The organism is Nocardiopsis deserti, assembly GCF_008638355.1.
GTDB classification, from domain to species: domain Bacteria; phylum Actinomycetota; class Actinomycetes; order Streptosporangiales; family Streptosporangiaceae; genus Nocardiopsis; species Nocardiopsis alborubida.
This window is the reverse complement of the sequence record NZ_VWVS01000013.1, coordinates 170,959-382,246: the sequence shown is the minus strand read 5'-3', so window position 1 is coordinate 382,246 and position 211,288 is coordinate 170,959. Positions and strand designations below refer to the sequence as shown.

General features: G+C 70.8%; 188 protein-coding genes, 6 tRNA genes and 2 pseudogenes (1 of these 196 cut by a window edge). 70 read left to right on the top strand and 126 right to left on the bottom strand.

The window, feature by feature from the left end; all coding sequences use genetic code 11:
• Positions 1-86 precede the first annotated feature (86 nt).
• The 3 genes from FYW99_RS18530 to ctaC are packed head-to-tail and all read right to left on the bottom strand — an operon-like array spanning position 87 to position 3,211.
• The gene (locus FYW99_RS18530; protein ID WP_061080952.1) at positions 87-512 is read right to left on the bottom strand and encodes a cytochrome c oxidase subunit 4; all 426 of its coding nucleotides are present in this window, start codon (positions 510-512) and stop codon (positions 87-89) included.
• 6 nt (positions 513-518) lie between these two features.
• Positions 519-2,192 (bottom strand): aa3-type cytochrome oxidase subunit I, encoded by a 1,674-nt coding sequence (gene ctaD, locus FYW99_RS18525; RefSeq protein WP_150253254.1) that lies wholly within the window; start codon positions 2,190-2,192, stop codon positions 519-521.
• Positions 2,189-3,211, bottom strand: a complete 1,023-nt coding sequence (gene ctaC, locus FYW99_RS18520; protein ID WP_449289646.1) for an aa3-type cytochrome oxidase subunit II — start codon at positions 3,209-3,211, stop codon at positions 2,189-2,191. The genes ctaD and ctaC overlap by 4 nt, the downstream gene beginning before the upstream one ends.
• Before the next feature lie 415 nt (positions 3,212-3,626).
• Between ctaC and FYW99_RS18515 the strand changes: the two genes are divergently transcribed.
• On the top strand, positions 3,627-3,875 hold the full coding sequence (locus tag FYW99_RS18515; protein WP_150253253.1) for a sulfurtransferase TusA family protein: 249 nt from the start codon (positions 3,627-3,629) through the stop codon (positions 3,873-3,875).
• 281 nt (positions 3,876-4,156) lie between these two features.
• On the opposite strand, the gene rpsD is transcribed toward FYW99_RS18515, so the two are convergent.
• The 8 genes from rpsD to FYW99_RS18475 form a co-directional block, all read right to left on the bottom strand.
• Complete coding sequence (gene rpsD / locus FYW99_RS18510; protein WP_061083030.1) at positions 4,157-4,768, bottom strand: 30S ribosomal protein S4; 612 nt, start codon at positions 4,766-4,768, stop codon at positions 4,157-4,159.
• Positions 4,769-5,102: 334 nt separating this feature from the next.
• Positions 5,103-6,074 carry a carbohydrate kinase family protein gene (locus tag FYW99_RS18505; RefSeq protein WP_150253252.1) on the bottom strand — a complete coding sequence of 324 codons (972 nt, stop codon included), beginning with the start codon at positions 6,072-6,074 and terminating at the stop codon, positions 5,103-5,105.
• 334 nt (positions 6,075-6,408) lie between these two features.
• Positions 6,409-6,756: a HesB/IscA family protein gene (locus FYW99_RS18500; protein ID WP_150253251.1), complete on the bottom strand. Its 348-nt coding sequence runs from the start codon at positions 6,754-6,756 to the stop codon at positions 6,409-6,411.
• Between the two features lie 398 nt (positions 6,757-7,154).
• A complete protein-coding gene (locus FYW99_RS18495) occupies positions 7,155-8,024 on the bottom strand; it encodes an ABC transporter ATP-binding protein (protein WP_150253250.1) in 870 nt (289 codons plus the stop codon).
• A complete protein-coding gene (locus FYW99_RS18490; protein WP_150253249.1) occupies positions 8,017-8,895 on the bottom strand; it encodes an ABC transporter ATP-binding protein in 879 nt (292 codons plus the stop codon). The genes FYW99_RS18495 and FYW99_RS18490 overlap by 8 nt, the downstream gene beginning before the upstream one ends.
• A complete protein-coding gene (locus tag FYW99_RS18485) occupies positions 8,885-9,874 on the bottom strand; it encodes a branched-chain amino acid ABC transporter permease (RefSeq protein ID WP_150253248.1) in 990 nt (329 codons plus the stop codon). The genes FYW99_RS18490 and FYW99_RS18485 overlap by 11 nt, the downstream gene beginning before the upstream one ends.
• An 11-nt stretch (positions 9,875-9,885) precedes the next feature.
• A complete protein-coding gene (locus FYW99_RS18480; protein WP_190394712.1) occupies positions 9,886-11,442 on the bottom strand; it encodes a branched-chain amino acid ABC transporter permease in 1,557 nt (518 codons plus the stop codon).
• A 421-nt stretch (positions 11,443-11,863) separates the two neighbouring features.
• Positions 11,864-12,433: an ANTAR domain-containing response regulator gene (locus FYW99_RS18475; RefSeq protein ID WP_017565119.1), complete on the bottom strand. Its 570-nt coding sequence runs from the start codon at positions 12,431-12,433 to the stop codon at positions 11,864-11,866.
• 164 nt (positions 12,434-12,597) lie between these two features.
• On the opposite strand from FYW99_RS18475, the gene FYW99_RS18470 reads away from it, so the two are divergent.
• The 3 genes from FYW99_RS18470 to FYW99_RS18460 all read left to right on the top strand — a co-directional run bounded on the left by FYW99_RS18470 (position 12,598) and on the right by FYW99_RS18460 (position 14,763).
• Positions 12,598-12,671, top strand: a tRNA-Leu gene (locus tag FYW99_RS18470).
• Positions 12,672-12,781: 110 nt separating this feature from the next.
• Positions 12,782-13,573 carry a helix-turn-helix domain-containing protein gene (locus FYW99_RS18465; protein WP_150253246.1) on the top strand — a complete coding sequence of 264 codons (792 nt, stop codon included), beginning with the start codon at positions 12,782-12,784 and terminating at the stop codon, positions 13,571-13,573.
• Positions 13,574-13,782: 209 nt separating this feature from the next.
• Positions 13,783-14,763 carry a DUF1266 domain-containing protein gene (locus FYW99_RS18460; protein ID WP_150253245.1) on the top strand — a complete coding sequence of 327 codons (981 nt, stop codon included), beginning with the start codon at positions 13,783-13,785 and terminating at the stop codon, positions 14,761-14,763.
• 146 nt (positions 14,764-14,909) lie between these two features.
• Here FYW99_RS18460 and pyk read toward each other — a convergent pair whose 3' ends face one another.
• The 5 genes from pyk to gltB form a co-directional block, all read right to left on the bottom strand.
• Positions 14,910-16,343, bottom strand: coding sequence for a pyruvate kinase (gene pyk / locus FYW99_RS18455; protein ID WP_150253244.1), 1,434 nt, complete (start codon positions 16,341-16,343; stop codon positions 14,910-14,912).
• A gap of 236 nt (positions 16,344-16,579) precedes the next feature.
• Positions 16,580-17,479, bottom strand: a complete 900-nt coding sequence (locus tag FYW99_RS18450; protein ID WP_150253299.1) for a prenyltransferase — start codon at positions 17,477-17,479, stop codon at positions 16,580-16,582.
• A 74-nt stretch (positions 17,480-17,553) separates the two neighbouring features.
• The gene (locus tag FYW99_RS18445) at positions 17,554-17,937 is read right to left on the bottom strand and encodes a DUF2784 domain-containing protein (RefSeq protein ID WP_150253243.1); all 384 of its coding nucleotides are present in this window, start codon (positions 17,935-17,937) and stop codon (positions 17,554-17,556) included.
• A gap of 248 nt (positions 17,938-18,185) precedes the next feature.
• Positions 18,186-19,640: a glutamate synthase subunit beta gene (locus tag FYW99_RS18440; RefSeq protein WP_150253242.1), complete on the bottom strand. Its 1,455-nt coding sequence runs from the start codon at positions 19,638-19,640 to the stop codon at positions 18,186-18,188.
• A gap of 19 nt (positions 19,641-19,659) precedes the next feature.
• Complete coding sequence (gltB, locus tag FYW99_RS18435) at positions 19,660-24,210, bottom strand: glutamate synthase large subunit (protein ID WP_150253241.1); 4,551 nt, start codon at positions 24,208-24,210, stop codon at positions 19,660-19,662.
• A gap of 590 nt (positions 24,211-24,800) precedes the next feature.
• Here gltB and FYW99_RS18430 point away from each other — a divergent pair.
• On the top strand, positions 24,801-26,576 hold the full coding sequence (locus FYW99_RS18430; RefSeq protein WP_150253240.1) for a bis-aminopropyl spermidine synthase family protein: 1,776 nt from the start codon (positions 24,801-24,803) through the stop codon (positions 26,574-26,576).
• 221 nt (positions 26,577-26,797) lie between these two features.
• Here the strand turns inward: FYW99_RS18430 and FYW99_RS18425 are convergent, their stop codons facing one another.
• From FYW99_RS18425 to hisI, 14 genes are all read right to left on the bottom strand, one after another.
• Positions 26,798-27,844, bottom strand: coding sequence for a hypothetical protein (locus FYW99_RS18425; RefSeq protein WP_190394711.1), 1,047 nt, complete (start codon positions 27,842-27,844; stop codon positions 26,798-26,800).
• Between the two features lie 158 nt (positions 27,845-28,002).
• Entirely contained in the window at positions 28,003-29,244 is a 1,242-nt protein-coding gene (locus tag FYW99_RS18420) for a hypothetical protein (protein ID WP_150253239.1), read from the bottom strand.
• Positions 29,245-29,338: 94 nt separating this feature from the next.
• Positions 29,339-30,451, bottom strand: coding sequence for a prolipoprotein diacylglyceryl transferase (gene lgt, locus FYW99_RS18415; protein ID WP_150253238.1), 1,113 nt, complete (start codon positions 30,449-30,451; stop codon positions 29,339-29,341).
• Positions 30,452-30,506: 55 nt separating this feature from the next.
• Positions 30,507-31,487, bottom strand: a complete 981-nt coding sequence (locus tag FYW99_RS18410) for a DsbA family protein (protein ID WP_150253237.1) — start codon at positions 31,485-31,487, stop codon at positions 30,507-30,509.
• A gap of 48 nt (positions 31,488-31,535) precedes the next feature.
• A complete protein-coding gene (locus FYW99_RS18405; RefSeq protein ID WP_150253236.1) occupies positions 31,536-32,048 on the bottom strand; it encodes a MauE/DoxX family redox-associated membrane protein in 513 nt (170 codons plus the stop codon).
• A gap of 625 nt (positions 32,049-32,673) precedes the next feature.
• A complete protein-coding gene (gene trpA, locus FYW99_RS18400; RefSeq protein WP_150253235.1) occupies positions 32,674-33,492 on the bottom strand; it encodes a tryptophan synthase subunit alpha in 819 nt (272 codons plus the stop codon).
• Positions 33,489-34,706, bottom strand: coding sequence for a tryptophan synthase subunit beta (gene trpB, locus FYW99_RS18395; protein WP_150253234.1), 1,218 nt, complete (start codon positions 34,704-34,706; stop codon positions 33,489-33,491). Before trpB ends, trpA begins: the two co-directional genes overlap by 4 nt.
• A gap of 242 nt (positions 34,707-34,948) precedes the next feature.
• The gene (gene trpC, locus FYW99_RS18390) at positions 34,949-35,755 is read right to left on the bottom strand and encodes an indole-3-glycerol phosphate synthase TrpC (protein WP_150253233.1); all 807 of its coding nucleotides are present in this window, start codon (positions 35,753-35,755) and stop codon (positions 34,949-34,951) included.
• Between the two features lie 222 nt (positions 35,756-35,977).
• Positions 35,978-36,313 (bottom strand): CD225/dispanin family protein, encoded by a 336-nt coding sequence (locus tag FYW99_RS18385; RefSeq protein ID WP_150253232.1) that lies wholly within the window; start codon positions 36,311-36,313, stop codon positions 35,978-35,980.
• A 114-nt stretch (positions 36,314-36,427) separates the two neighbouring features.
• Positions 36,428-36,937 (bottom strand): DUF2752 domain-containing protein, encoded by a 510-nt coding sequence (locus FYW99_RS18380; protein WP_150253231.1) that lies wholly within the window; start codon positions 36,935-36,937, stop codon positions 36,428-36,430.
• Positions 36,938-37,055: 118 nt separating this feature from the next.
• Positions 37,056-37,454, bottom strand: a complete 399-nt coding sequence (locus FYW99_RS18375) for a CD225/dispanin family protein (RefSeq protein WP_150253230.1) — start codon at positions 37,452-37,454, stop codon at positions 37,056-37,058.
• A gap of 266 nt (positions 37,455-37,720) precedes the next feature.
• Positions 37,721-38,053 carry an HGxxPAAW family protein gene (locus tag FYW99_RS18370; RefSeq protein WP_061083097.1) on the bottom strand — a complete coding sequence of 111 codons (333 nt, stop codon included), beginning with the start codon at positions 38,051-38,053 and terminating at the stop codon, positions 37,721-37,723.
• Positions 38,053-38,748, bottom strand: a complete 696-nt coding sequence (locus FYW99_RS18365) for a Trp biosynthesis-associated membrane protein (protein WP_223839186.1) — start codon at positions 38,746-38,748, stop codon at positions 38,053-38,055. The genes FYW99_RS18370 and FYW99_RS18365 overlap by 1 nt, the downstream gene beginning before the upstream one ends.
• On the bottom strand, positions 38,745-39,089 hold the full coding sequence (gene hisI, locus FYW99_RS18360; RefSeq protein ID WP_013154196.1) for a phosphoribosyl-AMP cyclohydrolase: 345 nt from the start codon (positions 39,087-39,089) through the stop codon (positions 38,745-38,747). The genes FYW99_RS18365 and hisI overlap by 4 nt, the downstream gene beginning before the upstream one ends.
• A gap of 195 nt (positions 39,090-39,284) precedes the next feature.
• On the opposite strand from hisI, the gene FYW99_RS18355 reads away from it, so the two are divergent.
• Positions 39,285-40,280: an SIS domain-containing protein gene (locus FYW99_RS18355; RefSeq protein ID WP_150253229.1), complete on the top strand. Its 996-nt coding sequence runs from the start codon at positions 39,285-39,287 to the stop codon at positions 40,278-40,280.
• A 3-nt stretch (positions 40,281-40,283) separates the two neighbouring features.
• Here FYW99_RS18355 and FYW99_RS18350 read toward each other — a convergent pair whose 3' ends face one another.
• The 11 genes from FYW99_RS18350 to hisD all read right to left on the bottom strand — a co-directional run bounded on the left by FYW99_RS18350 (position 40,284) and on the right by hisD (position 51,696).
• On the bottom strand, positions 40,284-40,667 hold the full coding sequence (locus tag FYW99_RS18350; RefSeq protein ID WP_223839184.1) for a hypothetical protein: 384 nt from the start codon (positions 40,665-40,667) through the stop codon (positions 40,284-40,286).
• A gap of 215 nt (positions 40,668-40,882) precedes the next feature.
• Entirely contained in the window at positions 40,883-42,730 is a 1,848-nt protein-coding gene (locus FYW99_RS18345; RefSeq protein ID WP_150253228.1) for an ABC transporter ATP-binding protein, read from the bottom strand.
• Positions 42,727-44,769, bottom strand: a complete 2,043-nt coding sequence (locus FYW99_RS18340; RefSeq protein WP_150253227.1) for an ABC transporter ATP-binding protein — start codon at positions 44,767-44,769, stop codon at positions 42,727-42,729. Before FYW99_RS18340 ends, FYW99_RS18345 begins: the two co-directional genes overlap by 4 nt.
• 283 nt (positions 44,770-45,052) lie before the next feature.
• On the bottom strand, positions 45,053-45,634 hold the full coding sequence (locus tag FYW99_RS18335) for a peptidoglycan-binding domain-containing protein (RefSeq protein WP_150253226.1): 582 nt from the start codon (positions 45,632-45,634) through the stop codon (positions 45,053-45,055).
• A gap of 323 nt (positions 45,635-45,957) precedes the next feature.
• On the bottom strand, positions 45,958-46,731 hold the full coding sequence (gene hisF, locus FYW99_RS18330; RefSeq protein WP_061083102.1) for an imidazole glycerol phosphate synthase subunit HisF: 774 nt from the start codon (positions 46,729-46,731) through the stop codon (positions 45,958-45,960).
• Positions 46,728-47,489 carry a bifunctional 1-(5-phosphoribosyl)-5-((5-phosphoribosylamino)methylideneamino)imidazole-4-carboxamide isomerase/phosphoribosylanthranilate isomerase PriA gene (gene priA, locus FYW99_RS18325; RefSeq protein ID WP_150253225.1) on the bottom strand — a complete coding sequence of 254 codons (762 nt, stop codon included), beginning with the start codon at positions 47,487-47,489 and terminating at the stop codon, positions 46,728-46,730. Before priA ends, hisF begins: the two co-directional genes overlap by 4 nt.
• Positions 47,490-47,689: 200 nt before the next feature.
• Complete coding sequence (gene hisH / locus FYW99_RS18320) at positions 47,690-48,349, bottom strand: imidazole glycerol phosphate synthase subunit HisH (RefSeq protein WP_150253224.1); 660 nt, start codon at positions 48,347-48,349, stop codon at positions 47,690-47,692.
• Between the two features lie 17 nt (positions 48,350-48,366).
• Positions 48,367-48,528 (bottom strand): hypothetical protein, encoded by a 162-nt coding sequence (locus FYW99_RS31815; RefSeq protein ID WP_190394710.1) that lies wholly within the window; start codon positions 48,526-48,528, stop codon positions 48,367-48,369.
• Positions 48,529-49,122, bottom strand: a complete 594-nt coding sequence (gene hisB, locus FYW99_RS18315; protein ID WP_150253223.1) for an imidazoleglycerol-phosphate dehydratase HisB — start codon at positions 49,120-49,122, stop codon at positions 48,529-48,531.
• Positions 49,123-49,209: 87 nt separating this feature from the next.
• On the bottom strand, positions 49,210-50,292 hold the full coding sequence (locus FYW99_RS18310) for a histidinol-phosphate transaminase (protein ID WP_150253222.1): 1,083 nt from the start codon (positions 50,290-50,292) through the stop codon (positions 49,210-49,212).
• A 108-nt stretch (positions 50,293-50,400) separates the two neighbouring features.
• Entirely contained in the window at positions 50,401-51,696 is a 1,296-nt protein-coding gene (gene hisD / locus FYW99_RS18305; RefSeq protein ID WP_223839182.1) for a histidinol dehydrogenase, read from the bottom strand.
• Positions 51,697-51,943: 247 nt separating this feature from the next.
• Between hisD and FYW99_RS18300 the strand changes: the two genes are divergently transcribed.
• The 4 genes from FYW99_RS18300 (at position 51,944) to FYW99_RS18285 (ending at position 56,142) form a co-directional block, all read left to right on the top strand.
• Positions 51,944-52,504: a ferritin gene (locus FYW99_RS18300; RefSeq protein ID WP_150253221.1), complete on the top strand. Its 561-nt coding sequence runs from the start codon at positions 51,944-51,946 to the stop codon at positions 52,502-52,504.
• A gap of 191 nt (positions 52,505-52,695) precedes the next feature.
• Positions 52,696-53,472, top strand: a complete 777-nt coding sequence (locus FYW99_RS18295) for an LON peptidase substrate-binding domain-containing protein (RefSeq protein ID WP_150253220.1) — start codon at positions 52,696-52,698, stop codon at positions 53,470-53,472.
• 241 nt (positions 53,473-53,713) lie between these two features.
• On the top strand, positions 53,714-54,199 hold the full coding sequence (gene ybaK, locus FYW99_RS18290; protein ID WP_223839180.1) for a Cys-tRNA(Pro) deacylase: 486 nt from the start codon (positions 53,714-53,716) through the stop codon (positions 54,197-54,199).
• Between the two features lie 74 nt (positions 54,200-54,273).
• Complete coding sequence (locus tag FYW99_RS18285) at positions 54,274-56,142, top strand: AMP-dependent synthetase/ligase (RefSeq protein ID WP_150253219.1); 1,869 nt, start codon at positions 54,274-54,276, stop codon at positions 56,140-56,142.
• Positions 56,143-56,175: 33 nt separating this feature from the next.
• Here the strand turns inward: FYW99_RS18285 and FYW99_RS18280 are convergent, their stop codons facing one another.
• Positions 56,176-56,883, bottom strand: a complete 708-nt coding sequence (locus tag FYW99_RS18280) for a hypothetical protein (RefSeq protein ID WP_150253218.1) — start codon at positions 56,881-56,883, stop codon at positions 56,176-56,178.
• 79 nt (positions 56,884-56,962) lie between these two features.
• Here FYW99_RS18280 and FYW99_RS18275 point away from each other — a divergent pair, with 79 nt between their 5' ends.
• Complete coding sequence (locus FYW99_RS18275) at positions 56,963-57,502, top strand: DinB family protein (RefSeq protein WP_150253217.1); 540 nt, start codon at positions 56,963-56,965, stop codon at positions 57,500-57,502.
• A 224-nt stretch (positions 57,503-57,726) separates the two neighbouring features.
• Here FYW99_RS18275 and FYW99_RS18270 read toward each other — a convergent pair whose 3' ends face one another.
• Together FYW99_RS18270 and dnaE are read right to left on the bottom strand one after the other, a co-directional pair.
• On the bottom strand, positions 57,727-58,569 hold the full coding sequence (locus FYW99_RS18270; protein ID WP_150253216.1) for a PadR family transcriptional regulator: 843 nt from the start codon (positions 58,567-58,569) through the stop codon (positions 57,727-57,729).
• A gap of 157 nt (positions 58,570-58,726) precedes the next feature.
• Positions 58,727-62,287, bottom strand: coding sequence for a DNA polymerase III subunit alpha (gene dnaE, locus FYW99_RS18265; protein ID WP_150253215.1), 3,561 nt, complete (start codon positions 62,285-62,287; stop codon positions 58,727-58,729).
• A gap of 756 nt (positions 62,288-63,043) precedes the next feature.
• On the opposite strand from dnaE, the gene FYW99_RS18260 reads away from it, so the two are divergent.
• Entirely contained in the window at positions 63,044-64,336 is a 1,293-nt protein-coding gene (locus FYW99_RS18260) for an HNH endonuclease signature motif containing protein (RefSeq protein ID WP_150253293.1), read from the top strand.
• Positions 64,337-64,798: 462 nt separating this feature from the next.
• Here the strand turns inward: FYW99_RS18260 and FYW99_RS18255 are convergent, their stop codons facing one another.
• The 3 genes from FYW99_RS18255 to FYW99_RS18245 form a co-directional block, all read right to left on the bottom strand.
• The gene (locus FYW99_RS18255) at positions 64,799-66,067 is read right to left on the bottom strand and encodes a globin domain-containing protein (RefSeq protein WP_150253214.1); all 1,269 of its coding nucleotides are present in this window, start codon (positions 66,065-66,067) and stop codon (positions 64,799-64,801) included.
• Positions 66,068-66,339: 272 nt separating this feature from the next.
• Positions 66,340-66,771 (bottom strand): RrF2 family transcriptional regulator, encoded by a 432-nt coding sequence (locus tag FYW99_RS18250; RefSeq protein ID WP_150253213.1) that lies wholly within the window; start codon positions 66,769-66,771, stop codon positions 66,340-66,342.
• Positions 66,772-66,798: 27 nt separating this feature from the next.
• Positions 66,799-68,412, bottom strand: a complete 1,614-nt coding sequence (locus tag FYW99_RS18245; protein WP_150253292.1) for an MFS transporter — start codon at positions 68,410-68,412, stop codon at positions 66,799-66,801.
• A gap of 469 nt (positions 68,413-68,881) precedes the next feature.
• Here FYW99_RS18245 and panB point away from each other — a divergent pair, with 469 nt between their 5' ends.
• The 5 genes from panB to FYW99_RS18220 all read left to right on the top strand — a co-directional run bounded on the left by panB (position 68,882) and on the right by FYW99_RS18220 (position 73,497).
• Positions 68,882-69,751: a 3-methyl-2-oxobutanoate hydroxymethyltransferase gene (panB, locus tag FYW99_RS18240; protein ID WP_061083685.1), complete on the top strand. Its 870-nt coding sequence runs from the start codon at positions 68,882-68,884 to the stop codon at positions 69,749-69,751.
• A 221-nt stretch (positions 69,752-69,972) separates the two neighbouring features.
• Positions 69,973-71,013, top strand: a complete 1,041-nt coding sequence (locus FYW99_RS18235; RefSeq protein WP_150253212.1) for an LLM class F420-dependent oxidoreductase — start codon at positions 69,973-69,975, stop codon at positions 71,011-71,013.
• Between the two features lie 632 nt (positions 71,014-71,645).
• The gene (locus FYW99_RS18230; RefSeq protein ID WP_150253211.1) at positions 71,646-72,191 is read left to right on the top strand and encodes a hypothetical protein; all 546 of its coding nucleotides are present in this window, start codon (positions 71,646-71,648) and stop codon (positions 72,189-72,191) included.
• Positions 72,192-72,232: 41 nt separating this feature from the next.
• Entirely contained in the window at positions 72,233-72,850 is a 618-nt protein-coding gene (locus FYW99_RS18225; protein ID WP_150253210.1) for a hypothetical protein, read from the top strand.
• Positions 72,851-72,894: 44 nt separating this feature from the next.
• A complete protein-coding gene (locus tag FYW99_RS18220) occupies positions 72,895-73,497 on the top strand; it encodes a hypothetical protein (RefSeq protein ID WP_150253209.1) in 603 nt (200 codons plus the stop codon).
• Positions 73,498-73,627: 130 nt separating this feature from the next.
• Here the strand turns inward: FYW99_RS18220 and npdG are convergent, their stop codons facing one another.
• Both npdG and FYW99_RS18210 read right to left on the bottom strand, forming a co-directional pair.
• Positions 73,628-74,323, bottom strand: a complete 696-nt coding sequence (gene npdG / locus FYW99_RS18215) for an NADPH-dependent F420 reductase (RefSeq protein WP_150253208.1) — start codon at positions 74,321-74,323, stop codon at positions 73,628-73,630.
• Between the two features lie 82 nt (positions 74,324-74,405).
• Entirely contained in the window at positions 74,406-74,597 is a 192-nt protein-coding gene (locus FYW99_RS18210) for a hypothetical protein (RefSeq protein ID WP_150253207.1), read from the bottom strand.
• A 144-nt stretch (positions 74,598-74,741) separates the two neighbouring features.
• On the opposite strand from FYW99_RS18210, the gene map reads away from it, so the two are divergent.
• The 7 genes from map (at position 74,742) to FYW99_RS18175 (ending at position 82,588) form a co-directional block, all read left to right on the top strand.
• A complete protein-coding gene (gene map / locus FYW99_RS18205; RefSeq protein WP_223839178.1) occupies positions 74,742-75,593 on the top strand; it encodes a type I methionyl aminopeptidase in 852 nt (283 codons plus the stop codon).
• A 91-nt stretch (positions 75,594-75,684) separates the two neighbouring features.
• The gene (locus tag FYW99_RS18200; RefSeq protein WP_150253205.1) at positions 75,685-76,518 is read left to right on the top strand and encodes a M55 family metallopeptidase; all 834 of its coding nucleotides are present in this window, start codon (positions 75,685-75,687) and stop codon (positions 76,516-76,518) included.
• Positions 76,519-76,667: 149 nt separating this feature from the next.
• Positions 76,668-78,074 (top strand): M20/M25/M40 family metallo-hydrolase, encoded by a 1,407-nt coding sequence (locus FYW99_RS18195; protein WP_150253204.1) that lies wholly within the window; start codon positions 76,668-76,670, stop codon positions 78,072-78,074.
• Between the two features lie 188 nt (positions 78,075-78,262).
• Positions 78,263-79,246 (top strand): S66 peptidase family protein, encoded by a 984-nt coding sequence (locus tag FYW99_RS18190; RefSeq protein WP_150253203.1) that lies wholly within the window; start codon positions 78,263-78,265, stop codon positions 79,244-79,246.
• A 188-nt stretch (positions 79,247-79,434) separates the two neighbouring features.
• Positions 79,435-79,722: a helix-turn-helix domain-containing protein gene (locus FYW99_RS18185; RefSeq protein WP_150253202.1), complete on the top strand. Its 288-nt coding sequence runs from the start codon at positions 79,435-79,437 to the stop codon at positions 79,720-79,722.
• A 117-nt stretch (positions 79,723-79,839) separates the two neighbouring features.
• Positions 79,840-81,810, top strand: coding sequence for an acyl-CoA dehydrogenase family protein (locus tag FYW99_RS18180; protein WP_150253201.1), 1,971 nt, complete (start codon positions 79,840-79,842; stop codon positions 81,808-81,810).
• Between the two features lie 157 nt (positions 81,811-81,967).
• Entirely contained in the window at positions 81,968-82,588 is a 621-nt protein-coding gene (locus tag FYW99_RS18175; RefSeq protein ID WP_150253200.1) for a PadR family transcriptional regulator, read from the top strand.
• Here FYW99_RS18175 and FYW99_RS18170 read toward each other — a convergent pair.
• Positions 82,551-83,465, bottom strand: coding sequence for a VOC family protein (locus tag FYW99_RS18170; protein WP_223839176.1), 915 nt, complete (start codon positions 83,463-83,465; stop codon positions 82,551-82,553). The two genes, FYW99_RS18175 and FYW99_RS18170, sit on opposite strands and share 38 nt — an antisense overlap.
• 228 nt (positions 83,466-83,693) lie before the next feature.
• Here FYW99_RS18170 and FYW99_RS18165 point away from each other — a divergent pair, with 228 nt between their 5' ends.
• Entirely contained in the window at positions 83,694-84,986 is a 1,293-nt protein-coding gene (locus FYW99_RS18165; protein WP_150253199.1) for an MFS transporter, read from the top strand.
• Positions 84,987-85,181: 195 nt separating this feature from the next.
• Positions 85,182-86,516, top strand: coding sequence for a GH1 family beta-glucosidase (locus tag FYW99_RS18160; RefSeq protein ID WP_150253198.1), 1,335 nt, complete (start codon positions 85,182-85,184; stop codon positions 86,514-86,516).
• 86 nt (positions 86,517-86,602) lie between these two features.
• On the opposite strand, the gene FYW99_RS18155 is transcribed toward FYW99_RS18160, so the two are convergent.
• The 6 genes from FYW99_RS18155 to FYW99_RS18130 form a co-directional block, all read right to left on the bottom strand.
• On the bottom strand, positions 86,603-87,172 hold the full coding sequence (locus tag FYW99_RS18155) for a hypothetical protein (RefSeq protein WP_150253197.1): 570 nt from the start codon (positions 87,170-87,172) through the stop codon (positions 86,603-86,605).
• A gap of 94 nt (positions 87,173-87,266) precedes the next feature.
• Entirely contained in the window at positions 87,267-87,881 is a 615-nt protein-coding gene (locus FYW99_RS18150) for a TetR/AcrR family transcriptional regulator (protein ID WP_150253196.1), read from the bottom strand.
• A 59-nt stretch (positions 87,882-87,940) separates the two neighbouring features.
• The gene (locus FYW99_RS18145; protein ID WP_150253195.1) at positions 87,941-89,113 is read right to left on the bottom strand and encodes an acyl-CoA dehydrogenase family protein; all 1,173 of its coding nucleotides are present in this window, start codon (positions 89,111-89,113) and stop codon (positions 87,941-87,943) included.
• The gene (locus tag FYW99_RS18140) at positions 89,110-91,131 is read right to left on the bottom strand and encodes an ATP-binding protein (protein WP_150253194.1); all 2,022 of its coding nucleotides are present in this window, start codon (positions 91,129-91,131) and stop codon (positions 89,110-89,112) included. The genes FYW99_RS18145 and FYW99_RS18140 overlap by 4 nt, the downstream gene beginning before the upstream one ends.
• A 13-nt stretch (positions 91,132-91,144) precedes the next feature.
• Positions 91,145-92,743 carry an acyl-CoA carboxylase subunit beta gene (locus tag FYW99_RS18135; RefSeq protein ID WP_150253193.1) on the bottom strand — a complete coding sequence of 533 codons (1,599 nt, stop codon included), beginning with the start codon at positions 92,741-92,743 and terminating at the stop codon, positions 91,145-91,147.
• 61 nt (positions 92,744-92,804) lie between these two features.
• Positions 92,805-94,571, bottom strand: coding sequence for an acyclic terpene utilization AtuA family protein (locus tag FYW99_RS18130; protein ID WP_150253192.1), 1,767 nt, complete (start codon positions 94,569-94,571; stop codon positions 92,805-92,807).
• 151 nt (positions 94,572-94,722) lie between these two features.
• On the opposite strand from FYW99_RS18130, the gene FYW99_RS18125 reads away from it, so the two are divergent.
• Both FYW99_RS18125 and FYW99_RS18120 read left to right on the top strand, forming a co-directional pair.
• The gene (locus FYW99_RS18125) at positions 94,723-95,310 is read left to right on the top strand and encodes a hypothetical protein (RefSeq protein ID WP_150253191.1); all 588 of its coding nucleotides are present in this window, start codon (positions 94,723-94,725) and stop codon (positions 95,308-95,310) included.
• A 51-nt stretch (positions 95,311-95,361) separates the two neighbouring features.
• Positions 95,362-95,919 carry a hypothetical protein gene (locus tag FYW99_RS18120; protein WP_223839172.1) on the top strand — a complete coding sequence of 186 codons (558 nt, stop codon included), beginning with the start codon at positions 95,362-95,364 and terminating at the stop codon, positions 95,917-95,919.
• 240 nt (positions 95,920-96,159) lie between these two features.
• Here the strand turns inward: FYW99_RS18120 and FYW99_RS18115 are convergent, their stop codons facing one another.
• The 10 genes from FYW99_RS18115 to FYW99_RS18070 all read right to left on the bottom strand — a co-directional run bounded on the left by FYW99_RS18115 (position 96,160) and on the right by FYW99_RS18070 (position 107,396).
• On the bottom strand, positions 96,160-97,455 hold the full coding sequence (locus FYW99_RS18115) for a thymidine phosphorylase (protein WP_150253190.1): 1,296 nt from the start codon (positions 97,453-97,455) through the stop codon (positions 96,160-96,162).
• Between the two features lie 91 nt (positions 97,456-97,546).
• Positions 97,547-97,975, bottom strand: coding sequence for a cytidine deaminase (locus FYW99_RS18110; RefSeq protein WP_150253189.1), 429 nt, complete (start codon positions 97,973-97,975; stop codon positions 97,547-97,549).
• Positions 97,954-99,216: an ABC transporter permease gene (locus FYW99_RS18105; protein WP_150253188.1), complete on the bottom strand. Its 1,263-nt coding sequence runs from the start codon at positions 99,214-99,216 to the stop codon at positions 97,954-97,956. Before FYW99_RS18105 ends, FYW99_RS18110 begins: the two co-directional genes overlap by 22 nt.
• A complete protein-coding gene (locus tag FYW99_RS18100) occupies positions 99,213-100,799 on the bottom strand; it encodes an ABC transporter permease (RefSeq protein ID WP_150253187.1) in 1,587 nt (528 codons plus the stop codon). Before FYW99_RS18100 ends, FYW99_RS18105 begins: the two co-directional genes overlap by 4 nt.
• Positions 100,796-102,394 carry an ABC transporter ATP-binding protein gene (locus FYW99_RS18095; protein WP_150253186.1) on the bottom strand — a complete coding sequence of 533 codons (1,599 nt, stop codon included), beginning with the start codon at positions 102,392-102,394 and terminating at the stop codon, positions 100,796-100,798. The genes FYW99_RS18100 and FYW99_RS18095 overlap by 4 nt, the downstream gene beginning before the upstream one ends.
• A gap of 327 nt (positions 102,395-102,721) precedes the next feature.
• A complete protein-coding gene (locus FYW99_RS18090; RefSeq protein ID WP_150253185.1) occupies positions 102,722-103,774 on the bottom strand; it encodes a BMP family lipoprotein in 1,053 nt (350 codons plus the stop codon).
• Between the two features lie 387 nt (positions 103,775-104,161).
• On the bottom strand, positions 104,162-104,863 hold the full coding sequence (locus FYW99_RS18085; RefSeq protein ID WP_150253184.1) for an alpha/beta fold hydrolase: 702 nt from the start codon (positions 104,861-104,863) through the stop codon (positions 104,162-104,164).
• Positions 104,864-105,029: 166 nt separating this feature from the next.
• Positions 105,030-105,374 (bottom strand): biotin/lipoyl-containing protein, encoded by a 345-nt coding sequence (locus FYW99_RS18080; RefSeq protein ID WP_150253183.1) that lies wholly within the window; start codon positions 105,372-105,374, stop codon positions 105,030-105,032.
• 7 nt (positions 105,375-105,381) lie between these two features.
• Positions 105,382-106,401: an alpha-ketoacid dehydrogenase subunit beta gene (locus FYW99_RS18075; protein WP_150253182.1), complete on the bottom strand. Its 1,020-nt coding sequence runs from the start codon at positions 106,399-106,401 to the stop codon at positions 105,382-105,384.
• Positions 106,398-107,396 carry a thiamine pyrophosphate-dependent dehydrogenase E1 component subunit alpha gene (locus FYW99_RS18070; RefSeq protein WP_150253290.1) on the bottom strand — a complete coding sequence of 333 codons (999 nt, stop codon included), beginning with the start codon at positions 107,394-107,396 and terminating at the stop codon, positions 106,398-106,400. The genes FYW99_RS18075 and FYW99_RS18070 overlap by 4 nt, the downstream gene beginning before the upstream one ends.
• 882 nt (positions 107,397-108,278) lie before the next feature.
• Here FYW99_RS18070 and FYW99_RS18065 point away from each other — a divergent pair.
• Positions 108,279-108,770, top strand: a complete 492-nt coding sequence (locus tag FYW99_RS18065) for an Lrp/AsnC family transcriptional regulator (RefSeq protein WP_150253289.1) — start codon at positions 108,279-108,281, stop codon at positions 108,768-108,770.
• 7 nt (positions 108,771-108,777) lie between these two features.
• On the opposite strand, the gene FYW99_RS18060 is transcribed toward FYW99_RS18065, so the two are convergent.
• The 5 genes from FYW99_RS18060 to deoC all read right to left on the bottom strand — a co-directional run bounded on the left by FYW99_RS18060 (position 108,778) and on the right by deoC (position 114,739).
• Positions 108,778-110,448, bottom strand: coding sequence for a phospho-sugar mutase (locus tag FYW99_RS18060; protein WP_150253181.1), 1,671 nt, complete (start codon positions 110,446-110,448; stop codon positions 108,778-108,780).
• An 11-nt stretch (positions 110,449-110,459) separates the two neighbouring features.
• Entirely contained in the window at positions 110,460-111,257 is a 798-nt protein-coding gene (locus FYW99_RS18055; protein ID WP_150253180.1) for a purine-nucleoside phosphorylase, read from the bottom strand.
• A gap of 152 nt (positions 111,258-111,409) precedes the next feature.
• Positions 111,410-112,363 carry an aldehyde dehydrogenase family protein gene (locus FYW99_RS18050; protein WP_150253179.1) on the bottom strand — a complete coding sequence of 318 codons (954 nt, stop codon included), beginning with the start codon at positions 112,361-112,363 and terminating at the stop codon, positions 111,410-111,412.
• Positions 112,356-113,786, bottom strand: a complete 1,431-nt coding sequence (locus tag FYW99_RS18045; protein ID WP_150253178.1) for an aldehyde dehydrogenase family protein — start codon at positions 113,784-113,786, stop codon at positions 112,356-112,358. The genes FYW99_RS18050 and FYW99_RS18045 overlap by 8 nt, the downstream gene beginning before the upstream one ends.
• A gap of 5 nt (positions 113,787-113,791) precedes the next feature.
• The gene (deoC, locus tag FYW99_RS18040; protein WP_150253177.1) at positions 113,792-114,739 is read right to left on the bottom strand and encodes a deoxyribose-phosphate aldolase; all 948 of its coding nucleotides are present in this window, start codon (positions 114,737-114,739) and stop codon (positions 113,792-113,794) included.
• Positions 114,740-115,153: 414 nt separating this feature from the next.
• Between deoC and FYW99_RS18035 the strand changes: the two genes are divergently transcribed.
• Both FYW99_RS18035 and FYW99_RS18030 read left to right on the top strand, forming a co-directional pair.
• Entirely contained in the window at positions 115,154-115,738 is a 585-nt protein-coding gene (locus tag FYW99_RS18035) for a GNAT family N-acetyltransferase (protein WP_150253176.1), read from the top strand.
• Positions 115,739-115,878: 140 nt separating this feature from the next.
• Positions 115,879-116,565: a hypothetical protein gene (locus FYW99_RS18030; protein WP_150253175.1), complete on the top strand. Its 687-nt coding sequence runs from the start codon at positions 115,879-115,881 to the stop codon at positions 116,563-116,565.
• Here the strand turns inward: FYW99_RS18030 and FYW99_RS18025 are convergent.
• The 5 genes from FYW99_RS18025 to FYW99_RS18005 all read right to left on the bottom strand — a co-directional run bounded on the left by FYW99_RS18025 (position 116,543) and on the right by FYW99_RS18005 (position 122,154).
• Positions 116,543-117,841 carry a heparan-alpha-glucosaminide N-acetyltransferase domain-containing protein gene (locus tag FYW99_RS18025; protein WP_150253174.1) on the bottom strand — a complete coding sequence of 433 codons (1,299 nt, stop codon included), beginning with the start codon at positions 117,839-117,841 and terminating at the stop codon, positions 116,543-116,545. The two genes, FYW99_RS18030 and FYW99_RS18025, sit on opposite strands and share 23 nt — an antisense overlap.
• A gap of 116 nt (positions 117,842-117,957) precedes the next feature.
• Positions 117,958-119,961, bottom strand: coding sequence for an acetoacetate--CoA ligase (locus FYW99_RS18020; protein WP_150253173.1), 2,004 nt, complete (start codon positions 119,959-119,961; stop codon positions 117,958-117,960).
• Between the two features lie 376 nt (positions 119,962-120,337).
• A complete protein-coding gene (locus FYW99_RS18015) occupies positions 120,338-121,012 on the bottom strand; it encodes an HAD family hydrolase (protein WP_150253172.1) in 675 nt (224 codons plus the stop codon).
• Between the two features lie 85 nt (positions 121,013-121,097).
• Positions 121,098-121,793 carry a DUF4126 domain-containing protein gene (locus FYW99_RS18010; protein WP_150253171.1) on the bottom strand — a complete coding sequence of 232 codons (696 nt, stop codon included), beginning with the start codon at positions 121,791-121,793 and terminating at the stop codon, positions 121,098-121,100.
• Between the two features lie 115 nt (positions 121,794-121,908).
• A complete protein-coding gene (locus FYW99_RS18005; RefSeq protein ID WP_150253170.1) occupies positions 121,909-122,154 on the bottom strand; it encodes a DUF2630 family protein in 246 nt (81 codons plus the stop codon).
• 293 nt (positions 122,155-122,447) lie between these two features.
• On the opposite strand from FYW99_RS18005, the gene FYW99_RS18000 reads away from it, so the two are divergent.
• Positions 122,448-122,738, top strand: a complete 291-nt coding sequence (locus FYW99_RS18000; RefSeq protein ID WP_017565228.1) for a metal-sensitive transcriptional regulator — start codon at positions 122,448-122,450, stop codon at positions 122,736-122,738.
• Between the two features lie 106 nt (positions 122,739-122,844).
• Here the strand turns inward: FYW99_RS18000 and FYW99_RS17995 are convergent, their stop codons facing one another.
• A complete protein-coding gene (locus tag FYW99_RS17995) occupies positions 122,845-124,221 on the bottom strand; it encodes an NAD(P)/FAD-dependent oxidoreductase (RefSeq protein ID WP_150253169.1) in 1,377 nt (458 codons plus the stop codon).
• 301 nt (positions 124,222-124,522) lie between these two features.
• On the opposite strand from FYW99_RS17995, the gene FYW99_RS17990 reads away from it, so the two are divergent.
• Positions 124,523-124,786 (top strand): hypothetical protein, encoded by a 264-nt coding sequence (locus tag FYW99_RS17990; RefSeq protein WP_150253168.1) that lies wholly within the window; start codon positions 124,523-124,525, stop codon positions 124,784-124,786.
• Between the two features lie 33 nt (positions 124,787-124,819).
• Here FYW99_RS17990 and FYW99_RS17985 read toward each other — a convergent pair.
• Positions 124,820-125,319 (bottom strand): annotated as a pseudogene (locus tag FYW99_RS17985) (molybdopterin-dependent oxidoreductase); the annotation flags it as partial.
• A gap of 24 nt (positions 125,320-125,343) precedes the next feature.
• Entirely contained in the window at positions 125,344-125,928 is a 585-nt protein-coding gene (locus FYW99_RS17980) for an SACE_7040 family transcriptional regulator (RefSeq protein WP_150253167.1), read from the bottom strand.
• Between the two features lie 125 nt (positions 125,929-126,053).
• On the opposite strand from FYW99_RS17980, the gene FYW99_RS17975 reads away from it, so the two are divergent.
• The 5 genes from FYW99_RS17975 (at position 126,054) to FYW99_RS31810 (ending at position 132,396) form a co-directional block, all read left to right on the top strand.
• A complete protein-coding gene (locus tag FYW99_RS17975) occupies positions 126,054-127,664 on the top strand; it encodes a carboxyl transferase domain-containing protein (protein ID WP_150253288.1) in 1,611 nt (536 codons plus the stop codon).
• Between the two features lie 7 nt (positions 127,665-127,671).
• Positions 127,672-129,765, top strand: a complete 2,094-nt coding sequence (locus FYW99_RS17970) for an acetyl/propionyl/methylcrotonyl-CoA carboxylase subunit alpha (protein WP_150253166.1) — start codon at positions 127,672-127,674, stop codon at positions 129,763-129,765.
• Positions 129,762-130,919 (top strand): acyl-CoA dehydrogenase family protein, encoded by a 1,158-nt coding sequence (locus FYW99_RS17965; RefSeq protein WP_150253165.1) that lies wholly within the window; start codon positions 129,762-129,764, stop codon positions 130,917-130,919. The genes FYW99_RS17970 and FYW99_RS17965 overlap by 4 nt, the downstream gene beginning before the upstream one ends.
• Before the next feature lie 579 nt (positions 130,920-131,498).
• Positions 131,499-132,143 (top strand): hypothetical protein, encoded by a 645-nt coding sequence (locus FYW99_RS17960; protein ID WP_150253164.1) that lies wholly within the window; start codon positions 131,499-131,501, stop codon positions 132,141-132,143.
• A 91-nt stretch (positions 132,144-132,234) separates the two neighbouring features.
• Positions 132,235-132,396: a hypothetical protein gene (locus FYW99_RS31810; RefSeq protein WP_190394708.1), complete on the top strand. Its 162-nt coding sequence runs from the start codon at positions 132,235-132,237 to the stop codon at positions 132,394-132,396.
• Between the two features lie 96 nt (positions 132,397-132,492).
• Here FYW99_RS31810 and thrS read toward each other — a convergent pair whose 3' ends face one another.
• Entirely contained in the window at positions 132,493-134,466 is a 1,974-nt protein-coding gene (thrS, locus tag FYW99_RS17955; RefSeq protein ID WP_150253163.1) for a threonine--tRNA ligase, read from the bottom strand.
• Between the two features lie 518 nt (positions 134,467-134,984).
• Between thrS and FYW99_RS17950 the strand changes: the two genes are divergently transcribed.
• Positions 134,985-135,323 carry a PGPGW domain-containing protein gene (locus FYW99_RS17950; RefSeq protein WP_150253287.1) on the top strand — a complete coding sequence of 113 codons (339 nt, stop codon included), beginning with the start codon at positions 134,985-134,987 and terminating at the stop codon, positions 135,321-135,323.
• A 191-nt stretch (positions 135,324-135,514) separates the two neighbouring features.
• On the opposite strand, the gene FYW99_RS17945 is transcribed toward FYW99_RS17950, so the two are convergent.
• A tRNA-Val gene (locus tag FYW99_RS17945) sits at positions 135,515-135,588 on the bottom strand.
• Between the two features lie 474 nt (positions 135,589-136,062).
• Between FYW99_RS17945 and FYW99_RS17940 the strand changes: the two genes are divergently transcribed.
• Positions 136,063-136,485: an SsgA family sporulation/cell division regulator gene (locus tag FYW99_RS17940; RefSeq protein ID WP_013154284.1), complete on the top strand. Its 423-nt coding sequence runs from the start codon at positions 136,063-136,065 to the stop codon at positions 136,483-136,485.
• Between the two features lie 100 nt (positions 136,486-136,585).
• Here the strand turns inward: FYW99_RS17940 and FYW99_RS17935 are convergent, their stop codons facing one another.
• Positions 136,586-137,428 (bottom strand): aminotransferase class IV, encoded by an 843-nt coding sequence (locus tag FYW99_RS17935; protein ID WP_150253162.1) that lies wholly within the window; start codon positions 137,426-137,428, stop codon positions 136,586-136,588.
• A gap of 385 nt (positions 137,429-137,813) precedes the next feature.
• Here FYW99_RS17935 and FYW99_RS17930 point away from each other — a divergent pair, with 385 nt between their 5' ends.
• The 5 genes from FYW99_RS17930 (at position 137,814) to FYW99_RS17910 (ending at position 138,844) form a co-directional block, all read left to right on the top strand.
• Complete coding sequence (locus FYW99_RS17930) at positions 137,814-138,245, top strand: roadblock/LC7 domain-containing protein (protein ID WP_013154286.1); 432 nt, start codon at positions 137,814-137,816, stop codon at positions 138,243-138,245.
• A 157-nt stretch (positions 138,246-138,402) separates the two neighbouring features.
• A tRNA-Gly gene (locus tag FYW99_RS17925) sits at positions 138,403-138,475 on the top strand.
• A 70-nt stretch (positions 138,476-138,545) separates the two neighbouring features.
• Positions 138,546-138,618, top strand: a tRNA-Gly gene (locus FYW99_RS17920).
• Positions 138,619-138,665: 47 nt separating this feature from the next.
• Positions 138,666-138,737 (top strand) — tRNA-Cys (locus FYW99_RS17915).
• Positions 138,738-138,767: 30 nt separating this feature from the next.
• A tRNA-Val gene (locus FYW99_RS17910) sits at positions 138,768-138,844 on the top strand.
• 48 nt (positions 138,845-138,892) lie between these two features.
• On the opposite strand, the gene FYW99_RS17905 is transcribed toward FYW99_RS17910, so the two are convergent.
• The 5 genes and pseudogenes from FYW99_RS17905 to FYW99_RS17890 all read right to left on the bottom strand — a co-directional run bounded on the left by FYW99_RS17905 (position 138,893) and on the right by FYW99_RS17890 (position 142,542).
• Positions 138,893-140,149, bottom strand: a complete 1,257-nt coding sequence (locus FYW99_RS17905) for a tyrosine-type recombinase/integrase (protein ID WP_223839163.1) — start codon at positions 140,147-140,149, stop codon at positions 138,893-138,895.
• 25 nt (positions 140,150-140,174) lie between these two features.
• Positions 140,175-140,528 carry a helix-turn-helix domain-containing protein gene (locus tag FYW99_RS17900; RefSeq protein ID WP_223839161.1) on the bottom strand — a complete coding sequence of 118 codons (354 nt, stop codon included), beginning with the start codon at positions 140,526-140,528 and terminating at the stop codon, positions 140,175-140,177.
• Entirely contained in the window at positions 140,525-140,782 is a 258-nt protein-coding gene (locus FYW99_RS32400; protein ID WP_223839195.1) for a hypothetical protein, read from the bottom strand. Before FYW99_RS32400 ends, FYW99_RS17900 begins: the two co-directional genes overlap by 4 nt.
• Positions 140,783-141,133: 351 nt before the next feature.
• A pseudogene (locus FYW99_RS32395) lies at positions 141,134-141,676 on the bottom strand (DNA cytosine methyltransferase); the annotation flags it as partial.
• Positions 141,673-142,542, bottom strand: coding sequence for a hypothetical protein (locus FYW99_RS17890; RefSeq protein WP_223839159.1), 870 nt, complete (start codon positions 142,540-142,542; stop codon positions 141,673-141,675). The gene FYW99_RS17890 and the pseudogene FYW99_RS32395, both read right to left, overlap by 4 nt.
• 475 nt (positions 142,543-143,017) lie before the next feature.
• Here FYW99_RS17890 and FYW99_RS17885 point away from each other — a divergent pair, with 475 nt between their 5' ends.
• Positions 143,018-147,892 carry a DEAD/DEAH box helicase gene (locus tag FYW99_RS17885; RefSeq protein WP_223839149.1) on the top strand — a complete coding sequence of 1,625 codons (4,875 nt, stop codon included), beginning with the start codon at positions 143,018-143,020 and terminating at the stop codon, positions 147,890-147,892.
• Between the two features lie 427 nt (positions 147,893-148,319).
• Here FYW99_RS17885 and FYW99_RS17880 read toward each other — a convergent pair whose 3' ends face one another.
• On the bottom strand, positions 148,320-148,871 hold the full coding sequence (locus FYW99_RS17880; RefSeq protein ID WP_263364074.1) for a tyrosine-type recombinase/integrase: 552 nt from the start codon (positions 148,869-148,871) through the stop codon (positions 148,320-148,322).
• Positions 148,872-149,278: 407 nt separating this feature from the next.
• Here FYW99_RS17880 and FYW99_RS17875 point away from each other — a divergent pair, with 407 nt between their 5' ends.
• From FYW99_RS17875 to FYW99_RS17840, 8 genes are all read left to right on the top strand, one after another.
• Positions 149,279-150,022: a hypothetical protein gene (locus FYW99_RS17875; RefSeq protein WP_150253160.1), complete on the top strand. Its 744-nt coding sequence runs from the start codon at positions 149,279-149,281 to the stop codon at positions 150,020-150,022.
• Positions 150,023-150,212: 190 nt separating this feature from the next.
• Positions 150,213-150,566 carry a pilin gene (locus tag FYW99_RS17870; RefSeq protein WP_190394707.1) on the top strand — a complete coding sequence of 118 codons (354 nt, stop codon included), beginning with the start codon at positions 150,213-150,215 and terminating at the stop codon, positions 150,564-150,566.
• The gene (locus FYW99_RS17865; protein ID WP_150253159.1) at positions 150,566-152,011 is read left to right on the top strand and encodes a hypothetical protein; all 1,446 of its coding nucleotides are present in this window, start codon (positions 150,566-150,568) and stop codon (positions 152,009-152,011) included. Before FYW99_RS17870 ends, FYW99_RS17865 begins: the two co-directional genes overlap by 1 nt.
• Positions 152,012-152,941 carry a PrgI family protein gene (locus tag FYW99_RS17860; RefSeq protein ID WP_223839146.1) on the top strand — a complete coding sequence of 310 codons (930 nt, stop codon included), beginning with the start codon at positions 152,012-152,014 and terminating at the stop codon, positions 152,939-152,941.
• Positions 152,941-154,734 carry a VirB4 family type IV secretion system protein gene (locus tag FYW99_RS17855; RefSeq protein ID WP_317846997.1) on the top strand — a complete coding sequence of 598 codons (1,794 nt, stop codon included), beginning with the start codon at positions 152,941-152,943 and terminating at the stop codon, positions 154,732-154,734. Before FYW99_RS17860 ends, FYW99_RS17855 begins: the two co-directional genes overlap by 1 nt.
• Positions 154,731-157,043, top strand: a complete 2,313-nt coding sequence (locus FYW99_RS17850; RefSeq protein ID WP_150253158.1) for an ATP-binding protein — start codon at positions 154,731-154,733, stop codon at positions 157,041-157,043. The genes FYW99_RS17855 and FYW99_RS17850 overlap by 4 nt, the downstream gene beginning before the upstream one ends.
• Positions 157,044-157,071: 28 nt before the next feature.
• Positions 157,072-157,947: a replication-relaxation family protein gene (locus FYW99_RS17845; protein WP_223839136.1), complete on the top strand. Its 876-nt coding sequence runs from the start codon at positions 157,072-157,074 to the stop codon at positions 157,945-157,947.
• Entirely contained in the window at positions 157,940-159,022 is a 1,083-nt protein-coding gene (locus tag FYW99_RS17840; protein WP_190394706.1) for a C40 family peptidase, read from the top strand. Before FYW99_RS17845 ends, FYW99_RS17840 begins: the two co-directional genes overlap by 8 nt.
• A gap of 52 nt (positions 159,023-159,074) precedes the next feature.
• Here the strand turns inward: FYW99_RS17840 and FYW99_RS17835 are convergent, their stop codons facing one another.
• The 23 genes from FYW99_RS17835 to FYW99_RS17730 form a co-directional block, all read right to left on the bottom strand.
• Positions 159,075-160,862, bottom strand: coding sequence for an immunity 49 family protein (locus tag FYW99_RS17835; protein WP_150253157.1), 1,788 nt, complete (start codon positions 160,860-160,862; stop codon positions 159,075-159,077).
• Positions 160,863-161,072: 210 nt separating this feature from the next.
• Positions 161,073-161,876 carry an SAM-dependent methyltransferase gene (locus FYW99_RS17830; RefSeq protein ID WP_150253156.1) on the bottom strand — a complete coding sequence of 268 codons (804 nt, stop codon included), beginning with the start codon at positions 161,874-161,876 and terminating at the stop codon, positions 161,073-161,075.
• Between the two features lie 287 nt (positions 161,877-162,163).
• Complete coding sequence (locus FYW99_RS17825) at positions 162,164-162,691, bottom strand: hypothetical protein (protein ID WP_150253155.1); 528 nt, start codon at positions 162,689-162,691, stop codon at positions 162,164-162,166.
• Between the two features lie 23 nt (positions 162,692-162,714).
• Entirely contained in the window at positions 162,715-163,575 is an 861-nt protein-coding gene (locus FYW99_RS17820; RefSeq protein WP_150253154.1) for an N-6 DNA methylase, read from the bottom strand.
• A gap of 55 nt (positions 163,576-163,630) precedes the next feature.
• On the bottom strand, positions 163,631-164,836 hold the full coding sequence (locus FYW99_RS17815; RefSeq protein WP_150253153.1) for a DNA polymerase III subunit beta: 1,206 nt from the start codon (positions 164,834-164,836) through the stop codon (positions 163,631-163,633).
• Positions 164,837-164,849: 13 nt separating this feature from the next.
• Positions 164,850-165,155 (bottom strand): hypothetical protein, encoded by a 306-nt coding sequence (locus FYW99_RS17810; protein WP_150253152.1) that lies wholly within the window; start codon positions 165,153-165,155, stop codon positions 164,850-164,852.
• 54 nt (positions 165,156-165,209) lie between these two features.
• Positions 165,210-166,091 carry an ArdC family protein gene (locus FYW99_RS17805; RefSeq protein WP_223839133.1) on the bottom strand — a complete coding sequence of 294 codons (882 nt, stop codon included), beginning with the start codon at positions 166,089-166,091 and terminating at the stop codon, positions 165,210-165,212.
• Positions 166,092-166,224: 133 nt separating this feature from the next.
• On the bottom strand, positions 166,225-166,599 hold the full coding sequence (locus FYW99_RS17800) for a hypothetical protein (protein WP_150253151.1): 375 nt from the start codon (positions 166,597-166,599) through the stop codon (positions 166,225-166,227).
• A 36-nt stretch (positions 166,600-166,635) separates the two neighbouring features.
• Entirely contained in the window at positions 166,636-166,938 is a 303-nt protein-coding gene (locus tag FYW99_RS17795) for a hypothetical protein (protein WP_150253150.1), read from the bottom strand.
• Between the two features lie 508 nt (positions 166,939-167,446).
• Positions 167,447-169,918 carry an OmpA family protein gene (locus FYW99_RS17790; RefSeq protein WP_150253149.1) on the bottom strand — a complete coding sequence of 824 codons (2,472 nt, stop codon included), beginning with the start codon at positions 169,916-169,918 and terminating at the stop codon, positions 167,447-167,449.
• Between the two features lie 7 nt (positions 169,919-169,925).
• Positions 169,926-170,336 carry a pilus assembly protein TadG-related protein gene (locus tag FYW99_RS17785; protein WP_150253148.1) on the bottom strand — a complete coding sequence of 137 codons (411 nt, stop codon included), beginning with the start codon at positions 170,334-170,336 and terminating at the stop codon, positions 169,926-169,928.
• Positions 170,333-170,755, bottom strand: coding sequence for a TadE/TadG family type IV pilus assembly protein (locus FYW99_RS17780; protein ID WP_150253147.1), 423 nt, complete (start codon positions 170,753-170,755; stop codon positions 170,333-170,335). Before FYW99_RS17780 ends, FYW99_RS17785 begins: the two co-directional genes overlap by 4 nt.
• A complete protein-coding gene (locus tag FYW99_RS17775; RefSeq protein WP_150253146.1) occupies positions 170,752-171,159 on the bottom strand; it encodes a pilus assembly protein in 408 nt (135 codons plus the stop codon). The genes FYW99_RS17780 and FYW99_RS17775 overlap by 4 nt, the downstream gene beginning before the upstream one ends.
• 5 nt (positions 171,160-171,164) lie before the next feature.
• Positions 171,165-171,332: a hypothetical protein gene (locus FYW99_RS31805; protein WP_190394705.1), complete on the bottom strand. Its 168-nt coding sequence runs from the start codon at positions 171,330-171,332 to the stop codon at positions 171,165-171,167.
• Positions 171,333-171,351: 19 nt separating this feature from the next.
• On the bottom strand, positions 171,352-172,251 hold the full coding sequence (locus FYW99_RS17770; protein ID WP_150253145.1) for a type II secretion system F family protein: 900 nt from the start codon (positions 172,249-172,251) through the stop codon (positions 171,352-171,354).
• Positions 172,248-173,111 (bottom strand): type II secretion system F family protein, encoded by an 864-nt coding sequence (locus FYW99_RS17765; protein ID WP_150253144.1) that lies wholly within the window; start codon positions 173,109-173,111, stop codon positions 172,248-172,250. Before FYW99_RS17765 ends, FYW99_RS17770 begins: the two co-directional genes overlap by 4 nt.
• Positions 173,108-174,415, bottom strand: a complete 1,308-nt coding sequence (locus tag FYW99_RS17760) for a CpaF family protein (protein ID WP_150253143.1) — start codon at positions 174,413-174,415, stop codon at positions 173,108-173,110. The genes FYW99_RS17765 and FYW99_RS17760 overlap by 4 nt, the downstream gene beginning before the upstream one ends.
• Complete coding sequence (locus FYW99_RS17755) at positions 174,412-175,170, bottom strand: CpaE-like family protein (RefSeq protein WP_150253142.1); 759 nt, start codon at positions 175,168-175,170, stop codon at positions 174,412-174,414. The genes FYW99_RS17760 and FYW99_RS17755 overlap by 4 nt, the downstream gene beginning before the upstream one ends.
• Entirely contained in the window at positions 175,170-175,814 is a 645-nt protein-coding gene (locus FYW99_RS17750; RefSeq protein ID WP_223839132.1) for an SAF domain-containing protein, read from the bottom strand. Before FYW99_RS17750 ends, FYW99_RS17755 begins: the two co-directional genes overlap by 1 nt.
• A gap of 13 nt (positions 175,815-175,827) precedes the next feature.
• Entirely contained in the window at positions 175,828-176,574 is a 747-nt protein-coding gene (locus FYW99_RS32390) for a hypothetical protein (protein ID WP_223839127.1), read from the bottom strand.
• 37 nt (positions 176,575-176,611) lie between these two features.
• On the bottom strand, positions 176,612-177,136 hold the full coding sequence (locus FYW99_RS17740) for a hypothetical protein (protein WP_150253141.1): 525 nt from the start codon (positions 177,134-177,136) through the stop codon (positions 176,612-176,614).
• A gap of 288 nt (positions 177,137-177,424) precedes the next feature.
• Positions 177,425-177,610: a DUF397 domain-containing protein gene (locus FYW99_RS17735; protein ID WP_150253140.1), complete on the bottom strand. Its 186-nt coding sequence runs from the start codon at positions 177,608-177,610 to the stop codon at positions 177,425-177,427.
• Positions 177,603-178,412: a helix-turn-helix domain-containing protein gene (locus FYW99_RS17730; RefSeq protein ID WP_150253139.1), complete on the bottom strand. Its 810-nt coding sequence runs from the start codon at positions 178,410-178,412 to the stop codon at positions 177,603-177,605. Before FYW99_RS17730 ends, FYW99_RS17735 begins: the two co-directional genes overlap by 8 nt.
• Before the next feature lie 274 nt (positions 178,413-178,686).
• Here FYW99_RS17730 and FYW99_RS17725 point away from each other — a divergent pair, with 274 nt between their 5' ends.
• Entirely contained in the window at positions 178,687-179,115 is a 429-nt protein-coding gene (locus tag FYW99_RS17725) for a hypothetical protein (protein ID WP_150253138.1), read from the top strand.
• Between the two features lie 191 nt (positions 179,116-179,306).
• Here the strand turns inward: FYW99_RS17725 and FYW99_RS17720 are convergent, their stop codons facing one another.
• From FYW99_RS17720 to fxlM, 4 genes are all read right to left on the bottom strand, one after another.
• Positions 179,307-180,521: a lanthionine synthetase C family protein gene (locus FYW99_RS17720; RefSeq protein WP_150253137.1), complete on the bottom strand. Its 1,215-nt coding sequence runs from the start codon at positions 180,519-180,521 to the stop codon at positions 179,307-179,309.
• The gene (locus FYW99_RS17715; RefSeq protein WP_190394704.1) at positions 180,518-183,388 is read right to left on the bottom strand and encodes a lantibiotic dehydratase; all 2,871 of its coding nucleotides are present in this window, start codon (positions 183,386-183,388) and stop codon (positions 180,518-180,520) included. The genes FYW99_RS17720 and FYW99_RS17715 overlap by 4 nt, the downstream gene beginning before the upstream one ends.
• A gap of 191 nt (positions 183,389-183,579) precedes the next feature.
• Positions 183,580-183,774, bottom strand: a complete 195-nt coding sequence (locus FYW99_RS17710; RefSeq protein ID WP_150253135.1) for an FxLD family lanthipeptide — start codon at positions 183,772-183,774, stop codon at positions 183,580-183,582.
• Positions 183,771-185,051 carry a methyltransferase, FxLD system gene (gene fxlM, locus FYW99_RS17705; protein WP_223839125.1) on the bottom strand — a complete coding sequence of 427 codons (1,281 nt, stop codon included), beginning with the start codon at positions 185,049-185,051 and terminating at the stop codon, positions 183,771-183,773. The genes FYW99_RS17710 and fxlM overlap by 4 nt, the downstream gene beginning before the upstream one ends.
• Positions 185,052-185,315: 264 nt before the next feature.
• Here fxlM and FYW99_RS17700 point away from each other — a divergent pair, with 264 nt between their 5' ends.
• A complete protein-coding gene (locus FYW99_RS17700) occupies positions 185,316-185,960 on the top strand; it encodes an HAD family hydrolase (protein WP_150253134.1) in 645 nt (214 codons plus the stop codon).
• Between the two features lie 41 nt (positions 185,961-186,001).
• Complete coding sequence (locus tag FYW99_RS17695; protein ID WP_190394703.1) at positions 186,002-186,901, top strand: phosphotransferase enzyme family protein; 900 nt, start codon at positions 186,002-186,004, stop codon at positions 186,899-186,901.
• Positions 186,902-186,903: 2 nt separating this feature from the next.
• Here FYW99_RS17695 and FYW99_RS17690 read toward each other — a convergent pair whose 3' ends face one another.
• A complete protein-coding gene (locus FYW99_RS17690) occupies positions 186,904-188,262 on the bottom strand; it encodes a helix-turn-helix domain-containing protein (protein ID WP_190394702.1) in 1,359 nt (452 codons plus the stop codon).
• A 297-nt stretch (positions 188,263-188,559) separates the two neighbouring features.
• On the opposite strand from FYW99_RS17690, the gene FYW99_RS17685 reads away from it, so the two are divergent.
• From FYW99_RS17685 to FYW99_RS17630, 12 genes are all read left to right on the top strand, one after another.
• On the top strand, positions 188,560-189,048 hold the full coding sequence (locus tag FYW99_RS17685) for a roadblock/LC7 domain-containing protein (protein ID WP_150253131.1): 489 nt from the start codon (positions 188,560-188,562) through the stop codon (positions 189,046-189,048).
• Positions 189,045-189,848, top strand: a complete 804-nt coding sequence (locus FYW99_RS17680; RefSeq protein WP_150253130.1) for a DUF742 domain-containing protein — start codon at positions 189,045-189,047, stop codon at positions 189,846-189,848. The genes FYW99_RS17685 and FYW99_RS17680 overlap by 4 nt, the downstream gene beginning before the upstream one ends.
• Positions 189,845-191,164, top strand: coding sequence for a hypothetical protein (locus tag FYW99_RS17675; RefSeq protein WP_150253129.1), 1,320 nt, complete (start codon positions 189,845-189,847; stop codon positions 191,162-191,164). Before FYW99_RS17680 ends, FYW99_RS17675 begins: the two co-directional genes overlap by 4 nt.
• A 40-nt stretch (positions 191,165-191,204) precedes the next feature.
• A complete protein-coding gene (locus FYW99_RS17670) occupies positions 191,205-191,930 on the top strand; it encodes a methyltransferase domain-containing protein (protein ID WP_150253128.1) in 726 nt (241 codons plus the stop codon).
• On the top strand, positions 191,927-194,800 hold the full coding sequence (locus FYW99_RS17665) for a type I polyketide synthase (RefSeq protein WP_150253127.1): 2,874 nt from the start codon (positions 191,927-191,929) through the stop codon (positions 194,798-194,800). Before FYW99_RS17670 ends, FYW99_RS17665 begins: the two co-directional genes overlap by 4 nt.
• A gap of 50 nt (positions 194,801-194,850) precedes the next feature.
• Positions 194,851-195,210 (top strand): hypothetical protein, encoded by a 360-nt coding sequence (locus tag FYW99_RS17660; RefSeq protein ID WP_150253126.1) that lies wholly within the window; start codon positions 194,851-194,853, stop codon positions 195,208-195,210.
• Positions 195,211-195,273: 63 nt separating this feature from the next.
• Positions 195,274-196,119, top strand: coding sequence for a CPBP family intramembrane glutamic endopeptidase (locus tag FYW99_RS17655; protein WP_150253125.1), 846 nt, complete (start codon positions 195,274-195,276; stop codon positions 196,117-196,119).
• Between the two features lie 201 nt (positions 196,120-196,320).
• On the top strand, positions 196,321-197,166 hold the full coding sequence (locus FYW99_RS17650; RefSeq protein WP_150253124.1) for an IS5 family transposase: 846 nt from the start codon (positions 196,321-196,323) through the stop codon (positions 197,164-197,166).
• A 24-nt stretch (positions 197,167-197,190) separates the two neighbouring features.
• Positions 197,191-197,562, top strand: coding sequence for a DUF5753 domain-containing protein (locus tag FYW99_RS17645; RefSeq protein ID WP_150253123.1), 372 nt, complete (start codon positions 197,191-197,193; stop codon positions 197,560-197,562).
• The gene (locus FYW99_RS17640) at positions 197,559-197,756 is read left to right on the top strand and encodes a DUF397 domain-containing protein (RefSeq protein WP_223839124.1); all 198 of its coding nucleotides are present in this window, start codon (positions 197,559-197,561) and stop codon (positions 197,754-197,756) included. Before FYW99_RS17645 ends, FYW99_RS17640 begins: the two co-directional genes overlap by 4 nt.
• A gap of 216 nt (positions 197,757-197,972) precedes the next feature.
• A complete protein-coding gene (locus FYW99_RS17635; RefSeq protein WP_150253122.1) occupies positions 197,973-199,355 on the top strand; it encodes a hypothetical protein in 1,383 nt (460 codons plus the stop codon).
• 4 nt (positions 199,356-199,359) lie between these two features.
• Positions 199,360-199,620: a hypothetical protein gene (locus FYW99_RS17630; protein WP_150253121.1), complete on the top strand. Its 261-nt coding sequence runs from the start codon at positions 199,360-199,362 to the stop codon at positions 199,618-199,620.
• Positions 199,621-199,757: 137 nt separating this feature from the next.
• Here the strand turns inward: FYW99_RS17630 and FYW99_RS17625 are convergent, their stop codons facing one another.
• The 7 genes from FYW99_RS17625 to FYW99_RS17600 form a co-directional block, all read right to left on the bottom strand.
• Complete coding sequence (locus FYW99_RS17625; protein WP_223839122.1) at positions 199,758-200,210, bottom strand: helix-turn-helix domain-containing protein; 453 nt, start codon at positions 200,208-200,210, stop codon at positions 199,758-199,760.
• 64 nt (positions 200,211-200,274) lie between these two features.
• Positions 200,275-200,907 (bottom strand): MBL fold metallo-hydrolase, encoded by a 633-nt coding sequence (locus FYW99_RS17620; RefSeq protein WP_150253120.1) that lies wholly within the window; start codon positions 200,905-200,907, stop codon positions 200,275-200,277.
• A complete protein-coding gene (locus tag FYW99_RS17615) occupies positions 200,904-201,986 on the bottom strand; it encodes an S-(hydroxymethyl)mycothiol dehydrogenase (protein ID WP_150253119.1) in 1,083 nt (360 codons plus the stop codon). The genes FYW99_RS17620 and FYW99_RS17615 overlap by 4 nt, the downstream gene beginning before the upstream one ends.
• Positions 201,987-202,041: 55 nt before the next feature.
• Entirely contained in the window at positions 202,042-203,247 is a 1,206-nt protein-coding gene (locus tag FYW99_RS17610) for a cytochrome P450 (RefSeq protein ID WP_150253118.1), read from the bottom strand.
• A gap of 22 nt (positions 203,248-203,269) precedes the next feature.
• Positions 203,270-204,019 (bottom strand): PDR/VanB family oxidoreductase, encoded by a 750-nt coding sequence (locus FYW99_RS17605; protein ID WP_223839120.1) that lies wholly within the window; start codon positions 204,017-204,019, stop codon positions 203,270-203,272.
• A gap of 18 nt (positions 204,020-204,037) precedes the next feature.
• The gene (locus FYW99_RS32385; protein ID WP_223839112.1) at positions 204,038-204,280 is read right to left on the bottom strand and encodes a ferredoxin reductase domain-containing protein; all 243 of its coding nucleotides are present in this window, start codon (positions 204,278-204,280) and stop codon (positions 204,038-204,040) included.
• A gap of 204 nt (positions 204,281-204,484) precedes the next feature.
• A complete protein-coding gene (locus FYW99_RS17600; protein WP_150253117.1) occupies positions 204,485-205,279 on the bottom strand; it encodes an IclR family transcriptional regulator in 795 nt (264 codons plus the stop codon).
• A 131-nt stretch (positions 205,280-205,410) separates the two neighbouring features.
• On the opposite strand from FYW99_RS17600, the gene FYW99_RS17595 reads away from it, so the two are divergent.
• Entirely contained in the window at positions 205,411-206,766 is a 1,356-nt protein-coding gene (locus FYW99_RS17595; RefSeq protein WP_150253116.1) for an MFS transporter, read from the top strand.
• A 136-nt stretch (positions 206,767-206,902) separates the two neighbouring features.
• On the opposite strand, the gene FYW99_RS17590 is transcribed toward FYW99_RS17595, so the two are convergent.
• The 3 genes from FYW99_RS17590 to FYW99_RS17580 form a co-directional block, all read right to left on the bottom strand.
• The gene (locus FYW99_RS17590; protein WP_223839110.1) at positions 206,903-208,105 is read right to left on the bottom strand and encodes an MFS transporter; all 1,203 of its coding nucleotides are present in this window, start codon (positions 208,103-208,105) and stop codon (positions 206,903-206,905) included.
• Between the two features lie 318 nt (positions 208,106-208,423).
• Positions 208,424-210,901, bottom strand: a complete 2,478-nt coding sequence (locus FYW99_RS17585) for a glycoside hydrolase family 3 protein (protein WP_150253114.1) — start codon at positions 210,899-210,901, stop codon at positions 208,424-208,426.
• Positions 210,902-211,073: 172 nt separating this feature from the next.
• A protein-coding gene (locus tag FYW99_RS17580) for an ABC transporter substrate-binding protein (protein ID WP_150253113.1) crosses the window boundary here: on the bottom strand, positions 211,074-211,288 show its end. The gene runs 1,036 nt beyond the window's last position; the window shows 215 of its 1,251 coding nt (coding positions 1,037-1,251); its start codon lies off the right edge, out of view; it ends in the stop codon at positions 211,074-211,076.

Below are 211,288 nucleotides of genomic sequence, written 5' to 3'. Positions count from 1 at the left end.
ACCGTGACAAGAAAGACGGCCGGACGCGTCCCTGGGACGCGTCCGGCCGTCGGGCGGGGGCCGCCGCGCGGTGCGGCGGCCCCTCCCTAGTGCTGGAACTCGTTGCGGTAGTACTCGAAGATCCAACCGATGGCGGTGAGGATGATGGCGAAGGCGCCGATGAACACCATCCACCAGCCGATCGCCACGCCCACCGCGGTGAACGCCACGGCCAGCGCCACCCACAGCGGCCACGAGCTGTGCGGGCTGAAGAAGCCGTACTCGCCGGAGTTCTCGGAGATCTCCCCGTCCAGCCGCTCCTCCGCGGGAAGCCCGTGGAAGTGCTCGCTGCGGCGGGCCGCCTGCCAGAGCCAGAAGCCGATCATCCAACCGAAGCCGATGGAGACCACCAGGGCGGTGGTGCCCGTCCACTCGATCGCGCCGGTGTCCTGCCAGGACCAGTACACGTACAGGGCGGCGGCCAGACCGAAGAAGGTCGAGACGCCCATGAACAGATAGGCCTGCGTCTTCATTGCGCCCTACTCCTTCGTGACGCCCACCGGGACGGCGCCCGGGGCCGCGGCGTGCGGGTGGTTCAGGTCGAACGCGGGACGCTCGGAACGGATCCGCGGCAGCGACGTGAAGTTGTGCCGCGGCGGCGGGCAGGACGTGGCCCACTCCAGCGAGCAGCCGTAACCCCACGGGTCGTCCACGGTGACCAGCGGCGCCTTCTTGGAGGTGATGTAGACGTTCCAGAAGAAGATCAGCGTCGAGGCCGCCAGCACGAACGAGGAGACCGAGGAGATCTGGTTGAGCTCGGTGAACCCGTCGGTGGGCAGGTAGTCGGCGTAGCGGCGCGGGAAGCCCGCGGCGCCCAGCCAGTGCTGCACCAGGAAGGTGCCGTGGAAGCCCAGGAACAGCAGCCAGAAGTGGAACTTGCCCAGCTTCTCGTTGAGCATCTTTCCGGTGAACTTGGGCCACCAGAAGTAGAAGCCCGCGAACATCGCGAACACCACCGTGCCGAACACCACGTAGTGGAAGTGGGCCACCACGAAGTAGGAGTCGGTGACGTGGAAGTCGATGGGCGGGGAGGCCAGCAGCACACCGGTCAGACCACCGAAGAGGAAGGTCACCAAGAACCCGATGACGAAGAGCATCGGCGTCTCGAAGGTGATCTGGCCCCGCCACATGGTGCCGATCCAGTTGAAGAACTTCACCCCGGTCGGGACCGCGATGAGGAAGCTCATGAACGAGAAGAACGGCAGCAGCACCGCACCCGTCGGGAACATGTGGTGCGCCCACACGGTGACCGACAGGCCGGTGATGGCGATGGTCGCCGCGACCAGGCTCTTGTAGCCGAAGATCGGCTTGCGGCTGAACACCGGGATGATCTCGGTCACGATGCCGAAGAACGGCAGCGCGATGATGTACACCTCGGGGTGGCCGAAGAACCAGAACAGGTGCTGCCACAGGATGGCGCCGCCGTGCTCGGCGTTGAACACCTGGGTGCCGACCATGCGGTCCGCGCCCAGCGCGATCAGGGCCGCGGTCAGGACCGGGAACGCGATGAGCACCAGCACGCTGGTGAGCAGGGTGTTCCAGGTGAAGATCGGCATGCGGAACATCGTCATACCGGGCGCGCGCATGCACAGGCCGGTGGTGATGAAGTTGACCGCGCCCAGGATGGTGCCCAGACCCGAGACCACCAGGCCCAGGATCCACAGGTCACCGCCCAGACCCGGCGAACGCACCGCGTCCGACAGGGGCGTGTAGGCGAACCAGCCGAAGCTGGCCGCGCCGCCCGGGGTCAGGAAGCCGCTGATGGCGATGAGGCTGCCGAACAGGAACAGGTAGTAGCTGAACAGGTTCATCCTCGGGAACGCCACGTCGGGCGAACCGATCTGCAACGGCATGATCACGTTCGAGAAACCGACGAACAGCGGCGTCGCGAACATCAGCAGCATGATCGTGCCGTGCATGGTGAACAGCTGGTTGAACTGCTCGTTGGACATCGCCTGCATGCCCGGGAAGAACAGCTCGACGCGCATGAGCACCGCGAGCAGACCACCGAAGAGGAAGAACACGAACGAGGTGATCAGGTACATGTACCCGATGACCTTGTGGTCGGTGGACGTCATCCATTTGACGATCATCGACCCCTTGCGCGACGGTACCTGACCGCCCGAGGGAACGGGGTTTGGTGTGGTGCTCATGACTGCTCATTCTCCTCGGCGTCGGCCCCGCCGGAACCGGTGTCCTGCTCGTCGGTACCGGAGCCCTCGGCCTCGGAGTCGCCGCTGCCGGTGCCCTCCTCGTCGGTGCCGGTGCCCTCGGCGCCCGCACCCTCGGCGCCGGAGCCCTCACCGGAGGCCGGCTGGTCACCGGTCTCGGCGGCCTCGAGCTCGGCCTCCTCGGCGGCCTGCTGCTGCTCGGCGGCCCAGGCGTCGTACTCGTCCTGGGGCAGGACCTCGACGTTGAAGAGCATGCGGGCGTGGTCGACACCGCACAGCTCGGCGCAGCGGCCGACGTAGTCGCCCGCGGTGCCCTCGTTGATGTCGGCCTGGAAGGCGTTGTCCCGGCCGGGGATGACGTCCATCTTGAAACCGAACTCGGGGATCCAGAACGAGTGGATGACGTCCGGCGAGTGCAGGTCGAAGTGGACGGTCGCGCCCTCGGGCAGCACCAGGGTCGTCTGGGTGGAGGGGTCGGCGGTGCCGTCCGGGTTGGGGATACCCGTCTCGGAGAAGAGCACCTCCCCGCCGTTCTCCTTCTTGTCGTCGAGGTAGTTGAACTGCCAGGCCCATTGGAAGGCCACGACCTCGATGTTGACGTCCGCCGGCTCGTCGGTGTCGAGCAGGATCGCCTGGTCCCGGGCGGTGAAGAAGAACAGCACCGAGATGATGACGATCGGCAGCACGGTGTAGAGCGCTTCGATGGGCATGTTGTACCGCACCTGCGGCGGCAACTGCTCAGAGCGCTTGCGGTGGAAGATGACCGACCAGACGATCAGCCCCCACACGAGAATGCCGACCGCGAAAGCCGCCACCCAGGAGCCCTGCCAGAGCGAGAGAACACGCTCGGCCTGGTTGGTGATCGGCTCCGGCATGCCCAAACGAGTGAGATCGTTCGACGCGCAGCCGGTCGCGGCCAGCCCCAGCACGGCGAGCGCGGCGCCGCGTGGTGCCCATCGGCGCAGGTTGCGGCGCCGATTCTCTTGGCGGGTCGGACTCACGGATTGCCTTCCCAGCGGTGTAGCCCGTGGAACCTCCACGGGCGGCCTAAGTATCCAAAGCTTTTCAGGGGGAAACATTATCGCGAACCGCCCAGCGCCCAGTTCAGGGGCTTGCCTGGTCAGCGTGTTGCCGACGCCCCCCGAGCGGAGCTCGCGGCGGTACGTGGAGCCGGGCCCGTTCGCCCGCGGAGGATATCCTCCCGGCTGGCTACGGAGCGCGGCCCGGCGTTCCCCCGGGCCCTCTTCCTTTCTTCGATCGCGTCCCCTCCGCCTCTCGGGGGCGGCGCGGACGTTTCACGAGGAGAGAACAAGGTGAGCGTATCGCTGGGTTTACGACGCCCTTAACCGGGTTCGCCTTAGGGGCGGGACCAGGTCAGGATGGTCATCACCAGACGACGACACACGGGGGTTTTCCGTGCCCGAGTACCCGCCCCGGCCTCCTCTGGTCACCGTGGAGGCGGTGGGCCGCAAGTGCCCCATCCCGATCATCATGCTCGCCGCCAGACTGCACGAGGTGCCCATAGGCGCGGTCATCGCGGTCACCGCGGACGATCCCGCCGCCAGCGCGGACATCCCCGCCTGGTGCCGGATGAAGATGCACGAGTTCGTCGTGGAACGGCCCCTGGCACGGGGCAGCGCCTTCCACATCCGACGCATGTACTGACCCGCTCCGGGCCCGGCGGCCGTCCGCCGCCCCGGGGGCGGGGGAAGGGACACCGAGCGAGGGGAGGGGTTAGAGGAGGACCGAAACCCCCGCAACAGGGGGCTCGGGAGTTCCGGTTCCGGTGCGATAACGATTTCCACCCCGCCGAATCCTGGGCGTGGCGCGTTCCACACCACCCCCGGACACGACGAGGCCGCGCGGACCGGGTCCGCGCGGCCTGCCTGCTCCACATCGACCACCCCCCGGGGAGGAGGCGACCGCGCACTCGGCTCGGCGAGTGGCTAGCGGGCGTAGAACTCCACGACCAGCTGCTCGTCGAAGGGCACCGGGATCTGCTCACGCTTGGGGCGGTCGACGACCGCGATGCGCAGGTCCTTGTGGCTCACGGCGAGGAATCCGGCGATCTTGTCGTCGGCGTGGACACCCTCGGTGGCCTCGACGAACGGCACCATGTTGCGGGACTTCTCCCGAACACTGATGATCTGACCGGGCTTGACCTGGTACGACGGGATGTCGACCTTCTTGCCGTCCACGGTGATGTGACCGTGGTTGACGAACTGACGCGCGGCGTAGATCGAGGCGGCCAGACCGGCGCGCAGCACGACCGTGGCCAGACGCAGCTCCAGCTCGGCGAGCATCTCCTCACCGGTACGCCCCGGGCGCTTCTTCGCGCTCTCGTAGACGCGCAGCATCTGCTTCTCGGTCAGGTCGTAGTACCAGCGCACCTTCTGCTTCTCCGCCTGACGGACCGCGTAGTCGCTGCTGTTGCGGCGGACGCGGCGGCCGTGCTCGCCGGGCGGGTAGGGACGCTTCTCGAAGTAGCTGACCGCCTTACGGGTCAGCGGAGTGCCGGCGCGCCGGGACAACCGCACCTTCGGTCCGGTGTAGCGCATGCAATGTCCTTTCCGGATGAATCCGGGGAATCCCAGGTAAGGCTGGCCTAGATCTGGGAGGCGCTCAGCGCGCCCGGGCCCGCGTGGGCGTGCCGGAGCACACGCAGCGGGACAGGTTCCCCACCGTCGCGGCGACCCGGCGCGGACGGCTTGGGCTGGGTAACCGGCACGCGTTTCAGCGCACCGGCGGGCACGGGGCTCCCCGTGCGGGACACCGGCTCCCAGGGAGCGGCGGCCGTGCGGGGCGCGGCCCGGTCCGGCAGGCGGACACGGGTCGTGCGGGTCGCGGCTACCCACTCTACGGGCTCGCGGACACCACCCCGACCCGTTCCGGCTACACGAAGGGCGCGACCTCGGCCGAGACCCCGGCGCCGTAGGACTCCTCCAGACGCGCCAGGAGGGACGCCCCGGTCAGCGTGTACTCCTGCGGCCCGTCGGCCTCCAGGCAGTGCACAGCGGTCGCGTTGCCCACCTGGGCGGCCCGCTCCAGGGACAGCCCCCAGGAGTACGCGGCCAGGAAACCCGCGCGGAACGCGTCCCCCATACCCGTGGGGTCGACCAGCTCCCCCACCGCCGCGGCCGGGACGTGCACACTCGGCTCGCCCCTCCGGTCGATACGCGCCCCCTTGGCCCCCAGCGTGGTGACACGGGTGCCCACCCGCTCCAGGACGTCGGCGTCGGACCAGCCGGTCTTCTGCTCGGCCAGCGCCTTCTCGTACTCGTTCGTGAACAGGAAGGCCGCGCCCTCGACCAGACCCCGCACCTCGGGTCCCTCCATGCGCGCCAACTGCTGGGAGGGGTCGGCGGCGAAGGCGATACCGCGTGTACGGCACTCCTCGCTGTGACGCACCATCGCGGCCGGGTCGTCCGCCCCGACCAGCACCAGGTCCAGCCCACCCAGGCGGTCCGCGATCGGCTGGAGCTCGATGTTGCGGGCCTCGGCCATGGCCCCGGCGTAGAAGGACGCGATCTGGTTCTGGTCCCGGTCCGTGGTGCAGATGAACCGGGCGGTGTGGCGCAGCTCGGAGATGTAGACCGCGGAGGTGTCCACACCGTGGCGGTCCAGCCAGGCGCGGTAGTCCTCGAAGTCGGCCCCGGCCGCACCCACCAGCACCGGGCTGAGGCCGAACCCGCCCATGCCGAAGCAGATGTTGGCCGCGACGCCGCCGCGCCGGACGTCCAGCTCGTCGATCAGGAAGGACAGCGACAACTGCTGGATCTGGTCGGGGATGATCTGTTCCGCGAAGCGCCCCTCGAAGGACATCAGGTGGTCGGTGGCGATGGATCCGGCAACCGCGATACGCACGGGACGAAGACTCCTTGGTCGGGAGGTGTCGGTCTGCTGACCGGACGGGGGCTGCGGGCATGGCAGAGGACGTGCCCGGTTCGGACTGCCCCAGGTTAGTGCAGCGCGCCCGCGGCACCGTGGCCACCCGCTCGCGGCCGCCCCCGCGCACACGACCTGCGCGGGGGCGACCCGCGCACGGCGAAGGGGAGGGCGGCACGAACCGCCCTCCCCCGAAAACCGCGTCCCCGACCGGCCAGGACCCTACGCCCCGACCCGCCCGACGAGACCCCCGGGCCGCGTTCCCCGGACCGCTCCGGGCCCACCGGCCCGAAAGCCCCCGGCGGAACACTCCCTAGTTGAAGGAGTCACCGCAGGCGCAGGAGCCGGTGGCGTTGGGGTTGTCGATGGTGAACCCCTGCTTCTCGATGGTGTCGACGAAGTCGATCGTGGCGCCGATCAGGTAGGGGGAGCTCATCCGGTCGGTGACGACCTCCACACCGCCGAAGTCGGTGACCACGTCGCCGTCGAGCTCGCGCTCGTCGAAGTAGAGCTGGTAACGCAGCCCCGAGCAACCACCGGGCTGAACGGCCACGCGAAGACGCAGGTCGTCCCGCCCCTCCTGCTCAAGGAGCGCCCTGACCTTGCTGGACGCCTCGTCGGTGAGGATGATGCCCTCGGTGGTCTCGCTCTGAACCGTCATGCTGGAAAGCTCCTCTGGAAAGGGGTAGCGGCTGGCCGGCGACCCCCTTGGTCGCGTCTGGACCGGCCCGCCGCGGCGGGTCCCGTCCTCTTCAACGGTTCTCAACGCCCGACACCGGTACCGCATTCCTGCGCACCGGCGGACACGGGCGTCACAGCGCCGCGGTGTTCTCCCCCGCCCCCGACCCGCACTGCGGGCGGGGCCGCGGCCGGGCACGGACGTGCCCGGCCTCCCAGGGTAATTTGTCCCGGCCCGGGACGCCATCTCCCGGCCGGGCCTGTGCACGAGGCCACCCGACCCCCGCGACACACCGGCAGCGCACCCCCGAACGACGACAGCACCCCGCACAACAGCAGGGGGCGGAGCCCACCACGGGCCCCGCCCCCTCCCCCGACGCCTCAGCCCTTGGCCAGCGTCCCCAGGTACAGCTCGATCACGTTGGGATCGTTCAACAGGTCCGCACCCGTACCGGTGTAGGCGTTGCGCCCCTGGTCCAACACGTAGCCGCGGTCACAGATCTGGAGGCAGCGACGCGCGTTCTGCTCCACCATGACCACCGACACACCCGTCCGGTTGACCTCCTTGACCCGCTGGAAGACCTCCTCCTGGTAGATCGGCGACAGACCCGCGGTCGGCTCGTCCAACAACAGCACCGACGGCTCCATCATCAGCGCACGCCCCATGGCCACCATCTGGCGCTCACCGCCCGACAGCGACCCCGCCTTGGCCCTGCGCCGGTCCGCCAGCAGCGGGAACAGCTCCGCCACCGCCGCGAACCGCTTCGTGAACGACCGCGGCCGCAGGAACGCCCCCATCTGGAGGTTCTCCTCGATGGTCAGCGACGGGAACACGTTCTGCGTCTGCGGAACATAACCCACCCCCCGCTCCACCAGGCTGTGCGCCGGCAGGCCCGCGATGTCGGCCCCCCGCAGCGTCAGAGCGCCCTCACGCACCGGGATCAGCCCGAACACCGTCTTGATCAGCGTGGACTTACCCGCCCCGTTCGGGCCGATGATCGCCACGACCTCGCCCTCGGACAACGTCAGGGTGCACCCGTTGAGGATGTTCACCCCCGGCACGTACCCCGCCACCAACTCCCTGGCCAACAGCAGGTAGTCCTCCGGGCCACCCGCCGGCGCCGCCCCGCCCGCGTGCTCCAGGACCTCCTCACGGTGCTCCTGCACGGCGGACACCTCCCCGGCCTCCACCGGGACCTCGTCCGAAACCTTCGCCGCCTTCTCCGGACTCGGCTTCGCGCTCTCAGTCATCACCACTCCCCGGGGCCTCGGCCGTCTCCTCCTGGGCACCCAGGTAGGCGTCGATCACCTGCTGGTTGGACCGGATGTCCGAAGGACGACCCTCCGCGATCACCTGGCCCTGCGCGAGCACCACGATCCAGTCGCTGATACCCATGATCACGTCCATGTCGTGCTCCACGAAGAGCACCGTCTTGCCCTCGTCGCGCAACGACGTGATGTGCCCCAGCAACGACTGCACCAGCGCCGGGTTCACCCCCGCCATCGGCTCGTCCAGCATGATCATGGTCGGATCGGTCATCAGCGAACGCGCCATCTCCAACAGCTTGCGCTGACCGCCCGAGAGCGACCCCGCCATGTCGTCGCGCTTGTCGATGAGCTTGAAACGCTCCAACAGGTCCAGCGCGCGCCGCGTGTTCTCCCTCTCCTGCACCCGCCACACCGACCGCAGGAACGCACCCGCCATCCGCTCACCGAACTGCCCCGGCGCGCCCAACAGCATGTTGTCCAACACCGTCATCCGGGTCAGCGCCTTGGTCAGCTGGAAGGTCCGCACCATCCCCGCACGCGCCACCTGGTGGCCGCGTTTGCCGTTGATCGGCCTGCCCTGGAAGGTCCAACGCCCCCCGTCCACCCGGTCGAAACCGGTCAACAGGTTGAACAGCGTCGACTTACCCGCGCCGTTCGGACCGATCAACGCCGTGATCGTCCCCCGCTGCACCTCCAGGTGCCCCACGTCCACCGCGGTCAGACCGCCGAAGGAACGGCGCACACCGTCCGCCACCAGGATCGGATCCGGCTTCGCCGAACCCGGCACCGGCTCCGCACCGGCCACGCGGTCGACCCCGGACCCGACGCCGCCGTCCACCTTGTCACTTGACATTGATCAGCATCTCCTTGCGGTCGCCGATGAGACCCTGCGGCCGGAAGACGATCAGCAACACCAGCAGCAGACCCACGAAGGCCAGCTGGATCGCACCGTAGTCCGGACCGTCCAGGAACGGCAGCCACCCCATCGAGCCGAAACCCTGGAGCACACCGTCGGTGAAGTTCATCAGGAACCAGAACACCATCGCGCCCAGCACCGGACCGAACACCCGGCCCGCACCGCCCAGCAACAGGATCACCCACAGGAAGAACGTCACCTGCGGCTTGAACTGGTCCGGCTGGATCGACGCCTGGTACACGGCCAGCATGCACCCCGCCAGGGCACCCACCAGACCGCCCAACACCAGCGCCTGCATCTTGTACGCGAACACGTTCTTGCCCAGACTGCGGACCGCGTCCTCGTCCTCCCGGATGCCCTTGATGACACGCCCCCACGGGCTGTGCATCAGCATCCACGTCAGCCCGGCCATCAACAGCACCAGACCCCACGTCACCACCAGGACCCACAGGTGGTTGCCGTTGTAGGACAACGCCCCGAAGCCGTAACGCTCACCCCCGTCGAACGGATTGATCGCGCGAAAGTCCGACGCCAGGTTCTGCAACCCGTAGACACCGCCGGTCAGCGGCTCGGCGAAACCCGCCCGGTACACCAGACGGATCACCTCCGCCGCCGCGATCGTCGTGATCGCCAGGTAGTCCGAGCGCAACCGCAGCGTCGGGATACCCAGCAACAGGGCCATCACGAACGCACACAGCAGGCCCACACCGAAACCCACCACCAACGGCAGGTCGAACACCGCCACACTGATGCCCACGCCGTAGGCGCCCACCAGCATGAACCCCACCTGGCCGAAGTTCAGCAGCCCGGTGTAACCGAAGTGGAAGTTGAGTCCGATCGCGGCGAGCGCGTAGATCGCCGCGATCGGGCCGAGCGCCGATCGGGTGGACTCGGCGAGGATCGAAAGGATATCCATCGTCTTCTCTCCTAGCCGACCCGCTCACGCCGACCGAGCAGGCCCTGGGGCCTGACCAGCAGCATGAGGATCATCAGCGCCAGAGCCCATGCCTGCATGAGCTGGGACGGGAACCACAGGGTGGACAACATCGCCACCAGGCCGACCGCGAGGCCGCCGACCATCGCACCGTAGGCCGTGCCGAGACCGCCGAGGATCACCGCGGCGAACATCATCAGCAGCAGACGGAAGCCCATCTCGTACTCGACCACCTGGTTGAGCCCGTAGAGCACACCGCCCAGAGCGGCCAGACCGCCACCGAGCCCCCACACGTACAGCGTGACCCGGTCCACGTCGATACCCGACGACTCCGCCAGGTCCCGGTTGTCGGACACCGCGCGCATCGCCTTGCCGATCCGGGTGAACTGCAACAGACAGGCCACCCCCACCAGCACCACGATCGCCACCGCCATGACCACCAGGTCGCGCGGCGGCATCGACACCGGCCCCAGCCTCACCATCTCCTGGAGCTGGAAACCCGCGTAACGCTCCCGGCCCGCCCCGAAGAGCACCAGGATCACGTGCCGCACGACCAGCGCCAGACCGATCGAGACGATGAACATCTGGATCATCGCCACGTTGCGGTGCCGCAGCGGACGCCAGATGTAGCGCTCCATCGACCCGCCCAGCACCGCGCCCATCAGGACCGCGACCACCGCGGCCAACCACAGGGGCACGCTCCAGCCGACCGCGTCACCCATCACACCCAGGACCGTCGCCAGCGCGATACCCGCGAAGATCGACAACCACTGCGCCACGATCAGCGCCGTCCGCGACAGCCTGCCCTCCAGGAAGGCGCCGATCAGGACCGCGGCGCCCAGACCCACGAAGAGCGCCAGCAGCGCGTTGCCCATACCCGCGGCACCCGTGCTGAAGAGCAGCGCGATCATCGCACCGAAGGTGACCAGGTCACCGTGCGCGAAGTTGATCAGCTTCGTGGTGCCGAAGATCAGCGAGAGCCCGATCGCGGAGACCGCGATGACCAGGCCGAACAGCAGACCCGCCGCGGTGAGCTGGATCGCCCGGTCGGCGAAGGAGCCCCCGGCGTCGGTGTTGGGCGCCAACGACTCCTCGTCGGCCGCCTCCCCGCCGGAGGAGTCCTCGGTCTCCTCCTCCGAGGGCGAGGCCGACTCCTCCCCGGCCGCGCCCGCCGCCTCCAGGGCGACGATCAGCGGCCGCCGGTCGTCCGCCTCGACCTCCACCTCGGTCTCTCCGTCGACGAAGAGGGCCTCGATCACCGCGAACTCCTCGGGGACGGACTCCTGGTCCACCACCACGCGGTAGGTGCCCGGTCCGGGCAGGCCCACTTCCCACATTCCTTCAGAGTCGGTCTCCGCCGCCCCGACCTCGTCCTCGCCGTCGTAGACCGTGATCATGATGCCTTCGACACCCTGGTCCCGGTTCTCCGGATGGAGGATCTGACCGTGCAGCGCTTCACCGCCCTGTTCGTCTGCCGTCGCCGCTGGCCCCGGGATCACCAGGATGGCGGTGATCAGGGCGAGCAACACGGTCACAAGACGTGTGCGCACGCGCGCTCCTTGCGCATCTGAGGCTGGCGGTGGCGAATGCGCGCACGCGCCACCGCTGTCCTTTGCTGTTCGGTGCGGTGAGTTTAGCCCGATTTAGGCAAGTTGTTCAGATGCGCTAATGCCACGTGACCCAACCGTCATCCCATCGTGTGCAAACGAGATCAAACTGGTACGCATGGCGCATTGACCCTGAACATCTGTCTCGTTTCCGTCCCGTTAAGTACCTGATCTGCACACTTTCCCCGCACCGGGCGTACCGGAGTGATCACAGGGGCCAGGCGGCGGGAGACGGGCGGGGCGGAAGGAAGAGGTCGCGGCCGGGCACGACGAAGGGGCCGCACCCGGTCGGGCGCGACCCCTTCGTTCAGGTCAGTTGAGTCCGGCTGGCGCGGACGCGTAAGTCCTGCTTACCGGCGGCCACTCACTGCTTACCGCCGCCGAGGGTCTCCACCACCGTCTCGGCGACCCTGCGCATGGTGAGCCGCCGGTCCATCGAGTTCTTCTGGATCCAGCGGAACGCCTCGGGCTCGCTCATCCCGTGGCGGCTCTGGAGCAGGCCCTTGGCCTGTTCGACCAGCTTGCGGGTCTCCAACCGCTCCTGGAGGCTGGAGACCTCCGACTCCAGCGCGGACAGCTCCGCGTAGCGCGAGGTGGCCATCTCGATGGCGGGCACGAGGTCGGCCTTGTTGAAGGGCTTGACCAGGTAGGCCATGGCTCCGGCCTCGCGCGCCCGCTCGACCAGCTCCCTCTGGGAGAAGGCGGTCAGGATCACCACCGGGGCGATGCGCTCGGCGGCGATGCGCTCGGCGGCCGAGAGGCCGTCGAGCACGGGCATCTTGATGTCGGTGATCACCAGGTCGGGTTTGAGCTCCTGGGCAAGACGGATCACGGTCTCGCCGTCACCGGCCTCACCCACGACGGCGTAGCCGTCCTCTTCGAGCATCTCCTTGAGGTCCAGGCGGATCAGGGCCTCGTCTTCCGCGATCACCACACGGCTCTGCGTCCTCGTCACGTACACGAGGTTACCGAGATCAGCTAGGATGCTGGACGTCGGGACGGGCATGCGCGTCAATCGTGATACCACTGTTGACGGATCAAACCGGTCCGGCGGGATGATGGGCAGCCAAGCACGATGTCCGTTTCGCCCAACAAAAAGCCCTGATACCCCAATCGGCAGAGGGAAATAGCTCAAACCTATTACAGTGTGGGTTCGAGTCCCACTCAGGGCACAGACACGCAGAGCCGCCTCAATCGGGCGGCTCTCGTCATTTGGAGCATATCAACCCGCTGTAGTTGAGCCATCACTAGAATGTCATATGCGTGAGCAACCATTCACGCTATGTACTCACGTGACGTAGTAGACGAAACCTTCCGCCTCAAAGCTCTGGGGTTGACCGATAAAGCCATCGCGACACAGTGTGGTGTCTCTGTGCGGGCGATCAGGCACTGGCGCTACGGCAACCGACGTGCCCCCGCAACCGAAGCCCGTCGCCAGGACCGTACGACCTACTGCCCTCGGTGTTACGGCGCACAGCTCGACGATGAGGCTTACGCCTACCTCTTGGGGCTCTACCTAGGGGATGGGCACATCACCGCCTCACGCCGAGATGTGTACGTCCTCTGGGTCTTCTGCGACAACAAATACCCCGGGCTGATCGACGCATGCACCAAGAGCATGGAGACGGTCTTCCCTGTCGGAAGCTTCCTCGTGTCCAAGGACGGATGCACGGCCGTCAAAGCCGCTTCCAAGCACTGGCTCTGCTTGTTTCCCCAGCACGGCCCAGGCCACAAGCACTCCAGGAGGATCGTCCTGGAAACCTGGCAGCAGAAGATCGTCCACGATCGCCCGGAGCCGTTCATCCGTGGACTGGTCCACTCTGACGGATGCCGCGTCCTCAACCGCATACGGAAGAGGAGCAGGAAGGACGAGTACTACGAGTACCCGCGCTACCACTTCTCCAACACGTCGCAGGACATCGTGAACCTCTTCACGTCGTCCCTGGACCAGCTCAGCATTCCCTGGACGAGCCACATCCAGCACCAGCCTCCGTTCAAGGACAAGACCGCCATCTCGGTGTCGCGGAAGGAGGCCGTGGCGCGTATGGACGCCTTCGTCGGGCCCAAGTACTGAGGGACCGGGCAGACGGGCCAGAACCTGCGTAACTACCCAGCCAGTAACGCCCCAAATAGGCCCTTTGTCACTTTATGCCGGGGCATCCTGGCCGAACCGGTCACATCACGGCCACAACCTGAGTACAACCCGTGGGTTCGGTCGTCTCTGCGGGCGCGCGTCCATGATCCTGGAAGTCCAGAAGCGAGTTCTCAGGAGAGGAGCAGCGGGTGCTGACCGCGGTGGCCGGGATCGTCGGCGCACTGGTTATCGGCGCCTGGGTGGTGGTGGCGTGGGGTTCCCAGCGCCGCCAGCCGTGGCTGCTGACCCCTGTCGCGTTGCTCATCGTCCTTCTTGTGGCAGTCGGCCAGCCGGGGTGGGCCTTCGTGCCCGTCGTGGCGCTGGTCGCCGGTTCCTTCGCGGAGCTGGTGGTGGGTTCGCGCGAGTCCCCCGCCCTGCGCACCAAGGACCCCGACGCGCCGTTGAGCACCGAGCGCTGGGCGGCGGCCGTTGCGGCGCCGTTCCGGGTGGCTCTGGCCGAGCCGTGGGACGTGGTCGCCCGGCCGTCGCTGCGCCGTCCCTACCAGCGGATGCTGGAGCGCCAGTGGGGGGTGACCGACCGCGAGTCGCTGCTGGAGGCGGTGGACGCCCTGTTGGAGGAGCTTCGCGAGGGTCCGAAGCTGGACCTGGTGGTGGATCTGAGCGCGGGGGTGGCCAGGTCGCGTCTGCCGCGTGAGCGGGGCGGGCAGGTGACGGGGGCGCACGTGCGGCTGGGTGAGGAGCAGGTGGCGCGGTTGCGCGCGGTCACGGGGGTGGCCGAGGCGGACGAGACGGTGCTCATCGGGGCCTACCAGTGGTGGAAGTCGGTGCACGTGATCCGGTTGGTGTGCGGGGGCGCGTCGTTGGACTGGCTGAGTCCGGTGGAGACGCAGACGCTGTTGCGTCGGGTGGCCTCGGACCTGCAACGGCGGTACGCGTCGTGGCAGCAGTTGTCGATGGCCTTCCACGCGGGTTACCTGTTGTGGCCGGAGAAGGGTGTGGAGGGCGACCACGGCGGGACGGACCGGGTGTGGGCGGCGCTGGGTCTGCTGACGGAGGACGAGCGCAGTCCGTGGAACCTGTTGCCGTGGGACATGCCGTTGGAGCGTGTGCTGCCCGAGGGCGGCGCGTCGGCTACCGGGCCGGAGTCGCGCGGGGAGTCGGCGGCCTGAGGCGGTGTCAGCGGCCTGAGGACGGCTCAGCGTCGGGGCCGCACCTGGTCCTGACCCGGTGGGCGGCGCGGCTCATACGCCGTGTCCTCCGGGCCGGACCTGATGCGGCACGTCGGGGGCGCCCTGTGTGGGGCGCCCGGTCCTCCCTACTGCGCCGCGAGGGCGACGGCGTCGCCGAGGCGGTGGACGCGCAGGAAGTTGGTGGAACCGGTGGTTCCGGGCGGGCTGCCCGCGACGATGACGATCTTGTCGCCCTTGTGGTAGTCGCCGAGCTGGAGGAGTTCTGCCTCCACCTGGCGGACCATGTCGTCGGTGTTGTCGACCCAGGGCACGATGTTGCTCTCGACTCCCCAGGTGAGGGAGAGCACGCCGCGGGTGCTCTCCTCGGTGGTGAAGGCCATCAGCGGGATGGGCGAGCGGTAGCGGGCCAGGCGTCGGGCGGTCTCGCCGGACATGGTGAAGGCGACCAGGGCCTTGGCTCCGACGGTGGCGCCGATCTCGGCGGCGGCGCGGGCGATGGCTCCGCCGGTGGTCTCGGGTACCCGGTTGAGGATGTGCGAGGCGCGCAGGGATTCCTGCTCGGCGGCGCTGACGATGCGGGCCATGGTCTCGACGGTCTCGACGGGGTACTTGCCGACGCTGGTCTCTCCGGAGAGCATGACGGCGTCGGCGCCGTCGAGGACGGCGTTGGCGACGTCGGAGGCCTCGGCGCGGGTGGGCCGGGGTGATCCGATCATGGATTCGAGCATCTGGGTGGCGACGATGACCGGTTTGGCCTTGTCGCGGCAGCGTTCGACGGCGCGTTTTTGCACCATGGGGACGTTTTCGAGGGGGAGTTCGACGCCGAGGTCGCCGCGGGCGACCATGACTCCGTCGAAGACCTCGATGATGTCCTGGAGCCGTTCGACGGCCTGGGGCTTCTCGACCTTGGCGATGAGGGGGACGGTGATGCCCTCCTCGTCCATGATGCGGTGGCACTCCTCGGCGTCGGCGGGGCTGCGGACGAAGGAGAGGGCGACCATGTCGACGCCCTGGTGGAGGGCCCAGCGCAGGTCCGCCTCGTCCTTCTCGGTGAGTGCGGGGACGCTGACGGCGACGCCGGGGAGGTTGAGTCCCTTGTGGTTGGAGACGGTGCCGCCGACGATGACGCGGGTGTGGACGTCGGTGCTGGTGGTCTTGGTGCACTCCAGCGCGATGCGGCCGTCGTCGATGAGGACGCGGTCGCCGGGGCGGACGTCCGCCGGGAGTCCCTTGTAGGTGGTGGAGACGCGGTGGGCGTCGCCGGGGACGTCGTCGGTGGTGATGGTGAACTCGTCGCCGACGTTGAGGTCGACGGGGCCGTCGGCGAAGGTGCCGACGCGGATCTTGGGCCCTTGGAGGTCGGCGAGGACGCCGACTGCTCGTTGTGCGGCCTCAGCGGCGTCTCGCAGGTTGGCGAGGTTGGCCCTGTGGTCGTCGTGGGTTCCGTGGCTGAGGTTGAGTCGGGCGACGTCCAGTCCGGCTTCGACGAGCTTGCGGAGGACTTCCGGGCTCGAGGTGGCGGGACCGAGGGTCGCGACGATTTTTGCTCGACGTGTCACGCATAACACTCTAGAGCGTCTGGAGGATGGAGTGGTCTAAACCAGGTTGCGAATGGACGTATGTGGGGCTGCGGGAAGTCGAACGGCGGGCACCCTGGGTGAGGGTTCGCTGCGGTGGGTGGTGCTGGGGGCTTCGGCTGGTGGGTGGGGTGTGAGGTTGTGCCGGATCGCGGAGGGGGCGTTGGGGCGTGGGGAAACCGGTCTCCGCGGGGCCCGGGTTCGCGGGGTTCGGTGTGTCAGCTGTCGTGGCGGCGGGGTGGGAGGGAGCCCTGGACGCGTCCGTAGGCGCACAGGATGCGCAGGCGTTGGACGGTGCGCATGCCTTCGCGTTCGAGGGTGGCGGCGGTGTCCCAGTGCTGCCAGGTGGCGTCCCAGCCGCCGTCGGGCCGTTGGGTCTGTTCGAAGAAGTCGAGGTTGCGTTGGATCTCGGCGTCGGTGAACAGGGGTCGGGCGATGTGGTCGGGGTGGGTGGCGAGGTCGAGTGCGGTGTGGGCGTGTCGGCGCGGGTTGGGTTTGGGGTCGGTGTCGATGACGGCGCGGATCATGGGGTGGAGTCGGCTGGTGGTGCGCAGGGCGCGGTCGCGGTCGGGGACGTGCTGGAGGAAGGTGCAGATGCCGATGGCCTGGTGTGGGTCGGTCCAGTGCAGGGCGTTGATGTGTTTCCAGCAGTAGGCGGTGGCGTTGTCGCGCCAGGTGTGGCTGATGTTGTGTTTGTGGAGGTATCCGGCGAGGAGTGCGGTGAGGCCGAGGTCGCTGGTGACGTCGTGGTGCTGTCGCCACCAGGGGGCGGATTCGGTGTGGCGGACGTTGGGTCGTACGCAGGGCAGGCCGCCGTCGGGGTTGGTGACGGTGGCGAGGTAGCGGCAGATGCCGGTGCCGAGGCTGGTGGGGATGGGGCCGAGGTCGTCGAGGTAGCGCAGGGCGAGTTCGGTGGCGGCGGGTTGGCTGGTGTGTCCGCGCAGGTCGGGGTCGAGTCCGTTGCCGTAGCCGCCGTCGAGGTTGCGGTAGGCGGAGAGTGCTGAGCGGATGGGTTCGGTGGGTCCGCCCTGGAAGAGGTGGGCGAAGCGGAGCCGGTCGATGAGCCGGGCGTTTCGCATGGTGAAGTGTTCTGCGGCGCGAAGGGATTCCCAGGTCACAACGGTCATGTCTTCGACGGTACGTCCGTGTCCGGGGCGGGGGCATGGTCGGTGGGTCAATCCATTCGCGATCTTTACGCGCGGTCCGGGGTGGTGTTGCGTGTGCGTCTTCGGGTGAGGATGAGGAGTCCGGTCCAGGAGGCGAGGACGGCGAGGGCGACGGCGAGTTGTGCGGTGAGCAGGTGCTCGGCGGGGTAGACGATGCCGGTGAGGTAGTGGTCGATGAAGCCTTCCGGGGGGAGGCCTTGTTGTCCGGCGCGTCGGCGGGCCCAGTTCTCGACGTGGGTGAGGGGGCAGGGCCAGCCGATGAGGGTGATGGCGAGTCCGTAGAGGGCGCAGCCGAGGTGGATCCAGAGGGTGCGGGGCCACTTCCAGGCGAGGAATCCGCCGAGGGCGAGGTAGGCGAGGAAGGCCAGGTGCACGACCATGGCGGTGTCGGCGATGAGCCGGTAGGTCATCGTCTGGCCTCCTGGTCGTGCTGTGTGGTGGGTCCTCCTGGTTTCCAGTATCGGCGTCGTTTCTGGGCGGGGCCAGGGGGTGTTGGCGGTTGTGGATTCTTCTGGTGGAAACCCGGATGGCTCCTCGCGTGGTGCTGTCCGACCCGGCGGGCGGGGTCGGGCCGCGGGGCCTGGGGCGGTGGACACGACGACGCGCCGGGTGCGGAGGTTTCCCTCCGCGCCCGGCGCGTGTGTGTGCCTGGTTGTGGTTAGACCAGCGGTCGCGCGGTCGGCGGGATGGTGACCGGCAGTGCGCTGTCGTCGGTGAGGTAGCGGTCCACTCCGGCGGCGGCGGAGCGGCCCTCGGCGATGGCCCAGACGATGAGCGACTGGCCGCGGCCCATGTCCCCGGCGCAGAAGACGCCGTCGACGGTGGTGCGGTAGTCGGCGTCGCGGACGACGTTGCCGCGTCCGTCCAGCTCCACGCCGAGCTGGTCGAGCAGGCCCTCCTTCTGGGGGCCGACGAAGCCCATGGCGAGTGTGACGAGTTCGGCGGGGATCTCGCGCTCGGTGCCCTCGACGGGTTCGAAGCCCTTGTCGGTGCGCTTGACCTCGACGAGCTTGAGTGCGCGGACCTGGCCGTTGTCGTCGCCGAGGAACTCGACGGTGTTGACGGCGTAGATCCGCTTGCCGCCCTCCTCGTGGGCGCTGGTGACCTTGTAGAGCATGGGCATGGTCGGCCAGGGCTGGTTGTCGGGCCGCGTGGCGGGCGGCTTGGGCATGATCTCCAGCTGGGTGACCGACGCGGCGCCCTGGCGGTGGGCGGTGCCGACGCAGTCGGCGCCGGTGTCGCCGCCGCCGATGACGACGACGTGTTTGCCCTGGGCGCTGATGGCGGGCGTGTCGTAGTCGCCCTCCTGCACCCGGTTGGCCAGGGGCAGGTACTCCATGGCCTGGTGGATGCCGCCGAGTTCGCGGCCCTTGGCGGGCAGGTCGCGCCAGGCGGTGGCGCCGCCGCTGATGACGACGGCGTCGTGGTCGGCGCGCAGCTGCTCGGCGGTGATGTCGACGCCGACGTCGACCCCGGCGCGGAAGGTGGTGCCCTCGGCGCTCATCTGGGCGAGGCGGCGGTCGATGTGCCGCTTCTCCATCTTGAACTCGGGGATGCCGTAGCGCAGGAGGCCGCCGACGCGGTCGGCGCGCTCGTAGACGGTGACGTCGTGTCCGGCCCGGGTGAGCTGTTGGGCGGCGGCGAGCCCGGCGGGGCCGGAGCCGACGACGGCGACCTTCTTGCCGGTGCGGGTGGTGGGGGGCAGGGGCTTGACCCAGCCCTCCTCCCACGCGCGGTCGATGATGGAGACCTCGACGTTCTTGATGGTGACGGCGGGCTGGTTGATGCCGAGCACGCACGCGGACTCGCACGGGGCGGGGCAGAGCCTGCCGGTGAACTCCGGGAAGTTGTTGGTGGCGTGCAGGCGTTCGATCGCCTCGGCCCAGTCGTGGGTGTGGACGAGGTGGTTCCACTCGGGGATGAGGTTGCCGAGCGGGCAGCCGTTGTGGCAGAAGGGGATGCCGCAGTCCATGCAGCGCGAGGCCTGCTTGGTGACGGTTCCCCGGTCGAAGTCCTCGTAGACCTCGCGCCAGTCCTGGATGCGCACGTCGACGGGTCGGTGCTTGGGGAGCTCTCGCTCGGTGGTCTTCAGGAAGCCCTTGGGGTCGGCCATGTGCCTTCCTCCTCTCGTGTCAGGACTGTGCGGAGGCCATGACGGCCTCGTTGACGTCGCGGCCCTCGCGTTCGGCCTCGGCCTGGGCGAGCAGGACGCGCTTGTAGTCGCGGGGCATGATCTTGGTGATGCGGTCGATCTCGCCGCTGGTGAGGATGCGGTCGGCGACGGCCGATCCGGTCTCGGCGCGGTGGCGGGTGAGGACGTCGGTGAGGAACGCGCGGTCCTCGTCGGTGAGGGCCTCGATCTCGACCATCTCGGTGTTGACGCGTTCGCGGTCCAGGTCCAGGACGTAGGCGACGCCTCCGGACATGCCGGCCGCGAAGTTGCGTCCGGTGCGGCCGAGGACGACGGCGTGGCCGCCGGTCATGTACTCGCAGCCGTGGTCGCCGATGCCCTCGACGACGGCGAGGGCGCCGGAGTTGCGGACGCAGAAGCGTTCGCCGACGACGCCGCGCAGGAGGATCTCTCCGGAGGTGGCGCCGTAGCCGATGACGTTGCCGGCGATGATGTGGTCCTCGGCGACCAGCTGGGAGGCGTTGTCGGGGCGGACGATGACGCGTCCGCCGGACAGGCCCTTGCCGACGTAGTCGTTGGCGTCGCCGGACAGGCGCAGGGTGATGCCCCTGGGCACGAAGGCGCCGAAGGACTGGCCCGCGGATCCGGTGAAGGAGACGTCGATGGTGTCGTCGGGGAGGCCTTCGGCGCCGTGGCGCTTGGTGACCTCGTGTCCGAGCATGGTGCCGACGGTGCGGTTGACGTTGCGTACGGGCAGTTCGAGGCGTACGGGCTGGCCGAAGTCCAGGGCGCCCTCGCTGAGCTGGATGAGGGTGTTGTCCAGGGCCTTCTCCAGGCCGTGGTCCTGGAGGCGCTGCTGGACGCGGTGGTCTCCCGCGCGGGGCTCGACCTCGTGCAGGATGGGCGACAGGTCCAGGCCCTGGGCCTTCCAGTGGGTGACGGCGTCGGCGGTGTCGAGCAGGTCGATGGAGCCGATGGCCTCGTCCAGGCTGCGGAAGCCGAGCTGGGCGAGGTACTCGCGGACCTCCTGGGCGATGAACTCGAAGAAGTTGACGACGTACTCGGCCTTGCCGGAGAAGCGCTCGCGCAGGAGCGGGTTCTGGGTGGCGACGCCGACGGGGCAGGTGTCCAGGTGGCACACGCGCATCATGACGCAGCCGGAGACGACGAGGGGCGCGGTGGCGAAGCCGTACTCCTCGGCGCCGAGCAGGGCGGCGATGACGACGTCGCGGCCGGTCTTCATCTGGCCGTCGGCCTGGACGACGATGCGGTCGCGCAGGCCGTTGAGCAGCAGGGTCTGCTGGGTCTCGGCGAGGCCGAGCTCCCAGGGGGTGCCCGCGTGCTTGAGGGAGGTCAGCGGCGAGGCGCCGGTGCCTCCGTCGTGGCCGGAGATGAGGACGACGTCGGCGTGTGCCTTGGACACGCCGGCGGCGACGGTGCCCACGCCCGCCTCGGAGACCAGTTTGACGTGGACCCGGGCGGAGGGGTTGGCGTTCTTGAGGTCGTGGATGAGTTGGGCGAGGTCCTCGATGGAGTAGATGTCGTGGTGGGGCGGCGGGGAGATGAGCCCGACGCCGGGGGTGGAGTGGCGGGTCCGGGCGACCCACGGGTAGACCTTGTGGCCGGGCAGCTGGCCGCCCTCGCCGGGCTTGGCGCCCTGGGCCATCTTGATCTGGATGTCGTCGGCGTTGCTGAGGTAGTGCGAGGTGACGCCGAAGCGGCCGGAGGCGACCTGCTTGATGGAGCTGCGCCGCAGGTCCCCGTTGGCGTCGGGGGTGAAGCGGTCGGGGTCCTCGCCGCCCTCGCCGGTGTTGGACTTGCCGCCGAGGCGGTTCATCGCGATGGCGAGGGTCTGGTGGGCCTCGGCGGAGATGGAGCCGTAGGACATGGCTCCGGTGGAGAAGCGCCGGACGATCTCCGAGACGGGTTCGACCTCGTCGACGGGCACGGGTTCGCGCACGCCGTCCTTGAAGCGCAGGAGACCGCGCAGGGTCATGAGCTTCTCGGACTGGTCGTCGATCTGGGAGGTGTACTCCTTGAAGATCTCGTACCTGCGGGTGCGGGTGGAGTGCTGGAGTTTGAAGACGGTCTCGGGGCTGAACAGGTGCGGTTCGCCCTCGCGGCGCCACTGGTACTCGCCGCCGACCTCCAGGCGCCGGTGGGCGTTGGGGTTGGCGGTGTGGGCGCGGCGGTGGCGGATGGCGACCTCCTCGGCGAGGACGTCGAAGCCGACGCCGCCCAGGCGGGAGGTGGTGCCGGTGAAGCAGCGGTCGATGACCTCGGCGCCCAGGCCCAGGGCCTCGAAGATCTGGGCTCCGGTGTAGGAGCTGACTGTGGACACGCCGATCTTGGACATGACCTTCAGGACGCCCTTGCCGAACGCCTTGACGGTGTTGCGGACGGCCTGGTCGGCGTCGACGCCGCCGATGGTGCCGTGCTCGACGAGGTCGCGGACGGTGGCCAGCGCCAGGTAGGGGTTGACCGCGGAGGCGCCGTAGCCGATGAGCAGGGCGACGTGGTGGCATTCGCGCACGTCGGCGGCCTCGATGAGGAGGCCGACCTCGGTGCGGGTCTTCTCGCGGACGAGGTGGTGGTGGACCGAGCCGGTGAGCAGCAGCGACGGGATGGGCGCGCGGCCCTCGTCGGCGCCGCGGTCGCTGAGCACGAGGATGTGGGCGCCGTCGGCGATGGCGGCGGAGACCTCGGTGTTGATCTGCTCCAGGCGGGCGGAGAGCGCGTCGCCGCCGCCGTCGACGGGGTAGGTGCCGTCGACGGTGAAGCTCTTCAGGGCCGGGTTGCCCTGTCCGGCGGCGACGATGGCGGCCAGTTCGGCCTGGTCGACGACCGGGGTGGGCAGGACGAGGCGCTGGGTGCTGCCGGGTGCGGCGTCGAGGATGTTGTGCTCGGCGCCCAGGAGGGTGGCCAGGCTGGTGACCATCTCCTCGCGGATGGCGTCCAGGGGCGGGTTGGTGACCTGGGCGAAGTTCTGCGAGAAGTAGTCGAAGAGCTGGCGGGAGCGCTCGGAGAGCGCGGCCACCGGGGTGTCGGTGCCCATGGAGCCGATGGGTTCGGCGCCGGTGCGGGCCATCGGGGTGAGGATGACGCGCAGCTCCTCCTCGGTGTAGCCGAAGACCTGCTGGGCGCGCTGGAGTTCGGTGACCGGGACGGGCGGGGCGTCGGGCAGGTCGGCCAGGCGCAGGACGCCGGTGTCGATCCACTCCTGGTAGGGGTGCTGCGCGGCGAGTTCGGCCTTGATCTCCTCGTCCTCGACGATGCGCCCCTGGGCGGTGTCGACGACGAAGATGCGGCCGGGCTGGAGGCGTCCCTTGCGCACGACGGCGGCGGGGTCGATGTCCAGGACTCCGGCCTCGCTGGCGAGGACGACGAGGCCGTCCTCGGTGACCCAGTAGCGGCCGGGGCGCAGGCCGTTGCGGTCCAGGACCGCGCCGACGACGGTGCCGTCGGTGAAGGACACCGAGGCGGGGCCGTCCCAGGGCTCCATGAGGGTGGAGTGGTACTCGTAGAAGGCCCGGACGGCCGGGTCCATCTCGGTGTGGTTCTCCCAGGGCTCGGGGATCATCATGAGCACCGCGTGCGGCAGGGAGCGTCCGCCCAGGTGGAGCAGTTCCAGGGCGTCGTCGAAGGAGGCGGTGTCGGAGTCGTCGGGGTCGACGATCGGGAAGATCCGGTCGAGGTCGCCGGGGATGAGGTCGCTGGCGAGCTTGGCCTCGCGCGCCCGCATCATGTTCCGGTTGCCCTTGACGGTGTTGATCTCGCCGTTGTGCGCGACGTAGCGGAACGGGTGGGCGAGCGGCCAGGACGGGAACGTGTTGGTGGAGAAGCGGGAGTGGACCAGGGCCAGGCCGGAGGCGTAGCGCCGGTCGGACAGGTCGGGGAAGAACGGCTCCAGCTGCGGGGTGGTGAGCATGCCCTTGTAGGCGATGGTGCGCGGGGACAGGCTCGGGAAGTAGACGTCGCTCTCGTGCTCGGCGCGCTTGCGTACGCAGTAGGCGTGGCGCTCCAGCTCGATGCCGGTGAGGCCCTCGGTGGCGGTGCCGGGGGTGCCCGTGATGAAGAGCTGCCCGAAGTAGGGCATGGCCTGGCGGGCGGCGGGGCCGCTGTACTGGGGCTCGAAGGGCAGTTCGCGCCAGCCGAGCAGGGTCAGGCCCTCCTCGGCGACGATGGCGTTGATGCGCTCCACGGCGGCGGCGCGCTCGGCGGCGTCGGCGGGCAGGAACCCGATGCCGGTGGCGTAGGCGCCGGCCTCGGGCAGGGTGAAGTCGCAGACTTCGGTGTAGAGCTCGTGCGGGATCTGGGTGAGGATGCCCGCGCCGTCGCCGTCGTCGGGGTCGGCGCCGGAGGCTCCGCGGTGGTCGAGGTTGCGGAGTACGGTGAGCGCCTTCTCGACAATGGAGTGGCTGCGACGTCCAGTGAGGTCGGCGACGAAGCCCACACCGCAGGCGTCGTGCTCGAAAGCGGGGTCGTACAGGCCCTGGGAAGTGGTCTCGGGGTTCGTTCGGACGGACGAACGCCGCACCTGGCCAGCAGGCATCTATCCTCCTGTCGTCTTGCGTCGGCTTCGTGAAAAGCGCATCCGGGACGACGTTGGCCCTGCTGCGTGCGGATGGAGTTGTGTCGCCGCGTGGTGCGGCGGTGACCGTCCTGTGGGCGCCGTGGCCGCCTCCGTCGTGCGTCCACGTCCTCGTGGTCGCCGGTGGCGGGTGGGGTCGCCCGTGACGGGCAGGTTCCCTTATACATGCCGGTCCAGCCGCGACGTTAATCGCAGGTCTAGACCATGTGGCGCCGCGGTGCGCCGGTGGCCCCCTGCCATGCCCGTGTGTGCGGGCTCGGGCACGGTCCCCTCCGGGAGGGTTCCCGGTGTGGGCTGGCCTAGCGGGTTTTTCCACGGGGGAACTCCGCTAAACCTCCCAAAGGGGCCGAAACACCGACCTCGGGGGTCGGGTACGCCACTTCGGGTATGCGGGCGCGACGCGCCGCGGCCCCACATTACCCCGCTGTTAACCCCGTTCCCAAGAGGGCGGGGGAGGGGTCGCCGAGTGATATGCCCCTCACCGGCCGGTGCCGCTGACCTGCGTGGCGGTGGACCACGCGCCGCCCCGGCGCGCGTGGGACCATCGACGCATGCACGCGACTCCTCCGGGCCCGGACGGCCCCCCTTCCGCTGCCCCCGGCCGGGTACCGGCCGCGGACGCCCGCGCCGACCGCTCCCCCGACGACCCGCCGCCCCTTCCCGAGCCCGCCTCGGAGCTGCTGCGCGGCCACGGTGTGGACGCGCCCCGGCTGCGGCGTGTGCTGGTGCTGCTCTCGGACGGGCGCGAGTGGGAGGCGAACGCGCTGGTGCGCGCCAGCGGCGTCGCGTACGCGCTGGTGTCCTCCCTGGTGGAGGCCCTGACGGAGGCCGGTGAGCTGGTGGCCGGGGACGGGCGTGGCCGGGTGCGCCTGGTGCGTCCGGAGCGTTACGCGGGCGCGGCCGGAGAGGAGCCCGCCGACCCGGTGGCCCATCTGCTCCCCCGCTACTCACGGGCGCTGGCGGAGCTGGCGCGCGCCGTGGAACAGGGGCCCGCCTCGGACCTGGACCTGGACCACGTCGCGGCGACGGCCGGGACCGCGCTGCGCCGGGCGCTGCTGCTGTCCACCCGGTTCGACCTGCGCGACCGCACGTTGCTGTGCGTGGGCGACCACGACCTGACCTCGGTGGCGCTGGCCCTGGTGTGCCCGGGCGCCCGCGCGGAGGTCGTGGACATCGACGAGCGTGTCCTGGCCCACATCGACGCCCTGGCGGCCGGCCTGGGGCTGGCGGTGCGCACGCACGCCGCGGATCTGCGCCTGGGGCTGCCGCCCGCGGTGCGCGGCGCCGCGGACGTGGTGTTCACCGATCCCCCCTACACGCCCGACGGGGTGGAGCTGTTCGTGCGGCGCGGTGTGGAGGGGATGGCCGATCCCCGCCGGGGCCGGGTGCTGGTGGCCTACGGGGCCAGTGAGACCACCCCGCGGCTGGCCGCGGCCACGCAGGCGCGGCTGGTGCGGATGGACCTGCTGGTGGAGGCGGTGTGGCCGGACTTCAACCGTTACCACGGGGCCGAGTCGATCGGCGCGGCCTCGGACCTGTACGTGCTGCGTCCGCTGGCGCGCACGCTGCCCGCGCCCTCGGGTGAGGTGGCGCGTGTGTACAGCCAGGGGGTCAACGCCAAGGAGGCCCGGGGCGGCCTGGACGCCGACCGGGCCCGCGCCGTACTGGACCGGGTGGCCGAGGAGACCGGAAGGCCCGGGGAAGCCGGGGAGGCGGGTGAGACCGGTGGTGACCGTGCGCCGACGCTGGTGGGCGCGTGGCCCGGCGAGGTCGCCGGGTCGGGGCGGGTGCGCCTGTCCACGTGGATGGAGGCGCCCGGTCAGGGCGGCGGCTGCGCGGTGGTCAATCTCACGGGCGGGTGGGACCGCTGGGCGGCGCGCGCGGCCCTGGCCGCCGCCGGGGACACCGTGTACGTGCTGGTGCCGTCCTCCGCGGCGTGCGTGCGCGACGAGGCGGGCCAGCGGGGGCTGCGCGCCCTGGTGGAACCGCGTTTCGGGGTGCGGTTCCTGCGCGGGTTCGGCGCGGACGGCCTGACGGCGGTGCGGTTGACCCGGCGCCCGGACGCGGACTCGGCGGTGGAGCGGCTGCTGGTGCACGTGCAGGAGCGGGCGCACGGCACGCTCACCGCGACCCTGCGGGCGGGGCTGGTGGAGGTGTCGGCGTGGCGGGGAGGCCCGGTCAACAAGCGCACGGCACGCCACGCGGTTGCCGCCGCGCCGGAGTGGGTGTCGGGGCACACCCTGCTGGACCTGCCCGAGCACCGCTTCGGCGAGCTGCGCGGGGTGGCCGCCGACCTGTGGGAGCGGGTCCAGGCGCCCCCGTCCTGATCCGGTGACCGACATGCCGCCCCCTTCGCCGTGATCTTGTACCTACAGGGAGTCTCGACCGTCGACATCGACTATAAGTACAAGATCATCGCAGGTCAGGGCCCACTCATCACACCGGTAACACTTCCGGCCAGCCAACGGGCTGCTGCGTGCCCGTCCCGGGAACGACGAAGGGGCCCGCGATGCCGCAGGCCCCTTCGTGCGTGTGTGTGGGGGGGAGGTCAGCCGGTGCCGGTGGTTCCGGTTCCGGGCAGCTCCGTGCCCGTACCCGTCCCCTCGGTACCGGTCACACCCTCGCCCCCGGTCCCGGTGCCCGTCCCCTCGGTCCCGATTCCGTCGGTCCCGGTTCCGTCGGTGCCCGTGCCCTCGGTCCCGGTTCCCTCGGTCCCCTCCGTCGTCCCCTCGCTGCCGCCGGTGGTGCCCTCCTGCTGCACCATGCGCCGGTAGAGCGGGTCGCGGAAGTTGGCCAGCGCCACGAGCGGCCCGGACAGGCTGACCCTGTCCTCCACCGACTCCGACTCGGTGGGCTGCACCCACACCAGGACCAGGTAGTGGCCGCTGACGACCGCGTCGCTGGCGCTGTAGCCGCTGCCCAGGCGGTCGAAGGGCTCGGCCCCGGACGGGGAGAGCACGAAGCCGGGCTCCTGGGCGCCCTCCCCCTCGGGCTCGTCGAGGGCCGCGGCGACCGCGCGACTGCCCTCGGCGTCGGCGAGGTTGAACACGGCCACGACGCCGAAGTAGGTGTCGGAGACGTAGGTGGCGCGCCCGGCCTGGGTGCAGTCGGCCTCGGCCAGGGCGGCCTTGGCGGGCTCACCCCACACCGCGGCGGCGCAGTCCTCGGCCAGGACCGAGTCGCGCAGGGCGAAGTCGATGCTCTGGCTGGAGATCTCGGCGTTGCGGTCCCCGAACAGCTCGTTCTCGTTGAGGGGGCGGCTGTCGGCCTCGCGGGTGGCGAGCACCTCGTTCATGCTGCCGGCGTCGATGATCCGGTACACGGCGGGACGGGTCTGGGGGGCGGCCTGCCCTTCGCCGCCGTCCTCCCCCGCGTTGAGGTACAGGACCACGCCGAGGGCGATCAGCGCCACGACCAGCACACCGGCCACGACGGCGATGAGGGGGCCCAGGCGCCGGGACTCCTTCTTCCTGCGCCCCCCTGCCCGTCGGCGCCCGCCCTCCCGGGAGGAGCGCCCCTCGGGCTCGGTGTCGGGCTCGCTGCTCTTCCTCCGACGCCCCGCGGGTCCGGACGCCGACGGTTCAGAAGGGGACACCCAATGGACCTTTCCTCGGATGCGGTCCGGCCCGCGCGTACGCGGGCCGGACCGGTGTGTTCGGGGGTGTGTGAGGCCGGGAATCCTCGCCGCGCCTCGTGTGACCTCGGGTCGGTCTGTCGCAGATCCTATCGGGGCCTCCGACAGGCCGGGACAGACTACTCCTCAGCCTGCTCCGCCGCCTGGTTCACGGCCACGACCTCCTCGTAGACGTAGCGCGCCGCGTTCATGGAGGCCACGCTCAGCGTCGCCATGTCGGTGTCGTCCCCGGGCGGGGTGCCGTCGGTGTCGGCCACCCAGAACACGGCCAGGTAGTGGCCCATGACCTGGGTCGTGGCCTGGCTGTAACCGTCCCGCAGGCCGGGGACCTCGTCGCCGGTCTGCGTGAGCAGGAACCCGGCGCCGCTCTCGGCGTTGGTCGGGTCCAGCTCGCGCTCGACCTCGGCCGCGGCTTCGGCGTTGGCCAGGTCGAACAGGGTGAACTGGGCCACGTGCTGCTCGTCCCCGTCGGTGTACACACCGGAGGCGGCCTGGACGCAGTTGGCGTCGATCAGGCTCTGGCCGAGTTCCTCACCCCACACCAGCGAGGTGCAGGAGTCGGTGATGGCGCCCTGGCGCAGCTCCAGGTTCATGTCGTCCAGGCCGATCTCGCGGACCGGGTCGAACACGCTCTCCTCGGTCATCGGTTCGATGCCCTCGGGGCGCTCGTTGATGGCGCCGAAGACGTCCTCGCGGTTGGGCTCGGACAGGTACAGCTCCGGGGTGAGGGTGCTGTGCCCGTCCGGCGGGGTCACGACCGTGTCGTCCCCGCCCGCGACGGCGCCGCCGCTCCCGGCGAAGAGCTGGTAGGAAAGCAGGCCGAGGAGGGCGATCAGCGCGACGCTGAACGCTCCGAGCAGGACGCCGAGCATGGCGGTGCCGCGCTTGCGCTTGCTCTGCTCGGCGAGGGTGTACACGATCTGGTTGGGCCGGTCGCCCAGGACCGAGACGCGCTTGATCGCGGCGGCGGAGAAGGCCGAGACCTTGTTCACTCCCGTGGCTCCGGCCCGCCTGCCTCCGGCGGCCCGGTTGCCCGGGGCCCTGCGGCGGGAGGGGCCGCGGCCCCCGCGCCCCTTCCTGCGGCGCGAGGCACGGCCGCCTCCGGCCTCCTCGGCGCCGTCCGCGTCGATGCCGTCGGCGTCGTCGTCCTCGTCGTAGGAGCCCTCGTCGTAGGGCCCGTCGTCGTAGCCGTCGTGGCCGCCGTCGTCGGCGGGGCGGGTGTGGCCGTACTCCGCGGAGAAGTCCTCCTCGGGGTCGTACCCCTCCTGGTCCTGGTCCAGGTCCTGGATCTGGTCGTCGGCGCGGTCCTCGGTGTGGGCGCGTCGGCCTCTGCGGCCGTGCCCGGACTCAGCTCTGCTCACGGTCTTTCTCAATCGTCAACCCGTGGTCTGCTCGAAAGGTACAGGGGCCCAGATGCGTGTCCGGACACGGCCGGTCCACGTGGCTTCCCTGTGTCTACTCGGGCTTCGTCCCGGGTTCGGTTCCCGTGTCCCCGGCGTCCCTGTCGGTCGAGCCCTCGCTACTAGATCGTTCAGGGCTCGGGTGGTATTCCGTCCCCGCCTCCTGTGAGCTGGAGCTTTGCGAACCGACACGCGATTCCTCGCTGTCCAGGGCGCTGTAGACGGTGCTGTCGTCGCGCGTCTCACCCTCGGTTGTGGGCCCGAACACCTGGGTTCCGGCGTCGTGGCCGTGGGGGACGACGGCGCTGGAGAAGGAGTCGATGCGCCGTCCCGCCCACACGAAGTAGGCCAGGGCGGCGAGGAGGACCAGGAGGGAGGTCCAGTTGTTCAGGCGCAGGCCCAGGAAGTCGTTGGCGGGGTCCACGCGCAGGTACTCGATCCAGAACCGGCCGACGCAGTAGCCCATGACGTAGAGGGCGAAGAGGCGTCCGCCCTGGAGGGAGCGCTCGTAGCGGCGGCCCGCCCAGGCCAGCAGGACGGCGAGGCCCAGGCACCACAGGGACTCGTAGAGGAAGGTGGGGTGGTAGGTGCTCACGCCCAGTTCCATGCCCGGGCGCAGGGCGCCGTTGGGGTAGGGGGTGATCTCCACGGCCCAGGGCAGGTCGGTGGGCCTGCCGAACAGCTCCTGGTTGAAGTAGTTGCCCCAGCGGCCCAGGGCCTGGGCCAGGGGGATGGTGGGGGCGATGGCGAAGGAGAGCTTGGACATGGACAGGCCGCGTTTGCGGGCCACCAGCCACACGCCGAGGGCTCCCATGGGGATGGCTCCCCAGATGCCGAGTCCGCCCTCCCAGATGTACAGGGCGCGGATGGGCTCGCGGCCCTCGGCGAAGTACAGCTGTGCGTCGCTGATGACGTGGTAGAGGCGTCCGCCGATCAGGCCCAGGATCACGGCCCACACGGCCATGTCCATGATGGTGCCCTTCTCACCGCCCATGGCGGCCCAGCGCCGCTCGCTCCACAGCACCGCGACGATGACTCCGGCGAGGATGCACAGGGCGTAGAAGTGGATCTGCAGCGGCCCGATGGGGATGGAGTTGACCTGCGGGCTGGGGAAGGCCGCGAGGGCCCGGCCGAACTCGACCGCGCCCTCCGTGGCTGTCGACGACAATGTCACTGGTCTGCTCTCGGGTTCGCCCCGCGTGCGGGGGTGTCTTAGGGGATGGCTACTCCGCGCCACCCCCGTCGCCTGTGGGTTGGGTGTCGACCTCACCGGGCTCCGCTGAGGCGATCGCCTCGTTGAGGCCCCGGGCGGTCATGGCGGTGTCGTTGTCGAGCAACTCACCGTTGATGTAGACGGAGGGCGTTCCGCGGAAGGCGTTGTCTCCGCTGTAGCGAGTGTAGGCGTTCCCGGTGGCTTCGATGATCTGGCCCGTGTACGTCCCCTCCAGGAACGAGGGGTCGTGGCCGTGCTCGGCACCCCAGGCCAGCAGGTCGGACAGCACCATGGTGGCGAGGGTCTCCTCGCCGATCTGCGCCATGGCGTCCTCGGTCAGGGCGGGCAGGAACTCCTCGGTGAAACGGGAGACCACGGCGGCCTCGTCCTCCACCCGCTGGTCGAACCGCTCCTGCTGTTCGGGGGTGGGGTCGGTCTCGGCGAACCACTCCTTGAGCTGGTCGACGGTGAAGCCCTCGGTGCGCTCGGTGGGCTGGTTCTCGAAGAGGATGTCGTTGTAGCGCACGAACCGGTCGTGTTCGGCGGCGGCGCGGGCGGCGGCCCCGGCGCGCAGCGAGTTGCTGCTCAGGGGCACCGGCTGCTGGGCGAAGATGCTGACCGGCCGGTAGTGGACGATGGCCTCGCCCTGGGCGGCGTTCTCCTTGAGGACTCCGCCGTTGAGGAGTTCGAACTGGCGGCAGGCGGGGCACTGGTAGTCGGCGTAGACCTCGACGACGGGGGCCGAGGCGCCCTCCTGGGCCATGACGACGCTGCCGTCCTGCTGGAGGGTGGTCGGCGCCAGGGCCCCCTCGTACTCGCCGCTGCGGCGGTCGGCGTTGAGGGCGACGTAGCCGATGCCGACGATGAGGAGCACCACCGCGGCGGCGACGCCCACCACGATGAGGGTCCTGTTGCGCTTGGCCCTGCGCTTGTCCTTCTCCCTCTGCTCCTTGAGTTTCTCGCGGGAGCGCCTGCGCGCTTCACTGCCCATGTCTTCCCCTGTTCCTCACTACTGCTGGATACGGTCGGCCGTCCGGGGTCACCGGAAGAGGCCGAGGGCGCGGTCGACGGCGAAGGGCGAACGCGGCCAGACCGCGACGAAGGCGCCCATCGCGGCGAAGGCGATGTCGCGGGCGATGGAGAGCCCGTAGGTGGTCTCCTCCGGGTCGACCTGTCCGCCGCCGCCGAAGCAGCCGCAGTCGATGCTCAGTCCCCGGGCCATGGCGGAGAGGATCCCGGCGATGAAGACGACCATGAGCAGCGCGCTGACGGCGCCGACGTAGCGGGTGGCGAGTCCGACCAGGAGGAGGGCGGCCAGGGCGAGTTCGAACAGGGGGAGGGTGTAGCCGATGAACCGCGCGACCTCGGCGGGGAAGAGGTCGTAGGCCTCGACCGCCTGGACGGACAGGGCCGGGGGGAACTTGGAGACGGCGGCGAAGACCAGGACGGCGGCCAGTCCGACGCGGCAGGCGAGGCTGAGCCAGGGCTGGACGGCCTCCCAGCGCGATCGGGGCGCGGGGGCGGAGGCGGGGTTCTCGTTGGGTGTGTCCATCACTGCGGCCTTCGGGGAGAGAGCGGGCGGGTCATCTGGTGTGCGGGGCGGGTGTCCCCGCCTGCGGGCGGGAGGGTGAGCCCCTGCCTCCTTCCGTTCGGTGCGGCCGTGGCGCCCGCCGGAGCGGACGCGGGTTCCTCCATGGAGTCGTCGCCGGGCCGTGCGGGGTTCCCGGGATGTGGAGATGTGGTCACCGCCACCGCGCGCCACCACCCGCCTCGTGCGCGTCCGGTACGGACACGGCCCGGGGGGCCGGAGGGGCGGGTGGGTGTCGGGAAAGGGGCCCCGCGACCACGGTGCGTGGGCGTGTCGTCGCCCTTCGCGTCGGGTCAGATCCTACTGCCTGTGTTGAGTGCGTGACGCTGGGTCCGGGATTTCGGGCGCAGTGACCGGCGCCCCTCGGAACGGAGGGCGCCCCGCCTCCTTCACGGGTGCCTGCTCAGAGGGGCGCCACGAGGTTTTCCCGGGGCTCTCCCACCCGGTTCTCACCTGCTTGACCGCTGCCCTGCCCGGAACGGCGGCGGGGGTCCCTTGGGGGCGGGGGGCCGCACGACGAAGGCGGGGGCCGTCCCGTGGACGGCCCCCGCCGGTGTTCACGCGCCCCGCTGGCAGCGGGGCCTTCGGGTCAGGTGCGGCCCGAGCGCACCCCCTGCGCCAGTTCCTGGGCGAAGGAGCGGACCGCGACGAGTCCGGTCTCCAGGTCCGGCGCGTCCAGGACCCGCTGGCAGAACCCGGCGCCGACGATCACGCCGTCGGCGTAGGCGGCCACCTCGGCGGCCTGGGCGCCGGTGGAGATGCCCAGGCCCACGCAGACCGGCAGGCCGGAGTCGCGGGTCGCCTCGCGGGTGCGCCGCACCAGCGCGGCTGCGGTGTCGGCGACCTGGGTGCGGGTGCCGGTCACGCCCATGAGCGAGGCGGCGTACACGAAGCCGGTGCACTCCCGCGTGGTCAGGGCCAGGCGCCGGTCGGTGGAGGAGGGCGCGACCAGGAACACCCGGTCCAGGCCGCAGGCGTCGGAGGCGGCCACCCACTCCTCGGACTCCTCGGGAATGAGGTCGGGGGTGATCACTCCGGCCCCGCCCGCCTTGGCCAGGCCCGCGGCGAAGCGCTCGACCCCGTAGCGCTCGATGGGGTTCCAGTAGGACATCACCACGGCGGCGGCGCCGGTGGCGGCGGTGGCCTCGACCACGCGGAACACGTCGTCGGTGGTGGTGCCCGCGGCCAGGGCCCGGTCGGCGGCCCGCTGGATGGTGGGGCCGTCCATCATGGGGTCGGAGTAGGGCAGGCCGACCTCGATGACGTCGCAGCCCCCCTCGACCATGGCCTGGATGACCCGGACGGAGGACTCCACGTCGGGGAACCCCGCGGGCAGGTAGCCGATCAGGGCGGCGCGTCCGGCCTCGCGGGCCTCGGCGAGCTTGGTCTGTAGTGCGGTGGCGCTCACGCCTGTCCCTCCGGGTCAACGAGGCCGAAGTAGGCGGCCGCGGTGTCAACGTCCTTGTCGCCGCGCCCGGAGAGGTTCACCAGGATGACGGCGTCGGGGCCGAGGCGCTCGCCGAGCTTGCGGGCGCCGGCCAGGGCGTGCGCGCTCTCGATGGCCGGGATGATGCCCTCGGTGCGGCACAGCAGCCGGAAGGCCTCCATGGCCTCGGCGTCGGTGATCGGTTCGTAGTTGGCGCGGCCGGTGTCGGCGAGGTAGGCGTGCTCGGGGCCCACCGCCGGGTAGTCGAGTCCGGCGGAGATGGAGTGGCTGGGCAGGGTCTGGCCGTACTCGTCCTGGAGTACGAAGGTGCGCGCCCCGTGGAAGACGCCGGGGCTGCCCGCGGTGATGGAGGCGGCGGTGCGGGTGGTCTGCGCGCCCTCTCCCCCGGCCTCGAAGCCGTACAGGGCGACCTCCTCGTCGGGGATGAAGGCCGCGAAGACCGCCATGGCGTTGGAGCCGCCGCCCACGCACGCGGCGACCGCGTCGGGGAGCCTGCCGACGCGCTCCAGGACCTGTTCGCGGGCCTCCTGGCCGACGACGAAGTGCAGGTCGCGCACGAGCTTGGGGAAGGGGTGCGGACCGGCGACGGTGCCGAACAGGTAGTGGGTGCGGTCGACGTTGGCGACCCAGTCACGGAAGGCCTCGTTGATGGCGTCCTTGAGGGTGCGGCTGCCGATGGTGACGGGGACGACCTCGGCGCCGAGCATGCGCATGCGGGCGACGTTGAGCGCCTGGCGGCGGGTGTCCTCCTCGCCCATGTAGATCACGCACTCCAGGCCGAGCAGGGCGCAGGCGGTGGCGGTGGCCACGCCGTGCTGTCCGGCGCCGGTCTCGGCGATGACGCGGGTCTTGCCCATCCGCTTGGTGAGCAGGGCCTGGCCGAGGACGTTGTTGATCTTGTGCGATCCGGTGTGGTTGAGGTCCTCGCGCTTGAGCAGGACGCGCGCGCCGCCGCAGTGCTCGGAGAAGTTGCGGGCCTCGCTCAGGGCGCTGGGGCGCCCGGTGTAGTCCTTGAGCAGTTCGGCGAGTTCGGCCTGGTACCGGGGGTCCTGTTTGGCCTTCTCCCACTCCGCGGCCACCTCGTCGAGGGCGGCGATGAGGGCTTCGGGCGCGAAGCGGCCGCCGAAGCGGCCGTAGTGCCCGCGCTGGTCGGGCAGGGGTTGGTCGTGACTCATGGCACGCTCTCCTGGGAAGGGCCGACCGCGGGGCTCCCCCGGCCTCGCGCCGCGGGGTCCGCGCGCCGACCGGCTGTGCGCCGCCCGGCTCCGGCGGCGCGTTCTGACTGTGGGTCAACGCGGCGGCGGGAACCCGCGGCTCACTGGCGCGGGTTCCCTAGAGCCATCGCCATCTGCGGACGGGGCGTGTCGTCGCCGTGTCCGCCGGTGCCTGCGTCGACCCTCTCACGGGCTGTGGCCCCCTAGTTCCGGTCCCGCAGGGCGGGGTGGGCCCCGGCGGTGACCAGGTCGGCGACGGCCTCGCGCGGGTTGCGGCCGCGGACGAGGCTCTCTCCGACGAGGACGGCTCCGGCTCCGGCCCCGGCGTAGGCCAGCAGGTCGTGCGGGCCGCGGACACCGGACTCGGCGATCTTGACGACGTCGGAGGGGATGAGGGGGGCGAGCCGGGAGAAGGTGTCCCGGTCCACCTCCAGGGTCTTGAGGTTGCGGGCGTTGACGCCGACGACGGTGGCGCCGGCGTCGAGTGCGCGCGAGACCTCCTCCTCGTCGTGAACCTCCACCAGCGGCATCAGGCCGAGCGAGCGGGCCCTCTCCACCAGGGAGACCAGGGCCTCCTGGGGCAGGGCCGCGACGATGAGCAGCACGGCGGAGGCCCCGAAGACGCGGGCCTCCCACAGCTGGTAGGAGCTGACCACGAAGTCCTTGCGCAGCAGCGGGGTGTCGACCGCCTTGTGGACGGTCTGGAGGTCGGCGAGGCTGCCCTTGAAGCGGCGCTGCTCGGTGAGGACGCTGATCAGGGCGGCGCCGCCGGCCTCGTAGTCGCGGGCCAGGGACGCGGGGTCGGTGATGGCCGCGAGGGGCCCCTTGGAGGGGCTGGCCCGCTTGACCTCGGCGATGACGTGCACGCCCGGGCGGCGCAGGGCGGCTTCGGCGTCCTTGGGGGTGGGCACCGACCCGGCCTGGGCCTTGAGGCGGTCAAGGGGCAGGGCCTCCTGCCGCTGCGCCAGGTCAGCGCGTACTCCGTCGAGGATCTCGTCGAGCACGCTCACCAGTTACTGCTCCCTCGTGAAAGTGGGCCGGCACGGTGGCCCGTGGTGCGGGCTCCTCGCGCGGCGGGATCGGACACCGCCGCACCGTGTTGCTGGTCATCGTATCCACCCGCGGGGACCGCGGGGCCGCCGACCCCGTGGGAGGCCACCACGGTGGCGGCGCTGGGAGCCGGAAAGGGGGACTCGCGCACCGGTGTGTCGGTGCGGCGCGCCGACCGGCGGTCACATGGTCGCCAGTACCGCGAACATGAACAGGAAGTACACGAGCACGAACAGGAGGTAGAGAACCACGGGGACGAAGCAGACCAGACCGATGATGCCCAGGATCTTGGCCGTGTCGGAGGCGGACTGGGCTCCCGCGTAGTCGCCCATCTCCCACTTGCTGTTGACCTGGAGGGCGAAGACCAGACCGATGATGCCGATCACCGGGATGCAGCTGACGATGCCCAGGATGTTGAACACCAGGTAGTTCCTGGGGGGTCCGCCGGGGGGCGGGACGTGGTAGCCGTAGCCGCTGGGAGGGCCGTAACCGCCGTTGGGCGGGGGGCCGTAGTGCATGGGGGGACTCTCCAGAATTCGTGGGGCGTGTGGTCGCGGTTTCGCGGATCCGCTCGTTGGCCCGGATCGCGGGGAAACCCGTTCCGGTTCCGTGTCACCATCCGGGGATCCGTGTCACCATCCGGGGAACAGCGGGATCCCGGGGGCGAGGAAGGAGAACCAGGGCAGGTTCCGGGCCACCCAGTACACGAGGATGAGGACGAGCAGGCCCCAGATGAACCATGTGGGCGTGAGCTGGCGCGGTCCGCGGCGGAAGCCGAGCGCGTCGGCGAACCAGCGCGCGTAGGACAGCAGCAGGTAGGGGGCCAGGACGAACAGCAGGGGGTTCATGCTGATGGCGCCGAGGATGTCCAGGTTGGTGGTGAGCGCGACCGCGCGCATGGTCCCGCAGCCGGGGCAGAAGGTTCCGGTGAGCAGGAGCCAGGGGCATGTGGGGTAGTTGCCGGGCTCGTTGGGGTCCAGGACATGGAGGAGGAGGGCGCCGGCCAGGCCCGTCGCGCCCAGGGAGACCGGCCAGACAACCGGGTGCACGCGCTCGACGAGGTTCTGGAGGCGGCTGGGGCGGGGCTCGGACGACGAGGCCGCCGGAGCGGGGCCGGTGCCGGGGTTCTCGTGGAGGTGCACGGGGTCAGCCTACCCATCGCGGGGTGTCGCCGGGAAAAAGGCGGCTCCGCCCTCGTGACAGTGCGAGGGCGGAGCAGGGGATGTGCGCGGCGGGCCCCGACGTGGCGGTGCCCCGCTGCTAGTAGGTGTAGGTGGTGTCGTAGGTGGCCGCACTACCGACCGCGACCACCATGAGGATGATGTAGAGGATCGTGCCGATCACGCTGATGATGAACAGCACCAGGCCGATGATGCCCAGGATCTTCGCGGTGTTCGCCGAGGACTCGGCGCCGGCGTAGTCGCCGGCGGACCACTTGCTGTTGACCTGGATGGCGAAGACCAGGCCGATGATCCCGATCAGCGGGATGCAGCTGATGATCCCCAGGATGTTGTGGATCAGGTAGTTCTTCGGTGCCTGGCCCGAGGGGGGCTGGGCGCCGTAGCCGCCGGAGGGCGGGCCGTAGCCGCCCCCGGGGGGACCGTAGCCGCCGCCGGGAGGCGGGCCGGGGTTGCCGGGGGGAGGGGGACCGTAACTCATGCTCGGTACAACTTTCCGGAAGAGGACAAGGGATTTGCGCGGCGCACGGAGGAGCACTCCGGTCCAACACGGGGCAGGGTTGGATCACCAGGTCGCGTACACCGCGGGCAGAAAGGAATGATGCCAGATCGGTGGGACTCCCACCGAACCGAACCAACGCGGCAGTCGTGGCCGGTGGGCCGAATCTACCCGCCCCGTGGGACCTTCGTCCATATTTCCGTTACTCACTCGTTGTGAGCTGCTGCTCTCCCGATGTCCCGTGTCCCTCAGACCTTGGTCGCGTCGGGGTCCAGCGCGGGGCCGGGCTGCGCGGCGGCGGGCTCGGGCTGCGCGGCGCCGGACTTGCGGCCGGCCTCCCACTCCTCGCGCGTGGGCGGGACGGGGCGGGGCTCCTTGCGGCCGTAGCCGGCCTTCTTCATGACACCGGCGATCGCGGCGAGCACGACGCTGGCGACGAGGGCGACGGCGGTCCACAGCAGCAGGTCGCCGCCGAGGAAGACGATGGCGAAGGCCGCCACGGACCACGCCACGATCCAGGACACGGTGAGGAACCAGGCGGACAGGGTGTTGCCGTGGTCGTCGTGGTGCTCGTCGGCCATCAGGTGTTCTCCTTAGGTTCGGCTGGGCGTGCTGCCAGCGGTGCGTGTGCGGCGCCGCCGGAGTCCGCGGGCGTGGCGCCTCCGGGCTCAGCGTCGAGTGTGGGGTCGTCACCGGCGTCCAGCGACCTCCACAGGTCGGAGGGCGTCTCGGACCGGGTCGCGCGCGGTGCGGCGTCCCGATCGTACCGGGTGCCCATACCCGGCCAGGCAGGGGCTCGCAGGACCGCGACCAGCCCCGCCGCGACCAGGAGCACGGCTCCGGCCACGGCCATGGCGGGCCCCAGGGCCAGCAGTCGGGGGTCGGCGGCCACCTGGGCGGCCCCGGCGGTGTCGGTGGTGTTGTCGGCCACCGCGTCCAGGAGCGCGCTGGGGCGGGTGGCGCCCCAGACGGCGTTGAGGGCGGCCGCTCCGCCCAGGGCGACGAGGAGGCCGACCGCGCGGCGGGCCCAGCCCCGGGTGGCGTACAGGCCCGCGATCCCGGCCAGCCCGGCCCAGCCGATGCCGCTCAGGGCACCGGTGAGGTCGGTTCCGGTGAGTTCCACGGAGACGGGGGCGACCGGCCCCGGCGCGGTGAGCTCGCCGGTCGCCCACTGGCGTCCGGCGGCGGCGAGCAGCAGCCCGGCCCCGGCGGCCAGGGCGAGCATGGCCAGGCCGTACTCCCGGCGCGCGCGGGGCGGGAGGGCGGACGAACTCACAGGAGTCTCCCTGCGTCGAAGCAGGTGTGGTCGCCGGTGTGGCAGGCGGCGCCCTCCTGGTCGACGCGGACCAGCAGGGTGTCCCCGTCGCAGTCGAGTGCGACCGACACCACACGCTGGGTGTGTCCGGAGGTGGCGCCCTTGACCCAGTACTCGCCGCGGCTGCGCGACCAGTAGGTGGCGGAGCCGGTGGTGAGGGTGCGGTGCAGGGCCTCGTCGTCCATCCAGGCGAGCATGAGTACCTCCCCGGTGTCGTGCTGCTGCACGACGGCGGGGACGAGGCCGTCCGGGTTCCGCTTGAGGCGGGCGGCGATGTCCGGGTCGAGGCTGGTGACGCTCATGCACTCCAGATTATGGCCGCCGCCGGAGCGCCCCGCACCGGGTGTCCCCTGTCGTCGGGGCGGCGCGGAGCGGCACGGGGTTGGCGCGGCTCGGGGCGGAGGGCCGGGGGACGGTGGGTGCCGGGAGGCGGGGGTCCCGGATGTCCTAGAGTTCGTGCGTCGTCCTTCGCCCTGCCTTCGTACCCTGGGGGTTTCGTGACCGCCGAGTCCCTGTCCCGCGACCTCGCGGGCAAGCCCGAGGCGCTGATCCGGCTCGCCGACCGCTTCCCGCGGTGGGATCCCTACGCCGCGCTGCCCGCGCTGCTCGACGACGAGCCCGCGGCGGTGCGCTTCCTGGGTCTGGGCGCGGCGCGGCACGCGTGCGAGGTGGCGGCGGCGCGGCTGCGCCGGTCGGGGATCGCGGCGAGCGCGGACTTCTCCTCGTCGGCGGAGGAGCCGCCCGCGGGGCCCGAGACGCTCGTGGTCGCGGTGAGCCTGGGCGGCGGGCAGCGTGAGCTGTACACGGCGCTGGACCGCTACGTGGCGCGGTCGCCGGTGATCGTGCTGGCCCCGTCGGTGGACTCGGTGGTGGGGCGCCAGGCGGACCTGCTGGTACCGCTGCACGCGGGTGAGGAGGCGAGCGGTGTGGGCTGTCGCGCCTACCAGCACGCGCTGGCCCTGCTCCTGCTGCTGGGGCACCGCCTGGGCGCGCCCCGGTCGGGCAACAGCCAGACCCTGCCGGGGCTGCTGCGCCGCGCGGCGAACGCGACGGCGTCGCTTCTGGAGAGCGCGCCGGGGTGGGTGCCGGAGGCCGCCCGCACCCTGGAGTCGCCGCACGGTGTGCACATGGTCGCTCCGGCCGAGCGCATGGCGTCGGCCTGGCAGGGGGTGCGGGTGCTGCGCCAGGGGCCGGTGCGGGTGGCGCACGCGTGTGAGACCGGGGAGTGGTCGCACACCGACCGCCACCTGGCGGCGGTGACGGACTACCGGGCGCTGCTGTTCGCGGGTTCGGCCTACGACGAGCGCTTCGCCCAGCACCTGGGGCAGCTGCGTGGGTCGTTCGTGGCGGTGGGTCCCACCCCCGGCCAGGAGCGGATGCCGGAGGCGGAGCTGACCGTGCGCTACCCGGGCGACACCGACCAGGACGTGAGCCTGCTGGTGGAGCCGCTGGTGGCGGAGCTGCTGGCGGCGCACTGGTGGCGCGGCCGGTAGAGGTCAGCGCGGGCGCAGGAAGCTCCGGACGTCGTCACGGCCGTCGAGGGCCCGAGCGTCCACGTCCGCGGGGTCCGCCTCGGCACGCGCCGCCAGCGACTCCGCCAGCGCGCGGGCCTCGTCGCTGAGGCGTCCGAAGCGTCGGGCGACGTGGCCCAGGCACAGGCACGCCAACCCGAGCAGCGGACTACCCGGCGCGGCCCGTGTCCCGACCCGCACGCACCAGTGCTCGACGAACTCCCCGTCGGCGTCGTTCAACGCGCTTCCGACCAGGGCGCTCGCCGCCTCCCCCTCCTGCGAGCGGTCGCGCAGAGCACGCTCCACCGTCTCGGCCACCGCCCCGTGCGGCAGCGCGGGAGGGTTGACGAAGTCCGGCCGGGAGTACACACCCCGACACTACGCGCCCCGCACCGAACGCACGGGGCCCGCGGGAGCTGGACGTCCACAGGCCCGGGCCGGGTGTTGCCCCAGCTCAAGTGGCACGGGGAGAATGGATTCGGGGGGCCGCCCCCGCCACGGGAGGAACGCGGCGCCCCCGAATCAACGGTAGCCCGGCGGCTGTGCGGGCGCACCCCCTCCGGCTGGCCTGTGGACGACCCGGGTCAGGCCGAGGAGCGCACCCAGGAGGCGTACAGGTCGGCGTACACGCCGGGCCTGTCCACCAGCTCGGTGTGCGAGCCGCTCTGCACGATGCGCCCGGCGTCGAAGACGAGGACCCGGTCCGCGGCCTCGGCTGTGGACAGCCGGTGCGCGATGGCCACGGAGGTGCGCCCGCGCGTGAGCCGGTCCAGGGCGCGCTGGATGCGCACCTCGGTGTGCGGGTCCACCGCCGAGGTGGCCTCGTCCAGCACCAGCAGGTCGGGGTCGGCGATGTAGGCGCGCACCAGGGCCACCAGCTGCCGCTCCCCCGCCGAGAGCGACTCCCCCCGCTGGCCCACGGGGGTGTCCAGCCCGTGGGCGAGGCTGTCGAGCCACTCCGCCAGCCCCAGTTCGGTGACGGCGGCCTCCAGTTCGGCGTCGGTGCTCTCGGGGCGGGCGAAGCGGATGTTGTCGCCCAGGGAGCTGTCGAAGAGGAAGCCCTCCTGCGGGACCATCACCACGCGGCTGCGCAGGGAGGAGAAGGCCACCTCGCGCAGGTCGACGCCGTCGAGCCGGACGGTGCCCCGGGCGGGGTCCATGAGGCGGGTGAGCAGCTTGACGAAGGTGGTCTTGCCCGAGCCGGTCTCCCCCACCACGGCCACGCGGGTGCCGGGGGTGATCTCGACGCTGACGTCGTCGAGGACGACGGGTCCCTCGGGATAGGAGTAGGTCACCTCCTCGAAGGAGACCCGGACCGGTCCGCGCGGCAGCACCCGGCCCGCCTCGCCGGGGTCGGCGATGTCGGGGACGGTGTCGAGCACGCCCAGGACGCGGCGCCAGCCCGCGATGGCGTTCTGGGCCTCGTTGAAGATCTCGGTGGCCATCATCATCGGCTGGATGAACAGGGTCATCAGGAACAGGAAGGCGATGAGCTGTCCGGCGGTCAGGCCCCCGCCCAGTCCGAGCCAGACGCCGATGAGGACGACGGCGGTGTTGCCCAGGGCCGCGATGATCTCGGCGAAGGGCGAGACCGCCATGGACAGCCGCTGGGCGCGCACCTGGGAGCGGCGCGTGGTCAGGACGGTGGTGTCGATGCGCTCGGCGGTGCGCCGCTCGGTGCCGTGGGCGCGGATGACGGAGGCGCCCATGACGGTCTCGCCGATGACGCCGAGCATGTCGCCGGTGTTCTCGCGGACCTTGAGGTAGGCCTTGGACAGCAGCTTCTGGAGCCAGCGCACGCCGAACAGCAGCGGCAGGAAGCAGATCCACACCACGAGGGTGAGCTGCCAGGAGTAGACCGCCATCAAGGCGGTGGCGACCAGGAGCTGGCCGCTGCTGACCAGCAGGAGCAGGCCGCCCCACTGCATGAAGGTGCTGATCTGGTCGACGTCGCTGGTGACGCGGGAGACCAGGGCGCCCTTGCGCTCGCTGTTCTGGGTGAGCACGGACAGGTCGTGCACGTGCCGGAAGGCCTTGCGGCGCAGCGTGGCCAGGCCGGACTCGGTGGCCCGGTACAGGCGCACGTTCATCAGGTAGGAGCAGATCATGGTGACCACGAGCAGGGCGGCGCAGACGGCCACCATGCGGGTGACGAAGCCCAGGTCGGGTCCGTCCGCCCCGGACAGCCCGTTGTCGATGATCTGCTGGACGGCGACGGGCACGACGACCTTGCCCGCGGTGGCCACGACGGCGAAGGCCAGGGTGAGCCACAGGCCGCGGGCGAACTCCGGGGAGAGCCGCAGGCCGCGCTTGAGCGTGTCCATCGCGCCCTCGGAGGAGCGGTGCAGCGACACGGCCGGGTCGTCGGAGGAGCGGTCGGGCCGCTCCTCCCGCTCCCGCTCTCGCTGCTCGTCGCGGGTGGGCGCGCTCATCGGGTGGCCTCCTCGGCGGCGTCGTCACGGGTGGGGCGGGCGGGTTCGAGGGGGCCGGGCTCCTCGGGCAGCGGGGCGTTCTCGGCCTGCCCCTCGGCGGAGGCGCGTTCGTAGGCGGTGACGAGCCTGGTGTAGCCGGGCGAGGTGGTGAGCAGTTCCTCGTGGGTGCCGCGGGCCAGCACGCGCCCGCGTTCCATGTAGACGACCTCGTCGGCGAGTTCGATGGTGGCGCGGCGGTAGGCGACCACGAGCACGGTGGCGGCGTCGTCGCGTTCGCGCAGGCCCGCCAGGATCTGCGCCTCGATCTGGGGGTCGACGGCGGAGGTGGCGTCGTCCATGATGAGCAGCCGCGGTCGGCGCACGATCGCGCGGGCCAGGGCCAGGCGCTGGCGTTGTCCTCCGGAGAGGGTGGTGCCCTTCTCGCCGAGCCGGGCGTCGAGCCCGCCCTCCAGTTCGCGGACGAAGCCGTCGGCGCGGGCCAGGCGCAGGGCGGCCCAGACCTGGTCGTCGTCGGTGTCGGTGCCCAGGGTGATGTTGTCGCGGACGCTGTCCTCGAACACGAAGGTGCCCTGGGGCACCAGGGCCGCGTGCCGGGGGAGCTGGTCGCGGGCCAGGTCGCGCACGTCGACGCCGTCGAGGGTGACGGTGCCGGTGTCGGCGTCGACCAGGCGCATGAGGACGGTGGTGAGCGTGGACTTGCCTGATCCGGTGGGGCCGACCAGGGCGACGGTGCGCCCGGGGGCGATGTCCAGGTCCACGCCGTTGAGGACGGTGGTGCGCGGCTCGGTGTCGGCGCCGCCGTCCATCAGGTCGCGCGCGCCGCCCCGGGCGTCGTAGGAGTCGGCGTAGGAGAAGGTGACGCCGCGGGCGCTCAGGGCGATGCCGGTGGGGGTGTCCTCCAATGTGCGGGGGCCGTACTCCATGGCGCCGCCGGAGTTGAGGACGGACTGGACGCGGTCCCAGCCCACGACGCTGCGGGGCAGGTCGCCCAGGATCCACCCGAAGGAGCGGATGGGCAGGGCCAGGAGGGTGAACAGGAAGGCGATCTGGACCAGGTCCCCGGCGTCGATGGCGCCGGTGGACAGCCGCCACATGCCCAGGAGCAGGACGGCGAGCACGCCGAAGTTGGGCAGGGCCTCCATGACCGGGTCGAACATCGAGCGCATCCGGCCGACCTGGATGAGCGCGTCGCGCAGGCGGTGGGCGGCGGAGGTGAAGCGCTCGGTCTCGGTGTCCTCGCGGCCCAGGGTCTTGACGACGAGGGCCCCGTCGAAGGACTCGTGGGCGACGCCGCTGACCTCGGCGCGCAGCGCCTGGGCGCGGGAGGCCATGGGTGAGACGCGGCGCTGGAAGACGACGTTGGCGGCGGCCAGTACCGGGAAGACGACGAAGGCGACCAGGGACAGGACCGGGTCGGTGGTGACCATGGCGACGGCCGCGATGACCAGCATGAACACGCTGCCGACGGCCATGGGCAGCGGAGCGAGCGGCTGCCAGGCGGCCTCGACGTCGGCGTTGGCGTTGGACAGCAGCTGTCCGGTGGGGTGGCGGTGGTGCCAGGACAGGGGCAGTTCGAGGTACTTGCGGGCGACGGCGCGGCGGTAGCGGGCCTGCATGCGGAACTGCATGAGCGCGGCGAGCATGCGGCGCATGGCGATGCCGGTGCCCTTGCCCAGGCCCACCCCCATGAGGAGTGCGGCGGCCCCGACGAGGGCGGCGGCGGTGGTGCTGCCCTGCTCGAAGGCGGGGAGGATGGTGGCGTCGGTGAGGTAACCGAGGACGGAGGCGGAGCCGACGGTGACGGCGGCGTGCAGCATGGCGCCGATGACGGCGGCGAGGAAGACCCACGGCTCGGCGCGGGCGGCGGTCCACAGCACGCGCATACCGCGGGCGAAGACCCCGGTGTGCTCGGCGGCGTCGGCTCCCTCGCGTGCTCCCGGTCCGTCCGCTGCCTCGCGTGTTCCCGGTCCGTCCGCGGCTCCGGGCGGCGCCGACCCCTCCTCGTTCTCCGGTTCCCTGGTGCTCGTACCCCGCGCCATACGCCCCCCGTTCTCCTCCGTGGCCGGGCAGGCCCGGCACAGCCCGACACGCGCACGGCGGCCTCCGGGCATGCCGGAGGACGTGAATGTGCGCGTGTCGTGTCAACCTATCCAGCGGCACCGACAAGGTTCCACCGGATTGTTTCAGCGCACGGCGCGACGGGGCTATTCCGTCTGGTTCGGGGTGCGGCGGGGCCCGGGCCCCGAGAGGGTGGGCCCGGACAGCGCGGGAGAGGGCGCGCCCTGGTGCCCGGAGCGGGTCACCGGGGCGCTGCGGGGCCGGTCAGCGGGCGTAGTCCTGGTAGCTGATCACGGCGTGGAAGGAGACGGGCCCGAAGACGCCGTCGACGCCGATGTCGAAGTACTCCTGGGCGTCGCGGACGGCCCGTTCGGTGGCGGGTCCGTAGACGCCGTCGGTGGCCAGGTGGGCGTTGAACTTGGCGTTGAGCTCGCGCTGGATCATGGTGACGACCGGGCCGGTGTCGCCGCGGCGGAACTGGTGCTGGCCGAAGACCAACTCCTGGAAGTGCTCCCAGGTGTCGGGGTTGAGGTCGCCGTCGTCGTGCAGGCCGAAGGCCTGCTGGTAGGTGACGAGCGTGTCGTGGAGGTCCTGGTCGAACTCCAGGTCCAGCTCGCCGGGGTTGATCTCACCGTAGGAGAGCAGCATCTTGGCGGCGTAGACGTCGATGCTGGAGTCGCCGAGGGTGTACTCGGGCCAGACCTGGGACTCGATGGCGGCGAGGGCCTCGGGAGAGGTCTGGTCGAGGTCGTCCGCCAGGGCGGCGGGCGCGGTGGCGAGGGCGGTCGTCGCGGCGAGGGCGGCGGCCGCGAGAAGGGAGGCGGCCCGCCCGGTGGTGGTGGACATGGAGAGGTTCCTTTCCCCTGTGGTCCCTGTGGTCGGTGCTACACACAGTTCGATGTGTGAGACCCGCATCACGTTCACAAAATGCACACAAATACCACTACAAGGACACAGTTCTCTATCCTTGTCCCTTTTTCTCAGCACATACGCCAACCGATTCGACGGCGTGCGCGTGTACGGGTCCACGGAGCGGAACCGGACCCCGGCCGGGGGCGAGTCCCCGCCAAGGAACGGGCGGGCCGCGCACGCACACGGCCTCCGCGCGAGCGCGCGGAGGCCGTGTGCCCGGAGCCGGCCGAGCCGTCCGGGGCCGGGGCCCGCTCCGCTCAGCGGACGGGGTGGCCCGCCTCGCGCAGGCTCTTCTTGACGTCGGCGATGGTGAACTGCCCGAAGTGGAAGACCGTCGCGGCCAGCACCGCGTCCGCGCCCGCCGCCACGGCCGGGGCGAAGTGCTCCACGGCGCCCGCGCCGCCGGAGGCGATCAGCGGCACCTCCACCCGCGAGCGCACCGCCCGGATCAGCTCCAGGTCGAAGCCCGACCGGGTGCCGTCGGCGTCCATCGAGTTGAGCAGGATCTCCCCCGCCCCCAGCTCCGCGGCGCGCTCGCACCACTCCAGGGCGTCGACCCCCGCGCTGCGGCGCCCGCCGTGCGTGGTGACCTCGAACCCGCTCGGGGTCGGCCGCCCGCCCTCGCGCACCCGGCGCACGTCGGCGGAGAGCACCAGTACCTGGCGGCCGAAGCGCTCGGCGATCTCCCGGATGAGCTCGGGCCGGGCGATGGCGGCGGTGTTGACGCCCACCTTGTCCGCGCCCGCGCGCAGCAGCCGGTCCACGTCGTCGGGGGTGCGCACCCCGCCGCCCACGGTCAGCGGGATGAACACCTGGTCGGCGGTGCGGCGCACCACGTCGTAGGTGGTCTCCCTGTCACCGCTGGAGGCGGTGACGTCGAGGAAGGTGAGCTCGTCGGCGCCGTCGGCGTCGTAGGTGCCCGCCAGCTCCACCGGGTCGCCCGCGTCGCGCAGGTTCTCGAAGTTGACGCCCTTGACCACCCGCCCGGCGTCCACGTCCAGGCAGGGGATGACGCGTACCGACACGCTCACCGCTTCACGCTCCCGGCCTCGCGCACCGTGGCCAGGGCGTCCTCCAGGGTGAAGGCGCCCTCGTACAGGGCGGTGCCCATGATGGCGCCCTCCACGCCCAGCGGCACCAGCGTGGCGATCGCCCGCAGGTCCTCCAGGCTGGAGACGCCGCCGCTGGCCACCACCGGCTTGTCGGTGCGCTCGCACACGGTGCGCAGCAGGTCCAGGTTGGGGCCCTTGAGGGTGCCGTCCTTCTGGACGTCGGTGACGACGTAGCGGGCGCAGCCCTCCGACTCCAGGCGCTCCAGGGTCCGCATGAGGTCGCCGCCGTCGCGGGTCCAGCCGCGCGCGGCCAGGGTGGTGCCGCGCACGTCCAGGCCGATCGCGATCCGGTCGCCGTGCTCGGCGATGATCCTCGCGCACCACTCGGGGTTCTCCAGGGCGGCGGTGCCGATGTTGACCCGCCTGCACCCGGTGGACAGGGCGGCGGCCAGCGACTCGTCGTCGCGGATGCCGCCGGACATCTCCACCTTCACGTCCAGGCGGCCGACGATGTCGCGCAGCAGGTCGCGGTTGTGGCCGCGGCCGAACGCGGCGTCCAGGTCCACCAGGTGGATCCACTCGGCACCGGCGGACTGCCAGGCCAGGGCCGCCTCGAAGGGGTCGCCGTACTGCCCGCCGGAGCCCGCCTTGCCCTGGACGAGCTGGACGGCCTGGCCGCCCGCCACGTCCACGGCGGGGAGCAGTTCGAGTACGGGGGTGGTGGTCTCGCCGGTCATGGAGTCATCTCGTTCTCGTCGGAAGGATCGGTCTGAGGATGCGGCGGGCCAACGCGGTACCGGAGAAGTTCACAGGTCCGCCGTCCGCATGCGTGATCTTGTACTTGCAGCGAGGTTCGAGCGCCCGACCTGGCTACAAGTACAAGATCACCACGGATCGAATCCCATGTGTCACACCGGCAGCGTTTCCGGCCGGTCTGTCAGAGGGTGTCGACCCAGTTGGCCAGGATGCGGGCGCCCGTGTCCCCGGACTTCTCCGGGTGGAACTGGGTGGCCCACAGCGGCCCGTTCTCGACGGCGGCCACGAACGGCTCGCCGTGCTCGGCCCAGGTCACCCCGGGCGCGGGGATGCGTTCGTTGGTGGGCGTGAACCCCCACTCGCGCACGGCGTAGGAGTGCACGAAGTAGAAGCGGTCCTCGGGCCCGATCCCGGCGAAGAGCCGGGTGTCCTCGGGCGGGCGGACGGTGTTCCAGCCCATGTGCGGAACGACGGGCGCGCGCAGGCGGTCCACCGTGCCGGGCCACTCTCCGCAGCCCTCGGTGACCTCCTCCCCCTCTTCGGAGCCGGAGTCGGCGCGTTCCACTCCCCGGTCGAAGAGCACCTGCATCCCCACGCAGATGCCCAGGACCGGGCGTCCCCCGGCCACGCGCCTGCCGATGATCCGGTCTCCGCCCGCGGCCCGGAGGCTGGACATGCACGCGCTGAACGCGCCCACGCCCGGGACGACGAGGCCGTCCGCGTCGAGGGCGGCGTGCGGGTCGGAGGTGACGGTGACGTCGGCTCCGGTGCGCTCCATGGCGCGCTGCGCCGAGCGCAGGTTGCCGGAGCCGTAGTCGAAGACGACCACTCGTGACGGCATGGTGCTGCCCTTCCCCTTCAGAAGTAGTCCAGGCGCAGTACGCCGGAGGCCAGCGCGAGCGCCGTGCATCCGGCCAGGACGACGGCGAGGGGCCGGTTGACCCTCCACAGGGCGTACGCGCCCCCGGCGAGGAAGCCCCCGAGCACGATGAGGGCGATCCCCCACAGGTGTCCGTCCATCTACAAAGCGCCCTTGGTGGACGGGATGCCGCTGACGCGCGGGTCGTCCTCGGTGGCCGTGCGCAGGGCGCGGGCCAGCGCCTTGAACTGGCACTCGACGATGTGGTGGGCGTTGCGGCCGTAGGGCACACGCACGTGCAGGGCGACCCGCGCCTGGGCCACGAACGACTCCAGGATGTGGCGGGTCATGGTGGTGTCGTAGTCGCGGCCGATCACCGGGGCCATGCCCTCGGGCTCGCTGTGCACCAGGTAGGGGCGGCCGGAGACGTCGACGGTGACCTCGGCCAGGGCCTCGTCCAGGGGCACCTTGGCGTCGGCGAAGCGGCGGATGCCGCGCTTGTCGCCCAGGGCCTCGCGGAAGGCGGCGCCCAGGGCCAGGGCGGTGTCCTCCATGGTGTGGTGGGAGTCGATGTGCAGGTCGCCCTCGGTACGCACGGTCAGGTCGAACAGGCCGTGCTTGGCGAGCTGGTCGAGCATGTGGTCGAAGAAGCCGACGCCGGTGGAGACGTCGGCGACGCCGGTGCCGTCCAGGTTGATCTCGACCAGGACCTTGGTTTCCTTGGTGGTGCGCTCGACGCGTCCGGTGCGGCTCATGGTGGCGGAACTTCCTCGCTCGGTGCGGTGGGTGGGGGGCTCGGCCGGGTCGGCCCCGGCGGCGGTTTCGGGGTCGGCGGGCACGGCTCAGCGTCCGGTGGCGCGGAGCAGGGCCCGGCGGAAGGCGGCCATCTCCTCCGGGGTGCCGACGGTGACGCGCAGCCAGCCGGGCGGGCCGACCTCGCGGATGAGGACCTGCTGGTCGAGCATGTCCTGCCAGACGCGGGTGCGGTCCTCGAACTCGCCGAACAGGACGAAGTTGGCGTCGGACTCGGCGACGGAGAAGCCCTGCTCGCGCAGCCAGGCGACCAGGGAGTCGCGTTCGGCGCGCAGGTCGGCGACGGCGGCGAGGAGTTCGTCGGCGTGGTCGAGCGCGGTGAGCGCGACCGTCTGGGTGACGGCGGACAGGTGGTAGGGCAGGCGGACCAGTTGGAGGGCGTCGACCACGGCCGGGTGGGCGGCCAGGTAGCCCACGCGCGCACCGGCCAGGGCGAAGGCCTTGGACATGGTGCGCGAGACGACGAGCCTGGGGTGCTCGGGCAGCAGGCTCAGCGCGCTGGGCGTGCCCTCGCGGCGGAACTCGGCGTAGGCCTCGTCCACGACCACGACGCCGGGGGCCGCCGCCAGGACGCGCTCGGTGTCGGCGAGGTCCAGGGCGGTGCCGGTGGGGTTGTTGGGCGAGGTGAGGAAGACGACGCTGGGCTGGTGCTCGGCGATGGCGGCCAGGGCGGCGTCCACGTCGATCCGGAAGTCGGCTCCGCGCGGCACGGACACCCAGCCGGTGCCGGTGCCCCGGGAGATGATCGGGTGCATGGAGTAGGACGGCTCGAATCCCATGGCGACCCGGCCGGGGCCGCCGAAGGCCTGGAGGATCTGCTGGAGGACCTCGTTGGAGCCGTTGGCCGCCCACACGCGGTCGGCGGTCAGGCCGTGGCCTAGGTAGGCGGCCAGGCCCTCGCGCAGGCGGACCGCGTCCCGGTCGGGGTAGCGGTTGAGGCCCAGGGCGGTGTCGGCGACCGCCTCGGCCAGTGCCTTGGCCAGGCGCGGTGAGGGCGGGTGCGGGTTCTCGTTGGTGTTGAGCACCACGGGCACGTCCAGCTGCGGCGCGCCGTAGGGCGAGCGGCCGCGCAGGTCGTCGCGCAGGGGCAGGTCGTTCAGGGTGAAGCTCACGGTTGCACGCTCATGGTCGGTCGGAGGCGGTCGGGGGCGTGCGGGTCGCGGCCGGTGCGGCCGCGGGGTCCGCGCTCCCGGATCCCGCCGGGCGGGTGGCCGTCGGGCTCAGGCCGGGTCCGTGCGCGCGGCGACGGCCTCGCCGTGCGCGGGCAGGTCCTCGGCGTTGGCCAGGGCGACGACGTGGTGGGCGACGTCGGCCAGCGCCTCGCGGTCGTACTCGACCACGTGCACGCCGCGCAGGAAGGTCTGCACGCTCAGGCCGCCGGTGTGGCAGGCGCAGCCGCCGGTGGGCAGCACGTGGTTGGACCCGGCGGCGTAGTCGCCGAGGGAGACCGGCGAGAAGTCGCCGACGAAGATCGCGCCCGCGTTGCGCACGCGCGCGGCCCACGCGGCGGCGTCGGCGGTCATGACCTCCAGGTGCTCGGCGGCGTAGGCGTTGACGACGGCGAGGCCGTGGTCGAGGTCGTCGACCAAGGCGATGCCGGACTGCGGGCCGGACAGGGCCTCGCGGACGCGGTCGCCGTGCTTGGTGGCGGCCACGCGTACGGCGAGGCGGTCGGTGACCGCCTCGGCGAGCGCCTCGTCCGGGGTGACCAGGACGGAGGCGGCGACGACGTCGTGCTCGGCCTGGCTGACCAGGTCGGCGGCGACGTAGTCGGGGTTGGCGGTGGCGTCGGCGAGGATCGCGATCTCGGTGGGACCGGCCTCGGCGTCGATGCCGATGACGCCCTTGAGCAGGCGCTTGGCCGCGGCCACCCAGATGTTGCCGGGGCCGGTGACCATGTCGGCGCGCTCGCAGGGGCCCGCCCCGTAGGCGAACATGGCGATGGCTTGGGCGCCGCCGACGGCGTAGACCTCGTCGACGCCGAGCAGGGCGCAGGCGGCGAGGATGGTCGGGTGCGGCAGTCCGCCGAAGGCGCTCTGGGGGGGTGAGGTGACCGCCAGGGAGCGCACTCCCGCCTCCTGGGCGGGGACGACGTTCATGACGACGCTGGAGGGGTAGACGGCCCGGCCGCCCGGCACGTAGAGGCCGACGCGGTCGACGGGGATCCACTTCTCGGTGACGGTGCCGCCGGGCACGACCCGGGTGGTGTGGTCGGTGCGGCGCTGGTCGCGGTGGACCGCGCGGGCGCGGCGGATGGACTCCTCCAGCGCGGCGCGCACGGCGGGGTCGAGTCCGTCCAGGGCGGCCTCGATCGCGTCCTTGGGCACGCGGATGTCGGTCAGTCTCACGCCGTCGAAGCGCTCGGTGAGTTCGACCAGCGCCTCGGCACCGCGATGGCGTACGTCCTCGCACAGGGGGCGTACGCGCTCGGCGGCGGCCGCCACGTCCAGTTCCGCGCGCGGAAGGGCCTGACGCGGGTCGCCTTGGGTGCCTCGGAGGTCGATTCGACTGATCACGGTCCCAGTCTAGGGGGAAGTGCCCATTCGGTGGGCGGTGCCGTCCGGATGATGGACGCCACACGCGCGCCACCGGCGGGTACGCGCCGGTCCGGGAGGTCGCCGACGGGGCGCACCGAGCACACGAATAAGTGCGCCCTAAGTTTGGGACACCTAACCTTATTAACCTTCAGAAAGGCTTGCCTAAGAAATTCGGGTCACACCGATAAATGTCGCGAAATGCTTTTGCGTGCGTTATCGTGTACCCATGACTTCGAACAAGAGCAGCGATATCGGCCTTTCCAAGTTCCATCGGCTCCTCGTGGACCAGGTGCGGCACGAGTTCACGGCCTCGCACCAGTACGTGGCCATCGCCTCCTGGTTCGACGACCACGACCTGCCCCAGCTGGCGCGGGTCTTCTACGAGCAGTCCCTGGAGGAGCGCGACCACGCGATGATGATCGTGCGTTTCCTCCTGGACACCGACGTTCCGTTCTCCCTTCCGGGCGTGGACGAGATCGAGACCGATTTCGCCGTGCCCCGGGACCTGGTCGCCCTGGCCCTTCGCCAGGAGCGCGAGGTGACCGACCAGTTCCAGCGCCTGGCCAAGGTCGCCCGCGACGAGGACGACTACACCGGCGAGCAGTTCCTCCAGTGGTTCATCCAGGAACAGACCGAGGAGGTCGCCAAGATGTCGACCCTCCTCAACGTGGTGGACCGCGCCAACGGCAACCTGTTCGACGTGGAGACCTTCGTCGCCCGGGACATGCCCAGCGAGGACGGCGGCAGCCAGGGCGCGCCCGGCACCGCCGGTCCGTCGGTCTCCTGACCCCGCGACCCGGGACCACCGGCCGCCCCCGGGCGGCCGTCTCCGAGGCCCGGGGCACCGGACGCCCGTTCCAGAGGGGGGACGCGGGCACCGTGCCCCGGGCCGCTCCGCGTCGTGGGGGCCGTGGCCGGGTGGGGACGCGCCGCCGGTTTCGGCGCCCGCGTTCCCGGCATGAGGGGCATACTGGAACCATGCCCTTGGCCCTGCCGATCTTCCCGTTGAACACCGTGCTGTTCCCCGGTATGACCGTTCCCCTGCACGTCTTCGAGCAGCGCTACCGCCGACTGGTCGCGGAGCTGCTCGGGCCCTCCTTCGCCCAGGGGGACGACCTCGGACGCGGCCGGGGGCCGCTCCGGTTCGGCGTGGTGTGGATCGAGCTGGGCCAGGAGGTGGCCTCGGAGTCCGGCCAGGGTGCGGGCGGCGCCGACACGGGGACGCCCAGCACCGGCGGAGCGGGCACCGCGCTGCCCCGGATCAGCGCGACCGGGTGCACCGCCCTGGTGCGCGACGTGCGCACCTACGAGGACGGCCGCTACGACCTGGTCGTGGAGGGCGGCGCGCGGTTCTCCATCACCGACCTGTCGGAGGTGGACGCCTCCTCCCCGGAGGAGTACTCGACCGCGTCGGTGGCCTTCCTGCCCGAGCCGGCGGGCCCGGACGTGGAGGAGCACGCCGAGCGGGTGCGCGACCTGTTCGGGACCTACTCCCAGCGCCTGGCCTCGATCGGGATGTCGCCGGACGCCTCACCCGACCTGCCCAAGGACCCCATCGCGCTGTCCTACGCGGTGGCCGCGGCCGCGGTCCTGGACCAGGCGGAGAAGCAGCGGCTGCTGGAGGCCGAGGACGCCGCGACCCGGCTGGCCGTGACCGCCCGGTTCCTGCGCCGGGAGAACCGCATCGTGGCCGCCCCCACGCTGCCCAACCTCCCCGCGGGCCCTTTCCTCAACAACGGTGTGTCGTTCAACTAGGCGCGTCCGCCGCGCGCCCCGGAGTGCGCGGCGCGTTTTCCGGTCCCTTTCCGGGCCGAAGGTCCCGATACCGGTGTCCAGCGGAGGAAACACCGCCTTTCCCCGCACGCCTGCGCGCGGTCCGGCCCCGTGTTGGCCTAGCCTGCTGTGCGAACCGGTGCGGCGTGCCCGGGACCCCGACCCGGGCTGTTGCGACGCACGCACCAGCGCGTTCGCGCGCAGAGAAGGAACCAGGTACTCAATGAGCGCAAAAGCCACACCCGCGACCGTGGCCGCCGGGCGGACCAAGACCACGTACACACTGCACCCGTACGAGGTGGACGGGCCCTCGGACGGGCACTCCTACGGCACCGACGCGGCCGACGCGCTCGGCGTCCCCCGCGAGCACGTCTTCAAGACCCTGATCACCGAGGTGGACGGGCAGCTCACCGTCGGGGTGGTGCCCGTCAGCGCCACGCTCGACCTCAAGGCGCTGGCCGCCGCGGTCGGCGGCAAGAAGGCCGCCATGGCCGACGCGGCCCTGGCCGAGAAGGCCACCGGGTACGTGCGCGGCGGGATCAGCCCCCTGGGCCAGCGCAAGCGGCTGCGCACCGTGATCGACGCGTCGGTCACCGATCTGCCCACGGTCTACGTCTCGGCCGGACGGCGGGGTCTGCAGATGGAGCTCAAGCCCCGGGACCTGATCACGCTCACCGAGGCGGTCACCGCGCCGATCAGCGCCTCCTGACCCCGGACGGGGACCGTTTCCGAGGGCGTGCACGAATTGTTGCCGGGTTACCTACCCAGGGGTAGTTTTGTGACATGCGCAACACTTCATCCCCCTTTTCCTCTGTTCCCGGTATGTTCCTCTCCCGCGTCGCCGAGTCAGCCGACTCCGAGGCGTTCAGCTATCCCCTCCCAGGCGCGTCCGGCGCCCCCGAGAAATGGGAGACCCTCACCTGGTCAGAGACCCGTGACCGGGTGCGCGACATCGCGTTGGGCCTGCACGACCTGGGCGTGACCCCCCAGGCCCGGTGCGCGATCGTCTCCAGCACGCGCGTCGAGTGGATCCTCGCCGACCTGGCCGTGCTGTGCGCGGGCGGTGCCTCCACCACCGTCTACCCCTCCTCCGCCCCGCCCGACTGCGCCTACATCGTCTCCGACTCGGGCAGCATGGTGGCCTTCGCCGAGAACGACGAGCAGGTCGCCAAGCTGGTCGACCAGCGCGCCCAGATGCCGGGGCTGTCGCGGGTGATCGCCTTCGAGGGCGCGGCCGGGGGCGACGACGACTGGGTGATGTCCCTGGAGGAGCTGGCCGCCCGGGGCGCCGAACTCCACGCCGGGAACCCCGACCTGTTCGAGGCGCTGGTCGCGGCGGTCGAACCCGACCACCTGGCCACGCTGATCTACACCTCCGGCACCACGGGCAGGCCCAAGGGCGTGCGCCTGGACCACGCGAACTGGCTCTACGAGTCCCAGGCCATGGCGGACCTGGACACCGAACTGCGCGCGCAGGGCTGGGACCTGATGGGAGCCGACGACGTCCAGTACCTGTGGCTGCCGCTGTCGCACGTGTTCGGCAAGCTCATGCAGGTCAGCCAGTTGCGGATCGGCTTCCGGACCGCCGTGGACGGCCGCCCCGAGCGGATCGTGGACAACCTGGCCGTCGTGCGGCCCACCTTCATGGCCGCCGCCCCGCGCATCTTCGAGAAGGTGTACAACCGCGTGGTCATGCAGGCCCGGGAGGGCGGCGCGGCCAGGTACCGGATCTTCCGGTGGGCCGCGGGGGTGGGCGACCGCGTCGCCCGGCTCAGGGAGGAGGGCCGCGAGCCCACCGGACTGCTCGCCGCGCAGTACCGGGTCGCCGACAGGCTCGTGTTCGCCAGGCTGCGGGCGCGCTTCGGCGAGCGGCTGAAGTTCTTCATCTCCGGCAGCGCGCCGCTGTCCCCCGAGATCGGCCGGTTCTTCTACGGCGCCGGGATCGTCATCCTGGAGGGCTACGGGCTCACCGAGACCAGTGCCGGGACGTTCGTCAACCGCCCCGGCGACGTGCGCTTCGGCACGGTCGGACTGCCCATGCCCGGCACCGAGGTGCGCATCGCCGAGGACGGCGAGGTACTCATCCGGGGTGGGGGCGTGATGCGCGGCTACCACAACCTCTCCGGTGCCACGGAGGAGGTGCTCACCGCGGACGGCTGGTTCGCCACCGGCGACATCGGCGCGCTGGAGAACGGCCGCCTGCGCATCACCGACCGCAAGAAGGAGCTGATCAAGACCTCCGGCGGCAAGTACGTGGCGCCCCAGAGCATCGAGAGCCGCTTCAAGGCGCTGTGCCCCTACGTCAGCAACCTGGTCGTGCACGGCGACCGGCGCCCCTACTGCGTGGCGCTGGTGGCCCTGGACCCCGAGTCCATCGACACCTGGGCGGCGGAGCACGGATTGGGCCACCTCAACTACACGGGCCTGACGCGGGAGCCGAGGGTCCGGGAGATGGTGCAGGAGGCCGTCGACGAGCTCAACCGGGGCCTGCCCCGGCACGAGACCGTGAAGAGGTTCGCGATCCTGCCCAACGACCTGACGGTCGAGGAGGGCGAGATGACGCCGAGCCTGAAGATGCGGCGGCGGGTGGTCGAGGACAGGTACCGCGACCTGCTCGACGGCATGTACGAGGAGAGCGTCCGCAGGCTCTGAGGGCAGGGACGGAGGGCAGGGGCCGGAGCGGGGTCAGCCTCGGGGGTCCTCCGGTCCCGCCTGGTCGTGCTCGGCCGGGATCGGCTCGACGGGGGACGGGTGCGCGGTCGGGTCCGCGTCCGGGCCGCGGCCGACCGGAGCGCCGGGTTCGGCGTGCGCCTGCGCCTCCGGGTCCCGCCGCACGGGCACGTGCCGGGGCACACCGGGCAGGTCGCGGCGCACGAAGCTGATCGCGTCGAGCAGCCCGTACTGGAGGACGAACACCAGGGGCCAGATCAGCAGGAAGGCGGTCGCGTCGAGCTGGAGCCCGGTCTGTACCGTGGCGCCGGGCTCGGCCGCGCCGACGGCCGCGTGCGCCGGGCCGTCCAGGGCCACACCGATGCGCCAGGTGAGCACGGCTCCGCCCAGCGATCCGAGGAAGCCCGTGACCAGGCAGACCATGCGCAGGTCCTGGAAGCGGCGGCGCGACAGCGGGAACTGGGCCATGTAGGCGGTGTAGCCCGCGATCAGCCCGGTGCAGGCGGTGATGAGGGCGAACCAGCCCTCGCCCGCGAACACGTCCTCGGTGGTTCCGGTGAAGACCTCGCCCCCGCCCAGGGCGGTGCCCTCCGCACGCGGCGCGAGGCCCCACCACAGCGGCCCCAGGACCGCGCCCAGCAGGAGGAGGACCCCCAGGACGCACGCTCCCACAACCAGTCGGCGTGTCGGCGCCGACTTCTCCCCCCGGTTGCGCTCCGCCATCTCCCCCACTCTCCGCGCCCCGTCCCGGCCTGCGGAAAACCAGTGGATACGGGGCATAGCCGGAACGGAGAATACCGGCATGAGTGACAAGAACAGCCCCCTGGCCGTCCCCGGACTCCAGCGTGTCGACCCGCCCAAGGCCGCCGACGAGCGCACCATGCTCACCAGCTGGCTGGACTGGCACCGCGCCACGGTCCACGCCAAGTGCGCCGGGCTGTCCCCCGAACACGCCGCCGCCACTCCCCTGCCGACGTCCCCGCTGATGAGCGTGGGCGCCGTCGTCTCCCATCTGCGCTGGGTGGAGCACGCCTGGTTCGAGATGATCCTGCTGGGGCGGCCCGACGAGGGCTACGCCACCCCGGAGGACCCCGACGCCGAGTGGCGCCGGGGCGGACAGGTCCCCCTGGCCCGGCTCCTGGAGGAGTACGAGGCCCAGTGCGTCCGCTCCCGAGAGATCACCGCCCGGTTGGAGCTGGGTTCGGGCTCGCGGCGTGCCCACCGGTCGGAGGGACACACCACGCTGCGGTGGGTGCTGGTGCACATGGTCGAGGAGACCGCCCGCCACAACGGCCACCTGGACGTCCTGCGCGAACTCGCCGACGGAACGACCGGCGAGTAGTCCGCGCGGCGGGGCGACGGGCTCCGGGGTGAACGACGCGCCCCGCGGGCCGAGGCACCGACGGGTCGAGACGTTGGCGGGCTGGGGCACTGACGGGCTGGCGGGCTGGGGCGCTGGCAGGTGGAACCGCTGACCGGCAGAGGCACTGACACAGCAGGGGGTGCCCGGGGACGTGTTCGCGTCCCCGGGCACCCCCGCGTCGTCACCGGCCCGTGCCCGGCGCCTCAGACCTCGTCGTCGTCCGCCGGAGCGGAGGCGGTGTCGGCCTCCTCCTCCGCGAGGATGAGGTAGAGGCCCCGCCGGGTCTCGACCAGGAGCCGCTTGGCCCGCTCCAGCTGGTCGGCGCTGCCCGCCTGGGCGACCTGCGCCGCGGCCGCGCTGAGCTGGTAGGCCAGGGCCGCGATCTCCTCGTACCGGGACCGGGTGTCGGCGTAGGCGTCGGCGACCGCCTCCCAGGGCGGGGTGAGCCCGGCGCCGTGCTCCTCCAGGTGCGCGATGCCCTCCTCGGTGAGCCGGTAGGGACGGCGGCGCCCCTCACCCTCCTGTTGGACGACCAGGCCCTCGTCCTCCAGCTGCTGGAGCATGGGGTAGACCGAGCCCGGGCTGGGCCGCCACATGCCGCCGCTGCGGTCGCGGCCCTCCCGGATGATCTCGTAGCCGCTGCGCGGCTCCTCCGCGAGCAGCAGCAGGATGCCGGTGCGCACATCGCCCCGCTTGGCGCGGTGCCCGCCCCGGCGTCGGCCGCCGGGGCCGCCTCCCGGGCCGAACCCCCCACCCGGTCCGAAGCCTCCGGGACCGCCGGGGCCGAAGCCGCCGAACGGGTGGTCGTGGCCGAAGGGCCCCGCTCCCCAGGGCGGCTGTCCCGGCCCCATCGGGGGTTCGGGGGGTGGGGGCGGGCCGGGCGGACCGAACGCGAACCGCTCGCCGCCGCCTCGCGGACCGTGGTGGTCCCCGTACTCGGAAAACCCGCGTCGCTCGTCCTGCGGTCGGCGACCCCAGGGGCGGCGCGAACGGCGCGGTCCGCGTGCGTCCCAGGACCAGGGGCCGGGCAGTGCCATGGCGCTCATGGTGTCCTCCTTGAGGTGGTGCGATACAGAGCGACTATCGTGCTCCGTTCTTATAGATCAAAGATATATCGCTAACTTCGATCGGGCAAGGGCGGGCACGAAAAAGGTCCCCGCCCGCCCGAGGGCGCGCGGGGACCGTGAGGTCGCGGGGCGGTGGTCAGTAGTCGACCGCGAAGGCCCCCAGCAGGCTCTTGACCTCACCGTTGAACTCCGGGGAGATCCGCACCGAGTAGCGGTCCACGGCGTAGACCCGCGACCGGACCGGGTTGTCCACCCGGATCCGCACCGGGGTGTCCCCCTTGTGCGTGGCCAGCACCTGGCGCAGGTCGCCGACCAGCTCGGGGGTGAGGCGTTCCTCCGCGACCGTCAGCAGCACCGGCGGTTCTCCCTCGGTGACGTGCGAGATGTCCAGGATCGACATCTCCGAGGCGAACATCGACCACGTGCCGTCCCGGTCGTTGAGCCTGCCCTTGACCGTGACCGCGGTGTCCTCCAGCAGGGCCTGGACGTACAGCGGATAGGTCTTGGGGAAGAACAGCACCTCCATGGAGGCGTCCAGGTCCTCGACCGTGGCGATCGCCCACTGGTTGCCCGCCTTGTTGGTGCGCTTGTCCACCTTGGAGATCAGGCCGGAGATACGCACCTCACCGCGCTCGCGGGCCAGCTCCCCCGCCACGATCTGCGCGATGGAGGTGTCGCGCGAGCGGGCCAGCACCCGCTCGGCACCGGCCAGCGGGTGGCTGGAGACGTACAGGCCCAGCATCTCCCGCTCGAAGGCCAGCTTGGTCTTGCGGTCCCACTCCTCCTCGCCCCAGTTGATGTTGAGGCCGATGGGGGTGGAGTCGCCGTCGTCGCCGCCGCCGAACAGGTCGAACTGTCCGTGCGCCTCCTGCTTCTTGGAGCTGATCATGCCGTCCACCGCGGTCTCGTGGTGGCGGTAGAGCTCACGGCGGGGCTGGCCGAGCGAATCGAAGCCGCCCGCCTTGACCAGTGACTCGATCACGCGCTTGTTGCAGGCCGCCAGCTCGATCTTGGACAGGAAGTCGGTGAAGGAGCTGAACTTGCCCTTCTCGGTGCGGGTCTTGATGACCGAGTTGACGACGTTGGCGCCGACGTTGCGGACCGCGCCCATGCCGAAGCGGATGTCCTTGCCCACCGGGGTGAAGCGCAGGCCCGACTCGTTGACGTCGGGGGGCAGCACCTTGATGCCCTGGGTCCGGCACTCGGCCAGGTAGACCGCCATCTTGTCCTTGTCGTCGCTGACCGAGGTCAGCAGCGCGGCCATGTAGGCGGCGGGGTGGTTGGCCTTGAGGTAGGCGGTCCAGTAGGAGACCAGGGCGTACCCGGCGGCGTGCGACTTGTTGAACGCGTACCCGGCGAAGGGCAGCATGACGTCCCACAGCGCCTGCGTGGCCTCCCGGGAGAAGCCGCGGGCCTCGGCCCCGGGGAAGAACTTGGCCTCCTCCTCCTCCAGGGCCTCCTTCTTCTTCTTGCCCATCGCGCGGCGCATGAGGTCGGCGCCGCCCAGGGTGTACCCGGCCAACTGCTGGGCGATGGCCATGATCTGCTCCTGGTAGACGAGCAGGTGGAAGGTCTCCCCCAGGATCGGCTCCAGAGCGTCCTTGAGCTCCGGGTGGATCGGGGTGACCTCCTGGCGGCCGTTCGAGCGGTCGGCGTAGTCGTTGTGCGCGTTCGCGGCCATCGGGCCGGGCCGGTACAGCGACAGCACGGCCGCGATGTCGCCGAACTTCTTGGGCTCCATGCGCTTGAGCAGGTTGCGCATCGCGCCGCCGTCCAGCTGGAACACGCCCAGGGTGTCGCCGCGCGAGAGGAGCTGGTAGGTCTTCCTGTCGTCCAGGGGGAGCTGCCCCAGGTCGATGTCGATCCCCTCGGCCTCCTTGATGGACTTGACCGCGTCGTCCATGATCGTGAGGTTGCGCAGGCCCAGGAAGTCCATCTTGAGCAGGCCCATGTCCTCGCACTGAGGGTAGGGAAAGCCCGTGATGATGGCCCCGTCGGTGTCGCGCTTGTGCAGCGGGATGACGTCGAGCAGGGGCTCCTTGGACAGGATCACCCCGGCCGCGTGCACACCCGTGCCGCGGGTCAGACCCTCGATACCGCGCGCGGTCTCCATCACCTTGGCGACCTGCGCGTCGTTGTCGATGAGGCTGCGCAGCTCGGTGGTCTCGCCGTAGCGCTCGTGCTCGGTGTTGGTCACCGCCTCCAGCGGGATCTCCTTGCCGCCGACCGCGGCGGGGAAGGCCTTGGTGATCTGGTCGCCCACCGAGTAGGGCATGCCCAGGATGCGCGTGGAGTCCTTGACCGCGGCCTTGGCCTTGATGGTGCCGAAGGTCAGGATCTGCGCGACGCGCTCCTCCCCGTACAGGCGGGTGACGTACTCGATCATCTCCCCGCGCCGACGCTCGTCGAAGTCCAGGTCGACATCGGGCATGGTGACGCGCTCGGGGTTGAGGAACCGCTCGAACAGCAGCCCGTGCTCCAGCGGGTCCAGGTCGGTGATGCCCAGGACGTAGGCGATCATCGACCCCGCCGCGGATCCGCGCCCCGGACCCAGCGCGATCCCGTTCTTGCGCGCGTACTGGCAGATGTCGGCGACCACGAGGAAGTAGGCGGGGAAGCCCATCTCGTTGATGATGCCGAGCTCGAAGTCGACCCGCTGGCGGATCTCGTCGTTGATCCCGTTGGGGTAACGGCCAACGAGCAGCCGATCGACCTCCTTGGCCAGCCAGGAGGCCTGGGTCTCCCCCTCGGGCACGGGGAAGACCGGCATCAGGTCGCGGTGGGCGAACACCGCGTCGTAGGCGCCTGGATCGATGCGCTCGGCCACCAGCAGGGTGTTGCGGCACCCCTGCTCCCACTCGTCGAAGTTGAGGAGGCCGCGCATCTCGTCCGCGGTCTTGAGGTAGTAGCCCGAGCCGTTGAACCGGAACCGGGTGGGGTCGTCCAGGTTCTTGCCCACGCCCACCGCCAGCAGCGCGTCGTGCGCCGCGGCCTGGGACTCGTAGACGTAGTGGGAGTCGTTGGTCACCAGCGGCGGGATGTCCAGCTCACGGCCGACCCTGAGCAGGCCGTCGCGGACCTCCTTCTCGATGGGCACGCCGTGGTCCATCAGCTCCAGGAAGACGTTCTCCTTGCCGAAGATGTCCTGGAGTCCGGCCGCGTAGGCGACGGCCTCCTTCTCCTGGCCCAGCCGCAGCCGCGTCTGCACACCGCCCGAGGGGCAGCCGGTGGAGACGATGATGCCCTCGCTGTGCTCCGACATCAGCTCCAGGTCCATGCGGGGCTTCATGTAGTAGCCCTCCATGGACGCCAGCGAGGACATCCGGAACAGGTTGCGCAGGCCCTTCTCGTTCTGCGCCAGCATCGTCATGTGCAGGTAGCGGCCACCGCCGGAGATGTCCTTGCCGCCCTCGGACGAGGCGTCGTCGGAGCCGCTGGCCCTGCCCCAGAAGACCCGCTTCTTGTGGAAGCGCGACTCGGGGGCGACGTAGGCCTCGATGCCGATGATCGGGGTGACGCCGGTGCCCTTGGACTGCTGGTAGAACTCGTAGGCACCGAACATGTTGCCGTGGTCGGTCATCGCGACCGCGGGCATGCCCAGCCGCGACGCCTCCTTGAACAGGGGCTTCAGCTTCGCGGCCCCGTCGAGCATCGAGTACTCGGTGTGGACGTGCAGATGGGCGAAGGAGTCGGCCATGGCTCAGGTGCCCCCAGGAGGGTCGGTGGACAGGTGGTGACTCCTGAGCCTACGACTTTCCCGCGACACTCGCAGACCCCTGTGGACAACGTGTCCCGTCCGCCTCGCGGAGCCCTCATCCGCCCCTCACACGTGCTTTGCCTGTGTCTCGCAACCCCCCGCCTGGGTCTCGCAGCCCCCGCCGGTGCCTCAGCAGTCCCCGCCTGGGTCTCGTAGCCCCTGTGCCTGGGCCTCATAGCTCCTGCCTGGGCCTCGTAGCCCCTGCCTGGGTCTCACCCGGGATGTGAAGCCAGGCACACCGGCCAGAAATTGGGAAGAACGAAGAATATTTTGAGGGGCAGGGAGGGGCCGTCACCAGGCCCCCTCCCTACGCCACTCCCCCTCGGGGACGTTGACGCCGACGAAAGCGCACCAGCTGCCGCGAAAGGGCACGGGCAGCGGGGAACAGTCAGGGCCGGTGGAGGTCCGGGCCCCCGACGAACAGCGGCACCAAAGGCGGGAGCGGCTGGCGGGAGGCGGCCAACGCCTGAGGTCCGGGGATGGCTGGGCTCTGCCGCGAAAAGCGGAGCCAAAGGCAGGCGGACATTTCGGTCGCGCTTTTTAGTTGCGCCCCCCAGTCGTGCTTTTCGGACATCCCCATTATGGCCTACAGAGAAGAAAGGAGCCTCCGAGGAGAGAGACAGAAAAAGGCCAAACCCGGACCGTGAATTCATGGCACAATGACATATCGTCGCCTATAATAAAAATATGGAGATGATGCTTGCAGCGCCCGACGGGGCCCCCGGGGAATGCTCCCCGGTCGTGGCCGCGCTGGCCGGTGCGCGCGAGATCATCGACCAGGCATGGAGCGGGGAACTGCCGCCCGGAGCGGACGAGAGTGCGGCTGAGGAAGTCGCCGCCTTGTGGGCGCAGCTGGAGAAGATCCGTTTGCGCGCGTTGACGCGGATGGCGGGTTTGTACGCACGGGGCGAGGTGGCCCGCTACAGCGGTTACTCCACGTTGGACAAGTGGCTGGTTCACCACGGCAAGATGCCCACCGCCCAGGCCAAGGATTTGGCCCGTCTGGCCCAGCACGTGCACGAGGAGACCCTGCCCGCCACCACTCAAGCGGTGGCTGAGGGCGCGGTGGTGTTGGGTGAGGCGGTGGCGATCGCCAAGGCCACCGACACAGCCGTCCAGACCCGCGACGCCCAGCATTTCCCCGACGAGGCGGAATACCGCCAAGGATTTGAGTCCGCTCTGGTGGCCGCCAAGCAGGAGCGGCCTGCGTTGTCGGTCAACCAGCTTCGGTCGGTGGCCCGTCAGGTCGCCTACCGGTTGGATCCGCACCGTCTGGACCGTGATCATGAGGCCGCTCACGCCGGGCGTGGCCTGAGCGTGCATGACACGTTCCAGGGCAGCTACCAGTTGCAGGCCTGGGGAGGCAGTGGGGACGCGTTGGTCGTGCGCGCGGCCATCGACACCTTCACCACCCCGCCTTCGGATGAGGACACCCGCACCCGGTCCCAGCGCGAGCACGACGCGCTCATCGCGGCGCTGCGCTTTGCCACCACCCACACCGGATGCACCCACACCCCTGCCCCATTGGCGCAGATCCGCATCCTGGTGCCCGTGGAAACCTACCTGGACGCTCAGGGCCAGGAGCTTCCGGCGTTGGACGAGCGCGGCCGGGTGATCCCGGTCGGTCTGGTGCATGAGTTGGCTGGGGACGCTGAGGTGGTGCGGATGCTCACCGCACCGCCCACCGGACAGGTGCTGGATGTGGGCCACAGCCGACGGTTGGCCTCAGCCCGACAGCGCACCGCCGCCTTCCACGGACACACCACGTGCGCCCACCCGGGCGGATGCGAGGTGCCGGTGACCTGGTGCCAAGCCGACCACGTCACCTCGTTCTCCCGAGGAGGGCGCACGGTGGTAGCCAACCTGCAACCGCTGTGCGGCCCGCACAACCGGGCCAAGTACCAACGCGAACTGCGCACACACCAACACCGAGGACAAGGACGGGGCCACCCGTCCGACGGGGACCCGGACCCACCGCCCCGGGAATGACCCCCGGCCGTGCCGAGCCCTGGCATGCCCGCGCCCGACACGCAACCCGGGCCCAACGCCCACCGTCGTCGCTGCCACCGTCGCCCACCCCCACCACCGGGGGCCGGTACCGCTGCCCAAGGCCGGAGGGACCGCTCGCCTTTGGTGCCGACGCAGCAGAGGCCCACCACCCCCGAACGCCCACCGTTGACCGCCCTCCCGCACCACTACGCGGCAGCCGGTGCCGCCACCTCCGGCCACCACCCACAGCCAGGGCGTTGAACGGGGACCCCAGCCCACCGCTGCCTTTGGTGCCAACGCAGGAGCGAGCAACCACCCCCACACCCCCACCGTTGAACGCCCTCCCGCACCACCACGCGGCAGCTGGTGCCGCCACCTCGGCCACCATCAGCGGGCGGGGCGTCGAAAGGAAGCGGGAACAGCCCACCCGCCCTCCGGCCCCCTCAGAGCACGCCCAGTCACTCAGTCCTCGCCCAGCCACAGGTCCGGGCCGAACACCTCGTAGCGGATGCGGCGGGCGGGCACTCCGGCAGCGAGCAGCTGGGCGCGCACACCGCGCATGAACGGCAGCGGCCCGCACAGGTAGACCTCGGCGCCCTCGGGCAGGTCCACCCCGTCCAGGTCCATCCGCCCCCGGTCGGTGCCGCCATCACCCCCGTCGTCCCCGTCGCCATCGCCCCCGCCGCCGTCACCCCCGTCGCCGTCACCTCCTCCGCCAGCACCCTCGTCGCCACCGGTCTCGTACCAGGTCCGGGAGCTCGCGCCGGGCAGCGCACCTACCAGGGCGGCGGTCTCCTCGCGGTGGGCGTGTTCCTCCGGGCTGCGATCGGCGTGCAGGACCAGGACCCTGCGGTCGCTGCCCTGCTCGGCGAGCCGGTTCAGCATGGCCACCATCGGCGTGCAGCCGATCCCGGCCGAGACCAGGACGAGGGGGTGCTCTCCCTCGGACAGGGTCACGTCGCCCGCCGGGGTGGAGACCATGAGGACGTCGCCCGGGACGACGGTGTCGTGCAGCAGGGTGGAGACCTCCCCCGCCGGATCGGCCCCGGCGGCTCGCAGGCGCTTGACGGTGATACGGCGGCACCCGCCGTCCCCGCCGGTCAGGGAGTACTGGCGGGCCTGGCGGACGCCGTCGGGCATGCGCGTGCGGACGCTGACGTACTGGCCGGGCAGGAAGGCGGGGAGCGGGGCGCCGTCCTCGGGTTCGAGGGTGAGGGAGGCGGTGTCGGGGGTCTCCTGGCAACGCCGCGTGACCCGCCAGGGGCGCCAGGCCCCGTGCCCGGTGTGCCCGCGCTCGGCGTACAGGCGGGCCTCCAGGGCGATCAGGGCTCCGGCCATGAGCCAGTAGACCTCGTCCCAGGCCCTGACGACGCCGGGGGTGGCCGCGTCCCCCAGGGTGGAGGCGATGGCGTCGAAGAGGTACTTGTGCACCATGACGTACTGGTCCTCGGTGACCCCGAGGGAGACGTGCTTGTGGGCGATGCGGGAGAGGAGTGCGTCGGGGCGCTCCTCCGGGTGCTCCAGGAGGAGGGTGGCGAAGGCGGCGATCGATCCGGCCAGGGCCCTGCGCTGTTCGCCCGAGGCCTGGTTGCCCCGGTTGAACAGGCCGTCGAGGAGTTCGGGGCGTTCGCCGAGCATCGTGTCGTAGAAGCGGGCGGTGATGGTGTCCAGGGCTCCGGCCACGGCGGGGACCGTGGCCCGGACGGTGGCGGCGGACTCTGTGGAGAGCATGCGACCTCACTTCGGAGAGGGTGTCTCGGAGCAGAAAACTGGTATCTGAAATGCATATTAAATCCGCCTCCACGGGCCCCCGCTTCCGGGGCCGCTCCCGCGCCGAGGGGGCAGGTGGGAACGGTTGGACCCGGGAGGGCTGGCGGGCTGGCGGATTGGTGGGCTGGCGGATTGGTGGGCCGGTGGACCGGTGGGCTGGCGAAGGGGCCGGCCCCGGCGAAGCTCGGCCGTGCACCCGTGGGGCGGACGGAGACGGAGCGCCGCTGCGGGCTCTACGGACGCAGCAGGGTCAGTGCGTCTCGCGTGGGCGGGGACACCAGGGACTCCACGGTGACGCCGTCGAGCGAGGTGTAGAACGCCTCGTGCGCCTCGCGCAGGGCCCCGCGCAGGCGGCAGGCGGCGCGCAGCGGGCAGGGCGGGTCGTCCTCGCACCCCGCGAGCTCCCCCGCGCCCTCCAGCTCGCGCACGATCGACCCGACCGAGGCCCGCCGCCCGCTCTCGGTCAGGAGCAGTCCGCCGTTGCGGCCGCGCCGCGCCTCCACCAGCCCCATGTCGGACAGCCGCGCCACGGCCTTGGCCATGTGCGTGTAGGGCACGGAGAGCATCGCGGAGACGGTCCTGGTGGTGAGGAGTTCGCCCTCGTCCGCGACCGCGAGCCGCATGACCAGGCGCAGGGAGACGTCGGTGAAAGCGGTCAGGCGCATGTGTTCAACGTAGGCGACCGACCCCGGTCACCGCTCCCCCCGGCCGGGGGCGGGAGCGGCTCCGGCGGAGGGGCCGCCGTCCTCGGCGTCCAGGGGCTGGTGACGCCCGGTCTCGCGCGGCATCCAGACCAGGATCACGACCAGTCCGACCACCCCGAAGAACAGCGACACCGTCGCCGCCGTGTGCAGCCCGGACATGAACGCCTCCTTGGCGGGGTCCACCAGGACCCGCCCCTGCTCCCCCAGGCTCCGGGCCAGGGCCAGGGTGCCCTCGATCGACTCCCCTGCCGATCGCAGCCGCTGGTCCGCCACGTCCGCCGAGCCCTCGTCGGCGAGATCCTCCAGGGTGGGGGTGATCCCAGCCCGGTAGCGGAAGGAGATGACCGCGCCCAGGATCGCGACGCCCATCGCCGTGGCCACCTGCCGGACCGTGTTCTGCACGGCGGAGGCGGCACCGGCCCTGCCCGGCGGCACCGACGACATGATCGCGTCGGTGGCGGGGGTCAGGACCACCGCCATCGCGCCGGCCTGGAGGAAGAAGAACCCGACGATCAGCGGCAGCGGCGTGTCCGGTTCGAGCTGGGTGAAGAACAGGAAGCTGGAGCACACGCCCAGCACACCGAGCGCCGCGACCACGCGCGGCCCCGCCCAGCGCACGAGCGTCGGGCTGAGCGGTGCCATGATCATCTGCCCCAGCGCCGCTGGCAGCACCAGCAGACCCGCGATGAACGGGGAGAACTCACGGACGCTCTGCCAGTAGAAGCTCAGGAAGAAGATGATCCCGGACATGCTGAAGAACAGCACCATGATGGTGGCCACGGAGACGCTGAACCGCGGATCCCGGAAGAAGCGCACGTCCAGGGAGGGGTTGGGCGCGCGCGACTCGTGCACCAGGAAGAGCACCAGCACCACCACGCCGCCGATGAGCGCGCCGTACACGTCCCAGTCCGCCAGGGAGGCCCGCTCTCCCGCGGTGATGATGCCGTAGATGAGCAGCACCAGGCCGGGGACGGACAGCAGCACGCCCAGCACGTCCAGCCTGCCGGGGTCGGCGTCGCGCGACTCGGGGATCAGGAAGAACACCAGCGCCAGACCCAGCGCCACGAAGGGCACGTTGACGAGGAAGATCGACCCCCACCAGAAGTTCTCCAGCAGCAGCCCGCCCGCCGAGGGGCCGATGGCCATCGCCAGCCCGACCGCGCCCGCCCAGATCCCGATGGCGCGTGCGCGCTGCTCGGGCGGGAAGACGTTCGCGATGATCGACAGGGTCTGCGGCGTCACCATGGAGGCGCCGAACCCCATGACCGCGCGGGCCAGGATGAGCTGTTCGGGGGTCTGGGAGTAGGCCGACAGCGCCGAGGCCGTGCCGAACACCGTCAGCCCCACCACGATCATGCGTCGGCGCCCCCACCGGTCGCCGAGTACGCCGAAGGTGAACAGCAGGCCCGCGAAGACCAGCGTGTAGGAGTTGATCGCCCAGGCCAGCTGCGACTGGCTGGCCCCCAGGCCCCGCTCGGGGTCGGACAGCACACGCAGCGCCACGTTGAGGATGGTGTTGTCGGCCACGATCACCAGCAGGCAGATGATCAGTACCGCCAGCCCGCCCCACCTGCGCCGGTACGCCGTCTGCGCGTCCACCAGCCACCTCCACCGCCGAGACCACCACCGAAACTTCCGCCGATCGGACCGTACCCGCGAACCGCGCCGCCCGCGCGCTTCGGGGCCCGCGAACGGTGTGTTGGCCGTATCCGGTGCGGTCCCGGCCGGAAAGTACCGGCCGCCTCCGGGGCGGCCCCGGCGGAAAAGCCCTGGCCGCCCCGGGGCGACCCCGGCGGAGGAGCACGAGCCGGTCCCGGCGGGAAACATCCGACCGTCCGACCGGGTTGTCACCGGTGCGGAGAGACGCGGAGCGGGCATGCGATGATGCTTGCGTGCGGCGGCCGCGCCCGGTCGTCCGCAGACGCCGGTCCCCGTCTCCTCCGCACCCGCCCGGTCCCCCCGCGGACCGCCCGCGGCCCCCTCGGCCGCCCCGCGCACGAGCGCGACAACACCATTCGTCCACACGTCCGGAGACACCCGCGAGGTGCTTCGAGACAACGGAGGGATAAGTATGAGCACCACGGACAAGCCCCTCGCCCCGACCGGGGCGCCGACAGGAAACGCCCTGTACGGCGGGGTCACCAGCCGACGCGTCACCATCCGCGACCTGGCCGCCGCCAAGGGGCGCGGCGAGCGCTGGCCGATGCTGACCGCCTACGACGCGCTCACCGCGCGGGTCTTCGACGAGGCCGGGATCCCGGTCCTGCTGGTCGGCGACTCGGCGGCCAACGTCGTCTACGGCTACGACACCACCGTCCCGGTGACGGTGGACGAACTGCTCCCGCTGACCGCGGCGGTGTCCCGCTCCACCCGGCGGGCGCTCGTCGTGGCCGACCTGCCGTTCGGCTCCTACCAGGCCTCTCCCCAGCAGGCGCTGGAGGCGGCCTCGCGGTTCATGAAGGAGGGCGGGGCCCAGGCGGTGAAGCTGGAGGGCGGCCACGCGGTGGCCCCCCAGGTGGAGCTGCTGGTCTCGGCGGGTGTACCGGTGATGGCGCACCTGGGCCTGACCCCCCAGTCGGTGAACACCCTGGGCGGCTACCGGGTGCAGGGCCGCGGCGAGGCCGCGGCCGGTCTGCTCAAGGACGCCAAGGAGATGGAGCGCGCGGGCGCGTTCGCGGTCGTGCTGGAGTGCGTGCCCGCCGAGCTGGCCGCGCAGGTGACCGAGCAGCTGTCCGTCCCGACCGTGGGCATCGGCGCCGGTCCGTCCACGGACGCCCAGGTACTGGTGTGGCAGGACATGGCCGGGCTGAGCCCGAAGGTGGCCAAGTTCGTCAAGACCTACGCCAACCTGCACGAGACCCTGCGCGAGGCGGCCTCCGCCTACGCCGACGAGGTCGTCAACGGGGCGTTCCCCGAGGAGCGCCACTCCTACGCCGGTTGAGGGGCGGGGTGACCTCGCCCCTCTCCGGACACCGGTGAGCACCGCCGGTCGGGGCCCGCCCCGGCCGGCGGTGTGGTGTCAGGGGCCCGGCGGTGTGCGGGCCGGACGCGGTACCGCGCGGCGGTCTGTGAGCCGGACAACAGACCGAACCGTACTCGGGAGTAGAGTCGCACCGTACCCAGCGCCGACGGGCCGGGGGTCCGGCCCTCCCGGGAGGACAGATGCGCGTCTCGATGCCGCTCCAGTACGCGGGCGACCCCAAGGCCTCCGTCGACCAGGTGGTCGAACTGGAGAAGGCCGGTCTCGACACCGTGTGGGTCGCCGAGGCCTACGGGTTCGACAGCCCCACCCTGATGGGCTACATCGCCGCCCGCACCGAGACCGTGGCGATCGGTTCGGCCATCCTGCCGCTGTACACACGCACCCCCGCGCTCATCGCGATGACCGCCGCCGGGCTGGACGACCTGTCCGGCGGACGGGCCATCCTCGGCCTGGGCGCCAGCGGCCCGCAGGTCATCGAGGGCTTCCACGGCGTCCCCTACGTCAAGCCGCTCGCCCGCACCCGCGAGACCATCGAGATCTGCCGCAAGGTCTGGGCGCGCGAGGACCGCCTCACCCACGACGGCACCGTCTTCCAGCTGCCGCTGCCCCCGGAGCGGGGAACCGGCCTCGGCAGGCCGCTCAAGATCATCAACCACCCCGTGCGCTCCGAGATCCCCGTCTACGTGGCTTCCCTCGGCGTGAAGAACGTGGCGCTGACCGCCGAGATCGCCGACGGCTGGCTCCCGCACCTGTTCATCCCCGAGAAGGCCGACAGGGTGTGGGGCGAGGCGCTGGCCGAGGGGAAGGCCAGGCGCGACCCCTCCCTGGGAGAGCTGGAGGTCTCCGCGGGCGGCCTGCTCGCCATCGGCGAGGACGAGGACACCAAGAAGCTGCTGGACCTCGTGCGGCCGATGATCGCCCTCTACGTCGGCGGCATGGGCGCCAAGGGAAAGAACTTCTACAACACCGTCGCCCGCCGCTACGGCTACGAGGAGGCCGCGGAGAAAATCCAGGACCTGTACCTGGAGGGGAGGAGGGACGAGGCCGCGGCCGCCGTGCCCGAGGAGTTCGTGGAGCTGACCAACATGGTCGGCCCGGAGTCCTACGTGCGCGAGCGCGTGGAGGCCTTCCGGGCCGCCGGGGTGACCCAGCTCAACGTGACCCCCGTGGGCGAGAACCCGGCCGCGCTGGTCGGCAAGGTCAAGGAGTGGGTGTCCTGACCTCTGCTCCCAGGAACTGACGGCGGCTCCGCAGCCCCTTCCGGGTGCGGAGCCGCCGCCGTTCGCCCGAACACCCCGGTTCCACAGCGTCACGGAGAACCACAGGAACACACGCGACAACCCGCGTTCCCACATCGCTTTCCAGAAGAACTGACGGCAGGAAAGGGACACGAATGGAACGGAGAACCACGTGGGCGAGGTCCAGGACCCAGACTCCACCCGCTCCCCGCCACGTGTGTTTCCCACTCCCTCCCTCCGAGGGCGAACACCCGGAGTAACCCCCTTGGATCGGTCGAACCTCTGTACGTGATGAGGGCCACACAAGAAAACTCCGCCCCGGCCCGTCCGTACGGGGGCTTTCGCCCCGCGCGAGGCCTTCTGCGCCCCGAGGGCCGCCCTCCGCCCCAGGCCGGGGGCACGACGCCCGCCGGGTCGGCGCGGAGCGCGGCAAACAACCCACCACCAAACGAAAGCCGATAAAAAACGGCACCCGTCCGGTATTCGGCGAAGAAAAGATTCCTCAGCGCCCGAAGAACCACCGCACAGCCCCACATCACTCCAGGTAACCAATTCGCGCCGAACAGTTTTGTTAACCTGCGTTAAGCATCATCCCCCGACACAACGGAGAAGGCATGACCTCACCGCACCGGCGGCCACGGGCCCTCGCCCTCGCCGCGGCGACCGCGGCCGCAGCCCTGACCGCGACCGCCGCGGCGTCACCCGCCGCCGCAGGCGAGCGGCACTGCATCAGCGACACCGGCACCGGCCAGGAGCGCTGCTTCGCCACCTTCGACGCGGCGATCACGGCCGCGGAGAGGGAGACCGGCCGGACCCTGGAGGAGCAGGAACGGGCCCTGAGCGGGGGCGGCGCCTCCCTCAGGGCGGCCAGCGCGGACGTCATCATCGGCACCTACTTCGAGCACGAGAACTTCGGCGGGGCCACGTTCACCCTGTACGGCGACGGCCTGTGCACCGGAGGCGACGACACCGAGTTCTGGTTCACCTTCCCCGCCGACTGGCAGAACCTGGTCTCCTCGGCGCAGCCCTGGGCCACCTGCGCCCTGTGGCTGCACTCGGGGCCGGACGGAACCGGCGACCGCGACGGCCCCTACCGCGAGAACACCAACTACGTGGGCGACCACATGAACGACCGCGCCGTCTCCACCACCCTGGGCTGACCGGCCCCTCCCCCCTTGCCCCCGCTCGAAGGGAAAACGACATGCGACGCACGTCCACCGTGCTCTGCGCCGCCGCCGTCGCCATGGCGGGCGCGGTCGCCGCGCCCCCGACCGCCGCCAACGCCGACCACGAGGGCTCCCCCAGCGTGCGCGAGCTGCTGGAGCGGTGCGGCGTGGAGACCGACGTCTGCGAGTTCCACCCCAGCGGTGAGCCCGAGCTCTTCGCCGCCCCCAGCCGCGTGGTGGGCTCGGAGGTGTTCAACTGCACCTCCGGCCGCCAGGACATGGCGGTGATCTGGTCCGACACCACCTCCCAGAGCAACAGCGTCGGCCTGACCCTGACCACCGAGGCCGGATTCGGCGAGGTCTTCTCGGTGTCCTACGAGCAGTCGTTCGAGCACACCTGGACCACCTCGCACACCGAGACGCAGACCACCTACGTCAACACCGCCCCCGGCGAGGTGGGCTGGGTCGAGCGGCAGCCGCGGATGCAGCGCGTCCACGGCACCTACGAGCTGCACTTCCCCGACCGCGAGTGGGGCCACTACGTCTGGTACGCCCCCTTCACGGTGGAGGGACCCGTCCCCGGCTCCCCCGACGAGGTCGTCACGCAGAACGTACGCCCGATGACCGACACCGAGCGGGCCGCGTGCCCGTGACCCCCGACCACCACGAAAGCCCGACCCCCACGAGAGGCGGAGCGATGAGAACCCTCGCAGCGGGTGCCGCGGCGGGCCTGGCGGCCGTCCTGGCGCTCACCCCCGCACCGGCGGCGGCCGACCACGAACGGAACCCGACGGTCCGGGAGCTGCTGGAGCGGTGCGGTGAGGGCACCGACGTGTGCGAGTTCCACCCGTCCGGCCAGCCGGAGTACTACCAGAACACCTCCGAGCCGGTCGGCTCACCGGTCTACAACTGCACCGACCACGAGCAGATGTCCATGGTGCAGTGGTCCAAGACCACGGGCGAGTCCAACAGCGTGAACCTGTCCATGACGGCGACGTTCGGGGCGATCTTCAAGCAGAGCTTCAGCGTCTCCTACGGTCACGAGTGGGGCTCGTCGCACACCCAGAGCCAGCGCACACAGGTCGTCGCCCAGCCGGGCGAGGTGGCCCGCGTGTACTACGGCCCGCGGATGCAGCGCGTCCACGGCACCTACGAGCTGCACTTCCCCGACCGCGAGTGGGGCCACTACGTCTGGTACGCCCCCTTCACCGCCGAGGGGCCCGCGCAGGACCAGGGCAGCACCGTCACCCAGTCCACGCGGTCCATGACGGACGAGGAGCGCGCCACCTACTGCGGCTGAGCGCGCCCGACAGCGCGGCGCCGGTCCCCGCCACGGGGACCGGCGCCGTACGCGTGCGCGGGCGGGTGCCTCGGGCCGTCACGGACGCGACCGGTCGAACGCGGTTCTCAGGGACCGCGGGCTCCCAGGGTTACAGGCCGGTGATCCGGATGCCCGCGTGGGTCTTGTAGCGGCGGTTCACCGCGATGAGGTTGGCGGTCAGGGCCTCGACCTGGTGGGCGTTGCGCAGGCGGCCGCCGAAGACGCCGCGCACCCCCGGGATCCGCTCGGCCAGGGCGCGCACCACGTCGGTGGCCTCGCGGTCCTCGCCCAACACCAGGACGTCGAGGTCCACCTCCTCGACCTCGGGGTCCAGCAGCACCACCGCGGACACGTGGTGGAAGGCGGCCGTGACGCGGCTGTCGGGCAGCACCTCGGCGGCCTGCTGGGCGGCGCTGCCCTCGGCGACGTCGAGCGGGAAGGGGCCCTTCTTGTCGAAGCCGAGGGGGTTGACGCAGTCCACGACGATCTTGCCCGCCAGCGGACCGGCCAGCTGCTCCAGCAGCTCACGGTGGCCGTCCCAGGGCACGGCGACGATGACGACGTCGCCCGCGGCCGCGGCCGAGGCGTTGTCCAGGCCGCGCACGTCGATCGGGGAGGTCTCGGCCTCCACCAGCTCCCGGGCGGCCTTCTCGGCGCGCTCGGCGCTGCGCGAGCCGAGGTGGACGGTGTGCCCCGCCAGGGCGAGGCGGCGGGCCAGGCCACGGCCCTGGTCTCCGGTCCCGCCCAGGACGGCGACGGACAGCCCGGCGATGTCCGCGCCCGCGGGTGTGCTCTGTTCAGTCATGCGCCGATCCTGTCAGAGGCGCCGACGGGAGGCGCCACCCGGCGCGGCCCCGCGCGGTGGACCGGAGCGCGCGCGGAGGGGGTCACCGCTCCTCCTCGTCGGCTTCGTCCCAGGCCTCGTTGCGCCGGGCCGCGATGGCCAGCGCGCTGGCGGCGGTGGCCTCGTCCGGATAGGGGCCCATGCGCTCCTTGTTGGGGCAGCCGGGGCCGTGCTCCACCCGGTTGTGCCTGAGGCAGTACCACCACTTGTCGTCCAGCGGAGTGTCCTCGCTCACCGTGACTCGCTTTCTACGGGACGCTGCCCGGGCGGGAACGTGCTTTCTCGGGGCACCTACCCAGGCCCGGGCGCTCCCTACACCCGTGGGGGAAGGGCATCGTCCAGGACCGCGGGGCCGACCCACGAACTACAATCAGTGTCCATGACTACTCCGCTGGTTCCTGGGCGAATCTCGCCACAACGTTCGGTTCCCTCCCACATCGTCCGCCCGGAGTACGTCGGACGGAAGCATCCCGTGGAGGGGGTCCTCGGCGACGTGCAGACCCCCGAGACCATCGAGCGGATGCGCGTGGTGGGACGGCTGGCGGCCCAGGCCCTGGAGGAGGTCGGCCGCAACGTCCGGCCCGGGGTGACCACGGACGAGCTGGACCGGATCGGCCACGAGTTCCTGCTGGACCACGGGGCCTACCCCAGCCCGCTGGGCTACAAGGGCTACCCCAAGTCGCTGTGCTCCTCGCTCAACGAGGTGATCTGCCACGGCATCCCCGACGACACCGTGGTCTCCGACGGCGACATCGTCAACATCGACATCACCGCCTACCGGGACGGCGTGCACGGCGACACCAACGCCACGTTCCTGGCCGGGAACGTCTCGGAGGAGCACCGGCTGCTGGTCGAGCGGACCCGGGAGGCCCTGACGCGCGCGATCAGGGCGTGTCGGCCGGGCCGCCAGATCAACGTGATCGGCCGGGTCATCGAGTCCTACGCCAAGCGCTTCGGCTACGGCGTGGTCCGTGACTTCACCGGGCACGGCGTGGGGCCGGAGTTCCACTCGGGCCTGGTGGTGCCGCACTACGACGACCCGCGCGCGGACACCGTCATGGAGCCGGGGATGACCTTCACGATCGAGCCGATGATCACGCTCGGCGGCGTGGAGTACGACATGTGGGACGACGGCTGGACCGCCGTGACGGCCGACCGCAGGTGGACCGCCCAGTTCGAGCACACCCTGGTCATCACCGATTCCGGCGCGGAGATCCTCACCCTGCCGTAGTCGCCGCCCCGGCCCCTCCCGTGCGCCCTCGGGCGGAACGCGGCGCCCGAACCGTGGCTGCGGGAGGGGCCCGGGGCGTAGGGTCGTGCGGGTGAAGATCCTCATCTCCGCCGACATGGAGGGCGCCACGGGCGTCACCTGGCCCGCCGACGTCGAGCCCGGCACCGAGCAGTGGCAGCGCTGCCGCGCCATGTTCACCAGCGACGTCAACGCCGCCGTCGAGGGCCTGCTCGAAGGCGGCGCCACCGAGGTGCTGGTCAACGAGGCACACGCGACCATGCGCAACCTCCTGCTGGAGGAGCTCAACACCGACGCCACGATGATCACCGGGCGGCACAAGGAGCTGTCCATGGTCGAGGGCGTGCAGTCCGGCGACTGCGACGGCGTGGTGTTCCTCGGCTACCACTGCGGCGCCGGTGACGAGGGCGTGCTGGCGCACACCTACCTGCCCAACGCGGTGACCGGCGTGTGGCTGGACGGCGAGCCCGCCAGCGAGGGCCGCCTCAACTCCGCGGTGGTCGCCGAGTACGGCACACCGGTCATCCTGGTCACCGGGGACGACCGCGCCTGCGAGGACGCCGCCACCTACGCCCCGTTCGCGCGGACGGTCGCGGTCAAGGAGCACGTCAGCCGGTACGCGGCCCGCTGCCGTCCCCCGGCCGCGACCGCGCGGGACATCCGGGCCGGGGCACGCGCCGCCATGATGCTGGCCGGGCGTCTGGAGCCGGTCGCGCCCGAGCCCAGGGCCGTGGAGGTGGAGGTGGACTCCGCGCAGCTGGCCCAGGCCGCCGCCGTCGTCCCCGGTGTCACGCGCACGGGGGTGCGGCGCGTCCGGTACGTCTCCCCGGACTCCTACGAGATGATCCGCTGCTTCAAGGCGGTCACCACGCTCATCTCCAACGCCATGGAGGAGCGCTACGGCTGAGGCCGGGTCCGGGACCGCGGGGCCGCCGCCCGCGAATGCCGGAGCGCGGCGGGCGGGGCTGGTAGAACTGTGCCGGGGAGCACTTCGTCACCACTGGCCACCAGGGTCCTCCCCCGTTACTGACACCTCAGCGAAAGCGAGGCGCGCCCGTGGGCCACATCGCCACTTCCTTCCCAGAGAGAACCGACGGCTTCCCAGAGAGGACCGACGGCCTCGCGGCGGCCGGGGAGGACGCCGTCCACCTGGCCCGCGGCCTCGTCCGCCGCGACTCCACCAACCACGGGGGCGGCCGGGGTGACGAACGCGAGGCCGCCGAGTACGTCGCCGAGGCCCTGGGCGACGCCGGGCTGGACCCCCTGCTGCTGGAGTCGGCCCCCCGGCGCGCGAACGTGGTCGCGCGCGTTCCCGGCACCGACCCCTCGGCCCCGGCGCTGCTGGTGCACGGCCACCTGGACGTGGTGCCCGCCGACGCCGCCGACTGGACGCTGCCCCCCTTCGCCGGCGAGGTCGCCGACTGCCCCGTCACCGGCGTGCCCGCGCTGTGGGGGCGCGGCGCGGTGGACATGAAGAACACCATCGCCACGGTCACCGCCGTCGTGCGCCACTGGGCGCGCCACGGGCTGCGGCCCCGGCGCGACATCGTGCTGGCCTTCGTCGCCGACGAGGAGGACAGCGCCGCCTACGGTGCCGACTACCTGGTCCGCGAGCACGCCGAGCTGTTCGAGGGCTGCACCACCGCGATCGGCGAGGGCGGCGGGGAGACCATCCACGCCCGCACGGCCTCCGGGGAGCCGGTGCGCCTGTACCCGGTGGGCGCGGCCGAGCGCGGCAGCGCCTGGCTGTCCCTGCGCGCCCAGGGCACGGCCGGGCACGGTTCCCGGCCGCCGCGCGACAACGCGGTCGGCGCCCTGGCCGCGGCCCTGGCCCGGATCGACGGGTACGAGTGGCCGCTGCACCTGACCCCCGTCACGCGGGCGGCGATCGACGCGATCGCCGCGGCCCTGGAGGTGGAGCGCTTCCCCGGCGACACGGCGACCGCGGAGGCGGTGGACGCCCTGGTCGCCAGACTGGGGACGGCCGCCCCGCTGATCGGCCCGACCACGCGCAACAGCGCGACGCCCACGATGCTCTCGGCCGGGTACAAGGTGAACGTGGTGCCCGGGGAGGCCACGGCGGGCGTGGACGGCCGGGTGCTGCCCGGCGCGGAGGAGCAGTTCGCCGCGGCCATGGAGGAGCTCACCGGCGACCGGGTGTCCTGGGAGTACGCGCACGGTTCGCCGCCGGTGACCGCGCCCGTGGACTCCCCCGCGTTCGCGGAGCTGCGCGAGGCCCTGCTGCTGCACGACCCCGGGGCCCACGTGGTGCCGGTGTGCCTGTCGGGGGGCACCGACGCCAAGGTGTTCTCCCGGCTGGGCATCGACTGCTACGGCTTCTCCCCCCTGGCCCAGCCCGAGGGCCTGGACTACTCGGGTCTGCTGCACGGTGTGGACGAGCGGGTGCCGCTGGAGGGACTGCACTTCGGCGTGCGCGCGCTGGACACGTTCCTGCGCGCCTGAACAGCGCACCCCCTGGTCGGCTGGGAGGTTGGTGTTTCGGGGGCCGGGTTCCGGAAGGCCCCGCGGCCGGGCGGGACCGGGCACGCGGTCGGCGCGACGGCGGGAGTGTCCGAGCGCTGGTGGTGGGGAGAGGCGTCGCGTCCGGTGGCGCGCACGAGCGAGGGAGAGGGCCGAGGGTGGGAGAGGCGATGACCGAGGTGGCGGACGCGGCGGTGCGGGTGCCGGTGCCGGACGCGCGGGGTGTGCGCGCGCTGGTCCGACCGCCGCGCCTGCGGGAGGGCGACCGGGTGCGCCTGGTCGCCCCGTGCAGCCCGGTTCCCGCGGAGCGGCTGGAGGCCGCGGTGGGAACGCTGCGCGGCTGGGGGCTGGAGGTGGAACTGGCCCCGCACGTGCGCGAGCGCCACCCGCGGCTGCCCTACCTGGCCGGTGCGGACGCCACGCGGGCCGCCGACCTCCAGGAGGCCTGGTGCGACCCGGACGTGGACGCGGTGCTGTGCGTGCGCGGCGGCGACGGTGCGCACCGGACGGTGGACCTGCTGGACTTCGACGCGATGCGCCGGGCCGAACCCAAGGCGCTGGTCGGGTTCAGCGACATCACGGCTCTGCACGAGGCGTTCGCGGTGGAGCTGGGCGTGGCCACGGTGCACGGGCCCGTGGTCGGCACGGGGTACTTCGTGGGCGACCCGGCGGCCCAGGAGGAGCTGCGCGCCACCCTGTTCGAGCCCGAGCGGCGGACCGTGCTGACCTCGCCGGGCGCGCACGCGCTGGTGCCGGGACGGGCCGAGGGGGTGACCTTCGGCGGGAACCTGAGCCTGCTCAACGACGGTCTGGCCGCGCCGCACAGCCGCCTGTCGGCCTCCGGCGGAATCCTGCTGCTGGAGGACGTCGCCGAGGACGTGGCCCGGCTCGACCGGATGCTCACGCACCTGCTGCGCACGGGGTGGGCGGCCGGGGTGGCCGGGGTGGCCCTGGGCACGTGGACGGACTGCCCGCCGGGGCCGGAGGTGGTCGCCGAGCTGATGCGCGACCGGCTGGAACCGCTGGGGGTGCCGGTGCTGTGGGGGCTGGAGTTCGGGCACTGCGCGGCCCAGCTCACGATTCCGCTGGGGGTGCCCGCCCGGCTCGACGCGGACGGCGGCCGCCTGGAGCTGGCCGTCCCGGGTCTGGCCTAGGTTCCCTTCTCCAGCGGCGGGGCGGGGTACGGGAACGAAACCGTCCCCGCTTCGCCCCGCACCGGCGGCTCCTGAGAGCGGGAACGTCCGGCCTGGCCGGTCGGTGGTCCTCTGCGCTCCCTCCGCGCACCAGGCAGCCATGACGGTATTTTCATCCCGCCCCGGTGCCGTGGCGTTAGACTCGTCGCATGGTGCGTGAACCGCTGACCGCAGACCAGATCGAGCGCGGGCGCCTCCTGGGCGGTCTGCTCCGGCAGGCCCGCGCGGAGCGCACGATGGTCGACGTCGCGCGTGAGGCCCGGATCTCGGTCGAGACCCTGCGCAAGATCGAGGGCGGGCGCATCCCCACCCCGACGTTCTTCACTGTCGCGGCGATCGCCGCCGCGCTCGGCCTGTCCCTGGACGACCTCCTGCACAGGGTGGACTCCGCCGCGACCGCGACCCAGGACCCCGCGACCGCCTCCCTGGCCGTCTGACTTCCCGCCCGCCCCCTAACGTTGGTCGTGTACCCGCGGGTACGGGTCCGTGCCAGCCGCCCCTTCCGGCGGCGGGCACGGGCCGGGCCGCGTCAGCGAGGACCACAGGGGGAGCACATGAACGAACAGGCGCTGAGGGTGGACGAGGCCGAACTGCGCGGCCTCCTCGACGGCCGCTGGGCCCACGTGCGCGAGCACATGCGCGACGCCCTGCGGGGAGACCTGTACGCCCCCGTGTACGGACTGTCCGTGGAGGAGCACCGCGCCCGCACGCTCACCCAGATCAAGGCCCTGGCCAAGACCGACCTGCCCGCCTACGGCTTCCCCGCCTCGGTGGGTGGGCGCGACGACGTGGGCGCGTCCGTGGTCGGCTTCGAGATGCTGGTCAACGACCTGTCGCTCATGGTGAAGATGGGTGTGCAGTGGGGGTTGTTCGGCGGGGCGATCAGCGCCCTGGGCACCGAGGCCCACCACGCCGAGTACCTGCCCGGCACGATGTCGATGGAGCTGCCCGGCTGCTTCGCCATGACCGAGACCGGCCACGGATCGGACGTGCAGAGCCTGCGCACCACGGCCGTCTACGACCCCGACACCGAGGAGTTCGTGGTCCACACGCCCGACGAGGCGGCGCGCAAGGACTACATCGGCAACGCGGCCCGCGACGGTCGCCTGGCGGTGGTGTTCGCCCAGCTGAGCACCGGCGGCGAGGAACACGGCGTGCACGCCCTGGTGGTCCCGATCCGGGACGGGCGGGGCAGGCCGATGCCGGGCGTGCGCATCGGGGACTGCGGCCCCAAGGCCGGACTCAACGGCGTGGACAACGGGCGGCTGGAGTTCGACCGCGTGCGGGTGCCGCGCACCAACCTGCTCAACCGGTACGGGGACGTGGCAGCCGACGGCACCTACTCCAGCCCCGTCGAGAGCAAGGGCCGTCGCTTCTTCACCATGCTCGGAACGCTGGTCCGTGGCCGGATCAGCGTGGCGGGCGGCGCGGGGAGCGCCGCCAAGGCCGCGTTGACCATCGCGGTGCGCTACGGCGACACCCGCCGCCAGTTCACCCGGCCCGACGGCGAGGGGCGGCCCGAGCGGGAGGTGCGCGTCCTGGACTACCTGGCGCACCAGCGCAAGCTGCTGCCCGCCCTGGCCCGCACCTACGCGCTGCACTTCGCGCAGGAGGAGCTGGTCACCCGGCTGCACGAGCTGTCCCGCTCGCCCGAGCGCGACGAGCACGCCCAGCGCGAACTGGAGTCGCGGGCGGCCGGGCTCAAGGCGGTGGCCACATGGCACGCCAGCGAAACCATCCAGACCTGCCGGGAGGCGTGCGGCGGCGCCGGGTACCTGTCCGAGAACCGGATTCCGCAGCTCAAGGCCGACTCCGACATCTTCACCACGTTCGAGGGCGACAACACGGTCCTGCTCCAGCAGCTCACCAAGGGCCTGCTGACCAACTTCAAGGACTCGTTCGGCGACCTGGACCAGCTGGGGCTGGCCCGGTTCATGGCGGGCAAGGTCTTCGAGACCGTCATCGAGCGCACCGCCGCGATTCCGCTGATCGAACGGCTCGTCGCGGCCGCCCCGGGACGCGGCGAGGAGGCCAGCCTGTACAACCGGGGCTGGCAGCTGGAGCTGCTGGAGGACCGCGAGAAGCACGTCATCGAGGGCCTGGCCGCGCGGCTGCGCAGGTCCGGCAGGAACGGCGACGACGCCTTCGACGTGTTCAACCGCGCCCAGGACCACGTGCTCACCGCGGGCCGCGCGCACATGGACCGGGTGGTGCTGGAGGCGTTCGTGGCGGGGATCGACCGCTGTGGGGACACCTCGACCGCCAAGCTGCTCAACCGGCTGTGCGACCTGTACGTGATGTCGGTGATCGAGGAGAACCGCGCGTGGTTCCTGGAGCACGAGCGGCTCTCCACCTCGCGGGCCAAGGCGGTCACCCAGGCGGTGAACGACCTGTGCCGGGGCCTGCGCCCCTACGCCGTGCAGCTGGTGAACGCGTTCGGCCTGCGCGACGAGTGGCTGGCCGCGCCGATCGCGCTGGGGGGCGAGCACGCCCGCCAGGGCGACCCGGTCCCCGGGCGCGGCTGAGACCCGCCGCCGTTCCTCCCGTGCCGGGCCCGCCCGGGCACGGGAGGCGGCGCGGAGCACAGGGCGGCGCGGGCGCACGGGAGATATGCTAGTCAAAGTTGAATAGCGCGGATCGTCGAACAGCACGGATACCGCGCCGGTGAGACGAGGGGTGTGGATGTCGGCCATCCGGCTGCTGGTCCTGGGGGCGGTCCGCCTACGCGGGCGGGCGCACGGCTACCAGGTGCGGGGCGACCTGGAGTTCTGGGGCGCGCACGAGTGGTCCAACGCCAAGCCGGGGTCGATCTACCACGCGCTCAAGCAGATGGCCCGGCAGGACCTGCTGCACGCCCACGAGACAGCGCCGTCCACCGCGGGGGGCCCGCCCCGGACCGAGTACGAGATCACCGGAAAGGGCACCCGGGAGTACTTCGCCCTGCTGCGCCGGGCGGTGTCCTCGCACGACGCGCGCCTGGACGTGCTCTCGGCCGGTCTGGGCTTCATCGTCGACCTGTCCCGGCGGGAGGCGGTCGACCTGCTCAGGCGCCGAGTCGAGGGCCTGGAGGAGTGGCGCGGAGGCGTGGTCACGTACTACGCCCCGGAGGCGGGGCCCGGCCAGATGGGCCACATCGGCGAGGTCATGGACATGTGGGTGCACTCCGCGGAGTCGGACGCGGCGTGGACGCGCTCGCTGATCCGGCGGATCGAGGGCGGCGCCTACTCCTTCGCCGGCGAGGAGGGCAACGCCTACGAGGGCGTCCTCACCGGGGAGGAGCCGGGCTCGATCCCCTCCGGCTGAGACGGCCGTCTCCTGCTGAGACGGCCGCCCCGTCCGCCTCCGCGGCCTCCGCGCCGAGCCAGCGCCGCAGCGCGGAGGCGTTGCGCAGCTCCCCCTCGATCCTGCTCAGCTCACCGCCGCTGAGGGCGATCCCGCTCAGCCGCTCCCGCCACTCCTCAACGCCCTCCTCCTCCCCGAGGGCGACCGCGAGTTCGATGAGCATGGCCAGCGCCAGCGCCCGCTCCACCGGAGGCGCCTGGTCCCCGTGCCGTTTCAGTCCGGAGCGGATCCGCCTGAAGGCGGCGAGGTCGTCGGTCTTGAAGTCGCGCAGGATCCGGGCGCCGTCCAGGACGCGGGCGAGCCCGTCGAGTTCCCTGGAGCCGCCGTACTCCAGCCTCTCGGGCTCGCCGCGCTGGATGAAGATGAGCGAGTTCCCCGAGGGGTCCATGAGCGTGAAGCGGCTGGCGCCCGGCCGGTGGCGCGTGATACGCGGCAGCCCCTTCGCCAGGACCCTGCCGTAGGCCCGGCGCATGGCCTGCGTGAGGGCGGCGTGGTAGGGCGCGACCGCGTCGACCATGACCAGGCAGCCGCCGCTGTTCTCCAGGGCGGGGTCCAGGCCCTTCGGGGCGCGGCCGTAGTGCAGGTCGAAGCCGCTCCAGTGGAAGGCCAGGTAGAGGTAGGGCCTGGTCTGCTCGTAGGTGACCTCGAAGCCGAGCGCCCGGTAGAACTCCAGGGTGGCCTCGGTCGAGACGCACGGCAGCAGCGGAACGGTCGTCTCGTTGGCCCGGAGCGCGGCCGCCCCCGGCCGCCCCTGACTCCGGTCCTGGTTCCGCCGGGTGTCCCCGCCCTCATCCCCGCCCGTGCCGCCGCCCGCCCGCGCGGTGTCCGTTCCGGCCACGCGCACCTCCTATTAGTCAAGTTTGATTACTTTGCGAGGGTAGCCCTCTCCGACTCCACTGGGCAAACTTGACTACCAAGACGGGAACGCAGAACCCGGCCGTCGAGCACGACCGGCCCCGGGGACGGCGGCGCCGCGCCGCGCACCGTGAACCGGACCCGTCGCGGGCCTTTCCCCGGCGGGACGACCCCTCTAACATGAGACACGTTCATGTTAGGTAGGTCACACGTGCGCACACCCCCCGCGCAGCCCTCCCCATCCCCCCAGACACCCGCCGCGCCCGCCGCGCTCGCCGAACCCACCCGGCCCGTGCGCCGCCTGTGGGTGGCCGGGATCAGCCTGGCCAACCTCGGCATGTGGATGGCCTTCTTCGGCCCGCTCCAGGTCCTGCTGCCCGAACAGGTCGGCCTGCTCGCCCCCGACTCCAAGGAGACCGCCCTGGCCTGGGTGACCGGGGCGGGCGCGGCCTGCTCCACCCTGGGCACCCCGCTGGCCGGAGCGCTGTCCGACCGGACCACCGGCCGGTTCGGGCGCCGACGCCCCTGGATCCTGACCGGTGCGCTCCTGGGCGGCCTGGGCCTGGTGGTGCTCGGGCAGCAGGACGGCTTCCTCGGCGTCCTGCTGGGGTGGTCGTTCGTCCAGGCCGCGCTGTCCTGCCTGAACGCGACCCTGCTCGCGGCCGTGCCCGACCACGTGCCGGTCCGCCAGCGCGGCGTGGTCTCGGGGTGGATCGGCATACCGCAGTCGGCGGGCGTGGTGGTGGCGGTGCTGCTGGTGACCGTGGTGGCCACGGGGACCGCCCCCGGCTACGCCCTCCTCGGTGCGCTGACCGTCCTGTGCGTCCTGCCGTTCGCCCTGCTGGCCCCCGACCCGCCACTGCCCCGCGAGGCCCGCCCCTCCTGGATCGGGTTCGCGCGCGGGCTGTGGGTGTCCCCTCGCCGGTACCCCGACTTCGGCTGGGCGTGGCTGACCCGTTTCCTCATGCAGACGGGCAACGCCATGTTCACCCTCTACCTGCTCTACTTCCTCGCCGACGCGGTGGGCTACGAGGAGCTGTTCCCCGGTTCCTCGGCCGCGGACGGACTGCTGGTGCTGATCGCCGTCTACACGGCGGCGGTCGTGGCCACGACCGTGCTGGCCGGTCTGGTCTCGGACCGCATCGGCCGCCGCAGGGGGATGGTGTGCCTGTCCGGGGTGGTCTCAGCGGTGCCCGCGTTCCTGATCGCCGCGTTTCCGACATGGCCGATGAGCCTGGTGTGCGCGGTGGTGCTGGGCATCGGCTTCGGCGTCTACCTGTCCGTGGACAACGCCCTGGTCACCGAGGTCCTGCCGAGCGCGGGCGGACGGGCCAAGGACCTGGGGATCGTCAACATCGCCAGCGCCGGGCCGCAGGTGATCGCGCCCGCCCTGGCCGGTCCGATCGTGGTGTACCTGGGCGGCTACCCGGTCCTGTACACCGTGTGCGGGCTGCTCAGCCTGCTGGGCGGGGTGCTGGTGTGGCGGATCCGGGGTGTCGCCTGAGCGCGCGCCGGTCCCACGCGGCCGGGCGCCGCCCGCGCGTACAGGGTGGCGCGCGACGCAGCGGCCTCGGGCAGTACACCGGCGCGCAGGGCCGGTCCCGCCCCCGTCCGCGCAACACGGTGCACCGCACGCGCACCACAACCACACATCCGCCTCAAACCCCCGTCAGACCCAGCGAAAGGCAGGTACCCGTCCATGTCGTCACCGTTCCTGTGGGGAGTGGCCTCCTCCGCCTTCCAGATCGAGGGCGCCCTCGACGAGGACGGGCGCGGCCCGTCGGTGTGGGACGTCTTCTCCGAGCGCCCGGGCGCGGTCCGCGACGGGCACAGCCCCGCCCTGGCCTGCGACCACTACCACCGGTGGGCCGAGGACGTGGGACTGCTCGACCGGCTCGGGGTGAACGCCTACCGGTTCTCGCTCGCCTGGCCCCGGGTCGTGCCGACCGGGCGCGGCGCGGTGAACGGGGCCGGCCTGGACTTCTACGACCGCCTGGTGGACGCTCTGCTCGCCCGGGGGATCGCCCCGGTGCCGACCCTGTTCCACTGGGACCTGCCCCAGGCGCTGGAGGAGGCGGGCGGCTGGAGCGCACGCGACACGGCGCGCGCTTTCGCCGAGTACGCGGCGGCGGCAGCCGACCGCCTCGGCGACCGGGTGGACCGGTGGATCACCCTGAACGAGCCCCTGGTGCACACCACCTACGGGCACGCGCTCGGCGTCCACGCCCCGGGGCGGACCCTGGAGGTGCCCGAGGTGATGCGGGTGGCCCACCACATGCTGCTCGCACACGGGTTGGCCGCCGGGGAGCTGCGCTCGCGCGGCCTGGAGGTACTGCTCACCAACAACTACTCCCCCGTCAGACCCGCCAGCGGTTCCGAAGCCGACACCGCCGCCGCACACGCCTACGACACCCTGCACAACCGGCTGTTCACCGACCCCGTGCTGGCCGGCGCCTACCCGGACCTGTCGGCGTTCGGCCTCGCGGAGGTCCCCGGCGTGCGCGAGGGCGACCTGAAGGTCATCGCGGGCAGCGCGGACGGCCTCGGGGTCAACTACTACAACCCGACCGTGGCCACCGCGCCCGACGGGGGTTCGGGACTGCCGTTCGGGTTCGGCGAGGTCGCCGGGGCGCCGGTGACGGCGTTCGGGTGGCCGGTGGTGCCCGAGGAACTGGGCCGGATGATCGATCTGCTGCGCGAGCGCCACGGCGACGCGCTGCCGCCGCTGTACGTCACCGAGAACGGCTGCTCCTACGAGGACCGGGTCTCCCCCGGCGGGCGGATCGCCGACCCCGAGCGGATCGCCTACCTGGAGGGGCACGTGGCCGCGGTGGAGGCCGCGCGGGAGCGGGGCGCGGACGTGCGCGGGTACTTCGTGTGGACGCTCACCGACAACTTCGAGTGGGCCGAGGGCTACCACCAGCGCTTCGGGCTGGTGCACGTGGACCGCGCCACCCAGGCGCGCACCCCCAAGGACTCCTTCGCCTGGTACCGGGACCTCGTCGCCGCCAGGACCGCCTCCGCCGGTGCGTGAGGGTCCGGGGCCGCCGCGGCCCGCCCTCCGCGACGCGCGGCCGCGCCCCGGCTGAGCGCACGCGGCGCCCGGGCGCCGGCCGGGGCTCAGTCCCCGACGGCGTCCAGGGTGCCGCTGTCGTAGCGTTCGGGGGCCTCCTCACCGCGCTGGCGGGCGGGTTCCCACCACCACCAGTGGGACTCGGGCACCCAGTCGGGAACCTCCTCGTCGTTGACCGGCCGCGCCCGGGCCGCCACCTCGGTGAGGGCCTCGTCGATACGCGGGAGCGCCTCCAGGTCGCCCGGGCGAAGGAAGGTCTCCCAGGGCACGAACTCCTCGCCGAGCAGTTCCAGCATGGAACGCCGCCAGCAGGCGGGGCGGTAGGCCTCGTGCTGGCCGTTCTCGGCCGCGGTCTGGGTGCGGACCACGTACAGGCCGAGCCGGTCGGGGTTGCTGCCGCCCACCAGCAGCTCGGCCAGGGTGGCGCTGAACTCCTGTCCGCCCGGCGACCTGCGCTGCGCGGGCGTGGTCGCCCGGTACAGGGCGAAGAGCGCGGCGAAGGCGTTGTCCATCAGTGCGTCGCGGTCCCTGCGGCGCGAGGCGCTCTCGGCGAAGGCGTCCAACGCCCGCCTGGCCAGGTCCGGGGGGTTCCCGCCCGCATCCGCGCTCACCTTCACACCGCCTTGTCCGGTTCGGGAATGACGTCAGCGGCGGGCCCGTGGACCCGCCGCTTCGATGATAAGCACGCTCCGTGCCGCCGGGGTAGCCGGTTCACGGCGCCGGGGTCCGCAGCTGCTCGTCCAGGGCGCGCGCCCACTGGCGCACGATCCGGCGCCGCCGGGGCCCGTCGTCGGTGAGCAGGTTGGCCAGTCCCAGGCCGCGTGCCAGGTCGAGGGTGGCCTGGACGGTCTCGCGGACCCCCGGGACCGACTCGTCCACGCCCAGCAGCTCCACGGCGGCCCGGTGGATCTCCCGGCCCATCCGCTCCTCCACGGGAATGATCCGCTCGCGCAGGACCGGGTCGCTGGCGGCGGCCGACCACAGCTGGAGGGCGGCCCGGAAGTCCGTCCCGGTGAAGGCGTCCACGACCATCTGCACGACCGCCTCGGTGCGGCCGCCGCCCTCGGGGACGGCGGCCGCGCCGCGCCGCAGTTCCGCGCCGCGGCTGTCGAGCATGTGCCGCAGCACGGCCAGGAACAGGTCCTCGCGGGTGGGGAAGTGGTGCTGGGCGGCGCCGCGCGAGACCCCGGCCCGCCGCGCGACCGCGCCCACGGTGGCACCGGCCGTGCCCTCCTCTGCCAGGCAGGCCACGGCGGCCTCCAGCAGTCGGGCGCGGGTGGCCCGGCTGCGCTCCTGCCGCGGCTCGCGGTCGGCCCCGGTGTCCACGTCGCTGCTTCCCCCTGTCCCCACACCCCTGAGGCGGCCGGCGTCCGCGCGCCGACGGCTCAGTACGACCTGGGCAGGCCGAGGGACTGCTGTGCCACGTAGTTGAGCACCATCTCCCGGCTCACCGGCGCGATGCGCGCCAGGCGGGCGGCCGCGATCGCCGACCCCAGCCCGTACTCGCTGGCCAGGCCGTTTCCACCCAGGGTCTGCACGGCCTGGTCGACCGCGCGCACACACGCCTCCGCGGCGGCGTACTTGGCCATGTTGGCCGCCTCCCCCGCCCCCGCGTCGTCGCCGGAATCGTAGCGGAGCGCCGCGTGCTGGGTCATGAGGCGGGCCTGCTCCAGCTCGATCTTGACCTGTGCCAGCGGGTGGGCCAGCCCCTGGTGGGCACCGATGGGGGTGTCGCGCCAGACCCTGCGCTCCCTGGCGTAGGCCACCGCCCTGTCCAGGGCGTGGCGGGCGCTGCCCGAGGCCAGGGACGCGGCCATGATGCGCTCGGGGTTGAGCCCGGCGAAGAGCTGGAGGAGGCCTGCCCCGGGGTCGCCGACCAGGGCGTCGGCGGGCAGGCGCACGTCGTCCAGGAACAGCTGGTACTGGTGGTCGGGGCTGACCAGGTCCATCTCGATCGGGCGGGCCTCGAAACCCGGGGCGTCGGTGGGCACCGCGAACAGCGCGGCGGACAGGCGCCCGGTGTCCTCGTCCTGGACGCGGCCCACGACGAGGACGGCGTCGGCCACGTCCACGCCGGAGATGAAGGTCTTGCGGCCGTTGAGCACCCAGCCCCCTCCGTCGCGCCGGGCGGTGGTGGTGATGCGGTGGGAGTTGGACCCGGCGTCGGGCTCGGTGATGGCGAAGGCCATGATGGTCTCGCCCGAGGCCAGGCCGGGCAGCCAGCGTTCGCGCTGTTCGGGGGTGCCGAAGCGGAACAGGACGGTGCCGCAGATGGCCGGGGAGACCACCATCATCAGGGTGGGGCACCCGGCCGCGCCGAGCTCCTCCAGGACGGCTGCCAGGTCGCCGATGCCCCCGCCCCCGCCCCCGTACTCCTCGGGGATGTTGACGCCCAGGTAGCCGAGCCTGCCCGCCTCGCGCCACAGTTCGGTGAGGTAGGCGCCCTCCTTGGCGCGGGCCCGGTAGTACTCGGACCCGTACTCCGCGGCGAACGCGGACACGGCGGCGCGCAGGTCGACGCGCTCGGCGGGTTCGTTGAAGGTCATGGCACCGGTCACGGCGTGGCCCCTTCGTAGTCGAGGACGGCGAGGGGCGCCCCGGCGGGCACCCTCTGCCCAGCCGCGACCGGGATCTCCCGGACGGCACCGGCGGCGGGGGCGGTGACGCGGTGCTCCGTCTTCATGGCTTCCATGCGCAGCAGGGTCTGCCCGGGCTCGACCCGCTCGCCCACGGCGACCTCCACGGCGGTGACCGTGCCGGGCATGGGTGCGGGCAGGGCGCCGGGGTCGACCGCGGCCTCGGGCGCGGGCAGGGGGTCGACGGGGGTGAGGGTGACCGATCCCAGGGGCGAGTCGACGTGGACGTCGCCGCCCGCGGCGGGGCGGTGGACGGCGAAGGCGCGTCGCAGGCCCCCGACTTCCAGGACCACCCGGTCGGGCGCGGCCGAGAGCACGCGGACCCCGGCCTGTTCGGGCAGGTAGGACCCTCTCAGGGTCCGGTAGGCGGTGGTGGTCCGCCTTCCCCCGTCCCCGTCGACGTCGTGCTGGCGGACGAAGGGTTGGGAGGGCAGGCCGCGCCAGTTGGCGGGGATCCCGGCGGGGGCGGCGGCGCCGGTGCGGGCGGCCTCGGCGGCGGCCAGGCAGGCGGCCAGCGCGGCGAGGCGCTCGGTGGCGGGAGCGGCCAGGGGCTGGACGAGGGCGGCAAGGCGGTCGCCGTCCAGGTAACCGGTGTGCAGCCCGCCGGGTCGGGCCTCGGCCTCAGCGAACGCGGGGTGGCGCAGCGCCCGCACGAGCAGGTCGCGGTTGGTGCCCACCCCGTGCACGCGCGCGGCGGCCAGGGCCGCGGCCAGGCGGCGCAGCGCGTCGCGGCGGTCTCGGCCGTGGGCGACGACCTTGGCGAGCAGGGGGTCGAAGTCGGCGCCGACGGTGTCGCCGGGTTCTACGCCGCTGTCCAGGCGCACCCCGAACGCGGGCGGCGGGGCGAAGCGGGTGTCGGCGGGGACGTCGAAGGCGTACAGGACTCCGGTGCGGGGTCGCCAGCCGTCGCGGGGGTCCTCGGCGTACAGGCGGGCCTCGACGGCGTGGCCGCGCGGCGCGGGCGGGCCCCCGCCGGGCAGGGGTTCGCCCTCGGCGACGCGGATCTGCCACTCGACCAGGTCCAGGCCGGTGACGCACTCGGTGACGGGGTGTTCGACCTGGAGCCGGGTGTTCATCTCCAGGAAGACCGGGTCACCGAAGCCCTCCTCCCCCACCGGGACGAGGAACTCGGCCGTCCCGGCGCCGGTGTAGCCGATGGCGCGGGCCAGGCGGCGGGCGGCCTCGTGCAGGCGCTCGCGCAGGTCGTCGGGCAGGCCGGGGGCGGGCGTCTCCTCGACGACCTTCTGGTGGCGGCGCTGAACGGAGCAGTCGCGCTCGCCCAGGGCCCACACGGTGCCGTGGGTGTCGGCCAGGACCTGTACCTCGATGTGGCGGCCGTGGGGCACGTAGGGCTCGCAGAACACCGCCGGGTCGCCGAAGGCGGAGGCCGCCTCGGCGCGGGCTGCGGCGGCCTCGGCGGGCAGGTCGGCCAGGTCGCGGACCACGCGCATGCCGCGTCCTCCGCCTCCGGAGACGGCCTTGACCAGCACGGGCAGGTGTTCGGGGCGCACCCGGTCGGGGTCCAGGGCGTCGGCGACGGGCACCCCGGCGTCCCGGGCGACGCGCTTGGCGCGGGTCTTGGAGCCCATGCTCTCGACGGCCTCGGCCGGGGGGCCGATCCAGGTCAGCCCGGCGCCGGTGACGGCGCGGGCGAGTGCGGGGGCCTCGGACAGGAAGCCGTAGCCGGGGTGGACGGCGTCGGCGCCGGAGGCGCGGGCGGCCGCCACCACGGCGTCGGGGTCGAGGTAGGCGTCCACGGCTCCGCGCCCCTCGGGCAGGGGCAGGCGCACGGCGGTGTCGGCCTCGGTCACGTGCGCGGCGTTCTCCTCGCCGGGGGCGTGCACGGCGACGGTGGCGATGCCCAGGGAGCGGCAGGTGCGCAGGATCCGGCGGGCGATCTCGCCCCGGTTGGCGACCAGGAGGCGGGTGACGGGGTTCACGGCTGCTTCTCCCTCACATCCGGAAGACGCCGAAGCGGTCGGTGCCCCGGACGGGGGCGTTGTGTGCGTAGGACAGGCACAGGCCCAGGACGGTGCGGGTGTCGCGGGGGTCGATGACGCCGTCGTCGTAGACCCGCCCGGACAGGAACAGGGGCAGCGACTCGGCCTCGATCTGGTTCTCCACCATCTCCCGCACGGCGGCGTCCTGGACATCGTCGTAGGGCTCTCCCTTCCTCGCCGCGGACTGGCGGGCGACGGTGGACAGCACCTCCGCGAGCTGGCGGGGGCCCATGACGGCGGAGCGGGCGCTGGGCCAGGCGAACAGGAAGCGCGGGTCGTAGGCCCGCCCGCACATCCCGTAGTGGCCCGCGCCGTAGGAGGCGCCCACCAGCACCGAGAAGTGGGGGACGGTGCTGTTGGAGACGGCGTTGATCATCATCGAGCCGTGCTTGATGATGCCGCCCTGTTCGTACTCGCGGCCGACCATGTAGCCGGTGGTGTTGTGCAGGAACACCAGCGGTGTGTCCGCGCGGTTGGCGAGCTGGATGAACTGGGCGGCCTTCTGGGCCTCGGCGCTGAAGAGCACGCCGTGGTCGTTGGCGAGCACACCGACGGGGTAGCCGTGCAGGTCGGCCCAGCCGGTGACCAGGCCAGCGCCGTAGGAGGGCTTGAACTCGTCGAACACCGAGCCGTCCACGAGGCGGGCGATGATCTCGCGCGGGTCCACGGGCACGCGCAGGTCGGGCGGCATGATCCCGAGCAGGTCCTCGGCCGGGTACAGGGGTTCGGGGGCCGCCGCGCGCGGGGCGGGTCCCGCCTTCCGGTAACCCAGGCGGGCCACGATCCGCCGTCCGACACGGATCGCGTCGCGCTCGTCCTCGGCCAGGTGGTCGGCCAGGCCGGAGACCTCGGCGTGCATGCGGGCCCCGCCCAGCGACTCGTCGTCGCTCTCCTCGCCCGTGGCGGCCCGCACCAGCGGCGGCCCGCCCAGGAACACCTTGGAGCGCTCGCGCACCATGACCACGTGGTCGCTCATGCCGGGGATGTAGGCGCCTCCTGCGGTGGAGTTGCCGAAGACCAGCGCGACGGTGGGAATCCCCGCGGCGGACAGGCGGGTCAGGTCGCGGAAGGTCCGGCCGCCCGGGACGAAGATCTCCTTCTGGGTGGGCAGGTCGGCGCCACCGGACTCCACCAGGCTGACCAGAGGCATCCGGTTGCGCTCGGCGATCTCGGCGGCCCGGGTGGTCTTCCTCAGGGTCCACGGGTTGCTGGAGCCGCCGCGGACGGTGGGGTCGTTGGCCACCAGCACGCACTGCACGCCGGAGACCGTTCCCACACCGGTGACGAGGCTGGCGCCGACGTGGAAGTCGCTGCCCCAGGCGGCGAGCGGGGACAGCTCCAGGAAGGGGCTGCCCTCGTCCAGGAGGAGTTCGATCCGCTCGCGGGCCAGCAGGCCGCCCCGGGCGCGGTGGCGCTCCACGTAGCGCTGTCCTCCCCCGGCCAGGGCCTTGGCGTGCTCGGCGTCGATCTCGGCGAGCTTGGCGAGCATCGCCTCGCGGGCCTCGGCGAAGGCGGGCGAGGCGGTGTCGAGCCTGGTCCTCAGTACGCTCACGGCTGCTTCACCCCCGCCAGCAGGAGTTCAGGGGCGGGGGCGCGCCCGGTTCCCGGCACTCTCACGGCTGGCCCACCTCCGCCAGCACGGCCTCGGGCACGGGAACGCGCCGGGCCCGCAGCCACTCGCCCAGCCCCTTGGCCTGCGGGTCCTCGCCCTCGCGGCGAGCGGTGCCCGGGGCGAGCAGGCCCTCGATCCAGAAGTTGGCGGCGTACAGGTTGGGCAGCAGATGCCGGGTGACGCGCAGCCCCGCGGTCTCGGGCAGGAGTTCGCGCAGCAGGTCGGCGGTCAGGGTGGTGGCCAGCCACCGCCAGGCCGTCTCGCCGCGCACCCACACGCCCAGGTTGGCGTCCGCGCCCTTGTCGCCGCTGCGCGCGCCCAGGACCAGGCCGAGCGGGACCGGGCGTACGGGGCCCTCGGGCAGGGGTTCGGGCAGCGGGGGTTCGGGAACCCCGGTCAGGGCTCGGGTGCGGGGCGCGGGCGCGACGGGCACCCGCGCGCCGTCGGGCAGGATCGCGGTGTGCGCGACCTCGGAGGCGGGTACGAGCGCGTGCGTGGCGGCGACCCCGTCGGGGCGGGCGTCACGCGGCGGCGCGGTGAGGTGGAACCCGGCGTAGCTGCCCAGGGCCAGTTCCACGGCGGCGGCGCCGAAGGAGCGGCCCACGACCGCGGGGTCGTGGTCGCGGGCGACCACGCGCAGACGGGCGGTGGCCGCGTCCTGGGTGTCGCCGTGGGGGTCCTGGGCGGGCACGAGGGTGAAGCTCAGGTCGTCCGGTGTCCGGTCGGCGAGGGCGGCGCGCATCTGGCGTTCGGCGCGGGCGGCCTTGGCCTCGGCGTCCAGGCCGGTGACCAGGAACTCGACCTCGTTGCGAAAGCCGGTGAGGCTGGTCAGGCCGATCCTGAGGTCGGGGGGCGGCTCCTCGCCGCGGGTGCCGCTGAGCAGGACGCGGTCGGGCCCCTGCCGGGTGAGGCGCACGGTGTCCAGGCGGGCGGTGACGTCGGGGCCGGGGTAGCGGGGCCCGGCGACCTCGTAGACGAGCTGGGCGGTGACGGTCCCGGTGGTGACGGCGCCGCCGCTGCCGGGGTGCTTGGTGATGACCGCGCTGCCGTCGGCGTGGATCTCGGCGAGGGGGAAGCCGGGCCGGTCCAGGTCGTGTCCCTCGCTCAGGAGTTCGTCGGCCAGGGCGTAGTTGCCGCCGGTGGCCTGGGTGCCGCACTCGATGACGTGCCCGGCCACGGTGGCCCCGGCCAAGGCGTCCAGGTCCCCGGGCGTCCAGCCGAAGTGGGCGGCGGCCGGACCCACGGTCAGGGAGGCGTCGGTGACGCGGCCGGTGACGACGATGTCGGCGCCCGCGTCCAGGCAGGCGGCGATCCCGAAGGCGCCCAGGTAGGCGTTGGCTGTCAGGGGGGAGCCCAGTTCGAGTTCCTCGGCGCGGTCGATGAGGTCGTCGCCGGTGACGCAGGCGATGCGGGTTGGGAGGCCGAGCCCGTCGGCGAGTTCGGTGAGCCGGTCGGCGAGGCCGCGCGGGTTGAGGCCGCCCGCGTTGGTGACCACCCGGGTGCCGCGTTCCATGACCAGCGCCAGGGTGTCGCGCATCTGGCGCAGGAAGGTCCGGGCGTAGCCGCGGCCGGGGTCGCCGAGCTGGTCGCGGCCGAGGATGGCCATGGTGAGCTCGGCCAGGTAGTCGCCGGTGAGGACGTCCACGCGCCCCTCGGTGAGCATCTCGTGGAAGGCGGCGAAGCGGTCTCCGTAGAAGCCGGAGGCGTTCGCGACCAACAGAGGGGGCGCCGGGGTAGCGGTCATGGACATGAGGGTGACACCGACCACACCAAAAAACAAGCGCGTGTGATTGTTTTTCCCGGTCGGGCGGACCGGGCCGGGTGGACATGGACGAGCGGCCCTCGTATGGCCGAAACCGGCCACGGAGCGTGCGTTACTCCCTCTCGGAGAAGGGGGAGGCGCGCGGTAGTTTGGCGCCGTGAACACCTCGCGAGAAGACACCAACCCCGCCGACGACGCCGCCTCCCCCGAGGGGACGGCGGAGGCAGCGGAGGCGACGGAGACGGCGCCAGCAGCGGAGGCGTCGGCGGAGAACGCCCCGGAGGCCGCAACCACCGGGACCGCCGGTGCCGTCGGAACGCGCGGGGAGGCCGGGGCTCCGGAGACGCGTCAGGAGACCGACGCCAGCGGCGCCTTCATCGCGGGCGCGCCGCCGGTCCGCTCCCCCGGCGGCCTGTTCGCCGCCGAGACCTTCAGCGTCATCGCCCTGATGCTGTTCGCCCTCACCGCGCTGAACACCCGGCTCTTCGAGCTCTTCGGCTTCTTCTTCGTGGGCCGGGTCCCCACCGACACCAACGCCGGGGAGGCGAGCGCGCTCGCGGCCGAGGTGATGGTCGCGGGCGGGCTGAGCGCGCTGACCGTGCTCGCCGGGGCCCTGGCGCTGCTGCGGAGCAACGCGGGCACGCGGGCGTGGAGCCGCTGGGGCGCCGCCGCGGCCGTGATCGTGGGCACGCTGCTGGTCGTGGTCTCGGTGCTGACCTTCATCACTCTGCCATCCGGGGCCTGAACGGGGGTTTTGTAGAAACTCCCTTGGCACTTCGGCGGGTACGTTGACCGCGTGAGTACATCAGCGGAAGGCAACGACCCGACCGATCCCACCCGTGGGCCCGCACGGGACCCCGGCCGTGAGCCGGAGCCCGGCGCCGACCCGGTCACCGGGACCGGGGTGCCCGCGGAGGAGCCAGCCATGGTGGAGGAGCCCCTGCTGGAGCCGGACTCCGGAGTGGCCGCCCCGGCGCGCACCGACCGGCCCAGCGGTCCTCTGGGGGCGGAGACCTTCGCCCTGACCGCGCTGTTCCTGCTCGCCCTGACGGTGCTTTCGAGCCAGCTGGTCCAGCTCTTCACCACCGTGGTGCTCATCGGGAACCAGCCGGTACCCGTGGACCAGGTGTCGCAGTTCTCCGTCCAACTGCTCATCGGCGGCGGACTGGCCGCGCTGACGGCGATCCTGGCGGGACTCGCGCTGGCACTGGCGGGTTTCAGAACCCGGCCCTGGGCGCGGTGGACGGCCACAGCAGTGCTGATCGTGAGCCTGCTGTTGGTGCTCCTGGCGATCGTGTCCTACGTCATGATGCCCGCGGGCAGCGCGCCCCAGCCCATGCCGATGCCGAACTGATCCGCCCGGGGCCGAGGGGAGCCCCGTCCAGCCGCGGGGGGGGGGCCCCGGGGGGGGGGGCCCCCCCCCCCCCCCCCCCGCCCCCCCCCCCCGGGGGGGGGGCGGGCCCGGCGGCACCCACCCCCCCGGCGGGCCCCCACGTGCCCCCCCGGGGGGGGGGGCCCCCCCCCCCCCGGGGGGGGGGGGGGGCGGGGGGCGGGGCCCCCCCCCCACGGCCATGCGACGACAGACATTCGGGGGTCAGGCGATCCGGTCGATCACCAGCGGCCGGGCCTCGTGGCCCGCCCCGCCCTCCGGCTCGATGTCGAAGGCGCCCTCCAGCGCCTCGGCCGCCCGCTCGAACCGCTCCGCCTCGTCCGCGTGCAGCGTGAACAGCGGCTCCCCGGCCTGCACGGACTCCCCCGGCTTGGCGTGCAGGGTCACCCCCGCCCCGAACGACACCGCGTCCTCCTTGCGCGCCCGGCCCGCGCCCAGCCGCCACGCGGCCAGCCCCACCTGGTAGGCGTCCAGCCGGGTCACCGTCCCCGAGGCTGGAGCGAGCACCACCCGGCGCTCGGAGGCCACCGGCAGCGGCGCGTCCGGGTCCCCGCCCTGGGCCCGCACGAGCCGCTTCCACGACTCCAGCGCGCTGCCGTCCCGCAGCGCCTCGGCCGGGTCCTTGACCCCGCCCTCACCCGGGACGAGCCCGGCCGCGGCCAGCATCTCCCGGGCCAGGGCCACGGTCAGCTCCACCACGTCCGCGGGTCCGCCTCCCGACAGCACCTCCACGGACTCGGCCACCTCCAGGGCGTTGCCCACCTGCCTGCCCAGCGGAACCGCCATGTCGGTGAGCAGCGCGACCGTGCGCACCCCGTGGTCGTTTCCGATGTCGACCATCGTGCGGGCCAGCTCGCGCGCGGAGTCGGCGTCCTTCATGAACGCCCCCGACCCCACCTTGACGTCCAGGACCAGCGCGCCGGTGCCCTCGGCGAGCTTCTTGCTCATGATGGACGCGGCGATCAGCGGGATCGACTCGACGGTGCCGGTCACGTCGCGCAGCGCGTAGAGCTTGCGGTCGGCCGGGGCCAGTCCGGACCCGGCCGCGCAGATCACCCCGCCCGTGGAGTCCAGCACCTCCCGCATCTCGTCGGTGGACAGCGAGGCCCGCCACCCGGGGATGGACTCCAGCTTGTCCAGGGTCCCGCCGGTGTGCCCGAGCCCGCGCCCGGACAGCTGCGGCACGGCCGCCCCGCAGGCCGCGACGGTGGGCGTGAGCGGCAGGGTGATCTTGTCGCCCACCCCTCCCGTGGAGTGCTTGTCGGTGGTGGGCCGCGACAGGTCGGAGAAGTCCAGGCGCTCCCCCGAGGCCAGCATCGCCTCGGTCCAGCGGCTCACCTCGGTCCGGTTCATCCCGCGCAGGAAGATCGCCATGGCCAGCGCCGACATCTGCTCCTCGGCCACCTCGCCGCGGGTGTAGGCGTCGATCACCCAGTCGATCTGGCCGGGGGTCAGCTCTCCCCCGTCGCGCTTGGCTCGGATGATCTCGATGACGTCCATGTCATCTCCTCTCGACCGGAAGAAGAAGGGCCTCCCCGGACGCCACCGCGCGGGCGGCGTCCGGGGAGGCGGAACTGGCGGGAAAGCACGGTCACGCGAGGCTGTGCGGGCCGAAGGCCTGCGGCAGCACCCGGTCCATGGTCCAGACTCCCTCGGGGGTGTCCACGAGCAGCTGCGGCCCGCCGTGTTCGAACAACAGCTGGCGGCAGCGCCCGCACGGCATGAGCAGCTCGCCCCGCCCGTCCACGCAGCTGAAGGCCGTCAGACGGCCCCCGCCGGAGGCGTGCAGGGCGCTGACCAGGCCGCACTCGGCGCACAGGCCGAGCCCGTAGGAGGCGTTCTCCACGTTGCAGCCGCTGACGGTACGGCCGTCGTCGACCAGCGCCGCCGCGCCCACCGGATAGCGGGAGTAGGGCGCGTAGGCGCGGCCCATGGCCTCGCGGGCGGCGGCCCGCAGGGCCTCCCAGTCCACGCTCGCCGGGTCCAGGGGTGCGTTCGTCATGACCGGCTCGCCCTCCACTGCTTGCCGACCCCGGCCGGTGGCCGGAGCCGCTGCGAGGCCAGTGAGAGCACCAGCAGGGTGGCGATGTGCGGGCTGTAGGTGGCCAGCTCGCGCGGCAGCGAGTCGGTGGAGAAGTACCACGCGAACAGCAGCACCGCCACGAGCGCGCCGAAGGCGGCCAGGCCCTTGCGGTCCCGGCGCACCTGCCACAGGGCCACGCCCAGCAGCGCCACGGCCAGGAGCAGCAGCAGGGCGTGGACCGCCTCGCCGCCGCCGCGCACCTGGAGGGCGTCGGTGTAGCCGAACAGGCCCGCGCCCATGGCCAGGCCGCCCGGACGCCAGTTGCCGAAGATCATCGCGGCCAGGCCGATGTAGCCGCGCCCGCCCGTCTGGCCCTCCTGGTAGATCTGCGAGGCGACCACGGACAGGAACACGCCGCCCATGCCCGCCAGGCCGCCGGAGACGATCACCGCGACGTACTTGAGGCTGTACACCGGCACGCCCAGGGACTCGGCGGCGTCGGGGTTCTCGCCCACCGAGCGCAGCCTCAGGCCGAACGTGGTCCGCCACAGCACCAGGTAGGTCAGCGGGATCATCAGGATCGCCACGACCGTCAGCGCGGGCATGCTCGTGGTCGCGCCGACCACCAGCGAGGCCAGGTCGGCGACCAGGAAGGTCCCGCTGTCGGCGACCGGCCCGAGCACCCGGTCCACGAGGGGCAGGTCCCACACCGGGAACGAGGGCGCCGGGGGCGACTGGGCCGCGCCCGCGCCCTGCACGTCGGAGTAGACCAGGATCGACAGGTAGCGCATCGCGCCGAGCATGAGGATGTTGATCGCCACGCCGGAGACGATGTGGTCCACCGCGAAGGTCACCGTGGCCACGGCGTGCAGGAGCCCGCCCGCCATACCGGCGAGCACGCCCGCCAGCAGCCCGATCCACGGGTTGCCCGTGGACCAGGCGAAGTAGGCGCCGAACCAGGTGCCCAGGATCATCATGCCTTCGAGGCCGATGTTGATGATGCCCGCGCGTTCGGCCCACAGACCGCCCAGCGCGGCCAGCCCGATGGGCACCGCGAAGGTGATGGTGGTGCTGATGGTGCCCGCGTCGGTGAGCATGTCGTGCCCGGTGATGACCCGCAGGCCCGCCAGGGACACCAGCACCGCGCCGAACAGGGTGAGGAGGCGCCAGCGCGCCCATCCCCGGGGCCGGGCGGCGGGCCTGGCCACCGGCTCCATCACGTTGATCTCCTGGCTCACTTGGCCTCCCCTCCGCGCCTGTCCTCGGACTCGGGTGCGGTGCCCTCGGTGGTGGACCCGTCCGCGGGGGCCGGGTACGCCTCGTCCGCGGACACCTTCACCTTCTCCTGTGCGGGCGACTCGGCGGTCGTGCCGAGCTGCCTGCCGATCTGCTGCTGCTGGTGGCGGCGGCCCCAGCGGTGCACGACCTCGTAGACCACGACCACGGTGAGGACGATGGTGGCCTGCGAGATGACCGCGATCTCCTGCGGGATGCCGTCGAAGGGCAGGATGCCCGACGCCTGGTTCAGGAAGGCCCAGAACAGGGCGGCGAAGACGATGCCCACGGGGTGGTTGCGGCCCAGCAGCGCGATGGCGATGCCGATGAAGCCGATGCCGGTCGGGAAGTCCAGGGCGTAGTGGTGCGAGCTGCCCAGCAGCTGGGGCAGGCCCACCAGACCGGCGACCATGCCCGAGAAGAGCATGGACAGGAACACCATCTTCTTGACGTTCACGCCGCTGGCCTCGGCCGCCGTCTGCGACTGGCCGGTGGCCCGCAGCTCGAAGCCGAAGCGGGTGCGGTTGAGCATCACCCAGTAGCCGATGCCGACGGCCACGGCCAGGAACACGAACCCGAAGATCGGCTCGGACGAGCCGAGGAAGCCCGCCGGGATGCCGGGCACCCAGGAGGACTCGGACATCGGCGGGGTGCCGATGTTGTTGGTGCTGATCTCCACCGCGAGGCGGTCGGTGCTGAGCAGGTAGGCGGTGATGCCCGTGGCGATGGAGTTGAGCATGATCGTGGAGATCACCTCGGACACGCCGCGGGTCACCTTGAGGTACCCGGCGATGCCCGCCCACACGCCGCCCACGGCCACGGCCGTGATGACGATGACGATCTGGCTGAGCACCGGCGGCAGCACGAGGTAGCCGCCCACGGCGGCCGACAACAGCGCGGCGAGCCGGTACTGGCCGTCCACGCCGATGTTGAACAGCTTCATCTTGAAGCCGATCGCCACCGCGACGGCGGCTAGGTAGTACGTGGTGCCGTCGTTGATGATGCGCACCAGGCTGTTGGGCCGGGTGCCGTACTCCAGCATCCGGTCGAACGTGGCCAGCGGCGGGATGCCGCTGAAGAACAGCACGGCCGCGGTGACCCCGGTCGCGATGACCCCGGCGGCCAGGACCGCGGCGAAGGACAGCGCCAGCATGGCCGACAGCCGGTGGAACAGCAGGAAGGCCGCGGCGGAGCCGACCAGCGCGCCCAGCGCGGCGGCCACCGGCTCGATCAGGGACAGGTCCAGGAACCACGCGGTCAGCAGACCGGCGGCCACCGAAAGCACGAGGGCGGTGGGCACCACCAGCGTGTTGTGCAGGGCCGTGCCCTCCTCGCGGGCGCCGTCGGCGCCCGCCCGGCGCCCGCGCGGCACCATGGGCCCGGACCAGGCCGCGAGGGCGAAGGCCGCGCCGACGCCGATGACCAGCGCGGCCCACCACAGCAGCGCTGTGTCCAGGGCGACGGTGAGCACCACGCCCAGGGCGGTCGCGACGCCCAGCGCCGCGGGCGCGGGCAGGGTCCTCGCGGGACGGGGGAGCTTACTCATGCGCCGCCCTCGCTTCCGTGTCGGTCGGCACCGCTGTCGCCTTCCGTGCTCTGGTCGGCCCGGTGCAGTCCGGCGCCGGTCATGGCCGAGCCCAGCTGTTCGGGTGTGACGGTGGTCGGGTCGGCCTGCGCGACCAGTCGGCCTCGCAGGATGACGTGGAGGGTGTCGGACATGCCGATCAGCTCGTCCAGGTCGGCGGAGACCAGCAGCACGGCCAGGCCCGCGGCCCGGGCGTCGCGCAGCTGCTCCCAGATGGCCGCCTGGGCGCCCACGTCCACGCCCCGGGTGGGGTGGGCGGCGACCAGGAAGCGCGGGGAGCCGCTCATCTCCCGGCCGATGATGAACTTCTGCTGGTTGCCGCCGGACAGGGCGTCGGCGATGACGTCGATGCCCGGGGTGCGCACGTCGTACTCGGCGACGATGCGCTCGGAGTCGGCGCGCGCGCCGGTCCGGTTGATCCAGGGGCCGCGGACGCTGGGCTCCTTGGTCTGGTGGCCGAGGATGCGGTTCTCCCACAGGGGGGACTCCAGCAGCACGCCGTGCCGGTGGCGGTCCTCGGGGATGTAGCCGACGCCCGCCTCGCGGATCCTCAGGGTGGACCAGCCGGTGATGTCCCGCTCCTCCAGGCGGATGCGCCCGGCGGCCAGCGGGCGCATGCCCATGATGGCCTCGATCAGCTCGGACTGGCCGTTGCCCTCGACACCGGCGATGCCGACGATCTCACCCCGGCGGATGTCCACGGTCACGCCGTCCACGACGGCGCGGCCGTCGGCGGAGTGCACGGTCACGCCGTCCAGGGACAGCACGACGTGGTCGGTGACGGTGGACTCGCGCAGCTCGGGCACGGGCAGCTCGCCGCCGACCATGAGCGTGGCCAGGTCCCGGGCGGTGGTGGTGCCCGGGTCCGCGGTGGCCACGGTGGTGCCGCGGCGGATCACGGTGATCTCGTCGGCGACGGAGAGCACCTCGTCCAGCTTGTGGGAGATGAAGATGACGGTGAGGCCCTCGCGCTTGAGCTCGCGCAGGTTGTCGAAGAGCTCGTCGACCTCCTGCGGGACCAGGACGGCGGTGGGCTCGTCGAGGATGATGGTCCGCGCGCCGCGGTAGAGGACCTTGAGGATCTCCACGCGCTGGCGGTCGCCCACGCCCAGTTCCTCCATGAGGCGGTCGGGGTCGACCCCGAGGCCGTACTGGGCGGACAGCTCCCGGATGCGGGCGCGGGCGCGGTTGCCGATGCCGTGGCGGCGCTCGGCGCCCAGGACCACGTTCTCCAGCACGGTGAGGTTGTCGGCGAGCATGAAGTGCTGGTGCACCATGCCGATGCCGTTGCGGATGGCGTCGGAGGGCGAGCCGAAGCGCACCTCGCGGCCCTGGACGCGGATCTGCCCCTCGTCCGGCCGGTGCATGCCGTACAGGGTCTTCATCAGCGTGGACTTGCCCGCACCGTTCTCGCCGACGATGGCGTGCACGGTACCGGGAGCCACGGTGATGTCGATGTCGTGGTTGGCCACGACGCCGGGAAAACGCTTGGTGATCCCGCGCAGCTCAACGGCGGGGGGCGCCAGTGCCCCCTCGCCCGATGGCGTGCTGCTCATCTGTCTCCTCTGAACTTGCGGCGTGGCGCGGGCCGAAGGGCCGGGTCGCGGCCGCTGCCGGGCGCCACCGTCGCGGAACGGCAGCCGGGGCGGCACCGACCGGGGATCGACCCCGGTCGGTGCCGCCCGTGGATGCGGTGACCGCGGGCCGTGCCCGCGGCGACGGTGTGTTCTTGGACCGGGCTCTGGAGTTCGGTTCGGGCGCCCGCGGGGCTCTGGAGGTGAGACTGCGGGGAACGAGCCGTCTCACCGCAGGCTCCGGAGGTTCCCGCTCCTGGGGCGTTCGAACACGGACCGAAGCGAAGCGAAGGTCCAAGGGAACACGGTCTACGGCTCGGTCGGGACCTCGATCTCGCCGTCGATGATCTGCTGCTTGATCTCGTCCAGCTGCTCCTGGATGGGGCTGATCGCCTCCTCGTTGGAGAGCGTGTAGTCCACACCGCCGTCGGCCAGCTCGAAGCGCTGGACGCCGCCCTCAACCTCTCCCTCGGTGGCGGCGGAGATCAGCTCGAACACGGCCACGTCCACCTGCTTGATGGCGGAGGTGAGCACGTGCGGCTTCTGGTCCTCGGCGGCGTTCTCGTACTGGTCGCTGTCGACGCCGATGAAGGTGAAGTCGTTGGCCACGGCCGACTCCAGGATGCCGTTGCCCGACGCGCCGGCGGCGTGGTAGATGACGTCCGCGCCGCGGTCGTACTGGGCCTGCGCGGTCTCACGGCCCTTGGCGGGGTCGCTGAAGCCGCTGAAGTCCGGCGGCTGGCTCAGGTAGTCGACCTCGACGGTGATGTCCTCGTTGACGTGCTCCACGCCCGCGGCGTAACCGGCCTCGAACTTGTGGATCAGCGGGGTCTCGACGCCGCCGACGAAGCCGACGTGGTCCTCCTCGGTGGTCAGCGCCGCGGCGGCACCGGCCAGGAAGGAGGCCTGCTCCTCGGCGAAGACCAGGCTGGTGACGTTGTCGATGTCGGCGATCTCGGAGTCCACGATGGCGAAGTGGACGTCCGGGTACTCCGGCGCGACCGCGCGCACGGCGCCGTCGTAGGCGAACCCGACGGCGATGACGACGTCGTAGCCCTCCTCGGCCATGGTGGCCAGGCGGTCCTCCTTGGCGGACTCGGCCTCGCCGTCGCTGGGCTCGAAGTCGTTGGTCTCGACGCCGAGCTCCTCGGCCGCCCGCTCCAGCCCCCGGTAGGCCGAGTCGTTGAAGGAGCGGTCACCGCGACCGCCGACGTCGTAGGCCAGGCCGACCTGCAGCTCGGAGGCGGACTCCTCGCCGCCGCCCTCGCCGCCGCCCTCTTCGGCCGCGCTGTCACACGCGGTGAGGGCGAGCACACCGGCCGCCGCGACCGCGGCGAACCTGACTGCGTTGCTGCGCTTCACTTCTCACTCCTCTTACGCCCTCTCAGCGGCCAGCATTCGCTCGCGACCGACCTGAGTTCTGAAGCCGGACGATATCCGGTGGCCGAAAGTACATCTAACCAACGAGCGGAGTTGTTATGAAGGCGAGAGCGTAGCGACACGGGGCCTTACCCGAAAGTCGACAAGCGTGCGCCCGAAGCGGTCCGGTGTGTTTCGGGATTGTGTTGCGCGGGGGCCGTTCCCCGCCCCGACACGGCATTACCACGCTTGGCTTCACCACCCTCACCGGTTGTCACACCGGCACGTCGGGGCCAGCCGGTCTAGACCGGACCAACCACGCCGGGGCAGCAGGGCTCCGGGGCGGCGGAACTCCGGGCGGGGCGTCGGGGGCGGGGCCGCCGGGCGGCGTCAGTCGGCCAGGAAGTCCAGCACGGCCTGCCGGAAGCGCCTCGATGAGACGGCGTTGGCGTGGTCGCGCCCGGGGACCTCCACGTGGGTACCGCCGCAGCGTTCGGCCAGTGCCGAGGCGCCCTCGGCGAGCGCGTCCCGGGCGCCCGAGACCACCAGTACCGGAAGCCCGGTGAGCGGGGGCTCGGCGGCGAAGGGGCGCGAGGCCTGACCGCGCGCGCAGGCGGCCAGCGCGGCGGGGTCGTTGGCGGGCAGGGCGGCCACCGTCCGGTAGACGAGGTCGAAGGGCGTGTCCCCGGAACCGGGGTCGGACAGGTCCGTTCCGGCGAAGGCGTTTTTCGGTCCGAAACCGCCGAGAACCACCCGTCTGACGCGTTCGGGGGCGGTCAGCGCCAGTTCCCAGGCCAGGCGCGAACCCATGGAGTAACCGACCACGTCGACCTTGTCCACCGCCAACTCGTCGAGCATGGAGACGAGGTCGGCGACGAAGTGTTCGGGCAGGTAGAAAGCGCTGTCGGTCGGTTTGTCACTGTTTCCGTGACCGCGCAGATCCGGCCCGATCACCCGCAGCCCGGCCGCCTCCAGGGCCTGCGTCCACCCGGCGGCCCGCCAATTCATGCCGAAGTCGGTGCCGAAACCGTGCAGGAGAAGTACGGGAACCCCGTCCCCGGAACCCCGCGGACGCAAATCCGTATAACGCATTGTCACACCGTCGGTGAGATTCGCGGACATGAAACCACCCACCATGTTCTCGAAAAGGAAAGGAAAAACGCGGGGGTCCGGCCGGAGTTTTCTCCGAATAGGGCGCGCCGGAGGGCGCCGCCGTTCGTGTCTTCCTCCGAACGGAAGACCCCGCGGCCGGCCGCCGTCAGTCCGCGGGGGGCCTGAGCCGGACCCGGCGGGCGGGCCGGGCCTGCTCCTCGGGGACGCGGCCCACGATGCCCGCCCGCGGCGCGTCGCCGGAGGCCTGGACCGCGAAGGTCACCAGGGGCGCGCCGACCGGGACCACCTGTTCCTCCCCGGCGTGCAGTTCGACGATCCGGCCCGCCTGGGGCGAGGGGATGACCACCGCGGACTTGGTGGTCTCCACCTCCACGAGGGGGGCGTTGCGCTCGATCTCCTCGCCCACGGCGACCTGCCACTCCAGGACGGTCGCCTCGACCAGTCCCTCGCCCAGGTCGGGGAGGGAGAAGGTGATGTTGTCTTCTGCCATGGTCGCTCTAGTACTCCAGGGTCCGTTGCACCGCGAGCAGGACGCGGTCGATGGTCGGCAGGTACTGCGGCTCCAGGGGACCCGCGGGGTAGGGCACGTCGAACCCGGCGACGCGCTGGACGGGGGCGGACAGGTCGCGGAAGCAGTGCTCGGTGACCAGGGCGGCCACCTCCGCGCCGAGCCCGGCGGTCAGCGGCGCCTCGTGCACGACCACGGCCCGTCCGGTGCGCGCGACCGAGGCGGCCATCCCGGCGGCGTCCAGGGGCTTGAGCCAGCGCAGGTCCAGCACCTCCAGGTCCACGCCGTCCTCGGCGGCCAGTTCGGCCACCTGCACGCAGCGGTGCACCATGGCACCCCAGGCGATGAGGGTGGCGTGCTTGCCGGGGCGCACGACGCGGCTGGTGCCGATGGGCTCGCTGGGCTCGCGCAGCCGCACGGGCCTGCGGTCCCAGTAGCGGGCCTTGGGCTCCATGTAGACGACGGGGTCGTCGGAGCGCACCGACTGGAGCAGCAGGCTGTAGGCGTCGGCGGGGTCCGAGGGCGCGGCGACCTTGAGGCCGGGGGTGTGCGCGAAGAGCGCCTCCAGGCTCTCCCCGTGGTGCTCGGGCGCCTGGATGCCGCCGAAGGAGGGCAGGCGCAGGGTGATCGGCATGGGGGCCGCGCCGCGGGTGCGGTAGTTCATGCGCGCCACCTGGTTGACGATCTGGTCGATCGCGGGGTAGGCGAAACCGTCGAACTGGAGCTCGGGGACGGGCCGCCAGCCGTTCATGGCCAGGCCGACCGCCATGCCCATGATGGCGGACTCCGCCAGCGGGGTGTCGAAGACACGCGTGTCCCCGAACTCCTTCTGGAGGCCGTCGGTGACGCGGAAGACCCCGCCCAGGGCGCCCACGTCCTCGCCGAAGACCAGCACGTCGGGGTCCTCGGCGAGAAGGTCGCGCAGGGCGCGGTTGATGGCCTGCTGCATGGACAGCTCGACCGCGGGGGCCTCGGCGGCGGTCTCGGCGCGTTCGATCAGCTCGGTCACAGCTCGACCTCTTCCTGCCAGGTGCGGCGCTGCCGGGTCAGCTCCTCGGTGGTCTCCCGGAAGACGTGGGTGAACAGCTCCGACCCGTCGGGCTCGGGCGCGGCGGCCACGCCGTCGCGGATGCGCTCGGCCTCCCGGCGGGCCTCGGCGTCGACCCGGGCGAGGCCGTCCTCGTCGGCGTGCCCGGCGGCGAGCAGGGCCCGGCGCAGCAGGGTGACGGGGTCGCGCTCGCGCCAGCGCTGGGCCTCGGCGTCGTCGCGGTAGCGGCCGGGGTCGTCGGAGGTGGAGTGCGGCTCCACGCGGTAGGTGAGCGCCTCGATGAGGGTGGGCCCCTCGCCGCGGCGGGCGCGGGCGACGGCCTCGGCGGTGGCCTCGTGGACCGCGCCCGCGTCGTTGCCGTCCACCAGCACGCCGGGCATGCCGTAGCCCTCGGCCCGTGCGCTGACCGAGCCGCCCGCGACCTGGCGGTGGTTGGGCACCGACAGCGCCCACTGGTTGTTCTGGCAGAAGAAGACCACGGGTGCGCCGAAGACCCCGGCGAAGTTCATGGCCTCGTGGACGTCGCCCTCGGAGCTGGCGCCGTCGCCGAAGTAGGCCAGGGCCACGCCGTCGTCGCCGCGCAGCCGCTCGCCCACGGCCCAGCCGACCGCGTGCGGGACGGGGCCGCCGACCACGGCGTTGACGGCGCCGAACCGCGAGGCCATGACGTCGTAGAGGCCGCCGTGCCACAGGGCGCGGTGTGTGGCCATGTAGCCGACCATCTCCACCCCGTAGGCCAGGGCGGAGGCCATCTCCCGGTAGGTGGGGAAGACGAAGTCGCGTGCGGGGTCCAGGGCCGAGGCACTGGCGACCTGGGCGGCCTCCTGTCCGCGCACGGACACGTAGGCGGGGAAGACGCCCTGGCGCTGGAGGGCGATGGCCTCGGTGTCCAGGTCGCGCGCGGTCCTCATGTGGCGGTAGAGCGCGCGGGTGAGGTCGGGCGGCAGGTGGCCCACGGCGATGGCGTCCCGGCCCGCTGGCTCGTGGAGTGACGGGGCCGGGCGCACAGCGCCTCCGTTGGGAATGGCGGCCCCGTGCCCTCCGGGAAGCGGGCTCTGGGGCGATGGCGGGCGACGTGCGGGCATGTCGAGCGGCTCCCAACGTGGCCCTGTCCCGCGCGGTGGCGCGGGCCGGGCCCGGGTGGTGTCTGTCCTGTACGCAGATTCTCCGGAAGACTCGACACTTCCGCTAGATATCCACGGATAGTTGATACGCATGGGAACGAAACACGCCACATCATCCCCTGACGTCCAGCCTGAACCCCGTTCCACCCGAGAAAACGACACACGGGCCTGTACACCTCACGAACACCGTCGGCCCCCGGGGAGCGCGAGCTGCGACCGGGAGCGCACACCGGGTTGTCGGGGGGAGGGCCTAGGGTCACGGAACAGCCGCGATCGGCCGCGGCGGATGCGCGTCCCGGTGCCGAGCGCATACGTTCGAGGCACCGGTCATCCGGTCAACGAAACCCCCCGATTTCCCGACACTTGGATCCTATGGAGCCCTGCGACAAGAAGTTCTGTCGTGTTCCGGTCCGAGCGGTGTAGGCGCCGCCGGTCCGGGAAACCACCCCATCCACCGACAGCGTCGACCACGAGTACAGTCGGACTCCCGACGCGCCCTCCCCCCGCCCGTCGGACCCCGCGCCAGGGTCCCCGCTCCCGTCCTCCTCCGATGCCGTCCCCGCGGCGGCCGGAGGGGGTGCCCGAACGCGGCGCATCTCGCCGACTGAGATTCCGATAGACGGAAACAACGTTTACCTGGTAACTCGTTAGCCCCGGTCAATGACGACAGCGAGGGGCTTCGTCCTGAAACAAGAGCACACGAGGAGCACGCACATGGCCATGGGCGACCAGAGGAGGAACGGCCGGCGGCCGGACACGACCGACCAGACGATCCTGAGCGCGCTCGCCAAGGACGCGCGGACCGGGATCACCGAGATCGCCGCACTGGCCAACGTGTCCCGCGCGACGGCCTACAACCGCATCAAGCGGCTCACCGACGAGGGCGTCATCCGCGGCTACTCCGTGGTGACCGACCACTCCAAGATGGGGCTCGGCGTCACCGCGCTCGTCCTCATCTCGGGCAGCCAGCCGGACTGGCGGGCCAACCGGGAGATCCTGTCCTCCTACCCGGAGATCGAGTACTGCTGGTACGTCGTGGGCTCGGCGGACATCGTCCTCCTCGTCCGCGTCGCCAACACCAACCAGCTCCGCGACCTGATCCTCACCCGGTTGCAGTCGCTTCCCGGTGTGACGTCCACCCAGACGCTCACCGTCATCGACGAGGTCGTGCACCGACCGGTCGTGGAACCCTCCGACGGCAGCTGAGGAACCCTCACCCCCCGACAGCCACGGTGACCGAGGCCATCAGCTCGGCGAGCAGGTCCGAGCCCAGTGCGCGGGTGGCCGCCACGTCACCGTCCACATCCAGCACCACCTCGACGTAGGCCTTCAGCTTGGGCTCGGTCCCCGAGGGCCTGAGCGTCACACGTCCCCTGCCCTCCAACCGGAAGCGCAGGGCGTCCGTCGGCGGCAGACCCGCGTGTCCGACGGCGAAGTCGTCCACCCCCACCACACGCAGGGGTCCGAACGCGGCGGGCGGTTCGGCGCGCAACCGCCGCATCGCCGCGGAGATGACCGACAGGTCCTCCACCCGCACCGACAGCTGGTCGCTCAGGTGCAGGCCGTACCGGCGCGCCTGGTCTTCGAGCAGGTCGAGCAGGGTGACCCCGTCCCGCCTGGCGCGGGCGGCGAGCGCCGCGGCCACCAGGGCCGCGCTGATCCCGTCCTTGTCCGCGACCGGACGGCCGCCGTCGGCGCCCACGCAGTAGCCCAGCGCCTCCTCGAACGCGAAGACCCGCCGCTGCCCGGGGCCGCCCGCGCGCGCCAGCCACTTGAATCCGGTGAGGGTCTCCTCGTAGTGCACGCCCCGGTCCCGGGCGATCTTGCCGAGCAGGCTGGAGGAGACGATCGAGGCGGCCACCACCCGGTCGGTCCCGCTGGTGTGGTCGAGCACGTACTCGGCCAGCAGCCCGCCCACCTCGTTGCCGGTGAGCAGGCCGTGCCCGGGGACCGCGAGCGCGAGCCGGTCGGCGTCGGGGTCGTTGGCGATGACCAGGTCGGAGCGGTCGGCGGCGCCGGTGGCCAGCGCCATGTCCATGGCGCCGGGCTCCTCCGGGTTGGGGAAGTCCACGGTCGGGAAGTCGGGGTCGGGCTCGAACTGGGCGGCGACCACGGACGGGCGGGGGAACCCGGCCCGTTCCATCGCCGCCAGCAGCACCCGGCCGCCCACGCCGTGCATGGCGGTGTAGGTGGTGGCCAGGTCGCGGTCCTTGCCCGGGACCAGTGCGGTGACCGCGTCCAGGTAGCGCTCCACCGCCTCCTCCCCCAGCACCGTCCACCCCTCGCCCAGGGGCAGTGCGTCGACCGGGCCCACGGCGTCGATGGCGGCGGAGATCTCGGCGTCGGCCGGGGAGACGATCTGGGTTCCCGCGTCGGCGTCGCCACCCGCCTTGGCCGCCCCCGCGTAGACCTTGTAGCCGTTGTCCTGGGGCGGGTTGTGGCTGGCGGTGACCATGATCCCGGCGTCGGCGCCCAGGTCGCGGACGGCGAAGGCCAGGACGGGGGTGGGCAGCGGTCCGGGCATGAGGGACACGCGGTGCCCGGCACCGGTGAGGACGGCGGCACTGTCGCGCGCGAAGTCCGCCGAGCGGTGCCGGGCGTCGTAGCCGACGACCACGTGCCCGGGCCCCTCGCCGAGCCAGGCGGCGATCCCCGCCGCGGCCCGCATGACCACCACCCGGTTCATCCGGTTGGGGCCCGCGCCGAGGGCGCCGCGCAGTCCGGCGGTGCCGAACTCCAGGCGGGCCCCGAAGCGGGCGTCGAGGTCGGCCAGCGCGTCGGCCTCGCCCCGGTCGGCGCGCTCCACCAGCCCCGCCAGCTCCGCGCGCGTGTCGGGGTCGGGGTCCTGGGCGATCCACTGCCTGGCCCGGGCGAGGTCGGTCATGGGAGCTCCCCTCAGAGCTTGGCGACGATGTCGGCGAGCAGACGGCCGACGGTTCCGGCGGCGTCGCGACCGGTGGCCAGCACGTCCTCGTGGTCGAGGTTGGCCCCCGTGAGCCCGGCCGCGACGTTGGTGACCAGCGACAGGCCCAGCACCCGGGCGCCCGCGGCGCGGGCGGCGATCGCCTCCAGCACGGTGGACATGCCGACCAGGTCGGCGCCCATGGCGCTGAGCATGCGGATCTCGGCGGGCGTCTCGAAGTGCGGGCCGGGCATGGCCGCGTACACGCCCTCGGGCAGGGAGGGGTCCACCGAGCGGGCCAGCTCGCGCAGGGCGGGGGTGTAGGTCTCGGTGAGGTCGACGAAGGTCGCGCCGGTCAGCGGGGACCGCGCGGTCATGTTGAGGTGGTCGGCGATGAGCACCGGGGACCCCACCGCGTAGGCGGGGTTGATGCCGCCCGCGGCGTTGGTCAGCACGACCGTGGTGGCCCCGGCCGCCACGGCGGTGCGCACGCCGTGCACGACGGCGTCGGTGCCGTGGCCCTCGTACAGGTGGGTGCGGCCCAGGAAGGCGAGCAGGGAGCGGTCGCCCGCCCTGATGCTGCGCACGGTGCCGCTGTGGCCCTCCACGGCGGGGGGCACGAAGCCGGGCAGTTCGGTGGTGGGCAGCTCCTGCCCGGAGTCGCCGAGCAGGTCGGCCGCGGAGGCCCACCCCGATCCCATGACCAGGGCGACGTCGTAGGCGTCCACGCCGGTGCGCGAGCGCAGTTCGGCGGCGGCCTCCTCGGCGGCTGCCTGGGGTGTGCGAGTCACAGCGGGTCTCTCCGTTCGTTGGTGCCTGGCGCCGTGTCCGGTCCGCTGAGCGGACGCTCTCGGCGTGATCTTGTACTTATAGCGCGTCCGGGGCGTCGAACCTCGCTACAAGTACAAGATCAGCGCAGGTCAGAGCCCTCGTGTCAGTACACCTAGATTCCGACGGGGTGCCAGACCGTCTTGGTCTCCAGGAAGGGCTTCAGGCGCGCGGTGCCGGGATCGGGGTCGAACCAGGCGTCCTCGCCGCCGTCGGAGCCGGGGCCGGGGCGCAGCACCCGGGTGAGCGTGTCCGCGGCGGCCCTCTCGAACTCCGCGGCCAGGTCTCCGGCTCCGGTGAGGTCCAGGGCGTTGACGTCGGCGTGCGAGGCCAGGTGGGGGCCCAGCTCCGGCACGCGTCCGGTGAGCAGGTTGACCACGCCGCCCGGCAGGTCGGAGGTGGCCAGCACCTCGGCCAGGTCGACCGCGGCCAGCGGCGCGTCCTCGGAGGTGACCACGACGGCGGTGTTGCCGGTGGCGATCACGGGGGCGACCACGGAGGTCAGGCCGAGCAGCGGCGCGCCCTGGGGGGCGAACACCGCGACCACGCCGGTGGGCTCGGGCGCGGAGTGGTTGTAGTAGGGCCCCGAGACGGGGTTGGCGCCGCCCAGGACCTGGGCGACCTTGTCGGTCCAGCCCGCGTAGTACACCCACCGGTCCACGGCGGCGTCGACCACGCGTTCGGCGTCGGCGCGGGAGAGCCCCTGCGCGGCCGCGGCCTGGGCGGTGAACTGTTCGCGGCGCCCCTCCAGCATCTCCGCGACCCGGTACAGGATCTGGCCGCGGTTGTAGGCGGTGCGCGCCGACCAGCCGCCGAAGGCCTTGCGCGCCGCGGCCACGGCGTCGCGGGCGTCCTTGCGGGAGGCGAGCGAGGCGTTGGCCAGGTGCTGGCCGCTGGCGGAGGTCACGGGGTAGCTCCTGCCCGATTCCGAGCGGGGGAAGGCCCCGCCCAGGTAGAGCTTGTAGGTCTTGCGGACCGCCAGCCGGGCGGGCGCGGCGCCGTCGGCCGTGCCCTCCGCGGCCCTGGCCGCGCTCCTGGCGGTCTTCCGGTTCTCGCGCCGCTCAGCCAAGGTAGGCCTCCAATCCGTGCCGCCCGCCCTCGCGGCCGTATCCCGACTCCTTGTAGCCGCCGAAGGGGCTGGTCGGATCGAACTTGTTGAACGTGTTGGACCAGACCACCCCGGCGCGCAGGCGCTCGGCGGTCCAGAGCATGCGCGAGCCCTTCTCGGTCCACACCCCGGCGGAGAGTCCGTAGGGGGTGTTGTTGGCCTTGGCCACGGCCTCGTCGGGGGTGCGGAAGGTCAGCACCGAGAGCACCGGGCCGAAGATCTCCTCGCGGGCCACGCGGTGGGACTGGCTGACGCCGGTCAGGACGGTGGGCGCGAACCAGTAGCCGCTCGCGGGCAGCTCGCAGGCGGGTGACCAGCGTTCGACGCCCTCGGTCTCGCCGGTGTCGGTGAGTTCGCGGATGCGCTCCAGCTGCGCGGCGGAGTTGATCGCGCCGATGTCGGTGTTCTTGTCCAGCGGGTCGCCCAGGCGCAGCCTGGAGACGCGCTCCTTGAGCCGGGGCAGCAGCTCCTCGGCGATCGACTCCTGGACCAGCAGCCGCGAACCGGCGCAGCACACGTGGCCCTGGTTGAAGAAGATGCCCGAGACGATGCCCTCGACCGCCTGGTCCAGGGCCGCGTCGTCGTAGACGATGTTCGCGCCCTTGCCGCCGAGCTCCAGGGTGAGGCGCTTGCCGGTGCCCGCGACCGAGCGGGCGATCTGGCGGCCGACCCCGGTGGAGCCGGTGAAGGCCACCTTGTCGGTGCCCGGGTGCTCCACGAGGGCGCGACCGGTCTCGCCCGCGCCGGTGAGGATGTTGACCACGCCCGGAGGCAGGTCGGCCTCCTGGCAGATCTCGGCGAAGGCCAGCGCGGTGAGCGGGGTGGTCTCGGCGGGCTTGAGCACGACGGTGTTGCCGGTGGCCAGTGCCGGGGCGACCTTCCACGCGAGCATGAGCAGCGGGAAGTTCCACGGGATGACCTGGGCGGCCACGCCCAGCGGGCGCGGGTCGGGGCCCAGCCCGGCGTGGGCGAGCTTGTCGGCCCACCCGGCGTGGTAGAAGAAGTGCGCGGCGACCAGCGGCAGGTCGACGTCGCGCGTCTCCTTGATGGGCTTGCCGTTGTCCATCGACTCCAGCACGGCCAGTTCGCGCGAGCGCTCCTGGATGATGCGGGCGATGCGGAACAGGTACTTGCCGCGTTCGGCGCCGGACATCGGCCCCCAGACGGTGTCGAAGGCGCGGCGGGCGGCGGCGACGGCCCTGTCCACGTCGGCGGGCCCGGCGACGGCGACCCGGGCGAGCTCGGTCTCGTCCGCGGGGTTGAGGGTGGTGAGGTACTCGCCGCCCTGGGCCGGGGCGAAGGCGCCGTCGACGAACAGCTCGTAGGTCTCGCGCAAGGTGACGACGGAGCGGGACTCCGGTGCGGGCGCGTACTCGAAGATCACGGCTCTCAGTCCAGCGTGTAGTAGTCGGGGCCCGGGTAGGTGCCGGTGGACAGCCTGGTGCGCTGCATGAGCAGGTCGTTGAGGAGGCTGGAGGCACCGATCCGGAACAGGTCGGGGGTCAGCCATCCGGGACCGGCGACCTCGTTGACCAGGACCAGGTTGCGGATGGCGTCCTTGGTGGTGCGGATGCCGCCCGCGGGCTTGACGCCCACGCGCCTGCCGGTGGCGGCGTGGTGGTCGCGGACCGCCTCCAGCATGACCAGGGTGACCGGCAGGGTGGCGGCCGGGGACACCTTGCCGGTGGAGGTCTTGACGAAGTCGCCCCCGGCCCGGATGGCCAGGTGGGAGGCGCGGCGCACGTTGTCGTAGGTGGCCAGCTCGCCGGTCTCCAGGATGACCTTGAGGTGGGCGGTGCCGCAGGCCTCCTTGACGGCGGCGATCTCCTCGAACACCTTGAGGTAGTCGCCGGACAGGAACGCGCCGCGGTCGATGACCATGTCGATCTCGCTGGCGCCGTCGGCGACCGCGCGGCGGGTGTCGGCGAGCTTGACCTCCATGGGCGCCCGGCCGGAGGGGAAGGCGGTGGCCACCGAGGCCACGCCGACCCCGGTGCCGCGCAGCGCATCGACGGCGGTGGCGACCATGTCGGGGTAGACGCACACGGCGCCCACGCGGGGCACGGTGGTGTCGGTGGGGTCGGGGTGGGCGGCCTTGGCGCACAGGGCCCGGACCTTGCCGGGGGTGTCGGCGCCCTCCAGGGTGGTCAGGTCCACCATGGTGATGGCCAGGTCGATGGCCCGGGCCTTGGCGGTGGTCTTGACCGACCGGGTGGACAGGTCCTGGGCGCGGGCTCGCGCGCCGACCTCGTCCACGCCCGGGAGGCCGTGCAGGAACGCGCGGAGTTCGCGGTTGGTCGCCGCCTCGGGCGCGGATGCGGTGTGGGGCACGGGCACCTACAGCTCTTCGGGTTGCTGGCCTGCCCGTCCGCTGTGGCCAGCGAAAACGGGTCTTCCGGCGCGGCGCGCGGAGAGGTCTCCCCCGGGGCCGGGCCGTCAGGCAGTCACCCTAACGCCGGGCGGAGCCGCCGTCAGCATCCGTCCGGATCGAGCCGCCCAAGGTTGGAGGAGCCTCCAACGCATGCGGTGGGTCTTCGCCGTCTTTTCCTCCAATCCACCCCAGAAAATCCCCGAAAAAGGACATCCATACCGTTCTCTCCCCGTCCGGACGGACACGTGCGGTCTAGACCGGAGCACTCCCTTTGTGGGCGCGGGCGGGATGCGAGACTGGCCCGAATCCTCCCCCCGGAAAGCCCCGCCCCGCCGGGCCCGGGAGCCGGAGGGGCGGACCCTGAGGTGACGGGAGTGGTGATGTCAGCCGGAGAGCGGATCGAGCGGCGCACGGGCGGGGCGGAGCCGGTGCGCCTGGTACGGCTGGACCGGTCCACACCGGAGGCGGACCTGCTGCGGGAGACCGTGCTGCGCCACCGCCTGCCGCCCGGCCAGCGCGGCTACGTGCTGCTGCCGGTGACCACCCTGCCCGCCGCCGACGCCGACCCTGCGCGCACGCCCTTCGCCGTCGTCGGTTCGGGGATCGTCACCGACGCCGCCGGGGCGCGGGCGGCCTGCGCCGGTTTCGGCGTGCTGGACCGGGCCGTGCACGCGCGCGACCTGGTAGCCGAACCGAAGCGGGCGGTGCTGCTGCGCGCCTTCTACGTCACCACCGCCTGGCAGGGCCGGGGCGTGGGGCGGGCCGTGTGCTCCCCACCGCTGCTGGACCGGCTGGCGGGAGAGGTGGCGCCGGACGCGGCCGAGCTGGTGCTGTGCGTGGACGAGGCCAACCACGCTGCGGCCCGCGTCTACGGCCGCGCCGGGTTCGCCTTCACCGGCCGCCGCTTCGTGGACGCGGCGGGGGGACCGCAGCTGGTGATGGTCCGCCCGGTGGAGCCGGGTTAGGGCGTCTGGCGTAGGTGTCCGCTCCGGGTGCGCCCCTGCGGCCCTGTCTCCGCGCAGGTCAGAGCCCTTGCGTCACACCAGCGACGTTTTCGGCCGGGCCATGTCCGGCGCCCACCGGCGGACGCCCTTAGGCTGGGGGCATGGCGGAGTTCCGGATCAGCAGCGACGACGAGCGGGTCGACCTGCGCAGGATGGCGGTGGCCCTGGCCGAGGCCCAGGGGTGGGCGCGCGAGGAGGTCAGCGTCTGGGACAACCGCCGTGGCGAGGTGATCGTGACGGTGGACGACTCCCTGCTGCGCAAACCCGAGGCCGACCCCCTGCACCGCACCCGGCACACCCCCCGCGACGTGCACGACGCCTGCGAGACGCTGCGCCGTGAGGAGGCGTCCCTGCGCCGCGTGGACTTTCGCGTGCTGCGCAGCGAGACCGCGCGCTTCTTCTCCGCCGGGTGGACCGTCGCCGACGCGCTGCACGCGCTGGGGCACCGCCCCGACGGCGTGCCGTGGCCGAGCGGGCCCGAGTACCAGGGCACCGACTGGCTGCACGCCCGTCTGAAGGCGTGGCGCACCCCCGACGGCGACATCCGGCCCTCCAGGTCGCAGGAGGACGCCCAGTTGCGGGTGATCAGCCGGGCGGGCCTGCCCATGGACATCGGCCTTCCCGAGGACGCCGAGGTCGCGCAGCGCCCCGTGGCCAGCCCGGCGGTCGCGCGGTCGGCGGCCGACGACGCGCGCAGGCTCATGCGGCAGAACACGCGGACCACCACCGACTCCCTGGCCCACCGCGACCGCACCTCGGCCAGGATCACGCGGGGGGATCGTCGCTAGGACGGCGGGGAAGGCGCCCGTCGGCGGCGGCTCTTCGCTCCTCCACCAGGGCGACCACGCCGTTGGCCGCCTCGCCGAGGAGGAGCTCGGCCGGTCCCCTGCCCGCCGCCAGCCGCCACAGGGTGGCGAAGACCAGCGCCCCCAGGACGAAGCCCTCCAGCAGCCACGGCTGCTGCCAGCCGATCCCGCCGGAGGCGGCGATGACCATCGCCAGGACCAGGATGTGGCCGGAGTAGACGGTCAACGGCATCCGGCCGACCGAGGTCAGCGGGTACATGAGGACCCGGAAGCGGTCGCACAGGAACATGCACACCACCAGCACCACGAGCCCCTGGCCGACCGCCTCTGCCATCTCGAAGGTGGTGCCGGTGTGGGGCGTGCCGACCGCCAGCCACCACCAGGAGTCGGTGGGCACCTGCCCCGAGATCGACTGTGTCTCCTCGACCACCGCGGCGCGCACCAGGGCCGCCGTCGCCTCGTCGGTGACCTCGCCCGAGGGCAGGCCGGTCAGGGCGGGGCCGCTGGCCTCCACCAGGCGGTCCATGCCGCCCATCGGGTTGAGCAGGATCCAGGAGCCGAGGTGTCCGAACAGCAGCAGGGCGGCGCCGGAGGCCAGCAGGCGCAGCCGCACCGCGGTGGCGGCCAGGTCCAGCCGTCCCAGCGCCATCCCCGCGGTCACGAAGGCCATGAAGGTGATCGCCGGGTAGTAGCCGGTCAGGAAGAAGTCGCTGAACGAGGTCAGCGAGGACGTGCGCGGCGAGGGCGGGAAGACGTTGTCCCGCAGCAGGAACGAGAGCGGCGGGCCGAGCACGGCCGAGACTCCCGCCACCGTCCACAGCGCACCCGAGCGCAGCTTGAGCAGGGGCAGGGCCAGTACGAAGAAGCCCGCGTAGTAGGTCAGGATGATGGCGACCGGGACCCCCATGAGGTCCAGCACCAGCCCCAGAACGCCGATGAGCGCCGCGCGGGTGAGGATGCGCACGACGGCCACGCGCAGGCGGTCGCCGCCGACCGGGTCGGTGCGCCCGGTCATCATGGCCAGGGAGGTTCCCGCCAGGAGGGCGAAGAGCGCCGAGGAGTTGCCGCGCACGACGCCGTGCACGTCCCAGGCGTAGCCCTCGGGCGACAGCAGCCCCATGGACTCCACTCCGAGGTGGACGACGAACATCCCGAACACCGCGAGGGCGCGTGCCGCGTCGATGCCGTCGATCCGGCCCCGACCCGAGGCCGGACCCGCGGGAGCGGCGGAGGTCTCGCCAGACCGGTTCTGTGTCACGCCCGTCAGGCTATGTCGTCGCCCGCGCGGCGACAACGGGCCGGGGCACATGGCCGCGGACGGCCACGCGCCGCCGGACGCGGGGGCCGGTCACCCGCGCCCGGCGGCGCCCCCGGTCAGCCCGCGTCCTCCCGTTCCCCGGCCAGGGTGCTGAAGAAGTCGAGCGCCTCGGGGTTGGCCAGCGAGTCCCGGCTGGCGACCCGGTCGGGCCGCTCCCCCATGAGGATGCGCTTGACCGGCACCTCCAGGACCTTTCCGGACAGCGTCCGGGGCACCGCGCCGATGACGCGGACGCGGTCGGGCACGTGGCGGGGCGAGCAGTCGGTGCGGATGCGGCGGGCGATCTCCCGGGGCAGGTCGCCCTCCAGGTCGGCGCCCTCCCGCAGCACGGTGAACAGCTCGATCCGGGAGGAGCCGTCGGCCTGGGGCACGTCCACGACCAGGGCGTCGACGACCTCGTCCAGGGCCAGGACCGCGCGGTAGATCTCGCTGGTGCCCATGCGCACGCCGCCGCGGTTGATGGTGGAGTCGGAGCGACCGTGGATGACCGCGGTGCCGCGGTCGGTGATCACGATCCAGTCACCGTGCCGCCACACGCCCGGGTAGACGGAGAAGTAGCTGTCGCGCAGCCGCTCGCCGCTGTCGTCGCCCCACAGGAACAGGGGCATGGACGGGGCGGGCCTGGTGACGACGAGTTCGCCGACCTCGTTGACGAGCTCCCTGCCGTCGGGGTCCCAGGAGGCCACGGCCATGCCCAGGGCCCGGGACTGGATCTCGCCCTCGTGGACGGGCAGGGTCGGGGTGCCGCCGACCAGGCAGCTGCACACGTCGGTGCCGCCGGAGGTGGAGAACAGCCACAGGTCCTCGCCGAACTCCTCGTAGACCCAGGAGAAGGCCTCGGGGCTGAGCGGCGAGCCGGTGGAGCCGATGGCCTTGAGCGCGGACAGGTCGCGGCCCTGACGGGGGTGGACGCCCTCCTTCATACAGGAGGAGAGGAACCCGGCGCTGGTGCCGAAGACGGTGACCCCGGCGTCGGCGGCCAGGTCCCACAGGGCGCCCAGGTCGGGCGCCGCCGGACTGCCGTCGTACAGGACGATGGAGGCCTTCGTCAGCAGCACGCTGACCAGGAAGTTCCACATCATCCAGCCGGTGGTGGTGAACCAGAAGACCCGGTCGTGCTCCCGGGCGTCCAGGTGCAGGTGCAGGTTCTTGAGCTGTTCGAGGAGGATGCCGCCGTGTCCCTGGACGATGGCCTTGGGCAGACCGGTGGTGCCCGAGGAGTAGAGCACCCACAGGGGGTGGTCGAAGGGGACGGACGCGAACTCCAGCTCGGTTCCGGCCCCGGACTCCTCCAGCCGGTCCCAGGGCAGGGTGCCGTCGAGGGAGCCGCCGGGGTGGAGGTAGTCGAGCAGGACGGTGTGCTCGACGGTGGGCAGGGCCGCGCGCAGCTCCTCCACGACGGGGCGGCGGTCGAAGTCCTTGCCCCCGTAGCGGTAGCCGTCCACGGCGAGCAGGACCTTGGGCTCGATCTGGGCGAAGCGGTCGATGACGCTGCGCACGCCGAAGTCCGGGGAGCAGGAGGACCACACCGCGCCCAGGGAGGCCGCGGCGTAGAAGGCGGCGACGGTCTCGGGCAGGTTGGGCAGGTAGGCCACGACGCGGTCGCCGGGGCCCACGCCCAGCTCGCGCAGTCCGGCGGCGATGGCGGCGGTGCGTCGGCGCAGGTCGCCCCAGGTCCACTCACCGAGGCCGCGCAGCTCGGTGGCGTGGCGGATGGCGACGTGGTCGTCGTCGCGGCCCTCGAAGACGTGCCGGGCGTAGTTGAGGGTCGCCCCGGGGAACCACTCGGCTCCGGGCATGGTCCGCTCGCCCAGGACCCGCTCGTAGGGGGTCTCGGAGCGCACGCCGTAGTACTCCCAGACGGACTCCCAGAACCCGTCGGTGTCGGTGACCGACCAGCGCCACAGGGAGTCGTAGTCGAAGGACGCGGCGGAGGCGTCCCCGAAGGCCCGGACCCCCTTCTCGCGCTCGGCCCATCGGGCGAACGCGACGATGTTGGAGGACGCGGCCCTCTCCTCGTCGGGCTTCCAGAGCACCCGGGGCACGCTGTTCTCCGTCATTGGCCCGCCTTCCCATTCGCACTGTGTCTCGCACGGTGTGTTGCCGGCTGTGTGTTGCTGGTTGTGTGTCGCCGACCGTGCGTCGCTGTGAGACCCATCTAACAACACACCATGTCGGCGCCGACGGCCCGGCCCCCGGGGCGACGGGGGCCGGGAGGCGCGTCGAGTGCGCAGGTCACCGGTGGGAGGGAACCGGTGTGCGGGGCCCACAGCCGGGCGGGCGCGCGGGCGTGGGCTGCCCCCGTTGCCAGGGGCCGGAGGCGGGTGGGAGGACCGGTGACCGGACCTTTCGCGTCCCCGTCAGCCCGGCGCCCGGAGGTCCGAGCGGTCGGGGTCCGGGTGGCCGGTGCGGCGGACCCGGGCGCGACAGGTCTCCTCAGTTCCCGCGCAGCGCGGCCACGGCGGCCACCGGGGAGTCGACCACCGGGGAGCCGGTGGCCTCCAGGCGGGCGCGGGACATCAGGCCGCTGGCGACGAGGATGGAACGGGCCCCGGCCTCGCGGGCGGCGCGGGCGTCGTCGTCGATGTCGCCGATCAGCACGACCCGGGCCGGGTCGATGTCCTGGTGTTCGAGGTGGCGCACCAGGTGCTCGGCCTTGGAGTCGTGCTCGGTCTGGAACTGGCGGCCGTCCACCCGGGTGAAGTGCGCGGTCAGGCCGCGCTCCTCGATGAGCGGCACCAGGTGGTCGTGGGAGGCCATGGACAGCAGGGACTGGGTGCCGCCGCCGCGGGTCCACTCCCGGAGCACGTCGGGGACGCCCACGGTGAGCTCGCAGGAGGGGAGGTGCTCCAGGTAGCTGCTGTCGTAGTGCCGCTCCGCCCGCTCCCACTCGCCGTCCTCGAAGGCCCGGCCCAGGAGCTCCTCGTAGCAGGGGATGAGGGGGCGGCGGAAGACGGAGCGCCAGTGGTCCATCTCCACGGGGTCGCGGCCGAACAGCTCGCACACGGCGTTCACCGCGGCGAGGTTGGCGTGGTTGTCGTCCAGGAGCGTGCCGTTCCAGTCCCAGACGATGTGGGTGGTGTCGTTTCGGTCGAAAGTCGTCTCAGCCATTGACCGCACTTTACGGGCACCTGCCCCGGCCGGGGAATGCGTCGTGCGCCACCCCTGGCCGGACTCCCGTGCCCGCCGGGGCGCCTCACCCGGGGTGGTGCTCCCCCGCCGGGCCACCGCCGTCCGCACCGGTCCACGTGTCCGCGTCCGCCCCCTGCCGCCCGGCGTCCCGCGCCTCACGGCGTTCCCGGCGCAGTCGCCGCCCGCGCCGGACCGCCCACACGCTCCCCGCCACCATGAGCGGGAACACGACGAGGACGAGGACGGGCACCAGGAGGGCCAGCAGCGAGGTGACGAAGCTGACCGCGTCCTCCAGGAAGGAGACGACCGGTGCCGCGCACCCGAGGGACACGGAGTTGGCCACCGGCCGGGCCAGGGACTTGACCGCGTGGAAGGCCAGGGAGACGACCACGCCCGCGACCACCGCCCACCAGGAGACCCCGTCCCCGCCCGCGGCGGCGCCGGAGGCGGCCCCGGTGATCTCGCCGAGTTCCACGGCGGAGGCCCCCGCGCCGAAGGTGATGCCGCCGGATGTGGGGCGCACGACCGTCTGGAGGGCGTCGTTGAAGCTGTCGACCGCGGGGATCTTGTCCGCCGCGAACTCCACGACCAACAGCACGGTGAGGACCACGAGGGTGGCGGGGTGTTCGATCCACTGCCAGGACTCGCCGAGCGGGACCAGGTCGGTGAAGCGTGCGAGCAGTCCGACGAGGAGGAGGGGGATGTAGGCGTTGAGCCCGGCCGCGGAGGCCAGGCCCAGTCCGGTCAGTGTGGTGAGCATGCGCTTCCTTCTGTGCTCCCGGGGTGGGGCGCCGTGCGGTCATGCGGTTACCGCCCGGCACCGCTGTACCCCTGTTGACGCTCACGGAGCACACGGGGTTTTCGGTTCGGACCCCTTACTGCCGGTAGTTCTCGACCTCGGAGACCGGGCGCGGCTCGGCCTCGTCGGGGTCCTGGTCGAACTCGCTGCGGGCCCTGCGCTGGCGGAGCAGGTCCCAGCACTGGTCGAGCGCCTCCTCGACCTGCTTGATGCGGGCGCGCTCCTGCGGGTCCAGCCCTTCGGTGGTGGAGCGGAGCGCGTGCTCCTCGTCGATCAGCCCTCGGATGGTGGCCATGATGTCGTTCTCGGCGCTGTCAGTCATACCGCCCATGGTCGGTTCGGGGCGGGGCCGCGGGCAAGGTCCCCGCCCCCGCGTTGCCCAGAGCGGACCGGACGTTTACGCGCGGTGACGCCCGCCGCACGCGGGGCGCGCGTGCCTCCCGGCACGGCGAGCGGTCCCCGTTCGTCTGGGAAACTCCTACTACGGCCGCGTTGGCGGCGGCACGCGCACTCGGAGGGGGCGCACCGGCGGAATGCGTTCCCAGCCCCCGCCGTTGGATACCACGAGGGGGTATGGTAATGGCATCTGAGCAGGAACGACACGGAAGCGGGAGCATGGCTGCGACCCACGGTTACAGTAACGACAAGCAGAGCCACATCAACCGGCTGCGCCGTATCGAGGGCCAGATCCGCGGGTTGCAGCGGATGGTCGAGGACGACCAGTACTGCATCGACATCCTGACCCAGACGTCGGCGGCCAACAAGGCGCTGCGGTCCTTCGCGCTGTCCATGCTCGACGAGCACCTCAAGCACTGCGTGTCCAACGCGGTGGCCAACGGCGGTGAGGAGGCGGACGCGAAGGTGCGCGAGGCCTCCGACGCGATCGCCCGCCTGGTCCGTTCCTGACCCCCGCGGCCCCGCACCCGACCGGCCGCGGCGGGGCGTGGCGGCCGCCGCGGCCGGTCGGTGAAGGCGCGGCCGTCCGAGCCCAGCGGGCCCGGACGCCCCCCGGTCAGAGCTCGCCGTAGCGCGCGTGCAGGTTCTCCAGCAGACGCGCGCCCTCCCGGCGGGAGGACTCCACGTCCAGGTAGTCGACCGACTCGTTGGCCACGAACGAGGACGGGCGCCCGCCGTCGGCGAACCCCAGGCGCGAGGTGTCGCCGCCGGTGAACTCGCGGATCCCCCAGTTGGCCAGGATGCGCGCCCGCGCGGTCGGGGAGGGCACCGCCATCAGGTGGTACCCGCGGGTGACGCCCAGCGCGGGCAGGCCGCTCAGCTCCAGCTGCATGACGCGCGCCAGCGCGTCGTTCCCGCTCAGGTCCACGACCAGTCCCATGTCCCGGTGCCGGAACTCCTTCATCGGGCGCCCCAGGACGGACGAGACCACGTTCTCGGCGACGGTGGCCGCCTGGCGCGTGGCGTACTGGGCGGTCGGCGGGCAGTAGTCGCTGTCCTCGTGCGAGAGGTTGGGCACCGCCGCGGCGTCGCCGACGGCGAAGACGTCGTCGAGTCCGGGGACCCGCAGGTCGGCGCCGACCTCCAGTCGGCCCTTCTGGGTGGGCTTGTCCAGGGTCTCCATGAGGGGGCTCGGCGAGACTCCCGCCGTCCAGATGAGGGTGCGGCAGGGCAGGGCGCGGCCGTCGGTGAGCACCACCTTGTCGTCGGTCACCTCGCGCACGCTCACCTTGAGCTTGACCTCGACGCCGATGGAGCGCATCAGGTCGAGCGCCTTGCGGCCGAGGCGGTCGCCGAGTTCGGGCAGCACCTTGGGCGCGATGTCCACCAGGTGCCAGCGGATCACCGAGCGCAGGTCCGGGTAGCGCTTGGCCGCCTCCTGGCACAGGCGCATGAGCGAGGCCGCGGTCTCGACGCCGGTGTAGCCGCCGCCGACGACGATGAAGCGGCAGCGCTCCTCGCGCTCGGCCGGGTCGCGGCTGTCGTTGGCCAGTTCCAGCTGGGCCAGGACGTGGTCGCGCAGGAGCACCGCCTCGGCCAGCGTCTTGGCGCCGTAGGCGTGCTCGGCCAGACCGGGGATGTCGAAGGCGCGGGTGACCCCGCCGGGCGCCAGGACCAGGCGGTCGTAGCGGACCGGGGCGAGCTCGCCGGTGGGGCGCCGTACGACGACCACGCGGTCCCCCGGGTCCACGCCGACGGCGTGTCCGGGGACGAACCGGGTCTGCCGCGTCAGCCGGTGCACCGACATGGCGACCGACTGCGGTGTGAGCAGCCCCGAGGCCACCTGCGGCAGCAGGGGGCTGTAGAGCATGTAGTCGTGCGGCGCGACGAGGGCGATGTCCGCCGCGCCCGCCGGGATGCGGCGTTCGAGGTGGCGCAGGGTGTGGAGACCACCGAAGCCCGCGCCGACCACCACGATACGAGGCCGAGACATATACAGCGCTCCTTCTGACGTGTCGTGGGGCGGGACGGCTGTGCGCGTCCGCTGGGCCGTTGGACGCAGCCCTACCCACATGACCGCGGCCAATGTATGGCCGGGTCAGGAGATCGCGGAGCCGCCACCCGCGGCGTGCCGGGGACTTTGCCCGCCGTTGGCGGCCCCTGGGGAGGGCGGCGAGGTTCCCCCGTCGGCCCGAAACTCCCACATGCGAGGAGTTCGTGACCTTGGTGACTTTCTGTAACAGAATAATCACGTCATGCACTGACGCCCAACACGAAGGGAGCAGTGAACGCGTATGCGTGCGTTCACCAGGATCACCGCATCGGCGGTGCTGGCCGCCGGACTGACCGCCGCCGGGACGGGAGCGGCCCTGGCCGCCACCGCGGACGAGGACGACTCGCGCCCTGGGGGAGTGCTCGGTTTCCTCTTCGATGGGGTCTTCGGGGAGGACGCCGACCCGCCGGTGGTCAACGAGGACACGGAGGCCCCCGCTGAGGAGGCCCCCGCGGCTCCGGTGGAGCAGAGCCCGGACACGGGCGGCGCCACGGGCGGTATGTAGGCGCAGGACGTGGATGTGGCACCGGGGCGGGCCTCAGGGCCCGCCCCGGTCCCTGCCAGGGCGCCGCCAGTCGCCATGGAGGCGCTGCCCGCGCCACGGGCGCCGTAGCCGTGGTGCCCGGGCCTGCTCCCGGAACCCGGGCGCGTCCTCGTCGAGCAGCCGCGGTCCGCGCGCCCACTTGGCCGACTTCCAGAAGTACAGGTGCGGGACCAGCAGCCGGGCGGGCCCGCCGTGCTCGGGGCCAGCGGCTCCCCGCCGAAGGTGTGCACCACCCAGGCCTGTCCGTCGGCGAGGTCCTGGAGCGGCAGGTGGGCGGTGTGACCGCCGTGGCTGACCGCCAGGGCGTACTCGGCCGCGGTCTCCACGTCCTCCGGGAGGGTGTCCACGCTGACGCCCGCCCAGTCGGTGTCCAGCTCGGACCAGCGGGTGACGCAGTGGACGTCCACACGGGGGCGTTCCTGGGGCAGCTCCAGGAACTCCTCCCGCGTCCAGGAACACGTGCCGCCCGCCTCGTCGGCGATCGCGAGGGTCCACTCGGCACTGTCCCCGGGCGGGCGCTAGTCGGGCGCGGCGGCGGGGGCGGTCAGGGCGGCCCGGCCCATCTCCAGCAGCAGCCGCGCCATGTGCCGCCGCGACAGCTCGCCCCGGCTGTGCGGGGTGGAGTTGAGCAGTCCGAACACGGCGTGCACCGCGGCGCGCAGGACGGTGGCCGAGGCGTCGGGGCGCAGCTCGCCCAGCACCCCCACCCACTGCTCGACGTAGCCGCGCTGGAGACGGCGCACCCGGCGCCGGTCGGCGTCGGTGAGGTTGCCCAGCTCCCGGTCGTGCACGGTGATCAGGGCGGGCTCGTCCAGGGCGAAGGCGATGTGCCCGCGCAGCAGTGCCTCCAGCGCCTCCTCGGCGCCCGGTGCCCGCGCCACCAGTTCGACGCCCTGGCGCGCCAGGCGTTCGCTGATGTCCACCAGCACCGCGCCGAGCAGCGCCTGCTTGCCGCGGAAGTGCCGGTACAGGGCGGGTCCGGTCGTGCCGACGGCGCGGCCGAGGTCGTCGATGGACACCCCCCGGTAGCCGTGCTCGGCGAAGAGCCGCGCCGCCGCGCCCAGGAGCGCCGTGCGCCGCTCGCCCGCGGGTCTGCCCCCCATCCGGCTTCCTCCCCTCCCCCGGTGTCGCGCCGGGCCCTGGACACCCATGTTAGTAGTCACTAACATCCCAGATGTTAGTGAGCATTAACACCCCTCCACGAGAGGACACCATGAGCAGGGCATCTGTGCTCGGCACGGCGGTGGACACCGCCGGGCCCGCGTTCGCCGCCAACGACGCGGCGAACCGCGCCCTCGCCCTGGAGCTGCGCGAGCGGATCGCCACCGCGGCCCTGGGCGGCCCGGAGAAGACCCGGACACGGCACGTCGAACGGGGCAAGCTCCTTCCGCGCGACCGTGTCGACCTCCTCCTGGACCCCGGCTCCCCCTTCCTGGAGATCGCCCCCCTGGCCGCGTACGGGCTCTACGGCGCGGACGGGCAGGACGCTCCCGGAGCCGGGATGATCGCGGGCGTGGGCCGGGTCATGGGCCGCCCGACGGTCGTGGTCGCCAACGACGCCACCGTCAAGGGCGGCAGCTACTACCCCATGACCGTCAAGAAGCACCTGCGCGCCCAGGAGGTGGCGCTGCACAACCGGCTGCCGTGCGTCTACCTCGCCGACTCCGGGGGCGCGTTCCTGCCCATGCAGGACGACGTCTTCCCCGACCGCGAGCACTTCGGCCGGATCTTCTACAACCAGGCCACGATGTCGCGGATGGGCATCCCGCAGATCGCCGCGGTGCTGGGCTCGTGCACCGCGGGCGGTGCCTACGTCCCGGCGATGAGCGACGAGGCGGTCATCGTGCGCGAGCAGGGCACGATCTTCCTGGGCGGCCCGCCGCTGGTCAAGGCGGCCACCGGCGAGGTCGTCACCGCCGAGGAGCTGGGCGGCGGCGACCTGCACTCGCGGGTGTCGGGGGTCACCGACCACCTGGCCGACGACGACGCGCACGCCCTCACCCTCGTCCGGCGCATCGCCGACACCCTCGGCCCGCCCGGACCGCCCGCGTGGGAGGTGCGCGAGCCCCGTCCCCCGGCGCTGGACCCCGAGGAGCTGTACGGGGTGGTGCCCGCCGACACGCGCACCCCCTACGACGTGCGCGAGGTCATCGGCCGGATCGTGGACGGCAGCGAGTTCACCGAGTTCAAGGCCGAGTACGGCACCACCCTGGTCACCGGGTTCGCGCACCTGCACGGCCACCCGGTGGGGATCGTCGCCAACAACGGCATCCTGTTCGCCGAGTCCGCCCTCAAGGGCGCCCACTTCATCGAGCTGTGCGACCGGCGCGGCGTGCCGCTGGTCTTCCTCCAGAACATCTCCGGGTTCATGGTCGGCCGGGACTACGAGGCGGGCGGCATCGCCAAGCACGGAGCGAAGATGGTCACCGCCGTGGCCTGCGCACGCGTCCCCAAGTTCACCGTGGTCGTGGGCGGGTCCTTCGGCGCGGGCAACTACAGCATGTGCGGTCGGGCCTACTCGCCCCGGTTCCTGTGGATGTGGCCGGGCGCGCGCATCTCGGTGATGGGCGGCGAGCAGGCCGCCTCGGTGCTCTCCACCGTCCGCCGCGACCAGATGGCCGCCCGCGGGCAGGAGTGGTCCGCCGAGGACGAGGAGGCCTTCAAGGCGCCCGTCCGCGACCAGTACGAGGAGCAGGGCAGCCCCTACTACTCCACCGCGCGGTTGTGGGACGACGGCGTCATCGACCCCGCCGACACCCGCGACGTGCTCGCCATGGCCCTGTCCGCCGCCCGCCACGCGCCGCTGGAGCCGGTGGGCTACGGCGTCTTCCGGATGTGAGGAACCCTTGACCGCCACACCACGAAGCCCGGCCCCCGCGACGGTGCTCGTCGCCAACCGGGGCGAGATCGCACTGCGGATCCTCCGCACCCTGAACCTCATGGGGATCGGCTCGGTCGCGGTGTACACCGACGCCGACGCCGACGCCCCGCACGCCCTGGCCGCCGACCTCGCCCTGCGCGTGGACGGTTATCTGAACGTCGACGCGATCGTGGCCGCCGCCGTGGAGGGCGGCGCCACCATGGTGCATCCGGGCTACGGCTTCCTGTCCGAGAACCCCGGTTTCGCACGGGCGTGCGCCGACGCCGGACTGACCTTCGTCGGTCCGCCCGCCGAGGCCATCGAGGCCATGGGCGACAAGATCCGCGCCAAGGACACCGTGGCCGCCGCGGGCGTGCCCGTCCTGGGCGGGTTCACCGAGAAGCCCGGACAGCCCCTGGACGACGACGCGCTGCTCGACGCCGCGGCCGGAACCGGCTACCCGCTGCTCATCAAGCCCTCCGCCGGAGGCGGCGGCAAGGGCATGCGCGCCGTGCACTCCCCCGACGACCTGGCGGCCAGCGCCGCGGCCGCCCGACGCGAGGCCCTGGCCTCCTTCGGCGACTCCACCCTCCTGGTGGAGCGGCTGGTGGAGCGGCCCCGGCACATCGAGGTGCAGGTCCTGGCCGACGGCCACGGCAACGTCGTGCACCTGGGCGAGCGCGAGTGCAGCCTGCAACGCCGCCACCAGAAGGTGGTGGAGGAGGCGCCCTCCCCGCTGCTCACCGAAGCCCAGCGCGCCACCATGGGCGAGGCAGCCGTGGCCGCCGCCCGCTCCTGCGGATACGTGGGCGCGGGCACGGTGGAGTTCATCGCCGAGACGGGCGCGGACGGCGAGCTGTCGTTCTCGTTCCTGGAGATGAACACCCGGTTGCAGGTCGAGCACCCGGTCACCGAGAAGGTCGTGACCGTGCGCGGTGAGCGCGGCGTCGACCTGGTCGAGCTCCAGGTGCGGGTGGCGATGGGCGAACCGCTGCCCTTCGCCCAGGAGGACGTGTCCTGGCACGGACACGCCGTGGAGGCGCGGATCTACGCCGAGGACGCCGACCGCGGGTTCCTGCCCACGGGCGGTCCGGTCCTGTCCCTCGCCGAGCCCTCCGGCCATGAGGTCCGGGTGGACTCGGGGATCGCCGAGGGCGGGGAGATCACCTCCGTGTTCGACCCCATGCTCGCCAAGGTGATCACCTGGGGTCCGGACCGGGCCGAGGCGCTGCGCCGGATGGACCACGCCCTGGCCGGATACCTGCTGCTGGGGTGTGTCACCAACACCGCGTTCCTGCGCCGCCTGCTGCGCCACCCGCGCGTGGTGGCCGGTGACCTGAGCACCGGCCTGATCGGGTCCGACCCGCCCGAGCCCGCGCCCGAGTCCCTTCCCGAGGAGGTCTACGCGGCGGCGGCCCTGGACCACCAGCTGGACCTGGAGGGGCCCCTCACCGCTGACCGTTTCGCCGTCCCCGACGGGTGGCGCATGGGCGAACCGGCGTGGACACCGTGGCGGCTGCGGGCGCCCCGGCACGACCCCGCGGTCGTGCACGTGCGGCGCGCGGGCCGGGACACGTACTGGGTTCGGGTCGGCGCGGGTGAACCCGTCGCGGCCCGTGTCCGCCGCTCCCCCGACAACGACTGGCTGACCGTCACCTACGCGGGCCGCCGCCGCGCCTACAGACGCGCCGACGATCCGGGCACCGGGCACCGGTGGCTGGGTAGGGGCGGCGCCGCCTGGAGCCTGCACGAGGAGCCCGTCGCGGCCGCGCTGCGCGAGGACGACGCGGCCGCCGACGGGACCGTGCGCAGCCCCATGCCCGGCACGGTGCTCTCCGTCGCCGTGCGGGTGGGGCAGACGGTGAGCGCGGGGACCCCGCTCGCCGTCGTGGAGGCCATGAAGATGGAGCACTCCGTCACCTCACCCGTCGACGGGACCGTCGCGACCGTGGCGGTGCGCCCCGGTGCGTCCGTACCCATGGACGCCGTCCTGGTCACCGTCGAACCCGTCCGGGACGCGTCCGCCGACACCCCGTCGGACGCGCCCTCCCCCGCCACCAGCGAGGAGTCGCACACATGAACCGTCACCAGCTCTCGACCGAGCACGCCGACCTGCGGGCCGCCGTGGAGGAGTTCGCCCGCACCGAGGTCGCCCCGGTCATCGGCGACTACTACGAGCGGGAGGCGTTCCCGTACGAGATCGTCGCCAAGATGGGCCGGATGGGCCTGTTCGGGCTGCCCTTCCCCGAGGAGCACGGGGGCATGGGCGGCGACTACTTCGCCCTGTGTCTGGCCCTGGAGGAGCTGGCCCGGGTGGACTCCTCGGTGGCGATCACCCTGGAGGCCGGGGTGTCGCTGGGCGCGATGCCGATCTTCCGGTTCGGCACCGAGGACCAGAAAAAGGCGTACCTGCCGCGGCTGACCTCAGGCGAGGCCCTGGGCGCGTTCGGGCTGACCGAGCCCGACGGCGGGTCCGACGCGGGCGCCACGAAGACCACGGCCCGCCTGGAGGACGGCCGGTGGGTGATCAACGGGACGAAGTCCTTCATCACCAACTCGGGCACCGACATCACCGCGCTGGTGACCGTCACCGCCGTGACCGGACGCCGGGAGGACGGGCGGCCGGAGATCTCCTCGATCCTGGTGCCCGCGGGGACGCCGGGCTTCTCCGTGGGCCAGAAGTACTCCAAGGTGGGCTGGAACGCCTCCGACACCAACGAGCTGGTCTTCGAGGACTGCCGGGTGCCCGAGGCGAACCTGGTCGGTGAGCGCGGGCGGGGGTACGCCCAGTTCCTACGGATCCTGGACGAGGGCCGCATCGCCATCGCGGCGCTGTCGGTGGGCCTGGCGCAGGGCTGCGTGGACGAGAGCGTGCGCTACGCCCACGAGCGGCACGCCTTCGGCAACGCCATCGGCAGCTACCAGGCGATCCAGTTCAAGATCGCGGAGATGGAGGCGCGGGCGCACACCGCGCGCCTGGCCTACTACGACGCGGCCTCGCGCATGCTGGCGGGCGAGCCCTTCAAGAAGCAGGCGGCGGTCGCCAAGCTGGTGGCCTCCAACGCGGCCATGGACAACGCGCGGGACGCCACGCAGGTGTTCGGCGGCTACGGGTTCATGAACGACTACCCCGTGGGCCGCTTCTACCGGGACGCCAAGATCCTGGAGGTGGGCGAGGGCACCAGCGAGGTGCAGAAGATGCTCATCGCCCGCGAGCTGGGGCTGCCCGCCTAGGGCCTGTCGGGGAGCACGGGCGTCCGCGATCCGGACGCGCACGGCCCCGGGAGCGCTCCTCACGCCCGGGCCCGGTCAGCGGAGTACCCGCGTGCGAGCGACGCGGCCCTGACCGGGTCCGGAGACGCCGGACCTGTGCCGCCGCAGCGGCGTTCGGCGTGTGGGGGCGGTTCCGGCACGGACGGGGCGGGCCGTGGCCGGTTCCGGACAGCCATCACCCTGCGTGACGGATACATGACCGCCGCCCCGTGGGGCGGTGGTGGCGGGAAGGGCGGCGCAGCAGGCGAAGGAGGGCGTCCGGCCCGCACGGAGGAAGGCGTTCGCGCAGGTGGTGACCGGGTGGGAACGCGCGGTGACGGTGATGCCGTGCCCGTTGCGGGTAGATCGTCGGCGGACGCCGCGAGGCCGCGAACCCCCAGCGTCACCGCGAAACAACAACAAGGGGTGACAAGCACCCGAAATCAACACAGAATGGACCCGTACGGCCAGCGCGGGTCCCCGACTTTCCCGACCCGGCCTGCTCAGGATGGGCCCGCCGCGGGCCCACGGCCACCCCACATCCCCCCAGCCGGAGGAGACATGGAAGGCGCCCTGTCTGTGATCGCGTTGGTCGCCGTCGTCATGTCGGCCGGCACGATCGCGGTCGCCGCGCACTTCCGCAAGGAACGCTCCACCGAACTGCGCGGGTGGGCACGTGAACGCGGGTGGACCTACACCGAGCAGCTCCCCAGCCCGCTGGGGGAGGCCGTGCTCCCCCGCGCCGCCCTCGGGCCGCACCCGCGCTCCCAGCACGTGCTCACCGGCCGCCGGGGCCAGCACCTTGTCGTCGCCTTCGAGCAGACCCACACGACGGGCAGGGGCACGGAGCGGGTCCGCCGCGTCCACCGCGTGGTGGCCGTGCGCACCCCCGGACCCAACGCCGAGCTACAGATACTGCGCAGGCGGGACCTGGGCTCCTCCGACGACGACTTCGCCGGCGCCTTCCACACGTCGGGCAACGATCCCGCGTTCACCGGGGCCGTGCTCGACAACGTGGTCACCAAGTGGCTGCTGACCGATCCCAGGTCGCGATCCCTTCCCGTACGCTTCAGCGGGGACTACGTCCTCACGTGGGCGGCCATGCGACTGGATCCCGACCGGGCCGTGACCGCCGCCGACTACCTGATCGCCCTCGTGGAGCGGGTCCCCGCCGAGGCCTGGAAACGGCGCGCCCCCGGCCGCTGAGCGGCCTTCGCGCACGTCCGGGCGCCCGGACCCGCCCCGGGAGGCGGATAAAATTCGCCTTGCCCCCGTAGCAACAAGGAGTAGCACCCTCATGAGTGACCCCAACGCGACCGCGCGCATCTCCCGAGCGGACCTGTTCCGCGACGACGAGGAGGAGACGACCGCCCCGGACCCCAACGCGACCGCGCGTATCTCCCGAGCGGACCTGTTCCGCGACGACGAGAAGTCCCAGACGCCCGGCGAGCGGCGCTGACCCGAGACGGCGGAGCGCCCACCCGGTCCCCGGATGGGCGCTCCTCTCGTGTGCGGCCCCGAGCCGAAGCGAAGCGAAGGCCCCGAAGAACGCTGTCTAGCGGCGCTCGCGGACGGCCGCGACGATCTCGGCCACCGCCTCGTCCAGCGGCACGCCGTTGTTCTGTGAGCCGTCCCGGTAGCGGAAGGACACCGCGTTCTTGCTGACGTCCTCGTCACCGGCCAGCAGCATGAAGGGCACCTTCTGCTTCTGGGCGTTGCGGATCTTTTTCTGCATGCGGTCGTCGCTGGCGTCCACCTCGACGCGGATCCCCTCCGCGCGCAGCCTGGCGGCGAGCTCGCGCAGGTAGGGCACGTGCTCGTCGGCGATGGGGATGCCGACCGCCTGCACCGGCGCCAGCCAGGCCGGGAACGCGCCCGCGTAGTGCTCCAGCAGGACGGCGAAGAAGCGCTCGATGGAGCCGAACAGGGCGCGGTGGATCATCACCGGGCGCTGGCGCGAGCCGTCGGCCGCGGTGTACTCCAGATCGAACAGCTCAGGCAGGTTGAAGTCCAGCTGGATGGTGGACATCTGCCAGGTGCGGCCGATGGCGTCCTTGGCCTGCACCGAGATCTTGGGGCCGTAGAAGGCGGCGCCGCCCGGGTCCAGGACCAGTTCCAGGCCCTGCTTCTGCGCGGCCTCGCGCAGGGTCTCGGTGGCCTCCTCCCAGACCTCGTCGCCGCCGACGTACTTCTCCGGGTCCTTGGTGGACAGCTCCAGGTAGAAGTCGTCCAGGCCGTAGTCGCGCAGCAGGTCGAGCACGAAGGTGAGCAGCGAGTCGAGCTCGTCCGCCATCTGCTCCTTGGTGCAGTAGATGTGCGCGTCGTCCTGGGTGAAGCCGCGGGCGCGGGTCAGGCCGTGCACCACGCCCGACTTCTCGTACCGGTACACGGTGCCGAACTCGAACAGGCGCAGCGGCAGCTCGCGGTAGGAGCGCCCGCGCGCGTCGAAGATCAGGTTGTGCATCGGGCAGTTCATCGGCTTGAGGTAGTAGTCCTGGCCGCCGTCGAGCTGCATGGGGGGGTACATCCCGTCCGCGTACCAGCTCAGGTGCTGGGACTTCTCGAACAGGGTGCTCTTGGTGGCGTGCGGGGTGTAGACGAACTCGTACCCGCTCTCCTCGTGCCGTCGACGCGAGTAGTCCTCCATGACCCGGCGGACGGTGCCGCCCTTGGGGTGGAAGACCGCCAGGCCGGAGCCGATCTCGTCCGGGATGGAGAACAGGTCCAGCTCGGAGCCGAGCTTGCGGTGGTCGCGCTTCTCGGCCTCCTCCAGGAAGGTCAGGTGGTCCTTGAGGGCCTCCTTGCTCTCCCAGGCGGTGCCGTAGACGCGCTGCAACTGCGGGTTGGTCTCCTTGCCGCGCCAGTAGGCGGCGGCGGTGCGCATGAGCTTGAACGCCGGGATGACGCGGGTGGTGGGCAGGTGCGGACCGCGGCACAGGTCCTTCCAGCACAGCTCGCCCGTGCGCGGGTGGACGTTGTCGTAGATGGTGAGCTCACCGGCGCCCACCTCCACACCGGCGCCCTCGGCGGCCTCGGTGGCGCCGCCCTTGAGCCCGATCAGCTCCAGCTTGTAGGGCTCGGTGGCTAGCTCGGCGCGGGCCTCCTCGTCCGAGACGACCCTGCGGTCGAAGCGCTGCCCCTGCTTGACGATCTGCTGCATCTTCTTCTCGATGCTCTTCAGGTCGGCGGGGGTGAAGGGCTCGGCGACGTCGAAGTCGTAGTAGAAGCCGTTCTCCACGGGCGGGCCGATGCCCAGCTTGGCCTCGGGGAAGAGCTCCTGGACGGCCTGGGCCAGCACGTGCGCGGTGGAGTGGCGCAGGATCGCCCGGCCCTCCTCGGAGTCGATGGCGATCGGCTCGACGGCGTCGCCCTCGCGCAGTTCCCGGGCGAGGTCGCGCGGCTCGCCGTTGACCAGCGCCGCGATGACGGTCCTGCCGTCGGCCTCCAGAGCCTGGCCCGCCGTAGTGTTCGCCGCCACCGCACGCGGGGTTCCGGCGAGGGTGATGTGCAGCTCAGGCGCGGCGGACACGGTGACTCCTAGGAAGACGTGGATCGATGTCGAACGCGGACCGGCCGCTCCGCGCGGCCGGGCGTGTACTCCCTCCCGATGCTAGCGGCTTCGGGGCGGGACCGCCCCGGTTGTCCACAGGCCGCGCGGCAGCGCTGGCGGCGCGGAACACGTGGTGGGACGGTGGACTCCGGTGTCCGGGCCCCGGGGCCCGGTCGGGGATTCGGTCAGGGATTCGGACTCTTCGGGGCGTACCCGAGTGAACCGCCCGGAGGCGGGGCAGAGGACCAGACAGGGGCTGATCTGTCATGGAACGTCACCTTTCCAGGGACTGTCCACACCCTTACGAAAGGCCATTGATCCCGCTGTCGGGATCGGTGAGAATCAACAGATGCCCTGGCTATCGCCCCCAGTCGACCCGAATGCATCCACTCGCTTCGACCGAATACTGTGAGCGCATGTCACCGAGCCCCACCAACGACCCGTCGGCCCCGGAGACATCCCCCACCCGCCGCATCCGCGCGCGCAGGTGGCGGAGGATGCGAGCGCGGCTGCGCCTCTTCCGCAGGCGTATGCACACGCACCCCGCACTGCGCCTGCCCTGGAGCGTGCTCGTGGGGACCGCCGGCGTCGTCGTGATCCTGGCCGGGTTCGTCATGATGGTCGTTCCGGGCCCGGGCCTGGCCTCGGTCATCCTGGGGTTGGTCATCCTCAGCACCGAGTTCCGGTGGGCGCAGAAGGTGGTGCGGCCCGCCCAGGTGTGGTTCCACCGCGCGGAGCGGTACGGAATGCGCCTGAAGGAGGAGTTCTTCCGACGTCTGCGCGCGCGCAGGGCCGTACGGCGCGGGCGTCCGCTGCCGGACACCCCGTCCGAGTAGGGCCGCGGGTAGGGCCCGTCCGCGGGCCGATGGCCCGTCCGAACGGCCTCCGGGCCCCAGCGGCCCGCGGGCGGGGCTCATGCCGCGCCCCCGCCGGAGTACCCGCGCCGTGTCCCCCGCGAAGCACCCGGGAAACGAGAAACGGCCCCACCGGGGTACCTACCCCCGAGTGGGACCGCCTCAGAGCCGTGTGGGCGATACTGGACTCGAACCAGTGACCTCGTCGGTGTGAACGACGCGCTCTAGCCAACTGAGCTAATCGCCCTGAGCTGCCTGCCTGTCCGCCCTGTCGGCCGGACAAGTAAGACTCTAGCGCACGTTCGGGGGTGCTCGGCGCACACGGAACCGCCCAGCGAACACCGTGTCATGTGACGGAGGTCACATTAACCTTCCGAGGGGATCCCTGGAGTGTCCGCACCCGCCCCCGATCCCCGCAGTGATAAGGAGTTCCCGCCCCCGTGGACCCGTCGAACACCACCCCTTCATTACCTCCTCGTGACGTGGGACACCCAACATTGGGAAATCTTTGGTTTGTCCTGGTCATTACAGTGACGAAGGATCGTGGCGCCGCACCGCGGCACGCCGGGCCCGTCGCACGGGCGGCGAGACCTCCGGTCCCACCCACCAAGAAAGCCTCCGTACTCACGTCATGTTCCGCGGGAAGCCGCGTTGGAGCCCGTGAGACGGCAACCGACCCGCGCCGCAACAGCAAGGCCGGACGAGAAAAGGTTTGGCGAACATGAACAGTAGCGACACCACTGCCACCGCCGAGCTGGGCCTGCGGCTCGTGGTCCCCGAACGCACGGCGGTCCCTCTGGTCGCGCGCCTGGACTACAGCGCGGACGACCCCTACGCCATACGGGTCGCCTTCCACACCGGCGAGGACAACCCCGTCGAGTGGATCTTCGCCCGCGAGCTCCTGACCGTCGGCATCGTGCGCCCGGTCGGCGAGGGCGACGTCCGCGTGTGGCCCTCCAAGGACGACAACGGCGACCGCAGTGTGAGCATCGCGCTCTCCTCCCCCTTCGGACAGGCCGAGTTCGACACCCAGGTCTCTCCCCTGGCCGAGTTCCTCCACCGGACCTACGAGATCGTCCCGGCGGGCCAGGAGGGCCAGTTCGTGAACCTCGACGAGGAGATCCAGCAGCACCTGCACTCCTGATCCGCGGGCCCCGGGGCCCTTCGCGGAGTACTCCCGACGGCTGAGGGGGCGGCGCACCACGCGCCGCCCCCTCAGCCGTGTCCGTCCCCGGCGGCGGGGATCAGGGGTCGATGTCGGCCGCGGAGCGCTCCGCGAACACCGACGCGGCCTTGGCCGTGACCGGCCCGGGCTCGGCCGACACCGCGCGTCCGTCCACGTGCAGGATCGCCTGCACGTCGCGTCCGGTGGAGGTCAGGAAGGCCTCGGTGACCTCGGGGAGGCGTTCCATGGGCACGTCCTCCTCCTCGCCCCCGAACCACTCCAGGACGAGTTCGCGGGTGATGCCCGCCAGCGGGCCCGCCGACAGCGGCGGGGTGAGCAGCCTGCCGTCCAGCACCACGAAGACGTTGCTGCCGGTGCCCTCGCACAGGTTGCCGCTCACGTTGCGAAAGAGCGCCTCGCTGGCGCCCCGCTGCTTGGCGTGGGCCAGGGCGCGCACGTTGTCGGCGTAGGAGGTGGTCTTGAGCCCGGCCAGGGCCCCGAACTCGTTGCGCGGCCAGGGAACCGTGGCCACGTCGGCGTGCGGGGCGATCCCGGGGAAGGGACCCAGGGCCACGATGGCGGTCTGCTCGCCCGGGGAGCGGTCCGAACCCAGCGGTCCGGCGCCGTCGGTGACCGTGATGCGCACCCGGGCGTCGGACAGGTCCGGGTTGGCCGCCACCGCGCGGGCGACGCCGTCGGCGATCAGCTCCAGGTCGGGCTCGGCCATGCCCAGCCCCTCAGCGGAGCGGGCCAGCCGCCTGAGGTGGCGGGTGAGGGCGAAGGGACGGCCTCCGCGGGCCCGCACCGTCTCGAAGACCCCGTCACCCACCGTGATCCCGTGGTCGACCACGGGAATGCGCGCCTCGCTCTCGTCGACGACGGTGCCGCGGCCGTACCCGGCACCCGCGATCCACACCTTCATCTGCCACCCCCACGTTCTCAAGAGCCCAGGTAGGGCCGGTGTCCGCACGATCTTCCCACCTTGTCGGCGCGTCGTGGCCCGCTCCTTCCGTAACCTCCGTACGACGGGTTGGCAAGTCCCGTGACCGGCACCGGCCGATGGTCCGGTGCCCGTGCCCGTTTCGCAGCGGTATCGCAACTGGTCACGCGGCTCCACGGCCGGGGCGGCCCACCCGGAATCCACCGTGGCGACCGGACAGATAAGTTACGAATGACTATCATCTGGGCAACGCTTATGCGGGACCGGTGGCAGCCGAGTTCGGAGCCCTCCCCCAAGGCACCTCGGCGGCGGCCCGCAGTGCGCGTGTCCCGTGTCACGCACGACGACTGACAGAGCAAAGAGAGACATGACCCCACCGAGTACCGCCCGCGGAGAGCTCAGCTGGTTGCTGGACGATCTCCTCACGCGTGCCTCCGGTACGCAGCACGCCATCGTCCTGTCCACCGACGGGCTCCTCATGGCCACCTCCAGCGGACTGGACCGTCCCGCCGCCGAGCACCTGTCCGCGATCGCCTCGGGGCTGCACAGCCTCGCGGGCGGGGCGAGCAAGCAGTTCGCGGCGGGCGGCATCCGCCAGAGCATCATCGAGATGGACCGCGCCTTCCTTTTCGTCGCCGCGGCCGGAGAGGGCGCCTGCATGGCGCTGATGTCGGACTCCGACAGCGACGTGGGCCTGATCGCCTACGAGATGAACAAGGTGATCGAGAGGGTCGGCCAGTACCTCTCGGCGCCTCCCCGACCCGACATGCCCTCCTCGCCGGCCCACGTGGAGAAGTAGCTCCCGCCGCCTCGGCGGGTCGGCGGGACCTGCCACGGCGGGGCACGGGTGTGCCCGGTGCACCCGGCCGATTTCGCGCTTGGCCGGGAATCCGCTAGAGTTCTTAACGCAGCGAGGGGCGCTGACGGGGACGAACCCCGGAAGCAGGACTCGCCGCGCGGACGTGGCTCAGCTGGTAGAGCATCACCTTGCCAAGGTGAGGGTCGCGGGTTCGAATCCCGTCGTCCGCTCGAACGGAACCGTTCCGCCTCCCCGGAGTCGCGGAGCGGTTCCGGCTCCGGGGTCCGCTCCGGGGCGCACGCGGACGTGGCTCAGCTGGTAGAGCATCACCTTGCCAAGGTGAGGGTCGCGGGTTCGAATCCCGTCGTCCGCTCGGAGAGGCCCGCATGGGTGTCACTCGACAGCCCCCCATCGCGTTCCGGCGGAGTGGCCGAGTGGTTGAGGCAAGGGACTGCAAATCCCTGCACACGGGTTCGATTCCCGTCTCCGCCTCGCAGCATGCTTCACCTCATCCCCCGATGAGGGCGGTTAGCTCAGTTGGTTAGAGCGCTACCTTGACACGGTAGAGGTCACAGGTTCGAATCCTGTATCGCCCACCAGCATCACCGCAGGTCAGAGGGTTTATCTGACATGTGAGTGAAGACCGGTCAGCCCAGACTGGGAGATATCTGGGAGATCGTCTTCGAAGCGGGTTCCTCTCGGAGCCCGCTTTCGCTGTTTCCACGGTAGTGCTCTTCGAGCGTCGGCGCCACGGTGAAGAGCCACTCGCGTTCCCGGGCCGTGAGAGCCATCACGCTCCCCCGCCACCGGCTCTCCAGCACGCTGAGTACACGCCGCCTCATCTGCGGGGTCACGTGCTCGTAGACCCGGGCCATCCCCGGCACCCGGTGCCCCAACCTAGCCGCGCGGGCCACCTCCGGGATCTCGTCCTCAGCCAGCCACGTGCGGTGGGTGTGACGGCCCTCGTTGAACGTGAACCCCGGCAGCAGCGGACGCCGCCACCGGGCCTCACCGCTGCGGGGGTCGCCGTCCCAGGCCGGACGCCAGAACCGGGCCCGGAAGTTGCCCCGCCGCAGCAACCCGCCTCGGGGGCCGCTGAAGAGGTGATCCTCCTCGCACTCCTCGATCAGCTCCGTGTAGAGGGCGTCCAGGAACGGCGGGAGCTGGATCCACCGCTTACCCGCCGGAGTCTTGGGGCTCGAGGCCCTCTCCAACCTCCCTCCGACCTCGCGCAGCGGTGTGCGCACCGGGACGGCGCGGTTGATCTCGTCGTAGTCGTGCGGCCTCAAGGCGACCAGTTCCGACCAGCGTGCGCCGGTGTAGCCGTTCATCAGCGCCAGCACGAACCCCGCCCGACCGAAGGTCTCGTGCAGCCGCAGGGCCGCGCGCAGGAACTGGGCCGGAGTGGCCACCTGGCGTTCGGCCTCGTACTCGCCGCTGGTCACCCGGACACCGCGGGCGGGGTTGGCGGGGATCTTGCGGGCCTTGACCGCGACCTCCAGCAGCCGGGAGAAGTAGGCGAAGATCGACGCCACCGAGGGCTCGGCCAACTCCTCGTGCAGGTCCCTCACCCAGCGTTCGATCTCCAGGTAGTCGTTGAAGACCGCGCCCAAGGGCCAGTCCTCCCACTGCGGCAGGATGTGGCAGTCCAGGTAGGAGCGGTACTTGGCCCGGGTGTTGCCCGCCAGCCGGGCAGCGTCGAAGACCTCCTCGGCGAAGACGCCGAAGCGGACCTCGGCCTGGGCGGGGTCGATCCAGGTGTGGCGACGGATGTCGGTCTCCTGGTCACGGCCCCAGACCAGAGCCGCTTCCTTGGTCGCGAACCCCGACTCCGAGGTCCAGGCGCCGTTGGGTTTCTTGTACTTCACGCGCCAGGTCCTGCCCCGGCGTTCTGCGTACGCCATGCGTACTCCCCTTCGCGGGTGGGTTTCAGGTGGTGGTGCGGCGAGCGCGTGAGGGGCCGGTGACGGGGTCGCGGTGGCCGTCGCGGATGATCTGCTCCAGGTCGCTGGAGCTGAAGCGCAGGTGCTTGCCGATGAAGGTGCAGGGCACCTGGCGCGCGGAGGCGCGCTTGCGCAGCCAGGACTCGGGGACCTTGAGCAGTGCGGCGGCCTCCGCGGGAGTGAAGATCTCCAGCTCCGGTCGGCCGTGCTCGTCGCAGCCCGTACGGTAGTGGCGTTTTCCCTGGTGGGGAACGCTTTCGCGGTTGCGATCTGCGCTGTGCCGTTCGGTGCCGCTGCCCTGGCGCGGCATGCCGCCTGGTGTGGGGGCGTCCCGGTTCACCGACACCCCTCCCCGCCCGGCTCTGCTTCGGGAAGCGCGGTCTCAGCAAGCAGGTGCCGCACGGCAGCGCGCGCCTGTTGCGGCACCACCCCGTTGCCAAGCGCCTGGAGCTGGGCGGCGCGCGACAAGGCGAGGGCGGGATCGGTGACCCAGCCTTCGGGCAGGCCCATCATCCACTCGACCAGTGCGGCGCTCAGCCGGGGCTGTCCCCGGGTGCCGGGCTCGGTGGGCGGGGGTGCCGCTCTGCCGAGCACCTTCTCCCACCGTTGGATGGCGGGTTCGTATTCGCCCCATGCGTACGCGAACGGTGCCGCTGCGGCTTCGGGGTGGGGTCGCTGGTGTGGGTAGCGATGGCCGCGGAGGGCAGTGTGGGGCGCCCGCGTGCATCCCTCTGCCCAGGACTGCTTTTGGTGCCATCGCTGGCCAGGGGTGTGGGCAGCAGACGCTCCGGGGTGCGGGTACGGCTCGTGGTGTGCGCAGTGCGGGCGCGTGCGTACGCGGGGGTGTGGGGCGGGTGGCACAGCACATCGCCGTCCCGCACCTGACGTTTCTGTCGTGTGCGCCGATGGGGGTCGCAGGAGCCCCGGCGGCCGTCGCTGGCGCACGGGGTGGGCAACAACGAAGACGCGTTCGCGGCGGTGGCACGCGCCGACTTCGGAAGCGCGTACGCAACACCAGCTCGCGTCATACCCCGCGTGGGCCAGGTCCGCGAGTACGCGGTCGAGTCCTCTACTTTTCCAGCGCAGGGCGGCCACGTTCTCCAGCACGAGCAGGCGGGGTCGTAGGTGGCGAACGGCGTCCATGACGTGGTGCCAGACACCAGAGCGTGTTCCTTTCTCGATTCCGGCACCGTGGCCGGCTGCGCTGACGTCCTGGCAGGGGAACCCGGCGGTGAGCACCTGGGGGGTCTCCAGCGTTTCCCAGCGCACCGCTGCCAGGTTTCCGAGATTGGGGGCGTCGGGGAGCCGGTGCGTGAGCAACCGGGTGATGTGGGGGTCGTTGTCGGCGGTCCAGAGCAGCCGTGCGTTGCCGTTCAGCGCTGCGGCCACGCCCATGTCGAGCCCGGCATAGCCGGTGCACAGGGAACCGATCGTCACCGTGGTGGAACCAGGGGCGGCGAGCTGGTGCGGCGGCAGCGTCGCAGTCATCGGTTGCCGCCTCCGTCCGCTGTGCCGCCGGTGGCAGGGCCGTGGCATGCCCACGGCACGCACCCGCCCTGTGCGGCATCGGTGTCGGCGCTCAGGTCGACCTGGTCCAGGGGTGTCCGGGAGGGGTGGAGGAAGAAGATGGTGCCAGGCGGCATGCCGGGCGTTGCCGCCTGGGGGCGGCCGTGCCGGACCAGGGCGTCCACCGCGACCGCGTCGGCGAACACGTCCGGCTCCGTTTGCCTCAGGCTCGCCCAGGAGCGGTTGGAGCGGTGGGGGCATGCCGTACACGACAGGTCCGGGTTCGGGTCCAGGCCGTGGTGGAACAGCAGTGCGCGGCAGTCCTGTGCGCTCCAGCCGATGTCAGCCAGGGGCCGGTGCAAGCGCACGAACGGGGGACCGGCGACAGGCCCGGGCTGAGCGTGGTCGGCGCCCGTTCCTGTGGCGCAGTGGGCCACGATGCCGTCGGGGATCGGGGTGGTGCGGGGGTAGCCGAGCAGGTGGCGGATGCGCTGGGTCAGGGCCGTCGCGGTGCTGCGTGCGCACCCTTGGGAAAGCCGTCCCGGGGTTCCGTCGGGGTGGAGGGTGAACAGGGGGAGCAGCGGCATGGGGCTGCGGGGGTTGAAGGTGCGGTGGGCGATCGGCGCGGTCTTGACCGGTTCCCAGCCCATGTCGGCCTCGGAGGCGATACCGCGCAAGCGGTCCAGGGCGCGGTAGCCGCTGGCCGGGTACCACCCGGTGTCAGGGACGAGCACCGTGTCGAAGGGAGGCAGCGCCCGGTGGGCGGCCAGGAAGAGCAGGGCAGCGGCTCCGGGGCTGCCGTCCAGCAGCAGCAACCGCAATCGCGGTCGTGGGGTGGGTGTTCTCATCGTGTGGTCGGCCGGTATCGAACGCCTCTACCCGTCAAGAGGGCCGAAGGGCCTGATTTCGCTCACGTGGCGGCAGACGATGCGTACGCAAAGCCCTCAAAGTTCTGGCGCTGACCTTGTGTGTCACAGGTAGTGACGCGTGCGAAACAGACAGGCGGAGCCCGGGGCAGAGCATGCCCGAGGGCTCGCTCAGGGGCACCACGTCAAAGCCCGCGTCGTCGTCGACTAGCTGCCCGTGATGGACCCGTAAGCGGATGTTGAGGGGGTTGTCTGTCATGCAGGGCAATCTAGGGGAGCGCTGTGACAACAGCGCACAGTGCACAAGGCGGTTGCCCGGAACTGGCGCCCCGATACGCAAGGGATTCGCGTGTTCGTGGGCAGTAGGGTTGTAGGGCTGTTTGGGGGATCCCGGGCACGCGGAACACGCACTGCTGACGGTGATGAGGCGAACGGGTTGGCTACGACAACGACGACGGTGTACGACGTCCTGAAGGCGATCCGTAACGGAGCTACCGGGAACCGGAACCGCGGTACCCGTTTCGAAGAGCTCATGGTCCAGTACCTGAGCACCGACCCGCAGTGGACCGAGCAGTTCACCCGGGTGTGGATGTGGGCCGACTGGCCAGGCACTGAACTGGACAAGCGAGACACCGGTATCGACCTGGTAGCCCAGGACCGGGAGACCGGCGGTTTTTGCGCCATCCAGTGCAAGTTCTACGAGCCCCACCACACGGTCCGCAAGGAAGACATCGACTCCTTCTTCACAGCTTCGGGCAAGGGCGCCTTCACCCGCAGGATGATCATCTCCACGACGGACAAGTGGAGCGTGCACGCAGAAGAGGCGCTGGATGATCAGCAGGTGCCGGTCACCCGGATCGGCCTGTCCGATATCGCCAGCAGCCCTGTGCAGTGGCATCTGCCCGTGGAGGGCCTCAAGCACGAGGTCCAGATGACGCTGCGCAAGAAGAAGGCTCCGCACTCCTACCAGCAAGAGGCGATCGACGACGTCTTCGCTGGTTTTGCCGAGCACGACCGCGGCAAACTCATCATGGCCTGCGGCACCGGCAAGACCTTCACCAGCCTGAAAATCGCCGAGCGGCTGCAGCAGGATCGCGCCCAGGCCGGGCAGGGCGACCACACCACCGTCCTGTTCCTAGTGCCTTCCATCGCTCTGCTTTCGCAGTCGCTGCGCGAATGGTCCTACGAAGCTCAGATGCCGCTGCGCGCCTTCGCTGTCTGCTCTGATACCCAGGTCGGCAAGCAGCAGGCCCAAGGCGACGACAAGGACATGTCCACCCACGACCTCGCCCTGCCGGCCACCACCGATCCGGACCGGCTAGTCGCACAGATGGCCAGCATCGAGGCCGTGCCGGGTCTGACAGTGGTGTTTTCCACCTATCAGTCGATCGCTACCGTCTGCGCCGCCCAGAAGAAGGGCCTGCCCAGGTTCGACCTGATCCTGTGCGATGAGGCCCACCGCACGACCGGCGTCACCCTGTCCGGCCACGATGAGTCCGCGTTCGTCCGCGTCCACGACGACAGCTTCATCGGCGCCGACCGCCGCCTGTACATGACCGCCACCCCACGCGTGTACAGCGACGACACCAGGCAGGAAGCCGAGAATGCCTCCGCAACTGTCGCCTCGATGGACGATGAGACCAAGTACGGTCCCGAGTTCCACCGCCTGGGTTTCGGCAAAGCCGTTGAGCTGGGGCGGCTGACCGACTACAAGGTCCTCATCCTCACCATCGACGAAGGTGTGGTCGCTAAGACCTTGCAGGCGGGCTTGGCCGGCAGCGACTCCGAACTACGCATCGACGACGCGGCCAAGATCATCGGCTGCTGGAACGCCTTGGCCAAGCGCACCGGCACCTTCGCTGACGGCTCCGGCTTTGGCGTAGACGAAGCGCCGATGAAGCGGGCGGTCGCCTTCTCCCGTTCCATCGCTGACTCCAAGGCCATCGTCGAGAGGTTCAACCAGGTCATCGACGCCTATGACGACGCCGACGACGACGTTTTGCACTGCGAGGTGGACCACGTCGACGGCACGTTCAACGCCCTGCAGCGTAACCAGCTCCTCGACTGGCTCAAGCAGGACCCCGGCCAGAACAACGCCCGCATTTTGTCCAACGCCCGCTGCCTGTCCGAGGGCGTGGACGTCCCCAGCCTGGACGCGGTGCTCTTCCTCAACCCGCGCAACTCCGTCGTGGACGTCGTCCAGTCCGTGGGACGCGTCATGCGCGTGGCACCAAACAAGAACTACGGCTACATCATCCTGCCCGTCGCTGTCCCTGCCGGTGTCACCCCGGAAAAAGCACTGGCCGACAACCAGCGCTTCAAAACCGTCTGGCAGGTCCTGCAAGCACTGCGCGCCCACGACGACCGCTTCGACGCGACCGTCAACCAGATCAAGCTCAACAAGAACAAGCCCGACATCATCGGCCACGGCCACATCGGCGCCGACGACGAAGGAACCGGCAACAGGGACGGCTCCAGCACCGCAGACAGCGCCAAGACCGCCAAAGAACAACAGGCCCAGAACGCACAGCACGTCCAGGAGACCCTGTTCTCCATCAGCGACTGGCGCGAAGCGATCTACGCCCGCATCGTCGACAAGGTCGGCGAGCGCCACTACTGGGAGGACTGGGCCAAAGACATCACCCAGATCGCCGACCGCCACGTCACCCGCATCAAGGCCGCCCTGGACATCCCTGACAAGCAGGCAGCCTTCCAGGAGTTCGTCGCCGAGCTGCGCGCCACCATCAACCCCGGAGTCACCGACTCCAGCGCCATCGACATGCTGGCCCAGCACATCATCACCAAACCGGTCTTCGACGCGCTATTCAAGGGCTACGCCTTCACCGAGCACAACCCAGTCTCCCAAGCCATGCAGCGCATGCTCGACGTCCTCGACGACCAGGACCTGGACGCCGAGACCAAGACGCTGGAGGACTTCTACCACTCGGTGCGCGTTCGCGCCGAGGGCATCGACAACCACGAAGGCCGCCAGCACGTCATCGTCGAGCTCTACGACAAGTTCTTCAAGACCGCCCTGCCCAAGACCGCTGACGCGCTCGGCATCGTCTACACCCCGGTGGAGGTGGTCGACTTCATCCTACGCTCCACCGAGCAAGCCCTGACCAAGCACCTGGGGCGCTCGCTGAGCGACGAGGGTATCCACATCATCGACCCCTTCACCGGTACCGGCACATTCCCTGTGCGCCTGCTCCAGTCCGGCCTGATCAAGCCCGCAGACCTGGCGCGCAAGTACGGTCAGGAGTTGCACGCCAACGAGATCGTGCTGCTCGCCTACTACATCGCGGCCGTAAACATCGAAGCGGCGTACATGGAGCTGGCTGGGAAGGAAGCGGCGTACCAGCCTTTCGAGGGCATCGTGCTAGCGGACACTTTCCAGCTTGCCGAGGGCCGGGCGGCCCAGCTTGAAGGTATGGATGTGCTGGCCGGTAACAGTGAGCGAGCCAAGAAGCAGCAGGCCCAACCCGTCATGGTCGTCATCGGCAACCCGCCCTACTCGGTGGGACAGGAGAACCAGAACGACGACAACCAGAACGTGAAGTACGAGACTCTGGACACTCGCATCCAGGAGACCTATGCCGCCAAGTCGACGGCGACGAATAAGAACTCGCTCTATGACTCCTACATCCGTGCGATCCGCTGGGCTTCCGACCGTATCAAGGGCGAGGGTGTGGTCGCCTTCGTTTCCAACGGCGGCTACATCGATGGCAACACTGCTGACGGCCTGCGTAAGTCCCTGGTTGAGGAGTTCGACGCGATTTACTGCTACAACCTGCGCGGCAACCAGCGTACAGCCGGGGAACGGTCTCGCAAGGAAGGTGGCAAGATTTTCGGCTCGGGTAGTCGAAATACCGTTGCCCTTCTGATCCTTGTCAAGGGTGACAAGAACGATGCCCCGACGTCGGACTGCGCGCTGCACTATCGCGATGTCGGGGACTACCTTAGTCGCGAGGAAAAGCTTCAAACCATCAGCTCCCAGGATCTTGAAACTGTCAGGTGGGAGACCATCACCTCGAATGCCGAAGGTGACTGGATCAACCAGCGAGATGAGCGCTTCACCGATTTCCAGGTGATCAGCAAAAAGGGCAATAAACTTACGAACGAGGCGATCTTCGAGACCCACTCCAGCGGCTTGAAGACCGGCCGTGATGCCTGGGTCTATAATTTCTCCGAGGAGAAGGTAAGAACTAATGTGGAGTCGATGATCGACTTCTACAACGACCAGGTGCAGGGATTCCACGCCTACTGCAAGGCCAATGGAGTGACTACTCCAAGCGTCAAGGACGTTGAGCGGTGGATCGACACCGACCCGAAGAAGATCAGCTGGAACGCGGCTGACAAGATTAGGATCGCCAATGGTGAGAAGTACGTATTCGACACAGCTTGCATAGTCACCTCTTCCTATCGTCCTTTTACTAAACAGAAACTGTACTTCCTCTCACGGTTGATCGAGAGGACGTACCAGATGCCCCGGATTTTTCCGGACGCCGAACGCGATAACTTTGGTTTCAATGTCACAGGACCTGGGGCAGATGAGCCCTTTTCCGTACTGATGCGCAATGGGGTCCCCGATCTTCAGGCGGTAGGGACAAAGAGTAACGGACAATTCTTTGCGCGCTTCTTCTATCGGGACACCCCATCTCCGGCTGACGGCGGATTTGACTTCGGCGAGGAAGAGTTTCCGAGTCGTGTTGACAACATCACCGATGCTACGATCCGCTCGTATCGGAAAGCGTATTTCGATGATGCGCTCACCAAGGATGACATCTTTTACTATGTTTACGGCATCCTTCACTCCCCAGAATATCGCGAGCGCTTCTCCGCAGACCTGAAGAGGTCCCTCCCTCGCATCCCCAAGGTCCGTGACTTCCGTGGTTTCACTGATGCTGGCCGCAAGCTTGCCGATCTACACATCAACTATGAGCAGGCTGAGCCTCATAAGGGCATCGTCGAGACAGTGACGGGTGACGCGTCGACGACTCCGCCGAGTGAGCTGTATCGGGTCGTCAAGATGAAGATCCCGAAGGTGAAGGGCCAAGCGGACCGGTCCACGATCGTCTACAACACTCGGTTCAAGCTGACCAACATCCCCGAGGAGGCGTACCGTTATCAACTCGGTGCGCGTTCCGCGATCGAGTGGATCATCGACCGCTACCAAGTCAAGGTCGACAGGGCGTCGGAGATCATCAACGACCCGAACGACTGGTCTGACAACCCGCGCTACATCATCGACCTACTCAAGCGAATCGTCACGGTCAGCCTGGAGACGATGAAGATCGTGGACAGCCTCCCTGAGCTGGACATCCTGGAGTAGGCCTCCGTGACTTCCATGGAGCATGGACAAGCACACCGGAAAAAGAGGACTAGAGCGTCCTGGAGTGTGTTAGGCGTTCACCCGTCGCCCGCCCGTCCCACACGGACAGGTGGAACGGCCCCTGAGGTGTGTCTGTCTACGGGGAGAACTCCACAGGTTCGAGTTCGAGATGGACATCGCCGCGGGGCCGTTGTGCAGATATTAGGGGTAATGGGTGTCCTCACGTAGTGTCCGAGAGCCCCTGACCGCACTGGCATCGGCGATTGGCAGTGTGGCCAGCGTCATCTCGATCTTTATCTGACGAAGAAACCCCTCATCTGATGAAGCCCGTTGCCCCATCCGGCCCTACCTTGCCTACCCCCTTTTCGAGGCTATCTGGGGGGTCGAGGAGGATTGCTACAGGATTTAGCGGTAGGCCCTCACCGGCTCATCGGTCGGTGGTGAGCTCGTCCAGAGCGCGGGTCTTGTCCACCTCGGTGGGCAGGGTGTAGCGGCGGGTGGTATAGAGGTCGGCGTGGCCCGTCGGCTCATCCACCAGAACCACGTCGACCGGTGCGGTAGCCACCTCGCCGCAGCCACGCACGAGGTCGGTACCGAAGGTGTGGCGAAGCACGTGCGGGCCGAAGGCTTCACCGTCGTCGGCGGGACCGATCCCCGCCGCGGCGCCGAGGATGGACGCGATGGTGTTGGCGGTGCAGGTGGGCAACGCCCCACCGTCGCGGTTGCAGATCAGCGGGCCCGCGGCGGGCCGGCCCAGCGAGTCAAGCAGCTCCTCCAGGGTGGCGCGGGCCTGGGGGTGCAGGGGCAGGGTGCGGTCCTTGCCGCCCGACCGTCCTTTGCCGCGTACGCGCACGCTACCCTTGCACGCTGAGAGGCGGATGTCGGCGACGTCCAGGGCGACGACCTCGGCAACGCGCAGGCCGGCGTAGTGGGCCAGGTGACAGATGGCCCGGTTACGGGTGGTGGCGTCGCGGGCCACGGTGCGCAGGAACCGCAGCAGGGTGCGCTGGTGCGGGCGCCAGGTGTTCGCGCACCACCGCCGGGCGCCCGAAGGCGCAAATGTGGTGACCCTCAGAAGAGCGAAGTAGCCACACACATCTGGTTCTGCTGCGGTGGAGGCCCAATTCCCCGCAGTGCTCTGTGCCTGCTTGGAGAAGGTCTTGCTCAGAGCGCGAAGGGTCTTGCCATCGGTCCCCTGACTTGCCCCGAGGGCGGTGAGCCAGAGACCGCTGCGGACCCCTTTCAGCTTGTGTGCGTCCGTAGCAAGATTCCCTTGTCGCTAGGATTCCCCCTCGTTGGTTTCCGCAGAAAACATTGCTGATCTTCTGCTCATTTATTGCGAATCAGGTTGTGCTCCATGGAACTCCCAATGCGAAGGGAGTAGTCATGGTGCACGACCAAGAGCGACCTTTTGAGGTGCTGCGGCGTTCGGTGGAGTTGATCACCTGTGGCCCTGGGCAGCCGACACTGCCGACCTCGGATCTGGAGGAGGTCGACGCCCAGCGGGTGAGCGCCTCCCAGACCATAGAGCTGTTGCGTCACGCCCCTCAGGAAGTCACCGATGCCCTCTGGCACCGCCTCTTCGCCCGTTCCCGGGCGGGCGAGGCGACCTGGACGGTGATCGCTGCCGGAGCGATGCTGCCGCGCATGGTGGTGGCCTGTTCCCGGTACGCACGGGTATCCTCCCAGCACATCCCCGACGTGGAAGCCGAGATGCTGACCGCGTTGCTGGAGCAGGTGCGGTCCCTGCCCCTTGAAGTGAGCGATGTGGGAGCGCGGCTGTGGTCGGCGGTGGCCAACACCGCCAACCGGTACGGCTACCGCCACGCCCGCGACACGCACCGGTGTGTGGAGTACAACCCCAACGCGCACGCCACCGACCAGGCCGTTGACGGGCGGGGGCCGGTGAGCGTCCTGGCCGACGCCGTTCTCGCCGGAACCCTGTCCCCTGTTGAGGCCGACCTGATCGCCCGCACCCGGCTGGAGCGCAGCACGTTGGCCCGGGTCGCCGAGGAGTTGAGGTTGTCCTACATCACCGCACGTCGCTGGCGTCGCGCGGCCGAGGAGAAGCTGACGGCCGCCTTGGAAGCGAAGAAGTCCACGGAGACGATGAGCGCTATCGCGCCCTGAATTCCTCTTGATGGGTGAGGAGGGATCTCTCCTCACCCGCAGAGGAAGCACGACAGCCGGGGCGGAGCAGGTATCGAGCGCCTACCGATACAGCCTTTGAGTGAAAGGAGGGACCGGCCCTTCGCCCCGGCTTCCGATTCGCGTGCCTTACCTGCTTTCTGCGGGGTTTCACCGAATCGAGGTAGCGAGCATGAAAGCTCTCAGGAGATACCTTCGCCCAGCCCTGGTGGTCGGCGTGGTGACCGTGAGCGTTGTCCTGGCCTCAGCTGAGTTGTGGCCCGCGTGGGCGCAGGGGGCCGAGGATCCCGGTGTCACGGACCTGGACGCCGTCATCACCAACATCCGCAACTGGATCGTCGGGCTGCTGGTGGTGCTGGCCACGCTGTTGCTGACCATCGGCGGGCTGCGCTACCTGCTCGCCGGCGGCGACCCGGGTGAGGTCAACAAGGCCAAGGACACCCTCAAGTACGCCGCTCTGGGCTACCTGGTGGCGATCCTCGCACCAATCCTGGTGCAGATCCTGCGCGGGTTCGTGGGGCTGTGATGAGACCGCGCCCGTGGACAGCGGCGGTCCTCATCTTCTCCCTCAGCGGCGTGGTCCTGGTCGGATCACCGATAGGCGCCGAGGCCGCACTGGTCCCCGCAGACGTCCCTGAGGAACCGGGTGAGTCCACGCCGACCGATCCCGAGGAGTGCGGGACCTTCGACTACGGCTGCCGGGTCTCGGTCGGCTTCTATGTCTGGGTGGCCGACTTCGTCGCGGACAGTGTGGAGTTCACGATCACGCTGGCGGCGCTGCCCGCGCTGTCCACCCCTCCTCCGACCGACGGGGTCAGGACCGCGTGGAGCGAGGTTGTGACCGTCACTAACAGCCTGTACCTGCTGGTGGTCGTGGCCGCCGGGGTGCTGTTGATGAGCTACCAGAGCGTGCAGACCTCGGCCGGATTCAAGGAGCTGCTGCCCCGGGTGGTGCTGGGGTTCGTCGGTGCGAACGCCTCGTTCCTGCTCACCGAGATGATGCGTGAGCTGGCCAACGGCATAGCCGTGACCATGCTCGACGGGGCCACCACCGTCGACAACATCACCGAGACGCTCGCCCGGGTGCTGGGTGACCCCGGTGGTGAAGCGCTCCTCGTGCTGCTGTTGATGCTGATCGGTTCGCTGCTGGCCTTCTTCTTCATACTGGCGGCCATCGTCCGGATCGTGCTGTGGATCCTGCTGACCGCCATCGCCCCGCTCGCGCTGGCCTGTCACGCGCTCCCCCAGATCGACGGTCTGGCCCGCCTGTGGTGGCGGGCGATGGGTGCTCTGATGGTGATCCAGATCGCCCAGGCCCTGGTGCTGCGCCTGATGGTGGTGCTGTTCCTGTCGCGGGACGCCGCCCCGGACTTCGTCGAGGCGGCCCAGGGCGTCATGGACGTCCTGTTGATCATCTGCTGCATGTACGTGCTGGTGCGCATCCCCTTCTGGGCGTTCAAGCAGGTGTTCAACTACCAGAAGTCGCCCCTGGTCAGAGGGGCCAAGATCGCGGCCAGCCTGCTGATCTTCCGCAATCTGGGCAGGGCGTTCGCCGCGAAGAAGACCGCCACGGCCACCACCGCCTCCCGAGCAGTCGGCCACGCACCCGCCACGGCACCGGCGCCCGCTCCCTCCCGTGCGGCACCGCAGTGGCATCAACCCGAGTTGCCGAACTTCTCCACGCGGTTGCCGTACCGGCAGGACCCACTGCCCGGGGTCGACCGGCGGATCGACCGGCGTGCCCAGGCTCGCCTGCGGGAGCGGCGCCGCTACCACCAGCCCGAGCTTCCCCGTCCCCGGCAGGTGCCGCCTCCGAGATGGCGGCAGGAGCCGTTGCCACAGTGGCAGGAGTCCACGCCCCGGCAGGAGATGTTGCCCGGAGCCCGCAACTTGCCACCGTCACGGCCACGCCCCCAGCAACCCGCACTGTTCGATCCCCCCGCCCGCCCCCGTCCTCGGAGGAGGCCCTGAGTGTCACGTGTACGTATGCCCGCCGATGTGGAGCGCGAGGACAAGATCCTGGCCGGGCTCACCGCTCGCCAACTGGTGATCATCGGCATCCCTGGAATCGGGCTGTGGGCCGCCTACTCGGTGCTCGGTCCCCTGGTATCCCCGCTTGTGGTCGTGCTCGTCGCGGTCCCGGTGATGGGCGCCGCGGTGACAGCGGCGCTGGTCCAGCGCGACGGGCTGAGCCTGGACCGGCTGATGCTCGCCGCGTTCCGGTTCGCCCGCTCCCCCAAACGCCGAGCCACTGGTTCTTCGGAAGCGGCACCCCTTCCCTCCTGGATCGACGCCAGCACACCGGCGTTGCCCTCCCCGCTGAACCTGCCCGTCCGGTCCATCTCCGATGACGGTGTGATCGACCTGGCCGAACACGGATACGCGGTCCTCGTCTCCTGCTCCACGGTGAGCTTCGCGCTACGCACTCCCTCAGAGCAGGCCGGGCTGGTGAACGGGTTCGCGTCCTACCTCAACTCGCTCAACTCCCCGGTGCAGTTCCTGGTTCGCGCCGAGTCCATCCGCCTGGACCCGCTGGTGGACGCCTTGGACCAAGCGGCACCCCGGTTGCCGCACCCGGCGCTGGAGCGGGCTGCCCGCGACCACGCCGACTTTCTCTCTGATCTGTCCCGGTCCCGGGACCTGCTGCGACGGCAGATCGTCCTGGCGGTACGCGAAGGCAGCGGTAATGCCGCCCATGCCGCCGTGTCGGCCCGGCGCCGGGCCGAGGACGCCGTGCGCGCTCTGGCCGCCGCTGGTTCGCGTGCTCGTGTGCTGACCGGACCGGAGGTCTTCGCGGTACTCGCTTCGGCCGCTGAGCCGTCCAGCCGCCATGTACCACCCACGGGGCTGGCAGGCCCCGGCACGGTCATCACCGGGCCCATCACAGAGCAGGAGAAGTGATGCGCAAACGCCAGAAGACCGAAGCTCCGACCGGTGGTCCCGTGCCCGCTGAGGTAGAGGTCGCCGTTCGTCACCTGCGCGTTGGGGGCGGAATCAGCGCGACCTGGGCCATCACTGGCTACCCGGCGGAGGTGGGGTACGGGTGGATGGAGCCTTTGCTGACCTACCCCGGTCGCCTCGATGTGTCGCTGCACATCGAACCGATCCCTCCACAGACGGCCGCTGACAGGCTCAGGCGGCAGATGTCGAAGCTGGAGGCCTCCAGCCGCACCACGGCGGAGAAGGGCAAGCTGGAGGACTTCGAAGCCGAGGTCGCCGCCGAGGACGCTCGGGAGATGGCCGCCAGTCTGGCCCGCGGTGAGGGCAAGCTCTTCCGGGTCGGGCTCTACCTGACCGTGCACGCCTCCACCGAGGAAGAGCTGGCCGAGGAGGTCGACCATGTCCGCTCCCTCAGCTCCTCCATGCTGTTGGACGCCCGTCCAGCTTCCTACCGCCAACTCCAGGGATGGATCTCAGCACTGCCTGTGGGAGTGGATCTGCTGGAGCAGCGGCGCAGTATGGACACCGCTGCCCTGTCGGCCTCCTTCCCCTTCGCCAGCCCGGACCTGGCCGTGCAGACCGGCGACCGTGCGGTGCTGTACGGGCTCAACACCAGCAGTTCGGGGGTGGTGGTGTGGGACCGGTGGTCGATGGACACCTACAACTCGGTCGTTCTGGCCCGCTCCGGGGCAGGCAAGAGCTACTTCTGCAAGCTGGACCTGCTGCGGTCGCTGTACTCCGGAGTGACCGCAGCGGTCATCGACCCCGAGGACGAATACACCCGCCTGGCTCAGGCCGTGGGCGGCGCCGTGATCAGGCTCGGCACTCCGGGCGTCCATCTCAACCCCTTGGATCTGGCGCTGGACCGAACCCCGACGCGCGATGCGCTTTCCCGCCGCGCGCTGTTCCTGCACACCCTGATGGCGCTCATGCTCGGTGGCGCCCTGTCCGCCCGCCAGCGCGCCGCGTTGGACCGCGCCTTGGTCTGCACTTACCGCAAGGCGGGGATCACGGCTGACGAGCGCACCTGGTCGCGGCCCGCGCCTTTGTTGAAGGACCTGGCCGCCACCCTGGAAGCCGACACCGACGAACACGCCCAGGACCTTGCTGCCCAGTTGGCCCCCTTCGTGTCCGGCTCCTACGCGGAACTGTTCCGCGCTCCGACCACCGACCGCCCCACCGGGCACCTGGTGTCCTGGTCGCTGCGCCACCTGCCCGACGAACTCAAAGGTGTCGGCACCCTGCTGGCGCTGGACTCGGTCTGGCGCACCGTGGCCGACACGACCCCAGACCATCCCCGTCTTGTGCTGGTGGACGAGGGGTGGTTGCTGATGTCAGAGCCCGAGGGCGCCCGCTTCCTGTTCCGGCTGGCCAAGGCCGCCCGCAAACGCTGGACCGGCCTGACGGTGGCCACCCAGGACGCCGCTGACGTGCTCGGCTCCGACCTGGGCAAGGCCATCGTCGCCAACAGCGCGACACAGATCCTCATGCGGCAGGCTCCCCAGGCCATCGACCAGGTGAGCGAGGCGTTCGGGCTCTCCGAGGGCGAACAGCAGTACCTGCTCACCGCCTCACCAGGGGACGCGTTGCTGTGCAACGGCGCGGATCTACGGGTGGCCTACCGGGTGGTGGCCAGCGACACCGAACACCAGCTGGTGACCACCAATCCGGCCGAACTGGCCGCTGACACAGCGCCGGACTCTCCTGTGGACCTGGACGTCTTGGACGGCGAGGACGGGGAGGACCTGCTGTGAACACCGCTCTGGTGGACATCCTCACCGTGATCAATGAACTTGTCGGGGCCATCACCGTGGTGGCGGCACCGTTCTGGTGGCTCCCGGTCGCGGGTGCCGTTCTCCTGGCCTGCCGTCGCCTTCTGGTGTGGGTGCGGCATCTGCGGTGGGCCAGAAACGCCCGGCTGGTGGAAGTTTTGCCGCCACCCACCGCCGAGCTCGCCGGGGCGGAAGCGTTCTGGACACAGATGCTCGGCCTGCTCCACCCCGCCTGGAAACGCGCCCTGTTCGGACAGCCGCACGTGGTGTGGGAGTACGAGACGGACGAGACCGGGCTGCGGGTCCGCCTGTGGGTGCCCGGCTCGATTCCCCCTCACATGGTCGAGCGCGCGGTCGAGGCCGCATGGCCCGGGGCGTCCACCACGACGGTTCCCGTTGCGCCGCCCGGGAGCGGTGTGCGTGCGCACGGCGGGATGCTCCGTCTGGCCAGGCCCGACCACTACCCCATCGCCGCCTCCCACGAGGAGGACCCCCTACGCGGTCTGCTCGGCGCCGCAGGCTCTCCGGCGCCCGGGGAAACGGTTCTGGTACAGGTAGCGGCCCGCCCGGTGACCGGGCTGCGTCTGCACAAGGCGAACCAGGCCGCCGCCCGGCTGCGGTCCGCGCACAGTGTGCAGGCCGGATTGTTCGACTCCTTCACCCCGGGCGGTAACCGGCACAGCGCCTCCTGGGCCGCGCTGCGGCCGGAGGTGTCCGGTGAGGTCCGCGCCATTCTCGCCAAGAGCGTGCGCCCGCGGTTGGACACCGTGGTCCGCTACCTGGTCACCACACCCGCCGATCAACCCCAAGGACGGCAGCAGCGGCGCGGACGTGCTCACGCGATCACGGGGGCGTTCTCCGCCTTCAGCCTGCACAACCACTACAAGCGCCGCCACACACCTCTGCTCGCCGAGAAGCTTTCACGCCTGCGGTTCCTACGCCGAGGTGACCTGTTGTCGGCGCGTGAGCTGGCCGCTGTGGCGCACCTGCCCCTGGACGAGGCGGTGGCCGGGCTGGAGCGCGCACCCGCACGTCCCATCCCTGCGCCTCCGGGGCTGGCCGGGGACGAACCCGGAGCCCGGGTGTTGGGGCGCTCCGACAGCGGCCGCCCTCGAATCATCGGTCAGCGGGCTTCGGATGCCCGCCACCACACGCACATCATCGGCGGCACCGGTACCGGAAAGACGTCCCTGCTGTTGAACATGGCCCTGGACGACATCCGCAAAGGGCGCGGCCTGGTGCTCATCGAGCCCAAGGGCGAGTCGGCGATGCTGCTGTCGCGGATGCCGCAGGAAGCGGTCGAGAGGGTCGTGCTCATCGACCCCGACGACAACGCCCCACCACCCGCGCTCAATCCTTTGTCGGGCCGTGACCGCGAGCGCAGTGCGGACACGATCACCGGGATCTTCCGGCGGATCTTCGCCGACTCCTGGGGGCCGCGCACCGAGGACATCCTTCGATCCTCGTGCATGACCCTGGCCGGGACCGAGAACGCCGGGCTGGCCAACATCCCTCGTCTGCTGGAGAACTCCTCGTTCCGCAAGCGAGTCACCGCGCAACTCACCGACCCCGTACTCAAGGGGTTCTGGGAGTGGTACGACCAGCAGTCGGGGCCAGCCCGCGCGCACGCCACCGCACCGCTGATGAACAAACTCCGGTCCGTCCTGCTGCGGGGGTTCGCCCGGGACCTGCTGGCCACCACCACCCACGGCCTGGACCTGCGCAAGCATCTGGACACCGGCGGGGTCGTCATCGCACGTCTGCCCAAGGGCGTGCTAGGTGAGGACACCTCCAGCCTGCTGGGCTCGCTGCTGCTGTCCCAGGTGTGGAACGCCGTGCTCGCCCGTGCCCGCCAGGCCGAGGCCGACCGCTCCGACATCGCCATCTACCTGGACGAGGCGCAGAACTTCCTGACGCTGCCCTACGGGGTGGACGACATGCTCGCCGAGGCCCGCGCCTACCGCGCCGGGCTCGTCCTGGCCCACCAGGACCTGTCCCAACTGCCCCGGGACCTGCGCGAGGCGGTCTCGGCCAACGCCCGTTCCAAGATCTACTTCGACGTCTCCCCCGAGGACGCCCGGGTGCTGGCCCGCCATGTACGCCCGAACCTGGGCGAGCACGACCTGTCCCATCTCGCGGCGTTCCAGGCCGCCGCCCGGCTCGTCCACCACGGGGCGCTGTCGCCCTCCTTCACCCTGCGCACCCGGCCTCTGCCTCCCCCGGTCAAGGGTCGGGCGACCACGGTGCGCAAGGCCGCCCGCCGACACTCCGCATCCGTCGACCACAGGTGAGAGCACACCGCCACGACAGGAGACTCTGTTGCGTACGCACACCCGACCCGACCACCGAGCCCCCGTTCGTCCCCGCACCTCCGCTGACACCCTGCACACGCTGATCCGGTGCCTGACCCCGCGCGACCGGGAGATCATGCGCCTGGTGTGGGAGCACCGCACCCTGACCACCGACCAGATCGCCCGTCTGTGCTTCGTCTCCTACAACACCGCCAAGCGCAGGCTCCGAGCCCTCTACCGGATGCGCGCCCTGGATCGATTCCGCCCCTGGATAGCGGAAGGGTCCGCACCGGCCCACTACGTGCTGGACGCTCCGGGCGCGGAGATCCTCGCCGCCGAGGCCAACCAGACCCTGCGCGAGTTCGGCTACCGACGCGACCGCACCCTGACCCTGGCCTACCGTTCCTCACTGGCCCACACGGTCGGCGTCAACAACGTCTTCACCGACCTGGCCTCGCACACCCGCACCCATGACACGCACCTGCGGTGGTGGACCGCGGCCCAGTGCGAAGCCCAGTGGGGAGACATCGTGCGCCCCGACGCCGCCGGGCGCTGGAGTGAGGGTGACCGGGTGACCGGGTTCTACTTGGAGTACGACACCGGCACCGAGAGCCTGCGCCGCCTGGCGGACAAACTCGACTCCTACACCGAACTCACCCGGATCACCAGCCACCGCGGAGTCGTTCTGTTCTCGCTGCCCTCCCAACAGCGTGAACACAACGTCCGCCAACGGATCCTCCGGTCACCGGTTCCGGCCGCCACCGCCGTGCACGGCTCCCACCCGGCTGACGCGGTGTGGGCGCTGCTGGACGACCCCACCGGGCAGCGCTTCCGGCTCTCCGAGCTGTCCCCGGGCCGCTCTGTGCAGCCGCCGCTGCCCGGGTGGGAGGAACAGGGTGGCTAGCCCGCTCGGGTGCGGCTGCGTGGTGCTCGTCGCCGTTCCGGTCGCTCTTGGGCTGCTGTCCTCACTCGCCGGTGTGGTGGTGGACAATCCCCACACCGGCGCGGTCCCCGATGAGGTCGACGGCATCCACCCCGTGTTGTTGGACGCCTACGTCCAAGGAGCGCGAAGGCTCGAAGGTCTCCGCCCCGAGTGCACAGGGATGCGCTGGCAGATCCTCGCCGGGATCGGCTCGGTGGAATCCGACCACGCCGCAGGCAGCGAGATCTCCGAGAACGGGGACACCGATCCACCGATCGTCGGTCCCCTCCTGGACGGCACTGGTGCGGGCAACAACTGGACACCCCACGACGACACCGACGACGGGCGGTGGGACGGCGACACCGAGTTCGACGCCGCCGTGGGTGTCACCCAGCACCTTCCCGCGAACTGGTCGGACTACGGTGTCGACGGCAGCGGAGACGGGGAAGCCGATCCCCACAACGTCTACGACGCGGTGGCCTCCACCGCCGTGGAGTTGTGCGACAGCCATCCGGAGAACACGGTCGACTTCACCGACCGGGGCCAACTGAACAACGCCCTGTTCCGGTACAACCCGTGGGACGTGTACGTGGACGAGGTCATGGCCGAGATCGACACCTACACGGTGGAGTACCCGGGCAGTGGAATCGACAGCGGCGGATCGGGCAGCGATGCCGCGCGGGCTGCTGTGGAATGGGCACTCCAGCAGGTCGGCAAGCCGTATGTCTGGGGTGGCAGCGGCCCCAACGCCTTCGATTGCTCGGGGCTGACCATGAGGGCGTGGGAGGCCGCCGGGGTCACGATTCCCCGGGTGACCACCGACCAGTACCAGGCAGGAACCCGCGTTCCCCTGCCCCAGATCCAGCCCGGAGACCTGCTGTTCTACGACACCACCGACGTCGGTGCTCCTGGTCCCGCCCCGTCACACGTGACCATGTACGTCGGCGACGGGCAGATGGTCAACGCTCCCAGCAGCGGACAGGACGTACGGGTGGAACCTGTCGACTCCGGTTTCTACTCGCCTCGGTTCATGGGAGCAGCCCGCCCTACCTCCTGACCAAGAAAATACGCATGCCCAAGCGGACGGTCCCCCACCTCACCGCCGAGGATCAGTCGAAGAGCGTGACGGTGTGGTCCAGAACCCCGCGAGGCAGGTAGCCGCTCTCCACCGGCACGTCCCAGCCGCGAGCGCGGGCCAGGCAGGCCAGGGCGAGGACACTCGTGTTGACGAACCCGTCGCTCTTCCCCTGGTTCATACCGACGCTGAAGGCGTCCCGGTGCTCCTCCAGGGCGTCGACCAGAGCCAGGACGAAACCCTCGCGGTCCCCCGCGACCAGCTGCGACAGCAGAATCACGGGAGGCGGCGGAGAGCCAGGAAACACCTGGTGTCGCTCCAGGGCCGCCACCGCCTCGTCCATGGCCGCGCGCATCTCCCCGGTCGGCTGCGCGGTGCCCTGGTCATCGTCGTGATCCGCACGGGACCGTGACGACTCCGCACGCAGGTAGGCCAGCAGAGCCACTGAATACAGGCTGTAGACGCTGGCGCTCCCTGCGCGGCCCTCCAAGGCGAAGGCGTCCATGGCGTGACTCAACAGCGCGTCCAAGCGCTCCCGCGATCCGGAGAGCACCGCGTACTCGATCGCGACCCTGCGCGTTCCCTCGTTGGTGTCGCCGCTGGAAGCCACACTGGGCAGGGACACGGTGGTCGGCCCGAGGGTGACCTCGACGGTGTCCTTCACGCTGGTCACGCTGGCGAAGGCCGCGGCGGTGTACTGGGAGGCGTGGGTGAGGGCCTCCAGTTGGCGCGGATGACGCTCCTGAGAATCAGCGAGCGAACTGTATTGGAACCGGCGGATCTCGTCCTCGGCATACCGCTGGAGCTCTCTCGGGAGCGTGTCCGGCACGATCGAGGATTGCTGGATGTCCTCCAGATCCTCGGCGGAGTGGCTGTCCAACCTCTCCAGGATCCGATCGATGCGTCCGGGAACGGTGACCGGTCGCTCGACCACCAGCGCGCCTTGGGACAACACCCTCAGCGCCCCGGCGTCCTTGTCCGCGCCGTAGGCGCCCACACGCAGACCGCGCCAGCCCTGTTCGCCCACGACGAGGCGGTGGGGCAGGTAGTCGGATTCGAAGGGCTGCTCCCACCCCTCCAGGCGCACGGCCATCGCCGCGAAGGCGATCTCGTCGATGGGCAGCAGGAAGCGCGGGGAGCCATCCGGGGCGCTGTCGCGGTGGGCCTCCAGCCGGGCCGTCATCATCTTCCAGAAGAGCTCCTCGTCGCGCGACAGCAACGCGTACAGCTGGAGAAGGTCGGGGTGGGGCAGTTCGCCGGCGTTGGCCATACCAGTGACGGCGGAGTCGACGTAGCCCAGGACTTGGTCCCGTTGGGCACCCAACTCGGGGAAGAGGTAGTAGGCCAGGCCGCGAGCCAGGACCTCCCCCTCGTCGAAGGCCGAAGCCAGTGAGAGGAAGGCGCCTGCGTTCTGCTCGTGCAGGTCGGCGACCAGGCACAGGTACAGAGTCTGGATCCAGTCCCACGTCGGAGCCCTGTCCTGGTCGGTGCCCTCTCCCTCCTCGAAGTAGGACACCCCGGTGCCCGTGTAGGTGAGGTGGACCGAGAACGACTCGGAGGCGGGCGCGCAGTCCAGCTTGAGCGCTCCGATCCGGGCTTCGGCAGCCGAGTACAGGGCGGCGTGAGTATCGGTGTCGATGGCGGGGCCAGCCACCGACCGCGCCCCGGCATAGTCGCACAGGTCGTCGGCGACCATGTCCCACCCGTGGAGTTCTCGCCCGCACTCCTGCTGACGGTGGACGGATCCGTCAATCCGGTCGGTGAAGTCCTCCGTCGCTTTGGCCAGGGCTTCGTCCCGCACGTCGTGCCGCTCGATACGCACTGGTTCCCGCGTCCCTCTCGTTGTGTGGCGGACCGGTCGCCCGTCGTGGGACCGGTCGCGTGACGGAGTCTGGCACAGCGCGACGACAGGGCACGGAGAGGCACCTCACCCGCTTCGCACGGCGGTGTGGCGGGAGTGGACCGGTTCCCGGCACGGTGGCCGTACCGGGATCACACGGGTTCGTGTCAGCAGGAGACGGGAAACTGACCGCTACCCCTTGCGTCCCACTCCCCCGAAGTCGTCCAGAGGTCGAACCGTACCGATCTCGGCGGTGTTCGGACGCCACTGGGTCACCGAGACCACGCCCGGCTCCAACAGCCCCAACCCGTCGAAGAACCCGGCGATGCGCTCGGGCGTGCGGTTGATCCGGGGATTCTCACCCGCCTCGTTCCACTGCCGGATCATCTCGTCCATCTCGGCCGGGGCGATGACGTTGGTGTCGTCGCACAGCACCAGGAAACTCCCCGGGGCCAGGGCGTCCATCAGGCGGCCGACGACGGCGTAGGCCTCGCCGTCCTCGACCACGTGCGCGGTGATCCCCAGCATCACCAGGGCGATCGGGCGGGAGAAGTCCAACGTCTTGGCCGCGGCCTGGAGGATCCGCTCCGGCGCGTGCAGATCGGCGTCGACGTAGTCGGTGGCGCCCTCGGGGTTTCCGGTGAGCAGGGCACGCGCGTGGGTGAGCACGAGCGGGTCATGGTCGACGTAGACCACGCGGGCGGCGGGGTTGAGAGTCTGAGCAACCTCGTGGGTGTTGTTGGCGGTGGGCAGACCGGTGCCCACGTCCAGGAACTGGTCGATGCCCGCCTCGCTGACCAGGTGGCGGACCGTGCGCACGAGGAAGGCGCGCTGCGCGATGGCGATCTCGGCGATCATCGGGTTGGCGTCGCGGATCTGGTCACCGACGGCGCGGTCGGCAGGGTAGTTGTCCTTGCCGCCCAGCCAGTAGTTCCATACCCGGGCCGAGTGCGGCACGGAGGCGTCCAGAGGCTGTTCAGGGGAGGGGGTGGTCATGGGGTCCTTCGCATATCGACCGTTCTGTGCGGCCAACCTAGACCACCCCGCTGCCCCGGGCCAGTGCCGAGTGGATCCGGTTTCCTTGCGGGTGCCCGTTCCGAAGCTCGCCACGCGCATCACCCCTGATGCGTAGTGGTGCCCCAAGCCGTGGAGGCTCGGAGCACCGCTGTTGTCGCTCTGTCGAGGCCGCGTTACGCTGCCTGTGCGGGAGCGTTTTGTTTGGTCGCAGAAGTTTCCGCAGGAGGGGCCGGGTTCTCATCTGGCCCCTCACCTCTGTCCGGGGGTCACTCTCCCCGGGTAGTGGGGTGGACCTGTGTCCAGGCATCCCCTGTCCACAGCTGCGCACGGGTCGAAGCAGTCGAGAGCGCGAGCGTCCGCGCGGCCCGGCGAGCGGCGCCGTAGTCCGGGAACGCATCGCCCGGAAGAGTGAACGTCCTCAGTTGCGGGATGTCCCACTCGTTGAACAGGCGCGCTGCGTAGCCCTGTGCCTGTGCGGTGCTCGTGACGAACTCGGCAGTCTCGTACTCGTCGGCGAGGTAGCCGTACACCGTTGCGGCCCGGAGGGGATGGCCGTCAGCGTCTCGGCACTGGTCCACATAGCTGGCCACGAGGTTGCGTGCTGCGGGGGTGGCCGGGGTGAACTCGGTGTCGCCACCGCGTCCGTGGTCGTAGAGGGTGCCGAGCGGCGTGGAGTCCATGCACAGGTCAGCGGTCCAAGCCACACCACTGGTAGGCATCGGCAGTTCGGCCAGACGGGTGACCCGGATGCGGTCGGTGGGCACGCGCATACCGGTATGCAGCAGGGTGATCATCGTGTTTCCTTCCGTGAGTATGGTCAGGTGTTTGATCGTGGGGTGGTGAGGGCGTCCAGCGCGGCCTGCATTCGGCGCATGGTCCGCGCCTCGTCGGCGATGCGCACGGCCTCCTCCCTCTGATGAAGAGCTCGCGTGGTGGCCTCTTCGGTGAGAGAGTCGCCGATGCCCAGGACGACGCGAAAGCCCAACTGCCACAGAACGGCGTTCACAGCGGCGCAGGCGACGGCGAGCGGATCGATGTCGATTCCCACCCACGTCGCGCGTGCGGGATCCTGTCCACGCCCGCGCATGGCCTCCGCGACTGCTCTCCACATCCCAGCGGTACCGACCGTGGGCTCGTGGATCTCAGGTGCTTCCGTCGGACCGGACATACCGACGCACGCGAGGAAGTCAGCGATGTGTCCGGGTGTGTAGAAGGCTCCGTGTGCGCTCCGGGCGTTGCGGCCCTTCATGACGGTGAGCAGGACACCGAACAGGTCCACCGAACGGCGGATGTCGGTATCTCCGGTCAGGTCGAACAACCCCGCGCGCACGGCCGCGCGCGAGACCTCGCGTGCTCCGCGTAGGGCCTGCTCGGACAGCCGCTGGTCGCCGTGCCAGACCAGCGCGAATGGTGCGACGGGGTTGGTCAGATCGGGGCGCGTGCGTACGAAGACCGCCCACTGCGTACGCACGAACCGGCACAGGTCATCTCCGCTCAGCCCAGCGACCCATGCCGCGACAGCTTCGCGCTCGTGAGCGGGTGGTGCCAGGAAGGTGAGCGCGGCGACCACCGACAGGGGCACTTCGAGATGCCCGTAGCCGTGGGCACGGTGCCACGCCGTGTCGACGGCGTCCGCGATGGCGTGCGCGTGCTCGTGGGGACTCTTGTTCGTGGCCATGGCGAAACCTCCAAAAACGGGGCCGTCCCTGGCAGGGACGGCCCCGGGGAGCCGGTCAGCTAGACAGCCGGACGGGCATAAGCAGGTGCCGGTAGGCTGCGCTGCTCACGTTCTCGTCTCCGTCGGTGACCACGACGGGTTTGGTGGTGGCGGTGGCGTGCAGGGTGAGGGTGTCCGCGGTGATGCTGGACAGCGCGTCTTCCAGGAATTCGGGGTGGAAGGCGAACCTCAGCAGCTCACCGGGGGTGACGCCGTCCGTCTTGGCCGACATCTCCGGGGAGATGGTCGAACCCGGCAGGTTGGGAGCGATGGTCACCGTGTCGGGGGTGACGGTCATCGTCAACGACAGGCCGTTCTCCTTCTTGGCCTTGAGGATTCCTCGCCCGCGCACGGTGGCCTTGAGCAGCTCGGCGCGGTCCGCGGTGACGGTGACCGAGGCGGTGTCCGGGAACAGCGGACGGAAGGTGGGGAAGTTGCCCACCGCCTCGTGTCCACGGGTGAGCACGCGGACGCTGCCGCACGTGATGGCGAACAGGTTGTCACCGATGCCGATGCCGACGGTGTCACCGGTCAGCTTCTTGGTGAGCTTGGCCAGTGCCCTGCCGTGCGCCAGGACGACACGCGTACCGGCCGCGGTGTTCTCGGGGAGGGTGGGCAGGATCGACCAGACCAGGCGGTAGCGGTCGGTGGCGACCATGCTCAGCTGGTGACCGTCGTCCGCGATCTCCATACGGACCGTTTCCAGCATGGGCAGTCCCCAGTCGGCACCGATGGTGGCGACGCTCACCCTGGCCAGTTCCGAGACGAACCGCTCGCGGCCCATGCTGGCCAGCGTGGTCGGCGCCTGCGGCAACGTCGGGTAGTCGTCGGTGGGGTACTCCTCGAAGGGCACCGTGTAGCCGTCCACCGTCACCGACGGCGTGCCGTCGTCCCTGGCGAAGGTCACCGGTGCGGCGTCGGCCTGACGCTTGGGGGTGCCCTTCGCCGTCGCCGACAGCACTCCCTTCAACTCGGAGTGCGAGACGACCAGGCGCCCGGGCACGCGCACAGTGTCGGGCAGGGTGACCGTGATGGCGGTGTGGTAGTCGAACCCGGTCAGAGTCGCGCTGCCGTCGTCGTGTCCGGTGATCAGGACACCGGCCAGAACGGGCACAGCCGGTCGGGTGACGACGGCGAGGCCGACCGTGTCCAGGGCGTCAGCGAGCACGCGACGGGTGGTGGTCAGGGCGAACGTGGTGGTCTCGTTCATGGTCGTGGTCATCGGGTTTCTCCCCTTAGTTGTCGGCGTGGTGGATGTGGGTGTGTCCGGCGTGCAGGGACCAACCGGTGTCGGTGAGCGCGCCGATAAGTCGTTCGGCGATGGCGTCCGTGGCGGTGTCGCCGTCACTGGCCACACACAAGGCGGTGACCATGACGGGGGAGGCAGGGACGACGTCGAAGCTCAGCAGGCACACGGCACCGGTGTCGTTGTCGGTGTCGGCGAGTGCGAGCGTGAACAGGTCGGCGATCCCGCACACCGTCGCGTCGGAGGGGTCGGTGTCGGGTGCGGTCGCGAAAATCTCGATGGTGAGAACGGGCATCGGAGAACCTCCGGGGCTGGTGGGGCCGTGGGAACGGCCCCACCAGCCAGCGGTCTAGGCGGCGACGGTGTCGGGCACGGTGGCGGTGAGCGTGGACACGATCGCGTCGGCGACCGTGAGCACGCGGTCCGCACTGGCACGCGCGGTTTCGGCGTCCTTGGCCCATCCGGCCACGTAGGGCACCGAGTAGGGCAGGCTGTCGAGTCCGGCCATGGCCGTGACCAGGCACGCGACCGATTCGGCTTCGACTTCGCCCGTGGCGCGCCGGACGTCGCGGGTGTTGTGCTCACAGGCGATGTGCGCCAGTTCGTGCACCAGCGTCTTGACCGCCTGGGCGTCGTCGACGTCTTCGCGCACGCGCACGGTGCGGGTATCGAAGTTCACCCACCCGTTGGCGGGTGCGGTGTCTCCGCGTTCGATCGCGTATCCGCGCGTGGTGATCTGGTCGGCGATCGCGTCCCACAGCCGCGCGGGTGCTGCGCCTTCCAGCACGCGCGGCGTGGCCTGGTCGGTGGTGGGCAGCGGTTCGCCGTCGGTCTGGGAGACGTCGAACACCGAGACCACCGTGAACGCACGCACCGCGTAGCGCGGGTTGCCGTCGCGGTCGGAAACGGGGTTGTCCTCGTCATCTTGCACGCGGTAGCGCAGCGGCGCGAAGATCCGGATACCGCGCTCACCCTTGCGCACGTATCGCCCGGCGTTCTTCCATTCGCCGTACGGGCGAACATCGGTGGCGTCCTCGTTCTGGGCAACGATCATCAGCAGGTTGCCCAGCGAGTAGCGGCGAAGCCACGCGCGCGAGCGGATCATGGCCTGCCATCCCTCCTCGGTGGTGAGGGATTCCACGGCGCCTGTCAGCGTGTCGTGCGCCGCGCGCAACCGTTCCTGTCGCTGTTCGGGGGTGAGTTGGTTTCGCTTCTTCTTCCTGGGAGCCATAGCGGATCCAATCGAAAACGGGTTTCTTCGGGCACTGGTCACAACCCACAAGGCACGACAAATACACGTGGGTTCTGATCAGAGACCGGGGATAGGGGGTGCCGCCGTTTCGACGGCGACACCCCAAGCCGTTCTATTCGTCCGCGCGGTATACGGACAGGTCGGCGACTTCTTCGCCGTCGAACCCGTACAGGCAGGACGCGAGATATTCGGCGTTCTCGTCACACCACGACAGCTGTTCACGCGTGTAGTCCGCCAGGTATTCGGCGTCACTGTCGCTCGGAACCGTGGTCAGGAACCCGATCGCGTTGCGCGCTACGGCGTTCTCAGTGGCACCGGACGGGCTTCCCAGGTCTCCACCAGCGAAGACGAGCGTGTCACCGCAGTACAGTTCGTATGACCAGCGCTCCCGAGACAGGGGAACGCCACCGTCGGGGTAGAACCCGTTAGGTTCGATGATCAGCGTGTGAGGTTCGGACGTGAATCCGGAAAGGACGAAGGTCGACATGGCACACCACCCGTGGTGTTGCGGTTTTGCGGGTTTTTAGCAGTTCTCGACGCGCACGCCACCGCGCGGACCGAAGTGCACGCACCGGTCCGGGTAGCCAAGGCAGTCGGGTGACGCGAACAGGTGAATACACGAGTCGTCGCCGACGGCGGGGGTGAGAACCGACTCCGGGTCACGGTTGACGTAGTCGAACGTCTGGAACCAGGAGTAACCGGAGTGGTACCGGTCAGACAGGGCGTCCTTTGCCGCTTCGATCGAGCCGAACCGCTCCAAGTCGTTTTCCAGTTCGGACAGCGCGTATCCGCTACCGCCGTACCAGATGCCATACCAGAGGGACATAGAAAGCTCCCGATTTCGAGCGTTTTGCTTGGTCACTTAATTGATACCCACAAAGAGGGGCCAAAACACTCAAAGGAAGGGATTTTCTTGCCTTTATCCATGCGCGAGCAAGGCCAATCAGGCAAGCAGAAAGGCCAGCATGGGAAGGCAATGCATCAAACAAAGAGCCATAAAAAGGAAGGGAATTTGGTACCCCATAAGGGGTTAACAGGAAAGCAAGAAGAGCAACCATAAAGGAGTTCAACAAACCAGGAGACAACGGCGATCCCATGGAGAATTTGGTGGCAAGCCTGCGGCACCTGTCGGGAGGCGCGCAGGCACACCCTCCGCGCTTCCTATCTGCGGATATTCGTGCGCAGGCCCGTAACCTTCATGTGGACACATCGAAGAGCACCCCGGCTGGCAGACCGGTGGACACCATCAACTAAAGAGAATTACGCAAAAGAAGATATGCAGATAACACCGCTTCACCAGGAAGTAAGGCGCGACTCCAGCGAAGGTGATCTTCTCAGGTTGAAATTTCCTGCTCTCCGAGAGCTGATCGATGATACTCTCGGACTCGATCAGCAGATTCCACGTCCGCTTTTTCATCGTATCTTTTGGCGAGCTCTTGTGCTGCTTCGGCAGCGATCGGGTCAATCCTGAGCGCCCTTTGCAGCATTGAGATCGCTCGCCGTGGATCGGCTTCCTTGGCACATGTGGTCAGCGCATCAACCAGTTGGCCTCGGATACGAACACGAACACCTTCGGCCCACATGTAGTCAGTGTGAGCGGTGAAGTCATCGTCGAACATGGCCGCGGCGGTGGTGACGAGTGTGGCAGCGTCATCGCTGTGGTCGGCCTCGTCCAAGAGCTGTTCCACCCGCCACAGGTCGCACACCACCAGGCCAGGGTTGAGCTGGTAGAGGTCGCCGTCGTGGATGATGACCGCGGTCGCGTCCTCGTCCAGGAGAGGACGGCAGGCGGTGCGCACGGAGGTGCAGGCGTCGTGCCAGCGTCTGATGGCGCGGTGTCCGGTGTCCTGGGGCCACATCGCGTCGACCGCGGCCTCCAGCCTCACCCCCGCTGGGTGGGCGGCCAGGTAGCTCAGGACCTCGTATGCGGCTCGGCGGTGTGGGCGGACCTGGTGGCCGTGGACGGCCAGGGTGATGCGGCCGAGCACGGTGACGGACACCGCCCCTGCGGACGCCTCTGCCTGGTGAGGCGTAGAGGCTTCTGCACCGGGCTCGGGTTCCGGTTCGCGCTCTTCGGTCTCGTCTGCCGCGTCGGCGTGTTCCGTGTCTTTGGTGTCTTCGAGCAGTGTGTCGTGACGGGTGAGCAGGGCCCGGTACAGCTCGGATGAGGCGGTGGTGGCCCAGCGGTGGCCCACCGCTTCGGCGAAAGGGGCGTCGGCTGTGGTGATGACGCCGTGGGCGTCGATGCTCATGGTCGGGCCGTCGTCCTGGGGCCAAGGGCCGAGCAGGATGGCGTGGAGGGGTGCGTTCGGGGTGTGGGCGAGCAGGGAGGTGACTTCCGTGGCCACACCTGCGTCCGCGCGGGCGAGCAGCACGAACTGCGGTCCGCCAGGGGGTGCGGCGTCCTGGTCTTCTGTGTCGTCGTACTCGTCGGCGGCGCGGTGCCGGGCGAGCACTTGGAGTTGCAGCAGCGTCAGGGCGTCCTCAACACCGTCGGTCACCATGATGGAGGCGTCCTCGTCGAGCTGAGGTAGGCGCCGTGTTTCGTCCAGCAGAGCGTGCAGGTCACTGCTGGGCACGACGATGGTGAGGGCGCTCTCGTTGTGCTCCAGGGCGCGGGTCAGCAGCGTGCGGGCAGCCCCCTCGGCGCCGGGGCCGGTGATGCCCAGCCCGGGTGCGCGGGCCAGGTCGATCATCGCCAGTTCGGGACGCTTGTCTTCCGCGTCCTCGTCGGTGTCGACCGGTGCGCTTGGCGGAAGGGGTGCCTCACTGGCGTGCTCCGCCCTCTCGGCCTGGTTGTGCGCGTCGGTGGAGGCTTCATCTGCGCCGCTGGGGTGCTGTGGTTGGCTGCGGCGGCGTTCGAGGGCCATGCCGGCCACCATGCCAGCGGTTCCGGTGGTCATGGCCAGGATGAGGCCGCCGGGCAGGGAGAGTCCGACCGCGGGAGCGGAGGTCTCCTCGGGAGCGTCCTCGTTCTCCGGGCCGTGGTGCGCTGGCGGGGTGTCCGGTGCCGGGGGCGGGGTGAGGAGCACGCTGTAGGAGATCTCCACGCGGCGTTGCTCGGCGTCATCGGCCGAGTCGAGGAGTGCTCGGTCCCCTTCTCCTTCGGCGCGCACGGTGATCTCTTCGCCCAGGTGCGTACGCAACTGTTCCGCGACGGCTTCTGCGCGCCGCTGGGACAGGTCGAGGTTGTAGGCAGGGTCGCCTGCGGCGTCGGTGTGGCCGGTCACCACCACGGGGATCTCCGAAGAGCCGTGCTGGTCGATGAGTTGGGCGACGGCTTGTACGTCCTGGCGCATCGGCTCGCTCAGTTCGGCGGAGTCGTAGCCGAAGGAGTCGATGGTGCGGGAGCGGTCGATGAGCACCAGCTCCTCGACGTCCTGCCGGTCCGCCTCCGTTTCGGCCAGGTCCTCGGCTACGGGTTCGGCGGGGGCCTGGGAGACCGTGGTGGCCGGAGCTGCGGCGTGGGCGGCGGCTGGGGAGACGGCGATGGTGCCCAGGGTGGTGGCGGCGAGCATCTGCAAGGGGCGCAGCGGCCGCAGCCGGGGCGGGCGGTGGCGAAAACGCCCTATCGCTTCGGTGATCAGGACTGCCAGGTACAGGCTCCACAGTCCCCACAGGGCCAGGATCAGCAGGGCGGTGCCCACACCTTGGGGCAGGCGTGCGCTGCGCAGGTGCACCTGCACGCTGGTCCAGGACAGGTCGAGGACGGGCCAGGTCAAGAGCGTGGCCAGCCACGGCAGTCCGGCCAGGAGGGCGAGGGTGGTGGCGAGTGCGGCGAGCTGGCGAAGGCGTGGGTGTGTCATGGGTGCCTCAGGGCGTGGTGGGTTCGGTGAGCGGTGTGGCGCTCGCTGTTCCTGATGCGGTGCGCGCGGCCAGCGGGAGCAGGCGGAAGGTGTAGGTGCTCTGCGCGGTGACGGTGACCACGTCGCCGTTGACTGTCGCGGTGCCCCGAACTCCGGCATCGGCGAGGAAGGTGTTCGCGGCCGTGGTCGCGGCGGTGGGGTCCAGGGTCACGGTGCCGTCGGCCCGGTAGGCGGCCAGGTCGATCTGCTGGGCACCGGCGCGGGCGGCTTCCTGGGCGAGCTGGAGGTTGCGGTTGCGTTCCCTGAGGGCTGCGCCGACGTCGAAGACGAGGGCGACCAGCAGCAGGAGGGCGGTGGCCATGATGACCAGGAACGCGGTGGCCTGCCCGCGGTCGTCGCGGAGGTCGGGGCGTCTCATGGGGTGCTCCGGTAGGTGTCGACCACCGAGGAGGCGGTGCCTTCGATGGTGCGTGTGCCGGGCAGGTGCAGGCCGACCAAGTCGGACAGGTTCGCGTGGCAGGTCAGGGTCACGTCCACGGTCGCGCCGGGGGTGAGTCCGCCGGTGTCCACGGTCAGGTCGTGGGTGGCGCAGCTCAGCTCGTGCGTACGCACCGCTTGGGCGGCTGCGGTCTCGGCCGCTGTGTGGGCGGTGGCGGGGGTGCGTTGCAGGGTGGCGGCGCGGGCGGCGGCGTGTGCTGCGGCGTCGGCGGCCATGCCCGCGCTCACCAGCCGGTGGGCGAGTAGCACCAGCATCGCGATCAGGATGAGGACGGGGGTGAGCAGCGCCAGTTCCGCTGACGCCGAACCGCGGTCTTTGGTGCTGTCGTGGCGGGTCATGGTGGGCCTGCGCCGGGTGTGTGGTGTTCCACGGGGCCGGAGACCGCGGCGTTCACGGGCCAGTCCAGGCCGGGGATCATGGTGGGCACGTGCGCGCTCACGTGGACCGTGGCGGTGGTGTCGGTGCGTTCCACGGTGATGTCCAGGCTGTGGAGGAGGTCGCCGCGTAGTTGAGTCGCGACCTCGGTGGCGCGGGTGTGCCCGTCGGTTTCGGTGGCCTCCACCGCCCGTGCTGCGGCCTGGCCGTGTTGGGCGATGGTCTGGGAGATGTGGGTGGCGTGTGCCCACAGGCCGATCTGGACCACGAGTACCAGCAGCAGGAGCATGAGCGGGGTGGCCACGACCAGCTCGGTGCTGCCGCGGTCCCGGTCGGGATCGGTGGAGGAGGGGATGAGGCCGCGCATCGGGGTTACCCGAGGGTGATGGATCCGGCCCATCCCAGGACGGCGTCGGAGATCAGGGCCAGGGCTCCGACGGCGAGGATGACCAGGGTGGCGATCACGGCGACGGCTTCGGTGGAGTAGCCGTCATCGGCGTGTGGGCGGGGGCGGTCGGGTCGGTTGAGGAAGGGAAACATCGTCTCCTCCGGTGTGCTTTCACAGGCTGGTGAGGATCAGGTGTAGGGCGGGGTAGCCGATGAGGATCAGAAAGCCCGCGAACAGGAGCACGGTCGGCAGGCTCATGCGTTCGGTGGCCGATTGGGCTTGTGCTTCCAATTCGGCCAGGTGTTGCGTACGCAGGGACGTGGCCTTGGCGGCCAGGCTGGCGCGGACCCGGGCGCCATCGGCTCCGGCCAGGCGCAGGCTCGCGGCCAGCTCGGTGGCGGCGGGAACGTCGTAGCGCTCCCCCAGTTCCTCCAGGGCGGTCCAGGCGGGTTCGTGTTGGATGGTGGCGGTGTACAGGGCGGTGCGGATGCGGCGCATGGCCCAGGTGTCGCTGGCCCGGGTGGCGTCGTCCAGGGCTCCGGTGACTCCGGCGCCTCCGGCCAGGGAGATGACGACCAGGTCGCAGACCGCGGCGATGGTGTGGCGCATCTGTTCGGAGCGCTCCTTGGCCTGGTCGCGTACCTCCAGGTCGGGGGCCATCCACAGCACAGCGGCGAACACGGCCCAGATGAGCACGCCGAACACCGGTGAAAACGCCAGTCCCAGAGCGGCCAGGACGGTGCCGATCACAGGAGGAGCGACCAGGGCCAGCACCGCCATGGCGGCTTTCTGGGAGAGGTAGCCGGGCACGTCCCGGTCGCACGCGGCCAGGCGGCGGCGTGTGCGCCGGGTCGGCAGGCCCAGGGCGGACAGCAGGGGAACGCCGGGAGAGCCGAGTCTGCTCGACCATCCGGGTCGCTCGGCGGACTCGGTTGCGGGCTCGGGGACCGCGGCCGTGGGCTCTTGGAGGAGTTCGGCCAGGGAGGGCCGCGACAGGCGGGGCAGCAGCGCGAGCCACAGTCCTGCGGTGAGCATGCACCCGCCCGCGACGGCGAGGAGGAAGGTGTTCACGTCACCACCTCCGGCTCTGTCTTCTCGCGGGCCAGCACCCGGGGGCCCAAGCTGGTGCGGGTCAGGCGGGCGAGCCACACCAGGCCCACCGCCCACAGCACACCGATGCCCGCCAGGACGAGCTGGCCGATGCCGGTGTTGTAGGGGGCGAGGTAGTCGGCGTTGACCAGCGCGAGGCCCACCGCCAAAGCGAGGGTGGTGGCGGCGATGATCCGCGCGGAGGTGCGCACCCGTGCCCGGGTCGCGGCGATGCGCACCAGCATCGCGGCCTGTTCCCGGGCGGCTTGGGCCAGGCTGGACAGCAGTGCGCCCAGATCGGCGGCGTGGCGGCTGGCCGCGCTGGACAGCGCGGCCACCACCAGGTCCGCGGTGGGCACCTGCACCCGGACGGCGAACTCCCGCAGAGCCTCCTCGGGCGGTGTCCCCCGTTGGAGTTGCTCGGCCAGATGGGCGACGTCGGCGCGGATCGGTTCGGGAGCGGTGGGGACGGTGTGGGCGATGGCCTGGTGCAGGCCCGCCGCTCCGGCCATGAGGTCGCGGATCTGTTCGGCCCATCCGGCGACCGCGTCCACCTGGGCGACACGGCTGGCGTTTTCGCGGTCGGGGCCCAGCAGGCGCGGCAGCCACCACATCCCGGCCGCCGCCAGAAGCCCCGCGACCGGCCACCCGGTGAGGAGGGCGATCAGAACTCCGCCCGCGACAGTGGAGGCCGCCCGGAGCACCCGGGTGCGGGGCATCGGTGTTCGTCGCACACCTGCCCCTGCGTTCCGAGGGAGGTGCCGCATACCGGTGAGCAGCAGCCAGGCCCCGGCGCCCAGCAGCAGACCGCCCGCTCCCCCGAGAACCAGCGCCGCAGTCATCGCCGGTGTCCGTTCACGGTGTTCGGGGCGGCCATGAGCCGGGCCACGTCGAACCCTTCGGAGTGCAGCGCCCGGGTCGTGTCCGGGCTCGGTGGCGCGGCGGGTGCTCTCTGGCCGTGCTCGTGGCGGTAGATCTCGTTGGAGACCACCTGGGTTCCGTCCGCGCCGACCACCTCGCGGACGCTGGTGACGCGCCGCCCTCCCGTCGGAGTGGCGGACAGGTGCACCACCAGGTGCACCGCCGCCGCGACCAGTAGGGAGGTCGCCTCCAGCGGAAGTCGATCCGAGAGGGCCGCGTACGCGCCGAGCTTGGTGAACGCTCCTGCGCTGGAGGCGGCGTGCAGGGTGGTCAGGGAGCCGTTGTTGCCCTGGGACATGGCGGTCAGCAGCGGCACGGTCTCGCTGCCGCGGGTCTCGCCGACGATGACCCGGTCAGGGGACATCCGCAGCGCGGCGCGGACCAGGTCGGCGACGGTGACCTCGCCCCGCCCCTCGGTGTTGGGCGGGCGTGCGTGCAGGGCGACGGCGTCCGGGTGGGCGGTCTCGTCGCGTTCCAGGGCGAGTTCGGGTACGTCCTCGATGGTCACCACCCGCTCCTGGGGCGGGATCTCCGTGGCCAGGGCCCGTAGCAGGGTGGTCTTGCCCGCGCCGGTGCCGCCGGTGATGACGATGTTGCGCCGCGAGCGCACTGCGGCGCGCAGCAGGTCGACCAGGGTCTGGTCGAGGGTGTCCAACCGTCGCAGTTGGCCCAGGCCGGTGGTGTGGTAGCGGTGGCGGCGGATGGAGACGGCGGGCTGGTGGGAGACGTCGAGGATGGCGTTGAGCCGGGAGCCGTCGGCCAGGGCCATGTCCAGGATGGGGGCGGCCGGGTCGAAGCGCCGCTCCCCCATCGGGGAGTCGGCGGCGATCCGCCGTACCAGGGCCACCAGTTCCTCGGGGCCGTCCACGATCGCAGGGAGCCGTTCACGCCGTCCGTCGGCGTAGCGCACCCACACCTGGGTTCCGGTGAGGTTGACGTTCTCGATCTCGGCATCCTCTAGCAGGGCTTCCAAGGGGCCGAGTCCGCACACCCGTGCCAGCACCTGCCGGGCGATGGCCTCTTCGGTAGCCCCGTCCAGCACCGGTTGTCCGGAGGCCAGCGCGCGGCTGGCTCTCTCGTCCAGCACCTGGCGGATGACCCTGCGGGCCAGAGCCCGGTACTCCTGTCCCGCGACCGGGTCGGTGTTTGCGGCGTGCGCGCTCAGGCGCCGGGTCGCTTCTGCGGTGACCTGGCGTACGTGGAACGCCGTCGTCTCGTCGCTCATGGCACCTGCCCGAGGAATCGCGCCACCGTCGGATCCACCGATTCCGTGGCAGCGAATCGTGTCTGCTCTGCGAGGGCGCGGCCGAGAGCGCGCGCCTGTCTGATCAGAGGGCGCCGGTCCAGGCGCGCCACCTCGCCCTGTCCGCTGAGGAAGGCGGCGGTGCGCGCGTCTTGGGACACCTTCGCCCACACGGGCAGCCCCACCGCCGCGCTGATCTCCGCGCTGCCCCGGGGCGGATCGAGCACGGCCAGCCCCAGACGCGGGCAGCGGGTGCACAGGCCAGCCGCGGACTCCTTGGCCCGTTTCAGGTGCGCGACATCGCCCGGAACCACCAGCACCGCCGCGTCCGCCGCGTCCAGGAAGGCCGCGGGCGTGGCCTCCGGCAACACCCGGCCCAGGTCCACGACCGTGACGTGATCGCCTTTGAGGGCCTTGGGATTCTGGGCCAGCAGACCGACCGCTCCGGCGGTGCGGTCGGCCGTGGACGGCGCCACGCACACCCGCACACCGCCCGACAGCACCTGGGAGACCGCCGCGATGTCGATCCTCTCGTGGTCCTGGCCGCTGCGGCTGGCAGCGGCCAGGTCCACCAGACCGGGCCAGACCGGAAGGCGCCACCATGCGGCGACGTCACCGCCGGAGGCGTCTGCCTCCACCATCCACACCGGATCAGGGGCGGGCCAGGTGCTGGCCAGCGCGAGCGCCAGCGTGGTGACACCAGGAGCACCGGACAGGGAGAACACCGCGACCAGCATCAGTCGCCCCCGTGCGGGGTTTGCACCAGGGAGACCTGATCCTCGGCGGCGGCCCGGGCGAGCTGGGCGGCGTAGGTGCCGTCCACCACCAGGTCCACGTGCACCTCACCGCCCACCTCCTCGGTCAGCGGGGTCAGGCTCTGCACCTGCGCGGGAAAGGACGCGGTATCGCTGCTCTCCCCCGTGAGGACCACCGTCACCTGCGACCCCGTCCGTACCGAGGAGGGCACCCGCCCCGAGGCGAGTTGAACACTGGCCGTGGCCTGCCCGGAGGCCAACTGCTCTCCGTCCGCGCCCAGGACCGCATCCGACAGCAGAGCGCCCTCGGTGACTGGGAGGGTGAGCGTGGTACCGACCACCTGCTCGACGTCGGAGGCCGTCGGCAGGCTCTCGGCCCCGGCCAGCTCGACTACCCGCACGTCGGCGGCGGTGACCACGTGCCCGGCCGGGAGGTCACCGGCCGCCACCAGCACCGGGGAGCGCTGGTCCACCTGGCTGAGCGCGACCACCACCGCGGTCGCCCCGGCCACCATGAGCGCCACCGCGACCACCGCCGACCGCCGCCGGCGAGTAGCACGCCCCGACAGATGAACCGGCTCGTCCTTATCACTACCGCTGGTCCGGGGGTTGGTTGTGGTCACCATGGTGTTCGCCTCCTCATGTCACCACTCCGGAGGACTCGACCACCCGCACCGTCGTGGACGTCTCGGTGGTCAGGGCGGGAAAGGTGCCGCCCTCACCGTCGGAGCTGGACCACTCCACCTGCCACGACAAGCTGGCGCTCACCTCGTAGCCGCTGCTGATGGAGGTGAAGGTGTGCCCGCAGTCCGGAGAGGACTCCGCCGGGTCGTGGACATCCGGGTCGTAGGCAGTACCGGGGCCCTCGCACTCCACGGTCGTGCCGTCGCCCATCGACCAGGAAAGCGACGCCGGAGTGGCGGTCACCGTCACCGATCCGCCGGGCACGCTCGCGGTGGCCGTCTCCTCCTGCCAAGTGTCCGAGGAGATCCACATCCACACCGGAACCCGCACCAGCACCGGGGCGTCCGCGCTCGGCGACATCGAGATCTCGGGAGAGGAGAGCTGGAACGCCGCACGGGCCGCGTACGCCAGGGCCTCGAAGTCGACCTCCTCCTCGGCCTCGTCGGCGCCGCCGCCGACCGTGGCACTGCACCGCGCCGAGAGGCCGTCGACCTCGCACGCGGGCTCGGACGAGGCCGACCCCGTGCCTTCGGGAGCTGCCTCGGGGACTGGCTCTCCTTCGTCTGCCGAGCCTCCCGGGTTCTCTTCTCCGGACTCGGCGGAGACGTCGCATCCGGGTCCACCCGCGGACCCGCACTCCACGTGGCCTCCGAGGAAGTCAGGGTCCGCCCAGGCCAGACCCGGAACCGCGAGAAGCACCATCGCGGCACCGGCGGCAATGAAAGGGGTTCTCCGTCGATTATTCATCGCAGGATCCGATTTCCCAGATCCGCAGGTCGGAGACCTTCCAAGCGAGTCCGTCGAAGGCAACGCCCGCGTCCACGCGCCGGAGCAGAGGTGATTCCGGTGATGGCTCCACAAGCTCTCCGGAGTCCGCGTTTTCCCGGAGCCATGAAGTGGAGTCCATGCAGTCCTCGATCTCCACGTGGGTGTCCTCTGCCGAGATCACCTCGGGCGAGAACTCCGGTGAGCCCCGGGCGACCACGCCCTCGTCAGCTTCCGCTATCAGACCGTGTTCCACGAGCGCCAGAGCGTCTCCGCTGGCGTACAACTCCAGGTCGGAGTAGTCAGGCTCCTCGTTACGGGCCTCTTCCACCAGCACGTTCCACATGGAGTCGTAGGCCTCAAGCGCAAGATCCTCGCCTGACTGCTGTTCAGAGGGTGCCGGTGACTCGCTGGGCGCGGGGGCAGGCTCGCTCTCCTGAGGAGTGCAGCCGACGAGGAGTCCCCCCAACACAATCACTCCCATGGTGTGGAGCCTCATCGCACCTCCAGGGCATCATCAGTTCCTCACCTGGAGTGACGAGAGTAGTGCTGTAGATCACATATTCCAATGCGCAATCATTATCGAACGTAGAACCGTTAGCTATCCCTCACCAAAAGGTAAGGTCCCACAACGAATTTCGCGTCACAAACCTCGCATTTCACCCGACCCTCAAGAGACACCGGAACAAGAAAAGGCATCTCGCTCCCGACAGGAGCGAGATGCCTTCGACCGACAGGAGGAACCTGTTCGCGGCCGACGAGTCCGACGGAACGTCGGGCTGGCCCCTCAGGAGGTGGTGCGCTGTGCTCCCGCCAGCAGGGCGGTCCACTCCGCGGCGGGGAAGGCCAGGTGGCCCAGCTGGCGGTACTTGGTGTCGCGGACCTGGACCACGGAAGCGTCCGCACGGCACTCGACGCAGTCCTGGTGTCCGCCGCCGCTGTAGGACGACTTGCGCCACGTCTGCTCAACCATGGTCCAACCTCGCCAACTCTTCCTGGAGCAGGTGCAGCGACTCCTGAGGGGAGAGCGCCACGGCCTGCGCGTCACTGAGCAGTACCCGGAAGCGCTGCACCGCCTGCGGATCGTCCAGCAGTCGGCCCGAGTATGCCGACTCGACATACACCACTTCCGGAGCCGAAGAGGAAGCTATCAGCTTGAACGTACCGACGAGCCCGGCGTGCCAGCCCGTGGTCACGAGCTGGATGGAGATCCGCCGGTCCTGGATGAGGTCTACCACCCGCCGCAGTTGCTCGGCCATGAGCTCCGCATCGGAGTTCGGTCGGCGCCGCAGCACGGCCGCGTCGATCACCGCCCTGTACACGGTGGCGGAGGAGGCGAACCTCTGAGCTCGGGCGAGGCGCGAGTGGACGCTGCTCTCGACCTCGTCCGGCGTCATCCACGGGGAGAACACGCGCACCGCGGCGTAGGCGTAGTTCTCCACCTGGAGCACGGACGGGAACAGGTTCGTCTGGACCTCCATGATCGACACGGCGTCCCGTTCCACCTGGTCCAGGTCGTCCAGCCAGACCGGTTCGCCGTCACCGCTGAGCTGGCCCCAGAACCTCTCAAGTCGCCCATCCGCGCTCAGAACCCGGTCCAGCTCGGTCACGAGCTTCAGGTCAGGAGAGCGCTCACCGCGTTCGATGTTGCCGATGTGCCCTTGGCTTACTCCGACCTGCTTGCCCAACCGCTCCTGTGTGTAGCCGCTCGTGCGGCGACGGCGGCTGAGTTCCCGGCCGAAGCGAGCGTTCGCCTCCGGGTGCTGTTCCTCCATGTCTCCAGTGAAACACAGATTATTTCAAGCGAACACAGAGCAATCCAAATTACTCGCTGAATAGGCATGGCCTGTGTTTTCAGGGCCTCGGAAGCCACAGTTGGACACAAGTCAGCCCCGCGACGGTGTGGGCCGTCCGGGGCACGGCCAACAGAACGGAGCTGTTGACGATGCCCAGCCTAGCGAAACGGCGTCGCTCCCGTCGGGTGCGCACCTACGTCGGGGTCACGCCTGTCCCTCTCCCTCCCGAGGTGATGACGACGGGAGGCGACCGATGGACGTAGTGGAGAGCGTCCTGGTCAACGATGGCGAGGAGTTCGACCGATGGGTGCGTGCCAGGCACGCGACGGTCACCGTCGCCGAGGAGGACTGGGAGTACGTGACCCTCGAAGCCCGCTCGAATGTGTCCGGCACCGGTCAGCAGCGCTGCCGGTACACCTACCGGCTGCCGCCCGCCATGGCCATGCGTCGGCTGCACAACACCTTCGTCGTCGGCCTGGAGCACCCCACCGCGGACGGAGGCCGATGCCTGCATGTGCGGTTGGTGCGCCCGGGGCTGGCGTTCGAGACCTGGGAGGTGGGCAAGCAGCAGGCGGTCCTGGTCGCGATGGCCCGGGTGTGCCTTGAACGCCGGACGTGCGGAGCGACCTCCGTCAACCTGAGGTCCTACGTGGTGGCCAAGGTCCTCGACTGGTACGGATAACTACTCACGCGGCGGGTCCGCTCGGTGCTGCACCGGGCGGACCCGCCTGTCCCGGTGGCGAGAAGAAGCACCAGCCCCGTCCATGCCGTGAGGTTCCAGAGGCGATCGGTCCAACGAATCTTTCGCGCGTCGGGAAACGGGCGTCTCTCAGAACGAGGGCTCGGCCGAGTGCCGGGTGAATAGGACCTGGATCACGCCGTCAGCAGCACACAGGTGTCCCAGCTCGGGCCGTTCGAACCACTGGTGACCGTGGACAAGGCCATCACCACCCCGAGCGGCCCTTCGAGAAGTCCCGTCAGAGCCGTGTCACCGCTCAGCGTCCGGCGGAACAGTCTCTGCGTGGCCTTGGTGAGCCCGGTGTTCAGATCCGCGGCACGTGCTGAGCGGTCCTGATCCTGCGCCATCCGATAGGCGGCTTGGACCACTCCCGCGAGGCCGTGGCACAACCCCGTCCCAGCTGTCCGATCGAGAGACGACGGTTCCAGGCAACCTGCCATGGCCCGCTCGGCCAGAGCACAGCGGGCCGTGTCTCCCAGGGCCAGACCCGCGAGCTGCTGGGCGCGTGCCAGCCCCGGCGTGCCGTAACACCAGGACATCCCACCTGGCTTCCCCACCTCCATGCCCTTGCCACCAGAGCGGCAGGGAGTGGCCCACGCTGGCCACCATGCACCATCCTCGTCCTGCTGTCTCCAGGCATCGAGGTAGGAGCACACCCGATCGATCGCCTCATCCTGGTGCGGCACCCGGACCCCTTGGCGGTGGGCCAGCGCGAGCAGGGCGAGCACTCCCCCGATGCCGTGTGCCGTCCCCAGATTGGCGTGGCCGCCTTCCCAGGCCGGAACGGCGTTGTGCCAGGGGTCGTGCTGCACCCACCAGCCGGGCAGCTCCTCGCCGTGTACCCGTACCGGTTCGGTGAGCCGCACCAGGTAGTCCAGGATCCCGGCCATCGCCGACCCGTGGGGGTCCGTGCGCAGGAGCACGGCTCCGATGCCCGTCAGGCCGGTGATGGCGTCGTACTCCGCGAAGATCAGCGGTTCCTGGCGTTCTCTGCGAGCTCGGACGGCATCGAGTCGCCCGTGGGCCAGGGTGTTGAGGTGGCGTGTGAGCGTGGCCCGCGCGTGGGTGTACTGGTCGGGGAACAGCGACAGCAGCAGGGACAGGGCGGGGAGCCCGTAGAACGCTCCCGCTCGCTGGGAGGCGTCCACGCCGTCGGCGGTGGCTGCCCGGACCCAGGCGTGAGCGCGCTCCGCACTGGTTGGGTCATGCTGGGCCCGTACCGCGTGGAACAGGACGATCCCGGCCGCTCCGGTGTCCAGGCACTGGGCCCGCGTGATGAGGGACGGCACGGGATCCGCGAACCGGTCGGCCAGGCGGGCGAGGAACTCCTCGGCGGCCTCGGTGATCATCGGGCCCCCTGGCGAGCACGGGCGGAGAGGGTCAGGGCCACGGCGCGGGTCAGTTCGAGGAGCCGTGTCTCGTCGGTGCGGTCGGGTCCGATCAGCCGGTTGTGGTGCATGTGGAGCAGGGAGGGGAGCACGTCCTGGATGTCCTCAGGATCGGGAAGGTGTGCCCGGTAGACGGCCAGGGCTTCTGCGCGGTCGCGCCATACCCGCTGTAGCTCGGGCGAGACGGGCTCGGTAACGGTGTCCAGGTGGTCCAGCGCGAGGGTGTGTGCGGTGCGGTCTATCGGTGTGCGGGCCCGCGGCAGGTGTGCGGTCAGCCAGTCCAGGCCCTGTTCTGGACAGGCCGCGGTGACGAGGTCGATCAGCGATACCGCTCCGAGTGCGTGCAGCCGGGTGGTGTTCTCGAAGGCCGCGTGTCGGAGTTGGGTGAGTGCGGCGGCGGTGTCGGCGGCGAAGAGGGCGTGGGCGGTCTGGAGGGCTTCGCCGCTGCCGTAGCGGCCGGTTTCGGGGCGGTAGGTCTCCAGCGTCATGTGACGGAGCAGACCGCTTTCCTCCAGTTCCCTGGCCCAGCATGCCAGGGTGGAGAGCTGGTGGGCTCCGCTGGTGGGGATGCGCAGGCGCAGGTGCGGGCCGTCGTGGTCGCTGTACCGGACCACCCACCAGGCGGGTTCGCTCCCCCACCGTTGCCACAACTGCGGTGTGTGGTCGGTGAGCAGGCGTGAGTGCAGGTCCGCGTCGCAGTACAGGTGGGCTGAGGTCCATGTGTCAGCGCCCGGGAGGTGTACCGCGGGTGGTGTGGAAGCGAAGCTGACGCGTGGTGTGCGCGCCGGAGCTTGGGTGGAGGTCAGAGGCACCACGACCTCGTGGGCTCGATCTTGGCACCAGGCGAAGGCGCCGGGCGGCGGGGCTTCGAAGAGGATGGCGGGGGTCTGGCGCGCTCGGCGTTCCAGGTGGGTGCGCAACAGGTGCTGGTGGGCGGCCTGGCTCAGGTCCAATGCCAGGTAGGTCTCACCTTCCATCACCTGAATGTGATCGGGGATCCGGCGTTGGCGTTGAAGGCCGCGTAGTGCTGCGCACCAGGCGGAGGTGTCTGTGTCGGGGGCGGCGATGTCGTCGGCTCTCACCCTCCACAGGGCCGGGGACAGCACGGCGTTTGCGGCCCGTACCCGGGGCAGGTGGGTCCAGGTGTCGGTTGCGGTGGGCCAGGCGAATGCCAGGTGGGGTGCGGTTCGGGCGCGGGGCAGTTCGTAGCACAGGCGCACCAGGGGGTGGGTGTGCCAGCGGGGCTCCAGAGCGGAAAACAGGTGGGGTTCGATGATCTGTCCGGTAGAGCGACGTTGCAGGCGCAGGTGGTCGGGATCCACGCGCACGGACACGTCGTCGATGCCGAACACCTGCGGTCCGTCGGGGGTGGCGGGCGGTGGGTGTTCATCGATGACGAGCAGATGCGGCAGGACGGAGGTGGTGCGGGCGATGTTGTGGGCCGAGTCCACCAGCGGCGGGGCACTGAGCTGGACCGGCACGGCGCCCTCGGTGAGAGTGGGCAGGTTCTCGTAACCTCCTGCGGCGATGCCGTCCAGGTGGAAGAAGCGTCCGGTAAGTACTCCCACCGCACGGGAGACACCGGTGACCCACAGCGTCATCGACCCCGTGTCCACGGCCTGCGGGGTGGAGGCCTGGATCTGGGCGCGCACCTCCAGGTGCGGCGGCGCGGGCGTCTCGTGCTCCTGGCTTGGTTGGGGTAGCGCCAGGAGGTCGACCTCGTTCTCCCCCGCCAGGGCCGCGGTGTGTGCGGCCTGTGTCAGCGTGTGGTCGCGTGCGGTGGGGCCGTGCTGTTCGGGAGTGGGAAGGAACGATCCCCGGTATCCGGCGGGCCAGCCGATCCCGGTGGGTCCGGCCAGGTCGGTCAGGGCGATGAGCGCACCGGGGCCGTAGCGTTCCAGGCACCGCTGGTGGTAGTCGTTCCAAGCGGGGGAACCGGTGCGCTGGGGAGCCCAGGCGAGCAGGGTGTTCGCTGCCTTCTGGACTTCTTCGACCACACTGAAGGACAGGGTGATCTGTGCGTCCAGACGCGTGTCCACCGCCAGACGGGCGTGTTCTGGGTCGGCTTCGGCAAGATGGCGCAGAGCCCGTTCGCGCAGTCCGGTGTGCTCGGCTGCATGGTGAGTGGTGTTGTGGCGGCTCAGCACATGGTGGACCCTGGTGGCTGCCTGTTCCTGGTCGGGCACTCTCCCCAGAAGGCAGCCCAGGGGGTCGCTCTCGGTCATGGGTGGATGAGCGGCACTGATCAGGATCCGGTGCTGGAGCAGCAGGGTGAGCATCGCCGAAACCGTCTCCCGAGCTACGGAGATGAACGCCTTGCACAGAGCGTCCTCCAGTTCACCCAACGGGCGCGGGACACGCGCCAGGTGAAGGACCAGTGCAGTGGCGGGTGTGTGGCGTACTGAGACCGGTGCCGCCTCGTCCGGAGTGGCGCCGGGTAACCAGGATCGGACGAGGCGGTTGCCGCTCACGTGGAGGGTGGAGGCCCGCACCACCTTCAGGTCCGGGGCGGTCTGCGCGTCGATGCGGTTGCTGTAGGCCGAGAGCCATCGTGCGTCGGGACGGGCCACCACCTGGTGGTGGTGGCCCCAGACCACGCGGGTGGCCGCTCCGACCGTGGCAGGAGCAACACCCGCGAACAGGCCGAAGGGGGTCGGGCGGAAGCGGGCGCGCAGAAGGTAGCGCATGAGGGAGGCCGCGCACCGACGTACCCGCTCCGGCGGCAGATCTTCTCCGTCACAGACGCGGTCTGTCAGCTCCGCCAGGGCAGGACTGGCCGTCCGGACCGCGTCGGAGAAGAAGGCCGTGTCCTGACAGGTCTGTCTCAACCACCGGCACAGTTCGGCCACCGGAGCCCTCGTCGGGTCTGGCCGCGCGGCTTCCTCGGCCGATGTCGGTATGAGGGTTGCCCGCAGCGTCACCGCGGGCTCGGCCAGGACGAACATGATCTCCTCCCCACAGGAAGAAGGCGCCCCCGTTCCATCAGCAGGAGAGTGGGAGCGCCCTCGGGTTCAGTGCCTCAGCCGACCGTGCGCCTGGTGCAGCTGTTCGTGCATGCCGTCTGGCACGTCTGGCCGCAGCCGTCGTTGGTCATGCTCCACAGGCCGGAGTCCAGTTCAGAACCCTGGTGGACCTGGAGGTCGAGGTCGAACACGTCGGCGACAGGGGTGAACCCGTCGTCGGTCTCGACCACGTCGAGGGTCGGTACTCTCACAGCTGCTCCTTGGGGGTGTGGGAGGGCCAGGTGATGACCATCCGGGTGTGCTTCTTGTCCACCACCCGACCGCAGGGAAGCCGGTCGTCCGGAGTGGACCGGGGGAAGAGCGTGATGTCGGGTTCGGTGCCGTGGCGGTACTTGCTGTCCCAGACGCGCATCAGGTCGTTGAGCTGCTCGGCCAGGGCCGGGCCGGAGGGGCCGTGTCCGATGGCGCCCAGCTCTCCGAGCTCTTCGTCCTCCGGGAAGGGGCGCAGGGTGCGGTAGGCGAAGCTGTCGCCGGTGGGGGAGACGAGGGCGGGCGTGCCCAGGGTCCAGGTGGGGATGACCACACCTGCTTTGACGGCGCCCGGGTCCGCGGTCAGGACCGCCCATCCGTCCACAGCCGATGCCACCCACAGGTCCTGGGAGTGGGTGGGGTCCTCGTCTCCCACGGTGACTCCGGACCATCGTGTCGTGGCCGGTTCTGCCAGGGCCTTGCGCAGCGCCTGCACGTCGACGTCGGGACCGTCCTCCAGGCGCAGCCCGACCCGGCGCTCCGGTTCCTCGTGGAGGTAGGGCATGGGCTCCCAGTGTTCGCCCGCCCCCTGCATGCGCACGAACCCGCACATGTCCACCTTCCGTGCCTGGAGGCGGCCGTCGCGGGCCTCCAGGGTCAGGCAGCGGGTCAATCCGCGGATGCGCAGTGGCACCACCATGAGCCCGCCCTCGGCCAGTTGGTCCTGCCAGGCGGGCGGCACGTCCCACGCCCCCGCGGTGACCACGATCCGGTCGAAAGGCGCCCGGTCGGCGAACCCGTTTTCGCCGTCCGCGGTCGCGACCGTCACCCGGTCGGAGTACCCGGCTGAAGCCAGGCACCCTTCGGCGCGCTCGACCACGTCCGGGTCGATGTCGATGGAGGTGACCTGGCCGTCAGCACCGACGAGTTCGGCGATCAGCGCGGCGTTGTAGCCTCCCGAACCCACTTCGAGCACCCGGTGGCCCGCCTGGATGTCGGCCCGGTCGAGCATGGTGGCGATGATGCTCGGTGCCGAGACCGAACTGAGCGCGATGCCGTCCTCTGATCGCTTGGTGACCAGAGCCCGGTGCGGGTTGTAGACCTCCTCCAGGTCCAGCCCGGGCACGAACGCCTCACGCGGCACCGCTTCCATCACCTGCGCCACCCGTGGGGACAGAGTTTCGCCCTCGTGGGCACTGTCCTGCCTGAGCTGTTCCACCATCCGTGCGCGCAGGTCCTCCGGCGACTTGGTCGCCTCGCCGACCGCGTCTGTCGTCACTGGGCCTCTCCCCCGTCCGTTGTTGACGACAGAAGTGTCCCGTGTCTGTTGATGAGGACCTATGCGCACACGCATAACCTTCGCGTTCGAATTATGCGCAGCGTTCGATTCACCGCTCTTGAACAGGAGTGATGCGCCGACAGCAAAGTGCTGTTTCCCGAGGCCGGAGTCGGGAGGGCAGCCGCGGCCGGGCGGAGCGTGCCCGCGCCCAGGCACAATGAGGCACGGACAAGGCGGCCAACTCGGGTAGGGAAGACCAAAGGCATGATCCGTTCCGTGGTGTTCGACGTCGGCGAGACCCTGCTGGACGACACCCGCGAGTGGGCGCGGTGGGCGGACTGGATCAACGTCCCCCGGCACACGTTCTCCGCCGTCCTGGGCGCGGTGACCGCCGAGGGCCGCAACAACGCCGAGACCTTCGACTACTTCCGGCCGGGCTTCGACCTCGCACGGGAACGGCGGCTGCGCGAGAAAGCAAGGCAGGGAGAGCTCATCGAGGAGGTCGACCTGTACCCGGACGTGCGCCCGGGGCTGCGCGCGCTCCGTGACGCGGGTGTCTGGGTGGGTATCGCTGGCAACCAGACGGCACGAGCCGGAGAGCTGCTCCACGAACTACGTCTGCCGGTGGACGGCATCGCCACGTCGGGTGAATGGGGGGTCGCCAAACCCGATCCCGCGTTCTTCGCCAAGGTCATCGCCATGGTTCCCGGCGCACCTGAGGAGATCGCGTACGTGGGCGACCACCGCGACAACGACGTCCTCCCCGCCCATGCCGCCGGCCTGCGGACCGCTCTGATCCGACGCGGCCCGTGGGGACATCTGTGGGCGAATGACCCCCAGGTCACCAAACGCGTGGACTGGGTGATCGACTCGGTACACGACCTCCCGGCTCTGCTCTCCGAGGCCTGAAACCCACTGTGCGCCGCGCCAGAGGCCCTTACAGTGGCAGCGTGGCCGAACCCTCTCCCTCTCTTACCGCTGAGACCGCGCTGCGCACCGCGGCCCGCACGGCAGCCGAGTTCTCCTGGTCGTACCTGGACGCACACATCCTCGGGCCCGTGGGCGAGAACGCCTCCGTGCTACTCCCCCGCGAGCAGCTCGTCCTTCGCATCTGTTCTGGCAGCAGCTATGACCGGGCGCGACGGGAGCTGCGTCTGGCCAGGTGGCTGCACGACAGCGATGTCCCCGCCGTCCGGGCGGTCAACGACATGGACGGCCCCCTTCTGCGTGAAGGTTGGGCGATCACCGTGTGGAAGTACGTTCCGGGCGTCCGACCAGCATCGCCCGATGTCATCGGCACGGTCCTACGTCGACTGCATGAGTTGAAGAACCCTCCGGACACGGAACTTCCGTCCTTGGACCCCCTCGACGGAACCGAGGACTACATCGACCAGTCGTACCTGGACGCCGGAGAGAAGTCCTTCCTCCGCCACCGGCTCGATCGCCTGCGTAACGCCTACGTGCACCTGGAACCCGTGCTTCCTCCTGGTCCTGTCCACGGCGACGCCCACCGCAAGAACATCGTGCAGGACCAGAACGGGAAACCGGTGGTGCTGGACCTGGAGCGCTTCAGCAACGGGCTTCGCGAATGGGACCTCGTCGTGGCAGCGGTGTACGAGCGCTTGGGCTGGTACACCGCCGCCGAGTACGCGGCGTTCGTCGCGGCCTACGGCTGTGACGTCCGGGAGTGGTCGGGGTTCGAGACCATAGCCGCGGTTCGGGAGCTGCGGATGACGGCGTGGTTGTGTGCACGCACCGGACGGGAGCCGCGCCTTCTATCCGAGGCTCGAAGCCGCATCGCTTCCCTGGATCAGGACTGCGGCCTCAAGCGGTGGCAGCCCGGAACCTGACTTCAGGGCCGCGCCAACGGAGAGTCGACGAGGAACTCCTGGAACTCCCGTACGGGGCGGGTCGTGGCATAGGGTTCCAGGCTGGTTTGGAAGCGCGTGATGTAGGCGTGGACACGGGCCGAGCGCAGTCGACTGGCAGCCTCGATGGTGTGCTGCGCGACCGTGCAGGCGGCTTCGATGTCCTTGGCCGGGGTCATCAGGTGAGCTCCCGCCCGTACCAGACCGGCGAAGGTACGACTGCGCCGGAAGCTGGTGGGTGCCAGCGCGATAGACCTCTGTGCGTGTTCGACCGCCTGTGGACCTCGTCCAAGGTCGTGGAAGCAGTGCGCGAACTCGTCGGCCATCTCGGAGGAGTTGAAGTACCCCATCCAGGCGGGTTCCTGTTCATTGTCGATGGCAGCGAAGGCGTTCTCCATCTCCTTCAGCGCGCTGGCGCAGGCGCGTTCCTCTCCAAGGGAGGCCAGTCCTCGGGCCTCCATGGCGGCGAGCATGGCTCGGATAGCGGGGGTGGCCTGGGCACCGGTACCGGCCTTGGCGGTACGGGCGAGATCGACCGCGCTGCGGAAGTCACCGAGGAAGTTGGCCTGGTGGCTGAGTAGGGCGAGCGCCTTCGCTCCCAGCAGGCGGTTCGACCCAAGGTGGGCCAGGTTCAGGGATTGGAGGAAGTAGCGGCGGCCCAAGGCGTGCAGCCCCGCGTCATAAGCCATGGCTCCCGTCTTGGCGGCGAAGCGAGCGCTCGCGGAGAAGAGCGCTCTGCCCACCTGTGGGGTGAAGCGGCCCCGCAACAGGGGTGCGATCTCACTGGTCAGGTACTGGACGGCTGCGGTTCGTGCGTGTCCGCCACCGAACTCATGATCCAGAGTCTCGAAGAGGTCGCAGGCTCGCGTGATGGCGTGGACGTCGTCCTCGGTGACGTTGAGCTGGGCATCGGCTTCGGTACCGATGAGGGCTGGGGGTGCGACCAACCACCGGAGCAGGGGCGTACTCAGGCGTTCCGCCTGCGTCATGGGCCAGTTATCAGGAATGCGCTGTGAAAGATCGGCGTCCCACAGCGTTCCTGCCTGTCTGACCGCTTCCTGCACGGATTCGGTGAACAGATCAGCATCCGAGGAAGCGCGGTCATCAGTCATCCGCACGGTAGGGGCCGTAGAAGGCAGTGTCTCCAGAGGTGCGCCGAGCCCTCGGAGCGCTTCTGCTGCCTTCCGTCGGTCGGTGAGACCCTTGCCCGTTTCAGCTCTGGCGACGGTACTCTGCGCGACCCCGCACATCCGCGCCAGCGCCTCCTGCGACAGCGAACGCACCCGACGACGCAGAAAACGCACCACCCGTTGGGCGTCGCGTTCCCGGACCGCGTCGACCATCTCCGGGTCCTGCCACACCCAGGCCGGAATGCAGTGGCACGCTCCTCGCCCGTCATGGCGCGGGCGTCCGCAGTTCCCGCACATCGGAGCCTCCTTCGTCACCTGGGGGCGTAACGAGACGCCCTCACAGTAGCGGTGAATCCGATTCCTTTTCAGCGCCTTCGGAAACCAGCCAGGTGCGCCAGGAGAGCTTTCTCCTCGTCATGACCCGGAAATCGAACGGCACGCATTATTCGAACGCCGCGCTTAACCGCACACGCATAGGTTCTCCCTCCGAGCGAAACCACACTGCCGTGTATGACCGCAGCAGCAACAGGGACAGAGCGTTCCCACCTCTGGTCCGCCCCTGACACGACGTGCCCGGACGGGGAACAACGCGACCGTGCCCTGGTACAGGAGCTCGTCCAGCTTCTGGAGGACACCCGGGCGCTGGGCGGCGTGGTGTTCGGCCGCGACGGGCTGCACTTGGCCCGCGCCGGGATGGACCAGGTCCAAGCCGAGCGGGCCACCGCCGCACTCAACGGCCTGCACCTGTTCTCCAGGGAAGCCGGACGCCAGCACAAGCGGGGAGAAGTGGAGACCGTGCTGGTGCGCTACCAGAGCGGTGCGGTCGTGATCGCCCCGCTCACCGACGAGGTCACGGCGGCGCTCGTGGTGGACGATGCGGTGTCGTTGCGTGAGACGGCCCGTGCCCTGACGCTGTTCGCCGGGTCCGTCCAGCACCTCCTCCCGCGCCAGCCGTGCCCGTTCATTCACCAGGCCAGCGGAGACGAGGGGCGGGGATGAGCACGATCGCACCCGCACCGCTGACGGTGCGGCCCGGTACACGGGTGCTCATGGACACGTTGGTGCGGGCCACTCCGTCCATACCGGCTTCCTACCAGCCCGACCTGCCCGAGTTGGCCGTCTCGGTGTGGCGGCTCTGCCTCGATGCCAAGCACCCTGTGACGGTCGCCGAACTCGCGGCCCGGTTGGGCTTCTCTCCGGCGCTGGCCGGTGTGCTGGTCTGCGACCTGGCCCAGGTGGACCTGCTTCGGATCGTGCGTTTTCCCGCGCTGGCGGCACGTCTGCGTTCGTGGGCCTGCGGTGGGCCGACCGAGGGTCCTGTTCCGCGCGTGGCCAAGCTGCTCGTCGTGGGAGGCCGACCCGAACAGGTGCGCCGATGCCTCGCGCACCTGACCAGGAGGGAGCCCTTTCCTCTGGACCCGGGGTGCGGTGTGGACGTGGCGGTGGCCCGGATCGCTGAGGACCTGCACCTGCTGGGGCTCGGTGTGGCGGTGGAGGCGCACCATCCGTCATGGGCGGACCTGTGCCGGGACGCCTTCGGCGCCCTGGTGATCGCCGACCCCACCGAGCCCGCTCACACCGCGGACAGGATCGCGGTCCTGCGCGCTCTGGGGGTCGCGCTGGTGGCTCTGGTCCCCGTACACGACGGCGCGGAACCCACCCCTGAACAGCTCCGCGCAGCCGCAGGCCTGGCCGATGACGTTGACCCGGTGGTGGCCGCCGATCTGGGCTCGTCCACCGCCAGCGCCGAAGGGCTGATGGACCTGTGCACATACCTGGAGAACGGAGGCCACCGATGAACCAGCCCCGTGCGGTGATCTTCGGCTCCGGGCACTCCGCCCTGACGTTGGGCACCGGGCTGTTGGCGGACGGCTGGCGCGTGGACGTGTTCACCCGCCACTCCACCCCCGAACTCCTGGGCGGCCCGGCCGGGCTCACCCAGATCACCCTGCCGTCGGTTCGCGCGGCCGAGCGCTCCCTGGGGCTGGACCTGTGGGCCGTCACCGCGCCGAAGGCGCAGAGCGTGCGCATGGCGATGGCCTCCGCGGATCGGCCGTGGGAGTTCAGGGCCGAACTACCCGCGGCGGCCACCGCCGTCGACCACCGGCTGAAGACCGCGTACTGGTTGCAGCGCTTCGAAGCGCTGGGCGGCGGGGTCTACGTCAAGACCTGCACCGTCGCGGACGTGGCCTCCTTCGCCGCCTCCGGGATGTATGACCTGGTCGTGGTCGCCCCCGGTGTGGACAGCGACCTGGGCCGACTCTTCGCCCCGGATGAGCGCCGTGTCGGCGGTGCCACGGACCGGGTGGCGGTACAGGTGCACCTGGACGGGTTCGACCGTGCCCCTGGGGACGCCGACATCCAGGTCATCACCCACCCGGACGGAGAGGTGCTGGTCTACCCGGCGCTGACACACGACGTGCTCAGCCCGGGCCAGGTCCGGGAGCTGTCCGGGGCTGGCGAAGCCCCTGTCGACGTCGCGCCCTTCTGGGCGGTGTGTGTGCAGGTACTCGCACGCCCTGGCACGGACCTGGACCCCACGCCCGCTCTGGGCCAGAAGGCGAACGCCGCCACCGCGGCGGGGCTGCCTTCCCGACACGGCCACCACGCGCGCAACGCCTGGAACCATGTGCTGCCTCGTCTGGAAGTGCTGGCGCCCGACGTGGCCGAGCAGTGCGCCAAGGCCAGCGTGGTTCCCCGCTCGGAGCTGGTACGCCACATCCGTCCCCGGGTACGGCACCCGGTCGCCGTTGTGGGCGGAACGCCGGTTCTGGGCATCGGCGACGCCACGGTGACGGTGGAACACGCCTCCGGCCAGGGAGCGGGAGCTTCCGTTCTGGTGGCCACCACCGTCCGCGACCAAATCCGCCAGCAGCGCCACCTCAACGGCCCCTTGGACGGAGACTTCCTCACCGGAGCGTGGGAGGCGTACTGGGCTCGGCACGGCCAGTACACCAGCGGCTTCGGCGAGTTCGTCACCGGCTACTGGAACGGCTCTCTGCCCGGGGCCCTGCTGACGGCCTTCGCCGAGACCGTGGCCACCCCTGAAGGCGCCAACGCCTGGGCCACCGGACTGGACGACCCCGCCCGCATGGCCCGCTTCCTCTCGCCCTGACCCCTTTCCCTCACCCCCGGCACGAAGGACCTGCTTCACCATGCCCGAAAACGCCTCCCCTCCGAGATCCACCCCCAACCCGAAGCTGTACAGCCACCGCAACCTCCAGCGGTACCGCCGCCTAGTCGTGGGGCTGTCCCACCGGCTCGCGTGGAAGGTCGACAACACCGCGATCGCGGCCCTCTACGCCCATCACCTGGCCGCCTCGCACCTGGAAGTCGGCCCGGCCGACGGCCACTTCCTGGTCAACGCCCCCGACCCCGTCGACCCGGACGGGATGCCGCTCTCACCGCGTCTGCGCCAGATCCACCTCCTGGACCTGCACGCGGCACCGTTGGAACGGTGCGCGCGCTTGCTGGGTGACCGCGCCCAGGTGAGCACACATCAGCACGACGTGCTCTCCCGTCCGTGGCCGCTGACCGACGAGGCGGTGGGGTCGGTGGCGATGTTCCATGTGCTGCACTGCGTCGAGGGCGCCTCGCTGCTCGCCAAGCACACGCCCTTCTCCGAGGTCGCCCGGGTTCTGGCGCCCGGCGGGGTGTTCATCGGATCCACCCTGCTCGGCGTGGAGGATCCCTTCACCCGCAACAACTGGCTCGCCCGCCGCTTGCAGCGCTTCTACAACAGGGCCGAGCCGACCGTGTTCAACAACCACGGTGACCGGTTCGTGGAACTCCGGCACATGCTGAGTCTGCACTTCACCGACGTGCAGGTGAGCGTCATGGGAGCGGCCGGGGTGTGGGTGGCCAAGGGGCCGCGCCGATGACCACCACCAACCGCGAACCCCTGGCGATCGTCGGCATGGGATGCCGCCTCCCCGGCGGCATCACCACACCCACTGGCCTGTGGAAGGCGCTACTCGAAGGACGGGACTGCGTCACTCGTATCCCGAACGAGCGATGGAAGCAGATGGTCGAGCACCTGCACCCCGACCAGGTCCCCGGCCAGCCGTTCCCCGCCGGGGTGGTCGACGTCGACGCCTTCGACCGGGAGTTCTTCGGCATCGGCCCGGACGAGGCCGCGGAGATGGACCCCCAGCAGAAGCTCCTACTGGAGACCGTCTACGAAGCGCTCGCCGACGCCTCACTGCTCCCCACCTCGCTGGCCGAGTCAGTGACCGGGATGTACGTCGGAGCGGCCAGCACCGACCAGGCCAGCGTGAACTTCGGCCCCGGGCACCGGGCCGGAACTCATACCGGTTCCGGGGCCGGGATGGCGATCCTGGCCAACCGCGTCTCCTTCCTGCTGGACCTGTCGGGACCATCGCTGACCTTCGACACCGCCTGTTCCTCCTCGCTGACCGCGCTGCACTACGCGGTGCGTGACCTTCGCGCCGGAGCGGTGAAGACCGCGATCGTCGCCGGAACCAACATCCTCACCAGCCCGGTCATCACCGCGTCCTTCATCGAAGCCGGTGTGCTCGCCCCGGACGGACGGTGCCGCCCCTTCGACGCCCAGGCGAGCGGGTACGTGCGCTCGGAAGGAACGGTGGTGCTCATCCTGACCCGCGCGGCAGTCGCGCAAGAGCAGAGGCATCGGGTGTGGGCGCACGTGGCCGGGACCGCCATCGGCCACGGCGGCGCCTCCCGGCATCTGCTGCGCCCGCGCGCCGAACGCCAAACAGCGGTGATCCGCCAGGCTCTGGCCGATGCCGCCGTGCACCCGGACCGGGTGGGGTGGGTGCAGGCGCACGGCACTGGTACCCGCGCCGGGGACCGCATCGAAGCCGAAGGCATCGCTCAAGCTCTGAGCCGGGACACACCTGTGCCGGTGGGGTCGGTCAAGGCCGCGCTGGGTCACCTCGAAGGCGGCGCCGGGGCGCTGGGGGTGATGGTCGCCGCGCTGGCCGTCCACCACGGCCAAATCCCGCCGACCCTGCACCACCGCGCCCTGCGCCACCGGTTGGAAGGGCTGGTGCGGGTGCCCATCACCGTGGAGGACTGGCCCACGGGTGAGCGCCCCGGGCAGGAGGGAACGCGTGTGGCCGGGGTGAGCAGCTTCGGATTCGGTGGGGCCAACGCCCACGCCGTCATCACCCAGGCGCCCGCGGTGGGGCCGCCGCCGAAGCAAGATCCGATGCCGTTGCCCGAGACCGTCCTGCTCTCCGCGCACAGCCCGGCCGCGCTCGCCTCGGCCGCCGAACGCCTGGCCGAGCGCGCCCCGCAGGGCCGATCGGTGGGCACCGTCGCCGACACCGCTCTGGCCCACGGCCCCCACCACCGGCACCGGGCCGCTGTGGTCGCCGCCGACCTGGGCACCCTGATCCAGGGACTCCGCAGCATCCAGGACAGAGTGCCCAACGCCGACGCGGTCGGCCCGGGCCGCGCGTCCGACGTGCGGCCGTGGGTGGTGTTCGTCTACACCGGGCACGGTGGCCACCACCCCGACGCCGGAGCCGAACTGCTGCGCGTGCCCGCCTTCGCCCACGTTCTCCACGAGGCCCGGGAGAAGTTGGCCGAGCACACGGGCTATCCGGTGTGGGAGCCGGGCCAGAGCATCACGTCCTTCATCGACGCCCAGCACTGCACCTTCTTGACCCAGGTCGCGCTCACCGCGCTGCTGGCCGACCGCGGCATCGTCCCGGAGCTGGTTCTGGGGCATTCGGTCGGGGAGATCGCTGCCGCCCACACCGCCGGGGCCCTGCTCCTGGATTCGGCCGCGCGGGTGCTCGCCCATCGCAGCCGTCTGCTGGGCGGGCTGGCCGAGGCGGGTGGACTGCTGGCTGTCCGTGCCGGGGTTGAGGAGACCGGTGAGTTCTTGGCCGCCTACGACGGGCGGGTGTCCATTGCCTCCTACAGCGCTCCGCGGGTCCAGGTCGTCGCCGGGCCGCACGAAGACCTGCTGCACCTGCACACCGCCCTGGAATCCGAAGGCGTGTGGAGCAGGCCGGTGGCCGACGGCATCCCCGCCCACTCCCCCGCCGTGGACCCGCTCGTCCCCGCGCTGAAACAGGCCCTGGCCGGGTTGCGCCCCCAGACACCCCGGGTACCGATCATCTCCACCGCCTACCCGCACGAGGACACAGCCGAGGCAGGGATGTGGGGGCCGGCGTACTGGGCCGCGCAGGCCCGACAGCCGGTGCGGTTCACCGACGCGCTCCACCGAGCCGTCAACGTCCCCGGCGGCGGGCCGGTGGTGTTCGTGGAAATCGGCCCCAAGGCACTGCTGGTCGAGCACATCACCCACACCCTGGGCGATACCGCCCGCCGTCCCGTGGCGGCCACCGCCGACCCCACAACGTTCGCCCGCGCCGTCGGAGAGCTCTACACCCTCGGCGTCACCCCCACCGGGCCCACCCACCGAGCCCACCCGAACCTGGTCATCGCTCCAGGCTGGGACCACACCACAACCCCCAGCTCGACAACCGCAGAAAGTCCGGTCCGCACCCCTGTCCTCGGCGAGGTGGAGGCATATCTGGCGGCCGAGGTGGCGCGGCTCGTGCACCTGCCCGGTGGCCTCGACCCGACCTCCTCGTGGGCCGACCTTCCGCTGGAGAGCCACACCCTCCTCGCACTCACCTCCCGGCTGCGCCGCATCCCGGCCTGGCGCGGGGTGGACATCCAGGTGTTCCTGCCCGCGCGCACCTGGCGGCAGGTCGCCGCCACCCTGAGCGCCTTCCTGGCCGCCGCGTCCTGACCCGCCCGCCACGACAAGAAATGCACACGATGACCGACGATCCCCGGGTCTTGAGTGACAGAGACCTGGAAAACGCGCCCGCGCTGATCCGTCACCTGGCCGCCCATGGACGGCGCGCCACCGTGGACACCACCATCACCGCGTGTTCACACGGGTACCGCGTCACCATCTCCTCCACCAAACAGGACCGCCGTGTCAAGGCGCACCTCATGAGGAAGGGACGCCGCTGGTGGCAGGAGCTGGCCTTCTTCGAAGGCGACACCGAAGTGGATGTCGAAGGCGGGCTCTCGGAGATGATGCGCCTGCTCAGCAAGGCCGGTGACCGGGTCGGCTCCCCCACCGCGAACACCCGCCACCAGGGCGCCAACCCCACCCTGGTCACCCGGTCGCACACCATCATCCGCACTTGAAGCGCAGTCTGAACACTTTTCTCCTTCCTCTGCCCGAAACGACTCTTCAAGGACAATCCACCGATGCACACCCGAAGTTCCACCGGCGCCCCGCGCACCAGTCCTGGGCGGCGATGGTGGCCCATCCCCGAGCGGATACCGGCCGAACTGCTACTCCAACCCCGACAGGTCTCAGCGTGGGCCGCCTACCCCGTGCTGGCCGTGGTCTACCTGGTCGTGTTCGGCTACCCCCTGGCCGGGATCGTGGTGGCCACGCTCACCAATCAGGCCGCTCCCCGTTTCCCGGCGCCCAACGCCCACACCTTCTGGGCCCTGGCCTTGTCGCAGTGGATCATGCACGCCGTGCTGCTGGGGTTGACGTTCGGCTGCCTGTGGCTGGTGTGCCGCTGGCTGCTGCGCATGCCCGTCGCGGCGGTGTTCAACCGCGCCAGCCAGCAGGCCGGAACCGCGCAGCACCGGGCCCAGGGGTGGCGGGTATTCGTCTGCGCCTTCGCCGCCATCGTGACCTGGATGGTCGGCATGAGCCTGCTGAGCACCCTCATGCCCCAGGCCGCGGTCGGCGGGCCCGTGATCGAGGACCGCGCCGACGCCGTCTGGACCGTGTTGATGCTCGGCCCCGCCCAGGTCACCACCGCGCTCGTGGAGGAGCCCATCGTGGTCGGGCTCCTGGTCGTGCTGCTCACCGCCGCCCGACGCCCGGCGTGGGAGATCTACACCCTCGCGGTCCTGGCCAAGATCGCCTACCACCTCACCTACGGGCTGTCCGTGCTCACCCTGGTCCCGGCGGCGCTGGTCATCGTGTGGCTCTACCGCCGCACCGGTCGGCTGTGGCCGGTGATCCTCGCCCACGCCGCCTACAACCTCGCCTTCTCCGCCCTGGTCATCACCTGGCCCGCGACCTTCGGCTGACCCCTCTGAGCTGCGGGTCTTCTGTGTCCTCCCCTCCTCGAAGGAAGACCTGCGTCGCGGTCCCGCCTCGCTCCGAGGCGGGACCGCTCCCTTCCCCTAGGCCCTACCACCATATTTGTGTCCGATTCGGAAGTAGAGGGCGTCTGAAAAGGGTCAGAGCAGTGCAGACTGGAGGAGTGAATCTCCTGCGTTCGGAGGCCGATGGTGCCCGGACGTCCCCCGTACCCCACTGACCTGTCCGACACCGAGTGGGAGCTCCTCGCCCCTGTCATCCCCGCGCCCAAGCCGGGTGGACGCCCCGTCCTGCACGAACGGCGCGAAATCATCAACGCACTGGCCTACTGGATGAGAGCCGGGTGCGCGTGGAGGCTGCTGCCCCACGACTTTCCACCCTGGCAGACGGTCTACCACTACTGGAGGCTGTGGCGCATCGAGGGCCGCTGGGAGCAGATCCTGGACCACCCGCGCCGACACGAACGGACCCGGAATGGCCGCGATCCCGCCCCCAGTGCGGGAATCATCGACTCCCCAAGCGTCAAGGCCACCGACCGCGGCGGATCCCACGGCTACGACGGAGGCAAGAAGGTCAACGGGATCAAGCGTCACCTGCTGGTCGACACGATGGGCAACGTGCTCACAGCTTGTGTCAGCCCCGCGAACGCGGGGGATCGCCAGGGCGCGATGGTGCTGTTGTCCCTGGCGGAGGACCTGTTCCCGCGGCTGCGGCATGCCTGGGTTGACCAGGGGTATCGCGGGCAGGCCCTGGCGAAGTGGGCGCGCCGGGCGGTGGACGTCACCGTCCAGATCGTCCAGCGGCGTGACGGCGGCTTCCGGAGCACCTGGGCTCCGCAGGATGCTCCTGCACGTGAGGTGACCCGGTTCGCGGTGGTGCCGCGCCGTTGGGTCGTCGAGCGCACGTTCGCCTGGTTGGGCAAGTACCGGCGCACCTCGAAGGACTACGAGTACCTGGCCGCGAACTCCGAGAATGTCATCTACCTCGCAATGAGTATGACCCTGCTGCACCGCCTGGCCCGAACACCTCCCTGACCCTTTTCAGACGCCCTCTAGAACGTGGTGCTCAACGAGGCCATCTTGCGCTGGCCGGTGGGTGGGCGGGAGATCATGGCTCGCCAGCTTGACCGCCTGGTGGAGTTGGGCGATCTGGCGAACGTCAGTCTGCGGGTGCTGCCCTTCGCGGCCGGGCTGCATCGTGGCATCAGTGCGGGACCATTCGTGCTGCTGACGTTCCCCCTCAATGGGGATGGCAAGCCGTCAGAGCCGCCCACGGTGTACGTCAATGGCCTGACGGGAGCGCTGTACTTGGACAAGCCACACGAGATTGGCCGCTACATGGCGGCTTTCGATGGCATGTGGGAGGTATCGCTTGACGACGCTGCCTCAAGGAACCTCATCCACCAAGCTGCAACGGAGATGCGGAAGTGAGCAAGAAGAACGACCAGGCGTCGGCTGTGTGGCGTAAGAGTAGCTACAGCAATGCCGAACGCAACTGCGTGGAGGTGTGCGACCTGCCGGAGGGGCAGCACCTACTGCGTGACAGCAAGTACCCGGAGGCGAGGGTGCTGGTGTTCGGAGTGGCGGAGTGGCGGGCTTTTGTGGGAGATGTGCAGGGGGTGTAGCCCCTTTCCCTTCATCTACAGCTATATATGCCTTGCGGACTGAGGTGCGCATGGCACGTACAGGCATGAATACAAGAAGAAGGCGCTCACCGATAAGGTTCAGTGGGCGCCTGCTTCGCGTTAGAGCGCACCGCCCTCCCCACGAAGATGGAAAAAAGCATACACAGTCGAAAACAAGAACATACCTAGCCAGTTGTGCAGTGATACACTTCTTCCATGCGCCTACTCTCCCTCGACTTTGATCCTGTTTACGATGATGCTGACAGGTCTACCTTCTCAAGTGACCTGAGCGTATTCGACTATGATGTAGTTATCTGGGATCCGGAAGCCAGTCTTAACTCCTATTCACTGCACGTGTTCAATGGGTACTATCGTGGTCACCCTTCGCTTGATGATCATGATTCAGTGCAGATTCAAGCGGACGTCAAGCGCAGGCGGGCAGAGTTTGTAGAATTCTTGAATTCAGGGCGAACGCTAGTAGTAATCACTCGACCGCCCCAGTCGTGTTATGTGGACAGCGGAAACCGAAGCTTCTCGGGCACCGGGAAGAGCCGAGTCACCACTCGGCTTTTGGAGCCCTTCAACCTACTCTCCGCTTTCCCGTTTGATGAAGCGAAATTTTCTCGCGCTTCGGGATCAAGGATTGAGTTCGATGGCTCCGGCCCGGTAGTGGATCTACTCAAGAAGTACAAGGACAAGCTCGCATACTGTGCTTTTATAAAAAATCCCCTGGGCGCCCCCGTGGCCCGCGTGGCTGGAACGGATCGCATCGTCTCCTCAATCTTGCGGACAGAGGGCGACGGATATCTGATTCTAGTTCCGGCCATCAACCTTCGTGATGAGCCTGGCAACGGAGACAGTGATGACGAAGGATGGCTCCCCGAAGCTCCACAGTTCCAGGCTGACCTCTTGGCTGCGATCAGTCAGCTAAGCGGCAGTAAGAGCATGAGCAGACCGCAGTGGATCGCGCGGTATGCGACAGACGAGCAAGAACACCTTCGTCTTGAGATTGTGAAGCAGCAAAAGAAGATTGAAGAGGCGCGGACTAGGCTGGCCGACCTGCAACGACAGAAGGAGCTTGCCGAGGCCAAAGATCAACTTTTCTTGGGCAGCGGGCGCGCGCTTGAGCTTGAGGTGAAGAGCGTGCTTGAACTCCTCGGTGGTGCGGTCACCGAACCAACTCCTGGGCGAGATGACTGGAAGGTCTCCTTCTCCGAGGGCGATGCTGTCGTTGAGGTGAAGGGGATCAAGAAAAGCGCTGCCGAAAAACATGCTGCGCAGCTCGAGAAGTGGGTCGCTACCGCACTCGAGGAGACGGAGAAGGCGCCGAAGGGGATTTTAGCTGTCAACACCTGGCGCGAGCGCCCACTAGACGAGAGGACCGAGGCAGACTTCCCGGACCAGATGATTCCCTACTGTGAGGGACGACAGCACTGCCTTGTGACGGGCCTGCAACTTTTTGTCATCAGGGATGACGTAGAGAAGAACCCGGAGCGTGCAGAGCACTGGCGGCGAGAGCTCCTCAACACAGTTGGTCGGATGACCGGTTGCGACGACTGGCGGTCGGTGTTGCGAGAAACCAGGTCGAAAGACGGGTAAATCGATGGCAACCTTTGACGGTGTCTGGCGCAACATCGAAGCATGCGCAAGTCAGGTATTTTATACCAAAACTGGCGTCCCGTTCACCTACAGCGTTCGATACGGGCAGGTGCACCTCGACAACACTAATCGCATCATCTCGCGCAACGACTTCGTCAAGGCGAATGCACTTATGCCACTGAGTGGCCCAGGGCAGATCCGGGACCTTGTCCAGGGGTCGGCATATATCTTCGGCATCCTCAGCGATGGCCGTATCAGAGCCTGAAGCTTCTGATGTGGCTTAACGGCTCGTGCTTAATTTCTATGAGGTGTGGCGGACGAAAGAGCCTGTCCGAGAGCTGGGGCGATGGCTTGGACAGGCTTTCACTGGAGCTACATGTGGTGTGTGATCAGTAGGAGTGCCTACCTCTTCCAGCCTGGCCGCTGGCGCATGGGGACGTTGTGCTTGAGGAGTTGAGCACGGATGGTGCTGTTTGCGGCACCAAAGTGCTTACCGAGTTTGGCGAGTGACCAGCCTTCGCGGTAGAGCTGGATGGCTTCGGTGATCTGCTCGTCGGTAAGGCAGCGCCAGCGTGGGGTGATGCCATGGCGCTTGAGGATGTTGCTCACCGTGCGGCGTTCGATGCCGAAGTGATCACCGAGTTGGTAGACGGTGGCTCCGGCTTCATACGCGGCGATGAGTTCTTCGACTTGGGCGTGCTTGAGCTGACGAGCGGTGCGAGATGCTCGTTCACGCTGTTGGGGCCGCTCAGCGGCGGAAGTCTCGGGTGTGGGCAGGCTGGCAAGCAGTCGCTCTAGGTGATTGAGCTGCCACTTGACGGAGGGGTTGGAATGTTGTGCGGTAGGGGCCATCATCTTCTCAGGCCGGAGCACACGCTCCGACCTGAGTCGTTTCCGGGCCCTGGGCCAGCGGAACCGGTCAGTGTCCGCGGGCGATCCACTCCTCCAGATGGGGCATCTCCCCACCGATGGTGGTGGAGGGGCCGTGGCCCGTCAGCACCGCCGTCTCCGGCGGAAGGGCGAGCAGGCGGTCGCGGATCGAAGCGATGATGGTCGGGAAGTCGGAGAACGACCGCCCCGTGGCCCCCGGGCCGCCTTGGAAGAGGGTGTCGCCGGAGAACACCGTGGCCAGCGCGGGTGCGTGCAGGCAGACCGAGCCGGGGCTGTGCCCCGGGGTGTGCAGAACGGTCAGCTCCACGTCCGCCACCGCCAGGCGCTGCCCGTCCTGGAGGTCGCCGCCCGGCGCGGTGCCGGGATGCCTGTGCTCCCACAGCACCAGGTCGTCCGGATGGAGCAGGGCCGGCGCTCCTGTCCGAGCGGCCACGGCCGGTGCGGCGTCGATGTGGTCGTCGTGCCCGTGGGTGGACACCACGGCTACGACCCGCCGGCCGCCCACCTTGGCCAGGATCGCGTCGGCGTCGTGTGCGGCGTCGATGACGAGCACCTCGGTGTCGTCCCCGACGATCCAGACGTTGTTGTCGACCTCCCAGCTTCCCCCGTCCAGGGTGAACACGCCGGAGGTGACCAGGTGGTCGATACGCGCCGCGGTCACAGCAGCACCACCGAGCGCAGGACATCGCCATCCTGCATAGTCGTGAAGGCCTGCTCCACCCCGTCGAGCGGGATGGTCTCGGAGACGAACGCCTCCAGGTCCAGGCGGCCCTGGAGGTAGAGGTCGATAAGCATCGGAAAGTCCCGGGAGGGCAGGCAGTCGCCGTACCAGGAGGACTTGAGCGCTCCGCCTCGGCCGAAGACGTCCGCCAGCGGCAGTTCCAGACTCATCTCGGGGGTGGGCACACCGACCAGGACCACGGTTCCGGCCAGGTCGCGGGCATGGAAAGCCTGCTCGTAGGTCCGGGGCGTCCCCACCGCGTCGATGACCACGTCAGCGCCGAAACCGCCGGTCAGGGCCCGGACGGCCTCGACCGTGTCCGTGTGCGAGGCGTTCACGGTGTGGGTGGCGCCCAGCTCCCTCGCCTTGGCCAGCTTGCGTTCGTCGAGGTCGACGGCGATGATCCTGCCCGCTCCGGCCAACCGCGAGCCCGCGACGGCGGCGCTTCCCACTCCCCCGCAGCCGATGACGGCCACCGAGTCGCCGCGTCCCACCTGCCCGGTGTTGACGGCGGCGCCGATCCCGGCCATCACCCCGCAGCCGAGCAGTCCGGCGACCTCGGGTTTGGCGGCGGAGTCGACCTTGGTGCACTGTCCGGCGGCCACCAGGGTCTTCTCCGCGAAGGCCCCGATGCCCAGCGCCGGGGTGAGCTCGGTGCCGTCCAGCAGGGTCATCCTCTGGCGGGCGTTGTGGGTGTCGAAGCAGTACCAGGGGCGTCCGCGCTGGCAGGCGCGGCACTGACCGCACACCGCGCGCCAGTTGAGGACGACGAAGTCCCCGGGTTCGGCCTCCGTCACGCCGGGTCCCACCGACTCCACGGTTCCTGCGGCCTCGTGGCCGAGCAGGAACGGGAACTCGTCGTTGATCCCTCCTTCGCGGTAGTGCAGGTCGGTGTGGCACACGCCGCACGCCCGCACCCTCACCACGGCCTCGCCGGGGCCCGGGTCGGGAACCACAACGGTCTCGACCGAGACCGGTTCCCCCTGGGACCTGGCGACCACGCCGCGTACGTGCTGCATCGTTGGTTCTTCCTCTCGTCGCTGTGTCGGAAGCCCGGGGAGTACCGGACGGTGGTCAGGCGGTACGGACGCGCACCGGCATCGAGCCCCAGGCGCGCAGGGTGTTGTTGAGGTGTCGGCGGGGCTCGGCGGCGGGTTCGATGTGTTCGACGCGTGCGGCCAGGGCCGTGAGCAGGGATTCCGCCTCCAGCCGGGCGACGTGCTGGCCCACGCACTGGTGCAGGCCCATGCCGAAGCCCACGTGGGCGGAGGGGTCGCGGGAGAGGTCGAAGACGTCGGGCTCGTGCCAACGGCGCGGGTCGCGGTTGGCCGCGCCCAGGAACATGAGGATCTTTCCGCCGTCGGGGACGGTGGTCCCGGCGATCTCGACGTCGCGGGTGGCGGTACGGAAGAAGGTCTGCACCGGCGACTCCCAGCGCACCGCCTCGTCGAAGGCCACTCTCGCCAGACCGGGGTCCTCGCGCAGGCGCCGCCACTGCTCGGGGTGGGTGGCGAAGGCGTACAGGACCGCGCCCAGGGCGTGGACGGTCGTGTCCACTCCGGCGGTGAGCAGGGAGCGGACGATCAGCGGGGCCTGCTCCTGGGTGATGTCGCCGCGGTCGGCCGCCGCCCAGATGGCGGCGCCGAACCCGCCGGGAGCCAGGCGTTCGCGGGCGCACTGGCCGTTGACCCACGCCGAGAGCTCGGCGACGCGCGGGGCTCCCTTGCTCACGAGGTCGTTGGGCGGCCCGAAGGCGTTGAAGGCGTGGTCGCCGTAGGGCAGGAGGCGGTGCCTGCCCTCCTTCTCCAGGCCCACGGCGTCGGGGAACACCCGCAGGGGAAAGGCCTGGGCGAGGTCGGTGACGGCGTCGAACTCCGGGCGGCGCACCACCCGGTCCACGAGTTCCCGGGCGTCCCGGGCCCACGCCTCGCGCAGCCCGCGCAGCGCCCGGGGGCCGAGGATCCGGGAGAGGACGGCCCGGGGCGCGTCGTGCAGGGGCGGGTCAGCCTCCAACAGCAGACTCGGCGGCCGCCACGGCTCCTCGTGCCGGAAGTTGGCCAGGCCCACACCGGCGGCGGACTGGAAGGTCTGCCAGTCGGTCAGAGCGGCGTGGACGTGTTCGTGACGGGCCAGCGCGTGGACGCCGTAGCGCTCCAGGTACACCACGGGTGCGGCCTCGCGCAGCCGCGCCTGGAGCGGAAGGGGGTTCTCCAGGACGTCGGGGGCGAAGGGGTCGGTGTCCAGGGACACCAGGGCGGGGGCGGTGTCGGTCACGGCCATGGGGTTCACTCCTTGGGCGGGGTCACAGGTCGAGGACGAGACGCTCGGAGCGCGCCCGGGAGACGCAGACGAACATGCAGTCCCCGGCGGCGCGGTCGGCCTCGTCGAGGATCGAGTCCCGGTGGTCGGGGACGCCGTCGAGCACCGGGGTCTCGCAGGTCCCGCACAGGCCCTGGCGGCAGGAGGAGAGGACGTGGACGCCGACCTCCGCGAGCGCCTGGAGCAGTGGCTGGTCCGGGCCCACCGTGAGCGTGGTGCCCGAGCGGCGCAACTCCACCTCGAACCCGCGCCCGCCCGCGCAGAGTGGCTCGGCCGCGGCGACGAAGCGCTCGGTGCGCACGCGGCCCGGAGGCCAGTCCGCGCAGGCACCGCGCACCGCGGCGAGCAGGCCCGCGGGTCCACAGGCGTACACCTTGGTTCCGGGCGAGGGATCGGGCAGCCATCCCGCCAGGTCGGGGCGGCCGTTCTGGTCCTCGGGGACGACCGTCACCCGGCCGCCGTGGGCCCGCGCCAGTTCGTCGGCGAAGGCCATCGACGAGCGCGTACGGCCGCCGTAGAGCAGGCGCCACGGGATGCCGAGCATGTCGGCCTGGGTGATCATGGGGACCAGCGGGGTGATGCCGATGCCGCCCGCGACGAAGCGGTACTCCTCGGCCGGGGCCAGCGGGAAGTTGTTACGCGGTCCGCCCAGGCCGACCAGGTCTCCCTCGTGGACGTGGTCGTGGACGAAGGCAGAGCCGCCTCGGCCGTCGGCCTCGCGCAGGACTGCCACGCGGTAGCTGTGGGCGTCCTACCGGTCCCCGCACAGGGAGTACTGGCGGGTGAGGCCGCCAGGCAGGACCAGGTCGACGTGGGCGCCGGGGGTCCAGTCGGGCAGTCTGCCCCGGTCGGGGCGGGTGAGCGTCAGGGCAACGACGCCGTCGGCCACCTCGGCCCTGTCGGCCACCCGGAGCGGCATCGCCGCGGACGTGCCGGGACCGGTGGCCGCGGGGGACGCGGCGGGTGCCGTGGGAACGCGTGCCTTGATCGCCATGGGAGCTCCTCGTGACGCCGGGGTGTGCTCCGAGCATCGGACGCACCGCACCCTCGGGGCCACGGCGCTTCCATTCAGCGGAAGGAGACGATGGCGTGGGTCACACTGACTCCGGCCGCGAGGGTCCGTCGGCGGACCGGTGCGGCGCGCTCGGGAAGGATGTCCTCCCTGCCGGAGACCGCCCGCGCGGTACGGGCACGGCGGTCACCCTCCGGAGAGGGCCGAACGGCGGACCTGTTCCTCCGTCCCCGGCCCGGCGGTGTTCAACACTCGGCCCAGCGCCAGCCCGGCGAGCACGAGCGGGCGGCTGAACGTCCACGCGGCCTCGTCGTTGGGCACCACGAGCCCCAGGGCCGCGACCACGCGGCCGTCCTGACGCACCGGCACCGCGATGCCCGTCGCGTCGGTGTGGATGTGCCCGGGACAGAACGCGAAACCGCGCCGCCGGACCTCGGCCATCTCGGCGCGCAGCGCGCGCCCGTCGACGAGGGTGTGCGGCGTGTACGCGGCCAGCGGTCCTTCGAGCACACGTTCCTGCCGCTGTCCCGGAGCGTGGGCGAGCAGGACCAGCCCCGCCGACGAGGCGTGCAGGGGCAGCCGCCCGGCGATCCTCGTGACGTTGACGACCGACCCCGGCGCGGTGAGGCGTTCGACGAACAGCACCTCGTCGCCCTCCATCACGCCCAGCTGGTTGGAGTGGCCGACCACCGAGTGCAGGTCGCCCATGTACTGGAGGGCGGCCTCACGCAGGTCCTTGACGGGAGAGGCGCGTTCGGCCAGCTCCCACATGCGGGTGCCGATGAGGACCTGGCGCTGCTCGTCGCGGTCGAGCAGACCGTGGCGCGTCATCTCCTTGACCAGGCGGGCCGTTGTGGCGAGCGGAAGCCGGGCGCGGCGACTGACCTCACTGAGGGTCAGGACCGTGGACTCCGGACCGAAGGCGTCGAGGATCCTCACCGCGCGCGTGATGACGGACTCACCGTCGGGGGACCGTGCCATGTCCACCGCTCCTTCCGGTTCTGACGGGGACCGACCGCCACCCTGTCCATTGGGTGGAAAGGCCATGGCAGCCCCGTGTGACCCAGGTCATGCTCGGGTGCCGTTGGTGTTCCCCCAGAAAGCAGGTAGCCATGAGCACCCTTGATCGTGACCTGCGCCGTCGACTCGACGACGGCGGGATGTCACGCATGCAGTGGACGGCGGTCGCCGTCTGCGTTCTCCTGAACGTGCTGGACGGGTTCGACGTGCTCGTCATGGCGTTCACCTCCGACGCGGTGTCCGAGGAGTGGGGACTGTCCGGGGCCCAGCTCGGTCTGCTGCTCAGCGCCGGGCTGGCCGGGATGGCCCTGGGGTCGCTGTTCCTGGCACCGCTCGCCGACCGGATCGGGCGGCGGTCGATGATCCTGGTCGGCCTCGTCCTGGCCGCCACGGGCATGGGGTTGTCGGCGATCAGCCAGAGCGCTCTCCAGTTGGGGATGCTGCGCCTGTTCACCGGTGTGGGCATCGGCGGCATCCTGGCGGCCAGCAACGTGCTCGCGGCCGAGTACGCCAACCGGCGCTGGCGCGGCCTGGCCGTCAGCCTCAACTCCACCGGTTACGCCGTCGGCGCGACGGCTGGCGGCGTGGTCGCCGCCGCCCTCCAAAGCGATGGCGGGTGGCGTACGGTCTTCGCCCTCGGTGCCGTGGCCACGGCACTGCTCGTCCCGGTCGTGCTCTGGCGCCTGCCCGAGTCGCTGGCCTTCCTCCTCACCCGCGACTCGTCCCGCGCCCTGGAGCGGGTGAACGGACTGCTGGGGAGGATGGGGCAGCCACCGCTGGACCGGCTGCCGGAGACGGCCACCGAGGAGGCGCGCCCCGCGCCCGGAATCGCGCGGATCCTCGCCCCCGGGCTGCGCCGCAACACCCTGCTGACCTGGTGCGGGTTCTTCCTGGTGATGTTCGGGTTCTACTTCGTGACCAGCTGGACGCCCAAGCTCCTGGCGGAGGCCGGGATGTCGGCCACGCAGGACGTCACCGGCGGCGTCCTGCTCAATCTCGGCGGCATCCTCGGTACCGCGCTGCTCGGCCTGCTCGCCGCCCGCTACGCGCTCAGGAACGTCCTGGTGACCTACACCGTCACCACCGCCGTCCTGCTCTGCCTCTTCGTCCCCGCCCTGTCGGTGTACGGCCTGGTGCTGGCCCTCGGCGCCCTGATCGGGGTGTTCGTCAACGGGTGCGTGGCGGGCCTGTACGCCCTGACCCCGTCGGTCTACGAGCCGTCGGTGCGGGCGACCGGTGTGGGCTGGGGCATCGGCGTCGGTCGGATCGGCGCCATCGTCTCGCCCCTGGTGGCCGGATGGCTCCTGGACGCGGGCTGGACTCCCGCCAACCTCTTCCTGCTCGTGGCCGGAGTCCTCCTGCTCGGCGGTCTGACCGCCCGGGCCTTCCGCCTCGACGGCACCGACGCCGCGCGAAGCGGGGTGGCCACAGGGGATGCCCGGATCTAACCCGCCCGTCGTACCCGGCCGAGCCGAGGCTCCGATGCGGCCCCCGGAACGCGGACCGCCTTCCGGGCCCGTTTCCTGGCGACGCGGCCCGGGACCGCCGCAAAGGCACCGCGGCGGCCCCGGGAAGGCGCCGGCCTCACGCACCGCGAGTCCGACGCGTGGTGCGCATGGTGAACACCAGCAGCAGGGCCATGACCACCGAGGCGGCTCCCAGCAGGCCCAGGGCCTCCCGCAGGTCCGCGCCCCCGGCACCGAGTCCGGTGATGATGAGGGGGCAGGCGAACTGACCGACGAACAGCGCCCCCGTCCACAGGCCGGTCCCGCGTCCGCGCTGTTCGAAGGAGAGCCGGTTGATGGCCCACAGCACCAGGGTGGGCAGCAGCAGACCTGTGCCGAACCCGGTGACCACCGCGCCGGCGATGATGACCGGCACCGACGGGGCCGCGGCGACGACCCCCAGGCCCAGGGCGGCCAGCCCGAACTCGACGGGGACGAGCAGCCGGGGCGTCACGGCCGACACCCTGCCGAACAGTCCCGCTCCGACCGCCGTGGCCAGGGACATGACCGCGCTGATCAGCCCCACCGTGCCGGTCGAGGTGACGCCCTCGCCGTCCAGGACGTAGGACAGGTGGACGATCAGCGCGTAGAACACCACCCCGCCGAAGAGGGTGACGGCGCACGGGCCGAGCAGCTGACGCCAGGGTAGGGGCACCGAGCCCTCGTTCCCAGAGCCCCGAGGCCGCCACAGCAGGGCCGCCATCGGCGCCACCAGCACCAGCGCGGCCAGGTAGAGCCAGAACGGGGCCCGCCAACCCCACGCACCGAGCAGCCCTCCGGCGAGCAGGAACACCGTCGCCGCGCAGGTGGTCGTGAGCACCTGGAGGCCCAGGTAGCGCGCCCGGCGGTTGCCCGACCAGTAGTCGCCGATCAGCGTCGTGCAGCAGGTCATGATGGCCGCCTCGAACAGGCCCAGCAGGGCCCGGCTGGCCACGATCGCGCCGAGTCCGTCCAGGTACAGGGGTGCGGTCCCCACCAGCGCGTAGCCGACCATCGCCGCCAGCAGGACGCGCCTGCGGTCGACCCTGTCCACGAGGGCCCCGGCGAAGGGGGCGGTCAGGCCGATCACCAGGGCGGGGACCGTGAGCACCACCGGGACGAGGACGTTCGCCCCGGGGGCGCCCGCGAACTCACGGGCCATCTGGGGAAGAACGGGTGCGATGAGCACGCTGCCGAGGATCGGCATGCAGCTGGCCGCGAGCAGGAGGAGCAGTTGGACGGTTCCGGCCTCGCGTCCGTGTTCCGCGTGTGTCCGCGGACTGGGCAGGGTCGTGTCGGGCACGGGGAGTACCTCGCTGTCATGCCGGGGGGATGAGGAGGCGCGTCCGCGGGTGGGCGAAGACGCGGGAGGAGAAAACGGAGAAACGGGGATCTCCCAGCCGTTCGCTTCCGTTTCCCTCACGTCAAGCTTGCATGTGATCCACGCCACCCGGAAGAGCGAATCCGCTATACCGGCCATCCACCGCTTGAATACGCACCCCTGCGGTGATCTTCCGTTTCGCGGTCCTTCCGAGCGAACACGGCCCGAACGGGCGCGGGCCCGCCCGGGCCGACCGCGGTACGGGCGGTCGGGGCCGGACGGGCCCGGAGGGCGTGCTCCTCAGCCGAGGTGGATGGTCCTCTCCAGGGGCAGGTCGGCGGACGAGCGGCCGACCCGCACCCGGTAAAGGCCGGACAGCAGGCGCCGCTCCCGGGCCTGCCCGTCCCAGACGCCCAGGTCGGCGAGGGGGACGCGGAGCTCGACCCGCTCACGGGCCCCGGGGCCGAGGCGGACCTTGTGGAAGGCCTTGAGCTGGGCTGGGGCGGCGTCCGCCTCCTCCGGCAGGCCGACGTAGACCTGCACCACCTCGTGTCCCGCGCGGTCCCCGGTGTTGTGGACGGTGACGCCGACGACCAGCTCTTCCTCCTGCCGGTCGTGGCGCAGCCCCAGGGACGCGTACTGGTACGAGGTGTAGGACAGGCCGTGGCCGAAGGGGAACAGGGGTTCCTGGCCATGCCGCTGGTAGTAGCGGTAGCCGATGTCGGGTCCCTCGTCGTAGTGGACCGCTCCGTCCACGCCCGGGTAGGTGCGTGCGGAGGCTCCGGGGCCCTGCTCCTCGCTGGCGGGGAAGGTCAGGGGCAGGCGTCCGGCGGGGTCGGCGTCCCCGTACAGGACCGAGGCCAGGGCGGTACCGGTCTCGGCGCCGCCGTACCAGGTCTGCACCACCGCGCCCACGTCGTCGAGCCAGGGCATGAGGACGGGCCCGTCGGTGTTGAGTACCACCACCGTGTTCGGGTTGGCGGCGGCCACGGCGCGCACGAGCGCGTCCTGGTCCCCGGGCAGGGCGAGGGAGGTGTGGTCCATGTTCTCCCCGGCGACCCGGTTGACCACGACCACGGCCACGTCCGCGCCCGCGGCGGTCCGCGCCGCCTCGGGGATACCGGACTCGGGCTGCCAGCCGAACGCGAGGTCGGCCGCGCCGAGGAAGGCTCCGTCGTTGGTGTACTCGACGGCCACCTCCACCTCCTGGCCGGCGGTGAACTCGCGCACCGCGTGCAGGGGGTAGGTGTAGGGGCCGAACATGAAGTCCCGGCTGGGCCGCACGCCCTCGACGGCCGTCTCCCCGTCCAGGACGAGGCGGGCCCTTCCGGAGAAGACCAGAGAGAAGCGGCACAGGCCGTCGGCCGGGACGGTGAGGACACCGCTCCAGCGCGCCGACCACACCCCGGGCAGCCCGTCGACGGGTGCGCCCTCGAAGGCCAGCTCGCCCGTGGTCGCGGTCGCGACGGGATCGCCTCCCAGGTCGGGACCGGCGTGGAAGGTCCCGCGCAGGCCGGGGTCGCCGTCGGGGGTGCGCAGGGCCGAGGCGGGGACGGTGTCCAGGGGAACGTCGCCGCGGCTGCCCTGGGCGTGGACGACCCGGCCGCCGGAGCGGTCCCGGATCGCCCGCAGGAGCGTGGTCCACTCCCCCGGCTCCACCCAGCTCGACCCCTCGATGCCGGTGACGAAGTCGGTGCCCGCCGGGCCGAGGACGGCGACGCTCGCACCCTCGGCCAGGGGCAGGAGGGAGTCGCGGTTGGTCAGGAGCACGGTGGAGTGCGCCGCGATCTTCCGTGCCAGCTCCCGGTGGGCGGCCGTGCTGACCGTCTCCTCGGGCGGCGGCAGGGGGTGGTCGAACAGGCCTCCGGCGAACATGGTGACGAGGACGCGCCGGGCCGCGTCGTCCAGACGGTCGGCCGGCAGGGCCGCGGCGTCCTCCGGGGAGATCCGCACACCGTCGGGCCCCAGGCCCGCCAGGTCCATGCCCGCCCGCGCGGCGGCGATCTGGTCGTCGCCGGACATGAAGTCGGGGACGGTGTAGCCCCTGAGTCCCAGCACGTCCTTGAGATCGGCGATCAGCTCGGGGTTCTGCGGCGCGTACACGCCGTTGATCCGGGGGTAGGAGGTCATCACCGAGGTCTCGGGGACCCGGTCGACCACGTACCGGAAGGGCGCGTGGTGGGTCTCGTGCAGGGCCCGCTCCGAGACGCGCACGTCCACGGTGAGCCGGTCGTACTCCTGGTTGTAGGCGGAGAAGTGCTTGACGGTGGTGGCGACGTGGCCGCCGACCATGCTCGCGGTGATCCGCGCTGCGAGGCGTCCGGCCAGGTGGGGGTCCTCGCCCATGCCCTCCGCGGTGCGGCCCGAGCGCCAGGTACGGGCCAGGTCCACGGTGGGCCCCAGGATGCTGTTGAAGCCCTTGCCCCGGGTCTCCTTCGCGATGGCGGCGCCCATGTCGGCGAGCAGGTCGGGAGCGAAGGTGGCGGTCTGGGCCAGGGGCACGGGGAAGGCGGTCACGCCGGTCTCCCCGCGGACCCCGGCGGAGGCGTCGGCGAACAGCAGCGGGGGGACGCCCAACGCGGCCACGGCGTCGAAGTCGCAGCACACCAGGGCGGCCTTGTCCTGGGTGCTCATGCGGGCGAGGAGTTCCTCCGCGCGCTCGGCGGGGGTGGCCTCGGAACGGTCTCGGGGCCGGGGCGCGGCAGCGGCCGATGGCGGGGCCAGGGCGGCGGCCGCGGCGGCGACGGCGGTGGCGGACAGCAGGGTTCTGCGTTTCATGGTGGTTCCCGGGGGGTCGGGGGGTTCTGCGGGCACCCGGACCGGGGCCAGGGGCCGGGCGGAGGGGCGCGGGACCCGTTCCGCGAACGGGCCCTCGGCCGTGGGGGATGGTGGTCCGGGCGCCCGCTGCCGGGCGCCCGGACACGGACTCCGGCGGAGCCGGGGTCGTGGACTACTCGGACTGGTAGGCGGCGTCCATCTCGGCCAGGGCGTCGTCGACGGTGATGTCACCGGCGAAGAGCTGCTGGATCACGGTGAAGTGGGTCTGCTGCACGCGCGGGTTGGGCCAGCGCTGGTCCATGAACGGCACGGTCCGGCCATCGCTCTGGAAGTCGGTGAGGGTGGTCAGCGCCGGGTCGATCTCGCGGTCCTCGTTGGGCAGCGCGG

Coding starts and splice junctions, on each gene's coding strand:
- FYW99_RS17655 (WP_150253125.1), top strand. CDS start 195,274: ATGCACACCCGAAGTTCCACCGGCGCCCCGCGCACCAGTCCTGGGCGG.
- FYW99_RS17730 (WP_150253139.1), bottom strand. CDS start 178,412: ATGGAGGAACAGCACCCGGAGGCGAACGCTCGCTTCGGCCGGGAACTC.
- FYW99_RS17725 (WP_150253138.1), top strand. CDS start 178,687: ATGGACGTAGTGGAGAGCGTCCTGGTCAACGATGGCGAGGAGTTCGAC.
- FYW99_RS17890 (WP_223839159.1), bottom strand. CDS start 142,542: ATGAGAACACCCACCCCACGACCGCGATTGCGGTTGCTGCTGCTGGAC.
- FYW99_RS17720 (WP_150253137.1), bottom strand. CDS start 180,521: ATGATCACCGAGGCCGCCGAGGAGTTCCTCGCCCGCCTGGCCGACCGG.
- FYW99_RS17595 (WP_150253116.1), top strand. CDS start 205,411: ATGAGCACCCTTGATCGTGACCTGCGCCGTCGACTCGACGACGGCGGG.
- FYW99_RS17935 (WP_150253162.1), bottom strand. CDS start 137,428: ATGAAGGTGTGGATCGCGGGTGCCGGGTACGGCCGCGGCACCGTCGTC.
- gltB (WP_150253241.1), bottom strand. CDS start 24,210: ATGCCTGCTGGCCAGGTGCGGCGTTCGTCCGTCCGAACGAACCCCGAG.
- FYW99_RS17635 (WP_150253122.1), top strand. CDS start 197,973: ATGCGCCTACTCTCCCTCGACTTTGATCCTGTTTACGATGATGCTGAC.
- FYW99_RS17650 (WP_150253124.1), top strand. CDS start 196,321: ATGGTGCCCGGACGTCCCCCGTACCCCACTGACCTGTCCGACACCGAG.
- FYW99_RS17805 (WP_223839133.1), bottom strand. CDS start 166,091: ATGGCTCCCAGGAAGAAGAAGCGAAACCAACTCACCCCCGAACAGCGA.
- FYW99_RS18405 (WP_150253236.1), bottom strand. CDS start 32,048: ATGGACACACCCAACGAGAACCCCGCCTCCGCCCCCGCGCCCCGATCG.
- FYW99_RS18225 (WP_150253210.1), top strand. CDS start 72,233: ATGCGACGCACGTCCACCGTGCTCTGCGCCGCCGCCGTCGCCATGGCG.
- FYW99_RS17740 (WP_150253141.1), bottom strand. CDS start 177,136: ATGAGGCTCCACACCATGGGAGTGATTGTGTTGGGGGGACTCCTCGTC.
- FYW99_RS18375 (WP_150253230.1), bottom strand. CDS start 37,454: ATGAGTTACGGTCCCCCTCCCCCCGGCAACCCCGGCCCGCCTCCCGGC.
- hisB (WP_150253223.1), bottom strand. CDS start 49,122: ATGAGCCGCACCGGACGCGTCGAGCGCACCACCAAGGAAACCAAGGTC.
- FYW99_RS17810 (WP_150253152.1), bottom strand. CDS start 165,155: ATGCCCGTTCTCACCATCGAGATTTTCGCGACCGCACCCGACACCGAC.
- FYW99_RS32385 (WP_223839112.1), bottom strand. CDS start 204,280: ATGGCGATCAAGGCACGCGTTCCCACGGCACCCGCCGCGTCCCCCGCG.
- FYW99_RS17665 (WP_150253127.1), top strand. CDS start 191,927: ATGACCACCACCAACCGCGAACCCCTGGCGATCGTCGGCATGGGATGC.
- FYW99_RS17780 (WP_150253147.1), bottom strand. CDS start 170,755: ATGACCCGCCACGACAGCACCAAAGACCGCGGTTCGGCGTCAGCGGAA.
- FYW99_RS31815 (WP_190394710.1), bottom strand. CDS start 48,528: ATGGACGGACACCTGTGGGGGATCGCCCTCATCGTGCTCGGGGGCTTC.
- FYW99_RS17610 (WP_150253118.1), bottom strand. CDS start 203,247: ATGGCCGTGACCGACACCGCCCCCGCCCTGGTGTCCCTGGACACCGAC.
- rpsD (WP_061083030.1), bottom strand. CDS start 4,768: ATGCGCTACACCGGACCGAAGGTGCGGTTGTCCCGGCGCGCCGGCACT.
- FYW99_RS17820 (WP_150253154.1), bottom strand. CDS start 163,575: ATGGCCACGAACAAGAGTCCCCACGAGCACGCGCACGCCATCGCGGAC.
- FYW99_RS18465 (WP_150253246.1), top strand. CDS start 12,782: ATGTACTCACGTGACGTAGTAGACGAAACCTTCCGCCTCAAAGCTCTG.
- FYW99_RS17960 (WP_150253164.1), top strand. CDS start 131,499: ATGGAAGGCGCCCTGTCTGTGATCGCGTTGGTCGCCGTCGTCATGTCG.
- FYW99_RS18260 (WP_150253293.1), top strand. CDS start 63,044: ATGCTTGCAGCGCCCGACGGGGCCCCCGGGGAATGCTCCCCGGTCGTG.
- FYW99_RS17675 (WP_150253129.1), top strand. CDS start 189,845: ATGAACCAGCCCCGTGCGGTGATCTTCGGCTCCGGGCACTCCGCCCTG.
- FYW99_RS18485 (WP_150253248.1), bottom strand. CDS start 9,874: ATGGATATCCTTTCGATCCTCGCCGAGTCCACCCGATCGGCGCTCGGC.
- FYW99_RS18000 (WP_017565228.1), top strand. CDS start 122,448: ATGGCTGCGACCCACGGTTACAGTAACGACAAGCAGAGCCACATCAAC.
- FYW99_RS17755 (WP_150253142.1), bottom strand. CDS start 175,170: ATGCTGGTCGCGGTGTTCTCCCTGTCCGGTGCTCCTGGTGTCACCACG.
- FYW99_RS17905 (WP_223839163.1), bottom strand. CDS start 140,149: ATGGCGTACGCAGAACGCCGGGGCAGGACCTGGCGCGTGAAGTACAAG.
- trpB (WP_150253234.1), bottom strand. CDS start 34,706: ATGAGTCACGACCAACCCCTGCCCGACCAGCGCGGGCACTACGGCCGC.
- dnaE (WP_150253215.1), bottom strand. CDS start 62,287: ATGGCCGACTCCTTCGCCCATCTGCACGTCCACACCGAGTACTCGATG.
- FYW99_RS17765 (WP_150253144.1), bottom strand. CDS start 173,111: ATGACTGCGGCGCTGGTTCTCGGGGGAGCGGGCGGTCTGCTGCTGGGC.
- FYW99_RS17750 (WP_223839132.1), bottom strand. CDS start 175,814: ATGGTGACCACAACCAACCCCCGGACCAGCGGTAGTGATAAGGACGAG.
- FYW99_RS17600 (WP_150253117.1), bottom strand. CDS start 205,279: ATGGCACGGTCCCCCGACGGTGAGTCCGTCATCACGCGCGCGGTGAGG.
- FYW99_RS18095 (WP_150253186.1), bottom strand. CDS start 102,394: ATGAGCAGCACGCCATCGGGCGAGGGGGCACTGGCGCCCCCCGCCGTT.
- FYW99_RS18010 (WP_150253171.1), bottom strand. CDS start 121,793: ATGCTCACCACACTGACCGGACTGGGCCTGGCCTCCGCGGCCGGGCTC.
- FYW99_RS17980 (WP_150253167.1), bottom strand. CDS start 125,928: ATGGGGGGCAGACCCGCGGGCGAGCGGCGCACGGCGCTCCTGGGCGCG.
- FYW99_RS18285 (WP_150253219.1), top strand. CDS start 54,274: ATGCGCAACACTTCATCCCCCTTTTCCTCTGTTCCCGGTATGTTCCTC.
- FYW99_RS18005 (WP_150253170.1), bottom strand. CDS start 122,154: ATGACTGACAGCGCCGAGAACGACATCATGGCCACCATCCGAGGGCTG.
- FYW99_RS18500 (WP_150253251.1), bottom strand. CDS start 6,756: ATGACGGTTCAGAGCGAGACCACCGAGGGCATCATCCTCACCGACGAG.
- FYW99_RS17825 (WP_150253155.1), bottom strand. CDS start 162,691: ATGATCACCCTGCTGCATACCGGTATGCGCGTGCCCACCGACCGCATC.
- FYW99_RS17790 (WP_150253149.1), bottom strand. CDS start 169,918: ATGACACACCCACGCCTTCGCCAGCTCGCCGCACTCGCCACCACCCTC.
- FYW99_RS18275 (WP_150253217.1), top strand. CDS start 56,963: ATGAGTGACAAGAACAGCCCCCTGGCCGTCCCCGGACTCCAGCGTGTC.
- FYW99_RS18230 (WP_150253211.1), top strand. CDS start 71,646: ATGACCTCACCGCACCGGCGGCCACGGGCCCTCGCCCTCGCCGCGGCG.
- FYW99_RS18430 (WP_150253240.1), top strand. CDS start 24,801: ATGCACGCGACTCCTCCGGGCCCGGACGGCCCCCCTTCCGCTGCCCCC.
- FYW99_RS18300 (WP_150253221.1), top strand. CDS start 51,944: ATGACTTCGAACAAGAGCAGCGATATCGGCCTTTCCAAGTTCCATCGG.
- FYW99_RS17630 (WP_150253121.1), top strand. CDS start 199,360: ATGGCAACCTTTGACGGTGTCTGGCGCAACATCGAAGCATGCGCAAGT.
- FYW99_RS18080 (WP_150253183.1), bottom strand. CDS start 105,374: ATGGCAGAAGACAACATCACCTTCTCCCTCCCCGACCTGGGCGAGGGA.
- npdG (WP_150253208.1), bottom strand. CDS start 74,323: ATGACTGAACAGAGCACACCCGCGGGCGCGGACATCGCCGGGCTGTCC.
- FYW99_RS18345 (WP_150253228.1), bottom strand. CDS start 42,730: ATGAGCGCGCCCACCCGCGACGAGCAGCGAGAGCGGGAGCGGGAGGAG.
- FYW99_RS18030 (WP_150253175.1), top strand. CDS start 115,879: ATGGCGGAGTTCCGGATCAGCAGCGACGACGAGCGGGTCGACCTGCGC.
- FYW99_RS17685 (WP_150253131.1), top strand. CDS start 188,560: ATGACCGCAGCAGCAACAGGGACAGAGCGTTCCCACCTCTGGTCCGCC.
- panB (WP_061083685.1), top strand. CDS start 68,882: ATGAGCACCACGGACAAGCCCCTCGCCCCGACCGGGGCGCCGACAGGA.
- FYW99_RS18270 (WP_150253216.1), bottom strand. CDS start 58,569: ATGAGCGCCATGGCACTGCCCGGCCCCTGGTCCTGGGACGCACGCGGA.
- ybaK (WP_223839180.1), top strand. CDS start 53,714: ATGAGCGCAAAAGCCACACCCGCGACCGTGGCCGCCGGGCGGACCAAG.
- FYW99_RS17775 (WP_150253146.1), bottom strand. CDS start 171,159: ATGCGCGGCCTCATCCCCTCCTCCACCGATCCCGACCGGGACCGCGGC.
- FYW99_RS17625 (WP_223839122.1), bottom strand. CDS start 200,210: ATGATGGCCCCTACCGCACAACATTCCAACCCCTCCGTCAAGTGGCAG.
- FYW99_RS17855 (WP_317846997.1), top strand. CDS start 152,941: ATGCGCAAACGCCAGAAGACCGAAGCTCCGACCGGTGGTCCCGTGCCC.
- FYW99_RS18340 (WP_150253227.1), bottom strand. CDS start 44,769: ATGGCGCGGGGTACGAGCACCAGGGAACCGGAGAACGAGGAGGGGTCG.
- FYW99_RS18015 (WP_150253172.1), bottom strand. CDS start 121,012: ATGGCTGAGACGACTTTCGACCGAAACGACACCACCCACATCGTCTGG.
- ctaD (WP_150253254.1), bottom strand. CDS start 2,192: ATGAGCACCACACCAAACCCCGTTCCCTCGGGCGGTCAGGTACCGTCG.
- FYW99_RS18530 (WP_061080952.1), bottom strand. CDS start 512: ATGAAGACGCAGGCCTATCTGTTCATGGGCGTCTCGACCTTCTTCGGT.
- FYW99_RS18190 (WP_150253203.1), top strand. CDS start 78,263: ATGACCGAGGTGGCGGACGCGGCGGTGCGGGTGCCGGTGCCGGACGCG.
- FYW99_RS17870 (WP_190394707.1), top strand. CDS start 150,213: ATGAAAGCTCTCAGGAGATACCTTCGCCCAGCCCTGGTGGTCGGCGTG.
- FYW99_RS17680 (WP_150253130.1), top strand. CDS start 189,045: ATGAGCACGATCGCACCCGCACCGCTGACGGTGCGGCCCGGTACACGG.
- FYW99_RS17965 (WP_150253165.1), top strand. CDS start 129,762: ATGAACCGTCACCAGCTCTCGACCGAGCACGCCGACCTGCGGGCCGCC.
- FYW99_RS17830 (WP_150253156.1), bottom strand. CDS start 161,876: ATGACCACCCCCTCCCCTGAACAGCCTCTGGACGCCTCCGTGCCGCAC.
- FYW99_RS18280 (WP_150253218.1), bottom strand. CDS start 56,883: ATGGCGGAGCGCAACCGGGGGGAGAAGTCGGCGCCGACACGCCGACTG.
- FYW99_RS32390 (WP_223839127.1), bottom strand. CDS start 176,574: ATGGTGCTTCTCGCGGTTCCGGGTCTGGCCTGGGCGGACCCTGACTTC.
- FYW99_RS31810 (WP_190394708.1), top strand. CDS start 132,235: ATGAGTGACCCCAACGCGACCGCGCGCATCTCCCGAGCGGACCTGTTC.
- FYW99_RS18160 (WP_150253198.1), top strand. CDS start 85,182: ATGTCGTCACCGTTCCTGTGGGGAGTGGCCTCCTCCGCCTTCCAGATC.
- FYW99_RS17940 (WP_013154284.1), top strand. CDS start 136,063: ATGAACAGTAGCGACACCACTGCCACCGCCGAGCTGGGCCTGCGGCTC.
- FYW99_RS17990 (WP_150253168.1), top strand. CDS start 124,523: ATGCGTGCGTTCACCAGGATCACCGCATCGGCGGTGCTGGCCGCCGGA.
- FYW99_RS18445 (WP_150253243.1), bottom strand. CDS start 17,937: ATGACCTACCGGCTCATCGCCGACACCGCCATGGTCGTGCACCTGGCC.
- FYW99_RS18060 (WP_150253181.1), bottom strand. CDS start 110,448: ATGACCGACCTCGCCCGGGCCAGGCAGTGGATCGCCCAGGACCCCGAC.
- FYW99_RS18370 (WP_061083097.1), bottom strand. CDS start 38,053: ATGGCCGACGAGCACCACGACGACCACGGCAACACCCTGTCCGCCTGG.
- FYW99_RS17800 (WP_150253151.1), bottom strand. CDS start 166,599: ATGTCGACCTTCGTCCTTTCCGGATTCACGTCCGAACCTCACACGCTG.
- FYW99_RS18085 (WP_150253184.1), bottom strand. CDS start 104,863: ATGCGTTATACGGATTTGCGTCCGCGGGGTTCCGGGGACGGGGTTCCC.
- FYW99_RS18115 (WP_150253190.1), bottom strand. CDS start 97,455: ATGGACGTCATCGAGATCATCCGAGCCAAGCGCGACGGGGGAGAGCTG.
- FYW99_RS18385 (WP_150253232.1), bottom strand. CDS start 36,313: ATGCACTACGGCCCCCCGCCCAACGGCGGTTACGGCCCTCCCAGCGGC.
- FYW99_RS31805 (WP_190394705.1), bottom strand. CDS start 171,332: ATGTTTCCCTTCCTCAACCGACCCGACCGCCCCCGCCCACACGCCGAT.
- FYW99_RS18495 (WP_150253250.1), bottom strand. CDS start 8,024: ATGACTGAGAGCGCGAAGCCGAGTCCGGAGAAGGCGGCGAAGGTTTCG.
- FYW99_RS18410 (WP_150253237.1), bottom strand. CDS start 31,487: ATGGGCAGTGAAGCGCGCAGGCGCTCCCGCGAGAAACTCAAGGAGCAG.
- FYW99_RS17995 (WP_150253169.1), bottom strand. CDS start 124,221: ATGTCTCGGCCTCGTATCGTGGTGGTCGGCGCGGGCTTCGGTGGTCTC.
- FYW99_RS18440 (WP_150253242.1), bottom strand. CDS start 19,640: ATGGCCGACCCCAAGGGCTTCCTGAAGACCACCGAGCGAGAGCTCCCC.
- FYW99_RS18335 (WP_150253226.1), bottom strand. CDS start 45,634: ATGTCCACCACCACCGGGCGGGCCGCCTCCCTTCTCGCGGCCGCCGCC.
- FYW99_RS18295 (WP_150253220.1), top strand. CDS start 52,696: ATGCCCTTGGCCCTGCCGATCTTCCCGTTGAACACCGTGCTGTTCCCC.
- FYW99_RS17760 (WP_150253143.1), bottom strand. CDS start 174,415: ATGAGCGACGAGACGACGGCGTTCCACGTACGCCAGGTCACCGCAGAA.
- FYW99_RS17950 (WP_150253287.1), top strand. CDS start 134,985: ATGCGAGCGCGGCTGCGCCTCTTCCGCAGGCGTATGCACACGCACCCC.
- hisH (WP_150253224.1), bottom strand. CDS start 48,349: ATGCCGTCACGAGTGGTCGTCTTCGACTACGGCTCCGGCAACCTGCGC.
- hisI (WP_013154196.1), bottom strand. CDS start 39,089: ATGAGCGTCACCAGCCTCGACCCGGACATCGCCGCCCGCCTCAAGCGG.
- FYW99_RS17735 (WP_150253140.1), bottom strand. CDS start 177,610: ATGGTTGAGCAGACGTGGCGCAAGTCGTCCTACAGCGGCGGCGGACAC.
- FYW99_RS17585 (WP_150253114.1), bottom strand. CDS start 210,901: ATGAAACGCAGAACCCTGCTGTCCGCCACCGCCGTCGCCGCCGCGGCC.
- FYW99_RS17795 (WP_150253150.1), bottom strand. CDS start 166,938: ATGTCCCTCTGGTATGGCATCTGGTACGGCGGTAGCGGATACGCGCTG.
- FYW99_RS17930 (WP_013154286.1), top strand. CDS start 137,814: ATGACCCCACCGAGTACCGCCCGCGGAGAGCTCAGCTGGTTGCTGGAC.
- FYW99_RS18175 (WP_150253200.1), top strand. CDS start 81,968: ATGTCGGCCATCCGGCTGCTGGTCCTGGGGGCGGTCCGCCTACGCGGG.
- FYW99_RS17670 (WP_150253128.1), top strand. CDS start 191,205: ATGCCCGAAAACGCCTCCCCTCCGAGATCCACCCCCAACCCGAAGCTG.
- FYW99_RS18235 (WP_150253212.1), top strand. CDS start 69,973: ATGCGCGTCTCGATGCCGCTCCAGTACGCGGGCGACCCCAAGGCCTCC.
- FYW99_RS18250 (WP_150253213.1), bottom strand. CDS start 66,771: ATGCGCCTGACCGCTTTCACCGACGTCTCCCTGCGCCTGGTCATGCGG.
- FYW99_RS17875 (WP_150253160.1), top strand. CDS start 149,279: ATGGTGCACGACCAAGAGCGACCTTTTGAGGTGCTGCGGCGTTCGGTG.
- FYW99_RS17815 (WP_150253153.1), bottom strand. CDS start 164,836: ATGACCACGACCATGAACGAGACCACCACGTTCGCCCTGACCACCACC.
- FYW99_RS17690 (WP_190394702.1), bottom strand. CDS start 188,262: ATGGTCGACGCGGTCCGGGAACGCGACGCCCAACGGGTGGTGCGTTTT.
- FYW99_RS18490 (WP_150253249.1), bottom strand. CDS start 8,895: ATGTCAAGTGACAAGGTGGACGGCGGCGTCGGGTCCGGGGTCGACCGC.
- FYW99_RS17700 (WP_150253134.1), top strand. CDS start 185,316: ATGATCCGTTCCGTGGTGTTCGACGTCGGCGAGACCCTGCTGGACGAC.
- FYW99_RS18255 (WP_150253214.1), bottom strand. CDS start 66,067: ATGCTCTCCACAGAGTCCGCCGCCACCGTCCGGGCCACGGTCCCCGCC.
- FYW99_RS17865 (WP_150253159.1), top strand. CDS start 150,566: ATGAGACCGCGCCCGTGGACAGCGGCGGTCCTCATCTTCTCCCTCAGC.
- FYW99_RS18220 (WP_150253209.1), top strand. CDS start 72,895: ATGAGAACCCTCGCAGCGGGTGCCGCGGCGGGCCTGGCGGCCGTCCTG.
- FYW99_RS18100 (WP_150253187.1), bottom strand. CDS start 100,799: ATGAGTAAGCTCCCCCGTCCCGCGAGGACCCTGCCCGCGCCCGCGGCG.
- FYW99_RS18020 (WP_150253173.1), bottom strand. CDS start 119,961: ATGACGGAGAACAGCGTGCCCCGGGTGCTCTGGAAGCCCGACGAGGAG.
- FYW99_RS18185 (WP_150253202.1), top strand. CDS start 79,435: ATGGTGCGTGAACCGCTGACCGCAGACCAGATCGAGCGCGGGCGCCTC.
- FYW99_RS18180 (WP_150253201.1), top strand. CDS start 79,840: ATGAACGAACAGGCGCTGAGGGTGGACGAGGCCGAACTGCGCGGCCTC.
- map (WP_223839178.1), top strand. CDS start 74,742: ATGACTACTCCGCTGGTTCCTGGGCGAATCTCGCCACAACGTTCGGTT.
- FYW99_RS18065 (WP_150253289.1), top strand. CDS start 108,279: ATGGCCATGGGCGACCAGAGGAGGAACGGCCGGCGGCCGGACACGACC.
- priA (WP_150253225.1), bottom strand. CDS start 47,489: ATGACCGGCGAGACCACCACCCCCGTACTCGAACTGCTCCCCGCCGTG.
- FYW99_RS17785 (WP_150253148.1), bottom strand. CDS start 170,336: ATGAGACGCCCCGACCTCCGCGACGACCGCGGGCAGGCCACCGCGTTC.
- FYW99_RS18035 (WP_150253176.1), top strand. CDS start 115,154: ATGTCAGCCGGAGAGCGGATCGAGCGGCGCACGGGCGGGGCGGAGCCG.
- FYW99_RS17615 (WP_150253119.1), bottom strand. CDS start 201,986: ATGCAGCACGTACGCGGCGTGGTCGCCAGGTCCCAGGGGGAACCGGTC.